Annotated in this window: 207 protein-coding genes, 4 tRNA genes, 2 rRNA genes and 1 pseudogene (2 of these 214 cut by a window edge); 107 read left to right on the plus strand and 107 right to left on the minus strand. The window is 63.8% G+C overall.

The features are described 5' to 3' along the window. Window positions 1-886: ribosomal RNA gene (locus RE429_RS18140) — 23S ribosomal RNA — on the minus strand; it reaches 1921 nt to the left of the window's first position. 6 nt (window positions 887-892) lie between these two features. Between RE429_RS18140 and RE429_RS18145 the strand changes: the two genes are divergently transcribed. Beyond that, entirely contained in the window at window positions 893-1204 is a 312-nt protein-coding gene (locus RE429_RS18145) for a hypothetical protein (RefSeq protein WP_414472078.1), read from the plus strand. Here the strand turns inward: RE429_RS18145 and RE429_RS18150 are convergent. From RE429_RS18150 to RE429_RS18160, 3 genes are all read right to left on the minus strand, one after another. Continuing rightward, a tRNA-Ala gene (locus RE429_RS18150) sits at window positions 1170-1245 on the minus strand. The genes RE429_RS18145 and RE429_RS18150 overlap by 35 nt on opposite strands. A gap of 114 nt (window positions 1246-1359) precedes the next feature. Beyond that, window positions 1360-1436 (minus strand) — tRNA-Ile (locus RE429_RS18155). Between the two features lie 144 nt (window positions 1437-1580). Further along, window positions 1581-3066 (minus strand): 16S ribosomal RNA (locus RE429_RS18160). Together the 16S and 23S rRNA genes with 2 tRNA genes alongside form the textbook arrangement of a ribosomal RNA operon. Before the next feature lie 764 nt (window positions 3067-3830). Here RE429_RS18160 and RE429_RS18165 point away from each other — a divergent pair. Together RE429_RS18165 and RE429_RS18170 are read left to right on the plus strand one after the other, a co-directional pair. After that, a complete protein-coding gene (locus RE429_RS18165) occupies window positions 3831-5864 on the plus strand; it encodes a M23 family metallopeptidase (protein WP_414472079.1) in 2034 nt (677 codons plus the stop codon). A gap of 5 nt (window positions 5865-5869) precedes the next feature. Next, window positions 5870-6787, plus strand: a complete 918-nt coding sequence (locus tag RE429_RS18170) for an AEC family transporter (RefSeq protein ID WP_414472080.1) — start codon at window positions 5870-5872, stop codon at window positions 6785-6787. On the opposite strand, the gene gluQRS is transcribed toward RE429_RS18170, so the two are convergent. Next, window positions 6766-7671 carry a tRNA glutamyl-Q(34) synthetase GluQRS gene (gene gluQRS, locus RE429_RS18175; protein ID WP_414472081.1) on the minus strand — a complete coding sequence of 302 codons (906 nt, stop codon included), beginning with the start codon at window positions 7669-7671 and terminating at the stop codon, window positions 6766-6768. The two genes, RE429_RS18170 and gluQRS, sit on opposite strands and share 22 nt — an antisense overlap. A gap of 32 nt (window positions 7672-7703) precedes the next feature. Between gluQRS and RE429_RS18180 the strand changes: the two genes are divergently transcribed. Then, the gene (locus RE429_RS18180; protein WP_414472082.1) at window positions 7704-8351 is read left to right on the plus strand and encodes a DNA-3-methyladenine glycosylase family protein; all 648 of its coding nucleotides are present in this window, start codon (window positions 7704-7706) and stop codon (window positions 8349-8351) included. A gap of 4 nt (window positions 8352-8355) precedes the next feature. Here RE429_RS18180 and RE429_RS18185 read toward each other — a convergent pair whose 3' ends face one another. After that, window positions 8356-9129: an HpcH/HpaI aldolase family protein gene (locus RE429_RS18185; protein WP_414472083.1), complete on the minus strand. Its 774-nt coding sequence runs from the start codon at window positions 9127-9129 to the stop codon at window positions 8356-8358. Between the two features lie 62 nt (window positions 9130-9191). Further along, window positions 9192-9515: a DUF1476 domain-containing protein gene (locus RE429_RS18190; protein ID WP_414472084.1), complete on the minus strand. Its 324-nt coding sequence runs from the start codon at window positions 9513-9515 to the stop codon at window positions 9192-9194. 237 nt (window positions 9516-9752) lie between these two features. Here RE429_RS18190 and purC point away from each other — a divergent pair, with 237 nt between their 5' ends. Both purC and RE429_RS18200 read left to right on the plus strand, forming a co-directional pair. After that, window positions 9753-10547 carry a phosphoribosylaminoimidazolesuccinocarboxamide synthase gene (gene purC, locus RE429_RS18195; RefSeq protein WP_414472085.1) on the plus strand — a complete coding sequence of 265 codons (795 nt, stop codon included), beginning with the start codon at window positions 9753-9755 and terminating at the stop codon, window positions 10545-10547. A gap of 116 nt (window positions 10548-10663) precedes the next feature. Then, complete coding sequence (locus RE429_RS18200) at window positions 10664-11200, plus strand: hypothetical protein (protein WP_414472086.1); 537 nt, start codon at window positions 10664-10666, stop codon at window positions 11198-11200. 14 nt (window positions 11201-11214) lie between these two features. On the opposite strand, the gene RE429_RS18205 is transcribed toward RE429_RS18200, so the two are convergent. Beyond that, window positions 11215-11790, minus strand: a complete 576-nt coding sequence (locus tag RE429_RS18205; protein WP_414472087.1) for a penicillin-insensitive murein endopeptidase — start codon at window positions 11788-11790, stop codon at window positions 11215-11217. Window positions 11791-12157: 367 nt separating this feature from the next. Between RE429_RS18205 and purS the strand changes: the two genes are divergently transcribed. The 6 genes from purS (at window position 12158) to RE429_RS18235 (ending at window position 16645) form a co-directional block, all read left to right on the plus strand. Beyond that, the gene (gene purS, locus RE429_RS18210; RefSeq protein WP_414472088.1) at window positions 12158-12397 is read left to right on the plus strand and encodes a phosphoribosylformylglycinamidine synthase subunit PurS; all 240 of its coding nucleotides are present in this window, start codon (window positions 12158-12160) and stop codon (window positions 12395-12397) included. Window positions 12398-12497: 100 nt separating this feature from the next. Then, complete coding sequence (gene purQ / locus RE429_RS18215) at window positions 12498-13196, plus strand: phosphoribosylformylglycinamidine synthase subunit PurQ (RefSeq protein ID WP_414472089.1); 699 nt, start codon at window positions 12498-12500, stop codon at window positions 13194-13196. 22 nt (window positions 13197-13218) lie between these two features. Continuing rightward, entirely contained in the window at window positions 13219-15429 is a 2211-nt protein-coding gene (gene purL, locus RE429_RS18220) for a phosphoribosylformylglycinamidine synthase subunit PurL (RefSeq protein WP_414472090.1), read from the plus strand. 13 nt (window positions 15430-15442) lie between these two features. Beyond that, window positions 15443-15679 (plus strand): BolA family protein, encoded by a 237-nt coding sequence (locus RE429_RS18225; protein ID WP_370438770.1) that lies wholly within the window; start codon window positions 15443-15445, stop codon window positions 15677-15679. 106 nt (window positions 15680-15785) lie between these two features. Beyond that, window positions 15786-16121, plus strand: coding sequence for a Grx4 family monothiol glutaredoxin (gene grxD, locus RE429_RS18230; RefSeq protein ID WP_009763309.1), 336 nt, complete (start codon window positions 15786-15788; stop codon window positions 16119-16121). 185 nt (window positions 16122-16306) lie between these two features. Further along, window positions 16307-16645: a hypothetical protein gene (locus RE429_RS18235; protein WP_414472091.1), complete on the plus strand. Its 339-nt coding sequence runs from the start codon at window positions 16307-16309 to the stop codon at window positions 16643-16645. On the opposite strand, the gene tlpA is transcribed toward RE429_RS18235, so the two are convergent. Then, window positions 16642-17319, minus strand: a complete 678-nt coding sequence (gene tlpA / locus RE429_RS18240; protein WP_414472092.1) for a thiol:disulfide interchange protein TlpA — start codon at window positions 17317-17319, stop codon at window positions 16642-16644. The genes RE429_RS18235 and tlpA overlap by 4 nt on opposite strands. Window positions 17320-17517: 198 nt before the next feature. Here tlpA and lptM point away from each other — a divergent pair, with 198 nt between their 5' ends. Both lptM and lysA read left to right on the plus strand, forming a co-directional pair. Next, entirely contained in the window at window positions 17518-17763 is a 246-nt protein-coding gene (gene lptM / locus RE429_RS18245) for an LPS translocon maturation chaperone LptM (protein ID WP_414472093.1), read from the plus strand. A gap of 9 nt (window positions 17764-17772) precedes the next feature. After that, window positions 17773-19041, plus strand: a complete 1269-nt coding sequence (gene lysA / locus RE429_RS18250; protein ID WP_414472094.1) for a diaminopimelate decarboxylase — start codon at window positions 17773-17775, stop codon at window positions 19039-19041. A 218-nt stretch (window positions 19042-19259) separates the two neighbouring features. On the opposite strand, the gene RE429_RS18255 is transcribed toward lysA, so the two are convergent. Beyond that, window positions 19260-21236 (minus strand): Ig-like domain-containing protein, encoded by a 1977-nt coding sequence (locus RE429_RS18255; RefSeq protein WP_414472095.1) that lies wholly within the window; start codon window positions 21234-21236, stop codon window positions 19260-19262. A 396-nt stretch (window positions 21237-21632) separates the two neighbouring features. Between RE429_RS18255 and RE429_RS18260 the strand changes: the two genes are divergently transcribed. From RE429_RS18260 to RE429_RS18295, 8 genes are all read left to right on the plus strand, one after another. Then, a complete protein-coding gene (locus tag RE429_RS18260) occupies window positions 21633-24215 on the plus strand; it encodes a TIGR02302 family protein (RefSeq protein ID WP_414472096.1) in 2583 nt (860 codons plus the stop codon). 90 nt (window positions 24216-24305) lie between these two features. Continuing rightward, window positions 24306-24497: a twin transmembrane helix small protein gene (locus RE429_RS18265; RefSeq protein ID WP_414472097.1), complete on the plus strand. Its 192-nt coding sequence runs from the start codon at window positions 24306-24308 to the stop codon at window positions 24495-24497. Between the two features lie 54 nt (window positions 24498-24551). Further along, the gene (locus RE429_RS18270; RefSeq protein ID WP_414472098.1) at window positions 24552-25187 is read left to right on the plus strand and encodes an acyloxyacyl hydrolase; all 636 of its coding nucleotides are present in this window, start codon (window positions 24552-24554) and stop codon (window positions 25185-25187) included. A gap of 27 nt (window positions 25188-25214) precedes the next feature. Continuing rightward, the gene (locus tag RE429_RS18275) at window positions 25215-25790 is read left to right on the plus strand and encodes a cob(I)yrinic acid a,c-diamide adenosyltransferase (RefSeq protein WP_414472099.1); all 576 of its coding nucleotides are present in this window, start codon (window positions 25215-25217) and stop codon (window positions 25788-25790) included. A gap of 205 nt (window positions 25791-25995) precedes the next feature. Next, window positions 25996-26745 carry a rhomboid family intramembrane serine protease gene (locus tag RE429_RS18280; protein ID WP_414472100.1) on the plus strand — a complete coding sequence of 250 codons (750 nt, stop codon included), beginning with the start codon at window positions 25996-25998 and terminating at the stop codon, window positions 26743-26745. Window positions 26746-26848: 103 nt separating this feature from the next. Continuing rightward, the gene (locus RE429_RS18285; protein WP_414472101.1) at window positions 26849-27598 is read left to right on the plus strand and encodes an electron transfer flavoprotein subunit beta/FixA family protein; all 750 of its coding nucleotides are present in this window, start codon (window positions 26849-26851) and stop codon (window positions 27596-27598) included. Between the two features lie 12 nt (window positions 27599-27610). Next, window positions 27611-28552 carry an electron transfer flavoprotein subunit alpha/FixB family protein gene (locus RE429_RS18290; protein ID WP_414472102.1) on the plus strand — a complete coding sequence of 314 codons (942 nt, stop codon included), beginning with the start codon at window positions 27611-27613 and terminating at the stop codon, window positions 28550-28552. Between the two features lie 83 nt (window positions 28553-28635). Beyond that, complete coding sequence (locus RE429_RS18295; protein ID WP_414472103.1) at window positions 28636-29517, plus strand: 3-hydroxybutyryl-CoA dehydrogenase; 882 nt, start codon at window positions 28636-28638, stop codon at window positions 29515-29517. A gap of 182 nt (window positions 29518-29699) precedes the next feature. Here RE429_RS18295 and RE429_RS18300 read toward each other — a convergent pair whose 3' ends face one another. After that, window positions 29700-30218 carry a DedA family protein gene (locus RE429_RS18300; RefSeq protein WP_414472104.1) on the minus strand — a complete coding sequence of 173 codons (519 nt, stop codon included), beginning with the start codon at window positions 30216-30218 and terminating at the stop codon, window positions 29700-29702. 549 nt (window positions 30219-30767) lie between these two features. On the opposite strand from RE429_RS18300, the gene RE429_RS18305 reads away from it, so the two are divergent. After that, entirely contained in the window at window positions 30768-31334 is a 567-nt protein-coding gene (locus RE429_RS18305) for an HNH endonuclease (RefSeq protein WP_414472105.1), read from the plus strand. Window positions 31335-31358: 24 nt separating this feature from the next. Here RE429_RS18305 and RE429_RS18310 read toward each other — a convergent pair whose 3' ends face one another. Then, window positions 31359-31859 (minus strand): disulfide bond formation protein B, encoded by a 501-nt coding sequence (locus RE429_RS18310; RefSeq protein WP_414472106.1) that lies wholly within the window; start codon window positions 31857-31859, stop codon window positions 31359-31361. Between the two features lie 11 nt (window positions 31860-31870). Beyond that, entirely contained in the window at window positions 31871-32452 is a 582-nt protein-coding gene (locus tag RE429_RS18315) for a YqaA family protein (protein ID WP_414472107.1), read from the minus strand. 150 nt (window positions 32453-32602) lie between these two features. On the opposite strand from RE429_RS18315, the gene RE429_RS18320 reads away from it, so the two are divergent. Together RE429_RS18320 and RE429_RS18325 are read left to right on the plus strand one after the other, a co-directional pair. Next, window positions 32603-32687, plus strand: a tRNA-Leu gene (locus RE429_RS18320). Window positions 32688-33212: 525 nt separating this feature from the next. Beyond that, entirely contained in the window at window positions 33213-33395 is a 183-nt protein-coding gene (locus RE429_RS18325; protein WP_414472108.1) for a hypothetical protein, read from the plus strand. A 79-nt stretch (window positions 33396-33474) separates the two neighbouring features. On the opposite strand, the gene RE429_RS18330 is transcribed toward RE429_RS18325, so the two are convergent. The 14 genes from RE429_RS18330 to rplU form a co-directional block, all read right to left on the minus strand. Beyond that, window positions 33475-34179, minus strand: a complete 705-nt coding sequence (locus RE429_RS18330) for a DUF1236 domain-containing protein (protein WP_414472109.1) — start codon at window positions 34177-34179, stop codon at window positions 33475-33477. A 104-nt stretch (window positions 34180-34283) separates the two neighbouring features. Then, a complete protein-coding gene (locus RE429_RS18335) occupies window positions 34284-34454 on the minus strand; it encodes a hypothetical protein (RefSeq protein WP_414472110.1) in 171 nt (56 codons plus the stop codon). Between the two features lie 98 nt (window positions 34455-34552). Beyond that, window positions 34553-35092 carry an RNA pyrophosphohydrolase gene (locus RE429_RS18340; protein ID WP_370438792.1) on the minus strand — a complete coding sequence of 180 codons (540 nt, stop codon included), beginning with the start codon at window positions 35090-35092 and terminating at the stop codon, window positions 34553-34555. A gap of 204 nt (window positions 35093-35296) precedes the next feature. Continuing rightward, a complete protein-coding gene (locus RE429_RS18345; RefSeq protein WP_414472111.1) occupies window positions 35297-36613 on the minus strand; it encodes a S41 family peptidase in 1317 nt (438 codons plus the stop codon). After that, the gene (locus RE429_RS18350) at window positions 36613-37956 is read right to left on the minus strand and encodes a murein hydrolase activator EnvC family protein (protein ID WP_414472112.1); all 1344 of its coding nucleotides are present in this window, start codon (window positions 37954-37956) and stop codon (window positions 36613-36615) included. The genes RE429_RS18345 and RE429_RS18350 overlap by 1 nt, the downstream gene beginning before the upstream one ends. 15 nt (window positions 37957-37971) lie before the next feature. Further along, on the minus strand, window positions 37972-38466 hold the full coding sequence (gene rlmH / locus RE429_RS18355) for a 23S rRNA (pseudouridine(1915)-N(3))-methyltransferase RlmH (RefSeq protein ID WP_414472113.1): 495 nt from the start codon (window positions 38464-38466) through the stop codon (window positions 37972-37974). Window positions 38467-38483: 17 nt separating this feature from the next. Next, window positions 38484-38864 carry a ribosome silencing factor gene (rsfS, locus tag RE429_RS18360; RefSeq protein ID WP_414472114.1) on the minus strand — a complete coding sequence of 127 codons (381 nt, stop codon included), beginning with the start codon at window positions 38862-38864 and terminating at the stop codon, window positions 38484-38486. Between the two features lie 101 nt (window positions 38865-38965). Then, window positions 38966-39592: a nicotinate-nucleotide adenylyltransferase gene (locus tag RE429_RS18365; protein WP_414474243.1), complete on the minus strand. Its 627-nt coding sequence runs from the start codon at window positions 39590-39592 to the stop codon at window positions 38966-38968. A 26-nt stretch (window positions 39593-39618) separates the two neighbouring features. After that, window positions 39619-40860: a glutamate-5-semialdehyde dehydrogenase gene (locus tag RE429_RS18370; RefSeq protein ID WP_414474244.1), complete on the minus strand. Its 1242-nt coding sequence runs from the start codon at window positions 40858-40860 to the stop codon at window positions 39619-39621. Window positions 40861-41213: 353 nt separating this feature from the next. Further along, entirely contained in the window at window positions 41214-42329 is a 1116-nt protein-coding gene (proB, locus tag RE429_RS18375; protein ID WP_414472115.1) for a glutamate 5-kinase, read from the minus strand. Continuing rightward, window positions 42326-43360, minus strand: coding sequence for a GTPase ObgE (gene obgE, locus RE429_RS18380; RefSeq protein ID WP_414472116.1), 1035 nt, complete (start codon window positions 43358-43360; stop codon window positions 42326-42328). Before obgE ends, proB begins: the two co-directional genes overlap by 4 nt. 118 nt (window positions 43361-43478) lie before the next feature. Next, window positions 43479-44129, minus strand: coding sequence for a GNAT family N-acetyltransferase (locus RE429_RS18385; RefSeq protein ID WP_414472117.1), 651 nt, complete (start codon window positions 44127-44129; stop codon window positions 43479-43481). 177 nt (window positions 44130-44306) lie between these two features. After that, on the minus strand, window positions 44307-44573 hold the full coding sequence (gene rpmA / locus RE429_RS18390; protein ID WP_370438800.1) for a 50S ribosomal protein L27: 267 nt from the start codon (window positions 44571-44573) through the stop codon (window positions 44307-44309). Between the two features lie 36 nt (window positions 44574-44609). Continuing rightward, on the minus strand, window positions 44610-45002 hold the full coding sequence (gene rplU, locus RE429_RS18395; protein ID WP_414472118.1) for a 50S ribosomal protein L21: 393 nt from the start codon (window positions 45000-45002) through the stop codon (window positions 44610-44612). Window positions 45003-45277: 275 nt separating this feature from the next. Here rplU and RE429_RS18400 point away from each other — a divergent pair. Then, a tRNA-Ser gene (locus tag RE429_RS18400) sits at window positions 45278-45367 on the plus strand. Window positions 45368-45847: 480 nt separating this feature from the next. Here RE429_RS18400 and RE429_RS18405 read toward each other — a convergent pair. Next, entirely contained in the window at window positions 45848-49453 is a 3606-nt protein-coding gene (locus RE429_RS18405; protein WP_414472119.1) for a hydantoinase B/oxoprolinase family protein, read from the minus strand. A 108-nt stretch (window positions 49454-49561) separates the two neighbouring features. Here RE429_RS18405 and RE429_RS18410 point away from each other — a divergent pair, with 108 nt between their 5' ends. The 8 genes from RE429_RS18410 to RE429_RS18445 all read left to right on the plus strand — a co-directional run bounded on the left by RE429_RS18410 (window position 49562) and on the right by RE429_RS18445 (window position 56515). Next, window positions 49562-50083 (plus strand): winged helix DNA-binding protein, encoded by a 522-nt coding sequence (locus tag RE429_RS18410; RefSeq protein WP_414472120.1) that lies wholly within the window; start codon window positions 49562-49564, stop codon window positions 50081-50083. 32 nt (window positions 50084-50115) lie between these two features. Next, window positions 50116-51009, plus strand: a complete 894-nt coding sequence (locus RE429_RS18415) for a LysR family transcriptional regulator (protein WP_414472121.1) — start codon at window positions 50116-50118, stop codon at window positions 51007-51009. 95 nt (window positions 51010-51104) lie between these two features. Further along, window positions 51105-51914 (plus strand): putative hydro-lyase, encoded by an 810-nt coding sequence (locus tag RE429_RS18420; protein WP_414472122.1) that lies wholly within the window; start codon window positions 51105-51107, stop codon window positions 51912-51914. A 43-nt stretch (window positions 51915-51957) separates the two neighbouring features. Beyond that, window positions 51958-53013 (plus strand): TRAP transporter substrate-binding protein, encoded by a 1056-nt coding sequence (locus RE429_RS18425; RefSeq protein WP_414472123.1) that lies wholly within the window; start codon window positions 51958-51960, stop codon window positions 53011-53013. A gap of 82 nt (window positions 53014-53095) precedes the next feature. After that, entirely contained in the window at window positions 53096-53710 is a 615-nt protein-coding gene (locus RE429_RS18430; RefSeq protein ID WP_414472124.1) for a TRAP transporter small permease subunit, read from the plus strand. A gap of 4 nt (window positions 53711-53714) precedes the next feature. Beyond that, window positions 53715-55001, plus strand: a complete 1287-nt coding sequence (locus tag RE429_RS18435; RefSeq protein WP_414472125.1) for a TRAP transporter large permease — start codon at window positions 53715-53717, stop codon at window positions 54999-55001. Continuing rightward, window positions 55001-55684, plus strand: coding sequence for a DUF2848 domain-containing protein (locus tag RE429_RS18440; protein WP_414474245.1), 684 nt, complete (start codon window positions 55001-55003; stop codon window positions 55682-55684). Before RE429_RS18435 ends, RE429_RS18440 begins: the two co-directional genes overlap by 1 nt. 30 nt (window positions 55685-55714) lie before the next feature. Further along, entirely contained in the window at window positions 55715-56515 is an 801-nt protein-coding gene (locus RE429_RS18445) for a hypothetical protein (RefSeq protein WP_414472126.1), read from the plus strand. A 92-nt stretch (window positions 56516-56607) separates the two neighbouring features. Here the strand turns inward: RE429_RS18445 and RE429_RS18450 are convergent, their stop codons facing one another. After that, a complete protein-coding gene (locus RE429_RS18450; protein WP_414472127.1) occupies window positions 56608-57900 on the minus strand; it encodes an amidase in 1293 nt (430 codons plus the stop codon). A gap of 278 nt (window positions 57901-58178) precedes the next feature. Between RE429_RS18450 and RE429_RS18455 the strand changes: the two genes are divergently transcribed. Next, window positions 58179-58511, plus strand: a complete 333-nt coding sequence (locus RE429_RS18455; protein ID WP_414472128.1) for a DHCW motif cupin fold protein — start codon at window positions 58179-58181, stop codon at window positions 58509-58511. 368 nt (window positions 58512-58879) lie between these two features. Next, window positions 58880-59950 carry an IS110 family transposase gene (locus RE429_RS18460; protein WP_414472129.1) on the plus strand — a complete coding sequence of 357 codons (1071 nt, stop codon included), beginning with the start codon at window positions 58880-58882 and terminating at the stop codon, window positions 59948-59950. A 595-nt stretch (window positions 59951-60545) separates the two neighbouring features. Here RE429_RS18460 and groL read toward each other — a convergent pair. Continuing rightward, complete coding sequence (gene groL / locus RE429_RS18465; protein WP_414474246.1) at window positions 60546-62192, minus strand: chaperonin GroEL; 1647 nt, start codon at window positions 62190-62192, stop codon at window positions 60546-60548. Window positions 62193-62450: 258 nt separating this feature from the next. Here groL and RE429_RS18470 point away from each other — a divergent pair, with 258 nt between their 5' ends. Further along, complete coding sequence (locus RE429_RS18470) at window positions 62451-62816, plus strand: hypothetical protein (RefSeq protein WP_414472130.1); 366 nt, start codon at window positions 62451-62453, stop codon at window positions 62814-62816. Between the two features lie 73 nt (window positions 62817-62889). Here the strand turns inward: RE429_RS18470 and RE429_RS18475 are convergent, their stop codons facing one another. Continuing rightward, on the minus strand, window positions 62890-64734 hold the full coding sequence (locus tag RE429_RS18475) for an ABC transporter ATP-binding protein (protein WP_414472131.1): 1845 nt from the start codon (window positions 64732-64734) through the stop codon (window positions 62890-62892). 290 nt (window positions 64735-65024) lie between these two features. On the opposite strand from RE429_RS18475, the gene RE429_RS18480 reads away from it, so the two are divergent. The 4 genes from RE429_RS18480 (at window position 65025) to htpG (ending at window position 69997) form a co-directional block, all read left to right on the plus strand. Continuing rightward, complete coding sequence (locus RE429_RS18480; protein WP_414472133.1) at window positions 65025-65522, plus strand: cupin domain-containing protein; 498 nt, start codon at window positions 65025-65027, stop codon at window positions 65520-65522. A gap of 125 nt (window positions 65523-65647) precedes the next feature. Then, window positions 65648-67141 carry a carboxypeptidase M32 gene (locus tag RE429_RS18485; protein ID WP_414472134.1) on the plus strand — a complete coding sequence of 498 codons (1494 nt, stop codon included), beginning with the start codon at window positions 65648-65650 and terminating at the stop codon, window positions 67139-67141. Window positions 67142-67242: 101 nt separating this feature from the next. After that, window positions 67243-68031 (plus strand): phosphodiester glycosidase family protein, encoded by a 789-nt coding sequence (locus tag RE429_RS18490; RefSeq protein WP_414472135.1) that lies wholly within the window; start codon window positions 67243-67245, stop codon window positions 68029-68031. 73 nt (window positions 68032-68104) lie between these two features. After that, window positions 68105-69997: a molecular chaperone HtpG gene (gene htpG, locus RE429_RS18495; protein ID WP_414472136.1), complete on the plus strand. Its 1893-nt coding sequence runs from the start codon at window positions 68105-68107 to the stop codon at window positions 69995-69997. 81 nt (window positions 69998-70078) lie between these two features. Here the strand turns inward: htpG and RE429_RS18500 are convergent, their stop codons facing one another. The 9 genes from RE429_RS18500 to RE429_RS18540 all read right to left on the minus strand — a co-directional run bounded on the left by RE429_RS18500 (window position 70079) and on the right by RE429_RS18540 (window position 82548). Continuing rightward, window positions 70079-71119, minus strand: a complete 1041-nt coding sequence (locus tag RE429_RS18500) for an LLM class flavin-dependent oxidoreductase (RefSeq protein ID WP_414472137.1) — start codon at window positions 71117-71119, stop codon at window positions 70079-70081. Between the two features lie 131 nt (window positions 71120-71250). Then, on the minus strand, window positions 71251-72561 hold the full coding sequence (repC, locus tag RE429_RS18505; RefSeq protein ID WP_414472138.1) for a plasmid replication protein RepC: 1311 nt from the start codon (window positions 72559-72561) through the stop codon (window positions 71251-71253). A 1233-nt stretch (window positions 72562-73794) separates the two neighbouring features. Continuing rightward, a complete protein-coding gene (locus tag RE429_RS18510) occupies window positions 73795-74322 on the minus strand; it encodes a BA14K family protein (protein ID WP_414474247.1) in 528 nt (175 codons plus the stop codon). Window positions 74323-74436: 114 nt separating this feature from the next. Next, window positions 74437-74874 carry a PACE efflux transporter gene (locus RE429_RS18515; protein ID WP_414472139.1) on the minus strand — a complete coding sequence of 146 codons (438 nt, stop codon included), beginning with the start codon at window positions 74872-74874 and terminating at the stop codon, window positions 74437-74439. Window positions 74875-75178: 304 nt separating this feature from the next. Further along, on the minus strand, window positions 75179-76876 hold the full coding sequence (locus tag RE429_RS18520; RefSeq protein WP_414472140.1) for a methyl-accepting chemotaxis protein: 1698 nt from the start codon (window positions 76874-76876) through the stop codon (window positions 75179-75181). Between the two features lie 208 nt (window positions 76877-77084). Continuing rightward, window positions 77085-78845 (minus strand): gamma-glutamyltransferase, encoded by a 1761-nt coding sequence (ggt, locus tag RE429_RS18525; RefSeq protein WP_414472141.1) that lies wholly within the window; start codon window positions 78843-78845, stop codon window positions 77085-77087. A 205-nt stretch (window positions 78846-79050) separates the two neighbouring features. Then, entirely contained in the window at window positions 79051-80475 is a 1425-nt protein-coding gene (locus RE429_RS18530; RefSeq protein WP_414472142.1) for an FAD-binding oxidoreductase, read from the minus strand. A gap of 32 nt (window positions 80476-80507) precedes the next feature. Continuing rightward, window positions 80508-81275 (minus strand): SCO family protein, encoded by a 768-nt coding sequence (locus RE429_RS18535; protein WP_414472143.1) that lies wholly within the window; start codon window positions 81273-81275, stop codon window positions 80508-80510. 19 nt (window positions 81276-81294) lie between these two features. Then, on the minus strand, window positions 81295-82548 hold the full coding sequence (locus RE429_RS18540; protein WP_414474248.1) for a selenium-binding protein SBP56-related protein: 1254 nt from the start codon (window positions 82546-82548) through the stop codon (window positions 81295-81297). Window positions 82549-82827: 279 nt separating this feature from the next. On the opposite strand from RE429_RS18540, the gene RE429_RS18545 reads away from it, so the two are divergent. Beyond that, a complete protein-coding gene (locus tag RE429_RS18545) occupies window positions 82828-83904 on the plus strand; it encodes a GlxA family transcriptional regulator (protein WP_414472144.1) in 1077 nt (358 codons plus the stop codon). A 54-nt stretch (window positions 83905-83958) separates the two neighbouring features. Here RE429_RS18545 and RE429_RS18550 read toward each other — a convergent pair whose 3' ends face one another. The 6 genes from RE429_RS18550 to RE429_RS18575 all read right to left on the minus strand — a co-directional run bounded on the left by RE429_RS18550 (window position 83959) and on the right by RE429_RS18575 (window position 90251). Beyond that, window positions 83959-84987 (minus strand): 2-hydroxyacid dehydrogenase, encoded by a 1029-nt coding sequence (locus tag RE429_RS18550; protein WP_414472145.1) that lies wholly within the window; start codon window positions 84985-84987, stop codon window positions 83959-83961. 33 nt (window positions 84988-85020) lie between these two features. Next, window positions 85021-85737 carry a ribonuclease activity regulator RraA gene (locus RE429_RS18555; protein ID WP_414472146.1) on the minus strand — a complete coding sequence of 239 codons (717 nt, stop codon included), beginning with the start codon at window positions 85735-85737 and terminating at the stop codon, window positions 85021-85023. An 18-nt stretch (window positions 85738-85755) separates the two neighbouring features. Then, the gene (araD, locus tag RE429_RS18560; protein WP_414472147.1) at window positions 85756-87492 is read right to left on the minus strand and encodes an L-arabinonate dehydratase; all 1737 of its coding nucleotides are present in this window, start codon (window positions 87490-87492) and stop codon (window positions 85756-85758) included. A gap of 49 nt (window positions 87493-87541) precedes the next feature. Beyond that, window positions 87542-88384 (minus strand): ABC transporter permease, encoded by an 843-nt coding sequence (locus RE429_RS18565; RefSeq protein ID WP_414474249.1) that lies wholly within the window; start codon window positions 88382-88384, stop codon window positions 87542-87544. 32 nt (window positions 88385-88416) lie between these two features. Further along, window positions 88417-89181: an ABC transporter ATP-binding protein gene (locus RE429_RS18570; protein ID WP_414474250.1), complete on the minus strand. Its 765-nt coding sequence runs from the start codon at window positions 89179-89181 to the stop codon at window positions 88417-88419. A 62-nt stretch (window positions 89182-89243) separates the two neighbouring features. Continuing rightward, window positions 89244-90251: an ABC transporter substrate-binding protein gene (locus tag RE429_RS18575; protein ID WP_414474251.1), complete on the minus strand. Its 1008-nt coding sequence runs from the start codon at window positions 90249-90251 to the stop codon at window positions 89244-89246. A 174-nt stretch (window positions 90252-90425) separates the two neighbouring features. Between RE429_RS18575 and RE429_RS18580 the strand changes: the two genes are divergently transcribed. Both RE429_RS18580 and RE429_RS18585 read left to right on the plus strand, forming a co-directional pair. After that, window positions 90426-91127, plus strand: a complete 702-nt coding sequence (locus tag RE429_RS18580; RefSeq protein WP_414472148.1) for a GntR family transcriptional regulator — start codon at window positions 90426-90428, stop codon at window positions 91125-91127. Window positions 91128-91266: 139 nt separating this feature from the next. Further along, complete coding sequence (locus tag RE429_RS18585) at window positions 91267-91731, plus strand: hypothetical protein (RefSeq protein WP_414472149.1); 465 nt, start codon at window positions 91267-91269, stop codon at window positions 91729-91731. Here the strand turns inward: RE429_RS18585 and RE429_RS18590 are convergent. Then, complete coding sequence (locus RE429_RS18590; RefSeq protein WP_414472150.1) at window positions 91725-92423, minus strand: DUF938 domain-containing protein; 699 nt, start codon at window positions 92421-92423, stop codon at window positions 91725-91727. The genes RE429_RS18585 and RE429_RS18590 overlap by 7 nt on opposite strands. Before the next feature lie 465 nt (window positions 92424-92888). On the opposite strand from RE429_RS18590, the gene RE429_RS18595 reads away from it, so the two are divergent. From RE429_RS18595 to RE429_RS18625, 7 genes are all read left to right on the plus strand, one after another. Further along, window positions 92889-93158, plus strand: coding sequence for a hypothetical protein (locus RE429_RS18595; protein WP_414472151.1), 270 nt, complete (start codon window positions 92889-92891; stop codon window positions 93156-93158). Window positions 93159-93513: 355 nt separating this feature from the next. After that, a complete protein-coding gene (ftsH, locus tag RE429_RS18600; RefSeq protein WP_414472152.1) occupies window positions 93514-95445 on the plus strand; it encodes an ATP-dependent zinc metalloprotease FtsH in 1932 nt (643 codons plus the stop codon). Between the two features lie 561 nt (window positions 95446-96006). Beyond that, window positions 96007-96555 carry a sigma-70 family RNA polymerase sigma factor gene (locus RE429_RS18605; RefSeq protein WP_414472153.1) on the plus strand — a complete coding sequence of 183 codons (549 nt, stop codon included), beginning with the start codon at window positions 96007-96009 and terminating at the stop codon, window positions 96553-96555. Beyond that, window positions 96548-97309, plus strand: coding sequence for an anti-sigma factor family protein (locus RE429_RS18610; protein ID WP_414472154.1), 762 nt, complete (start codon window positions 96548-96550; stop codon window positions 97307-97309). Before RE429_RS18605 ends, RE429_RS18610 begins: the two co-directional genes overlap by 8 nt. Before the next feature lie 15 nt (window positions 97310-97324). After that, on the plus strand, window positions 97325-98041 hold the full coding sequence (locus tag RE429_RS18615; RefSeq protein WP_414472155.1) for a Bax inhibitor-1/YccA family protein: 717 nt from the start codon (window positions 97325-97327) through the stop codon (window positions 98039-98041). A gap of 32 nt (window positions 98042-98073) precedes the next feature. Beyond that, the gene (locus RE429_RS18620) at window positions 98074-98670 is read left to right on the plus strand and encodes a DUF2076 domain-containing protein (RefSeq protein ID WP_414472156.1); all 597 of its coding nucleotides are present in this window, start codon (window positions 98074-98076) and stop codon (window positions 98668-98670) included. Between the two features lie 346 nt (window positions 98671-99016). Then, window positions 99017-99685 carry an exopolysaccharide biosynthesis protein gene (locus tag RE429_RS18625; RefSeq protein ID WP_414472157.1) on the plus strand — a complete coding sequence of 223 codons (669 nt, stop codon included), beginning with the start codon at window positions 99017-99019 and terminating at the stop codon, window positions 99683-99685. Between the two features lie 9 nt (window positions 99686-99694). Here the strand turns inward: RE429_RS18625 and RE429_RS18630 are convergent, their stop codons facing one another. Further along, window positions 99695-99820, minus strand: coding sequence for a hypothetical protein (locus tag RE429_RS18630; RefSeq protein WP_414472158.1), 126 nt, complete (start codon window positions 99818-99820; stop codon window positions 99695-99697). A gap of 29 nt (window positions 99821-99849) precedes the next feature. On the opposite strand from RE429_RS18630, the gene RE429_RS18635 reads away from it, so the two are divergent. Both RE429_RS18635 and RE429_RS18640 read left to right on the plus strand, forming a co-directional pair. Further along, window positions 99850-100620, plus strand: coding sequence for a TerC family protein (locus RE429_RS18635; protein ID WP_414472159.1), 771 nt, complete (start codon window positions 99850-99852; stop codon window positions 100618-100620). 65 nt (window positions 100621-100685) lie between these two features. Beyond that, window positions 100686-101156, plus strand: coding sequence for a 4-aminobutyrate aminotransferase (locus tag RE429_RS18640; protein WP_414472160.1), 471 nt, complete (start codon window positions 100686-100688; stop codon window positions 101154-101156). Between the two features lie 30 nt (window positions 101157-101186). Here the strand turns inward: RE429_RS18640 and RE429_RS18645 are convergent, their stop codons facing one another. The 8 genes from RE429_RS18645 to RE429_RS18680 form a co-directional block, all read right to left on the minus strand. Beyond that, window positions 101187-101984: a putative hydro-lyase gene (locus tag RE429_RS18645; protein WP_414472161.1), complete on the minus strand. Its 798-nt coding sequence runs from the start codon at window positions 101982-101984 to the stop codon at window positions 101187-101189. 24 nt (window positions 101985-102008) lie between these two features. Continuing rightward, entirely contained in the window at window positions 102009-103364 is a 1356-nt protein-coding gene (locus RE429_RS18650) for an amidase (protein ID WP_414472162.1), read from the minus strand. A gap of 40 nt (window positions 103365-103404) precedes the next feature. Continuing rightward, the gene (locus tag RE429_RS18655) at window positions 103405-104088 is read right to left on the minus strand and encodes a DUF2848 domain-containing protein (protein WP_414472163.1); all 684 of its coding nucleotides are present in this window, start codon (window positions 104086-104088) and stop codon (window positions 103405-103407) included. A gap of 155 nt (window positions 104089-104243) precedes the next feature. After that, on the minus strand, window positions 104244-105527 hold the full coding sequence (locus RE429_RS18660; protein WP_414472164.1) for a TRAP transporter large permease: 1284 nt from the start codon (window positions 105525-105527) through the stop codon (window positions 104244-104246). Between the two features lie 6 nt (window positions 105528-105533). Continuing rightward, window positions 105534-106145 (minus strand): TRAP transporter small permease subunit, encoded by a 612-nt coding sequence (locus RE429_RS18665; protein WP_414472165.1) that lies wholly within the window; start codon window positions 106143-106145, stop codon window positions 105534-105536. A gap of 111 nt (window positions 106146-106256) precedes the next feature. Next, complete coding sequence (locus RE429_RS18670; protein ID WP_414472166.1) at window positions 106257-107306, minus strand: TRAP transporter substrate-binding protein; 1050 nt, start codon at window positions 107304-107306, stop codon at window positions 106257-106259. A 231-nt stretch (window positions 107307-107537) separates the two neighbouring features. Next, window positions 107538-108452 carry a LysR family transcriptional regulator gene (locus RE429_RS18675; RefSeq protein WP_414472167.1) on the minus strand — a complete coding sequence of 305 codons (915 nt, stop codon included), beginning with the start codon at window positions 108450-108452 and terminating at the stop codon, window positions 107538-107540. A gap of 131 nt (window positions 108453-108583) precedes the next feature. Continuing rightward, complete coding sequence (locus RE429_RS18680; RefSeq protein ID WP_414472168.1) at window positions 108584-109357, minus strand: hypothetical protein; 774 nt, start codon at window positions 109355-109357, stop codon at window positions 108584-108586. A 263-nt stretch (window positions 109358-109620) separates the two neighbouring features. On the opposite strand from RE429_RS18680, the pseudogene RE429_RS18685 reads away from it, so the two are divergent. Both RE429_RS18685 and RE429_RS18690 read left to right on the plus strand, forming a co-directional pair. Further along, window positions 109621-109821: pseudogene (locus RE429_RS18685) on the plus strand (hypothetical protein); the annotation flags it as partial. Window positions 109822-110033: 212 nt separating this feature from the next. Further along, window positions 110034-111395 carry an NAD(P)/FAD-dependent oxidoreductase gene (locus RE429_RS18690; RefSeq protein WP_414472169.1) on the plus strand — a complete coding sequence of 454 codons (1362 nt, stop codon included), beginning with the start codon at window positions 110034-110036 and terminating at the stop codon, window positions 111393-111395. Here the strand turns inward: RE429_RS18690 and RE429_RS18695 are convergent, their stop codons facing one another. Further along, window positions 111396-111677: a hypothetical protein gene (locus RE429_RS18695; protein WP_414472170.1), complete on the minus strand. Its 282-nt coding sequence runs from the start codon at window positions 111675-111677 to the stop codon at window positions 111396-111398. Window positions 111678-112194: 517 nt separating this feature from the next. Between RE429_RS18695 and RE429_RS18700 the strand changes: the two genes are divergently transcribed. Then, window positions 112195-112497, plus strand: a complete 303-nt coding sequence (locus tag RE429_RS18700) for a hypothetical protein (RefSeq protein ID WP_414472171.1) — start codon at window positions 112195-112197, stop codon at window positions 112495-112497. 87 nt (window positions 112498-112584) lie between these two features. Here the strand turns inward: RE429_RS18700 and RE429_RS18705 are convergent, their stop codons facing one another. From RE429_RS18705 to RE429_RS18720, 4 genes are all read right to left on the minus strand, one after another. Further along, window positions 112585-114102, minus strand: coding sequence for a diguanylate cyclase (locus RE429_RS18705; protein ID WP_414472172.1), 1518 nt, complete (start codon window positions 114100-114102; stop codon window positions 112585-112587). A 301-nt stretch (window positions 114103-114403) separates the two neighbouring features. Continuing rightward, a complete protein-coding gene (locus RE429_RS18710) occupies window positions 114404-114748 on the minus strand; it encodes a hypothetical protein (RefSeq protein ID WP_414472173.1) in 345 nt (114 codons plus the stop codon). 305 nt (window positions 114749-115053) lie between these two features. After that, entirely contained in the window at window positions 115054-115323 is a 270-nt protein-coding gene (locus RE429_RS18715; protein WP_414472174.1) for a DUF6894 family protein, read from the minus strand. 188 nt (window positions 115324-115511) lie between these two features. Further along, on the minus strand, window positions 115512-115910 hold the full coding sequence (locus RE429_RS18720; protein WP_414472175.1) for a hypothetical protein: 399 nt from the start codon (window positions 115908-115910) through the stop codon (window positions 115512-115514). Window positions 115911-116449: 539 nt separating this feature from the next. Here RE429_RS18720 and RE429_RS18725 point away from each other — a divergent pair. Further along, on the plus strand, window positions 116450-116758 hold the full coding sequence (locus RE429_RS18725) for a hypothetical protein (protein ID WP_414472176.1): 309 nt from the start codon (window positions 116450-116452) through the stop codon (window positions 116756-116758). A gap of 212 nt (window positions 116759-116970) precedes the next feature. Here RE429_RS18725 and RE429_RS18730 read toward each other — a convergent pair whose 3' ends face one another. The 5 genes from RE429_RS18730 to RE429_RS18750 all read right to left on the minus strand — a co-directional run bounded on the left by RE429_RS18730 (window position 116971) and on the right by RE429_RS18750 (window position 121530). Beyond that, window positions 116971-117285 (minus strand): hypothetical protein, encoded by a 315-nt coding sequence (locus RE429_RS18730; RefSeq protein ID WP_414472177.1) that lies wholly within the window; start codon window positions 117283-117285, stop codon window positions 116971-116973. Window positions 117286-117431: 146 nt separating this feature from the next. Next, window positions 117432-117860: a hypothetical protein gene (locus RE429_RS18735; RefSeq protein WP_414472178.1), complete on the minus strand. Its 429-nt coding sequence runs from the start codon at window positions 117858-117860 to the stop codon at window positions 117432-117434. 249 nt (window positions 117861-118109) lie between these two features. Next, window positions 118110-118940, minus strand: coding sequence for an ABC transporter permease (locus RE429_RS18740; RefSeq protein WP_414472179.1), 831 nt, complete (start codon window positions 118938-118940; stop codon window positions 118110-118112). Further along, window positions 118897-119718, minus strand: a complete 822-nt coding sequence (locus tag RE429_RS18745; RefSeq protein WP_414472180.1) for an ABC transporter ATP-binding protein — start codon at window positions 119716-119718, stop codon at window positions 118897-118899. Before RE429_RS18745 ends, RE429_RS18740 begins: the two co-directional genes overlap by 44 nt. A gap of 327 nt (window positions 119719-120045) precedes the next feature. Next, entirely contained in the window at window positions 120046-121530 is a 1485-nt protein-coding gene (locus RE429_RS18750) for a glycosyl transferase family protein (protein WP_414472181.1), read from the minus strand. 368 nt (window positions 121531-121898) lie between these two features. Between RE429_RS18750 and RE429_RS18755 the strand changes: the two genes are divergently transcribed. The 6 genes from RE429_RS18755 (at window position 121899) to RE429_RS18780 (ending at window position 128518) form a co-directional block, all read left to right on the plus strand. Continuing rightward, window positions 121899-123926: a TonB-dependent receptor domain-containing protein gene (locus RE429_RS18755; protein WP_414474252.1), complete on the plus strand. Its 2028-nt coding sequence runs from the start codon at window positions 121899-121901 to the stop codon at window positions 123924-123926. A gap of 63 nt (window positions 123927-123989) precedes the next feature. Then, window positions 123990-124748, plus strand: coding sequence for a siderophore-interacting protein (locus RE429_RS18760; RefSeq protein WP_414472182.1), 759 nt, complete (start codon window positions 123990-123992; stop codon window positions 124746-124748). A 45-nt stretch (window positions 124749-124793) separates the two neighbouring features. Further along, window positions 124794-125729 (plus strand): siderophore ABC transporter substrate-binding protein, encoded by a 936-nt coding sequence (locus RE429_RS18765; protein WP_414472183.1) that lies wholly within the window; start codon window positions 124794-124796, stop codon window positions 125727-125729. Window positions 125730-125848: 119 nt separating this feature from the next. Beyond that, the gene (locus RE429_RS18770; protein ID WP_414472184.1) at window positions 125849-126811 is read left to right on the plus strand and encodes an ABC transporter permease; all 963 of its coding nucleotides are present in this window, start codon (window positions 125849-125851) and stop codon (window positions 126809-126811) included. A 40-nt stretch (window positions 126812-126851) separates the two neighbouring features. After that, window positions 126852-127763, plus strand: coding sequence for an iron chelate uptake ABC transporter family permease subunit (locus tag RE429_RS18775; protein ID WP_414474253.1), 912 nt, complete (start codon window positions 126852-126854; stop codon window positions 127761-127763). After that, window positions 127760-128518: an ABC transporter ATP-binding protein gene (locus RE429_RS18780; RefSeq protein WP_414472185.1), complete on the plus strand. Its 759-nt coding sequence runs from the start codon at window positions 127760-127762 to the stop codon at window positions 128516-128518. Before RE429_RS18775 ends, RE429_RS18780 begins: the two co-directional genes overlap by 4 nt. An 87-nt stretch (window positions 128519-128605) precedes the next feature. Here RE429_RS18780 and RE429_RS18785 read toward each other — a convergent pair whose 3' ends face one another. From RE429_RS18785 to RE429_RS18795, 3 genes are all read right to left on the minus strand, one after another. Beyond that, complete coding sequence (locus RE429_RS18785) at window positions 128606-129682, minus strand: tartrate dehydrogenase (protein WP_414474254.1); 1077 nt, start codon at window positions 129680-129682, stop codon at window positions 128606-128608. Window positions 129683-129746: 64 nt separating this feature from the next. Next, the gene (locus RE429_RS18790; protein WP_414472186.1) at window positions 129747-130829 is read right to left on the minus strand and encodes a tartrate dehydrogenase; all 1083 of its coding nucleotides are present in this window, start codon (window positions 130827-130829) and stop codon (window positions 129747-129749) included. Between the two features lie 95 nt (window positions 130830-130924). Continuing rightward, window positions 130925-131962, minus strand: a complete 1038-nt coding sequence (locus RE429_RS18795) for a PdxA family dehydrogenase (protein WP_414472187.1) — start codon at window positions 131960-131962, stop codon at window positions 130925-130927. Between the two features lie 183 nt (window positions 131963-132145). Between RE429_RS18795 and RE429_RS18800 the strand changes: the two genes are divergently transcribed. Together RE429_RS18800 and RE429_RS18805 are read left to right on the plus strand one after the other, a co-directional pair. After that, window positions 132146-133129 carry an alpha/beta fold hydrolase gene (locus tag RE429_RS18800; protein WP_414472188.1) on the plus strand — a complete coding sequence of 328 codons (984 nt, stop codon included), beginning with the start codon at window positions 132146-132148 and terminating at the stop codon, window positions 133127-133129. Beyond that, the gene (locus tag RE429_RS18805) at window positions 133129-134700 is read left to right on the plus strand and encodes a rhodanese-like domain-containing protein (RefSeq protein ID WP_414472189.1); all 1572 of its coding nucleotides are present in this window, start codon (window positions 133129-133131) and stop codon (window positions 134698-134700) included. The genes RE429_RS18800 and RE429_RS18805 overlap by 1 nt, the downstream gene beginning before the upstream one ends. Window positions 134701-134769: 69 nt before the next feature. Here RE429_RS18805 and RE429_RS18810 read toward each other — a convergent pair whose 3' ends face one another. Beyond that, complete coding sequence (locus RE429_RS18810) at window positions 134770-135864, minus strand: isocitrate/isopropylmalate dehydrogenase family protein (protein ID WP_414472190.1); 1095 nt, start codon at window positions 135862-135864, stop codon at window positions 134770-134772. Between the two features lie 170 nt (window positions 135865-136034). After that, the gene (locus RE429_RS18815) at window positions 136035-137453 is read right to left on the minus strand and encodes an MmgE/PrpD family protein (protein WP_414472191.1); all 1419 of its coding nucleotides are present in this window, start codon (window positions 137451-137453) and stop codon (window positions 136035-136037) included. Between RE429_RS18815 and RE429_RS18820 the strand changes: the two genes are divergently transcribed. Then, window positions 137416-138288 carry an FCD domain-containing protein gene (locus RE429_RS18820; RefSeq protein ID WP_414472192.1) on the plus strand — a complete coding sequence of 291 codons (873 nt, stop codon included), beginning with the start codon at window positions 137416-137418 and terminating at the stop codon, window positions 138286-138288. The genes RE429_RS18815 and RE429_RS18820 overlap by 38 nt on opposite strands. Before the next feature lie 241 nt (window positions 138289-138529). On the opposite strand, the gene RE429_RS18825 is transcribed toward RE429_RS18820, so the two are convergent. From RE429_RS18825 to RE429_RS18840, 4 genes are all read right to left on the minus strand, one after another. Further along, a complete protein-coding gene (locus tag RE429_RS18825; protein WP_414472193.1) occupies window positions 138530-140251 on the minus strand; it encodes an ABC transporter permease in 1722 nt (573 codons plus the stop codon). Between the two features lie 46 nt (window positions 140252-140297). After that, complete coding sequence (locus RE429_RS18830) at window positions 140298-141356, minus strand: ABC transporter substrate-binding protein (protein WP_414472194.1); 1059 nt, start codon at window positions 141354-141356, stop codon at window positions 140298-140300. A gap of 12 nt (window positions 141357-141368) precedes the next feature. Continuing rightward, window positions 141369-142433 (minus strand): ABC transporter ATP-binding protein, encoded by a 1065-nt coding sequence (locus tag RE429_RS18835; protein WP_414472195.1) that lies wholly within the window; start codon window positions 142431-142433, stop codon window positions 141369-141371. 221 nt (window positions 142434-142654) lie between these two features. Continuing rightward, window positions 142655-143341: an FCD domain-containing protein gene (locus RE429_RS18840; protein WP_414472196.1), complete on the minus strand. Its 687-nt coding sequence runs from the start codon at window positions 143339-143341 to the stop codon at window positions 142655-142657. 177 nt (window positions 143342-143518) lie between these two features. Between RE429_RS18840 and RE429_RS18845 the strand changes: the two genes are divergently transcribed. Beyond that, window positions 143519-144883 (plus strand): MmgE/PrpD family protein, encoded by a 1365-nt coding sequence (locus RE429_RS18845; protein ID WP_414472197.1) that lies wholly within the window; start codon window positions 143519-143521, stop codon window positions 144881-144883. A gap of 100 nt (window positions 144884-144983) precedes the next feature. Here RE429_RS18845 and RE429_RS18850 read toward each other — a convergent pair whose 3' ends face one another. The 7 genes from RE429_RS18850 to RE429_RS18880 form a co-directional block, all read right to left on the minus strand. Continuing rightward, the gene (locus tag RE429_RS18850; RefSeq protein WP_414472198.1) at window positions 144984-146375 is read right to left on the minus strand and encodes an MmgE/PrpD family protein; all 1392 of its coding nucleotides are present in this window, start codon (window positions 146373-146375) and stop codon (window positions 144984-144986) included. Window positions 146376-146450: 75 nt separating this feature from the next. Next, complete coding sequence (locus tag RE429_RS18855) at window positions 146451-147965, minus strand: tripartite tricarboxylate transporter permease (protein ID WP_414472199.1); 1515 nt, start codon at window positions 147963-147965, stop codon at window positions 146451-146453. 58 nt (window positions 147966-148023) lie between these two features. After that, the gene (locus RE429_RS18860) at window positions 148024-148509 is read right to left on the minus strand and encodes a tripartite tricarboxylate transporter TctB family protein (protein ID WP_414472200.1); all 486 of its coding nucleotides are present in this window, start codon (window positions 148507-148509) and stop codon (window positions 148024-148026) included. A gap of 39 nt (window positions 148510-148548) precedes the next feature. Further along, window positions 148549-149514, minus strand: coding sequence for a Bug family tripartite tricarboxylate transporter substrate binding protein (locus RE429_RS18865; RefSeq protein WP_414472201.1), 966 nt, complete (start codon window positions 149512-149514; stop codon window positions 148549-148551). Between the two features lie 154 nt (window positions 149515-149668). Then, on the minus strand, window positions 149669-150427 hold the full coding sequence (locus tag RE429_RS18870; RefSeq protein WP_414472202.1) for an SDR family NAD(P)-dependent oxidoreductase: 759 nt from the start codon (window positions 150425-150427) through the stop codon (window positions 149669-149671). 260 nt (window positions 150428-150687) lie between these two features. Continuing rightward, on the minus strand, window positions 150688-151782 hold the full coding sequence (locus RE429_RS18875; protein WP_414472203.1) for an AbrB family transcriptional regulator: 1095 nt from the start codon (window positions 151780-151782) through the stop codon (window positions 150688-150690). After that, window positions 151773-153152: an MmgE/PrpD family protein gene (locus tag RE429_RS18880; protein WP_414472204.1), complete on the minus strand. Its 1380-nt coding sequence runs from the start codon at window positions 153150-153152 to the stop codon at window positions 151773-151775. The genes RE429_RS18875 and RE429_RS18880 overlap by 10 nt, the downstream gene beginning before the upstream one ends. 253 nt (window positions 153153-153405) lie before the next feature. On the opposite strand from RE429_RS18880, the gene RE429_RS18885 reads away from it, so the two are divergent. Next, window positions 153406-154782 carry an MmgE/PrpD family protein gene (locus RE429_RS18885; protein WP_414472205.1) on the plus strand — a complete coding sequence of 459 codons (1377 nt, stop codon included), beginning with the start codon at window positions 153406-153408 and terminating at the stop codon, window positions 154780-154782. A gap of 128 nt (window positions 154783-154910) precedes the next feature. Here RE429_RS18885 and tcuB read toward each other — a convergent pair whose 3' ends face one another. Together tcuB and tcuA are read right to left on the minus strand one after the other, a co-directional pair. Continuing rightward, window positions 154911-156068, minus strand: a complete 1158-nt coding sequence (tcuB, locus tag RE429_RS18890; protein ID WP_414472206.1) for a tricarballylate utilization 4Fe-4S protein TcuB — start codon at window positions 156066-156068, stop codon at window positions 154911-154913. Continuing rightward, on the minus strand, window positions 156055-157443 hold the full coding sequence (gene tcuA, locus RE429_RS18895) for an FAD-dependent tricarballylate dehydrogenase TcuA (protein ID WP_414474255.1): 1389 nt from the start codon (window positions 157441-157443) through the stop codon (window positions 156055-156057). The genes tcuB and tcuA overlap by 14 nt, the downstream gene beginning before the upstream one ends. A gap of 354 nt (window positions 157444-157797) precedes the next feature. Here tcuA and RE429_RS18900 point away from each other — a divergent pair, with 354 nt between their 5' ends. Further along, window positions 157798-158478 carry a GntR family transcriptional regulator gene (locus RE429_RS18900; protein WP_414472207.1) on the plus strand — a complete coding sequence of 227 codons (681 nt, stop codon included), beginning with the start codon at window positions 157798-157800 and terminating at the stop codon, window positions 158476-158478. Window positions 158479-158514: 36 nt separating this feature from the next. On the opposite strand, the gene RE429_RS18905 is transcribed toward RE429_RS18900, so the two are convergent. Then, the gene (locus tag RE429_RS18905) at window positions 158515-160137 is read right to left on the minus strand and encodes an ABC-F family ATP-binding cassette domain-containing protein (RefSeq protein ID WP_414472208.1); all 1623 of its coding nucleotides are present in this window, start codon (window positions 160135-160137) and stop codon (window positions 158515-158517) included. A 297-nt stretch (window positions 160138-160434) separates the two neighbouring features. Here RE429_RS18905 and RE429_RS18910 point away from each other — a divergent pair, with 297 nt between their 5' ends. Further along, window positions 160435-162066, plus strand: a complete 1632-nt coding sequence (locus tag RE429_RS18910; protein WP_414472209.1) for an alpha-D-glucose phosphate-specific phosphoglucomutase — start codon at window positions 160435-160437, stop codon at window positions 162064-162066. Window positions 162067-162103: 37 nt separating this feature from the next. On the opposite strand, the gene RE429_RS18915 is transcribed toward RE429_RS18910, so the two are convergent. Next, the gene (locus RE429_RS18915; RefSeq protein WP_414472210.1) at window positions 162104-162517 is read right to left on the minus strand and encodes a VOC family protein; all 414 of its coding nucleotides are present in this window, start codon (window positions 162515-162517) and stop codon (window positions 162104-162106) included. A gap of 344 nt (window positions 162518-162861) precedes the next feature. On the opposite strand from RE429_RS18915, the gene RE429_RS18920 reads away from it, so the two are divergent. Continuing rightward, window positions 162862-163242: a hypothetical protein gene (locus RE429_RS18920; protein WP_414472211.1), complete on the plus strand. Its 381-nt coding sequence runs from the start codon at window positions 162862-162864 to the stop codon at window positions 163240-163242. Here the strand turns inward: RE429_RS18920 and RE429_RS18925 are convergent. After that, window positions 163182-164300 (minus strand): LacI family DNA-binding transcriptional regulator, encoded by a 1119-nt coding sequence (locus RE429_RS18925; protein WP_414472212.1) that lies wholly within the window; start codon window positions 164298-164300, stop codon window positions 163182-163184. The genes RE429_RS18920 and RE429_RS18925 overlap by 61 nt on opposite strands. Before the next feature lie 259 nt (window positions 164301-164559). Here RE429_RS18925 and RE429_RS18930 point away from each other — a divergent pair, with 259 nt between their 5' ends. From RE429_RS18930 to RE429_RS18960, 7 genes are all read left to right on the plus strand, one after another. Further along, a complete protein-coding gene (locus RE429_RS18930; protein WP_414472213.1) occupies window positions 164560-166080 on the plus strand; it encodes a sugar ABC transporter ATP-binding protein in 1521 nt (506 codons plus the stop codon). Then, the gene (locus tag RE429_RS18935; protein WP_414472214.1) at window positions 166077-167075 is read left to right on the plus strand and encodes an ABC transporter permease; all 999 of its coding nucleotides are present in this window, start codon (window positions 166077-166079) and stop codon (window positions 167073-167075) included. The genes RE429_RS18930 and RE429_RS18935 overlap by 4 nt, the downstream gene beginning before the upstream one ends. A gap of 67 nt (window positions 167076-167142) precedes the next feature. Beyond that, on the plus strand, window positions 167143-168093 hold the full coding sequence (locus RE429_RS18940) for a substrate-binding domain-containing protein (protein WP_414472215.1): 951 nt from the start codon (window positions 167143-167145) through the stop codon (window positions 168091-168093). Between the two features lie 120 nt (window positions 168094-168213). Further along, window positions 168214-169275: a sugar phosphate isomerase/epimerase family protein gene (locus RE429_RS18945; RefSeq protein ID WP_414472216.1), complete on the plus strand. Its 1062-nt coding sequence runs from the start codon at window positions 168214-168216 to the stop codon at window positions 169273-169275. Window positions 169276-169286: 11 nt separating this feature from the next. Continuing rightward, window positions 169287-170462, plus strand: a complete 1176-nt coding sequence (locus tag RE429_RS18950; RefSeq protein ID WP_414472217.1) for a Gfo/Idh/MocA family protein — start codon at window positions 169287-169289, stop codon at window positions 170460-170462. A 156-nt stretch (window positions 170463-170618) separates the two neighbouring features. Then, complete coding sequence (locus RE429_RS18955; protein WP_414472218.1) at window positions 170619-171023, plus strand: Fur family transcriptional regulator; 405 nt, start codon at window positions 170619-170621, stop codon at window positions 171021-171023. 200 nt (window positions 171024-171223) lie between these two features. Further along, window positions 171224-171682 carry a Fur family transcriptional regulator gene (locus tag RE429_RS18960; RefSeq protein ID WP_370438903.1) on the plus strand — a complete coding sequence of 153 codons (459 nt, stop codon included), beginning with the start codon at window positions 171224-171226 and terminating at the stop codon, window positions 171680-171682. A gap of 109 nt (window positions 171683-171791) precedes the next feature. Here the strand turns inward: RE429_RS18960 and RE429_RS18965 are convergent, their stop codons facing one another. After that, complete coding sequence (locus RE429_RS18965) at window positions 171792-174878, minus strand: efflux RND transporter permease subunit (RefSeq protein ID WP_414472219.1); 3087 nt, start codon at window positions 174876-174878, stop codon at window positions 171792-171794. 10 nt (window positions 174879-174888) lie between these two features. Beyond that, window positions 174889-176022, minus strand: coding sequence for an efflux RND transporter periplasmic adaptor subunit (locus tag RE429_RS18970; RefSeq protein WP_414472220.1), 1134 nt, complete (start codon window positions 176020-176022; stop codon window positions 174889-174891). Window positions 176023-176164: 142 nt separating this feature from the next. Between RE429_RS18970 and RE429_RS18975 the strand changes: the two genes are divergently transcribed. After that, complete coding sequence (locus RE429_RS18975; RefSeq protein WP_414472221.1) at window positions 176165-176734, plus strand: TetR/AcrR family transcriptional regulator; 570 nt, start codon at window positions 176165-176167, stop codon at window positions 176732-176734. Window positions 176735-176821: 87 nt separating this feature from the next. Here RE429_RS18975 and RE429_RS18980 read toward each other — a convergent pair whose 3' ends face one another. The 3 genes from RE429_RS18980 to RE429_RS18990 form a co-directional block, all read right to left on the minus strand. After that, entirely contained in the window at window positions 176822-177994 is a 1173-nt protein-coding gene (locus RE429_RS18980) for a CaiB/BaiF CoA transferase family protein (RefSeq protein ID WP_414472222.1), read from the minus strand. Window positions 177995-177999: 5 nt separating this feature from the next. Next, complete coding sequence (locus tag RE429_RS18985) at window positions 178000-178245, minus strand: hypothetical protein (RefSeq protein WP_414472223.1); 246 nt, start codon at window positions 178243-178245, stop codon at window positions 178000-178002. A 65-nt stretch (window positions 178246-178310) separates the two neighbouring features. Further along, window positions 178311-179510 carry an acyl-CoA dehydrogenase gene (locus RE429_RS18990; protein WP_414472224.1) on the minus strand — a complete coding sequence of 400 codons (1200 nt, stop codon included), beginning with the start codon at window positions 179508-179510 and terminating at the stop codon, window positions 178311-178313. Window positions 179511-179655: 145 nt separating this feature from the next. Between RE429_RS18990 and RE429_RS18995 the strand changes: the two genes are divergently transcribed. Continuing rightward, window positions 179656-180552 (plus strand): LysR family transcriptional regulator, encoded by an 897-nt coding sequence (locus RE429_RS18995; protein WP_414472225.1) that lies wholly within the window; start codon window positions 179656-179658, stop codon window positions 180550-180552. Here RE429_RS18995 and RE429_RS19000 read toward each other — a convergent pair. Next, entirely contained in the window at window positions 180543-181730 is a 1188-nt protein-coding gene (locus tag RE429_RS19000) for a multidrug effflux MFS transporter (RefSeq protein WP_414472226.1), read from the minus strand. The two genes, RE429_RS18995 and RE429_RS19000, sit on opposite strands and share 10 nt — an antisense overlap. A gap of 343 nt (window positions 181731-182073) precedes the next feature. Between RE429_RS19000 and bcsN the strand changes: the two genes are divergently transcribed. The 10 genes from bcsN to RE429_RS19050 all read left to right on the plus strand — a co-directional run bounded on the left by bcsN (window position 182074) and on the right by RE429_RS19050 (window position 197154). Beyond that, window positions 182074-183033, plus strand: coding sequence for a cellulose biosynthesis protein BcsN (gene bcsN / locus RE429_RS19005; protein WP_414472227.1), 960 nt, complete (start codon window positions 182074-182076; stop codon window positions 183031-183033). A 171-nt stretch (window positions 183034-183204) separates the two neighbouring features. After that, entirely contained in the window at window positions 183205-185400 is a 2196-nt protein-coding gene (gene bcsA / locus RE429_RS19010; RefSeq protein ID WP_414472228.1) for a UDP-forming cellulose synthase catalytic subunit, read from the plus strand. A 9-nt stretch (window positions 185401-185409) separates the two neighbouring features. Further along, a complete protein-coding gene (locus RE429_RS19015; protein WP_414472229.1) occupies window positions 185410-187935 on the plus strand; it encodes a cellulose biosynthesis cyclic di-GMP-binding regulatory protein BcsB in 2526 nt (841 codons plus the stop codon). Further along, the gene (locus tag RE429_RS19020; protein ID WP_414472230.1) at window positions 187932-189041 is read left to right on the plus strand and encodes a glycosyl hydrolase family 8; all 1110 of its coding nucleotides are present in this window, start codon (window positions 187932-187934) and stop codon (window positions 189039-189041) included. The genes RE429_RS19015 and RE429_RS19020 overlap by 4 nt, the downstream gene beginning before the upstream one ends. Before the next feature lie 167 nt (window positions 189042-189208). Further along, a complete protein-coding gene (locus RE429_RS19025; RefSeq protein WP_414472231.1) occupies window positions 189209-191179 on the plus strand; it encodes a tetratricopeptide repeat protein in 1971 nt (656 codons plus the stop codon). Window positions 191180-191570: 391 nt separating this feature from the next. After that, the gene (locus tag RE429_RS19030) at window positions 191571-193172 is read left to right on the plus strand and encodes an ABC transporter substrate-binding protein (RefSeq protein ID WP_414472232.1); all 1602 of its coding nucleotides are present in this window, start codon (window positions 191571-191573) and stop codon (window positions 193170-193172) included. Between the two features lie 64 nt (window positions 193173-193236). Then, the gene (locus tag RE429_RS19035; protein WP_414472233.1) at window positions 193237-194247 is read left to right on the plus strand and encodes an ABC transporter permease subunit; all 1011 of its coding nucleotides are present in this window, start codon (window positions 193237-193239) and stop codon (window positions 194245-194247) included. Further along, the gene (locus tag RE429_RS19040; RefSeq protein ID WP_414472234.1) at window positions 194244-195155 is read left to right on the plus strand and encodes an ABC transporter permease subunit; all 912 of its coding nucleotides are present in this window, start codon (window positions 194244-194246) and stop codon (window positions 195153-195155) included. Before RE429_RS19035 ends, RE429_RS19040 begins: the two co-directional genes overlap by 4 nt. A gap of 2 nt (window positions 195156-195157) precedes the next feature. Continuing rightward, on the plus strand, window positions 195158-196174 hold the full coding sequence (locus tag RE429_RS19045) for an ABC transporter ATP-binding protein (protein ID WP_414472235.1): 1017 nt from the start codon (window positions 195158-195160) through the stop codon (window positions 196172-196174). After that, a complete protein-coding gene (locus RE429_RS19050) occupies window positions 196171-197154 on the plus strand; it encodes a peptide ABC transporter ATP-binding protein (RefSeq protein WP_414472236.1) in 984 nt (327 codons plus the stop codon). The genes RE429_RS19045 and RE429_RS19050 overlap by 4 nt, the downstream gene beginning before the upstream one ends. A gap of 2 nt (window positions 197155-197156) precedes the next feature. Here RE429_RS19050 and RE429_RS19055 read toward each other — a convergent pair whose 3' ends face one another. After that, window positions 197157-199178: an AI-2E family transporter gene (locus RE429_RS19055; RefSeq protein ID WP_414472237.1), complete on the minus strand. Its 2022-nt coding sequence runs from the start codon at window positions 199176-199178 to the stop codon at window positions 197157-197159. A gap of 247 nt (window positions 199179-199425) precedes the next feature. Here RE429_RS19055 and RE429_RS19060 point away from each other — a divergent pair, with 247 nt between their 5' ends. Both RE429_RS19060 and RE429_RS19065 read left to right on the plus strand, forming a co-directional pair. Then, window positions 199426-200208: a dienelactone hydrolase family protein gene (locus tag RE429_RS19060; protein WP_414472238.1), complete on the plus strand. Its 783-nt coding sequence runs from the start codon at window positions 199426-199428 to the stop codon at window positions 200206-200208. A 98-nt stretch (window positions 200209-200306) separates the two neighbouring features. Next, the gene (locus RE429_RS19065) at window positions 200307-202412 is read left to right on the plus strand and encodes a M3 family metallopeptidase (protein ID WP_414472239.1); all 2106 of its coding nucleotides are present in this window, start codon (window positions 200307-200309) and stop codon (window positions 202410-202412) included. 274 nt (window positions 202413-202686) lie between these two features. Here the strand turns inward: RE429_RS19065 and RE429_RS19070 are convergent, their stop codons facing one another. The 3 genes from RE429_RS19070 to RE429_RS19080 all read right to left on the minus strand — a co-directional run bounded on the left by RE429_RS19070 (window position 202687) and on the right by RE429_RS19080 (window position 205858). Next, window positions 202687-203700, minus strand: a complete 1014-nt coding sequence (locus RE429_RS19070; RefSeq protein WP_414472240.1) for an aldose epimerase family protein — start codon at window positions 203698-203700, stop codon at window positions 202687-202689. Window positions 203701-203704: 4 nt separating this feature from the next. Further along, the gene (locus RE429_RS19075) at window positions 203705-204586 is read right to left on the minus strand and encodes an SMP-30/gluconolactonase/LRE family protein (protein ID WP_414472241.1); all 882 of its coding nucleotides are present in this window, start codon (window positions 204584-204586) and stop codon (window positions 203705-203707) included. A 78-nt stretch (window positions 204587-204664) separates the two neighbouring features. Beyond that, complete coding sequence (locus tag RE429_RS19080; protein WP_414472242.1) at window positions 204665-205858, minus strand: amidase; 1194 nt, start codon at window positions 205856-205858, stop codon at window positions 204665-204667. A 152-nt stretch (window positions 205859-206010) separates the two neighbouring features. On the opposite strand from RE429_RS19080, the gene RE429_RS19085 reads away from it, so the two are divergent. From RE429_RS19085 to RE429_RS19125, 9 genes are all read left to right on the plus strand, one after another. Then, complete coding sequence (locus tag RE429_RS19085) at window positions 206011-207216, plus strand: ABC transporter substrate-binding protein (RefSeq protein WP_414472243.1); 1206 nt, start codon at window positions 206011-206013, stop codon at window positions 207214-207216. A gap of 48 nt (window positions 207217-207264) precedes the next feature. Beyond that, window positions 207265-209112 carry an ABC transporter permease gene (locus RE429_RS19090; protein WP_414472244.1) on the plus strand — a complete coding sequence of 616 codons (1848 nt, stop codon included), beginning with the start codon at window positions 207265-207267 and terminating at the stop codon, window positions 209110-209112. Then, a complete protein-coding gene (locus RE429_RS19095) occupies window positions 209109-209885 on the plus strand; it encodes an ABC transporter ATP-binding protein (protein WP_414472245.1) in 777 nt (258 codons plus the stop codon). The genes RE429_RS19090 and RE429_RS19095 overlap by 4 nt, the downstream gene beginning before the upstream one ends. Next, entirely contained in the window at window positions 209882-210595 is a 714-nt protein-coding gene (locus RE429_RS19100) for an ABC transporter ATP-binding protein (RefSeq protein ID WP_414472246.1), read from the plus strand. Before RE429_RS19095 ends, RE429_RS19100 begins: the two co-directional genes overlap by 4 nt. A 131-nt stretch (window positions 210596-210726) precedes the next feature. Continuing rightward, window positions 210727-211041 (plus strand): 2Fe-2S iron-sulfur cluster-binding protein, encoded by a 315-nt coding sequence (locus RE429_RS19105; RefSeq protein WP_414472247.1) that lies wholly within the window; start codon window positions 210727-210729, stop codon window positions 211039-211041. Between the two features lie 187 nt (window positions 211042-211228). Beyond that, window positions 211229-212272, plus strand: coding sequence for an NAD(P)/FAD-dependent oxidoreductase (locus tag RE429_RS19110; protein ID WP_414472248.1), 1044 nt, complete (start codon window positions 211229-211231; stop codon window positions 212270-212272). 86 nt (window positions 212273-212358) lie between these two features. Next, window positions 212359-213597: an allantoate amidohydrolase gene (locus RE429_RS19115; RefSeq protein WP_414472249.1), complete on the plus strand. Its 1239-nt coding sequence runs from the start codon at window positions 212359-212361 to the stop codon at window positions 213595-213597. Further along, complete coding sequence (locus tag RE429_RS19120; protein ID WP_414472250.1) at window positions 213594-214037, plus strand: GNAT family N-acetyltransferase; 444 nt, start codon at window positions 213594-213596, stop codon at window positions 214035-214037. The genes RE429_RS19115 and RE429_RS19120 overlap by 4 nt, the downstream gene beginning before the upstream one ends. Then, complete coding sequence (locus RE429_RS19125) at window positions 214034-214480, plus strand: GNAT family N-acetyltransferase (RefSeq protein WP_414472251.1); 447 nt, start codon at window positions 214034-214036, stop codon at window positions 214478-214480. Before RE429_RS19120 ends, RE429_RS19125 begins: the two co-directional genes overlap by 4 nt. 5 nt (window positions 214481-214485) lie before the next feature. On the opposite strand, the gene RE429_RS19130 is transcribed toward RE429_RS19125, so the two are convergent. Further along, window positions 214486-215001, minus strand: a complete 516-nt coding sequence (locus tag RE429_RS19130; RefSeq protein ID WP_414472252.1) for a GNAT family N-acetyltransferase — start codon at window positions 214999-215001, stop codon at window positions 214486-214488. A 74-nt stretch (window positions 215002-215075) separates the two neighbouring features. Between RE429_RS19130 and RE429_RS19135 the strand changes: the two genes are divergently transcribed. Next, a complete protein-coding gene (locus RE429_RS19135) occupies window positions 215076-215381 on the plus strand; it encodes a hypothetical protein (RefSeq protein ID WP_370438938.1) in 306 nt (101 codons plus the stop codon). Window positions 215382-215429: 48 nt separating this feature from the next. Here the strand turns inward: RE429_RS19135 and RE429_RS19140 are convergent, their stop codons facing one another. From RE429_RS19140 to ugpB, 5 genes are all read right to left on the minus strand, one after another. Next, window positions 215430-217061, minus strand: a complete 1632-nt coding sequence (locus RE429_RS19140; RefSeq protein WP_414472253.1) for an HAL/PAL/TAL family ammonia-lyase — start codon at window positions 217059-217061, stop codon at window positions 215430-215432. A gap of 207 nt (window positions 217062-217268) precedes the next feature. Then, window positions 217269-218348 carry a sn-glycerol-3-phosphate import ATP-binding protein UgpC gene (locus tag RE429_RS19145; RefSeq protein ID WP_414472254.1) on the minus strand — a complete coding sequence of 360 codons (1080 nt, stop codon included), beginning with the start codon at window positions 218346-218348 and terminating at the stop codon, window positions 217269-217271. A 117-nt stretch (window positions 218349-218465) separates the two neighbouring features. After that, complete coding sequence (gene ugpE / locus RE429_RS19150) at window positions 218466-219311, minus strand: sn-glycerol-3-phosphate ABC transporter permease UgpE (RefSeq protein ID WP_414472255.1); 846 nt, start codon at window positions 219309-219311, stop codon at window positions 218466-218468. Beyond that, window positions 219311-220192, minus strand: coding sequence for a sn-glycerol-3-phosphate ABC transporter permease UgpA (ugpA, locus tag RE429_RS19155; protein WP_414472256.1), 882 nt, complete (start codon window positions 220190-220192; stop codon window positions 219311-219313). The genes ugpE and ugpA overlap by 1 nt, the downstream gene beginning before the upstream one ends. A gap of 125 nt (window positions 220193-220317) precedes the next feature. Then, window positions 220318-221625, minus strand: coding sequence for a sn-glycerol-3-phosphate ABC transporter substrate-binding protein UgpB (gene ugpB, locus RE429_RS19160; RefSeq protein ID WP_414472257.1), 1308 nt, complete (start codon window positions 221623-221625; stop codon window positions 220318-220320). 209 nt (window positions 221626-221834) lie between these two features. Between ugpB and RE429_RS19165 the strand changes: the two genes are divergently transcribed. After that, window positions 221835-222533 (plus strand): hypothetical protein, encoded by a 699-nt coding sequence (locus RE429_RS19165; RefSeq protein ID WP_414472258.1) that lies wholly within the window; start codon window positions 221835-221837, stop codon window positions 222531-222533. On the opposite strand, the gene RE429_RS19170 is transcribed toward RE429_RS19165, so the two are convergent. Both RE429_RS19170 and RE429_RS19175 read right to left on the minus strand, forming a co-directional pair. Further along, window positions 222530-223738 (minus strand): NAD(P)/FAD-dependent oxidoreductase, encoded by a 1209-nt coding sequence (locus tag RE429_RS19170; RefSeq protein WP_414472259.1) that lies wholly within the window; start codon window positions 223736-223738, stop codon window positions 222530-222532. The genes RE429_RS19165 and RE429_RS19170 overlap by 4 nt on opposite strands. Next, the gene (locus RE429_RS19175) at window positions 223735-224163 is read right to left on the minus strand and encodes an Lrp/AsnC family transcriptional regulator (protein ID WP_414474256.1); all 429 of its coding nucleotides are present in this window, start codon (window positions 224161-224163) and stop codon (window positions 223735-223737) included. The genes RE429_RS19170 and RE429_RS19175 overlap by 4 nt, the downstream gene beginning before the upstream one ends. A 117-nt stretch (window positions 224164-224280) precedes the next feature. Here RE429_RS19175 and RE429_RS19180 point away from each other — a divergent pair, with 117 nt between their 5' ends. The 4 genes from RE429_RS19180 (at window position 224281) to RE429_RS19195 (ending at window position 229365) form a co-directional block, all read left to right on the plus strand. Beyond that, window positions 224281-225414, plus strand: coding sequence for a saccharopine dehydrogenase family protein (locus tag RE429_RS19180; protein WP_370438947.1), 1134 nt, complete (start codon window positions 224281-224283; stop codon window positions 225412-225414). 211 nt (window positions 225415-225625) lie between these two features. Beyond that, complete coding sequence (locus RE429_RS19185; protein WP_414472260.1) at window positions 225626-227173, plus strand: aldehyde dehydrogenase family protein; 1548 nt, start codon at window positions 225626-225628, stop codon at window positions 227171-227173. A gap of 77 nt (window positions 227174-227250) precedes the next feature. Beyond that, window positions 227251-228930 (plus strand): thiamine pyrophosphate-binding protein, encoded by a 1680-nt coding sequence (locus RE429_RS19190; protein WP_414472261.1) that lies wholly within the window; start codon window positions 227251-227253, stop codon window positions 228928-228930. A 177-nt stretch (window positions 228931-229107) separates the two neighbouring features. Beyond that, on the plus strand, window positions 229108-229365 hold the full coding sequence (locus RE429_RS19195; RefSeq protein WP_414472262.1) for a YjhX family toxin: 258 nt from the start codon (window positions 229108-229110) through the stop codon (window positions 229363-229365). A 74-nt stretch (window positions 229366-229439) separates the two neighbouring features. Here the strand turns inward: RE429_RS19195 and tal are convergent, their stop codons facing one another. Together tal and RE429_RS19205 are read right to left on the minus strand one after the other, a co-directional pair. After that, on the minus strand, window positions 229440-230411 hold the full coding sequence (tal, locus tag RE429_RS19200; RefSeq protein ID WP_414472263.1) for a transaldolase: 972 nt from the start codon (window positions 230409-230411) through the stop codon (window positions 229440-229442). Between the two features lie 69 nt (window positions 230412-230480). Next, window positions 230481-230686: the final stretch of a LysR family transcriptional regulator gene (locus RE429_RS19205; protein WP_414472264.1), read on the minus strand. Its footprint extends 685 nt past the window's final position; only the last 206 of its 891 coding nucleotides appear in the window; the start codon falls outside the window, past its right edge — the gene reads right to left on this strand; its stop codon occupies window positions 230481-230483.

Consider the following 230686-nt stretch of genomic DNA (forward strand, 5'->3'; position numbering starts at 1 on the left):
CGAGGCGCTACCTAAATAGCTTTCGCGGAGAACCAGCTATTTCCGAGTTTGATTGGCCTTTCACCCCTAGCCACATCATCCGAGACTTTTTCAACAGGCACCGGTTCGGTCCTCCAGTGCGTGTTACCGCACCTTCAACCTGCTCATGGCTAGATCACCCGGTTTCGGGTCTAAAGCAACGAACTTAAAAACGCCCTGTTCAGACTCGCTTTCGCTGCGCCTCCACCTACCGGCTTAAGCTTGCTCGTTACTTTAAGTCGCTGACCCATTATACAAAAGGTACGCCGTCACCCAGGACGAACCTTGGGCTCCGACTGTTTGTAAGCATCCGGTTTCAGGTACTGTTTCACTCCCCTCGTCGGGGTGCTTTTCACCTTTCCCTCACGGTACTGGTTCACTATCGGTCGCTGAGGAGTACTTAGGCTTGGAGGGTGGTCCCCCCATGTTCAGACAGGATTGCACGTGTCCCGCCCTACTCATATCCAACCATCTCACTGACTCGTACGGGGCTATCACCCGTCATGCCTGCTTTTCCAAACAGTTCCGATGACGATCAGGTTGGCATTGGCCTGGTCCGCGTTCGCTCGCCACTACTAACGGAGTCTCAATTGATGTCCTTTCCTCCAGGTACTTAGATGTTTCAGTTCCCTGGGTTCGCTTTAAACCCCTATGAATTCAGGGCCTAATACCTTCATCTGACCCTCCGTAGTGCAACGCCACCCAAAAGATGCCGTCACAATACAAAGGGTCGAAGGTGGGTTTCCCCATTCGGAAATTCCTGGATCAAAGCTCGTTCGCAGCTCCCCAAGACTTATCGCAGCGTACCACGTCCTTCATCGCCTCTCAGCGCCAAGGCATCCACCAGATGCTCTTACGACACTTGATTACTCTCATGATCGATGCCCGCTCGGCAGCGGCCATCGACCCAAAAGAAAGACCTGCCTTCGGATCTCTCCGAAGACATGTTTTGCTTGCCAAAGCATATCCGGCGCACCTGGCTGCGGGCCAGGGCTGGTTCGCGGGACTAGGTTGCCCGCTGGCCGAATATGCCGCCTCTTTACGATTTCAAACATCCGCGCCGCTCACCCCCAAGAGGGGAGGGCGCGAATCCGACAAGATCCCGCACGCCAAGCGCGCAGAATTCCAGAAAACCCCCCAGCACCAAAGAATGGTGGAGCCTGTCGGGATCGAACCGACGACCTGAAGCTTGCAAAGCTACCGCTCTCCCAGCTGAGCTAAGGCCCCGTTGCGCAGGACCCTCGGACCGCAAGGTCCGCAAGCCCGACCGGGCGCCGCGCCGCGTGGCGCGGACAGCCAAGGCCACGGAGGTGGCCGCCGGCGTCTGAGGCCCCAGAATAATGGTGGGCCTGGGACGACTCGAACGTCCGACCTCACCCTTATCAGGGGTGCGCTCTAACCACCTGAGCTACAGGCCCGATCCGCCGCACGACACGGCAGGGTTTTCCGGAGAAGAAGAAGCGAAGACGGCAGCGTCCCGCAAGAAGGGTCTGACTTGACCCTGTTTGTTCCAAGAGATCCGAGAAGACCGGCAGATGCCGACCTTGAGGGATCATCCTTAGAAAGGAGGTGATCCAGCCGCAGGTTCCCCTACGGCTACCTTGTTACGACTTCACCCCAGTCGCTGACCCTACCGTGGTCGCCTGCCTCCTTGCGGTTGGCGCAGCGCCGTCGGGTAAGACCAACTCCCATGGTGTGACGGGCGGTGTGTACAAGGCCCGGGAACGTATTCACCGTGGCGTTCTGATCCACGATTACTAGCGATTCCGCCTTCATGCACTCGAGTTGCAGAGTGCAATCCGAACTGAGACGGCTTTTTGGGATTAGCTCCCCCTCGCGGGTTCGCTGCCCATTGTCACCGCCATTGTAGCACGTGTGTAGCCCAGCCCGTAAGGGCCATGAGGACTTGACGTCATCCCCACCTTCCTCGCGGCTTATCACCGGCAGTCCCCCTAGAGTGCCCAACTCAATGATGGCAACTAGGGGCGAGGGTTGCGCTCGTTGCGGGACTTAACCCAACATCTCACGACACGAGCTGACGACAGCCATGCAGCACTGTGTTCCGGCCAGCCGAACTGAAGAGGAATGTCTCCACTCCCCATACCGGACATGTCAAAGGCTGGTAAGGTTCTGCGCGTTGCTTCGAATTAAACCACATGCTCCACCGCTTGTGCGGGCCCCCGTCAATTCCTTTGAGTTTTAATCTTGCGACCGTACTCCCCAGGCGGAATGCTTAAAGCGTTAGCTGCGCCACTGACGAGCAAGCTCGCCAACGGCTGGCATTCATCGTTTACGGCGTGGACTACCAGGGTATCTAATCCTGTTTGCTCCCCACGCTTTCGCGCCTCAGCGTCAGATCCGGACCAGTCAGCCGCCTTCGCCACTGGTGTTCTTGCGAATATCTACGAATTTCACCTCTACACTCGCAGTTCCACTAACCTCTTCCGGTCTCAAGCCTTGCAGTATCGAAGGCAATTCTGTGGTTGAGCCACAGGCTTTCACCCCCGACTGACAAAGCCGCCTACGCGCCCTTTACGCCCAGTGATTCCGAACAACGCTAGCCCCCTTCGTATTACCGCGGCTGCTGGCACGAAGTTAGCCGGGGCTTCTTCTGCGGGTACCGTCATTATCGTCCCCGCCGAAAGAGCTTTACAACCCTAAGGCCGTCATCACTCACGCGGCATGGCTGGATCAGGCTTGCGCCCATTGTCCAATATTCCCCACTGCTGCCTCCCGTAGGAGTTTGGGCCGTGTCTCAGTCCCAATGTGGCTGATCATCCTCTCAGACCAGCTACTGATCGTCGCCTTGGTGGGCCATTACCCCACCAACCAGCTAATCAGACGCGGGCCGATCCTTCAGCGATAAATCTTTCTGCTCTCGCACGTATCCGGTATTAGCCCAAGTTTCCCTGGGTTATTCCGAACTGAAGGGCACGTTCCCACGCGTTACTCACCCGTCTGCCACTGACCCCGAAGGGCCCGTTCGACTTGCATGTGTTAAGCCTGCCGCCAGCGTTCGTTCTGAGCCAGGATCAAACTCTCAAGTTGAACTTCAGAATTCGATCTCGACTGTTCGTCTTAAAACGCAAAATTGACAGAGCACCTCTCACTCCGGCCAAAACCGGAGCGGTGTACTCACCAAAAGCGCAAGACCTGGTCGATGTCTTGTTCAAAGCAGCCCCAAAGGGCCGCCGCAAGGACACCGCCGCCTGCGCTTCTTCTTCCTTCTTCACTTGTCAAAGAGCAGCATCGTCAGATGCAGTTTCCGAAGACGACAGCGCCTCACTCCGGTTTTACCCGGCTTGAGCCGCCAGCCTGTCAGGGAAACATCGGAACCGCCCGTTGGAGGCAGCGCCGCGATGAACCCGATTTAGGATCATTCGACCAGCTTGTCAACCCTATTCTTTTCAAAATCGGGCCGCCCGTCCGAAAACGGGACCAACTGGAAAGAAACCTTCAAATCCCGACTTTCGTCAGGTCCGTCGGCCCACTTTCTGGAAGGTGCTGGCGCCGTCCGCATTCAGCGGTGGCGTCGATGGGCGGGTTATAAGCCCGGCCCCTTGCGGCTGTCAACATGGTTGTGAAGGTTTTTTGACACCCGGCGGGACATTGTCGGATCCTCGCCCCACAGGATTCGACAAGCCTTGCCTCACTGCCGACACAGTGGCGGTTGAAGCAGCGCGAGGGGCGCCTCTCCATCGGAGGAGCATCCGAGCGGCCTTTTTCCTCTTATGCTGTGCCGGTGCCGTCTCTTGTGTTAGAGCGCCTCTACCCCCTATGGATTAGGCCACTCAATCGGATACGACTTTCTCATGAGCCATGTTCCTCCTGATAACGGCCTGCCGAAGGCTTCCCGAAGGGAAGTGTTCCGCGCGTCGTCGGGAGTCGAGCTGGGCCACGAGCCGGCCCTGACCGCCAGCGGCGCCTCGGCCCCCGAGATCGACAAGCGCGAGATCAATCTGCGCTGGCTCGGCGCCAGCGTCCTGACGGGCGTGACCGGCGCGGTTCTGATCGGCGCTTCGATTCATGTTGCCATCGAGGGCGCCACCAATGCCGTTCAGCCTCCGGAACGCACTGCGGTGAACGCCTATTCCCGTCCTGAATCGGAAGGGGAGCGCGCCACGAACGCCGCCCGCAAGGGCGACCGGCTGAACATGACCGAGCTGACGGCCTCCGCGAAGCAGAGCTTCAGGGCCGCCATGACCATCCGCAACGGCGACCGCGAGGCGATCAAGGTTCGACAATTCGTCAAGATCGCCACCAATCTCTCCCTCACGGCCGGCACCTATGCGTCCGATATTCCTCCGTTCAATCCCATGCGCCTGTTCGCGGAGAACACTCAGGAGAAGATCGATCAGGTGCCCGAGATCACCGATGCCGACGTGTCCGTGCTCCGGCGGGACCTCGCCTCCATGGTCATCGAGGCGAGTTCGCCGGCCCTGACGGATGACGACGTCCAGGCCATGCTGGAGGAGGAGCGGCGCGTCGGGGGAGGAGCCGGGAGACGCGCCTCCGTGCCGATTCCCGCTCAGCAGATGCTGTCCCGCACCCTGCGCCAACCCGACAGTCTCGGGGATGCCCTGGGCTATGCGCGTGTCGTCGATGCGCCCTTCAGCACCATCGAAGTCCGGGTGGTGCCCGAGAACGTCACCGATCTGCCGAAGATCGAGCAGCGGGCCGTTCCGCCCCTGGTCGAGGAACGCGACGTCGTCTTCAAGAAGGGTGAGACGCTCGAGACGGTCCTGCGCAGCTACGGGGCGACTCCGGAGCACATCGCCGCCATCACGACGGCTCTGTCGGCGCGCATGAAGGTCGCGACGATGGGGGAAGGCGCGCATCTGCGCATTCTCATCGCTCCCGGGCCGCGTCTGGGCGACCCCAAGCAGATCGTGCGCGTCATCGCGTTCGGCGAGAAGGGAATCGACGGCATCGCGGCCACGAACGATCGCGGCGTCTTCGTCTCCGTGACGCCTCCCGAAGATCTTTCGGATCGCAAGGCGACGGCCGATGCGCAGCAAGAGGAGGAGGAAGAGGAAGGCGGCGGCGTCAGGCTCTACGAGAGCCTGTACGAAACGGCCATGAAGAACGATCTGCCGCCGGAGACCGTGCAAGAGCTCATCCGCATCTTCGGCTACGACGTCGATTTCCAGCGCCGGGTCGCGCAGGGCGACAGCTTCGAAGTGTTTTTCGGCGCGGACGACGAGAATGCGCCGCCGGAAGTGCTTTACGCCTCGCTGACGATCGGCGGGGACGCGCGCCGGGTCTACCGCTTCCAGGGGGAAGACGGATCGATCGATTATTTCGACGAGACCGGCCGCTCCCTGAAGAAGTTCCTGCTGCGCAAGCCGATCTCGGACGGCATTCTGCGGTCGGGCTTCGGATCCCGCTTCCACCCGATCCTGGGCTATAGCCGGCCGCATACGGGAATCGACTGGGCCAACAGGGTCGGCACGCCGATCCTGGCCGCCGGCAACGGCACCATCCGCATGGCGGACTGGAAATCGGGCTATGGCCGCCACATCGAGATCCAGCACGCCAACGGCTATGTGACCACCTATTCGCACATGTCGGGCTTTGCCAAGAACATGGCGGCCGGCCTCAAGGTACGCCAGGGGCAGGTGATCGGGTATCTCGGCAGTACGGGCCTCTCGACCGGCCCCCATCTCCACTACGAGGTGCTGATCAACGGCAGCTTCGTCGACCCCCTGAAGATCCGCCTGCCGCAGGGCCGCGAGCTCGACGGCCGCAGCCTTGCCGAGTTCAAGCGCCAGCGCGAGCAGGTGAACGACCTGATGAGCCAGGCGGGCGCCACCGCAAGCCTCGCCCAGCGTGCCGAGTTGCGCTGAACCCGATGCTCGACCTGCTCGCGATCGTCTTTCCGGTCTTCGGCCTGATCGGAATCGGGTATCTCGCACGCCGCACGGGGTTCGTCTCCGAGCGCATGGGCGAGGGTCTCTCGGAATTCGTCTTCACCCTGTCGGTTCCCTGCCTGATCTTCCGCACGCTCGTGAAGGCCGAGATTCCGCAGACGCAGCCGTGGGGCTACTGGATTTCCTATTTCGTCGGCGTCGCCGTGGCCTGGGTCCTCGCGACCGCGATGGCCAAGCGCTATTTCGGGGTCAAGGGCGTCGCAAGCGTCGTGGCCGGGTTCTCGGCGGGACAGGCCAACACCGTCTTCGTCGGCGTGCCCATGATCCTCAAGGCCTACGGGGACGAAGGCGCCGTCCCGCTCTTCCTGCTGCTCGCCGTTCATCTTCCCGTGACCATGACCTTGGCGACCGTGCTGGCGGAGGGACGCCAAGCCTCGCCGCTCGTCATCCTGCGGCGCCTGGCGACGCATCCGATCGTGATCGGCATTCTCGCGGGCTCCGCCCTTCGCCCCGTCGCCGGGGTGGTTCCGACGCCCCTTTGGCAGATCCTGGACCTGCTCGCGAGCGCAGCCGTGCCCTGTGCGCTGATTTCCATGGGCATTGCGCTGCGCCGCTACGGGATGAAGACCGGTTGGAAACTTCCGACGGCGATCTCCATCCTCAAGCTCGTGGTTCACCCGCTCGTGGTGCTCCTGCTCGCCACTGTCGTGTTCCAGATGCCGCCTGTCTGGGCGGGCGTGGCCGTGCTCTTCGCGTCGTGCCCCTCCGGCATCAACGCCTATCTCTTCGCCGAGCGCTATGGAGAGGGCGTGGCGCTCGCCTCCAGCGCCGTGACGCTCTCCACGATCCTGGCGCTGGGCACCACCCTGCTCTGGCTCTACGTGCTGGGTGTGGGCTGAGGATAAAAACCCAGCCTCCGACGGACCTCCGCGGCCGTCACCCCTCGGGTCCGCAACGCGCACAGCGCTTCCGACCGCCGGCTCTTCGCGAGCTTGTCGCCGCCCGGATCGAGGATCAGGCCGTGATGGTGATAGAGCGGCGTGTCCAGACCGAGCAGGACCTGCAAAAGCACGTGCAGATCGGTCGCCGCCTCCAGGTCCTGTCCGCGCACCACATGGGTGACGCCCTGCAGGGCATCGTCCACCACGACGGAGAGATGATAGCTCGTCGGCACGTCCTTGCGCACGATCACCGCATCGCCCCAGCGCCGGGGATCGGCTGCGACGACCTCCTCGTCGCCCGTGAGCGAAAACCGCGTGAAGGCATAGGGGCCGGGGTGAAGACGGCGGACCTCGTCGCTGTCGATCCGCCAGGCATGCGCGTCGCCCGCACGGATCCGTCCCTCGGCCCCGCCGCCGGGAAGGCCCTTGCAGATGCCCGGATAGAGCGGCGCGCCGTCAGGGTCCCGCGGCCAGGCCTCGCCGCTCTGTGCCTCGATGGCCTCGACCCGCTCGGCGATGCGCTTGCGCGAGCAGAAGCAGGGATAGACGAGCCCCCTCCCCTTCAGTCTTTGGAAGGCCGGCCGGTAATCCGCGAAGTGCTCCGATTGCCGGCGCACCGGTTCTTCCCAGGACAGGCCGAGCCAGGTGAGATCCTCGACGATGCCCGCCTCGTATTCGGGGCGGCAGCGTGCGATATCGATATCCTCGATGCGCAGCAGAAACCGGCCGCCGAGCCGGCGGGCGAGCGCATCGTTGAGCAGGGCCGAATAGGCATGGCCAAGGTGAAGCCGTCCGTTGGGGCTTGGAGCGAATCGGAATACGGGCTTCGTCGACTTCGTCACGGACGGCCTTCAGACACAAGGAGCGGAATGGGATGGTCACCCTCCTCGAAACGGACGCGGTTCTCAAGAGGGGTTTGACGGCGCTCGCGAAGGCCGATCCCGTCATGGCGAGGCTCGCCGCCGAAGGCGTGGTCCCGCAGCTGCGCAAGCGGCCGCCGGGTTTCGAGGGGCTGGCCTGGATCATCGTCGGCCAGCAGGTGTCGACCGCAAGCGCCGCGGCCATCTGGGGACGATTGCGGCTGATCCTGGATCCGCCGGAGCCCGCGCGCTTCCTGAGCCTTTCCGACGAGGACCTGAGAGGAGCGGGCCTCTCGGCCATGAAGGTCAGGACGATCCGTGCGACGGCCATGGAGATCGTCGACGGGCGGCTGCCCCTCGACCGGCTGGACGAACTCCCCGCCGACGAGGCGCACGCCCTCCTGACCCGGGTGAAGGGCATCGGCCCATGGACGGCCAATATCTATCTGCTCTTCTGTCTCGGTCATCCCGATGCCTTCCCGGGCGGCGACCTCGCCGTGCAGGAGGCCGCCCGCATCGCCTACGGGCTGACGGACCGGCCCGACGCGAAGGCCTTGACGGCCCTCGCGGAGAGCTGGCGCCCATGGCGCGGCGTGGCGGCCAAAGTGCTCTGGGCCTATTACCGGGTGGTGAAGGCGCGGGAGGGCAGCCCCGTCACGTGAGGCCTCACCCCTGCTGCGCGGCCACGAGGGAGGCTTGGGCGCCCGCCCTCAGCATGGCGGTGTCGCTGCCGATGGAGACCATGTTAAAGCCCTTGCGGGCGAGTTCCCCGGCTCTCGCGCCCGAAGGCGCATAGATTCCCGCGAGCTTGCCGGCGGCTTTCACGCGGGCGAGCACATGATCGAGCGCCTTGTCGACTTCAGGGCTGGCCGGGTCGACGCTCCTGCCGCCCGACAATGCGATGGAGAGGTCCGCCGGACCGATGAAGACGCCGTCAATGCCGGGCACGTTGAGGATCTCGTCGAGAATGGCGAGCGCTTCCCGGGTCTCCACCATGGCGAAGGACACCGTCAGATCGTTGGCCTGGCGCAGATAATCCGCCGCATCCAGGCCCGAGAGGGACAGAGCGCCATAGGCGCCCCAGCTGCGCTGGCCCACGGGCGGGAATTTCATGAACGAGGCGAAGAGCCGGGCGTCGTCGACGGTGTTGATCATGGGCGCGATCACCCCTGAGACGCCGGCATCCATGAACCGGGAGGCGGTGGCGAATTCGCCCACCGGAATCCGGACCAGGGCCGGCTTCCCGGCCGCAGCGATCAGCGGCACGGCCCGGAGCGCGGCCGCGAAGTCGATGGAACCGTGCTGCATGTCCATGACGACCGCGTCGAACTCTTCCCTCGCCAGCAGGCCCGGAATCGACGGATCCGGGATTCCGCACCAGGCGGTGAGCAGAGGCGTGCCTGCCTTCAGGAGGTCGGGGAAGGATGGATTGGTCAGCATGGCGCTCTTTCTTGTTCCGGTGTTTCTTGTCGTGCCGCGGATTCCCGCAAGGCGGACGGGGCTCAACGCCCCGCCTTGATCTCCTCGATGGCTCGGGCCATCAGCTGCTGCAGCTTAGCGCCAAGCTCGGCTTCGTCGAGTGGCTTTCCTGCCTGCTCGAGGTCCTGCCGGACCTTGCGAACCGCATCCGCGCCGCCCGGCCCCCGGAAATCGGCCTGGACGACGCTCCCGGCGTAAGCCTCGGCCTCGTCTCCGGTCTTGCCCAGTTTCTCGGCGACCCAAAGGCCGAGCAGCTTGTTCCGGCGGGCCGTGGCCTTGAAGCGAAGATCCTGGTCATGGGCGAACTGCTTCTCGAAGGCGTCTTCTCGCTCGTTGAAAAGGGTCATGGATGCTCCTCCCCTCCTGGGATCATCATGCGATATAAGGGCGCACTCGCGTCATCACCATGTCATCACCACCTAAAAGAAGGTGCTTCGAAGGGGCCACATCCTGCCCTCCTCCGTGCCGCGTTGTGCTTGCCCCCTTGATCGGATAGGTTGCCCTGAAGCGGAGCGCTGGTTTAATGCCGCGCATACGCCAGCCGCGGAACTGCATCATGTGTTGACCCAGGAGCCCACGGCACTATGGATTTTCTCAAACCACGGTACACGCCTATGAATCGTCGCCGTCGCGTCTATGAAGGCAAGGCGAAAGTCCTCTATGAGGGCCCCGAACCCGGAACGCTCATTCAGCACTTCAAGGATGATGCGACGGCCTTCAATGCCAAGAAGCACGAAGTGATCGACGGCAAGGGCGTGCTGAACAACCGGATTTCCGAGTTCCTCTTCCAGCACCTGAACGATATCGGCGTCCCCACCCACTTCATCCGCCGCCTGAACATGCGCGAGCAGCTGATTCGGGAAGTGGAGATCATTCCTCTCGAGGTCGTCGTGCGGAACGTGGCCGCGGGATCCCTCGCCAAGAGGCTCGGTCTCGAGGAGGGCACGCAGCTGCCGCGCTCGATCATCGAATTCTATTACAAGAACGACGAGCTGGGCGACCCGATGGTCTCGGAAGAGCACATCACCGCCTTCGGCTGGGCCTCGCCCCAGGAGATCGACGACATCATGGCGCTGGCGATCCGCGTCAACGACTTCCTGTCCGGCCTCTTCCTCGGCGTCGGCATCCGTCTCGTGGATTTCAAGCTGGAGACCGGCCGCCTCTGGGAGGGCGAGCTGATGCGCATCGTCGTGGCCGACGAGATCTCCCCGGATTCCTGCCGTCTCTGGGATATCAAGTCCAAGGACAAGCTCGACAAGGACCGGTTCCGCCGCGACATGGGCGGCCTGGTGGAGGCCTATACGGAGGTGGCGCGCCGCCTCGGGATCCTGTCCGAGAACGAGACCGTCATCGCCGGCGGTCCCCGCCTCGTGCAGTGAGGCCTGCATCCTGAACAACGACCGAGCCCGGCCCCGCGCCGGGCTTTTCTTTATCCGCCCATCGACTCTTTATCCGCCCATCGACCTGCCCCGCTTGTTTGCGCTAGAACAGGGCAATGTCGTTTCGCCTGCCCTTCCCCGGCCTTCTCCTCGCTCTGGCGCTCGGCCTGACCGGCTGCGGCTACATCCCTCGCGCCGTCGAGGGTGTGCCCTCCGGAGCGCCATGGGAGGCGCTGCCGCTCCGCAAGTGGCTGGCCGAGGACCGGGCCGAACCGGTGGCCCTTACCTTCTGCGCCCCGCCGCAATGCAGCCCCGGCCTCGCCGTCGGCGTCATCCGCCTTAACGGAAAGGACGCGCAGATCACGGAAGCCGTGCTCAAGGACCCGGAACGCCTCGCCCGCGCCCTCCGCTCTCCCGTGGGCCGGGACAAGCCGGTGAGGAGCACGATTTCCGTCGAGCGCCTGAAGGATGCTCCCTATCCCGGCTTCGCCATCAGGCTCGCCCCGGCGGACGGACAAAAGGCCCCCGCCTTCGGGGCGGCCCTGGGCAGGCGCTCCGGTGAGGAGCTGGATGTCGTTCTCGTGATCGGCGACACCGCCGAGGCCGTCCAGCAGACGGCCCGCCAGGTCGCTGCCCGCGAATTGGGCTTGTAGAGCTCAGCTCTCACCTATCGTAGCGGCTTGCAGGGCAGCGAAAAATCTACGTGATAATGCTCGTCATGCCGAACCCAAGCTTGGTGCGGCCTGAAAGTCAGCTGACTTCGCAGAGAGGGACCCTGTGACGTAGCAAAGAGTGCCGGATGATAGGCAGGGTCGAGGATCACGCGCTGCATCCCGAGACCTGACCGCTTTGCAGAGCGATGCAAGGCCTCAAGATGCAGGGCAATCGCCTCGAAATCGATTTGATAACCTCTCATCCGTCCCTGTCGGTCAAACTCCAGACCGTATCCGTAGCGGTTGAAGGGATTTGTCGGGAGAGAGGCCGGCTTGCCGTTCGTATTCCGAACCGGAACCATGAAATCAACGGAGAGACCATTTTGGTGGGTGCGGTGAGGGGGGAAGGAGCCGCCTTTTTGATGGCCGGTCTCGCCATAGACGAAAACCAGCTCCTTATGGCTCTTTGACAGAGCATCATATGCTTCGATGACAGCACCTGCGACCTTGGAGTGCACGTAATTCCGGTCAAGGAGCTCAGCCAGCCCGCTGTAAGCGGTGAAATTCGTACCGGACAGAGGCAGGGGCACACCTCGCTCTAGTCTTCCCTTGCTGACTGTGCCGAAACAAACGCTTTCTCCCCCGAAAGCGCCTGAATCCGATGTCCCCGGCAACACGAACAGCACAGCCAAAGGCAAGGCAAACGCGACGTTGTATCACCTCTCTTTTGTTGAAGGGGCCATGGCGTCCAGCGACTTGCTTTTACGGTTTTGTACGCCGATCCCCGGCCTGCTGACGCCCTCCACATATATAGGCGTAGGCTCTGGCTCATGCTTACCGGTCCAAACAGGACGGCAGGCCATCGATCCCTGACCGCGAATTGAACACCTAAGACATTGTTTCTTGCGGCCATTGGCTTTATGGCGTGGGGCAAATCTCAACAGCCCGAGGCCTCCCATGAAAGCTCGCGTCACCGTCACCCTGAAGAACGGCGTTCTCGACCCCCAAGGCAAGGCCATCGAAGGAGCCTTGGCGTCCCTGGGCGTGGAAGGCATCGCCGGCGTGCGCCAGGGCAAGGTCTTCGACATCGAGCTGGATACGGCCGACAAGGCTCAAGCCGAGGCCTCCCTCAAGGCGGCCTGCGAGAAGCTGCTCGCGAACACCGTCATCGAGAACTACCGCGTCGAACTGATCTGACCGTCATGCCCGGACCTGATCCGGGCATCCACGTTTGACCCGCGCCGCTTGGCGTGGATGGCCGGGACGAGCCCGGCCATGACGAGAGAAGGATGGACCCATGAAATCCGCAGTCATCGTCTTCCCCGGCTCCAATCGCGAAGGCGACGTGGTGCGGGCCCTCAAGCAGGCCGGCTCCGACGCCCAAAAGGTCTGGCACGCCGAGACCGAACTGCCCCAGGGGACGGACCTCGTGGTCCTGCCGGGCGGCTTTTCCTATGGCGACTACCTGCGCTGCGGCGCCATCGCGGGCCGTGCGGCCGTGATGGACGCGGTGCGGGCCCATGCGGCGCGCGGCGGCCTCGTGCTCGGCATCTGCAACGGCTTCCAGATCCTGTGCGAATCCGGCCTTCTGCCCGGCATCCTGATGCGCAATGCGAACCTCAAGTTCATCTGCCACCGCCAGTTCCTGAAGGTGGAGCGCACCGACACAGCCTTTACCAAGCGCTACGGGCAGGGCCAGGCCATCGACGTCTGCGTCGCCCACGGCGAGGGCAACTACACGGCGGATGCGGAGACACTCAAGCGCCTCGAGGGCGAAGGGCTCGTCGCCTTCCGCTATTGCGATGCGCAGGGCCATGTGACGCCCGACGCCAACCGCAACGGCTCCATGAACTCCATCGCGGGCATCTATTCCGACAAGCTCAACGTGCTCGGCATGATGCCTCACCCGGAAAACCTGATCGAGGATCTCGTAGGCGGCACCGATGGGCGCGGCCTGTTCGAGAGCCTCGTTTCGTCCTTCCCCCGCGCCGCCTGATTTTTGAAATTACGAGACCCTGATGATCCGCAACGACGTCGCCATCACCCCGGAGCTGGTCAAGGAGCACGGGCTGAAGCCTGACGAGTACGACCGCTTCGTGAAGCTCATCGGCCGCGAGCCGACGCTCACCGAGCTCGGCATCGTCTCCGCCATGTGGAACGAGCATTGCTCGTACAAATCCTCGCGCATCCATCTGCGCGGCCTGCCCACGAAGGCCCCCTGGGTGATTCAGGGGCCGGGCGAGAACGCGGGCGTGATCGATATCGGCGACGGCCTGGCGTGCATCTTCAAGATGGAAAGCCACAACCATCCGTCCTTCATCGAGCCGTATCAGGGCGCGGCGACGGGCGTCGGCGGCATCCTGCGCGACGTCTTCACCATGGGGGCCCGCCCGATCGCGGCTTTGAACTTCCTGCGCTTCGGCGAGCCGGATCATCCCAAGACGCCGCATCTCGTGTCGGGCGTGGTCGCCGGCATCGGCGGTTACGGCAACTCCTTCGGCGTGCCGACCGTCGGCGGCAGCGTCGGCTTCGACAAGCGCTACAACGGCAACATCCTCGTCAATGCCATGGCGGTCGGCCTCGCCCGCGCGGACGAGATCTTCTACGCGAAGGCCACCGGCGTCGGGAATCCGATCGTCTATCTCGGCTCCAAGACCGGCCGCGACGGCATCCACGGCGCGACCATGGCGTCCGCCGAGTTCGACGACGCCTCGGAGGAGAAGCGTCCCACGGTGCAGGTCGGCGATCCCTTCGCCGAAAAGCTGCTGCTGGAGGCCTGCCTCGAGCTCATGAAGTCCGGCGCGGTGATCGCGATCCAGGACATGGGCGCGGCCGGCCTCACCAGCTCCGCGGTCGAGATGGGCGCGAAGGGCAATCTCGGCGTCGAGCTCGACCTCGACAAGGTGCCCTGCCGCGAAGAGGGCATGACGGCCTACGAGATGATGCTGTCCGAGAGCCAGGAGCGCATGCTCATGGTGCTCAAGCCCGGGATGGAAAAGCAGGCCGAGGCCATCTTCCACAAGTGGGGGCTGGACTTCGCCGTGATCGGCAAGACCACCGACACCCTGCGCTTCGTCATCAAGCACCAGGGCGAGGTGAAGGCCGATCTTCCGATCAAGGAGCTCGGCGACGAGGCTCCGGTCTATGACCGCCCATGGGTGGAAAGCCCCAGGCAGCCCGTGATCTCGGCCGAAAGCGTCGAGGCGCCGGTCTCGGAGGCCGAGGCGCTCCTGCAGCTCGTCGGCTCGCCGGACCAGTGCTCCAAGCGCTGGGTCTGGGAGCAATACGACCACCTGATCCTCGGCAACACGGTCCAGACCCCGGGTGGCGACGCCGCCATCGTGCGCGTCGAGGACGGCCCGAAGGGGCTGGCGCTGACCACCGACGTGACGCCGCGCTACTGCGAGGCCGATCCCTTCGAGGGCGGCAAGCAGGCGGTGGCGGAAGCCTGGCGCAACATCACGGCCGTCGGCGGCCTGCCGCTGGCGATCACCGACAACCTCAACTTCGCCAGCCCCGAGCGGCCCGAGTCCATGGGCCAGTTCGTCGGCTGCCTCAAGGGCATCGGCGAGGCCTGCCGGGCTCTCGACTTCCCGGTCGTGTCCGGCAACGTCTCGCTCTACAACGAGACCAACGGCCAGGGCATTCTCCCCACCCCCGCCATCGGCGGCGTGGGCCTGCTCGACGATGTGACGGTCAACGCCTCCATCGCGTTCAGGACCGAGGGCGAGGCGGTCATCCTGATCGGCGCGACGGCAGGCTGGCTCGGACAGTCGATCTATCTGCGCGATGTCTGCGGGCGCGAGGAAGGCGCTCCGCCTCCGGTGGATCTCGCCGAGGAGAAGCGCAACGGCGACTTCATCCGCCAGCTCATCCGCTCCGGACAGGTGAAGACGGTGCACGACTGCGCCGACGGCGGCATCGCGCTGGCGCTGGCCGAAATGGCGATGGCGGGCGATATGGGCGCCGAAGTCACGGCCGTTCCCGAGAACATGCCGCTTCACGCCTTCCTGTTCGGCGAGGATCAGGCGCGCTATCTCGTCTCGGTCGACGAGGACGCGGCCGCCGATATCCTCTACGCGGCGGGTGCTCTCGGCATTCCCGCCGTGACGATCGGGGTCACGGGCGGCGATTCGTTGATTCTGCCGGGCCATCAGGCCATATCCGTGAGGCAGCTGAAGACCGTCCACGAGTCCTGGCTGCCCGAGTACATGGCCGGAGAGGCCTGAGGAGTTCCGATCCATGGCAATGGATGCACGCGATATCGAAAGCATGATCAAGACCGCCCTGCCGGATGCGGTCGTCGAGATCAGGGATCTGGCGGGCGACGGCGACCATTATGCCGCCACCGTCACTTCCTCGGCCTTCAAGGGGAAATCCCGCGTCCAGCAGCACCAGATGGTCTATGCAGCGCTGCAGGGCCGCATGGGCGGGGCGCTCCACGCCCTTGCATTGACGACGCTGACACCCGACAATTGAGACATGAACCCGGCGCCTTGACGGCCCAAGATCCATTTGCTCCGCATCTTCTTCGCAAAGCCGGACCCACTTTTGCGGAAAAAGCCGGGGAATACAGGAGACCTCCATGGCTGATGCCAACCAGATCATCGACAACGAAGTGAAATCCAACGACGTCGTGCTGTTCATGAAAGGCACGCCGCAGTTTCCCATGTGCGGATTCTCGGGCCAGGTGGTCCAGATCCTCAACTATCTCGGCGTGCCCTATAAGGGCGTCAACGTGCTCGAGGACGAGACCATCCGCCAGGGCATCAAGGATTATTCCAACTGGCCGACCATTCCCCAGCTCTACGTGAAGGGCGAGTTCGTCGGCGGCTGCGACATCACCCGCGAGATGTTCCAGGCCGGCGAGCTGCAGCAGCTCTTCGCCGACAAGGGCATCCAGGTTCAGCAGAGCGCCTGACCGGCCCCCTCACGGAAACACTGCTGCATCAAAGCGAGGCTTCGACCTCGCTTTTTTGTTGCGCGTGCATCCCCGGCAAAGCGCGTCTTATGTCGCATTCCGAAGGACGGCCCGTCTGCCTACATAAGCCCTGAGACACGGCCGCCCAAAAAACAGAACCGGGCGGCGCAATCGGGGGTCTTTCCATGTTCGAGCAAGAAACGACGCAAGAAACGACGAATGTCGTCGCGTTCAAGCCGCGCAAGACGGCGGCCGCACGACACCATCCCAAAACCCTGATCGAACGCATCTACGCCGCCGGCTCCCTCGCCGTGCGGGCGGACGATGCCGCCACCAAGATGGCGGCCGCGATGCTGCAACGCCTCGGCTTTCTCGTGATCGAAGCCATTTCGGCCGACGGAGTCCCGCATCGTCTCAAGCCCGGCGAAACCCGTCAGGCCATGGACCGTCCCTGGCGGCTCTCGAAGCCTGCCTTCTCGGGCGAGCAGGGCCAGCCCGACGGCGAAGGCGCTTTCCTGCCTTAAGAGCGTCCCAGCGCCGTGCGGACGAACGCGATGGCGTCCGGAGAGGCCCATTCCGCCGGGCCCTTCAGGAGCGCGATCTCGCAACCCGTAGCGTCGACGATGAAGGTCGTCGGCAGCCCGACCACATGGCCCGTCTTCTGCAGGGTCTGGAGCACCTTGCCTGTCGGATCGGCATAATAGGCCAGGTTCCTGATGCCGTTGTCCTGCAGCCAGGCCCTGGGCTTGTCGGGATTGCGGGTGTCGACATTGATGGCGACCACCTGGAAGTCGCCGCCGCCCAGCTCGGCCTGCAGCTTGTCGAGGGCCGGCATTTCCTCACGGCAGGGCACGCACCACGTCGCCCAGAGATTCACCAGGATCGTCCTGCCCTTGAAGTCGGCGAGGCTCTGAGCCTGCCCGTCCGAACCGGCAAAGCTGATCCCCGGCGGCGGCTTGGGCGCGCTGCTCACGCCCAGAGCGGCCAGTTCGCCCTTCGCCAGCGGCTTCAGATTGTCCGCAGCGGCGGTCGAGGCGCGGCATTCGCCCGCCTGGGCGACCCCGGCTCCCCTATGTGAGAGACCGTACCAGGCAGCCCCCCCGGCCAGGAGCGTGACGGCGGCAAGACCGGCAACCCGAAGTCGGCTGCGGGTTTTCACAGGGTCCGGTGCGTTCGGGATTTCCGGTGCATTCGACATGAGCCCGATGTGGCTCTTTTTCGGCCAAGCCTCAAGCCCCCGCGGGGAAATCCTTCATCACGATGCCGTGGACGAGCGAGGCATCGGGACAGGGATTTCGGGAGAGGGATTTCGGGACAGGGACGACGAAGCCCTACCTTGCCTCTCGCATTGCCTATCGGTTCCCGTTATGGTGCGGCCACGTTTCGGAGCCTCTCGATGTCGACCTGCGTTTCCTTTTCCCGTGCGGCCCTCGTGGCCGGCCTCATCGTTCTCGGCCTTTCGGCCTGCGGCCGCCGCGGCGCGCTCGAGCCGCCGCCGAACGGATCCGCCGCGGCTCAGCCCCAGCAGCAGGACGCCGAGGGTCAGGCCACGCTCCCCTCCCCGGTCGGCACGCCCCGCTCGAAACCCAGCCGCGCCTATACCGTCCCCAACGAGCCCTTTATTCTCGATCCGCTGCTCTAAGGCAGACCCATGCACCATTTCGCCTATCGCGACGGCGTCCTCCACGCGGAGGATGTCAGCCTGCACCGCCTCGCGGACGAGGTCGGGACCCCCTTCTACTGCTATTCCTCGGCGACGCTCGAGCGGCATTACCGCGTCTTCGCGGAAGCCTTCGCGGAGACCGACGCCCTGGTCTGCTACGCCATGAAGGCGAATTCCAACCAGGCGGTGCTCAGGACCCTGGCCCGCCTGGGCGCGGGCATGGACATCGTCTCGGAAGGCGAGCTGCGCCGCGCGCTGGCGGCCGGCGTGCCGGGCGAGCGGGTGGTGTTCTCCGGCGTCGGCAAGACCAGGGCCGAGATGGCCTTCGCCCTCGACAGCGGCATTCTCTGCTTCAACGTCGAATCGGAGCCCGAGCTGGAGGCGCTCTCGGACGTCGCCCTGTCCAAAGGCCGGCGCGCGCCGGTCTCGATCCGCATCAACCCGGACGTGGACGCCAAGACCCACAAGAAGATTTCGACCGGAAAGTCCGAAAACAAGTTCGGCATCCCGATTTCGCGCGCCCGCGAGGTCTATGCCCGTGCGGCAGGGCTGAAGGGCATCGAGATCACCGGCGTCGACATGCATATCGGCAGCCAGATCACGGATCTTTCGCCCTTCGACAACGCCACGGCCCTCTTGGCCGAGCTCGCCCGCGACCTGATGGCCGACGGGCACAAGCTCCATCATATCGATCTCGGCGGGGGCCTCGGCGTGCCTTACCGCGACGACAACGAGCCGCCGCCCGATCCGCAGGCCTATGCGCAGATCATCAAGCGCCATACCAAGGATCTCGGCCTCAAGCTCGTTTTCGAGATGGGCCGCCTGATCGCCGGCAATGCGGGCGTTCTCGTGGCGAAGGTCATCTATGTGAAGGAAGGCGCGGGCCGCACCTTCGTGATCGTCGACGCGGCCATGAACGACCTCATCCGCCCGACGCTCTATGACGCCTATCACAACATCAAGCCGGTGGCGGAGCCTTCGGCCGATACCCCCCGCATCGTCGCCGACGTGGTCGGCCCGGTCTGCGAAACGGGCGATTACCTCGCGCTCTCCCGCGACATGCCGGCCGTGAAGCCGGGCGATCTCATCGCCATCATGACGGCGGGCGCCTATGGGGCGGTTCAGGCCAACACCTACAACACGCGCCTGCTCGTGCCGGAGGTTCTGGTGCGCGGGATGGACAGCGTCGTCGTGCGGCCGCGCCCGACCTACGAGGATCTCATCGGCCTCGACCGCGTTCCGGACTGGCTGGCCTGATCATTCGGAGGATCGCGCTTCCATCCCATCCTGCCATCCCATCCTGCATGGAAAAACCCCGGTGGAGATCCACCGGGGTTCTTTTTTAAGCTATCCGGACGACCCTAGAGCATCGGACCCAAAAGTGGACCCACTTTTGGGATCGAATCCGATGCTCCACTCTCTAAATGGCGCATCGTTCGGGGCGAAAAACCGGGTCCACTTTTTCGCACGATGCGCTAGAAGACGAGGAAGTCCGCATTGGTCATCTTCAGGCCCTTGTCGAGCTGGGCGAACTTGACCGCGGCAACCTGACCCGAACCGTCCGCGTCGTAAGAGAGCGCGCCGGTCTTGCTGTCGTAGATGATATGGTCGTTCCTGTCCTTCGCCTTCGGGCCGATGGTGAAGAACTCCTTCTTGAGGACACCCGTCTGCGTGAGCGTCCGGAAGATCGCATTCTCCAGACGGATCGTGTCGTCCTTCACGCTGAAGTCGGTGATCGTGTCCACATTGAGCGTCTTGTTCAACGCGGAGTTGAACACGAAGGAGTCCCGGCCGGTGCCACCGGTCAGCGCATCCTTCCCCGAGCCGCCCACCAGGGTGTCGTTGCCGGCGCCGCCCTTGAGCACATCCTTGCCGGCCCCGCCCGAGAGAAAGTCGTTGCCCGTACCGCCGAAGAAGGTCTCGTTGGCGCCGGTCCCGTTGACCACCTCGGGGCTCACGTTGCCGATATTGATGGTGAAGGTCTTCAGCGTGACCAGCCCCGTATCGTCCTTGGCCTCGACGGTGACCGTGTGCGTCCTGGCCTGCTCGAAATCGAGCTTCAGCCCGTTCTTGACGACGATCTTTCCGTTCACGATGTCGAAGCGGCCGCCGGCATCGTCCACGAGGCGGAAGGCCACGTGGTCCCCGGCGTCCTGATCGGTAGCCGACAGGTCGCCGACGACCGTCCCGTTCGCGGCCAGTTCGTTGACGGTCGGATTCGCAGGGGCGAGCGCTACGTTCTCCGGGGCTTCCTCGGTGTTGTAGGCCCCGATCGTGATCGCCTTCACGAAGGTATGGCCGCCGGCATCGGTGACCTTCACCCACAGCTCGTGGAGGCCGACCTGGGCGTCGTTCAAGGCCGCCTTCACCCTGATCTTGTTGCCCACGATCTCGAAGAAGTCGTTCTGCGCCTCAGTCGTGCCGGTCTGATCGGTGACCAGGGTGTAGGTGAAGGTGTCTCCCGCGTCGCCGTCGACTGCCGAGAGCGTCGCGAACTCCTTCCCGACCGGCGCGTTCTCGGCGACAAGACCGCCCGTGACCTGGATGTTGGTCGGAACATGGTCGTTGTCGTCCGTGACGGTGATGACGATGTCCTGGGTATGCGGCGCGTTGGCGCCATCCGAGACCCTCACCCGGATCGTGTGCGGGCCGATGGCCTCACCGAGATCGGCCTTCACGCGCACTTCGAAAGCGCCGTCGTCGTTCTCCACGATCTCGAACAGATCGTCGTCGACCGGATTGCCGGCGGCATCCACGATGACGAAGGTGTGGGTGCCCCCGTCATTGGCCCCGAGCGTGCCGACCACGTCACCGATCCCGGCATGCTCCGAGACGGCCTGGCTCGACAGGGTCACGTTCGTCGGTGCCGCGGTGTCGAGCGTGAAGGTGATCGTGGTGACGCCCGAGACGTTCCCGGCCGCATCGGTCGCGCGGACCTCGACCGTGTGCTGACCATCCGCCAGCTCGTCCGGATCGTAATCCTCGCTCCAGTCACCGTTATCCAGCCGGTACTCGACCGTGGCGCCGTTCTCGGCCGCGACCGTCAGGGCGCCGTCGTTGGTGCGCAGATCGCCGGCGGTGCCGCTGTCCGTCGTCAGCGCGACGGTCGGAGCAGCCGGCGCCGCGGTGTCGAGCGTGAAGGTGATCGTGGCGACGCCCGAGACGTTCCCGGCCGCATCGGTCGCGCGGACCTCGACCGTGTGCTGACCATCCGCCAGCTCGTCCGGATCGTAATCCTCGCTCCAGTCACCGTTATCCACCTGGTACTCGACCGTGGCGCCGTCGGCCACGTTCCCAATCGTCAGCGCGGCGCTGTTGGTGATGCCATCGCGGGCGGTCCCACTGTCGGTCGTCAGCGCCACGGTCGGAGCCTCAGGCGCTGCGAGATCGAGAGCAAGGGTTGTCGCCGACGTATCTTGGGCAACCGCAAATGTGTCCATTGAAACTGCCATAATATTCCCCCTGGTGATCGTTTTTGGAAAGGTCGTCAGGGTGAAGCGTGTATGACGTTACATTATCTTGGTCAATATAATAACGTTTCTTCTAATCGACACATAAGCCATGTAGCTGAAGCCATGTAGCTGATATGCAACACTATCTCGAATGCAAGGACATCGGCCATTCGCAGGCAGCGCGGAGCGCGCGGGATCGGGGAGGACGTTGAAGGTCAAGTTCGGACGGATCCGCCGGGGACCAGGCGCCCATCGGCCCAACCGCTCGGGCCAACCCGACCGTTCAGATCAAAACTTCTTGACTCCCCGAAGGCATTCCACACTGGCCATTCCGACCCGACGTGCTAGCTTTCCGAGGGGGGCTGTGGGCACATCTGTGCTACGGAGAGAGTTGGCATGAGCGAAGGCCCGAACCCGTCGCCGGCGCAAAGCACCCTGAGCAGGAGGTTCGGGCGCCTGGTCAACCATGCGCGCTGGTCCCTGTGGTGGGAGGATGCGTGGCCCCGGATCTGGCTGCCGCTCGCCATCGTGCTTCTCTTCCTCACGCTCTCATGGTTCGGCCTCTGGCTCGAGGTCAGGCCCTTCTGGCGCTCGATCGGCCTCGGCCTGTTCGCGGCCGCGCTTCTGGTCTCCCTCTGGCCGCTCCTGCGCCTGCGGATGCCCAGCCGCACGCGGGCGCTCGATCGCCTCGACCGCGACACCGGCCTGGCCCATGGCCCGGCCCGGGTGCTCGACGACAATCTGGCGCTCGGATCGGGCGATCCCGGCACCCGGGCGCTCTGGTCGCTCCATCGCAGGCGGGCCGAGGAGGCGATCGGGCGGATGCGGGTCGCCCCGCCCCGGCCCGACATGCCGCGGCGCGACCGCTATGCATTGAGGGCCGCCGGCGTTCTGGCCCTCGCGACGAGCGCCTTCGTGGCGGGGCCGGAGCTCGGCTCGCGCCTCAAGGCCGCCTTCGACTGGCGGGAGGCCTCGGCCTCCGCGCCCGCATTCCGCATCGACGGATGGATCGACCCGCCGCTCTATACCCGCATGCCTCCGGTGATGATCGACCTCGCGAAGGGCCAGTCCCTGCGCGCGCCGATCCATTCCACCATCGTCATCCGGGTGGCCGGCGACGGCAAGGCGGAGATCAAGGCCGGGAAAGGCCTGACCGCCCTGCCCCCGAAGGGCGCCCAGCGGGCGGATCTGCACGAGGAGCGCTATACGCTCGACGGCAGCGGGGAGCTGACCGTCAGCACGGGCTTTGCCCGGAGCGTCACGCTCGAGATCGAAGCCATTCCCGATCATCCCCCCGAAATCGCCTTCGCGGGCCCGCCCGAGGTCAATGCGCGCGGCACCTTCACCCTCGTCTACAAGGGGAAGGACGATTACGGAATCGCCTCCATCGAGGGCCAGGTCGAGAAGGCCGACGGCAGCAAGGGCCGCTCGCTGGTGGCGGCCCCCTCCCTCACGCTCGCCCTGCCGAGCCACGAGGAGAATGCCCCCGAAACCCGCTCTCCCGTCGATCTGACGAATCATCCCTGGGCCGGAGCGCCGGTCACGATCAGGCTCAAGGCCAAGGACGAGGCCGGCCAGGAGGCGACGAGCGACGCCCTCACCTTCACGCTGCCGCAGCGGCCCTTCACGAACCCGCTCGCGAAGGCCCTCGTGGAGCAGCGGCGCAACATCGTGCTGGCTCCCGACGACCGCAAGCGCGTGCAGACCGCCCTCGACGCCCTGCTGATCGAGCCCGCGATGTTCACGCCGCAATGGGGTGTCTTCCTCGGCCTGCGCACGGCGGCCGAGCGCCTGCGCGCGGCGAGGACCGACGAAGCGCTTCTCGACGTCGCCGACTGGCTCTGGAACATGGCGCTGCAGATCGAGGACGGCAATCTCTCCGATGCCGAGCAGCAGTTGCGGGCGGCCCAGGAACGCCTCAAGGAGGCCATGGACCGCGGCGCTCCGGACAAGGAGATCAAGCGTCTCACCGACGAGCTGCGGCAGGCGATGGACCGGTTCCTGCGCGAATTCGCCCAGCGGATGCAGCAGAACCGGCAGCAGGGCGATAATCAGAATCAGCGCGCGCCGGACCGGGTGATTTCGCAGGACGATCTCAACCGCATGCTGCAGCAGATGGAAGACGCCATGCGCCGGGGCGACATGGCGGAGGCCCAGCGCCTTCTCGAACAGCTGCGCAACATCCTCGAGAACCTGCAGACGGCTCAGCCCAACAGCCGCATGACCGACCCTCTCTCCCGCGAGATGAACCAGGCCATGCGCGACCTCGAGGACATGGCGCGCGAGCAGCAGGACCTTCGTGACCAGACGTTCCGGCAGGGCCAGGACCGCCGCATGCAGCAGGGCGACCGCGATGCGCCGCGGCAGGGTCAACGCCAGCCGGGACAGCGCCAGCAGGGGCAGCGTCAGCCGGGCCAGCAGGGCGGCCGGGAGCAGGGCGAGAACGGCGACGGGTCGCAGGATCCGTCCGGGCTGCAGCAGCGGCAGCAGGCGCTGCGCGAGCGGCTCCAGGACCTGCAGCGGCGCATGGAAGGCATGGGCATGCAGGGCGAGCAGGGCTTCAGCGACGCCGAAGGGGCCATGCGGGAGGCGGAAGGCGCGCTCGGAGACGGTCAGGACGGCCCTGCCGTCGATGCTCAGGGGCGCGCCCTCGAAAATCTGCGCCGCGGCATGCAGGGCATGGCCCAGCAGATGCAGCAGATGCAACAGGGCCAGGGCGACCAGCAGGCGGGCGATCAGCCCGGCCCGGGCGAGCCTCAGGGTCCCGGACAGGCCGGGCAGCGGAACAACGACCCTCTGGGCCGTCCCACCCGGAGCCGGGACTACGTGGACAACACACGCGACGGGATTCCCAACGTCAACGAATCACCGGCCCAGAGGGCCCAGCGCATCCTGGAAGAGCTGAGGCGCAAGCTCGGGGATCCGACGAGGCCGCAGGAAGAGCTCGATTACTTCGAGCGCCTCCTTCGCAGGAACTGAGTTTGGGGTTAAGAGGAGCCCGCGTCAGACGCTCAAGGCTCCCCCTCGACCGGATCCGCGATCGCGGATCCGGGCATTCATGGAATTCAGATGACCAGCTTCGCCGACATCATTGTGCCCATCGCGGTTCTCGCCGTGGCGTTCGTCCTGCTGCTCGGCCTCATCAACATGCTGCGCGGCGGCAGCGCCAACAGGTCGCAGCACCTCATGCGGATGCGTGTGCTGCTTCAGTTCCTGGCCATCATCATCATCATGGGGGTTATCTGGTGGAGGGCGGTCTAGCCTGCACTGTCTTGACACTTTTCCGCCACGATTTGTATTAAGAGATCATTAGCCATGCAGGCCTACCCTGATGGCCTCTTCGATTTTTCAGCGGCGGATCTCTTCACAATGCGCGTCAGCAAAGCCATCGGCTTGGGGCTTTTCGTCCTTATTGCAGGATCGACAAGTCTCCTCGCTGCCGATGCCAGGAAGCCTTCCGCGCCGGCGCCGAGCCTTCTGTCCGAGTTCCGCATGGGCTTCTCCGCTCAGGATCCCTGGGGCCCTGAAGGCGACGGCGGCTCCGCGAATCTCACCGGCGAAATCCTTCTCGCGAAGCCCTTCACCGCGTCGGACCTGTTCACGAGCTACTTCATTCCCCGGCCGCATTTCGGCGGCAGCCTGAATTTCGACGATCGGACGAGCTTCGCCTATACGGGCCTGACCTGGACCTTCGACGTGACGCCCTCGCTGTTCGTCGAAGGCAGCATCGGCGGCGCCTTTCACAACGGCAAGAAAGAGGTTCACGACCCCCTCTCGGATCGTCAGTCGCTGGGCTGCTCTCCTCTCTTCCGCGAGTCCGGCTCGGTCGGCGTGCGCCTTTCCGCCAACTGGAGCGTGATGGCCACCATCGAGCATCTCTCCAATGCCGGCGCCTGCTCCGAGAATCGGGGCTTGACGAATGTCGGCGCACGGGTTGGGTATTCGTTCTGAACGAATCCTCTCGCAACCGGACCGGCCATGGTCGTTCTCAATCGCATCTACACCCGCACCGGGGATAAGGGCACCACGGCGCTGGCCGCCGGGGGGCGCCGCCTCAAGCACGACCTCCGCATCGAGGCCTTCGGCACCGTGGACGAAGCCAATGCCTGTATCGGGATGGCTCGCCTGCATATGCAGGGGCAGACGATCGATGCCATGCTGAGCCGCATTCAGAACGATCTCTTCGATCTCGGGGCCGATCTCGCCACCGTGGAGACGGACAAGCCGCTTCCTTACAAGCCGCTGCGGATTACGCAGGGACAGGTGGATCGGCTCGAGCAGGAAATCGATACGCTCAACGCCGATCTCGCTCCCTTACGCTCCTTCGTCCTGCCCGGCGGCACCCCCGCCGCCGCCGCCTTGCATCTAGCCCGCACGGTCTGCCGCCGCGCCGAGCGCAACGTGGTCGAATTGATGCAGAAGCCCGACGAGACGGTGTCGCAAGAGGTCGTCAAATATCTCAACCGGCTATCGGATTTTCTGTTCGTCGCCTCCCGCCACGTGAACGACAAGGGGGCCTTGGACGTCCTTTGGGTGCCCGGTCAGAATCGGTAGAACGGCGTGCGAATGGCAGGCCCAGGCCGATCGCAGATCCCGCCTTGCGACCGAGCGCAGGCATCGGATACGCCCGAGAATTCGTGTCCCGTTCGGGTTCGACGCTCTCTCCGAGACAGCGCATCGTTCTTTCCAAGAAGGAAGCAACGGATGGAATCCCAAAAGTAGATTCCACTTTTCACGTCCGATGCTCTAGGAGCCGATCATGTTTGTTCCGCTTCACGACGGCATCCCGCTCCAGCACATGAAAACCCCGGTCGTGGCCCGGTCCCTGATCGTGTTCTGCACGCTCGTCCATCTCTTTTTCGTCTTCGGGCCCCTCGGCCCGGACGAAATGGTGGCCGGGTTCGGTCTCATCCCGGCGGTTCTCTTCGGCTTCGAGACCCTGCCCCAGGGCTACCCCTTCGTGCCCGCCTGGATGACGCTCGGCACCAACATCTTCCTGCACGGGTCGTGGTTTCACCTGATCGGCAACATGCTGTTCCTCTGGGTGTTCGGCGACAACGTGGAGGACGCCATGGGGCATCTGCGCTTCCTGGCCTTCTTTCTGATCTGCGGCGTTGTCGCGAGCTTCGTCCACGCCCTCGCGTCCTTCTCCATGGTGGGGGCGAGCCTGCCCGATTCATTCATTCTGCCTGCTCCGCAACGCCCTCTCATCGGCGCTTCGGGCGGAGTGTCGGGGGTGGTCGCCGCCTATGTGATCCTCTATCCGCGGGTGCGGATCTGGGCCCTGTTTCTCGGCGGCATTCCCCTGCGCCTGCCGGCCTACTGGGCGATCGGCTTCTGGTTCGCCGTGCAGTTCGTGTCGGCCTTCTTCGGCTCCGATGAAGGCATCGGGTGGTTTGCCCATCTTGGCGGGTTCGTGGCAGGCGCTATTCTCATCCCGTTCATGCGTCACCGCTACGATCCGGTTCTGGCCCGCGCCGCGGCCCAGGAACTGCAGACGCCGCGTTGACATTCGAGGGCTTAAGGATACGGTCCGTTCCGCCTTTTTCCTATCTGTCCGGAGGGCTTCCCATGGGCCATTTCCGGATCTGACCTTCAATGAGGACAGACGAATGAAGCTTCTTGTGTGTGTGAAGCGGGTGGTTGATTACAACGTGAAGATCCGGGTGAAGTCGGACGGGTCCGGGGTGGAACTCGCCAACGTGAAGATGTCGATGAACCCGTTCGACGAGATCGCGGTCGAGGAGGCGGTGCGCCTCAAGGAACAGGGCAAGGCCAGCGAGATCGTCGCCGTCTCGATCGGCCCGCAGCAGGCCGGTGAGACCATCCGCACGGCGCTCGCCATGGGGGCCGACCGCGGCCTCCTGGTCAAGACCGACGCTTCCGTCGAGCCGCTTTCCGTCGCCAAGATCCTCAAGGGCGTGATCGCCCAGGAGCAGCCCGATCTGGTGATCATGGGCAAGCAGGCCATCGACGACGATGCCAACCAGACCGGCCAGATGCTCGCCGCCCTCTTGGGCTGGCCGCAGGGCACCTTCGCGTTCAAGGTCTCGTTAAGCGAGGGCGCGGTCGACGTGACCCGCGAGGTCGATGGCGGCCTGCAGACGGTGGGCTTGAAGCTGCCGGCGATCGTGACCACGGACCTGCGCCTCAACGAGCCGCGCTATGCCAGCCTGCCCAACATCATGAAGGCCAAGAAGAAGCCCCTCGCCGAGACCACGCCCGAGGCGCTCGGCGTCGATGTCGCGCCGCGCCTGAAGGTGCTCAAGACCGCCGAGCCCGGCGGCCGCAAGGCCGGCGTCAAGGTGGCCTCGGTGGCCGAACTCGTCGCCAAGCTCAAGACCGAAGCCGGCGTGCTCTAAGGGAGACCAGGAATGACCACGTTGCTGATTGCCGAGCACGACAACGCTCGGCTCAAAGATGCCACCCACAAGGCGCTCTCGGCCGCCCTGGCGCTCGGCGCGCCGGTGCATGTGCTGGTCGCCGGCGCCAACGCCCGCGCGGCGGCGGAAGCCGCGTCCCGGCTTGCGGGCGTCGACAAGGTGCTTTTGGCCGATGCTCCCGCTTACGAGCACCAGCTCGCCGAGCCGCTCGCGGCGCTGATCGTGGCGCTGGCCGGCCCCTATGCCGCCCTGGTGGCGGCCTCGACCTCGACCGGCAAGAACACCATGCCGCGGGTCGCGGCGCTGCTCGACGTGATGCAGGTCTCCGACATCACCAAGGTGGTGGCGCCCGACACCTTCGAGCGCCCGATCTATGCCGGCAACGCGATCCAGACCGTGCAGACGAGCGACCCGAAGACGGTGCTCACGGTGCGCACCGCCGCGTTCCCGGCGGCCGGAGAGGGCGGTTCGGCCGCCATCGAGACGGTGAGCGCGGCTGAGGATCCGCAGCTGTCGACGTTCAAGGGCGAGGAGATCGCCAAAACCGACCGGCCCGAGCTGACTTCGGCCAAGATCATCATCTCGGGCGGGCGCTCGCTCGGCTCGGCCGAGAACTTCAAGACCTACATCGAGCCGATCGCCGACCGGCTCGGCGCGGCGATGGGGGCCTCGCGGGCGGCGGTCGATGCCGGCTATGCGCCCAACGACTGGCAGGTCGGCCAGACCGGCAAGGTGGTGGCGCCCGATCTCTACATCGCGGTGGGGATTTCAGGGGCCATTCAGCATCTCGCCGGCATGAAGGATTCCAAGGTCATCGTGGCGATCAACAAGGACGAGGAAGCCCCGATCTTCCAGGTCGCCGATTACGGCCTCGTCGGCGACCTCTTCTCGATCCTGCCCGAACTCAAGGAGGAGTTGACCAAAGCCGGTTAATGGGGTCAGGAATAGAGGTATGATCGTCATCCGGGCAGCCCGTCCGCCCGGATACTTTAAGCATGGATGGTAGGCGAAGTCAGATGGGTATCGAGATCAAAACGGTGGGCGTGATCGGCGCGGGGCAGATGGGCAGCGGCATTGCGCATGTCTGCTCGCTCGCGGGTTTGAGCGTCCAGCTCCATGATCTCTCCGAGGACCGCATCAAGGCGGGCCTCGCCACCATCAACGGCAACATGGCCCGCCAGGTCGCCAAGGGAGCCATCGCCGACGCGGAGCGTCAGGCGGCGCTCGAGCGCATCAAACCTGCCCTGGGCTATGACGATCTCGCCGTCTGCGACCTCGTGATCGAGGCCGCGACCGAGAACGAGGACGTGAAGCGCAGGATCTTCACCAATCTCTGCCCCTCCCTGCGTCCGGAGACGATGGTCGCGACCAACACGTCCTCGATCTCCATCACCCGCCTCGCCGCGGCCACGGACCGCCCCGAAAAGTTCATCGGCATCCATTTCATGAATCCGGTGCCCGTGATGCAGCTCGTGGAGCTGATCCGCGGCATCGCGACCGACGATTCGACTTACGAATCCGCCAAGGAATTCATCGCCAAGCTCGGCAAGACCTCCACCGTCTCGGAGGATTTCCCGGCCTTCATCGTCAACCGCATCCTGCTGCCGATGATCAACGAGGCGATCTACACCCTCTACGAGGGCGTGGGCTCCGTCGAGGCCATCGACACCGCCATGCGCCTCGGCGCGAACCACCCGATGGGCCCTCTGCAGCTCGCCGACTTCATCGGGCTCGATACCTGTCTGTCGATCATGCAGGTGCTCTACGAGGGTCTGGCCGATTCCAAGTACCGCCCCTGCCCGCTCCTGGTGAAATACGTGGAGGCCGGCTGGCTCGGCCGCAAGACCAAGCGCGGCTTCTACGATTATCGTGGCGAGCACCCGGTTCCGACGCGCTGAACCGTCCTCCTCGCGCCGCCTCGTTCGGCAAGCCACTTCCCGGAGCCGCTTCCCGGAGCCGCTTCCCGGAGCTGCTTCCCCTCGCGGGAGCGGCTCTTTTCGTTGCAAGGCCGCGCATCGGGTTCGACATCGAGCCCACATCCGATGCTGCCGGTCTCTGCAGTCGAGCATCTCACGATGCTCTAAACGAAGCGGCGGAACAGATCCGCGAAGAAATAGGCCCCCAATCCCCAGAAGGCGGCCCAGGCCAGCGCACCCAGGGCATTCGCCAGGACGAACCGGGGCCATGGCATGCCGATCGTCCCGGCCAGGATGCCGTTGAGCTGCCGCAGGACCACCACGAAGCGCGCCGTCATCACCATGATGAAGCCCTTCTCGCGGGCCAGGGTCTCCACGCGAGCCAGCTTGTCCGGCGTCAGCTTGATCCGCGGCGCCAGCCACAGCAGCAGCGGGCGGCCGCCGACGCGCCCGATCAGATAGCCGGTGCTGTCTCCCAGCACCGCCCCGAGCCACGCCGCCAAGACGACATGGCCGATGGCCGGATCTCCCCGGGCGGCCAGCAGGGACACGGTGATCAGGGCGCTTTCGCCCGGAAGCGGCACCCCGAACGACTCGAAGTAGAGCACGACGAAGAGCGCGAGAGCCCCATAGGACGCGATGGCCGCGTCAAGCGACCCGAAAACGTGCTGAAGAATGCTCATGCTCCGCGGGATCCTCTCCTCTCCCGGGGTTAACCGGCCCAGCTTTCTTCCGTTGCGGAAGACCCGCTCCGCTTCCGATTCCTGTGAGGTGCGTCACAAACACCTTTGCGTGCCAACTTCACAACACCGTCACATTGCCTATAGTCTACTCAGACGGGACTACTCTTCTTTGAGAGGAGGCGATGTGACGATTCGCATCAAACCTGTTGCGAGGCCGGAGGCCAGTCCGGCCCTTATCCTCAATACCGGTGGCCGGTCTTTGAGCGATGGTCGTATGCCCATCCGTTGTTCGCAGGTTACGATCCGCGCGGCGTTCCTGGATCTCGCGAACGTCAGATCCGAATACGACAAAGCCTTTCGAAGTCCGAGCGCCGAATCCCGCTTCCCTTCGGCCTCCTGGACAGCCCGACCTTTCGCCCCTCCCCAATCTGGCCGTTCCCTGCTTCCACATCGTCCTGCGCATTCATGGCAAATGCCTCGATGGACGCCCGCGCGGACCGGCAGCCCGCCTCTATCGGCACAATCGCACGCTGGAATGGGGGGGCTCGCATGAACGTTCCCATCTCCAATCTGAGAACGCTCGTCCTGAATGCGGATCTGCAGCCGCTGAGCTGGGCCCCCTTGTCCATCTGGAACTGGCAGGACGCCTTCGTGGCCGTGATTCAGGACCGGGTCGTTCAGATCAAGACCTACGACGATGTCCTGGTCCACTCCGCCAATCAATCCTTCGAAGTTCCCGCAGTCGTCGCCCTCAAGCGCTATCGCAAGCGCAAGAAGGTCGCCTTCACCCGGTACCATCTGTTCCTGCGGGACGAATTCGCCTGCCAATATTGCGGGCAGAGATACGACGCCAAGGACCTGACCTTCGATCACGTCGTTCCTAAGAGCCGGGGCGGCATGTCGGCCTGGAGCAATATCGTCGCCTCCTGCAGCGCCGACAATCTCCGCAAAGGAAGCAAGACCCCGCAGCAGGCCGGCATGACCCTCAGGCGCAAGCCGTTCGAACCGTCTCCCCACGAACTCGACGCCATCGCCCGCCGTCTTCCGCAGGCACGGGACGATCTGCATCAGACCTGGATGGACTTCCTGTATTGGGATGCCGAGCTCGAAACATAGGCTCTGCCGCCCGCATCCTACGCCCTAACGTCCGAGAGCGAGCCCCTTGCCCACAGCCGCCTTCGCGGCGAAGGCCGCAAGGGCGAGCGATATCAGCACATTCCAGCCAGCCAACGACAGACCGAGAAAACGCCATGCGGCTGCCGTGCAGCTCACCACGCGCGTATTCTGCAGCTGGCTGAGAAAGTCACCCACATTTCCCGCCCCGGCGCCCGAGCCGCCCCCGCAATCGCTGGGCCCGACGAAGAAGCCCCACTCGACACCCGCATGATAAGCCCCGAGCCCTGCGCTCACGAGGAAGACCAAGGCAAGGAGCCACAGGCCCGCCCGGGTCCAGAAGGGCGGCAGCAAGGCCGCGACGACCCCCAGCGGCATGGCGACGTAATAGGGATTGCGCTGGATCAGGCACAGCTTGCAGGGCACATAGCCGAACCCATGCTCGAACACGAGCGCGCCGCCGATGGTGGCGGCTGCGGCCAGAACGACGGCCAGGGCGGCTTGGCGCATGGTCAGGCGAAGGCGCATGCCTGTCCCCCTCAGATGAGATAACGGAAGGCCACGAACCCGCCGATGACGACGAGAATGGCCACGGTTGCAACCAGATTGAAGTTGTTGTCGATCACCGATTTGATGCGCGGCCCGTACCGGCTCATGAGCAGCGCGACGAGGAAGAAGCGCGCTCCCCGGGTCAGGGCCGAGAGCAGGATGAACCATCCCAGGGAATAGCCCGCGAGACCCGACGTGATGGTGACGAGCTTGTAGGGGATCGGCGTGAGGCCCTTGAGAAGGATCACCCAGTGGCCGTATTCCGCATAGCCGTGCCGGAACGTCTCGACGCCGTGGGTCAGACCGTAGAACTCGAAGAGCCGGGCCCCGATCGTATCGTAGAAGGCCAGGCCGATCGCATATCCCAGAATGCCCCCGAGCACGGACGCGATGGTGCAGATCAGGGCATAGAACCACGCCCGGTCCGGGCGCGCCAACATCATGGGCACGAGCATCGCGTCCGGCGGCACGGGAAAGAACGAGCTCTCCGCGAAGGATACGGCCGCCAACGCATAGGGGGCCGAGGGCTTCGAGGCGAGAGACAGCGTCCAGTCGTAGAGGCGTCTGAGCATGGGATCCCGGCAGGTATCGGTCGTGAGGGTCGTACGCCCCGGCTTCTTTGAACACAAGCGGCCGGGAATAGCGAGAGGCAGGCTTCGCTCAAGCTTTCACATCTGCCTGATTGACCGTGCTCGATCCCTCATGGTACTCCGCACTTCCTTGCCCCTGTGGCGGAATTGGTAGACGCGCTCGACTCAAAATCGAGTTCCGCAAGGAGTGCTGGTTCGATCCCGGCCAGGGGCACCAAGACCCGCGACCCTCGATACGTCCGAGGGTTTTCATGCGGGCGTTCTGCGATGTCCGATCCGTTCGTCGAGATCCGACGAGATGCCTGTGCCGGCCGCGACAGAGCGGAAGAATCAGACGCCGCTTCGAAGAGACAGCGGATCCTCACTGTTCATCTCGCGCCCCACGATGCTCCGCTGCCTTGCCCTCGTCCGGGCGGGCCTTTCAAGGTCTGGACCTCCGGCTCGGAGAAGATTCGACCGACGACCGCGATCTCCTCCGTCGCTTTCAAAAAGCGAAGCGGCCGCGCCGGCCGGCGCCGGGCATACCGAGAGGACGGACTGGGGGAAGAGGACATCCGATTCTTCCCGGTTCAGATCACAGATCCATTGGGCTACCCCTTTTGCACATTTGGCAAATCAGGAGCCTTTTGGACAAATGGCCCTCGTTGAACGGCCAAGTCCCGTAGCTCGCTAAAATCGATAAAAGATGCGCGATGCAGGCGGCCGCAAGAAGCAACGATCGAAGACATGAAGGGGCACTACCATGGACCAAGAAGTCGAATTCGTCGCTCGCGCTCTTTATGACGCGGAGGACGATGCGCTGCTATGGGAAGCGGAGCCGGAAATCCTGAAGGAGGAATTCCGCCGTTATGCGCGTGCGGCCATCGCGATGATGCCGTCGCAGGAACCCCAGGCGCGTAAGAACGAGTTCCCATACGCGGCCTGAACCTTGACTGCGCCACGCAAAACGCCCGTGACGCGCTTTCTCGTCACGGGCGTTTCGAGGCGATCGGGTATCGGCGGTTTTAGCCGCGACGCTCGATGACCGTCACGATCTTGCGTGTCTTCGGCTCCACGATCACCACCTGATCCCGCACGATCACGTAGCGGCATTCAGGCAGGCCGTGAAGGATGCGCACCACGTCGTTCGGGCATGCATGCAGGTGTGTCACGACAGTTTCCGGGACGACGGTGCCGACGCTCACGGCAAAGTTCACGTTGTTCATCGGCTCGGTTCTCACGCTGCTGAAGGCCCGCGTGATTTCCGTGCGCTGCTCGCTCGTCACGTTGACGGAGCCGGCGGTGCTGCCGGTCGTGTTGGCAGCTCCGCCTCTCGTGTTGGAGGCCCCGCCCGCGGCGCCCGGGGTCCCGCCCGTCGAGCCGGATGTGGTGCCGCCCGCGGCGCCGCCCGAAGTGCCCGATGTTCCGCCCGACGCTCCGCCCGAGGTGCCACCGGAAGCGCCACCGGAAGCGCCGCCCGACTCGCCGGACGAAGCTCCTCCCGACGCGGCGCCGGAACTCGTGCCCGACGCGCCACCCGAGGTGGTGCCTGAAGCACCGCCTGAAGCACCGCCTGAGGCTCCACCGGAGGCGCCGCCGGAAACGCTGCCCGACGCGCCACCCGACGTTCCGCCTGCGCTGCCGCCTGAGCCGCCGCCCGTTTGAGCGATGGCCGCTACGCTTAACGAAAGAGCTGCCGCAGCAACGGTCGCCAACAAAGTTACGCGCATTGAGAACCCTCCATCGACGAGGAGCAGACCCCCTGCCCCTCACATGATCGTATCAACGGAGTGTATCCTTGAGGGTTCCGTTCCTAAGGCCGCTCGCTCTGGGATCACAGAGGCGAAATGCCGTGCTTCATGGCGGCGTAAAGAAGAACACCTCCGACGCAGGCGAGCAGCAGCAAGCCCAGCAGCAACGCGATCAGGAATCCGGAATCGAGGAAGATGCGAAAGTCCTTCGCGAGAGTGCTGCTCGGTTCAGGATCGAATGGCTCGTTCGTCACGGTCAATCTCTGGTGGTTGCGCGAAAGCGCGGGAACAACTTCGCCGGCTTCGCAGCGGTTCCAGCAGAGCGTGGCAGAGGCAGACAGATCGCCGGCGATCAGGCCCCTGTTTCCTGCGGCGCCAGATGGCCGAAGGCCGAGACGACGTTCTCATACACGCCGCGTTTGAAAGGAATGATCAGTTCCGGCAGCCGATGCATCTCTTCCCAGCGCCACTCGTCGAATTCAGGCTTGTGGTGCCCGCCGCCCGGCTGGGTAATGTTGATCTCGCTCTCCTCGCCTTCGAACCGGAAGGCGAACCATTTTTGCGTTTGCCCGCGATAGCGCCCCCGCCACGCGCGCCCGGCCACCATGGATGGCAGATCGTAGGAATACCAATCGGGCGCTTCGGCAAGCAACCTCACCGAGCGGACGCTGGTTTCCTCGTACAACTCACGCAAAGCTGCCTGATAAGGGTCCTCACCGGGATCGATGCCGCCCTGGGGCATCTGCCATGCATAGCCGTCGGCGACCTGATCGCTTGTGTCGGAATGACGCCGCCCGATGAAAACCTGGCCCTGCTTATTGAGCAGCATGACGCCGACGCAGGAGCGGTATGGCAATTCCTTCCTGCTCTGCGGGCTTTTGGCGTTTCTCATCAGACATTCACTCCCTTGCCTCGCCCCCACGTTCGCCGATCATCTCAGTCATCGCCGGCTTGCATCGATGGTTCCAAAGATCGTGCTGTAGAGTGCCGTTTCGGAGAAGTCTGCACAAGCCGTTCCGTGCGATTGTCAAAGCCTGAATGAAAAAGCCTGGCGTCCGTCGACGCCAGGCTCGATGGTCTTGCGATGCTGCCGCGCTCAGTTCGGAGTCGGCGCGGTGTTGTTGGCCGCGCCCTTGCGCACGCCGTGGAGCAGATCATAAGCCGCCAGGAGCTGCTTGTCCTTGGTCGGATCCGGCGGAACGTAAGCGGAGGAACCGCCGCGCTCTTCCTTCTCGCCTCCGTTCTGCAGGTGACCGCGCAGACCGGCTTCACCCTTGGTCTCATCCTTGCCCTTCAGATCGTCGGGCACGTCCTGCAGCACCTCGATGTCGGGATCGATGCCCTTGGCCTGGATCGAGCGACCCGACGGAGTGTAGTAGCGCGCCGTGGTCAGGCGCACCGCACCGTTGCCGCCGAGCGGGATGATGGTCTGCACGGAGCCCTTGCCGAACGAACGGGTGCCGAGCACCGTCGCACGCTTGTGGTCCTGCAGGGCGCCGGCCACGATCTCGGATGCGGAGGCCGAGCCGCCGTTCACCAGCACGACGAGCGGCTTACCCTTGGTCAGGTCGCCGGACTTGGCGCTGAAGCGCTGCGTATCCTCCGCATTGCGGCTGCGGGTCGAGACGATCTCGCCGCGATCGAGGAAGGCGTCGGAGACCATGATCGCCTGATCGAGCAGGCCGCCCGGGTTATTGCGCAGGTCGATGACGAAGCCCGCCACCTTGTCGGCGCCGATATCCTGGGTGAGCTTCTCGATCCCCGAGCGCAGACCATCATAGGTCTGCTCGTTGAACTGCGTGATGCGCAGAACGCCGATATCGCCTTCGGCGCGGGCGCGCACCGGCCGGACCTTGATGGTCTCGCGGGTGAGCTTCACCTCGATCGGATCCTTCGATTCCTTGCGCTGGATCTTCAGAATCACCGAGGAATTGACAGGGCCGCGCATCTTGTCGACGGCCTGGTTCAGGTTAAGGCCCTGAACCTGGTCGCCGTCGATCTGGGTGATGACGTCGTTGGCCAGGATGCCGGCGCGGGACGCCGGCGTGTCGTCGATCGGCGTCACCACCTTCACGAGGCCGTCTTCCATCGTCACTTCGATGCCCAGACCGCCGAATTCACCGCGGGTCTGGACCTGCATGTCGCGGAAGCTCTTGGCATCCATGTAGCTCGAATGCGGATCGAGCGAGGTCAGCATCCCGTTGATGGCAGACTCGACGAGCTTCGATTCGTCGGGCTTCTCGACGTAATCCGTACGGACCTTCTCGAAGACGTCTCCGAAAAGGCTCAGCTGTCGGTAGGTATCGGCCGAGGCGGCAACTGCGCCCGAGGTCATCAGGCTTGTCTGCGACACCATGGTCGCGCCGCCTGCGCCGATAGCCACACCGAGAATCAATAGGGAGAGTTTGCGCATTATCCGCGAACCTTTTCGCTTTGCGATTTCGCCCACCAGGGACCTGGGTCGATTGAACCGCCGTCTTTCCTGAACTCAACATAGAGGACGGGGTTGTTCTTTTCTATGGCAGATCCAGTCAAACTCATGGGTGAGATATCGCCCATGGTCGCGACTGGCTCGCCAGCGAGCACGAATTGCCCGACATCGACGTTGATTTGGTCCATACCGGCCAGAAGAACATAATATCCCCCGCCCGCATTGATGATCAAGAGTCGACCGTAAGACCGGAAGGGCCCCGCGAAGGCAACCCAGCCGTCCGCCGGTGATACGACAGCTGCCTTCGGACGCGTGGTGATCGAAATGCCGCGCGTCGTTCCGCCATAGCCGTCGTCCGAGCCGAAAGTCGATGTCACGTCCCCGCCGACGGGCCTTGGGAGCAGGCCCTTCGCCTCCGAGAACGGGATCTTGGGCGCCAGCCGGGCCGGATCGCGGAAGGCCGCCTGGGCGAAACGCTCCTTGGCCTCGCGATCCTGCGCCTCGGCCGCCTTGCGGGCCTCCTCGGCCGCCCTTTGGGCGCTGGCGATTTCCGCCTCCATGCGGTCGATCAATTCTTTGAGAGTTCCCGCCTGGCGGGCGAGTTCCGCCGCCTTGTCCCGCTCGGCCCCGTAATTGCGCTCCACCTCGGACATGCGGCTCTGACGGGCGTCCATGAGCGCGGTCAGGCGATGCTGCTCGCCGTTCAAGGTCCCCAGTTCCGCATCGAGGGTGCTGCGGTCGATCGCGATTGCCTCCTTGAGGCGGACCAGCTCGGCGAGATCCGAGGCCAGAACCTCGGCCTCGGCCCTGAGTTCGGGCAGCACCGCCCCCAGCATGATGGAGGCCCGCACGGCCTCGAGCATGTCCTCCGGCCGCACCAGGACGGCGGGCGGTGGGCGGCGGCCCATGCGCTGGAGGGCGGCGAAGACCTCGACGATCACGCCGCGGCGGCTCTCCAGGGAGCGGCGAATGGCCGCCTCGGAGGCCGTCAGGGTCTGGAGACGCTGCTCCAGCGCCCGAATCCGGTCCTCCGTCTCCCGAACCCGCCCGGCGGTTTCGATCAGGGTGGCATTGAGCTTGGCCCGGTCCGTCTTGATCGTTTCGACCTCGGCCGCGAGGCGCCTCTGGGCTTCGGCGCTCGCGTTCATGGCCTCCTCGAGGACCTTGAGGTCGTTCTGGCGCTTCCTTTTCTCCTCCCCGGTTTCCGCCGTGGCCTTCGAGGCGCCCGCCGCAGGCGCGGGCGCCTGCTGGGCCCGGACCGGGCCCAGGGCAAAGACCGCCAGGCATGCGGCAAAGCCCAGGGCTTTGCGGGAGGAGGGATTCATGAAGCGGATCATTCGTCAGGAATCATCGTGACCGGCACGATGATAAGGGTGCCCGGCCATGATTGTCAGCGCCCGATAAAGCTGCTCGGCCACGAGCGCCCTGACGATCTGGTGCGGCATCGTGAGCGCACCGAAGGAAACCACCAGTTCGGCGCGCCGGCGGATCCTGGGATCGAGCCCGTCCGGCCCCCCGATCACGCAGGCCACACCGGCCCGGCCCTCGTCGCGCCACTGCCTGATTCGCTCGGCGAAGGCCTCGCTCGAGGGGCTTTTGCCGCGCTCGTCGAACACGATCAGGACGGAGGATCCGGCCTTGTCCAGGAGGGCGTCGGCCTCTTCCGCGCGGCGGTCGTCATCCCGGCGCGCCCGGCTCTCCGGCAACTCGACGATGTCGAGGCCGGCCAGGCCCAAGGCCCGGCCCATGCCGTCCACCCTCTGCCTGTATCGCTCGACCAGCTCCCGTTCGGGGCCGCTCTTGAGACGGCCCACGGCCAGCAAGCTCAGTCGCAACGGTTCAAGCCTTCAGTTCAGCTCGCACGGTCCTGCGGGCGGTCGGCGCCCCACATCTTCTCGAGGTTGTAGAAGCCACGCACCTCGGGGCGGAAAACGTGGACGAGAATGTCGCCGGCGTCGATGAGCACCCAATCGCAGGCAGGCAGGCCTTCCACGCGCGGAGTGCCGAAGCCCTTGTCCTTGAGATCCTTGACCAGACGGTCGGCGATCGCGCCCACGTGACGGTGGGAACGGCCCGATGTGACGATCATGGTATCAGCCAGGGAGGTCTTACCGGCCAGGTCGATTTCGACCGTGTTTTCGGCCTTCATGTCCTCGATGGAAGCCAGGACGGCGGCCCGGATGTCCTCATCCTGCGGAGCAGTCGCTCCGGAGAGAGGGGGAAGCGTGTTCATATCCGCTTCGAGAGAATTCAGTCGGTTCAGGTTCAAGCCCTTTCTAAGCAGCGCTCATAGGGAGCGCCGATTCTTAAGATAAGATCGGATGCCCCGATCTTTCAACGTCCCCCTGAAGGAGAAGTTCGCCCCATTTGCCGCAGCATTGTGGAGGACAGGTGCGAGCGGGGGCCGTGCAGAAAGACCCAGGCCGGCGGCCTGAGATCCGCCAGCGCCCGCGCCTCCCCCTCGGGGATGCGCCGTCCCGACAGGACCGCCGCGCCGCGGGAGCGCATCGCCTTGAGGGTCCAGCCGGGGCGGTCGATGATGGCGATGGGCATCAGTTGGGCGATGCGCCGCCAGCCGCGCCAGCGATGAAAGCCCGCCAGATTGTCCGCGCCCATGATCCACACGAACCGCACGCCCGGAAACCGCCGCCTGAGATAGGCCAGGGTATCGACCGTGTACCGGGCCCCGATATCCTCCTCGAAGGCGGTGACGTCGATGCGCGGGTCGTCTGCGACGTCCCTCGCCTGTGCGGCCCGCATCCGGGTGGACGCCAGACCGCCGGTGTCCTTGAGGGGATTTCCCGGGGTGACGATCCACCAGATGCGGTCGAGCCCGAGGCGCTTGAGCGCCATGAGGCTCACGTGGCGGTGTCCGGCATGGGCGGGGTTGAACGAGCCGCCATAGAGCCCGATCCGCATGCCGGGGGTGGCCGGCGGCATGCGCACGAGCCCCGACGGCATGAGACGGAAACGGGAGGAAGGAGAGATCACGGACGCGTCTGACCCGAACCGTGAATGCGATACTTGAACGACGTCAGCTGCTCCACGCCGACGGGACCGCGCGCATGCATGCGGCCCGTCGCGATGCCGATCTCGGCCCCGAACCCGAACTCGCCGCCGTCGGCGAACTGCGTCGAGGCATTGTGGAGCACGATGGCCGAATCCACCTCCCGGAGGAAGCGCTCCGCCGCCGCGGCATCGTCCGTGACGATGGAATCGGTATGATGCGAGCCGTAGGTCTCGATATGCGCGATGGCCTCGTCCAACCCATCCACCACGCGCACGGATATGACGGCATCGAGATATTCGGTGCGCCAATCCTCTTCCGTCGCAGGCGTCACGCGCGGATCGGCGGCCTGCGTGGCCGTGTCGCCGCGCACGGCGCAGCCGGCATCCAGCAGCATCAGCACGAGCGGCGTCAAATGGGTGTCGGCGCAGGCGCGATCGACGAGCAGGGTCTCGGCCGAACCGCAGACGCCCGTGCGCCGCATCTTGGCGTTCAGCACGACCCTCTTCGCCATCTCCGGATCGGCCTGCCCATGCACGAACACGTGATTGAGACCTTCGAGATGCGCGAAGACCGGCACGCGCGCCTCCTCCTGAACCCGGGCCACGAGGCTCTTGCCCCCGCGCGGCACGATCACGTCGAGATTTCCGTCGAGGCCCGCCAGCATGGCCCCTACGGCGGCACGGTCGCGCGTGGGAACGAGGCGAATGGCGTCGGCGGGCAGCCCTGCCTTCTCGAGGCCCTCGCTCATGGCGTCCGCAATGGCGAGCGCGCTGCGGAAGCTGTCGGAGCCGGTGCGCAGGATGGCGGCATTGCCAGCCTTGAGGCACAGGGCGCCCGCATCCGCCGTCACATTCGGGCGGCTCTCGAAGATCACGCCGATGACGCCGAGCGGCGTCGCGACGCGCTCGATCCTCAGGCCGTTGGGACGCTCGAACCGCGCCAGAAGGCGGCCGACGGGGTCAGGCAGTTCGGCGATGCTCTCCACGGCGGCCGCGATGGCTTCGAGACGCTCCGGGTTGAGGACGAGGCGATCGATGAAGGCCGGCGTCTGCCCCTTGGCCCGGGCCTCGGCCAGATCCTCGGCATTGGCCGCGAGGATGACGGATTCCCGCGCTCGGATGCTGGCCGCCATGGCGCGCAGGGCCGCATTCTTCTCGTCGTTCGAGGCCAGGGCGATGCTGCGGGCGGCCCGGCGGGCGCGGCGCCCGAGATCGGCCATGAGCACCGGGATGTGCACCGGGATGAGCGCCGGGACGTCCGGATTCCCAACCGAAGCCGCACCTGATGCGTTGAGGTGTTCGACGAGCGGCTTCCCGCTCAAGGCTCGCGTATCGTCCATATCCAAGTCCCAGCCCTCCGATCCGCGGAGGGAAACCTGCCTTCAGAAATCCACAGCATGCCGGGCTGCCCCGGAGCCGAGCCGTCCCATCCCGCACATCGCGGCGTATCCCGAGATCCGGGTGGCACTATAAATCCTGGCACGGACCTTTCTACCCTGCGACCTTAAAGATCAAGGACTTCCTTTCCTACGACGCCGGCCGCCCGGAGCCTGCCGGGAATCGTGAGCGCCGATCAGTCGCCGAGCGCCATGTCGTCCCGGTGGATCATCTCGGCGCGGCCGGCATAGCCGAGGATCGCCTCGATCTCGCGGCTCGGACGACCGATGATGCGCGAGGCCTCTTCGGCGTCGTAGGCGACGAGGCCGCGCCCGAGGACACGGCTCTCGTCGCGGATCGTGACCGCATCGCCGCGATGGAACGTGCCCTCGATGCGCCGCACGCCGACCGGCAGGAGACTTGCGCCGCCCTTCAGAGCGCGTGCCGCTCCCTCATCGACGATGATCGTGCCGCGCGGCTCTAGCGCGCCGGCGATCCACGTCTTGCGCGCGGTCGCGGGATTGGATGGCGAGAGAAACCAGGTGCAGAGCCCGCCCTCGGCGATGCGCCTCAAAGGGTTCTTCGCGCGCCCGTCGGCGATGATCATGTGCGTGCCGCCGGACGTGGCGATCTTGCCCGCTTCGACCTTGGTGCGCATGCCGCCGCGCGACAGCTCGGACGCCGCGCCTCCCGCCATGGCCTCGATGGCCGGCGTGATTCGCTGGACGACGGGAATATGCTGCGCATCGGGATCGGATGCGGGCGGCGCCGTGTAGAGCCCGTCGATATCCGAGAAGAGCACCAGAAGATCCGCGCCGATCATGGTGGCCACGCGCGCCGCCAGACGATCGTTGTCGCCATAGCGGATCTCGGACGTCGCCACCGTATCGTTCTCGTTGATCACCGGTACGGCGCGCAGTTCGAGCAGTTTGAGCGTCGTCGCGCGCGCATTGAGATAGCGCCGCCGCTCCTCCGTGTCGGAGAGCGTCACCAGGATCTGGCCTGCGGTGATGCCGTGGTGCGCCAGAACCTCCGACCAGGTGCGCGCAAGCGCGATCTGGCCGACGGCCGCGGCCGCCTGGCTCTCCTCGAGCCGCAAGGGTCCGGACGGCAGCCCCAGAACCGTGCGCCCCATGGCGATCGCGCCGGAGGAGACGACGAGAACATCCGCGCCTTTGGCATGAAGGTCGGCGATGTCCTCGGCGAGCGCCGCCAGCCATGCGTGGTTCAGGCGGCCCCGCGCGCGGTCCACCAGGAGCGCTGAGCCGACTTTCAGGACGACACGGCGAAACTGGCTGATCTGGGGGCTCACGGACGCCACTCTTCTTCGGTCGCGACGGTCTCTTCCTCGGCCTTCGCCTCGTCGATGACGGTCAAAAGCGCCTGCAGAACATCCTGCACGCCCTGGCCCGACGCGGAGGACATCACGAGAGGCGTGCGCTTGCAGGCCTTCTTCAGAACCTTGAGCTGCTCTTTCAGGGTGTCCTCGTCCAGCGCATCGGCTTTCGAGAGCGCGACGATCTCGGGCTTGTCGGCAAGCCCGTGGCCATAGGCCTCGATCTCGTGACGGACGGTCTTGTAGGCCTCGCCCGCATTCTCGCTCGTGCCTTCGACGAGATGCAGCAGCACGCGGCAGCGTTCCACATGGCTCAGGAAACGGTCGCCGAGACCGATGCCCTCCGAGGCTCCCTCGATCAGGCCCGGGATGTCCGCCAGCACGAACTCTCGCCCGTGGACGCGCACGACCCCGAGGCCCGGATGGAGCGTGGTGAACGGATAATCGGCGATCTTGGGCTTCGCCGCGGTGACGGCGGCCAGAAAGGTCGACTTGCCGGCATTGGGCAATCCGACGAGACCGGCATCGGCAATCAGCTTCAGGCGCAGGATGAGCGTGTGCTCGATGCCCTCCTGGCCCGGATTGGCCCGGCGCGGCGCGCGGTTGGTGGAGGTGGTGAAATAGGCATTGCCGAAGCCGCCGTTGCCGCCTTTGGCGAGCAGCACGCGCTGGCCCACATGGGTCATGTCGGCGATGACGGTTTCCCCGTCCTCTTCCAGGATTTCCGTACCGGCCGGCACTTTCAGCACCGCATCGGCGCCCTTGGCGCCGGCGCGGTTCTTGCCCATGCCGTGGCCGCCGGTCTTGGCCTTGAAATGCTGCTGGTAGCGGTAATCGATGAGCGTGTTGAGCCCCTCTACGCATTCCGCCCACACGTCGCCGCCGCGGCCGCCGTCACCGCCGTCCGGTCCGCCGAATTCGATGAATTTTTCGCGGCGGAACGACACGGCGCCCGCGCCGCCATTGCCTGAGCGAATATAGATCTTGGCTTGGTCGAGAAATTTCATAACCCGTATCCTTTACGGGACAACATGCCCATGAGCAACGCACACGCACGGGCAACGCGGTCAAAAGAGAAGCGCTCCCGAATGGATTCGGGAGCGCTTCGGTTGGTTCACGGTTCGCTCAACTCGCCAGCGAGATGGAGCGGTCCAGCTCCACCTCGACACAAGCGGGCTCGGGAATGAAGCCGGTGTGGCTCCAGGTCTTCAGGCTTTCCCAGGTCCGCCGGTCGAGACGGAAATGGTCGACCGGATAGAAGCCGCACCGGGCCGGCAGCTCGGACAGCCCCGCACCCTGATAGGCAAAGCCGCACTTTTCCAGCACGCGCCGCGAGGCCGGATTGATCACCCGGGCAGAGGCCGTGACCTCGACCCCGTCGCCGTAAGCGAAGAAGGCGTCGATCAAGGCCCGGGCCGCTTCGGTGCCGTAGCCCTGCCCCCAGGACGGGATGCCGAGCCAATAGCCGAGATTGGGCTTGCCGGTCTCGGAATCGGCCGTGATGGCGACCATCCCGATGAGGCTGTTCGGCTTGCCCTTGGGGGTGATCGCCAGCTGCAGGCCCTCGCCGTTCGCGTTGGACCGCCTCGCCTCGAAGATGAATCTCTCGGCTTGGTCCGGATGGTACGGATGCGGAATTCGAGCCGTCATGTCCGCGACAGGTTTCTCACCGGCAAGGCGTACGACGGCTTGTGCATCCGCAAGGCGAGGCCAGCGCAGCCACAGGCGGCGGGTCTCGAGACGGAAAACATCGTCACGGGTGAGGTCGGGAAACATGATCTTGCTCCGATCCGAATGGGCCTCCCTGGCCCGGAAAACACGAAGGGGAGGTGGACATCCCACCTCCCCTGTCGGTTCTTGGATCTGAGCTTGGCCTTTTGGGCCTGTTTCGGAGCTTCGATCCGCCGGGTCGGTGTGATGCCGGCGGGAGCTCCTTCGTTTTGCTCTCGCCGTTTACTCTGCGGCCTCTTGGGCCGGGACGACCGATACGAAAGCTCGGCCTTGACGCGTAAGAAATCGGACTCGGCCATTGGCCGTGGCAAAGAGGGTATGATCCTTGCCCATGCCAACGTTCGTGCCCGCGTGCCATTTCGTGCCGCGCTGACGAATAATGATGTTGCCGGCGACGACCTGTTGATCGCCGAACTTCTTGACGCCGAGACGACGGCCTTCGGAATCGCGACCGTTGCGAGACGAACCGCCTGCTTTTTTGTGAGCCATGGGTCTACTCCCGTGTTCCTGTCAGTTGCCTTGCGCTTATTCAGCGGTGGCCGGCGCAGCGTCGTCCGCCGCAGCCTTGGTGGTCTTCTTGGCCGCAGCCTTCTTGGGCTTCGCGCCACCGGCGAGGATCTCGGTGATCCGCACCACGGTGTAATCCTGGCGATGCCCGCGCTTGCGGCGCGAATTCTGGCGACGGCGCTTCTTGAAGGAAATGACCTTCTCGCCGCGGGTGTGCTCCACCACTTCGCCTGCCACGGTCACGCCCTCGACGAGCGGGGCGCCCACCTGGGTCTCGCCTTCGTCGGTGACCATGAGAACCTGGTCGAACGTAACGGCGGTGCCCGGCTCTCCTGCGAGCGTGGCGACGGTGATGACGTCATTGGCGGCAACGCGATACTGCTTGCCGCCGGTCTTGATCACTGCGAACATCTTGATCCTCGTGTTCAAACCCAAATCTCACCGGGTTTCAGACCCGCTGGTTTGGCTTTTTGGCAGTTTCCGGCTTCGTTTCACGGCCGCTTGGAACAGCCGCATGGATACGAGAAGGCACTCTGACCCGCTCATAGAGGATGTCTACCTACGGACAGCCCCTGGATTTGTCAATCAAAAACCTCTCAAAAACATTCATCAAGGTGCTTGAAGAGCCGCCAAGCCCATGATACCTAGCCGGCCTCAACCAGCGGGGCCACGGCCCTTCGCACCCCGGAGAGGTGGCAGAGTGGTTGAATGCACCGCACTCGAAATGCGGCATACGGGCAACCGTATCGGGAGTTCGAATCTCCCCCTCTCCGCCATATTCCTAAAGTAAGCACCTGAAATTTCTAGAGTAATCTCCGAGGCCTCAGAGTTGGCCCTAACATTGGCCCCAACAGCGACGCACGGCTCCGTCTCTCTACGTGTGATAAGAATCATCAGACGGGTCGTCCGCTTACGGCCTTGATGCGGAAATTCAGTCTACTTCCGCTTTGTGCCAGGAGGAGACATTCCCTGCTAGAGGTCACGGCCATGCGGCTCCTGCGGATCACGATCTTTGTGTTCCGCATTCCCTCAACAGTCAGAACTGACCTTGAGGGCAGCACTTTACGGACGAGCTTTCTGCAAACTGGTTCGACCTTCTTTGTCATGCCCGCCCTGGATGCCACGGACCCTCTCCGCTGGGGAGAAAACTCCGCAATAAGCTTTCATGGCACAGCCCGAACTGTCTGGATCAAGCATGCTTGATCCAGACAGTTCTTTTCAGTTTCCTCTCGTTAGGAGCGGGCTTTCTCGAACGCTCAGTTCTCTAAGGCTCCGAATCCGCCACCGGTTGGCGTACGGACGATGATGGCCTCACCCTTTTCTATCTTGGTTTGGTCACATCCTTTGAGTCGCTCGAGGCTTCCATCCTTGCGGCGCACCCAGTTCTCGCCCGTCTGACCCGCATCGCCTCCTGCAAGCCCGAAGGGACGCACCCGGCGATGGCCAGAGAGGATGGCGCAATCCATGGCCTCCAGGAAGCGGATGGTGCGTGCGGTTCCATCACCGGCATTCCAGCGGCCACGACCTCCGGAGTTGCGGCGGATATGAAAATCTTCAAGGACGACCGGATAGCGGACCTCGAGAACTTCGGGATCAGTGAGACGGGAATTCGTCATGTGGGTATGGACCGCATCGGCTCCATGGAATTCGGGTCCGGCCGGAGCACCGGAGCAGATCGTCTCATAGTACTGATACACATCGTTGCCAAATGTGAGATTGTTCATCGTGCCCTGCGCAGCGGAGAGAGCTCCGAGAGCACCGAACAAGCAATTCGTCACCGCCTGACTGACCTCGACATTGCCCGCAACGACTGCAGCAGGGTATTGAGGCGAGAGCATAGAGCCCTCCGGAATGATCAGATTGATCGGCCGCAGGCATCCCGCATTCATGGGGATATTGCCTTCGACCATCACGCGGAACACGTAAAGGACCGCAGCACGCGCCACCGGCTCGGGAGCGTTGAAGTTGTCAGACCGCTGGAGTGAGGTTCCGGTGAAATCGACCGTCGCCTCTCTGCGATCGTGATTGACTGTGATCTTCACACGGATGAAGCACCCCTGATCCATCTCATATTCGAAGGACGAGTCGGACAATGCGTCCAGCACCCGACGCACGCTCTCGTCGGCATTGTCCTGAACGTGGCCCATATAGGCTTGCACAACATCAAGCCCGAAATGGTTCACCATGCGCCTCAGCTCCGCCACGCCCTTTTCGTTGGCCGCGATCTGCGCCTTCAGGTCATTGACGTTCTGCACAACATTTCGCACCGGATAGCGAGCACCCATCAGGAGCTGTCTCAGCTCCTCTTCCAGGAAGCGGCCCTGATCCACCATCTTGAAGTTGTCGATGTAGACCCCCTCCTCCTCGATGGTCATGGCGAGTGGCGACATCGAACCTGGGGCGATTCCGCCAACGTCCGCATGGTGTCCTCGCGACGCCACGAAGAACAGGATCGTCTCCCCCGCCGGATCGAAGACGGGCGTGACCACCGTGATGTCGGGCAGATGCGTGCCGCCATTGTAGGGCGCGTTAATCGCGTATACGTCGCCTGGCTTCAGATTGTCGCCATGGGCCCGTATCACGCTTTCGACCGAGCGGTCCATCGAGCCCAAATGCACGGGCATGTGAGGCGCGTTGGCTACCAATCGGCCCTGTGCATCGAAGACCGCGCACGAGAAGTCCAACCTCTCCTTAATATTCACGGAATAGGCTGTGTTCTGAAGCGTCACGCCCATCTGCTCGGCGATCGACATGAACAGATTGTTGAAGATCTCGAGCATGACCGGATCCGCCTTCGTGCCGACGGCCGGTGCGACCCGAGCTGCCTCGGTCCGGCGCATCACCACATGATTCTTCGCAGTGATCTCTGCAGACCAGCCGGGCTCAACCACGATGGTTTGATGCGGTTCGATCAGGAGCGCCGGGCCTGCAAGCCGCTTGCCGGGAGACAGGTGCTCGCGATGATAGACGGCAGCATCATGCCATTCGCCCTGAGAGAAGAACTTCGTCTGGGCCATAGGATCGGCCTCTGCCAGAGCGACCGGAAGATCCGGCTCCTCCGCAGGTTGACCGCCGCCGACTGCCTCGACCGAGACGGCCTCGATGCTGAGCTTTCTTGTTTCGTCAATGAAACCGAAGCGTGCGCGATGGGACGCTTCGAAGGCCAACTTCATGCTTGCGATGTCCGCAAAGTCGACGGTCAGCGACATATCGGTGCCCGCGTAGCGAATGTGCGCCCGCTGATAAATCTCGATGTCATCGGCTGGAACCGCTTGTTGCAGCAGCTCGTCCCGTGCCTCTTTCGCGAGTTCATCGAAGGTTTGGGCCGCGTACCCAATGCCCTCGTTATCGAGAGGCGCTTCGACCGTACGCTGGCGGGTGGCGCGGATATCAGCCAGCCCCATGCCATAGGCCGAGAGAAGGCCGGAGAAGGGATGGATCATCACCGTTCTCATGCCGAGGGCATCGGCTACGAGACAGGCATGCTGCCCCCCTGCGCCACCGAACGACTGGAGCGCATATTCGGTAACATCGTAGCCGCGCTGCACGGAAATCTTCTTGATTGCATTGGCCATGTTCTCGATGGCGATGCGGATGAACCCATCGGCCACAGATTCCGGCGAGCGGCTACCACCGATGCGACCGGCCAATTCGGCGAATCCTTGCCGGACAGCCTCAACATCGAGCGGCTCGTTGCGATTGGGGCCGAAGATAGCCGGGAAGAAGCTCGGAGCGAGCTTGCCGGTCATGACATTGGCATCCGTCACCGCAAGCGGACCGCCGCGACGGTAGCACCGGGGGCCCGGGTTGGCGCCGGCCGAGTCGGGACCAACCTGGAAGCGCGATCCGTCATAGTGAAGAATCGAACCGCCGCCGGCAGCAACAGTATGAATCAGCATCATCGGAGCGCGCATGCGCACTCCTGCCACCTCGGTTTCTAGAGTGCGCTCGTAGTCGCCGTCAAAATGCGACACGTCGGTGGACGTACCGCCCATGTCGAAGCCGATGATCTTGTCGAATCCCGCGATACGAGCCGTTTCAACGCACCCCACGACGCCTCCGGCCGGACCGGAGAGAATCGCGTCGCGGCCTTGGAAAAGATGGGCGTCCGTCAGACCACCTGAGGACATCATGAACATGAGACGGGCGGTCCGCTCTGATTCCTCGCCCAGCTCGGAGGCAACCTGATCGACATAGCGGCGCAGGACCGGCGACAGATAAGCATCCACCACGGTCGTGTCGCCACGCCCCACGATCTTCATCAGGGGGCTGACTTCATGCGAAGCCGAGACCTGAGTGAAGCCTACCTCGCGCGCAATCGCAGCGACAGCCTGCTCGTGAGCCGGGTAGCGATAGGAATGCATGAAGACGACAGCACAGGCGCGTATGCCTTCCGCATAGGCGGCGGAAAGCTGCTGGCGGACGAGGTCGAGATCCGGCTTCGCCTCGACGGTACCGTCGGCAAGAACCCTCTCCTCGATCTCAAGCACGCTGCCATAGAGCTGCTCCGGCTTGGAGATATTCTTGGCGAAGATATCAGAACGTCCCTGGTACCCGATCTTAAGTGCGTCGGCGAAGCCCTTCGTGATGACAAGCAGGGTCCTATCGCCCTTGCGCTCCAGCAGAGCATTCGTCGCGACCGTAGTCCCCATTTTCACGGTCGCGATCTGCTCCGTCGGCAGAACATCGCCGGCGGAAAGTCCCATCAGCTCGCGGATGCCGTGGACTGCCGCATCGCGATAAGCCTCGGGATTCTCGGAGAGCACCTTGTGCGCGAGAAGTGCTCCGTCGGGCCTACGCGCGACGATGTCAGTGAATGTCCCGCCGCGGTCGATCCAAAAGTCCCACTTCCCTGAAGTCATGATGTTCCCCTATCCTGGTTATAATAAGTTCGCAAAATGTAGATAAATCGTCGACAAATTGTCAACGTCTCTTCGCAGGAACTGCATCCTTTCAGAGGTCTTGTAATCATGTCACCACATTCGAAGGCCCCAGGCCCGATTGTTTCGTCCGCTCACCTGGCGTCGGGTGGGCTCCCTGCCCTGTCTGAGTTCGAATTTGGACTGATCCTTGCATCCCATGCCTTCCACCGCTGGATCGTCCGCGGCATGGCTGCAGCGGGATTGCCCGACCTGTCACCGATCGACATCTTCGTGCTCCATTCCGTGCTCCACCGTTCCAAGCCGAAGCGATTGGCCGACATCTGTCTGGTCCTGAACATCGAAGACACTCATGTGGTGAGCTACTCGGTCAAGAAACTGGAGCGCCTCAAGCTCGTCGCGAGCAAGAAGGCAGGTAAGGAAAAGTTGATCTCGGCCACCGAGGCAGGATCCAGAGCCTGCGAGGAATACAGGGCGATACGAGAAACGCTTCTTGTCGGCCCGGTTGCCTCCCTCGGACTGGAAATGGAGACCCTGTCACGGCTGGCAAGCCAGATGCGGACCCTGTCGGGCTATTACGATCAGGCCGCCCGCGCCGCGGCATCGCTATAACGCCGAAAGCACAGGAGGCTGAGAGGAAAGTCATGGAACTCAAAGAGATCGAGGCTTTCTACTGGAGCGCCACGCTGCGCAGTTTCTCGAAGGCCGCAATTCGGCTGGACACATCCCAACCGACCATCTCGGCACGCGTCGCGTCCTTGGAAAGGCGGCTCACCCATTACCTCTTCGACAGGAGCGGGCGCGAGGCGAAGCTCACGCCCAAGGGCTTGGAGATGATCACATGGGCAGAGCGCATCCTCAGCCTTCACCAACAGGCCATCCATGCCATGTGCGGCGGAACTGGCACCGGGGGCATCGTTCGCGTCGGCACGTCCGAGACCATCGTACATACATGGCTGCCCGATTTCATTCGCGCCTTCGAATTGAAATTCCCGCGCCTCAGCCTGGAACTCACGGTCGATACCACACCGAATCTGCGAGACGGGCTGGCCGGGCAAGAGATCGACCTGGCCTTCCTCCTTGGGCCTGTTCCGGATCCTTCGATCCAAAGCCGAACGCTCTCGAACTACAAACTCAGCTTTGTTGCAGCCCCGCGTCTGGGGTTTCTCGGACGGCCCATCACAATCGAGGATCTCGCGGAGGTCACGATCATTACGTATGGCCGCAGAACGCGGCCGACGATTGCCCTGACAGATCTTTTCCGTTCATCCGGAATGACGCCGCCTAGAATGATCACGTCCGCTTCTCTCTCGGCCAACATTCGGCTGGCGGTCGACGGCGTCGGCGTCGCGATTCTCCCACCTGCTCTTATCCAAGACGAAATCGAGTCTGAGAGACTGGGAGTAATGACGACGGATATCGTGATGGATCCGCTCAAATTCACAATCTCGTACTGCAAGTCCCTGTCGAACCCAGTCCTTGAAGCGGCTGCGGACCTCGCAATCCGCATCGCCCAGACGAGCTATCAGGAAAGCTGATTGGTCACCCAGGCATCGGGGCTATTGATTGGAGTTACTTACCAAGCATTAATGGATTGCACGAAAATAAAGTAAATAACCCAAGGGAATGGTATATGAATACATTGCCGCAACGCGCCGATCTAGCGCTAGCGACCGGTCTCGATGTGCGACTGGCTGCACGCAGTGGCACTCTGAGAGATCAGACATCGGGCCTTGCACGCGGACACGTACAGGGCAATCTCGCCATCCTTCCGGCGGATCTAGCTTCTTCTTTCCTGCGGTTCTGCCAAAGAAACCCTAAGGCCTGCCCGCTGATCGGCGTTTCTGAACCTGGTGACCCGCGGGTCCCGGAGCTGGGTGCGGATCTCGACATTCGCACGGACCTCCCTCTTTACCGCATCTGGCGCGACGGCGAACTCGTCGACGAGGTGACGGATGTCTCCTCCGTCTGGCGCGATGATCTGGTGTCGTTCGTGATCGGATGCTCGTTCTCGTTCGAGGAAGCGCTGATGGCGGATGGGATCGTTCTTCGGCACATCGCCGAGGGCACGAACGTCCCGATGTACCGGACCAACATCCCCACTCAGCCAAGCGGTCCGTTCCATGGCCCGCTGGTCGTATCCATGCGCCCGCTGAAGCCGGCCGATGCGATCCGTGCGGTACAGATCACATCGCGCTTTCCTGCTGTGCACGGAGCGCCAGTTCATCTCGGCAAACCGGAGATGATCGGAATCAAGGATCTCGATGCTCCCGATTACGGGGAGCCGGTACGTCTTGCCGATCATGAGATCCCTGTTTTTTGGGCATGCGGCGTCACTCCACAATCCGTGGTCGCAGCAGCCCGCCCCTCCTTCGCCATCACGCATGCGCCGGGCTACATGCTGGTCACCGACCTTAAGAACAGCCGGCTTGCGAATGGCTGAGGCAATAACAGAAAAACATATCAACCAGAGAAGGATAACAGCTATGAAATCACCTGCCTCGCTCGTCACCGCGAGCATTCTCTCCCTTTTCATCGCCGGCAGCGCGCTGGCACAGGATTTGCCCAAGACCCACCTGAAAGTCGTGGGCGCCTGGGGTAACCTCTCGCAGTATAAGAGCTTCGAGCAACCCTTCTGGACCAAGGAGATCACCGAGAGGTCGAAGGGCGCCGTCACGGCTGAAATCACGCCATTCAACGAGATGGGCATGAAGGGCGCCGAAATCTTCCGCCTCATGCGCCTCGGCGTCATCGATTTCGGTTCCACGGTTCTGGGTTATGTGGCAGGCGACGACGCCCGCAACGAAGCCATCGACCTTGCAGGCCTTGCACCCGACATCGAGACTGCTCGCAAGATCTCGGATGCCTACAAGCCGGTTTACGACAAGTTCTACGGCGAGAAATTCGGCATCAAGGTGCTGGGCATTTGGCCCTATCCCGCGCAGGTCATCTACTGCAACAGCGAGATCAAGAGCCTCGCGGACCTCAAGGGCAAGAAGGTCCGGACTGGCAACCGCACTCTTGCGGAATTCGTCGAGGCTCTCGGCGGCACGGGCGTGACGATGACCTTCAGCGAAGTCGTCCCCGCCCTGCAGAACAAGGTGGTCGACTGCGCGATCACCGGCACTCTCTCCGGCAATTCGGCAAAGTGGTACGAAGTCTCGACCCACATCCACGAATTACCCGTCGGCTGGAGTCAGGTGATGTTCGCCGTCAATCAAAATCGCTGGAACAGCCTCGACGCGAATGTCCGCACCTTCCTGGAGAAGGAGATCGCCGATCTTGAGGATCGGATCTGGAAGGGCGCGGATGAGGAGACCCAGCAGGGCTTCGACTGCAACACCGGCAAGGACACCTGCAAGCTCGGCACCAAAGCGAATATGACCTTCGTGCCGATCACCGACGCAGACCGGACCTTCCTGAAGAAGGTACTTTCCGAAACCGTGGTTCCCAAGTGGGCCGCACGCTGCCCGGGTGACTGCGTGGAGAACTGGAACAGCTCAGTCGGAAAGACCATCAACATTCAAGCCAAGTCCAACTAAGGACCTGCGAGTCACTCGCCCCTAGCGCTTATCACCGAAGCCTCCCCTCCTTGGGGAGGCTTCCTACAAGATTGATGATGTCATGATTGCTGTTCTTGACCGCTGGCTCGCGCTTGCGGATCGTCTCTCCACGCTCGCTGTGCGGCTCGCCGGTGCCATGATGCTGGCCGCTGCATTACTCGTCGGACTGGATGTTCTGCTGCGCAAGACCGTGCTGATTACACTGGGTGGCGCTGATGAGCTATCCGGTTATGCCTTCGCAATCGGCACAACCTGGGCTCTTGGCTTTACCCTGCTGCGGCGCGCCAATGTCCGTGTCGATGCACTTTACGGACGGCTTCCCCTCAGGGTCACAAGCTGCCTCGATATTGTTGCCCTCCTGTCGCTCCTTGTGTTCGTGGGTTACCTGACCTGGCGATCAGCGCTTGTCCTTCAAGACTCGCTTCTCTTCGACACGCACTCGACGACACCTCTCGGAACGCCCCTGTGGATTCCGCAGTCGCTCTGGGTTGTCGGCTTCTTTCTCTTTCTCTTCACGATTGTGCCTTTGCTACTGAGAAGCACGATCGCCCTGGTCACGGGAGACCTGCCGAAGGTCAGCCAGCTCGCAGGCGCCATGACTCTCGAAGAGAGCGCGGCCGAAGAATCTAGCCACACCGCCGAACTTCAGGCTCCCCACTCAAGGCCGGATCGCTGACACCATGCTTGGTACAACACTCATCATTCTCCTTGGGCTTCTTGCCGTCGCCATTCCGGTCGCAGCCGCCATTGGCGTACTCGGTCTCGTCCTCGAGCAACTCTTCAGCACGATGCCTCTCAGCCTGGCGATGGGCGAGATCGCCTGGTCAGCCGGCCGCGACTTCCTTCTCGTCTCGATCCCGATGTTCATCCTTCTCGGCGAAATTCTGCTGCGCTCCGGCGTCGCTGAAAGGATGTATTCCGCGATGGTCAAGTGGCTGTCCTGGCTGCCCGGCGGGCTGATGCACTCGAACATTGGTTCCTGCGCGATCTTCGCCGCCACGTCAGGATCCTCGGTTGCCACGGCAGCGACCGTTGGCACCGTTGCCCTCCCGCTCGTCAATCGCCACGGCTACAACGAGCGCCTATTTCTCGGAACGCTCGCAGCGGGCGGAACACTGGGAATCCTGATCCCGCCGTCGATCAACATCATCATCTACGCCGTTCTGACCGACACCTCGATTCCCAAGCTCTACCTGGCGGCAATCGTCCCGGGTCTAGGCCTTGCCGGATTGTTCATGGCCCTCATCGTTGCGGCCTGCCTGTTCAGGCCCTCCTGGGGCGGGAAGCCGATCCGGACCACGTGGAGAGAGCGCTTTGCCAGCCTTCCCGATCTTCTGCCACCTCTCGGGATCTTCCTGGTCGTTGTCGGCTCGATCTATGCAGGCATCGCCACGCCGACCGAGGCTGCATCCCTTGGAGTGATTGCCGCCCTGGTGCTTGCAGCCTGTTTCCGGCGGCTCAGTGTGAAAATGCTGATCGAGGCGTTCGAGAACACCATGCGGACGACCGCGATGATCATGCTGATCATCATCGCCGCCTACTTCCTCAACTTCGTGATCACAGCCATCGGGTTGACCCAGATGATCACGGACACGGTAGCGGGACTGGGTCTTTCCAAGTACGAGATGCTGCTGGCCGTGGTGGTATTCTACCTGATCCTCGGCTGCTTCATGGAGACCCTCTCCATGATGATCACCACAATCCCCATCGTTGCTCCCGTCATGGTAGCCCTCGGCTTCGATCCGATCTGGCTGGGAGTCGTCATCGTCGTTCTCATCGAGGCGGCTTTGATCACACCTCCTGTGGGTCTCAATCTCTATGTGGTGCAATCCCTTCGAACCAGGGGAAGCCTCAACGACGTGATCATTGGGTCGATTCCCTTTGTCCTTTCGATGCTGGTTCTCATCCTGCTCCTTGCCCTCTTCCCCGGCTTGGCCCTGTGGCTGCCTGCCCAATTCGGAGGCTAATTTTGCTCACCTTCAATCGAATCTCGCAGAACGGTGCGGATCGGATCGGCCTTGACCCGCAGGCACTGGTCATTGCGGGCTGGGCCGGACGGGACGAGCACGCAATCCAGCACCACATCGAGGAACTCGCTGCCATCGGAGTGCCGCCCCCCTCGTCGGTTCCAGTCTATTATCGGGCATCGGCCAGCAATCTCACTCAATCCGAGCGTGTCGAGTTTCTCGGCACGGACTCCTCCGGTGAGGTGGAGCCAGTGCTGGTGGCGCTCGCGGATGGCTACTGGATCGGCATCGGTTCCGACCACACGGACCGCAAGGCTGAAACGGCAGGCATCGCCCTTTCGAAGCAGCTCTGCGCCAAGCCGATCGGCAAGACCCTGTGGCGACTGGATGAGCTTGAGGCTCATTGGGACCAGATCATCCTGCGCTCCTGGGCGACCATCGATGGAGAACGCGTGCTCTATCAGGAAGGGACCTTAGCGGCCCTCAGAACTCCCCAGGACCTCATCGACCGCCGCCCCTCGGGATTGGAGATCGCGCCGGGAACCGTGATGTATTGCGGAACCCTGGGAGCCATTGGAGGCATCAGGCCAGGCAGTCGATTTGAGATGGAGCTCGCGGATCCGGTGCTGACCCGCGTCATTCGGCACGCTTACGAGATCGAGACCCTGCCCGTCGTTTCCTAACCGCGGGTGCAGGCCCGGAGGTCATTGTCCGTGGATCCATCGTTCTGGGCGCTCCTTCTCGCTAAGATGCTGCTTGCGGCTGCTATCGTCGTGAGCGCATCGATGATCGTTGAGCGAAGCGGCCCCTTCCTCGGCGCTATGGTCGCGACCCTGCCGATTTCGGCAGGGCCGGCTTTCGCATTTCTGGCCACCGAGCACAGTGCCGAGTTCATCTCCGAAAGTGCTCTGGCGGGACTTCCGGTTACGGCCGCTACCGTCGTGTACATGGTTGTGTATGCCACCGTTGCGCAGCGTCGGGGGGTGTTGGCAAGCATCGGAGCGGGATTCGCTGTTTGGGCGGCGTTCGTTTTCCTTATCCTACAAGGCCAATGGACCCTCGGCGGTGCTCTCGCCCTGAATGGTGCCGTCTTTGCGGCTGCGCTTGTCTATGCGCGTCGGCTGACAGGAGCAGACAAGCCACCTCGCCTTCAAAAAAGATCGTGGGATGTTCTGTTCCGTGCCAGTCTGGTCATGGTTTTGGTCGGAGGAACGGTTCTGGCCGGGAGAACGCTTGGGCCTGCTATCGCAGCTGCTACGGCTTTGGCTCCTGTCGTGCTGATCAGCCTCGCTCTGATCCTTCAACCTCGCATCGGTGGAATCGTCACTGCATCAGTTGTTGCCAACGGCGTTCCGGGAATGCTGGGCTTCGTCGGAGCATTGTCTGTCATTCACTTGGGCGCGGTTCCTATGGGCGCTTTTCCGGCCCTGCTCCTTGCCCTGACCTTAAGCCTCGGATGGAACGCAACCCTGGTCGCATTGCGAAGCCGGCGCATGAATCAGATCCGGACCTGAACCGAAATCATTCAAGCGGACCGTCCGACAATCACTTTCCTCATATTGCCTCCGGAGCAATGCGGCGGCCCTCACGGACCGCCGCACGTCAATTACGCCGCGAAAGCCTTCTCGACGCTCGCTGCGATTTCGAGCAGTTTTCTGTCATACCCATTGCGGCCCATCAGCATGAGGCCGACCGGGCGCGGCTGGCCGGGGATGGGAAGAGAGATGGCGGTCAGGTCGAACAGATTTCCCACCATGGTGTTGCGCATAACCAGCAGGTTGGTCTGCCTGTAGAGCTGATCGTCCACCAAAAGAGGAACGGTCGGCGGCGCGGTGACGGCTGTCGCCGGCAAGGCAAGAGTATCGATCGCCTTCAGGCGCTCATCCATCGCGGCGATCAGGGCATCCCGCCGCCGCATCATACGAATATAGACAGGCGCTGGCAGGGACGCACTGAGAGCGATGCGGCCCCGAACACGCGGATCGAACAGCTCGGCTTTCGCGTCGAGCCAATCCGCGTGGATCTCAGCCGCCTCGATCGAGGCAATCGATGCCGGAGACGTAACCTTCTCCATCTCTGCGAGCAGGGCATCGATATCCACATCAATGACATTGGCTCCGGCCTTAGATAGAAGATTCAGGCTTGCTTCGAATGCTTCCGCAACCAGCGTCTCGGTCTCGGTGAACAGGCGGCCGCGCGGCACGCCTACTTTCAGACCGGTAAGGGAATAAGGAGCGAGCGCCTGCGGCACCTCGCCAGCCATAACAGCATCGGCATTGGCGCAGTCCTGCGCCGTACGGGCAAGAGGACCTATGGAGTCGAGGCTGTAGGAAAGAGGGAACACCCCTTGCGTCGGCACCCGACGCGCCGTCGGCTTAAATCCGACGATTCCATTGAACGATGCCGGAATGCGCACCGAACCGCCCGTGTCGCTGCCGATGGAGATCTCGCTCGTTCCCTCGGCCACCGAGACCCCTGCCCCAGAAGACGACCCGCCCGGAATCCGCTCGGGATCAACGGCATTGCCGGGCGTACCATAATGCGGGTTGAGGCCAAGTCCGGAGAAAGCGAACTCGACCATGTTCGTCTTTCCGATGATCACCGCACCAGCCTGACGCAGGCGGCGCACGACCTCTGCATCGCTGGCAGCGGGTGGTGCATCGCGCAGAACGATAGAGCCTGCCGTCGTGGCTTCACCCGCGACGTCGAACAGGTCTTTAATCGAGACAATCGATCCATCGAGAGGTCCCAGCGACACACCCGCTTTCCTGCGAGCGTCGGCGGCATCTGCAGCGGCGCGGGCTGCATCCTCATAGAGCTTCAGGAATACCCGCTCCTCTTCGGCCCTGTCGGTCAATCGGGCCAAAATGCTTTCTAACCTGTCTCTTGTCGTTCCCATGGCACTACCAAATTGGGCAGCTCCCTTTGCCGCCGGTCGCTCAATTTACTACGCGAGGAAGGAGGCATTGCCAAATTTAGCATCCTCTTTCAATCGGCCCAAGGCGCCTGAAACCGGATCTCCTGCATCGTCTCTCATTCCCTTGATTGTTCTACAGAGACTCGGCAAGTTTGTGCTAACAAGAATGGCATCAAGAGCATGCTGAACACCTATGCATCCGTTGATGCAGCGGCGCCCAATAAGTATTGAAGCTAACGAGCCCACTTCAGAGGATCTCCATGAAGATACCGACCCTACCATTTACCGTAACGGACTGGGCGAGCATGCCTGCAACCGAGCATCCCGGCGAAAGCGGCAAGGCCATATGGCGGACGTTTGTTGTAGGCGATCTGAGGGTTCGTCATGTGGAGTATACTCCTGGCTATGTTGCCGATCACTGGTGTGACCGCGGCCATGTCCTCTACGTCCTTGAAGGTGAGCTCGACACCGAATTGCGCGATGGACGCACGTTCAAACTCAAACCAGGGATGAGCTATCAGGTGTCCGATCATGGTGATGAATCTCATCGCTCTTCTACGACCACTGGTGCGAGATTGTTTATCGTGGACTAGAGCCTTTTCCGCAAAAGTGGATGCCGGTTTTGCGAAGAAAAGGCGCCTTTCTCAAACAACAGGAGCCTTTTCCATGAACTTCGGTTCATGGAAAAGGCTCTAGCCGCACGGGTATGCAGCCCACTCCCATGAGTTGCTTGAGCCGCCCGTTGGCAACTGTTTTGTTGAACTGTGAGAATGTCAGAGCCGCTCGGAGGGCCTGACCCTTGTTATGATTGACCGCGTGTCATTGTGTTGACGTGTCGGCCTTCCGGGCGGCACCTGACCTTCTGCTACAGCGTGACTTGATAGGAGCTTGGGGACTCGTCCCGTCACAGTCCTGTCCGCCCGCAGGAACCCGTCAGGGCCCCAGCCGCGGAGGAATAGGAATGCAAGAGACCGATCCTGCCGAGATCATCATCGGCGTTGACACCCACAAAGAAGCCCATACCGCTGTCGCCATCAACGGGCTTGGGGCCCGCCTTGGTGCCATCACCCTGTTGGCAAGCCGCAGAGGCTATCAGGAGCTGGAGACCTGGGCCCGATCCTTTGGCTCCGTCCGCGCCTTCGGGATCGAGGGGACAGGCTCCTATGGGGCTGGCCTGACGCGCTTCCTGCAGGAGAGAGGGCACAGTATCATCGAGGTCAACCGGCCCAATCGCCAGATCCGGCACCAGCATGGCAAGAATGACCCGCTTGATGCTGAGAACGCGGCCCGCGCCGTTCTCAGCGGCCAAGCAAGGGCAGCTCCGAAGTCGGGCACCAGCTTGGTGGAAATGATCCGCCATCTCAAGGTGGCGCGAGACACCGCCGTCAAGAGCCGCACCCAAGCGATGGTCACCCTCAAGACGATCATCGTCAATGCTCCCGCTGCCTTGCGCGAGAGCCTTGACGGCCTCACCGGCAAAATGACCCTGATCCGCCATTTAGCCGCCCTGAGACCGGGAGCGATGACTTCACCAACAGCCTCAGCCAAAGCAACATTACGCGCTCTCGCCCGGCGCTGGCTGATGCTCGATGCTGAGATCAAAAGCCACGATGCCGATCTCGATGCTCTGACCACCGCCTGCGCGCCGACCCTGAAGGAGGCTCATGGTATGTCGACCGGTACGGCTGCCGAGATGCTGATTCTCGTCGGCGACAATCCCGAGCGCATCCGCTCGGAGGCAGCCTTCGCCAAACTGTGTGGCGCCTGTCCCATTCCGGCCTCGAGCGGCAAGACTTCACGTCACCGTCTCAACCGCGGTGGCCATCGTCAGGCTAACGCGGCTCTATATCGCGTCGTCATTATCAGGATGCGCAGCCATCCACCAACCCTTGACTATGTCCGTCGACGAACGGCAGAGGGCAAGGGCAAGATGGAGATCATTCGTTGTCTCAAGCGCTTTGTCGCACGGGAGATCTTTGGCTATCTCTGCCGCGCTAGCAGGCCTCCCACAATGCTCTCTTCGGCCTCTTGACCTCTATAGGAGCATCAACGCTTCTGCCGGGCTGGTCGGTGCGGCCATGTGTTCGACCTACTGGAGCGGTACGCATGACCGCTGGCCATAATGCCCTCCGCGAAGGGGTCCCGACCAAAAGCTCGCATTCCAAGATGGCTCTGGCACGAATGGGGTGTCCATCCCGCAGAGCGTTGAGCCGGCAGCGCCGGTGTGCCGCCTCAAGCTCGCTTGACTATTTCGTATTGCTCGACGGATCGCCTCTGTCGTTGTGGCGCTCCCATGGAGAACTTGGCTCATAGCGCATCCCTCCATTCCAAGGATAATATCGCACCATCAAACCCCGGGATCAAACATCCTAGCGGGCAGACCCCGAGAGCAATCTGCGGCACTTCCATCGGTTGACCGAGCGGCAACCCGTGTGATTGAGTTCGCATGCTGGCATGCTGCCATAGGCTAATCACCCCGATCAAAGTGCGCCTTCTTCGTCGGCGCAGGAGCCGGACGAGCAGCGCCTGAACAACCTGCTTGGAAACAGCACACGAGTGCTCTTCCTCCTGAAAACAAACGGGCCTCCGAAGAGGCCCGCCTCGTGCGCCGGCTGACCGCTCTTCGTTTAGAAGTCCATGCCACCCATGCCGCCACCCATGCCGCCCGGCATCGCGGGCGCGGTTTCCTTCTTCGGCAGCTCGGCCACCATGGCCTCGGTGGTGACGAGGAGGCCTGCCACGGAAGCGGCGTCCTGCAGAGCCGTGCGGACGACCTTCGCCGGATCGACGATCCCGGCTTGAAGCAAATCGACGAAGTCCTCCGTCTGGGCGTCGAAGCCGAACGTCTCGGACTTGGTGTTGTCGCTGATCTTGCCGACCACGATCGAGCCCTCGACGCCGGCGTTCTCGGCGATCTGGCGGATCGGAGCCTCAAGGGCGCGCAGCACGATGTTGATGCCCGCCTGAATGTCCGGGTTTTCGCTCTTCAATTTGGCAGCCGCAGCCTTGGCGCGCAGCAGAGCGGTGCCTCCGCCAGGCACGATGCCCTCCTCGACCGCCGCCTTGGTGGCGTGCAGGGCGTCGTCGACGCGGTCCTTCTTCTCCCTCACCTCGACCTCGGTCGCGCCGCCGACGCGGATCACCGCGACGCCGCCTGCGAGCTTGGCCAGGCGCTCCTGGAGCTTCTCACGGTCGTAGTCCGAGGTAGTCTCCTCGATCTGCGCCTTGATCTGGCCGACGCGGGCTTCGATGTCTTCCTTCTTGCCGGCGCCGTCGATGATCGTGGTGTTTTCCTTCTCCACCCGCACGGTCTTTGCCCGCCCCAGCATGTCCAACGTGACGTTCTCCAGCTTGATGCCGAGGTCTTCGGAGATCGTCTGGCCGGCGGTCAGGACGGCGATGTCCTCGAGCATGGCCTTGCGGCGGTCGCCGAAACCCGGAGCCTTGACGGCGGCGATCTTCAGGCCGCCCCGCAGCTTGTTCACGACCAATGTCGCAAGCGCTTCACCCTCGATATCCTCTGCGATGATGAGGAGTGGCTTGCCGGTCTGAACGACAGCCTCGAGGATCGGCAGCATGGCCTGGAGCGAGGAGAGTTTCTTCTCGTGGATCAGGATGTAGGGCTCCTCGAGCTCCGCGATCATCTTCTCGGCATTGGTGATGAAGTAGGGAGAAAGGTAGCCGCGGTCGAACTGCATGCCTTCCACGACATCGAGCTCGGTGGCCGCCGTCTTGGCCTCCTCGACCGTGATGACGCCCTCGTTGCCGACCTTCTGCATGGCTTCGGCCAGCATGCGGCCGACCTCGGCATCGCCGTTGGCCGAGATGGTGCCGATCTGGGCGATCTCCCCTGACGACGCAACCTTCTTGGCGCGGGCCTGGATGTCCTTGACGGCTTCAGCCACGGCCATGTCGATGCCGCGCTTGAGGTCCATCGGGTTCATGCCGGCGGCCACGGCCTTGGCGCCCTCGCGGACGATGGCCTGAGCCAGAACCGTCGCAGTCGTGGTACCGTCACCCGCCACGGTGCTGGTCTTGCTCGCGACTTCGCGCACCATCTGGGCGCCCATGTTCTCGAACTTGTCGGAGAGTTCGATTTCCTTCGCGACGGTGACGCCGTCCTTGGTGATGCGCGGCGCGCCGAAGGATTTCTCGATCACGACGTTGCGGCCCTTCGGGCCCAGCGTCACCTTCACCGCATTGGCCAAGATGTCGACGCCGCGCAGCATCTTCTCGCGGGCGCTTGCAGAGAATTTGACTTCCTTGGCAGCCATCATCGTTCCTCCTGTGCTGATTGTTCTCCGGACCGGCGCTCAAGTCGCACATAACGCGGGCGCCGGGGCCGATTTCGGCCTCGATGAGGCGGACGACCCGGCCGTGCAGCGGAAGAGCGGCCATGGGTGCCTCCTCGCGTTGTTCTTGGATAGGGAGCACTCGTCTTCGCCGGGCAGCCTAGTTGGCACTCGACATATGAGAGTGCCAATAGAAGATAGTCATGCTGCAGAGGGCCGCAAGCCCACCCTTAGGGATAGGTGGCGCTCAAGACGAACCCGACCTGCAGGAACAACGTTGAACCTGCAGAGGCTGCTTGGCCGTTCGGAGGTTCAGTCGTGTTGAGTTTTGAGGCCGTTGAAGAGGTCTGCGAAAGCACACAGACGACGCTCGTCATCCACCCGGCAATTCGCCGCGCGATCAAAGGATACGAGGAAAGCTTCTATGTCGGATTGCGCAGCTACCTGGCGGGAGAGGCCGATGGCGCGTACTTCCTTCCCCTCCACGAGGGTGGCTACGTGCGCCTCGTTTTCTCGAAGCGGGTCTCGTCCGGAGGACACAAGCTCCTCAGAATCGACCCGCTGACCAAGGAGGGGCTGGCGCGGATCAAAGCCTCCCTGGACTGACCAGGTTCGGCGCAACGGCACGACAGCGTCGGGTATGACATCGAACCCGCATCCGATGCTGTCAGTCGATATCTCAGCGATAGCCGGAGGCCTGCAGCTCGAACAGCTCGGCGTAACGCCCACCCGAGGCAACAAGCTGTTCGTGCGAACCATTCTCCACGACCTGTCCATTCTCCAGAACGAGGATGCGGTCCGCCATCCGCACGGTCGAGAACCGGTGCGAGATCAGAACCGCGGTCTTCCCCAGGCTGAGATCCCGGAACCGCTGGAAGACCTCGTATTCCGAGCGGGCGTCGAGAGCGGCGGTCGGCTCGTCCAGGATCAGCACCTCGGCATCCCGCATGTAGGCCCGCGCGATGGCGATCTTCTGCCATTCGCCCCCGGAGAGGTCCGCCCCCTCATGGAACCGCTTGCCGAGCGGATGGTCGTAGCCCCGGGGCAGGCGCTGGATGATGCGGTCGGCGAGACTGCGCTCCGCCGCCTGCCGGATCCGGGCGCGATCATCCGTCGCTTCGATATGGCCCGTCCCGATATTCTCGCCGGCCGTGAAATGAAACCGCACGAAATCCTGGAAGATCACGCCGATGTGGCGCCGCAGATCGGCCAGGTCGTATTCGCGCAGATCATGGCCGTCGAGAAGGATCCGTCCCTCCGTCGGGTCGTAGAGACGGGCCAGGAGCTTCACGATCGTGGTCTTGCCCGCTCCGTTCTCTCCGACGAGGGCCACGACCTCGCCGGCCCTCAGCGTCAGGCTCAGATGATGGACCGCCCAGCGATCCGAATCCGGATACCGGAAACCGACGTTCTCGAACACGATTCCCGACCGCAGCGACTGCGGGAACGGCCGCGGGTTCGGCGGCGATGCGATGCTCGGGCGCACATCGAAGAAGGAGAACAGATCCTCCAGGTACATCGCCTGCCCGGCAATCTGGGAGAACCCCAGAAGCAATCCCTCGAGCAGGCCGCGCAGGCGCAGGAAAGAGCCGGCCAGGAATGTCAGGTCGCCGAGGCTGAACTCGCCCTGGACGGTCCGCCACACGATCAGCGCATAGGCCAGGTAATAGGCGCATGACGCGAGCGCGGCGAAAAGCGTGCCCCATGCGGCCCGGCGGATCGCAAGCCCCCGGTTCTCCGCATACATCCGGTCCGCGAAGCCCCTGAAGCGCTCGACCAGGAAGGCGTTCAGCCCGAAGAGCTTGATCTCCTTCGCGGTTTCGACGCTCGAGCCGAGATAGCGGATGTAGTCGAGCTGGCGCCGTTCCGGCGTGCGGAAGTAATTGAGCCGATAGCCCTGGGCGTTGAAATGCACCTCGCCGACGAAGGCCGGCAAAAGCGCCAGGATGATCAGGACGATGAGCCATGGCGCATAGGCGAGCAGGCCGGCCGCGAGGGACAGGGCCGTGAGCACGTCCTGGACCTGCCCGAAGATCTGGGTCAACAGGGTGGTTCGACCGGTGACCTGCCGGCGGGCCCGCTCCAGCCGGTCCTGTTGATCGCTGCTTTCGAACTGCTCGAGATCGAGCGTCGTCGCATGCTCCATCAGGCGCACGCTGGCGAAGTTGCTGTAGCGCTCCGACAGGAGACTGTCGACAAGGGAACTGGCCCGCCCCAGGAGATCGGCCATGACGGCGAGGCCCAGCTCCAGAAGGAGCAGCCCTGCGAGGACATCAAGTCGTCCACTCCCGATCCAATCGCCGAGGCCTACGCCCGGTGAGGGGAGCCGGGTCTGGGCCACGACCTCGTCGATGATGAGCTTGCCGACATAGAGGACCAGAATAGGCAGGGCCGAGCGTGTCAGCCTCAGCCCGAAGCTCGCGAGCGTGAGCCCGGGGCTCGCCTGCCAGACCAGGCGGAACAGGGACGGGAGGTGACGCAAGGCGCCGATTCGCTCACGCAGGGAGCGGCGGGCGGGGAACATGGAAGCGATCATCCCCTTAAGATGGGAGCCCGAGGTCCTCTGGTCGAGCCAAGGTGCCCTGGTCGAGCCAAGAGAATGTCGGAGGAGAATGTCGGTGCCGGGTTACCCGCCTATCGGCATGGTCCATCGGGCCATGCAGGCGGCGCTGGACGGGTCTTCCGTCGCCTGGATGGAGCCTGTCACCGATGAGCGGTACGATGTACGGCCGGAGGCCCGAACCGGTCCCCTCCCCCGGCCTCCTTGCTCGCCATTCCGCAACGACCAAAGGCTAAACCGCCTCGGAGAGCGCCATGACAGACCACGACCATGACGGCCACCACGATTCGCACGAACACTGGAAGCACCACGGCGTCCAGGTGATCAAGGGCGACCGCCTCGATCCGAACACAGCCCAGACCCCGGGCATGTTTCGCCAGGCCGCGATCAATCACGCCCGGGTGGGCGCACAGAAGATCTGGGCGGGCACGGTATCGATCCAGCCGAATGCCAAGACCGGGGTGCACCACCACGGTGAACTGGAGAGCGTCATCTATGTGGTGCGGGGTAAGGCCCGCATGCGCTGGGGCGAGCGGCTGGAGTTCGTCGCGGAGGCCGGGCCGGGGGACTTCATCTATGTGCCGCCCTTCGTGCCCCATCAGGAAATCAACGCCAATCCCGACGAGCCCCTCGAATGTGTCCTGGTGCGCAGCGACAACGAGGCCGTGGTGGTGAACATCGCCGATGTGGATCCGGTCGAAAAGCCGGAAGAGGTTTACTGGGTTGACCCGATCCACAAGCATCCCGAATAGGAACGGGACGGCGGCTCGGAGACGGGCCCCCGTGGAGCCGTTGCTTGATCCGGGACGGCTGTGGGATCACTGTGCCCACCCACTCGACCGCAAGATCACTCCTCAAAGATGGAATTTTCGCCCCCATGGAAGCCTACAGGACGCTGGAAGAACGCTTTGCCCGCATCAGCGCGATCGAGGACGCGGTCGGGGTTCTGCAATGGGATGCCGAAACCCTGATGCCGCAAGGCGCCGCCGACAGCCGGTCCGACCAGCTCGCCACGCTCAAGGGCATCGCCCATGAACGTCTCACCGCACCCGACATGGCCGATCTCCTGGACAAGGCGAATCAGGACGGCGACCATCTCGACGCCTGGCAGAGCGCCAACCTGCGGGAGATGCGCCGGATCTACCTGCATGCCGCCGCAGTTCCGGCCGACCTCGTCGAGGCGAGTTCGAGGGCCGTCTCCCGGGCCGAGCTGGTGTGGCGCGAAGCGCGGCAGAACAGCGACTTCGCCCTGCTCCTGCCGCACCTGTCCCAGGTGCTCGCCTTCCAGCGGCAGATCGGCCAGGCCAAGGGCGAGGCCTTGGGATTGTCGCCGTACGATGCTCTCCTCGACAGCTACGACCCGGGTCTCCGGCAGGCTGCCATCGATCCCCTTTTCGCCGAGCTCGGCGCCGAGCTGCCGGACCTGATCCAGGAAGCGCAGGAACGCCAGCAGGGCCGCCCTGCCATCCAGCCGCTCGACGGCCCCTTCCCTGTCGATGATCAGCGACGCATCGGCGAGCGGTTGATGAAGGCGGCCGGGTTCGATTTCGACAGGGGGCGGCTCGATGTCAGCCTGCATCCGTTCTGCGGCGGATCCACGGGCGACGTCCGGATCACCACCCGCTACAGCGAGGCGAACTTCATGAGTGCGCTCATGGGGGTGCTGCATGAGACCGGTCACGCACTTTATGAGCAGGGCCGCCCGGAAGCGTGGCGCCGCCAGCCGGTCGGGCTGGCGCGCGGAATGAGCCTGCATGAAAGCCAATCGCTGCTGATCGAGATGCAGGCCTGCCGAAGCCGGGAGTTCGTCACCTACCTCTCTCCCCTCGTGCGGGAGACGTTCCAGGGAGAGGGGCCGGCCTGGAGCCCGGAGAACCTGCATCGGATTCTGACCAGGGTGGAGCCGGGCTTCATTCGGGTGGATGCGGACGAGATCACCTATCCGGCCCACATCCTGGTCCGCTGCACGCTCGAAAAGGCGCTGATCGCCGGCGACCTCCCGATCGAGGATCTTCCGTCCGCCTTCAACGAGAAGGTCAGACAATTCCTTGGCCTCACGGTGCCCGATGACAGCCTGGGCTGCCTGCAGGACATCCACTGGCCCGGCGGCGCATGGGGCTACTTCCCCACCTACACGCTCGGGGCCATGACCGCGGCCCAATTCTTCAGGGCGGCCTGCCGGGCGGATGCCGCCATCCTCCCGGGCCTGGCGAAAGGTGATTTCGCACCGTTGCGGACCTGGCTGCGCGCCAATGTCCATGCGAAGGGAAGCCTGACGACCACCGACCAATTGCTGGTTGCCGCAACCGGGCAGCCGCTGACGGCGGAGGTCTTCCGCGCTCACCTGCGGGAGCGCTACCTCGCGCCCTGACCCCTGTGCCCCATCTCCATTGATCCATGATGTCGCGGGACCAGGATCGATCTGCGGGCAAGGGGCAAGAACAAGCCGCGAGAAAAGGACCTCGGAGACGAATGAAGTCGATCGGTTTCAACCTGCGCCGCGCGGCGCGCCGAACCCTTATCCTGCTCTCAGGGGGCCTTGTTTTGCTCGGGCTGGTTGCCCAACAGGCAGCGGCGCAGCCCGGTCAGGATCCGTGCCGGCGGGTCCGTTTTGCGGACAGTGCCTTCGTGGTCTGCTCGGTGGATCTGCGCCGGTACGAGGTGAAGCTGTTCTGGCGCGGGCCGGATGGGAATGCGCTTGGCTCGTTCAGCCGGCTGAAAGCGACGCCGAACGGGGCGCGCCTGGCCTTTGCGATGAATGCGGGCATGTACCACGAAGATCGCTCGCCAGTGGGGCTTTACATCGAGAATGGCCAGGAGCTCAAGGCGGCCAACACCAGAAACGGGCCGGGAAATTTCCATCTCAAGCCCAACGGCGTCTTCTACGTCAAAGGTGATCGGGCCGGCGTGCTGGAGACGGACACCTATCTCAAGCGGAAGATCAGGCCGGATCACGCGACACAATCGGGCCCGATGCTCGTCATCGATGGACGCATTCATCCCAAGTTTTCCGAGCAGAGCACATCCTTGAAGATCCGCAACGGCGTCGGCGTGAAAGACCCGCACACGGTTGTGTTCGCGATTTCGGAAGATCCCGTCACGTTCAGCACCTTCGCCCGATTGTTCCGCGACCATTTGGGCTGCGCCAACGCGTTGTTCCTGGACGGCAGCATTTCCAGCCTCTACGCGCCCGCGCTGGAACGGATGGACTCGCTCCTGCCCATGGGCCCCATCGTCGGGGCTCTTCGGCGTCCGAGGTGACCCCGAGCCTTGAAATCTTGACCGTTCGCAGCCATCTCGTTGCCTGCCTGAGCAACAAGGTTCATCTCACGCCATGACGACTGCTGACACCAACCCCGTCCCTGAGAACCACACCTTCGAGGCCGATGTCGCCAAGCTGCTGCACCTGATGGTGCACTCGGTCTATTCCGACAAGGAGGTCTTCCTGCGCGAGCTGATCTCCAATGCGGCCGATGCCTGCGAGAAGCTGCGCTATGAGGCGATCTCCCACCCTGCCCTGCTCGGCGATGATCCCAAGGCGCGGATCACGTTGCGGATCGATGCCGACAACCGCCGCCTGACGGTTGAAGATAATGGCATCGGCATGAGCCGGGACGAGATGATCGAGGCGCTCGGCACCATCGCGCGCTCGGGCACCAAGGCCTTCATGGATCGGATCCAGGCCGCCTCGGGCGGCGAAGGGGCCCAGCTCATCGGCCAGTTCGGCGTCGGTTTCTACTCGGCCTTCATGGTGGCCGACCGGGTCGATGTGGTCTCGCGCCGGGCCGGCAGTGAGGAGGCGACCGTCTGGTCGTCCGACGGCCAGGGCTCCTATACGGTTGCGCCGGTCGCGCTGGATGAGGCCCCCTCCCGCGGCACCCGGGTCATCCTGCACCTGATGGAGGAGGCGAAGTCCTACACGGAGCGTTATCGGCTCGAGCACATCGTCAAGATGCAATCCGGCCATGTTCCCGTGCCGATCTCGATCATCGAGAAGCCCGGAGCGGAACCGCAGGAGGTCGCCGACGGCGCCGCCCTCTGGGTGAAACCGCGCTCCGAGATCAAGCCCGAGGATTACACCGATTTCTACCGCAGCGTGGCCGGCCAGTTCGACGAACCGGCCCTGACGGTGCATTTCCGGGCCGAGGGCCGCCACGAGTACACCGCTCTCGCCTTCGTGCCGGGCTCCACCCCGTTCGACCTGTTCGACCCCGACCGTCACGGGCGGATGAAGCTCTATGTGAAGCGTGTCTTCATCACCGACGAGGCCGAGCTCCTGCCGCGCTACCTGCGGTTCGTGCGCGGGCTCGTCGACTCGGCCGACCTGCCGCTCAACGTCTCGCGCGAGATGATCCAGGAGAGTCCGCTTCTGGCCGCGATCAAGAAGGGGGTGGCGAACCGGGTGCTCGGCGAACTCGAGAAGCTCGCGCAGAGCAACGGGGAAGCCTACGTCAAGGTGTGGGAGACCTTCGGTCCGGTGCTGAAGGAGGGGCTCTACGAAGATTTCGAGCGGCGCCCAACCCTGCTGGGCCTGGCCCGGTTCAAGACCACCGCGTCCGGTGGCGGGTGGCGCTCGCTCAAGGATTATGTCGGCGCCCTCAAGGAGAATCAGGCTGCGATCTACTATGTGACCGGAACAGATCTCGCCCGGCTCGAGGCCTCACCGCAGCTCGAAGGATTCCGGGCGCGCGGCATCGAGGTGCTGCTGCTGCCGGATGCGGTCGACAGCTTCTGGGTCACGGCGGGCGCCGACTACGAAGGCAAGCCGTTCAAGTCGGTCACCCAGGGCGCTGCGGATCTGGCGCAGATTCCCCTCGTCGAGCCCCGGGAGAATGCGGGTTCGCCGTCGACGGAAGCGGTGGCGGGGTTCATCCAATCCGTGAAGGCCACCCTCGGAGACGCCGTCGCCGACGTTCGCGCCTCCGAAAGGCTGACGGAAAGCGCCGTCTGCCTCGTGGCATCCGAGACCGGCATGGACCGCCAGCTCGAGCGGCTTCTGGCCCGCGCGGGTCAGCCGACCTCCGCCGTGAAACCCGTTCTGGAGATCAACCCGCGCCATGACCTCGTCGTGGCCCTGGCCGACCTCGGCGAGGATCAGCAGGCCCTGCGCGAAGACGCCGCTCACCTGCTGTTGGACGAAGCGCGGATCCTCGACGGGGAACTGCCGGCTGACGCGAAGGCATTCTCGCAGCGTCTTGCGCGCGTGATGCGGCGATGCATCCCTTAAGGCTCTCCCGGAGCGGCTTCCGGCATCCCGAGCATCGGGCGATCCCTCTGCCATGATCCGGAAAGCCGCCTCCGGGGCCTGTCACCCGGAGGCGAGCGCCTTGCGCACCTCCGGCGCAACCTTCGTCCCCAGGATTTCGATCGCTCGCATCAGCTTGCCGTGATCCATCACGCCGATGGCCATCTGGATCAGGAAGCGGTCGAACCGGAAGGTCTCGTGCGCAGCCAGGATCTTGTCCGTCACCTCTGCGGGGCTTCCGACGAACAATGCGCCGCGCGGCCCCCGGGCCGCGTCGAACTGCTGGCGGCTCGTGGGCGGCCAGCCGCGCTCCCGCCCGATCCGGTTCATCACGTCGGCCTGCGGCGCATAGAAGGTGTCGGCCGCCTCCTGGGTCGTGTCGGCCACGAAGCCGTGCACGTTGATGGACGTCTTCAGGGTTGCGGGATCCTGGCCGGAACGCTGGGCCGCCTGCCGGTAAAGGTCGAACAGGGGCGCAAAACGGGCGGGCTCGCCGCCGATGATGGCCAGCGCCAACGGCAGTCCGAGCACTCCCGCCCGCGCGACCGACTGGGGCGTCCCGCCCACCGCGATCCAGATCGGCAACGTGTCCTGACAGGGACGCGGGTAGACGCCACGATCCGCGATCGGCGACGTATGCTGCCCGCCGGGCCAGGTGATGCGCTCGCCTTCGTTGAGCCGCATGAGAAGCTGCAGCTTCTCGGCAAAGAGCGTGTCGTAATCGTCGAGCTCGTAGCCGAAGAGTGGAAACGACTCGATGAAGGAGCCGCGGCCGGCCATGATCTCGGCCCGCCCCTGGCTGAGATTGTCCAGGGTGGCGAACTGCTGGAACACGCGGATCGGATCGTCGGAACTGAGCACCGTCACGGCGCTCGTCAGGCGAATGTGCCTGGTCTGCGTCGCCGCAGCGGCCAGCGCGACAGCCGGAGCCGAGACCGCATAGTCGGGCCGGTGGTGCTCGCCGAGGCCGAACACGTCGAGCCCCGCCTGATCGGCGTGGACGATCTCCTCCACGAGGTTCCGCAAGCGCTCGGCCGGGCCGATCCGGCGTCCCGTCACGGGATCGGCGCCCACGTCACCGAAGGTGTAGAGTCCGATTTCCATCAGAATGGTCCTTCTGCAAAGGCCTCGGTTGCGCCATCATCCGATGCTCCCATTCTAGAGGAGCGCATCGTTCAAGCGAAAAACCGGGTCCACTTTTTCGCACGATGCGCTAGCATGATGCCGGCCGCCCCTCAAACGGCAACGCACCTGCTGGACTGCGCGATTGCGCCCTGCATGGAGATCCGGCTGGTGCCGATCCTCGCCCGATGGCGAGAGAGGTGATCGGCTCGCGGCTCGCGGCCGGGACGCGGTGCATCGCCTAGCCCACGCCCCAACCGGGCACTTCCATCCCGTTGAGCCTGCTTGTGCCTGCGCAAGGTCAGCAATTCGGCCTGCAGGTCGATCTCGGTGTTCTTGATCAGGCGCACCATCGACCGGAAATATCCTCCAGGATTTCGAATGCTGTTTTTACCGCTTCTGACATCGTCTTCGTGAAGCTGCAGGACAAAGATGACGGCCGTTGCAGCCCGGACGGCGCCGAGGTCCTCCACCGCTTCGGTCCAGGCGCTCGGGTGTGCCCCGAGGCAGGCGCGCAGGAACTGCCCTGCCGCGACGAGATCGGCCGTATCCCGGATCGGGTGAGCATAACCGGCGATCACGGGGCAGGCTTCGACCACCAGGGCCGGCAGCGGCAGATGAGGAGGAGGCGTGTTCGGGGCGCTTGGCTCAGCATCGTTCTGGTTACCGTTGTGACAAGTCTCACTGAAGGATTCTTTCTCTGCCTCAATGTGCCGGAATGTCGTGCCGTCACAGCTTGCTAAATAGAAGGCTTCTTCAGCGAGCTGCCTCATCTCGCTCCAGGCGTCGGCGAGCCCGGCCGGGAGCGAGCTCCCGGAGCGTTTCGGGGTGCGGGCTTTCAACACGTCGAGACGCTTCTCGAGATCGGTGCGGTCGATGGAGGAGCGGCACCGGGCAAGGGCACCCAGCGCCTCTTCCGTGGCGCGACGGCAGATCGTGATGTCGTCGAAGGAGCGTTTCAGGAGCTCTTTCATCTGCCGTTGCGCGGCGGTGGCGGCGGCCCATTCGTCTCGACGCGCAAAAAGCGGCGTCAGATCGAAGCCGAAGGCATCAACGATATGTCCTCTCTCGTCCCGGACGGCGTAGCGCTTGCCGTTCGGGGAGTCCTTCGGGAGCAGCAGCTGGAGTTCGGTCAGGGCGCGAACGGCATTGCGGATCGACCGCTCGGACAGGCCGGTGGCTGCCGTCAGCCGCTGGTTGGACGGCCAGACGAGCAGCCTGCCGATAGCGTGTTCGCCCCAGCAGACGACCAGCTGGCTCAAGACCAGTCGTTGCGGCGCGCTCAGGCAAAGCGCCTTCGCGGCGTCGCGAGCCGCCGCCGAGAGCTCTTTTCGCGTCACGGTTCGCCCGGATTCCAGGACGAACTTTCTCGCGGCCAGAGCGGCATGTCTCAGCCGCCGGCCTCCAGACGATGCAGGCTGCATCGTACCCTCCATGTTGAGGGCAAAGCGGGAGCGTTCACCGAATCCGATGTTCTTGACACGCGGCTTGTCGGGATGGCATAAGGAAGTCGCTCAAAACATTCCTGTCGCCGATCCCTCGGTGACTCCAAAGGCCCTCGAAGTTTCCAGCTTCGTGGGCCTTTTGCTTTGCCTGGCCTTAGTTCACGGTCTTCTCCTGTTCGAAGAGAGTTGCGCCGTCGTGGATGATCGCAACCCGACGAGACTAAGCACGCTCTCTTGCGCCGGTCCCATCACCGACATCCCTGAGCACCAATACCGCAACCTTCCGAAGGCCGGTCTTGCGAGGACCTGTCGGAAGCGCTGTCGGTTTGGCGGCTCAAGCTGTCGGTCGTTGTGAACACCACTGTGTCGCAACATCCGAGTGATGGCTGATTCGGTGTTGCGTGTGGAGTCGATCAGTAAGAAATGATTAATGCTGATCCCGCTTTCCACCGGGCGGCCGGGCCAAGCGAATCAATAAGCGAAGAAAATCGAGTCAAGCCGCGGAGCGAATATTTATTTGTTACCTCGCCGGCGACTCAGCTTGACTCTATCCTGTTCAAGACCGGACCATGAATTGGATCCTTATCGGAAAGACGATCTGCAAATTGTACTCCACAACGGTGAGATATCTTGCAGATGTCCCTATGGGTCTTGATGGTCGTTTGTCGGCTCGGCTCAAGCCGAGCACCTCTGATTCCGCCTCCTTCGCCGTCCCGGACCAGCTCTTGATCTTAGCGAGAGGCGGCACGGCATGTCCTGCACGGAGCGGACAGGACGGTCAGGGAAATCCGCGGCCCAATGGCCGCTTCGTCGATGCAGGTTCCGCCGTCCTGGACGGGAAAGCATGGGGTGTCAGCGATGACACGGAGCACGCGGCCCTGAGCATCGGATCGATCCGATGCTCAGTCTATTCATGAACGCGCCGTAAAATGCGGACCTGGAGGATCGGGCAGCGAGCAGCGATCCCGATCGCTCGGACACGATACTCAGGGCCCGCATGATGCGCTCGGGCTTCGGACGTGACATCGAACCCACATCCGATGCAGTCAGTCTCTGTTTTTGAGCATCTTTTTCACGCAAAACCGGTGCCCGCTTTTGCGTTCGGTGCCCTCGAGCCTTTTCCGCAAAAGTGGATGCCGGTTTTGCGAAGAAAAGGCGTCTTTCTCAAACAACAGGAGCCTTTTCCATGAACCGAAGTTCATGGAAAAGGCTCTAGCCCCCGTAGGGCGACACGCAAACCTGCCTGGGTCCGCTCAAGGGCTGGAAACTGTTGTCCGACACGCGGTAGGACTTCCAGCGATTCGTACACCAGTTGACGTGCGCAGCGCTCAAGCGAACCGGAGCATATGCGGGCGGGGCAACGACGACAGGAGGTTGACTGGCGACAGCGCCTCCAATGATTGCTCCCGCGAGGAAAGCTGCCGGCGGGAACCACCATCCATTGTACTGCCGGTAACCGGGATGGTACGCCCGATATCCCCGGTGCCCATTGTAGTAACCCCAGCCGCCGCGACGTTCGAAACGGGGACGTTCGACGCGACGCTCATGACGTGGGCGGTCGAACCGGCGCTCAACTCTGTTTCTGTCATCGTCGCGACGGAATTGGACCTGCTGCAAGCCGGCGCCAGAATTGTCCGGCTTCACGAAGGACAAAGGAGACGCACTCGCAGAACTAACTGCAGGTCCAAGCGCACCAACAGCCAAACAAGTTACAACAATACCAGATACTACTCTCTTCATAACGAACTCCGCAGGCAAAATGTGAATGCATTGCCTGCGCTCAATTTCGATTGCCTTCAGTGAACGATGACTGAATGCTGGCATTAAGCTTTCGTAACCTTCAAGGCCCCGTCGTCAGGGCGTCTGCGAAGAAGTCTGCCAGGCGGGCAAGGGGAAAACCCGGTCGTAACCCCAATTGAACACGAACGCGTAAACCATGTAGAAGACCGCGAAGCTCACATCCATGTAGAAGGCTTGCAAGAGGCCGATGCCGAGATACCAGGCAATGAGAGGCATCAGCACGATCAGCAGACCCACCTCGAACAGGACGGCATGCACGACTCGGATTGCAACGCTCTTTTGCGTCCCCCCTGTCAGGCGCTGCATCAGAGCGTCAAAACCCACATTGTAGACGTAGTTCCAGATCGTCGCGATGGTCGCGGCGCCGACCCCGACGACACCGATATCGGCCATGGGCATCCCGAAGATCCATGCGCCGAGAGGCGTGACGAGTGCAAGTCCGATGAGCTCGAAGCTGAGGGCGTGACGGATCCGGTCACGAGTCGTACGCATCGTTCAATCCCCCAACGGGAAAGGTCGGGTCGTCCCGAGTGAAAGCCCAAAAAGGGGGAGGTCGTCCTCGCAGAGCCGTCATAAGGGCCAACCGCTTTGGGGCCAAGAGAAAAGGGCCAAGAGAAAAGGGCGAAGAGAAAAGGGCCGCTGCTTTCAGCGGCCCTGATGCGGATCTTGGGCTTCTCACACGATGCGCTACCGCATCGGACATGACATCGGGCCCACATCCGATGCTCCCTTCTTGGGAAGAGCGCATCGTTCCGGCGAAAAACCGGTGCCCACTTTTGGGTTCGATGCGCGAGCCTCAGGCGGCCTTGACGCCGGAGAGGAAGCTCGCGACCTCGTGGCCGAGATCGCTGGAATGGCGCGCCAGTTCCTGGGCGGCGCCCAACACCTGATTCGCCGCTGCCCCGGTCTCGCCTGCCCCGTTCTGCACATCCGCGATGCTGCCGGTGACCGCTTCCGTGCCGCGCGCCGCCTCCTGGACGTTGCGGGCGATCTCGGCGGTGGCGGCGCCCTGCTCCTCCATGGCGGCCGCGATCGAGGTCGAGATCTGGCTCATCTCGGCAATCGTGCGCGCGATCTCCCGGATCGCCGTCACCGTCTCCTGCGTCGCCTGCTGCACCGAGCCGATCTGGGCCGAAATCTCCTCGGTCGCCTTGGCGGTCTGCGAGGCGAGCTCCTTGACCTCGGTCGCCACCACCGCAAAGCCCCTGCCGGCCTCGCCCGCGCGCGCCGCCTCGATGGTGGCGTTGAGCGCCAGCAGGTTGGTCTGGCCCGCGATGGTGCTGATCAGCTGGATCACGTCGCCGATGCGCTCGGCGGAAGCCGCGAGCGCCTGCACGGTGGCGTTGGTGCGCTCGGTGCCCTGCACGGCGCGCTCGGCCACCTGCGAGGACTGGCCGACCTGGGCGGCGATCTCGCGGATCGAGATCGACAGCTCCTCGGTCGCGGCCGCCACCGTCTGCACATTGGCCGAGGTCTGCTGGGCGGCCGAGGACACGGTCATCGTCTGCTGGCTGGCCTGGCCGGCCACCGCGCTCATCGACTGGGCCGTGGCCTCCATCTCGGTGGCGGCCGAGGACAGCCCTTGCGTCAGGGCCGAGACCTTGCTCTCGAAACGCTGCGTGAGCGCCTCGAGCACCTCGGCCCGGCGCATCTTGGCCTGGGTCTCCGCCTCCTGCGCGGCCGCAAGACGACGCGCCTCCACCGCATTCTCCTTGAAGACCTGGAGCGCGCGGGCGAGCACGCCCACCTCGTCCTTGCGCGTGGTGCCGCTCACATCGACATCGAGATCACCATCGGCCAAGCGGCGCATGGATTCGCTCATTCCCGTGAGCGGTCGGGTGATACCAAAGACCGTAATCGAGCAGATGAGCACGATGGCGAGGGCGAGACCTGTCACCGCGGAACCGGTCAGCCACCACATGGTGCTCGCCGCCAGAGCAGCAGACGCTCCCTTGGCCTGATCGAGCTCGGCGACGATACCCTCGATGCTCGTGGTGATCTGATCGCGCAGATGCCGGCGCATATCGCGACCGACACCGTTCGTGATCTCGGTCGCCTGAGCATCATCTCCCTTCGAGGACAACGCCATGCTCTCGTCCAGCTTCTTGAAGTAAGCGACGACCGCATCCCTGAGGCTCTCGTTGAGGCTCCTAAACTCGGCGGTACTGGAGAGCGCAACCAGTTGATCCAGCTCGGCCAACGTCTTCTTGACGGCATCCTTGTAGGCGTTCTCGACGCTTCTGACGCGATCGGGCAGATTCTTCGGCGTCAGGATCATGCTCTTTTCCTGGATCGTCGCCTCGTTGATCCGCATGTTGACGCTCTGAACCAGGCTCAGGCGCCTGGCATCGGAATTCACCAAATTCTGCGTATCGGCCGCCATATGATCGAGGCCGCGTACGGCCGTGGCGATCAGCCCGATGGCGACGGCGACGAAGAACACGATCGGGATAGCAATCTTCGTAAGGAACTTTAGGTTATTGAAAAGTCTCATGGTGTTTCGATGGCCTGCCCACATGGCCGTGGGAAGCACGCGCCCCAGTGACGCGCCGGACACAGGCAATCCAACCGATAGCCGGCGACGCTTGTCTGGAACTGGTTATCCGGGACCTTCCGCGGTCCGGACGGGCAGGCGTCGAAGGGGCCTTGGTCCTCTCTTGCGCATTCTGCCCGCAAGGATGTTGCCGAGCCGGCCGGCGGCGTCAATTGCCGATGGCCACGCCCTCGCGGCGGCTGTCGGCGCCACCGGACAGACCCGTTGGACCCACCACGATCGCCTGAATGCCGGAATTCATCTCGATCGCCTTGACCTCGTGGCCCTTGGACTCGAGAGCCGCTTTCCAGGTTTCCGCCTCGGTGCCGGCCTCGATCTCCGTAGGACCGTTGCGGCTGCCCACATTCGGCAGATCGACCGCCACCTGCGGGTCGAGCTTCCAGTCCAGGATGGCCACGAGGGTCTTGGTCACGTAGCTGATGATCTGGCTTCCTCCGGGCGAGCCCACGACGGCATAGAGTTTGCCATTGCCGTCCAGCACGATCGTCGGCGCCATGGAACTGCGCGGACGCTTGCCGGGCTCGACCCGGTTGGCCACCGGCTTTCCGTCCTCGTCGGGCGCAAAGTTGAAATCGGTGAGCTCGTTGTTGAGGAGGAAGCCGCTCCTGGTCATGAGGCGGGCGCCGAACCCGTCCTCGATGGTGGTGGTCATCGCCACGGCGTTGCCCTCGCGGTCGACCACCGAGATGTGGCTCGTCCCGAACTCGATGCCGTCGGAAGGGGCGAAGCGGAACTGCGTCTTCTGGTAAGGCGGATCGCCGGCCTTCGCCCGCCCCATGGAGCGGTCGGGGCTCACCAGAGCGGCCCGGCTCCTGAGGTAACCCGGATCGATAAGGCCACGGACCGGGACGCTCACGAAGGCCGGATCGCCGAGATAAAGAGCCCGGTCGGCGAAGGCGAGGCGCCCGGCCTCGGCCAGCCAGTGCACCGCGTCGGGACCGGGCTTCATCGCCGCCATGTCCTGGGTCTCGAGCACGCTCATGATCTGCTGGACCGCCACGGCTCCGGAGCTCGGCGGACCCATGCCGCAGATCCGGTAGGTGCGGTAAGGGCCACAGACCGGCGCCCTCTCCTCGACCCTGTATGTCCTGAGATCCTCCAGGGTCATGTCACCCGGATTGCCGGTGTGGCGCGTGACCGTCGCAACGATGTCGGCCGCAATATCGCCCGTGTAGAAAACATCCGCTCCCTTTTCGGCGATGTCACGAAGGGTCCTGGCGAAAGCCGGGTTCTTCAGGACAGTGCCGACAGGCTTCGGCGTACCGTCCGCCTGATAGAAATAGGCGCGGGCAATCGGGTCGTTCTGGAGATACTTCTCCTGCCCGAGGAGCCCGTTGAGCCGCGGCGAAATCGTGAAACCGTCCTCTGCGAGGCGCAGTGCCGGCGCAATGACCTGGGGCCAGGGCAGCTTGCCCCAACGCCTGTGCGCCGTTTCCAGCAGACGAAGCGTGCCGGGCACGCCGACGGAGCGGCCGCCGACCACGGCATCGTAGAACTTCATCGGCTTGCCGTCGGGCCCCAGAAACCGCTCCGGCTTCGCAGCGGCGGGCGCCGTCTCTCGCCCGTCCAGTGTCACGAGGTTCGCTTTGTCCCAATAGAGCAGGAATGCGCCCCCGCCGATGCCCGAACTCTGCGGCTCCACGAGGTTGAGAACGAGCTGCACGGCGACCGCAGCGTCGATGGCGCTCCCTCCGGCCGCGAGGATCTCCCGTCCGGCCTGTGCGGCCAGTGGATTGGCCGCCGCGACCATATCGCGGGTGGACGTGCCGGCCTGTTTCGTGATGCGTCCCGTCGAGGCTTCGGGAGCAGGAGCCTCCGTCTGGGCCTGCACACCGGATGCCCAAAGAGGCGCCAGGGCCAGAAGGCCCGCGCCGAGAACACGTTGCCAGGAAAAAGCACGATTGGTCATAGAGCGGTCCTCACGAAGGATGCAGCCGACATGAGGAGCATAGCAGCAGGTTCAGGGCGGAGGAAACTCCGCCGCGTTCGGCGGATCACCCGCTCTCGTTCGATGGCCGGAGCTTCCCACTTCGTCCTGGAGGAAAGGCGTCGGAGGCGTCCCTCCTGTTGCGGCGCAGGAGCTGTCCACGCCTCCGGCGTCCTTCCAGGATGGGTTACTGTGCCGGCCGGATGTTCTGGTTCATCCGAAACATGTTCCGGGGGTCATAGCGTCCTTTGATTTTGGCCAGGCGAGGATAGTTCGCGCCATAGACCTTCTCGATCCGATCGGCTTCGTCGTCCGGCATGAAATTGACATAGGCGCTCCCCGTCGCGAACGGCTCGGTCGCCCGGAACAGGCTTCGGGCCCAGGCGATGCAGGCATTGTCGTCCTTGTTCTCGCGCCAGCGGGTATGGACGTTCATGACGAAATGGGCCGTCCGCTGCGGGTAGGCGGTGGCATCGGGCGCGACCCGGCTCATCGCGCCGCCCACGTGAGCGATGAACAACTCGCATTCGTTGCCCGGCAGGTCACGGACCGCCTGGGTGATCAGATCGAGCGCTCCGTCTTGAAGCGTCTCGAAATCATGGCTCTTCCAGTAGTTGCGGGCACCGGTCGTCAGAAGCGGATCGAAGGCCGACTGCCAGTCCACGAACCGGTGCGGGCCTACGACATCGGCAATGGGATTGCCGAGCGAACGGAGTTTCTGCGTGACCCTCTCGCCTTCGGAAAGATCGCCGGCGTAGCACATGGCGAAGATCAAGACCTCCCGCCCATGCCATTCCGCCGGCAGGAACGGGAGCGGCGGCGCCCTGCGCATCACCACCCAGCACGTGAGCTCCTCGGGAGCGTCGCTCACGGCCTCGCGGTACGACCTGAGCATCTCACCCGCACGGTCGAAAGGATGCACGACGAGCCCGGACAGGACCTCCGGCCCGACCGGGTGCAGGTTGAATTCGAAGGAGGTGACGATTCCGAAATTCCCGCCGCCGCCGCGGATCGCCCAGAACAGGTCCGGGTTTTCCTCCGCGCTCGCCCGCAGAAGCCGACCGTCGGCGGTCACCACATCGGCCGAGACGAGGCTGTCGATGGTCAGACCGTACTTGCGGGTCAGCCAGCCGAAACCGCCGCCAAGGGTCAGGCCTGAGATTCCGGTCGTCGAATTGATTCCCGTCGGCACGGCGAGCCCGAAGGCCTGTGTCTCCCTGTCGACATCGCCCAGCGTTGCGCCGGGTCCGACCCATGCCCGCCTGATCGCGGGATCGACACGAACGGAATTCATCGGCGAAAGATCGATCATCAGCCCGCCTTCGCACACGGCGTTGCCGGCGATGTTGTGCCCGCCGCCGCGCACGGCGACGACGAGATCGCGCTCGCGCGCGAAATCGACGGAGCGCATGACGTCGGCCGCCCCGTGGCAGCGCACGATCAGGCCCGGAGAACGGTCCACCATGCCGTTCCAGATGCTGCGTGCCATGTCATAACCGTCCTCGTCCTTGACCAGGGCCGAGCCGCGCAGGCCTCCCTTCAGGGTCAGCAATGCCTCGGGCGGGATGTACGCCGTCTTGCCGCTGATCGTTGCGATTGAGAGCGTCGTCATCTGACTTTCCTTCCAGGTGGGAGGTGCGGAACTCACCTCGTTGGGGACATGGTTGGGAACATGCGTCGGCCATGCTGCTCCTCGTCGAGGATCAGAGTCCTGATGTCGTTGAGCACCAGCTCCGGATCGAGGAAATCCAGGCTGTAGATGTTGCGGACCTGCCCCGACGGATCGATCAGGAAGACCCGCAGGATATGGGCAAGAGGACCGGTGGTGCTGGGCTCTGCCTTCGGCATGACGGGCTGGTCGTAGGCTGCGAGGATCGGCTGGAGCTGCTTTTGGTCCGCCGTGGTCACGTAGAGCCATTCCGGCGCATTCGGGTCGACGGAGCGCCAGTGACCCGCATAATCGGCCATCACCTCGGGCGTGTCGTGCTCCGGATCGAAGCTCATGGAGACGAGCCGGAGCCTGCGGGCGATTCCGGGGGTTCCGGCGGCGAGGTCCTGCAGCTGCGCCATGCGCAGCGAGGCCGTGGGGCAGACGTCGCCGCACCGGGTGTAGATGAAGGCCAGAATCGAGATTCGACCGCGCATCAGCTCGGCGAGATCATGCTCCCGTCCCAGTTCGTCGAGAACGCCGCCCCCCGCCGCCGGCTTGATGGCTGGGAGCCCGTACGTTCCAGGCTCCGCGAGAGGAAAGGCATAGTCGGCGCTCGGACCGGCGGCCATGCTCTCGGGGCTTTGGCTCTCGGGGCTTTGGCTCCCGGGGCTTTCTTGATGACCGTCATGGGCGCTCGCCCATGGCACTCCGGCCAGGAGCGCGATGCAGACGAGCATGCGTGCGGCACGGGTGTCGATCATGGACCGCCTCTCTTCGCCGTCAGCTCGGGTACAGGCTCCGCGAGCCGAACTGCATGATGTGCGGCCTGCCGAGCTTCTCGGCCAGGAAGTCGATCTCGAAGCGCGGAGTGAGCTGCCGACCATCCCAGCCATAGGCTTTCAGAAACTGCTCGTTGTCCTGGCCCGTCTTATCCCAGTTCGAGAGCAGGGAGCTGGTGTAGTAAAGTCGCGTCCCATCCCAGCTCTGGGATACCATGTTGACTTGTCGGCCGATCTTCTTCTCGTAGATCTGCTTCGGCTTGTGAGGGTCCGACACGTCGAAGACCCGGGTCAGGCCATCCATGAAAGTGTCCACGAAGAGCGTCTTGTCGTCGGCGCTCAGGCTGATGTCCACGGGAACGGGCATCTTCGAGGGATCCCCGATATCGGCGACCGCGTTCGCCTTCCACTCGCCGTCCCGGTCTTCGTAGACGAGCCAGATCTTGGAGGTGAGCGCCGTCGTCGTGAATGCGTAGTTGTTGTACGGCCCCCAGGCCCAACGAATTTCCAGCGGGGCTCCCGGAACATGAAAGACCTTCTTCGGCTTGCGGCCGTGGAAGTCCCACAGCACCATGGTCTGGCCGAAGTGCTTCATCGCCTCCTGGTCCTTGGCGAGCTCGCCGAAGGGCCGCATGTAATTGTCGCGGCCGGTGAACGACGACGTGAGCATGACGTTCTTGCGCGGCAGAACGCGGGCGTCGTAGCCATAACCGTCGGCGATCGTCTCCACTTCGGCTCCCTGGGCGTCGGCGGCGGTCGGCATCCAATGGGTCACGACATACGCGCCATCGTTGGAATATTCGACGAGCGCCGTCCGGCCGCTGCCGTCCTTGTTCGAGAGGGCCGAGATCATGACGCGCCCCGGCAGCGCATAGACCCCGTGCGGTCCGACGGCGCCACCCGATTTTTCAGTGAAGTCATCGATCGTCTTCAAGAGCTTCGGATTTGCCGGATCGCTTGCAATATCGAAGATGTAGATCCGGCTGTCGTCGAGGCCGGCCATCCATAAATACCGCCGGTCGTCGGTGAAGCCGCCGTGATGAGCTTCGCCGCGGCCGCCGATGGAATCGACGTCGATGACCTTGCCGAAACTGGGAGAGTTCTTGCGCACATCGACAGTCACGATCTTGTCGGAGCCATCTCCGACGCCCTCGACGCCAAGGGTCCAGACATAGACGAACTCTTCCTCGCCCGTAATCTTGGCCATATACGGAGACTGACAGGTCTCATCGGCAATAGCCGTGCTCTCCGCCATGCCCAAGCACAGGATTGGCGCGCTCGCGAGCAGCACCCGGAGAAGGCGGGTGCGGGAGGAGGTTACGGACATTTCCCGGAGCGGAGCCGTTATCCTGTTCATGGCCTTCTCCTCTTCCAGCCTTTGACGCTCGATCCGGCTCTTGAATGCCGGCTCTCGAATGCCTGTGTTGCGCCACACGTCTCGAACGGGAAGGTCCGACTCTGCCCCGGGATTGCCTTGCCGAGGAGCGGCGATCGTGACAACGTGCCGGGGTAAGACCGCCAAGGAGAGTTCCCGATGCTCCACGTGGCTGTTCTGTTTCTCGATGGCGGATGCGCCTCGACGGCCCTTCTGCCGATGGAGGTCTTTCGCAGCGCCGGCGTGCTCTGGAACCTGCTCAACAATCAGGCGCCGGATGCCCGCTTCCGCGTGACGACGGCCTCCGCCGGAGGCGAGCCGGCCGTGACGGACCGGCTGGTCTCCCTCACCCCGGCCTGTGCTCTGGAGACGCTCGAACGCCCGGACATCGTCTTCGTTCCCGCAGGTGGCCTGCCCCTCGAGACGCTGATGCGCACCGGCTACGCCATCGATGCCGTGATGGAGCGAAATGCGCGCGTCGTTCCCTGGCTGCGCCGGTGGGCCGCGCAGGGCTCGAAAATCGCAGGAGTCTGCTCGGGCGTGGCCCTGCTGGCCGAGGCCGGCCTCCTCGAGGGCAAGCGCGCGACGACCCACTGGGCGCTGGCCGACATCTATCGGCGGCGGTTCCCGAACGTGGACTGGCAGCCGGAATACCTCATCACCGATGCAGGCGATGTCTTCTGCGGCGGCGGCATCAACTCGGCGGCCGACTTGAGCCTGTATCTGGTCGAGCGGTTCGGCAGCCGGGATCTGGCCCTGGAATGCGCCAAGGCTCTTCTGATCGAGATGCCGCGGACCTGGCAGGTCGCCTTTGCCGATATGGCGCTGCGCACGAGTCACAACGACGAGAGCATCCGGCTCGCCCAGGACTGGCTGCACCGCCATTATCAGCGGCCTGTCAGCGTGGACGCGATTGCCGCCCGCGTCGGCATGAGCCCCCGCAACTTCGTCCGGCGCTTCAAGGATGCCACCGGACAGACGCCATTGAGCTACATCCATTGCATTCGGGTGGCCCTGGCCAAGAGATTGCTGGAGGACGGAGGTCAGACCGTTCAGGAGGTGGGCCAGACCGTCGGTTACGAGGACCAGGCCTTTTTCCGGGGGCTGTTCAAGCGCCACACCGGCATATGTCCGACCGAATACCGAACCCGCTTCGGCACGCTGCCCATCACCCGTCCGGGCGACAGGCCGGTCTCCGGAGGAGGTCCGCTCAAGCCGGTCGATGCCCGGCGCTGATCCTGTCTCCGGTACGCGACGGGATGAAGGGGACCGGCCGTTCTGGATCTTGGTTCAAGGGCCTCGACGCGCGATGTCGAGAACCGCCGCCGACCGATCGGGCGCAGGTCCGAGCGCGATCTCGTTCTGCAATGGCCTCCCCTCGAAGAAGGCTGCGATGTTGGACAGGACCGAATCCATCTTGCCCACGAACGAGTCCCAGGTTCCGGCCGCGATGTGGGGCGTCAGAACCGTATTGGGCAGGAGAGCCAACGGGTGGTTTGCCGTCACCGGCTCCGTTTCGAAAACGTCGATGCCTGCGGCGCCGGGCCGCCCCTCCTTCAGGGCCTCCGCAAGTGCCGCTTCGTCCACGATCCCGCCGCGCGCGGTGTTGATGAGGATGGAGTTGGGCTTCATCAGGGCGAGTTCGTCGCGCCCGATAAGGTTGCGGGTGTCCGGGGTCAGGGGCAGATGAAGGGTGACCACGTCGGCCTCGCGCAGGATGCGGTCGAGGGATGCGGGCGCGAGCCCGAGCTCCTCCTCCCGTTCGGGCGGCAGGCGCACGTTCGGGTCTGAATACAGGCCCCTCGTCCGAAAACCTCCGAAGCGCTCGGCTGCTGCCTGGCCGATGCGGCCCATTCCGACATACCCGACCGTCTTGCCTGCAAGTTCCATGGAAACCGGTCGCAGGCTATTGGCGTGCCAGCGACCGGACCGAAGTTCCGAATCGGCGAAGGTCACGCGCCGTGCCGCGGCAAGCGCCAGCATGACCGCATGTTCCGCGACCCCGATGGTACCGGCCGTGCTGACCGCGAGACGGATGCCGCGTTCGGCCAGCGCCGGCACGTCCACGGTATCGTGATAGCCGACGCCCTGGTGCTGGACGAAGCGCAGGCGAGGAGCCGCCTCGATGGTGCGGCGCGTCAGGCGCGTTGCGGCGGCGATGATCGCTTCGCATTCGCGGACCTTGGCGACGCGCTCGCCGTCGTCGTCCCTGTCCAGGAGGACCAGCTCCAGGGAGGGCGGCTTCAAACGCTGCATGAGGTCGTAGATCTCAGGCGTGCCGAGGCTGTTGTAGAAGACCTTGACGACGGACGATGCCATTCCTGCCGGCTCCTGCTGCTGACGAGACCTCGGTCAGCGCCTGTTGACCTCGCGCCACGCGGCAAAGTCGGTCAGGGTCTGAGGATCGGTGGCGGGATAGAGGCCCAGGATCGAGCGGCCCTTCAACACCTCCTCCTGAACGAAATCCTCGAAGGCCGTCATCTCGACGGCCTCGTTCGCGATCTCGTCCGCGAGGTGCGCCGGGATCACCACCACGCCCTCGCCGTCTCCGACGACGATATCACCCGGCCAGACCGGCACGTCGCCGCAGCCGATCGGCACATTGATGTCGAGGGCCTGATGATGCGTGAGGTTGGTGGGGGCCGAAGGACGGTTGTGATAGGCCGGGATGTCGAGACGGGCGATCTCCGGCGAATCCCGGAAGCCGCCATCGGTCACCACGCCGGCCACGCCGCGCTTCATGAGGCGGGATACCAGGATGCCGCCGGCCGATGCCGCACGCGCATCCTTTCGGCTGTCGATGACCATGACGGCACCGGGAGGGCATTCCTCGACGGCCTTGCGCTGCGGATGAGCGCGGTCCTGGAACACGCTGATCGGGTTCAGATCCTCGCGGGCCGGAATGTAGCGCAGGGTGAAGGCCTCGCCCACCATGGTGCCGAGATCTGGGTTGAGCGGGCGGACATCCTGGATGAACTGGTTGCGCAGCCCGCGCTTGTAGAGGGCGGTGCAGAGCGTCGCGGTGCTGACGCCTCTGAGCTTCTCGCGGGTTTCGGGGTTCAGGGCCATGGTGATCGTCTCCAATCGTCAGAAGATGGCAGGCTCGCCCACGGGCGCGCCGAAGCTCGTTTCAAGGAAGTCGAAATCGCAGCCCTCATGGGCCTGGCGAATGTGGCGTGTGAACATCCATCCGTAGCCGCGCTCGTAGCGAGGTTCCGGCTTTACCCAGGCCGCGCGGCGGCGCTCGATTTCCTCGGCGGGCACGTCGAGGGTGATCGTACGGGCGGCGACATCGAGCGCGATCATGTCGCCGTTTCTCACCAGCGCCAGCGGACCGCCCACATAGGATTCGGGCGACACGTGCAGAATGCAGGCGCCATAGCTCGTGCCGCTCATGCGCGCGTCCGACAGGCGCACCATGTCGCGCACGCCCTGCTTCACCAGCTTCCTGGGGATCGGCAGCATGCCCCATTCCGGCATGCCCGGCCCGCCCTGAGGACCGGCATTGCGCAGGATCAGGACATGGTCGGGCGTGACGTCGAGGTTCTCGTCCTCGACGGCGGCCTTCATGGAGGGGTAATCGTCGAACACGAGAGCCGGGCCCCGATGCTTCAGGAAGCGCGGGTCACAGGCGCTCGGCTTGATCACGCAGCCGTCGGGCGCGAGATTTCCCTTGAGGACGGCGAGCGCGCCTTCGGCATAAATCGGATCGTCCACCGTGCGGATGACGTCGTCGTTGTAAACCTCGGCCCTCGCGATGTTCTCGCCCACCGTCCGGCCGTTGACGGTAAGGGCATCGAGATGGAGATGCTCCCTGATGCGGGTCATCAGCGCAGGCAGCCCGCCCGCATAGAAGAAGTCCTCCATCAGATACCTGTCGCCGCTCGGGCGCACATTGGCGATGACGGGAACCTTGCGGCTGGCCGCTTCGAATTCCTCGAGGCCGATGCTCTGCCCCGCCCGGCGCGCCTGCGCGATGAGGTGAATGATGGCATTGGTCGAGCATCCCATCGCCATCGCTACCGCGATTCCATTGAGGAACGCGCCCCGTGTTTGAATCCGATCGGGCGTCATGTCCTCCCACACCATCGCGACGATGCGCCGTCCGCATTCCGTGCTCATGCGGATATGGTTCGAATCCGCGGCCGGGATGGAGGAGGCGCCGGGCAAGGTCATGCCGATGGCCTCGGCGATGGCCGTCATCGTGCTGGCGGTGCCCATCGTCATGCAGGTGCCGTAGCTTCGGGCGATACCCGCTTCCATGTTGAGCCAATCGGCATCGGATATCGTTCCGGCGCGGCGCTCGTCCCAATACTTCCAGGCATCGGAACCCGAGCCGAGGATCTTGCCCTTCCAGTTCCCGCGCAGCATCGGCCCTGCGGGAAGATAGATCGCGGGAAGCCCGGCGCTCGTGGCCCCGAGCAGCAGGGCCGGCGTGGTCTTGTCGCAGCCCCCCATGAGCACCACCCCGTCCACCGGATGGGAGCGCAGCAGCTCCTCCACATCCATCGCCAGCAGGTTGCGGTAGAGCATGGTCGTCGGCTTGACGTACTGCTCCGCCAGGGAGATTCCGGGCAGCTCGACCGGGAAACCGCCCGCCTGGAGCACGCCGCGCTTCACATCGTCGACGCGCTGCTTGAAATGGGCGTGGCAGGGATTGATGTCCGACCAGGTGTTGAGAATGGCGATCACCGGCCGGCCGGCCCAATCCTCGGGAGCATAGCCCATCTGCATCATGCGGGAGCGATGGCCGAAGCCGCGCAGATCGTCGGGCGCGAACCATCGTGCGCTGCGCAGCGCATCGGGTGATTTCTTGGCGGACATGAGGAGATCCCTGTTGAATGGTCGGGAGGGGGCGGAGCCGAGAGGAAGCTCAGCTCTGGAGCCCCCATTTCCGGATGGTCTTGCGCTCGATGGTCCTGAAAATCAGGTTCTCGACGATCAGGCCGATGATGATGACGGTCAGCAGGCCCGCGAAGACGGATGGAATGTCGAGCAGGTTGCGGTTCTCGAAGATGAACCAGCCCAGGCCGCCCTGCCCCGACGACACCCCGAAGACGAGCTCCGCCGCGATCAGGGTGCGCCACGCAAAAGCCCAGCCGATCTTCAGGCCCGTGAGGATCGAAGGAAAGGCGGCGGGAACCAGGATCCTGAAGACATAGGACAATCCCTTGAGCCCGTAGTTGCGTCCCACCATGCGCAGCGTCTGCGACACGCCGAGGAAGCCCGAGTGGGTGTTGAGCGCCACCGCCCAGAGAACCGAATGAATGAGAATGAAGACGAGACTGCCGTTGCCGAGACCGAACCAGATCAACGCGAGCGGCAGGAGCGCGATGGCGGGCAGCGGGTTGAACATCGCCGTCATCGTCTCGAGGAAATCCGTACCGATCCGGGTGTTGATGGCGAGGATCGTCAGGATCGCCGCAAGGGTCACGCCGGAGGCATAACCCATCAGGAGAACCTTCAGCGACGTCCAGGCTCTCATCGGGAGCGTGCCGTCCGCAATCCGGTCGCCCATCGTGGACAGGGTGTCGGAGAGCGTGGGGAAGAGAAGCGGATTGTCGAGATAGCGCCCATACACCTCCCAGGCGATCCCGAGAAAGACGATGATCACGCACTTGCGGACGAAGCCGTTCCCCCAGACGAGCTCCAAGGTGCTGAGCTTGCGCTCCACCTCACCCGTATGCGCTTGGGCGGGGGCCGTCTCCGCGCGCATCACGATCTGTGCATTGCTCATGAGCGTCATCCCTAATGTGCGCCTTCTTCTTCCGCGAAAAGAAGCTCGTGGATGTGTTTTTCGAGTTGGCCGGCGCTCCCGTCGGTCGGCGAGACCCGGTCGACATCGTTCACCTCGGCCTTGACGCGACCCGGATGCGGCGACAGAAGCAGGATGCGGTTGCCGATCTTGATGGCTTCGGCAATCGAGTGGGTGACGAAGAGCACGGTGAACTTCGTGTCCTCCCACAGCTGCAGCAGCTCGTCCTGGCAGGTGCGGCGGGTCAGCGCGTCGAGGGCCGCGAAGGGCTCGTCCATGAGCAGAATGTCGGGCTCCATCGCCATGCCGCGGGCAATGGCCACGCGCTGCTTCATGCCGCCCGAGAGGGTATGCGGATAGGAGTCGACGGCGCGGGTGAGATTGACCTTCTCGATATAGGCGCGGGCCTTGTCCTCAGCCTCCTTCCGCGGCAGCCTGCGCGCGACGAGGAGCGGGAACATGACGTTCTGCAGCACGGTCTTCCACGGCAGGAGCTGGTCGAACTCCTGAAAGACCATCATCCGGTCCGCGCCAGGCTCCGTCACCTCACGCCCCTTGATCCGGATTTTGCCTTCGCTCGGATTGAGGTAGCCGCCGACGGCCTTGAGCAGCGTGGACTTGCCGCAGCCGGAGGGTCCGAGCAGCACGAAGCGGTCCGACCGATTGACTTGAAAGCTGACCCTGTCGGTCGCTGTCACGAGAACGCTGGGCGTTTTGTAGCGCAGCGTCACGCCACTGACGTCGAGAAGAGCGGACATGATGAAACCTGAAATGACATTGCGGGTGTGCGCCTCGCAAGGAGCGAGGCGCACGCGTTCGATCAGCTGCCGCTCAGGTCATGGGCAATCGGCAGGTAGAAATCCTTCCAGGAAGCAGGCTTCGTCTTGAGCGTCCCGATCTTGTAGAGGTGTTCGGCGAACTTCATCGTCCCCTGCGGCTGAAGGTTCCACTCCATCATGCCGGGCTCCTTGAGCCATGCGAGCAGGTCTTCGGGGCTCGTCTTGTCACCGGTGATTTCCTTATAGATGTCGACGGCTTCCTTCGTATTGGAGCGGATGAAATCCTGCGCCTCCTTGGAAGCCGCCCGAACCGCCTCGATGACCTTCGGATTGGCCTCGGCGAACTTGGTCGTCGTGAAGAACTGTCCTTGCGTGAGCGGCCCGCCGATGATGTCGGGCGATTGCAGGATGATGCGTGCGCCCGGCACGGTCTTCATCTCGATGTACTGGAAGGGCGGCGCGGCGAAGTGGCTCTTCACCTCATGCTGCGGGTTCGTCATGGCGACGACCGCATCGGGATGACCGAGCTGGACGGTGTTGGCGTCGAGCTTCGACCACTGATCCTCGCCGAACTCCTTGGCGCTGGCCATCTGCAGCAGAATGGCCTGGGTCGAGACCTTGACGGTCGGCACCGCAATCTTGTCGCCGGCGCCGAAATCCTTCAGCGACTTGATCTTGGGATCATGCGTGACCAGAGCCAGCGGCTGAGCGGACGTGGCGACGATGCCCTTCACGCCCCCCTTCGTGCGGTCCCAGAGCAGGAGCAGATTGCCGACGCCGGTATTGACCATGTCGACGCCGCCCGACAGGAGCGCGTCGGTCTGGGCGCCGCCGCCGCTGAAGGTCACCCACTTCGTCTTGAGCTCAGGCAAACCAAGCTGCGCCGCGTGCTTCTCGATCAGATGCTGCTTCTCGATGACATGGGTCGGCAAATACAGAATGCCGGGCTGACGGGTGATCGAGATCTCGCTCTTCTGCTGGGCCTGAGCGGCTCCGGCGAGCGCAAGCAGCCCGACGGCGGCTGCAATCCCGGCGCCGAGGCGCCTCATCTGCTTTTTCATGGTGTTTCCTCATCAGGGCCCCTCTTGGCGGGGGCTTCGGGACAATCCGGCAATTCCGTTCCGGCAACTCATACACTAATGCATTAGTACACCGGCCGCAAGTGTGCTATAGAGGCTCAACGAGCGATCAGGTTCTTCGGCATGGCGTCATCGAGATCAGCATTGAAGCAGCACCTCCCCCTGCGATCCCCGGAGCGTTTGGAGCGCGGCCGGCAGGCCGCCCCTCAGGTCTTCGAGCGCCTCAGGGAAGCCATTCTGTCCCTGGAGCTCACCCCGGGAACGACCCTGTCCCGGACGACGCTCGCGGGACAGTTCGGCGTCAGCTCCACCCCGATTCGCGACGCTCTCATGCGGCTCGAAGAAGAAGGCCTGGTCGATGTCTTTCCGCAGCATGCGACGGTCGTCAGCCCCATCGACCTGACGCTCGCCCATCAGGCCCATTTCCTGCGGCGCTCGCTGGAACTCGAGATCGTCCGAAGCCTGGCCCTGAACCCGGACCCACGACTGATCGCCCGTCTCAAAGGCATCCTGGCGCAGCAGCAGGCCCTGATGGAAGCCAACGATCTGCAGGCTTTCGAATTGGCGGATCAGGATTTTCACCGGCACCTCTATGAGGCGGCCCGGATGCAGGATCTCTGGCAATTGGTGCGCAGCCGCAGCGGGCATATCGACCGTCTGCGCCGCCTCAACCTGCCGACGCCCGGCAAGATCGAGAGCATTCTGCGGCATCACAGGCTGATCGTAGAGGCCATCGCCGACGGCAAGCCCGGCGACGCCCAGCAACACCTGCGCGATCACCTCTCGGGCACCCTCTCCCATGTGGACGAGATCAGCGCACGCTATCCTGGCTATGTGAGGAAATAGCTCCCGATCCGACCCGCCTTCGTGTCCGGGCCCGGAAATTCGCGCGACGAGCCGCATCCGTGACACAAAATGGCCGCCGATGTCATGAATAGCCTCGCCCCAAGGACGACAGGGGTCCTGCACGAGGGATACGGCACACTTGGGCACCGGCATCATCACCACCGCGCTTCTCATCATCATCGGCTACATCGTCATCACCAAGGTTATCGGGATCGCCTTTCGCCTGGTCGTGCCCGTCGTCCTGATCATTCTGCTCGGGGGCGCAGGCATCTTTGCGGAGCTGTTGCCGCAGAGAAGCCCGGACCAGGACATCGCCCATCGCCACCAGCCTTACGACCAGGACCGCGGCGCGCCCGAGGCCGTCAGCCGCCTAGGGGACATTCGCCTTCGCGACATCGCCGATACGGTCGTCGACGCGACCCGGTCCGTCCTGCGGCATGTCGCGGCTCTTCTGGACGACGCTGTGGATGACGGACGTCCGGAGCAATTGCCGCCCTATTCCGATCCCCGTTTCCGGCGCGACCGGTTCGGTGACGGCGAGCGTCCATCTTACCGCGAACCCGAGGCATGGGACGGAGCGCCCCGGCCCGGGCGGACCTATTGAGGCGTCTCGCGCAACAATCTCTCGTCGTCCTCCGCCTCTCGGCACGTCCCTGAGCAATCGATTCCACCCGCGGGCGATAAGCGGCGGAAGATCAGGCTGAGGTTGTGCGCGGGCATCGGAACGCGCTCGACCAGTCTAAGTCCGTGGCTTCCTGCAAGATTCGCCACCTCCTCGAGGTCGCGGACCCCCCACTCGGGATTGCGGCGCCTCAGATCCTGGTCGAAGGCCTCATTGCTCGGCGCCGTGTGAACGCCGCTTTCCTTGTAGGCTCCGTAAAGGTAGAGCACGCCTCCCGCCGGCAAGACGCGGCCCGCACCGGCCATGAGCCCCTGGGTCGCCCGCCACGGCGAGATGTGAACCATGTTGATCGCCACGATGGCATCGGCTCGCTCGACCGGCCACCCTGAAGCGGCGGCATCAAGGGTTAGCGGAGCAAGGAGATTGGGCAAACGCGCAACCGCCCGATGGGCCGCGATGCTGTTCAAGGCCTGGTCGTCCCGGTCGGTGGGCTGCCATGTCAGGTGCGGCAGGGCTCCGGCGAAGTAGACCGCATGCTCGCCGGTTCCGCTGGCGATCTCCAGAACGGTCCCGGCCGGAGGCAGGGACCGTTGCAGGACGGAGAGGATCGGATCGCGGTTTCGCGCCGTCGAGGGAGCCGTCAGGGCTCCGGTTGCGTTCTGCACATGCGTCATTCCACCCTCACATTCTCCAAACCTGACCCTCGCGACCGCTCAAGGCCGGATCTCGACCGTACCGTCAACACCGACTTGCTCAAAACCGGAAATCAGCAGCGCGACACGCACCCGCCATGCCTCAGGAACGGGCAGAACGAGCCCCAGAACCTGTCATGTTCCATCGGCTCGATCCGGCCTCCGGCTCCGCCGGCGTGACCGTCACCTCCTTCGGATCGAGCGGCGCAAGATCCCCTGTCATCAGCGGCAGGCTTCCATGCGCGGCAAGGGATTAACACCCTCGTGTGTCTCGTATACGCTGTATGAAACATATCAGATGCTGTCCTGGCACCGTCGTCATTCCCATGCAGCCAGGCCCATCCAGCCAAGCCGCCGCTGCGGAACGTCGGCCGGGTCTTGCGCCATCGACGCCCGTCACCTGCCGGGCCGCCGGCGTGGCTGCATCAAGCCGCAACGGAGATCTCTATGCGGATAATCTACGCCTCGCGAAGCAGCAAAGCCGGTCCGGCCCCCCTGTGGAGCATAGCGGTCAAGCTCGTCCTGCTGCTCATGAGCGCCGCCATTGTGCTGGCGGTGGCGCTGATCGGCCTGTTTATCGTCCTGCCCGTGATGCTCGTCAGCGGCATTGCCCTGTCCTTCTACCTCCGGCGGAGATCGCGCCAAGCCCGGCGCGCCGCGCCCGAGACCGGCGTGATCGATGCGGAATATACCGTCATCGAGCATGACCGGAGATAAGTTCAGCCGAATCGCCGGGATGACGGGCCCGTCTTGAACTCGGCCCTTTCACCCCCCACCTTTCAGAGACCAGGGTCCGGGCCCTCTGACAGCCTGTCCAGGCTGTGATGTCGGACTCTCTCACCTGAGGAGCGCTGAAACCGCTCCGCGTCTGGGAGACGGCTGTGGCGTCCTGTTCCTATGCGCGTGTCGTCGAAGCCAACGGCATCCGTACGGACGAGACGACAGGAAGGCGCGATGGCCCTCCCTGGTTTCCCGGTCACGCCTGCCCGTCCTCCGGACCGTCTCTCAGGCCATGGCCGGTTCCGGTGACACCACGATTTGAGGCCCCCTTCTCGATAGGAAAGCGATCCTTATGAACACTCCGAATGCCGGACCTGACTTTCGCAATCTCGCGATCGTGGTCGCGGTAATGGCGCTGCTGGCCATGTTCCTGTTCCAGAGCATGCCCTCGCAGCAGTCCGATCAAGTCCCCTACTCGGCTTTCGTAACAGCCGTCGATCAGAACGAAATCCGCTCGGTCACGATCCAGGGGCAGGAGGTCGTTGCGGAGCGCTCGTCCGGCGGTCGCCTCACGACCTATGTTCCCCAAGGGGCCAACCTGATCGCTCAGCTTCAGCAGAAAGGCGTCGTGATCAAGGCCGAACCGCCGCCGCAGCCCAGCCTGCTCGGCAGCCTTCTCCTATCGCTGCTGCCGCTCGCCCTGATGATCGGGATCATGGTTTGGATGTCCCGCAAGGCCATGGGCCAGCAGGGCGGTGGCGGCCTGCTGTCGATGGGCAAGTCGAAGGCGAAGCTTCTGACGGAGGCGCATGGGCGCGTGACGTTTGACGACGTGGCGGGGATCGACGAGGCCAAGGAGGATCTGCAGGAGGTGGTGGAGTTTCTGCGCGATCCGCAGAAGTTCCAGCGTCTGGGCGGGCGGATCCCGCGCGGCGTGCTGCTGGTCGGGCCGCCCGGCACGGGCAAGACGCTGACGGCGCGGGCGGTGGCGGGCGAGGCCAATGTGCCGTTCTTCACGATTTCGGGCTCGGACTTCGTCGAGATGTTCGTGGGCGTGGGCGCGAGCCGGGTGCGCGACATGTTCGAGCAGGCCAAGAAGAACGCGCCGTGCATCATCTTCATCGACGAGATCGACGCGGTCGGGCGCCATCGCGGCGCCGGCCTGGGCGGCGGCAACGACGAGCGCGAGCAGACCCTCAACCAGCTGCTGGTCGAGATGGACGGGTTCGAGGCCAACGAGGGCGTGATCATCATCGCGGCCACCAACCGGCCCGACGTGCTCGATCCGGCGCTGTTGCGGCCGGGCCGCTTCGACCGCCAGATCGTGGTGCCGAACCCGGACGTGACCGGGCGCGAGAAGATCCTGCGGGTGCATGTGCGCAAGGTGCCGCTGGCGCCGGACGTCGACCTGCGGGTGATCGCGCGCGGCACGCCGGGGTTTTCCGGGGCGGATCTGATGAACCTGGTCAACGAGGCGGCGCTGCTGGCGGCGCGGCGGGGCAAGCGCATCGTGACGATGCGCGAGTTCGAGGACGCCAAGGACAAGGTGATGATGGGGGCGGAGCGGCGCACCCTGGTGATGACCGACGACGAGAAGCGGCTGACCGCCTATCACGAGGCCGGGCATGCGATCGTGGCGCTGAACGTGCCGGCGACCGACCCGGTGCACAAGGCGACGATCATTCCGCGCGGGCGGGCCCTGGGCATGGTGATGCAGCTGCCCGAGCGCGACAAGCTGTCGATGAGCTTCGAGCAGATGACCTCGCGGCTGGCGATCATGATGGGCGGGCGGATTGCCGAGGAGATGATCTTCGGCAAGGAGAAGGTGACGTCGGGCGCGCAGTCGGACATCGAGCAGGCGACGCGGCTGGCCCGGATGATGGTGACCAAGTGGGGGTTTTCGCCGGAGCTGGGCACGGTGGCCTATGGCGAGAACCAGGACGAGGTGTTTCTGGGCATGCAGATGGGGCGCCAGCAGCACATATCGGAGGCGACCGCGCAGAAGATCGACTCGGAGGTGCGGCGACTGGTCGAGACCGGGCTCAACGATGCGCGCACGATTCTGACCGAGAAGCAGCATGATCTCGAGGCGCTGGCGCGGGGGCTGTTGGAATACGAGACCCTGACCGGCGGGGAGATCCGCAACCTGCTCGACGGGCAGCCGCCGGTGCGCGATGCCGGCGGCGACACCGCCACCCCGGCGCGCGGCTCGGCCGTGCCCTCGACCCGAACCGGGCGACCCAGAGAAAACGACGGGGGGCTTGTCCCACGGCCCCAGAACTGAGGGCTTGAGATCCAAGGCGCATGTGGCCCGGCCACATGCGCCTTCGTTTATCCGCGCTCGCCTGCGGTCGGCAGCCCTCTTGCAGATCGCAAAGCTGCTCACCATCTCATCCCTGCCTTAGCGCATCGTGCGGAAAAGTGGCCCCGGTTTTCCGCTCAAACGATGCGCTTCCCTAAGAGGGAGCATCGGACCCAAAAGTGGATGCCACTTTTGGGTCCGATGCTCTTGGGTCCGGGCCCCTCTGGCGAGCGGGTCGCCGCTCGCGATGTCGGACTCCTTCTCTTGCCCTTGCGCCCACGAGCGCGACCGCAACTGGAGGATCCGATGATGGATTCCACTCTCGTTCCGACGACGCATCCCGACATCTCTCTTGTCGAGGGCTCTGCACGCCTTCGCGACCGGACTTCCCCCACACCCGAACAGACGAGCGACGACGTCGTTCCGGCTCCCTGCGGAGCGGGAGAGGAAAGCTCGCGCCAATCGCACAGGCCTGAAACCGCGGGCTCGAATTTTTCGACATTCGCCCCGGATGAAGACGCCGGCCTGCATCGTATACGTCACATGAACGACGCCAAACACACGGATGTCATCGGACTGCTCGAGCCATTGCGGCGCTATGCCCGTTCCCTGGCACGGGACGAGGCGAATGCCGAGGATCTCGTGCAGGATACCCTTGTCCGCGCCTATGAGCGGCGAAGCTCGTTCCAGTCCGGCGGCAACCTGCGAGGCTGGTTGCTTTCGATTCTGCACAACACCTTCATCGACACACGCCGCCGTCGCGCGGCGGAATTCCGCCGCCTGGAGCAGGCGGCCGCCCTTGCCGATTCGGCCGTTCCGCCCGAGCAGGAAAGCCGTGTCAGGCTTCGGCAGGTCCAGGCGGCTTTCATGAGCCTGCCGGACGAGCAGCGGGCTGCCCTGCATCTCGTGGCCATCGAGGGGCTGTCCTACCAGGAAGCCGCGAACGCCCTGAAAATCCCCGTCGGCACCCTCATGTCCCGCCTGGGCCGCGCGCGCGCGGCGCTGCGGGGTTTCGAGGCGGGAACCGATCTTTCGCAGACGCCCGGCACCAAGCGGCCAAGCCTGCGCATCGTAGGAGGATCCAGTGTCTGACCCCATCACCGAAGCGGACCTTCTCGCCTATGTGGATGAGCAGCTCGATCCTGCCAGGCGGATCGAGGTCGAGGAACGCCTCGCCCGCGATCCCGAAGCCGCTGCCAGGATCATGGCCGACCTGAAGGATCGCGACGCCCTCCGGCTGCTCCATGCGGCTCCCCTGCCCCGCCCTGCGGAAGCGATGTTCGCGGCGGCGACGAAGCTCGAGCGTGCCCTTGCCTGGCAGGCCTTCGGGCTGAAGCTCCGCCGGGTTGCCGCGGTCGCGGCGCTCGTCGGGTTCGGATGGTTTGCCCACGGGCAGGTCGGCCTGGGGATCACCGACAGCGAAGCCTCGCCCAAGCCGCCCGCCTTCGTGGAGGACGCCCTGCATTCCCACGAGACGGGCCTTCTGCGCGCCCGCATGACCTCGCAGACCGGTGTCGGAGCCTACGATCCCGCCGAGATCCTGGCCGAGACTGGAATCCAGCTCCCGGCGCTGCCCAAGGATTGGCAGGTCCGCGACGCGCAGGTCTTCCCCGCCAGGTACGGGCACAGCATCGAGGTCGCCATCGATGCCGGCGATCTCGGACGGGTGTCTCTCTTCGCCGCGCAGGCTCAGGCCTTCAACGTGATCGCCCCCACGCTGGCCAGCTTCGACACGGCGAAGGCCGTGTACTGGCAGACCGGCCAACTCGCCTATGCGCTGACCGGAAACGGCAGCGACAAAGCCCTCGAACGGGCGGCCCTGCGGCTGTCCCGCAAACTTCAGTAAACCTCGGAGATATCCATGAACACACCCTATGCCTGGCAAACCGCCACGGCCCGCACCAGCGGCGCCCTCTTCGACGAGGGCCTGCGCCAGCACATGCTGCGGGTCTACAACTACATGGGCATCGGCCTTGTCGTGACAGGGCTCGTGGCCTTCTTCGTCGCGTCGACTCCGGCCCTGTACGTTCCGATCTTTCAGACGCCGCTCAAGTGGGTCGTCATGCTGGCGCCGCTTGCCTTCATCTTCTTCTTCTCGTTCCGCATGGACCGGATGACGGCGGCGTCCGCGCGCACCGCCTTCTTCGCCTTCTCGGCCGTGATGGGCCTGTCGCTGGCCTCCGTGTTCCTCGTCTTCACGGGCACCAGCATCGCCCGCACCTTCTTCATCACGGCGACCATGTTCGGCGCCACCAGTCTCTACGGCTATACCACGAAGCGGGACCTGTCGAAGTTCGGCTCGTTCCTGATCATGGGCCTGATCGGCATCATCATCGCGTCCCTGGTGAACATCTTCCTCGCGTCGAGCGCCCTTCAATTCGCGATCTCGATCATCGGCGTGCTCGTGTTCACGGGGCTGACCGCCTACGACACGCAGACGATCAAGGAGCAGTACGCCGAGAGCTTCGGTCATGAGGCCAACAACAAGATGGCCGTGTTCGGCGCCCTCTCCCTCTACCTGAACTTCATCAATCTGTTCCAGCTGCTCCTCAGCCTTACCGGACAGCGGGAAGAGTAATCTCCGTCCATTGCCAGAAAGGATCGATTTTCATGGACCATCAGGACCGTCAGGCCATCGAGCAGCTCTTCGGCAAGATCGACCAGGTCGAGCGCCAGTCCACGCCCCCGGACGCGCAGGCGGCGGATTTCATCCGCTCCCGGATCGGCCAGCAGCCGAACGCGCCGTATTACATGGCCCAGACCATCGTGGTGCAGGAACAGGCCCTGAGCGCCGCCCACGGCCGGATCCAGCAGCTCGAGCATGACCTCGCCAGCCGTCCGGCGGGCGGTGGCGGGTTCCTGTCCGGCCTCTTCGGCGGCGGACAGCAGCGTCCGCAGCCGCATCGGCCCTCCCCGGCGCAGCCGATGCACGGCACGGCGCCCCACATGGCTCCCGGGATGGCTCCCGGAATGGCTCCCGGAATGGGCATGGCGCCCGGACGCGGAGGCGGCGGCTTCCTGGCAGGAGCCGCGCAGACCGCCATGGGCGTCGCCGGCGGCGTGCTCCTGGGCAACATGATCGGCAATGCCTTCTCGGGCGGGGGCGAGGCGAACGCAGCCGAGTCCGGCCAGGCCGAGCCGCAACAGGCGGCAGCCGAGGATTTCGGCGATGCGGGAGGCGACTTCGGCTTCGACGAGGAAATCTGACGGGAGCGGGCGTTATTCCGTGCATGACGCCGCGGACCGCGCCCATCCTTGCAGAAACGGCCGTTCTGCCGGCGCAATGCGCCGGCAGAGCGCATCGAACGCGGGAAGCGGGAACCGGTTTTGCGTGAAAAGATGCTCAAGACCAGAGACCGACGGTATCGGATGTGGGTTCGCTTTCACACCCGATGCTGTCATCGTCTGGGCATCCTATCGAGGAACGGCCCATGATCGAACCGGTCGCTGCCCCGACACCATCCGAGCTTCCAGGCGTTAATGGCTTCACAGCCATGCGAGCGCCTGACCGATTCCACGAATACCGCTTCATTCCAGATCCATAGACAGGACCATGTCCGACCCTTCGAGTCGTCTCTCCGCCGCCGTTTCGCCGAATGGCGGCGGAGAGCACCGGCAACGGTTTTCCGAAGTCCTGAGCGCCCTCGCCGCCCGGCCCAACCCGGCCGTCAGCGTCGGCGACGCGCTCAATGCATTCGGCGACCGGGCCTTCGGCGCCCTGATGCTTCTGTTCGCCGCCCCCAACGTGCTGCCGCTTCCGCCCGGCATGTCGGCGGTTCTGGGAGCCCCCCTCCTCTTCGTCGCGGCCCAGCTGATGCTCGGACGCCCGGCCCTGTGGATGCCGCGCTTCATCTGCGAGCGCTCCCTCTCCCGTGACGTCTTCGTCCTGCTGACGGACAAGCTCAGCCCCGTCCTGAACCGGTCGGAGCGCCTCCTGCGGCCTCGTCTGGGCGTCATGTTCAGTCCCATCCCGAAGCGGATCGCGGGTGGCGCCTGCCTTCTGCTCGCGATCATCCTCTTCCTGCCGATTCCGTTCGGCAACATGCCGCCGGCTTTCGCCATCACGGCCTTCGCCCTGGGGATCCTGGAACGGGACGGCCTGGCCACGCTCGTGGGCTGGCTCGCGGCCGTCGGCAGCCTCCTGATCCTGGCGGCGATCTCGTCGGCGATCGTCGCCGGCGTCACGGCCTTCCTGGACCACTTGTGGGGCATCCTCGGATGAGGAGACCCATCATGCAACCTGCCGCCTCGCCACCGCATCGGCGCCTACGCCGTCCTCGCCGCCGCTTCTGCGGACCACCCCGATAGGCGAGAGCGACCGAACCTGCCCGCGGGTCGCCCGCGGAAACAATGTCATCCTGTTCTCAGGATCGAAAGGAACATCGAATGGACTTCGCCTGGATCTCCGATCCGACCGCGCTGGCGGCGCTGGCAACCCTCATCGTGATGGAGGTGGTGCTCGGCATCGACAACCTCATCTTCATCTCGATTCTCACCAACAAGCTGCCGGAGCACCAGCGCTCCAAAGCCCGCCGCATCGGCATCGGCCTTGCGCTGGTCCTGCGCCTCGGCCTGCTCGGCACCATTGCGATCATCGTCACCCTGACCGAGCCGATCTTCGCGGTCTTCGGCCATGGGTTCTCCTGGCGCGACCTGATCCTGATCGGCGGCGGCCTCTTCCTCGTCTGGAAGGCCACGAAGGAGATCCATCACAATGTCGACCCCACGCCGTCCGATGACGTGTTCGGCACGGCCAAGGCGACCATGACGTTCGGCGCGGCGATTACCCAGATCCTTCTGCTCGACCTGGTCTTCTCCCTCGACAGCATCATCACGGCCGTCGGCATGACGGATCACGTGGCCATCATGGTGATCGCGGTGATCGTCGCCGTCACGGCGATGCTGCTGGCAGCCAATCCGCTCGCCCGGTTCATCGCCGACAATCCGACGGTGGTGATGCTGGCGCTGGGCTTCCTTCTGATGATCGGCATGACCCTCATTGCGGAAGGCTTCGGAGCGCATGTGCCGAAGGGCTACATCTACGCCGCGATGGCGTTCTCCGCGCTGATCGAGGGACTGAACATGCTCTCGCGGCGCGCCGTCCGGCGCAAGGCGGCCGGCTCGTCCGCAGAACCCTCTGTCGAGCCGCAGCGCTGAGATCCCGTGGGGGGCGCCGTTCGGCCCCGCCGTCTCGTCATCATGTCACGGAAAGGAGCCCATGAATGGCCATCACGAAGTCCCTCGCCGCCGCAACGTCCGTCCTGACCGGCGTGCTCGTCATGTCCGGCGCCGCCCTGGCCCAGAGCAGCGCCTATCGCAGCACTGACGTAGCGGCAGGCCAGCAGCACCGCCTCGGAGTTTACGGCAACGTGCAGAAGGACTGCACGTCCGGGCCGTTGCCGACCATCCGGGTGGTGACGCCGCCGAAGCACGGAGAGCTGAATGTGCGGAGCGGAAAACTCAAGGCGGGACGGATCTCCCGCTGCCCCAAGCTCGAGGCCGTCGCACAAGGGGTCTTCTACAAGGCCGGCCAGGCCTACAAGGGAGCCGACGAGGTCGGGTACGAAGTCAGGACCGCCAGCGGCAAGGTGGAGCGGCACATCGTCCGGATCAATGTGAAGGGTGCCGCGCCCGGCGAGGCCAAGCCGAGCCCGGACACCAAGTCGGCCCCGGACGCCGAGACCGATCTGTGACGGCGGAGCAAGCGCGCCCGTTCACATGGATCAGAGCACCGCGATCGAGGAGTTCAGAAGGTCGGTGACGAGCATGTGCCCGGGTGCATGCGTGATGCAGAATTCGGGGCGAACATTGGCGATCACGGATTGAGGGGTGACGCCGCAGGCCCAGAAGACCGGCATCTCGCCTTCGCGGATCTCGACCGCATCGCCGTAATCGGGATTGGCGATATCGCCGATCCCGATCAGCGACGGATCGCCCAGATGGACCGGTGCGCCATGAACCGAGGGGAAGCGAGACGTCACCTGCACGGCGCGGATCGCATCGGCCGCCTTCAGGGGGCGCATGGACACGACGAGCGGTCCTGAGAAAGGCCCGGTCGGCACGGTCGGAATGGTCGTCCGGTACATGGGGACGTTGCAGCCCTGCTCGATGTGGCGCACCGGCAGGCCGTCGGCCAGCATGGCCTCCTCGAAGGAGAACGAGCAGCCGATCAGGAAGGCGACGAGCTTGTCGTTCCAGAGATCGCGGATGTCCGTGGGCTCCGCGACCAGCTCGCCGTTTCGCCACACCCGGTATCGCGGCACGTCCGTCCGGATATCGATGTCCCGGCCCAGTTCCGGCAGGAACGGGTCGCCCGTTTCCGATACCGCGATCAACGGGCATGGCTTGGGATTGCGCTGGCAGAAGCGCAGGAAGTCGTGTGCCAGCTCCTCCGGCAGGATGGCGAGATTCGCCTGAACATGCCCCGGAGCCAGGTTCGCGGTCGGCCCGGTCAGGAGACCGGCGCGGGCCTCCAACCGGGCTTTGTAGGCGGCGTCGCGGGCGATCGTTCCAGACATCATTCGATCTTCCTGCCAGAGTGCGGCTTACGCCCGCGCCTGCGAGCGCACGGCTTCCACGGCCATGCCGATGGACAGGATCCTGCGGTCGGCACCGGCGGGGCCTGCGATCATCAGGCCCACCGGAGCTTCGCCCGGCGCATGGCACGGGACCGACAGGGCAGCCCCGTCGAGGAAGTTGATCATCGTCGGGTTGCGCAGGATCAGCCCGTTCGTCGCATAATAGACCTCGTCGCTCGCGGCGAGATCCGCGATGGCGGGAGCGACGACCGGCACGGTCGGCAGCAGCAGCGCATCGTAGCCCTGGATCCTCGCCTCGACGCTTGCGCGCCAGGCCTTGCGGGCCGCGAGCAGGTCCAGGTAGTCGGCGGCGGAAATATCCTTGCCCCGGCGGATCCGCGAGACGACGCGCGGATCGTAGCGATCGCCCGCCCGCTCGATCAGGTCCCGGTGCCATGTCCAGGCCTCGGCCGCCGTAAAGCCGCCCTTGGCGTTGATCGCCGCGAGTTCGGTGAATTCGGGCACGGCGATCTCATCGATCCGCGCACCGGACGACGACAGGCTTGCGAGCGCCTGTTCGAAAGCGCGCGCGACATCCTTGTCCATTCCCTCGAGCACCAGGGTCGTGGGAACGGCGAACCGAAGCTTGCCGAGATCGGCCGGACGGGGCAGCGGCTCCTCGTCCGCGGCCATGATGGCATCGAGAACGGCGCAGCACGCGACGGAAGGAGCGATGGCCCCGATGGAGTCGAGGCTGAACGAGAGCGGCAGAGCCCCCGTCAGGGGCACCCGCGCGGCCGTCGGCTTGAACCCGACGAGACCGCAGAACGCCGCGGGAATGCGCACCGATCCGCCGGTATCCGACCCGATCCCCGCAACGGCCATTCCGTCGGTCACGGAAACCGCGGCGCCGGAGGACGAGCCGCCGGGAATGCGCCCGGTCCGGCGATCCCACGGATTGCGCGGCACGTCGTAATGCGGATTGAGGCCGAGCCCCGAATAGGCGAACTCGGTCATGTTGGTGCGGCCCACGATCACCGCGCCGGCAGTGCGCAGCCGCCTGACGACGACGGCATCTTCCGCCGCCGCGGGCTCACCGGCGCGCGCAACGGACCCGGCCATGGTGACCTCGCCCGCGACATCGAACAGGTCCTTGATCGAAACAGTCAGGCCGTCGATGGGCGAGCGGACGAGGCCCGCCTTGCGCAGAAGGTCGGAAGCCTGGGCTGCGGCGCGGGCCGCATCGGGGTAGAGCTTCGTAAAGACGCGCGCACCCTCTCCGGCCGGATCGGCTGCGCGGCGAAGCGCCTCCTCCGTCAGAGCCAGGGAGGTGGTGCGGCCCTCGGCGAGCGCCTGCTGCTGTTCGTTCACTGTCGACGTCATGTTTCATCAACCATCGTGGTGGGTTGCAACGAATCCCGGATCAAGCGACTTCGGGCAGAACCTCGATATCATAGTTATGGCTCAAGGTGCGCCCGCGGCGAGGATCGAACAGCTCCATGGTGAAGGACGGGGCCGGACGGATGCCGCCCTTCGCGCCCACCGTGCCGCAAATCATGGCGACGCCCTCGGGAAGCGTGTCCCCGCCGGCAAAACCTGAAATGAGTTCCAGCGGCGGCCGGAGCGAAGCGAGGGTGCCTTCCTGATAGAGCACGCGCTCGCCGTTCTCCTGGATATAGGAGCGGATGACGAGTTCGTCCCAGTAATCGGCCACATCCGCATAGAGCCACGCCTCGGCGGCGACCGGCTTGGCGCAGACCTGCTTGGACAAGGCAACGCTGTGCGTTTCGAGCTTGCGGTCGGTGTGGTCGGACGCGATGCCGACATAGAGCTCGCCACCGGCCTTGAACACGAAGGTTTCCACCTCGCCGGACGTCTGGTCGCCTACGACCTGAATGCGCGAGGCCTGGGTCAGCTGGTTCTCGGAAACGCGATAGTAAAGCGGCACGGAACTCGGACGCGGCACGCCGATGGCGAACAGCTCCTCGATATGGTGTTCGATGGCGTGCTGGTCACGCCCGGCCCAGCCCGCGACGACGAGGGAGGAAATCTCGGCCTCGACCGTGCGGGAGCCCGATTGCGTTTCGACTTCGAAGGACAATTTCATGGTCAATCCCTATGGGTTGAAAATGCGGTTGATTGCGCACGCTCGGAGCATCGGTCCCCAAGAGTGGATTTGCACTTTGGGAACCGGTCCGATGCACCGGTCTCGGATGAGGGTATCGGGGGATGCGGACCCGAGAACCGGGTCCGCACGATGCGCTAGCTGAAGACGCTCGGAAGCCAGAGCGCGAGCCCCGGGAAGAACGACAGGAGAGCGAGCAGGATGAACATCGCCAGCACGAAGGGCAGCGCCCCCGTGATCACGGCGCCCATCGAACCGCTCTTGCGCAGGCTCTGCACGACGAAGAGATTGAGCCCCACGGGCGGGGTGATCAGAGCAGCCTCCACCAGAACGATGATGATGATGCCGAGCCAGATCGGATCGTAGCCGAGAGCGAACATGATCGGCGCCACGATCGGAATCGTCGTGATCATCATGGAGAGCGTTTCCATGAAGCAGCCGAGCACCAGGTAGAAGACGATGATGATCAGCAGCATCCATCCCGGCGACAGCCCCAGCCCGGTGATCGATCCGGTAATCGCGTCGGTGAGGCCCGTGGCCGACATGACGAAGTTCAGGAAGGCGGCGCCGATCACGATCAGCATGATCATCGCCGTCGACCGCATCGTCCCTTCGACGGATTCGCGCAGCATCGTCCAGGTCAGGCGGCGGAACCATGCTGCGAGGACGAGAGCCCCCAGCACGCCGAGAGCGGCAGCTTCCGTCGGCGTGGCGAGACCGGCATAGATCGAGCCCACGACGAGGAAGAAGATTCCGAGCGGCGGCCCGAGATGGACGAGGCTCCGGAAACGTTCGCTCCAGGTCGCGTGAATCTTGTGCCCGCCCCAGGACGGCTTTGCGATGCAGCTCACCACGATGACCAGCATGAACAGGCCGGCCATCATGAAGCCCGGGATGATGCCCGCGAGATAGAGCCTGGGGACCGAGGAATTGGTGAGAACGCCGTAGATCACGAGATTGATCGAGGGCGGAATCAGAATGCCCAGAGTTCCGCCGGCCGCGAGGCTGCCGAGAAAGAGCGGCTCGTTGTAGCCATACCGCTTGATCTGCGGGATTGCGACGGTGCCGACGGTCGCGGCGGTGGCGACGCTCGACCCGGACGTCGCCGAGAACAGGGTCGAGGCTCCGATATTCGCGTGCATCAGGCCGCCGGGCAGCCAGGAAAGCCAGAGGCTCATGGCACCGTACATCCGCTCGGCGAACCCGGCCCGCAGCAGGACCTCTCCCAGCAGAATGAAGAGTGGCACAGCCACCATGAGAAATTCGTTGTTCGTGCTCCACGCCAGTTCGCCGATCGCGCGCGTCAGGGGGAGCATGGAGTAGAGCGGGTCGAGGACGAGCCCGAGCACGCCGAGGGCGGCGCCCACGGGAATACTCAATCCGATGAGGACGAGCAGGAGGATGAGTGCGGTGGCAACCATTTCGTTCTAACCCTTCACCATGCGCTCGCCTGCAGCGGCTTCGTCTTCTGCTTCTTCCTGGGTCGAACGAACGCCCGCAATCGCCTTCACGTCGTGGATCCGGCCCGTGACGAGTGCGGCGGAAGCCCTGAGCAGCATGAGCGCCAGGACCAGGCACATCCAGATCAGGCCGAGCAGCCAAAGGCCCTGCGGAATGTAAAGCGGCGTCGCCAGCGGCGTGTTGGCGGCGGAATTCTGCGCCCATGAAGTCGCGGCGACGTCATAGGCATAGTAGGTCAGCATCACCATGAAGACGCCGAGCGCCACGAGGGAGAGCCAGTCCAGGATCGCCGACAGGCGAACGGGCAAATACTGGTAGATGACGTCGACGCGGACATTGGCGCGCTGGAGCGTTGCGAAGGCGAGCGCCCAGGACGTGCTGATCGCAAAGGCGTAACTCGACAGCTCATCGGCGCCGCCGGTGCTGAAGCCGAATAACTTTCGGACAATGACATCGAAGGAGATCAGCAGCACGCTGCCGATCGTCAAAGCCCCGCCGAACCATACAGCCCAGCGTGACATATGCTCGGCGGCGCCGATCAGGCTGCCGAGAAAGGAAGGTCGCATTGTTGGTGCCATCAAAATATCCTTGGCGGCACGCTCACGCGCCGCATGGGATCGAAGGATCGCCGGCCGGGTGCATGAAAAGGCGCGCAAGACCTGAAAACAGATCCGGCGCGCCTCATTGCATTACTTGGAGACCGTGACGTTCAGCGTTTTGCCGATCGTGTCGTTGAAGCTCTGCACGCAATCGGCGGAGCAGCGCGCCGCCCATTTCGGCAGAATGGATTCCTGCAGCGCCTTCTTCAGGAGCGCGCGGTCGGCATCGGTCGGCTGAACCAGCTTCATCTTGCCCTTGACGGGAAGAGTGCACGCATCCGCGCCGGTATTGCAGTCATAGCCCTGCTGGGTCTGCTCGGCCGCGGCCTTCCAGATATCGTCCATCAACGTCTTGATGTTGGCCTGGACGAACTCCTGAACCTTCGGATCGAGCTTGTCCCAGGCCGCCTGGTTGACGGCGTGGATCTGCTGGTTCCAGTTGACCGGCAGCGCATAGAGATGGGTCGAGACTTCGTACCACTTCGCGGAATAGCCGGACAGCGATCCCGTGATGGCGCAGTCGACGACCTTGTTCTGCAGCGCCGGCACCACTTCGCCGAAGGCCATCGTGACGCTCGAACCGCCGAAGGCTTCCACGAACTCGGCCTGGGTGCGGCTGCTCGTGCGGACCTTCTTGCCCTTGAGATCGGCAAGGCCGTTCACCTCGGCGTTGCAGAACAGAACCTGCGCCGGATAGGTGGAAATGCCCAGGAGCTTCACGCGCGAACCTTCGCCGTAGAACTTCGCGTAGACGGGCTCGAACGCCTCGGTCACCTCGCGCGCCGTCTTCACGTCGGGGGCAAGACCGGCGAGATCGATCGCTTCGTTGATCGGGTTGTCGCTGGCGAAATAGGAGAGCGTCGCCGTGCCGAACTGAATGACGCCCTGCGACATCAGGCGGAGGATTTCGGGGCCCTTGAGGCCCATTTCGTTGAAGCCCTTGATCTCGGCCGTGACCTGACCGTTCGAGCGCTCCGGAATCGTCTTCGTCCAGAACGGCTTCTCGAAGTCATTGTAGGCGGTGAGATTGCTGAGGCCCCCGACGATCCGCAGATGGGTCTTCGGCAGATCCTGAGCCAATGCCGCGCCGGACAGGCCTATCAGGGCTGCGGCGCCGACGGCACAAGCGATTCTTTTCATGATGTGTCATCCTCTGGTTCAGTATTGCTGCTGACCGAAGACACATGCAGGTCGTCACGAAGCGTCTCTATCCATTGAGGCTTTCAGAGACTTCAGGCAGTCACCGGGCAACGGTGCCGCCATGGCGCGCTTCGCGCTTCGATACCTGGCTGTCGGTCCTCAGCCCCGGCGCATTGCATCGCAGGAACCTTCAGCTTGTCTATTCGTATGTTTTGATGGGGGGTATAAGGGCTATTTATACCCCCTCGGCGCCCTGCCTCCGGTCCGCACGGCGACCTCCTGCGCGAGTGTGGCGATAGAGCGCATCGAGCGGCTTTCGAGGCCGTCGACCCAGCTTGCGGTAAAACTCAGATCCGGGAGCGGATCGCTTTCCACGTCAAGGATCTGCAATTCGCCCGAAGCAAGCTCCCGGTCCAGAAACACCGGCGTGATCACGGCAGTTCCGATGCCGTCCAGGGCCATGCGAACGATCATCGACACAGGGGCGCTGCCGTACATCCGCGGCGTCTTCACGCCGGCGCGCATGAGCATATCGCGCACCATCTGGTAGGGACTGCTGCTCGACGGATGGGTGATGATCGGCCTTTCCGCGACGCGCTCCAGCGTCACCCGCCCGTCTCCGAGACCCAGCGTCGGACTGGCGACCCACGAGAGCGAATAGGTGCAGAGCGGGAGGTTTTCGACACGCTCCTCAAGAACGGGTCCCATCAGGAACGCGATATCGATCTTGCGCGACATCAGGTGGGAGCGCAGCACATGCGTGCTGTCGACCTCGATCTCCAGAACGAGCGCCGGATAAGCGCCGTGCACCTCCTCGATGAACGTCGACAGCCAGGTCTGCACGATGGTTTCCGCAACGCCGATCCGGATCGTGCCGCTCATCACGTTCTGGTCCTGGGCCGCCTTCAGCATGTCGCGGCGCGCCTGCATCATACGCTCCGCGTGCGAGAGCATCTCCTGCCCTTTGGCCGTCAGCGTCACGCCGCGCGCATCGCGCTCGAAGAGGCGTACGCCGAGAGCAGCCTCCAGAGACGCGATCCGCTGCGACACCGCAGGCTGCGTCGTCCCGAGCTTCTCGGAAGCCGCCCTGAGGCTGCCGAGGGCCGCCGCCCAGAAAAATGTTTCAATGTTTCGGAAGTCGATCATCAGCAATTCGTTCGGCGATCAATGGCATCTTATATCCCAAAATGCATCCCCGAAATGCATCCCGGAACGACGCCTGAACGGCCGAGGCGCCATGTCCGAGCTTCGACGTGCGAAGGGGCGCCGCCCGGTCATCACATGCCGGCGCGCACCGAACCACGCCACCGCCTGGCCGCGATCAGACATGCGTTCCACCCGATGCTCACCCCCAGGGCCAGCAGCAGCGACGCGGCGGCTCCGAGGCTCACCGCGCACAGATGCAGCAGGGTCAGCGCGCCGACGAAACCGAGCATGGCTGGCACTCCGTTGGCGATGACCGATGCCGTCGCGATGCCGCCCGCGCGAGGGTGCAGGATCAGGGCCAGGCTCAGGAGAACGACGGGCGCCAAGGCCGCCGCCGCCGCGATCGAAGGCCCCAGCGTTCTCCCCGCGACGATCGTGACACCCACCACGCTCATGACGAGCGCCGCCCGGACAGGAATGTCCCATGGGCGTTTCGCTTGAGGAGCCGGCATGGCGCCCGCCGAGAATTGCCGCGCGATCGGGATGGCGAGGGCATAGACCCCCGCGTTCAGGGCGAGGGCGCCGCCAAGGGACCACCGGATGCCGAGAACGAGCCAGATCGAGACGGCCCAGACCGCCAGGGCCGAGCCGACGCTCGAGACCACTCCCCATTTCTGGGCGGCGGCGGCATAGACGATCATGTAGACCACCGTGGCGGCCGACACCGCCAGACCCGCCAAGGCGCTTGTCGCGACGAATTCGGAGCCGTGATCGAGCGCGAGGAATGCATAGGCCGGGCCCGCCGAAATCGGCAAAGTCGCCATCATGGCCCCGAGGAACGGGCCGCTTCGCTCCACGACCAGCGAGGCAGCCACGACGATGGCCGCGCTGGTCAGCATCTTCATGACGAGCGGCATCCAGAAAGAAACGTCCAAAATCTGCGACCTTCGAATTGCGTTGGAGCGGAAGCCTGCGCGGCTGAACCACCGTGCCCCGCCGGGGCGATCGGTCTTTTTCCATGCGGGATAAAAACGGACATGACCGCGCCGGCCGGAAGCACGCTTTCCGCTCGCCGGAGCGGATCGCGGACGCATTAGCAACGTCGCCGCCCAGAAGTCAAAAGCGGCCCTGCCGAGATTTTCGGACGGGACAAGGCGCTTCTTCGGCCTTGCATGTCCTCGCCAATCGCCGCTGCGCACAGCTGGGGTTGGGTTCGGTCCTCGCCGAGGCCGAGAAGCCGTTCCCCTGGATGTCGGAGGCCATGGACCTGAAGAAGGAGAAGAACTTCTTCGAGACCCGCGTCATCGACTATCAGAGCGGCGGTGCGCTCGCCTGGGACTGGCAGGCGCTGCATCCGAGCCATGCGTAGGAGGCCGGGGGCTGCTCCTGGCCTCCACGCCGCGACCTGTGTCATACTGGTGCGCGCGCATCGAACATCCTGATGCCGGAGCCTGTGCGGATCGGCGGGAGGGTTCTCCCGTCCAGGGCGACCTTGAGCGCACCGGGCACTTTCCCCACGGATCGGGGAACATCGATCGCCGGCATGGATTGGCATGCGTGACGAGCAAGGGCGAGAGCAGCATGACAGTCGGCACGCCTCAGGTTGTGATCGTCGGTGCGGGCTTCGGAGGATTGACGGCGGCTCAATCCCTGGCGCGCGCGCCCGTCGATGTGACGATCATCGACCGCCACAACTTCCATTATTTCCAACCCCTCCTTTATCAGGTCGCGACGGCCGCCCTGTCGCCCGCGGACATCGCCTGGCCGATTCGCAGCATTGCCAGGCGACAGAAGAACGCGACCGTGCTGATGGCGGACGTGACCGGCATCGATGTGGGCGCCCGACTCGTCCATGCCGGATCCGTAACCGTACCCTACGACTTTCTCGTCCTCGCGACCGGCGCCACGCATTCCTATTTCGGTCACCCGGAATGGGCTGCCGCCGCTCCGGGACTGAAGCAGATCGAGGACGCGACGAGGATTCGGCGCAAGATCCTGCTGGCCTTCGAGAAGGCGGAGCTGACCGGCGACCCCGACGAGCAGCGGCGGCTTTTGACCTTCGTCGTGGTCGGCGGCGGCCCGACGGGCGTCGAGATGGCCGGAGCCATCGCGGAGGTGGCGCATCATGCGCTGTCCGCCGAGTTCCGTCACATCGATCCGCGCGCCGCCCGCATCGTCCTGGTCGAGGCCGGGCCACGGCTGCTGCCCACCTTTCCGGAGAATCTGTCGGCCTATGCCCAACGATCCCTCGAGGGGATGGGCGTGGAGGTGATGACCTCCACCCGGGTGACGAATTGCGACGATCGCGGCGTGGACCTCGACGGAATGCGGATCGGGGCCGGCACCATCGTGTGGGCCGCGGGCGTGGTCGCTTCTCCGGCCGGCGCGTGGCTCGATGCCGAGCGGGACCGGGCCGGGCGGGTCAAGGTCGGTCCGGACCTGTCGGTTCCGGATCACCCCGAGATCTTCGTGATCGGCGACACCGCCGCGGTCATGGACGAGACCGGGCGGCTCGTGCCCGGCATCGCCCCGGCCGCCAAGCAGATGGGCCGCCATGTGGCCGATGTGATCGCCGCAAGGGTTTCGGGCCGCGTGCCGCCGAGCCCGTTCCGCTATCGGCATCAGGGCGACCTTGCCACCATCGGACGCAAGGCGGCGGTGGTGAAGCTCGCCCATGTCCACCTGAAGGGTTTTATCGGCTGGCTCTTCTGGGGCTTCGCGCACATCTACTTTCTCATCGGCCTGCGCAACCGTGCCGTGGTCGCGTTCAGCTGGCTCTGGAGCTATCTGACCTATCAGCGAGGAGCGCGCCTCATCGTGGGCGGCTCCGAGGCCGAGGAAGCCGCCCCGACGGAAAAGGCGCAGCCCCAGAGTTCCTCGATCGAGGTCAGCCGGGAGCCAGGCCGAAGTCAGGTGGCGTCTTCCGGGGCCGACTGGCGATAGTCAGTCTCCGCTCCGCCTGGGGGGCGTCGGAGCATCCGCACCGTCCCCGGGCCGATGACCGCCGCGATGGACGGCATCGAAGCCACGATCCGTCAGCTCGATCGTCCCGGCATCGGGCGTGGTCACGTATCCGAGACGGGCGAGCTCGGATACGGCCACGGCCACGGCGGGATCCGTGCCGAAGCGGGCATCCAGCTTTGCCATGGTCATGCGGGCACCGGGCTTGCGATGCGTCTCGCGAAAGAAGTCGAGGATCTCGCGTGCCGTTTCGCTGAGTTGCATGGTCCGCCTCCTCGTCTGAGCATCATCCCATCACTTGGTGTCCGATACTTGGTGTCCGATTCCTCGCGGGACGAGATGTCCTTCAAGGGACCGGACATCGAACGTGAAAAGTGGGTACCGGTTGTGCGTGAAAAGATGCTCGAAAACAGAGACCGACTGCAGCGTATGTGAGTTCGATGGCCCGTCCGGCGCTTTGGAAAATAACCCGGTCCCGGCACGCACGAGAGCAACGACTTCGGTCGCATACCACCAAAGAGTTAGTAGATCTGTCGGATTTCTAACAGACTTGCCACGCCGAATGCCTATATCGATCAGGATATCCAGAGCAAAACCTTAGCCATATTGTCCGAATATTGACCGACTCCCCAAGCATGACAAGCATAGACTTCGGCAGCAATGGACACCGACGGATCGGGATCGTTCGGGAGCACCCGGCCAAGCCTCGATGCCGTCAGGCGCTCGCCCCGCCACGGGGCGCATGAACCACAAGCACGCCAGCGATAAGATAGAGTGAAAGATGTCGAAACCGCAGCATGGCCCGTCCGCGCTCGACCGTCTGGTCGTCGGCGCAACCAGACGATTTGATCTGAGCGCTCTTTTGCAGGAGACGATCCGCACCCTGTCCAACCTCGATTTCGAGCACCGTCACGAACTGGAGCGGCTGAGCAACAGCAGGACGGATCCCATCTTGAAGAAACAGATCGCCGAGAGCCTAGTGGTCAGGCACCGCGAGCGGCGGCAGCCCTATGTCATGCTCGTCGCCGAACTGCAGAAGCACCTTGCGGGCGCCGCGGCCGGCAACCTTCGGGCGACGGGCTGACCTGAATGTTGAATTCCTGAGTTCACCGGCTCTCTTCTGCCCCTGCGGGCCGGGACCTGGAAGCGCCCTTCGGGCGCTTCCTTTTTCTTATCGGGCATCGGCATAGGGAAGCGCGATGCCTTCGGAACGGGCCGTATCCGCGTGGGTCTCGCGGACAGAGTTTCGGCCGGCCGCTTTGGCGCCGTAAAGGGCCTGATCGGCGGCTTCGAGAAGTGCTTCTCTCGGGCTGCCCCGCAGCGGTCGAACCGCCGCCACGCCGATGCTGACCGTCACGAGGCGGTAAGGGCTGTTCGCGTGAACGAGACCGAGTGTCTCGACGGCCTGACGAATGTTCTCGCCGATGACCCGGGCTCCGGCCAGATCGGTCTCCGGGAGAATGACCGCGAACTCCTCCCCGCCATGACGGGCCGCCATGTCGCGGGGGCGGCGGATGGTGGCATCCACGGTGCAGGCGATCGCCCGGAGAACCTCGTCGCCTTGGCTGTGACCATACCGATCGTTGAAATCCTTGAAGAAGTCGGCATCGACGTAAAGCAGCGCCAGCGACGATCTCGTGCGGACCGCATGCCGCCACTCACGCTCGAACGCCTCGCGGAAGGCGCGGCGGTTGGGCAGGCCGGTCAGGTCGTCGGTTCGGGCAAGCCGCCTCAGCTTGGTCTCGGCCTTTTTGCGGCGGTTCAACTCGCTTCGGAACAGAGCCGTCAGGCCCACGACCGCCAGGCACAGCAAGCCCGTCATGAGGCTCATGATGAGAGCCTTCCGGGTCCAGGCCGCGAAGACCTCGTCGACAGAGAGGGCGACGGTCAGGACGAGCGGCAATCCGTCGAGCTGTCCGAATGAGATGACCCGGCGAATCCCATCGATCGGCGAGACCGACTCGAAGGTGGCGGATCGTCCATGAAGGAGTTTCTGGACATAGGGAGAGGCGCCGAAATCCTGACCGATCTGGCTTTCGTCGAAGGGCTTTCGCATCAGCAGGATTCCGTCGTCGCGGAAGAGGTTGATGGTGCCGTCCCAGCCCAGCCTCAGATCCTGGAAAAGCTGATGAATCTTGCCGAGCGACACGGCTCCCATCACTACACCGGCGAAACGGCCGTCCGGACGGGAGAGGCGCCGCGAGATCGCGATGCTCAGCTCGCCATGGCGCAGCCGGCTCCTGAAAGGGTGACTGACATACAATCCCACGTCCTGACGCTGTCGATGGACCAGGAAATAGTCACGGTCGCTGAAATTGGCGGAGCGCGGAACGATGCCGTCCGCATCCGCGACCACATCGCCGGCCTCATCCAGTATCAGCAGAGACCCCAGGTAGCCGACCGTGGAGGCCCGGTCGAACAGCATGTGGTGATGAAGTTCGGGGGGAAGGTCGTGCAGCCGCCCGTCGTTCAGGTCCTGCATGACGCCCTGGAGGGTCAGGTCGAGGAGCCCCAAATTGCCGGCGAGGTCCCGCGCCAGCGCGGTCAGAAGGTTCTGCGAAGACTGCTCCGCCTGGCGCCACGTGTCGAAACGATCGCTCCAGAGGGTATGGGCCGAAACCGCCAGGATGCCCAGAACGATGACGCCTGTGCTCAGATGGAGGTAGAATTTTGCAAAGAGGCGTTTCATTCCGCGGCGCAGCACATCCTGTCTCAGATCTTAATCCTATAGGCCGGGACAGCCGAGCCAGACGATAGGAGCAGAGCCGCATCCGTAGGGAGTGCGGGAGCAGCCTGGACAAGAGCCTAGGATCGGTCGATTGCCTGAGGATTGCGGACGCTCCCGGGACGGGTGCCGGGGCCGAGATCACAGGAGACGTTCGGAAGATGGTTTGCGAAGGTGGTTTGCGAAGGTGGTTTGTATGGGCGCGCCTCCTTCATCGAAGCGCGCCGCCGAGGGCGGGCATCCCTTCGGGACCTTCCGCCTGACGTCACACGGAGCCGAGCATTCGCGGAGACACAGGCTCGGCCGCTTCCCCGTTCGGCTTCCTGGCCCTTGCTCCGGCCTTCAGCTTCATGTTCTCCGTCCGCAGGACCTGAAGTTTCTCGACATGCTCGCGGTTGGCGCGCGTCAGCTCCCTGATCTCGCCCTTCAGGTCGGCGATCTCGGATTTCAGATCCTCACGCTCGGCGGCGAGCCCCTCGTCGTGCCTCAGCTGACCCTGGAGGTCGCGGATGTGCCGCTTCTGCTCGGCGATCCTGTCCTGCAGGTTTCTGATCGTCTGCTCGGCCTTGGCGAGCGTTCGCTGCGGGGACGCTCCCCGCGGCGCGGGCACGCCGGCCGCTGCGGGTCTGCGGGTTGATCCGGAATGAATCACGGTCTGGTTCGCCTTTCATGGTCTGCCTGTCCGAGAACAAACACAGAACACAAAGAAGGTCAAGGAATGGAAGGTGAAGGAATGACGGCCGCCATCACCGGGAGTGGTGTGCCGTGCGCAGGACGGTTCATGCGATCGGGGGACGCTAGAGTATCGAACGTGATAAGTGGGAACCGGTTTTGCGTGGAAAGATGCTCAAGACCATAGACTGACAGCATCGATGGGTTTGATGTCACGTCCGATGCTGTAAGGAAACGGCCTTCCTATTCTGCGGCGTCGATCAGTCCGACGGCCCCGGTTCCCTTCACGAATTCATCGTAAGGGATCGTGACGAGGGGGCGCAGATCCTCGCCTCTGACCTCGATCGCGATCTCGTCGTAATAGCTTGGCAGGGTGCCGCTCCAGCTGCTCAGGATTTCTCCCGCGATCCTCAGCGCCTCGCTCCGTGCGGCCGCGACGTCCGGCAGATCGGTCCCGAGAAGGTCCTCTCTGGTTCCAAAATGGCCTCGGACGTCGATATAAAAGCGAGGCATTGCAGCGCCTGCATCGATGATCTGGAGGCCTGACCCCTTACGGCCCCGCCATCATATTAGCCCTCGGGCCGCGCCCCGGGATACATCTCTGAATCGCTGCGCCCCCTACTCCGCCTGCGCCGCTTCACGCACGCATGGGCCCGTACTGCACGATGCTCTCGTCTCGGAAGAGCGCATCGTCCGGCGCGCTAAGCCGCACCGAGATAAGGAGGTTCGAAGGTGCTCTTGAGGGGATGCGGGTTCCAGCTCTGGGCGGGAGCGGGCATCGCCTGAACCGGCATCGCCGGCCCCTTCCGGGACCATTTCAGCGTAAACTGCGCGGCCTCGTGCCGGGTCTTGAACCCGAAAAGGCCCCCACCGCTGCGAAACAGGTGCAGGTCGTACGAAACGCCGGTTTCCTCGAGCCAGCAGAGGACCTCGGGCCTGAGCGCGGATTTGCCCCTGTTCCAGAGATCCCAGTCGTTGACCATGAGAACGAAGGGCCACAACCTGGCATAGCCGTCGATCTCGGAGCAGGCGGACGAGGCCAGTTCCTCATCGCGAACGGTCGCGACAATCACGTTCTTCATCTCGTCCAGGTCGGTCATCGTCCATACCCCAAGGCGGATCGCGCTTCTCACGGCGGGCACGACATCGGAAGCCGCGTGCTTTTAGCGTACCTCGCAGGGGGTAAACAAGGCATTCCCCTGCAACTCCCGTTGCATGGCGTTCATGTCGCACCCGCGGGATGACCCGACCTCGCGGCGAGCCGCCTGGAGCATCGGACGTGAAAAGTGGAATCCGCTTTTGCGGGTTTCCTCCGATGCTCCCTTCCTGGAAAGAGCGCATCGTTCCTGCGAAAAACCGGGGCCACTTTTTCGCACGATGCGCCAGAGCATCGGACCCAAAAGTGGATTCCACTTTTGGGATCGATCCGATGCTCCCTTCCTGGAAAGAGCGCATCGTTCCTGCGAAAACCGGGGCCGCTTTTCCGCACGATGCGCTAGGCCGCTCCGAACCTTGAACCGCGGCTCTCGATACATACCTTGGGGTCGACCCCTGATCCGGGCCCCTCTGACGTAAGCCGCGCCGGCCCTTGCGTGATGTCGGATCTTCACCGATCTGACGGCCGGCGACGGAGGTGGACATGATCCACGAAATTCTGGCCTTCATCGTCAATATGCTGATCGTCGATCCGCTTCAGACCGAGATGGAGAAACGTCTCGCGGAAGTCCGCGCACCCCAGGCCGTCATCGCGGATGTCAGGAAATGCGCCGACGCCGCACTTCCGGCCCTTGCCGGCCGCGCGGCGGCTGAACCGGTTTGGATCGCGAGAACGGCTCTCGATGTCTGGCTGGGCAGGGCCGCTCCAGAGGAGGTGCTGACGAGCGTGTCGCCGCAATGCGCCGCCCCGGTGCGGGCGGCGAAAGACTATCTTCGGGGACAAAGCGCCTAGCGCATCGACCGCAAGAGTGGGAACCGGTTTTGCGTGAAAAGATGCTCGAAAACAGAGACTGACAGCATCGGACGTGAAAAGTGGAATCCCCTTTCGGGATCAATTCGATGCTCCCTCCTGGAGCATCGAACGCAAAGCCGGGTTCAAGTTTTGCGTTCGGTGTTCCAGGGCAAGCCCATGTGAGGCGGATGAGCGGGCTTCCCGGGCGCGCGCTATTTCGGGCTCCCCGCCGCGCGCTCGGCCAGTCTCGTCATGCGGGCATAGCGGCTCTCGCTCCCTTCGCCGGAAACATCCGGAGAGGCGGCCACTTTCGCAGAGCCCACCCGCCGCGTGACGATGCCATGCATCCGGGCGAGCGCTTCGCGAATTTCAGGCTGCCCGGAGACATCCCGGGCCGAGAATTCGTGCCGGCACAGACGGCAGGTGAGATCGGCCCCGAATTGCAGCTTCCGCAGCCGGACTTTGAACAGCCGCCGACATTGCGGACAGGGCAGATCGATCCGTGTGCTCCCGTGATCCTCAAACAAGCGCGATCCTCCGGTTAGGACTCCCCCGCATAGTCTGAAGCATGGCAGTAAGGCGAGAGCGAGGCACGGCATGAGACATTGCCGTCACAAGAAACAGGCCCGCTCCGTGGCGACGCCCGGCGGGCCTGCCTCGATCCGCTCCAACGCTACCGGGCGCATTCCACGGGAACACGCACGTTGCTGCCTTCGACCAGAACGGTCCGGCAGGGCACTCCGTTGATGATCCGGACCTCGTTGGGCGCGGCATAGGGAAACAGCGAGTCCGGCGTTCCGGAAAGCGGCCGACCCGCGATCATTCGCCCGGCTCCCTCCTCGACGCCGATGCTCCCCGTGGCTCCCGGCTCGAAAGTCCCGGTCGCGACCCGGCCGGCGCATTCCACTGGGACACGCATGTTGGTGCCTTCGACCAGGACAGTCCGGCAGGGCACGCCGTTGATGATCTGGACCTCGTTGGGCGCGGCATAAGGAAAGAGCGAGCCGGGCGTGCCCTGAATGGGATTGGGTTGCGCCTGTGCGGCCGCGAGGCCTCCGACGAGCATAAGGCCGATGCCGATCAGAACAGTTGAAGTCTTCAAGAAAGCCTCCTCTCGATGAATGGCTTTGAAGCGGCCGGACTCCCGGCACGCGCGAGACCGCCGGGACGATCCTGCCGGGTCGGCACGCACGCAGCATTCTAGAGGTGCAAAGACGGCGCGCTTGATCGGAGAGGACAGCCGCTTGACAGAAACGGACATGGCCGGAAGCGGCGCGACGGCGCTGCGATCCTCATGCCGGCTCGAGAACAAACCCTGTGGCCGCCTTCGAAAGGGTGGATCCTGTCGCATTCAAGCGGTCAGGCGGGGATACATGCGCGCGGCAACGGCAACGAGCAGCGCCGTGACGGCCGTCAGCACGGCGAAGTCGAGGACAAGTCCATACCGGCTCGTTCCGTCCGCCAGCATGAGGGCGCGAAGGGCGTCGACCTCATAGGTCAGCGGATTGGCGGATGACACGGCCTTGAGCCATTCCGGCATGAGTTCGATCGGATAGATCGCATTGCTGGCAAAGAAGATCGGCATGGTCAGCACTTGGCCGATGCCCATGAAGCGCTCACGGGTCTTCACGATGCACGCGATGATCAGGGAAAAGGTCGAGAACAGGGCCGATCCGATCGCGATGAAGAGCGCCACGCCGAGGATATGGAGCGGCGCGAACGACACGCCGATTCCGATCAGGACCGAGAGAGCATAGACGATGACCGCCTGGGATATGCCCCGTATGGCCGATGACGCGGCCTTGCCGAGAACGAGCGCACTTCGGGGCGCAGGGCTGACCATATAGCGGTGAAGCACGCCGAGGTCGCGCTCCCAGATCGCGGCGATGCCGTAGAAGATGGCCGCGAACAGAACACTCTGGGCAAGGATGCCGGGCGCCAGGAAATCGAGATAGCGTTCCCCGTTGGTGATGCCCCGCACCTGCGCCATGACCTGGCCGAACAGCAGCAGCCAGATGGCCGGCTGAAGCGCCCGTGTCAGAAGCTCGCTCGGATCGTGCATGAGCTTGCGGATTTCGGCGTCCGCCACGGCGTGGGTCTGAGTCAGGTAGCCAGCGATCAGGGCTGGCGGCGAAGGCTCACGAGTGGGCGCGAGCGCTGGCGCGGGTCTGCCTGATGTCACGATAGGATCCTCCGGCGGCCATCTCCGTGCCGGTGATTGCGGCAAACACGTCGTCGAGGGTCGCCTCCGGGCCGATCCGCGCCTTCAGGTCCTGGGGTGAACCCACCTCCTGGAGCTTGCCCGCATGGAGCACGCCGATGCGGTCGCATAATTCGTCGGCCTCCTCCATCAGATGCGTCGTGATCAGGATTGTGGTGCCGAGCCTTGCCCGCAATTCCCGGACATGGTTCCAGACGGTCCGGCGCGCCACCGGATCGAGCCCGACCGTCGGCTCGTCCATGAACAGCACCTCGGGTTCATGAATCATGCTCTGGGCGATTTCGAGCCGCCGGATCATGCCGCCCGAGAAGCCCGCGACGATACGATGGGCAGCGTCTTTCAGATCCATCAGTTCGAGAGCCGAGGCGATGCGCGCCTGCCGCTGCCGTCCGGGAACGCGATAGAGGCGAGCCGAGAGGAGCAGATTTTCATAGGCTGTCAGCGCCCCGTCCGCCGAAAGGAGCTGGGGCACGTAGCCGATATGCGCGCGCACCTTGGCGGGCTGGCGAATCACGTCGAAGCCCGCCACCGAGGCCGAGCCGGAACTCGGCGGCAAAAGCGTCGTCAGCATTTTGATGAGCGTGGACTTTCCGGCCCCGTTCGGGCCGATCAGGCCGAAAATCTCTCCCGGCCGCACATGCAGAGACACGCCGTCGACCGCGACCAGTTCCCCGAAGCGTCTCGTCAGATCGCGTGTGTCGATGATGCCGGGATCGTCCGGCCCGCCTGGAGATTCCAAGCCTGGAGATTCCAAGACCGCCATCTTCCCTCCCGCGACCTGCGAGGCGACCTTGATCCCGAGCGGCCCGGCGCGCATGGGCCGCGGTCAGGCAGGTTCCTCCCTGCGATGGACCGGCGATCGGAGGCCGCAGCCACCAATCCATCCACATTCGCGCCGCGCGAAATACCCTGCAGGCTGCTCCGGAGCCATTTGCGCAGGCGAGACAGAGGGAAACATCTCAACAGCCCGTTCGGTTTCATCATTCGTACGAGCGGCGGGCGATGGGGCCCTGACGGTGACGCCCTTCATCGATATCCCGGCTGAGACCGGTGGAGGCCTCGGGATTCAGTGCGCAGGCGTCTTCGACCCGGGATGGAGCCTCTCGGGAAGATCCTTCCGCCGCCTCTCCCAGAGGCCCCTTGCCGCGATCAGGCACGCATCGAGACGATCTGCGCCTGCGCCGCTCATGGTGAGGAGCGCGATCGCCGCGGTGGAACCGATGATCGCCGTGGCGCGCTCGTCGTCCACGGTTCCATCCCAGACCCCGCGCCAGTATTCGATGCTCGTCATTCCCGTCGGCGGATAAGCCATCGGCTCCGGCGAGGCAGGCAGAAAGAGTGTCTCCGTTCGTCCGCCGGCGCGCCGGAGGAGCGTGCTCGAACGGAACGGCGTGGCCTCGGCGGCGTCGCGGCTCCCTCCCATGACGGTCAGGTTGCCGTAACCCAGGAGAGCTCCCGCGTCGCAGTGCAATTCGCGATAGGCCGGACGGACGACCCCCATCATGATGGCGGGCGCCGCGAGAGGGTTGAGCAGCGGCATCAGCGAATTCACCGGCGAGCGCGTCTCGAAGAGGCCGTACAGCATGTGCAGGCGATGGAGCTGGGACGACATGGCGGCCACGGGCAGATATGCAATGCCCTGCCTGGCGATCGTCTCGGCGGCGGACGCCGTGGTCGCGCTGACCGGGATGCCGATGGCGGCTGCGGCGGATGCGAGCTTCGCCCGCGTGCCGCCTCCCCCATCGAGGCCATGAAGGAGAATCCTGTGCCCCGCCTGCGCCAGCAGCAATGCCGCCTGCAGGAACCAGGGCATTCTGCGGGATTTCGGTGAGATATAGGAGGGCCAGTCCAGATCGACGGACATTGCGCCCGGGCGCGCCGCTTGCAGGTGAGCGCGGGCCGCACGGACCAATCCGGCCAGTTCGGCTGCGGTCTCGCCCCTGAAATTCATGACGGACAGGAGCGCTCCGATCTGCACGGGATCGGCTTCGCCGTCGAGAATGATCGAGAAGGCATCCTCCGCCTCGTCGGCGGTGAGAGGGCGGCTATGCCCGATGCCCGCTCCGAGCGTCGCGATGTGCTTGGCAAGCCGCCTGCGCGTGTCCTCCGAGGTCCCGAACGACGCGAGCTTGCGCGCGAAGGCTTCGGGAGACGGTTCGCCTTCAAGCAGGATGCTCCGTCGGGCGGCCAGCGGAGCCGCTTCGACCATCGGAGGCCGAGCCCAATCGGCGGGATCCATGGCGGCGCCGACCATGGGCTTCTCCCGCTCCTGCGGGCGGGACAGCGCCTCCGCTTCCGCCGCCAGGGCGCGCAGCCGCTGGCGCATGGATTCTGCAAAGGGGGTCGGGATCAGACGGCGGGAGGAGCGAATGAAGATCGGATCGTCATAGACGTCCCGGATCTGGCCAAGGAGTCTGCTCATCGCGGGAGCGCTCATTCCGAGCCGTTCGGCGGCGCGGTTGACGCTGCCCTCCACGAGCAACGCGTCGAGAGCCAGAAGAAGGCGAAGACGCCCAAGCTTCGGGCCAGGTTCCTGTAATGCAGAATCCAAAACAATCCTTTTTCAAAGCCGCGCCACGGGCACCGGAAAGTCATTTGTCATATTCTCGAGTTCCGCTGCCTATTTCTCATTTTCGCACATCTTTCAAGCCGCGCAGGAACACTTTAGAGGCATTACAAATTGCGATTTCCTGAACTCAGAACGACTCTCAAACATAGCCGTTGACCCTCCACTTCCGCAGAACCTAGTAGCTCCCATCACTTGGTTTTTTCATGAGTTTGGGGCGAATGATGGGGTTTGACGCGGTGGTTCGGAAGGATATCGGCACCGGTTTCGGCAGTCATGAAAGAGCGGCCCGCCGTCTTGCTCTTCTCGCGTCGTGCAGTCTGTCGGCTGCGCTCCTCGTCGCCTCGTCCGCGATGGCTCAGACGGCCGACATGCCCGTGGACGCTGCCGAGGGCAACGTCATCTCTCTCGATCAGATCGTCGTGACGGCATCCGGCTTCGAGCAAAGCGTCAAGGATGCTCCGGCGAGCATTTCGGTCATTACCCGCGAGGAACTCGCGAAGGGCGACTTTCGCGACCTGACGGACGCCTTGAAGGAAGTTCAGGGCGTCGCGGTGACCGGCGTCGCCAACGAGAAGGACATCTTCATCCGCGGTCTTCCGGGCACCTACACGCTGATCCTCATCGACGGAAAGCGCCAGAATACCCGGGATTCCCGCACCAACGGCAGCGCGGGATTCGAACAGAGCTTCATCCCGCCGATGTCCGCCATCGACCGCATCGAAGTCGTCCGCGGCCCCATGTCGTCGCTCTACGGCTCCGACGCCATGGGCGGCGTGATCAACATCATCACGCGCAAAGTGTCCGACGCGTGGAGCGGCACGGTGACGACCGAAGGGTCGCTCCAGCAGCACGATGAATTCGGCAATTCGGCTCAGGGCTCCTTCTATGCGAGCGGCCCGCTGATTCACCGGATGCTGGGGCTTCAGCTCTGGGGCCGGGGCTTCGGCCGGGGCGAGGACGACCTGCTCAGCGGCATCACCGGAGCGCGCGAGGGCAATCTCGGCGGGCGCCTGACCCTCGCGCCCGACGAGAGGCAGGACGTGATGCTGGAGAGCGGCTTCACGCGAATCCGCAGGGACGCTTCGAAACGGGGCACGCTCGAGGTCACCGACAGCGATACGTACAATCTCAACGACCGCAAATACTGGTCGCTGAGCCATGAGGGCCGCTGGGGCCCCACGACCTCCAACGTCTCGATCCTGCAGGAATGGGCGGAGCGCAGGAATTACAAGGAGAATCCCGCAACCTCGCTCTTCGACAAGAACCCCCGCTCGCCCGAGATCAGGAACACGATCGTCGACGGCAAGTTCACGACGCCCTTCGAGTTCTTCGGCGCCCATACCCTGGTGACGGGGGGCCAATGGTCCAATGCGATGCTGACGGATCAGAACCCCGGCCGCCGCACCAATGTCGACGAGACGTTCGAGATCAACCAATGGGCCCTCTTCGCCGAAGACGAGTGGCGTCTCTCCGATGCCTTCTCGATCACGAACGGCCTGCGCATGGATCAGCACGAGATCTACGGCGCGCATTTCAGCCCGCGCAGCTATGCGGTCTGGCACGCCACCGAGAACCTGACGGTCAAAGGCGGCGTCTCGACCGGTTTCCGCGCCCCGGAAATCCGCCAGATCGCACCGGGCTACGCCTACACGACCGGCGGCGCGGGCTGCTCCTACGGCCCGAACGGGACTTGCGGCGTCATCATCGCCGATGAGAACCTGCAGGCCGAGACCAGCACCAGTTACGAGATCGGAGCGGTGTGGGACAACCTGAACGGCTTTACCGCCAGCGCGACCTATTTCTACACCGACTTCAAGGACAAGATCAGCAATGCCCTGGCGCTGGACGATGCCGGCAACCCGGTGCGCTGGTCGGACGATCCGAACTACCGTCTCTGGTACAACTACAACATCGACGACGCGGTGATCCAAGGCGTCGAGCTGGCCGCTACCTGGCGGGCCACCGATACGCTTTCGATCCGCGGCAGCTACACCTTCACGGATTCCGAGCAGCGGACAGGCGACTATGCGGGCTTCCCGCTCGCCCGCACACCCAGGCACATGGCCAATGCGCGCGTGGATTGGGTCACACCGGTTGCCGGTCTGGCGACATGGGCCGTCGTGAACTACCACGGCTCCGAGATCATCGGCGGCGCCCGCATCGGTACGAACGGCACACCCGTGATCATCAACGGCATGGCGGGCCGCAAATACGACGCCTACGCTACGATGGATGTCGGTCTGACCTACGACTTCACGGAGCAGCTGACCCTGAATGCGGCGATCTACAACGTCTTCGACAAGGAAGTCCAACCCACCGACTACAATACGGTCGTCGAAGGGCGTCGCCTCTGGCTGAGCATGTCGGCCACCTTCTGAACCTATGGGCGATCTTTTCTCCTCCCGCTGCCGATCGCAGTCGCAGAAACAGGAACAAGCACGATGGACGACAACAGACCGGACGCCCGTGCACAGGCGCACCAAAGGCCTCCGCTGCGGAGCTGGACCCTTCGAGTCCTCGACAGCTTCAACGTGGATCCCGATATGCGCCGCGTGGTTCTGACGGCGGACGACATCGCCGCCTTCGCCTATAAGCCTGGGCAAGCCATCGTCATGATGGTTCCTCTTCCGGACGGGGGGACCGGACGGAGGGACTATACGATCCGCAATCTGGATCGTGCCGCGGGAACGATCAGCGTCGATTTCCTCCTTCATGGCGATACGCCGGCCCCGACTTGGGCCCGACAGGCGAAGACCGGCGATACGATCGAGGTGAAAGGCCCGCGAGGGGGAACCGTGCTGCGTCCCGATGCCGATTGGCACCTCCTGACCGGCGATGAAACCTGCATCCCGGCCATCGCCCATATCCTTGAAGCCATGCCGCAAGGCGCCCGGGCTTTTGCCTTCATCGAGACGAACGACAAGCGCGGTGAGATCGCTCTTCAGACCAAAGCGGATGCCGCCGTTCGTTGGATCCACCGCAATGGCGCCCCTGCCGGCCCGAGCGAACTCATGAACGGCGTGATCCGGGATTTCCTTCTGCCCTCCGGCAAGGGCCATGCCTATATCATCGGGGAAACGAGCAATGTCCGGCGCCAGCGACACACCCTGATCGCCCGGGGGCTGTCCCGCGATCAGATCTCGGCGGAGGGCTACTGGCGCCCCGGCCGTGTCGGCGGCCACGATCATATGAACGACTGACATCCCGCCTATCGGTCCCTGATTCTATTCCTGGAGAGCAACGCCATGACGCATATTCCTGCCCGCCTTACTCGTACTTTGACTGCAATGGTTGCGGGTGCACTTGCGCTCGGCCTCCTGACGGCAGGCGCCCACGCGGAGGATATCAAGGTCCGGCACGCCAAGGGCGAGACGACGGTTCCTCTGAAGCCGAAGAAAGTTCTCGCCTTCGATCTTGCTTCGCTCGACATCCTGAGCGTGCTCGGAGTCGAGGTGAGCGGCGTTCCGACGGCCCGGTTCCCCGAATATCTCGCAAAGTATGGCTCGGACAAATACGAGAAGGTCGGCACGCTGTTCGAACCGGATTACGAAGCGGTGAATGCCGCCGAACCCGACCTGATCATCGTTGGAGGACGCTCCAGCGCCAAATACGACACATTGGCGAAGATCGCCCCGACGATCGACATGACGATCGACCCGAAGGATTATGTCGGCAACGTCGTGCGGAATGCTCAGATCCTGGCAAGGATCTTCGACAGGCAGCCCGAGGCGGCATCGCAGGTCGCCCGGCTCGAGCAATCGATTGCGTCCCTTGAACAGGACGCATCGAGGGCCGGCAAAGGTCTCCTTGTCCTCACCACCGGCGGCAAGATGAGCGCCTATGGACCCGGCTCGCGCTTCGGGGTCCTGCACACCGATTTCGGGATCGTGCCGGCCGTCGAGGGACTGGCGACGACGAACCACGGCCAGGCCATCAACGCGGAATTCATCCTCAAGACGAATCCCGACTGGCTCTTCGTGATCGACCGGGATGCGGCGACGGGTCGAGGCAACGGTGCAGCCAGGAAGGTTCTGGACAACGATCTCGTTGCCCAGACCAAGGCCCGGAAGAACAATCAGGTCGTCTACCTTGATCCTGCCAACTGGTATCTGGTCGGCGGTGGATTGACCGCCCTTCAGAGCAGCGTGGACCAGATCCGGAAGGCAATCACCAAGCCATAGTCCTGAACCGACCAACTCATCAGGGCATGCCACTATTGCGGATCACCCACAGGTGATCTGCTTCGTCATCTGAAATCCTCCAAATGGGATCTGCTCGGCGCGAGCGCTCCGGAACCATCGTGAAACGCCTCCTCGTCGCTACGGCCATGCTTATCGTTCTGGCACTGATCAGCCTGCTGATCGGCGTCGGCGATCTGTCGCTGTCCGCACTTTTCTCACCGAAGGAAGGGCAACAGGCCGCACAGATCCTGCTGATTTCCCGAATTCCCAGGACCCTGGCTATCATCCTGGCCGGGACTGCCATGGCGGTGGCCGGAACGATCATGCAGATGCTGACCCGCAACAGGTTCGTGGAACCGTCCACTGCAGGGACGGTCGAGTCCGCAAGCCTCGGTCTCCTCGTCGTCACTCTGTTCGCACCGGAAGCGCCGGTCCTTGTGAAGATGCTGGTCGCTTCCGGATTCGCGCTCGCAGGGACAGCTCTGTTCCTGCGCATCCTCAAACTTGTGCCCCTCCGCTCCGCGATGACCGTACCGCTCGTCGGCGTCATGTTGGGTGGAATCGTCGGCGCGATCACCACGTTCTTCGCCTACAGGTTCGATCTGCTGCAATCGGTGAATGCCTGGACCACCGGCGACTTCTCCGGCGTTCTGCGTGGGCGGTACGAGCTGCTCTGGGTTGCGTCCGCATTGACGATCTTCGCCTATCTCGCCGCCGACCGATTGACGCTGGCCGGGATGGGACGGGACTTCGCCACCAATCTGGGCCTGCGATACCGCAGCATCGTATCGCTGGGCCTCGTCATTGTCGCAATGGTGACGGCCACCATCGTCGTGACCGTCGGCATGCTGCCGTTCCTCGGCCTGATCGTTCCGAATGTCGTCAGCCTGATGATCGGAGACAACATGCGTCGCTCGCTGCCCTGGATCGCCCTTTTGGGAGCGGGTCTCGTCCTGGTCTGCGACATTGTCGGGCGAGTGGCGTACTACCCTTACGAGATTCCGATCGGAACCATCATGGGCATCGTCGGCAGCGGCTTGTTCCTGTTCCTCCTGCTTCAGGGGCGCGACCGCCTTGCGTGAACAAAGTAAGCCTGCCCGCATATGCCTGATCCTCGCCGCGATGGCGATCGGCGTGATCGTGCTGTTCATGACGCTGAATGCGAAAGGGCGCTGGGACTTCATCCTGGCTTTTCGCGGCATGAAGGTCGTAGCGATGGTTCTCGTCGCCTACGCCATCGCGGTTTCGACCGTTCTCTTTCAGACGGTGAGCCACAATAGGATCCTGACGCCCTCCATCATGGGTTTCGATGCGCTCTATGTCCTCATCCAGACAAGCCTGATCTTTACGCTCGGCTCTGCTCATGTGGCGGCCCTGGACCCGCGCCTGCTCTTCGGATGCGAAGTCGCCGCGATGGTCTCGTTCTCAAGCCTTCTCTATCGCTGGCTCTTTTCGGGCAGCAGTCGCAGCCTTCACCTGCTGGTGCTGGTGGGAATCGTCTTCGGCGTTCTGTTTCGCAGTCTCTCCGGCTTCATGCAACGGATCATCGATCCCAACGAGTTCGTGCTTCTCCAGGACCGCCTGTTCGCCAACTTCAATAACGTCGACAGCAATCTCCTCGGAGTCTCGGCCGTTGCCGTCTTCATCGTATCGATCATCGGATGGCGGCTCATCCACGTCTACGACGTACTGGCCCTTGGCCGTGAGGCTGCCATCAACCTGGGTGTCGATCACAACCGCGTGACGACGGTCGTCCTTATGCTCGTGGCGGTCCTCGTGTCGGTATCGACCGCCCTTGTGGGGCCCGTGACCTTCTTCGGACTTCTGGTGGCCAATCTCGCTTATCCTCTGGCGGGAACACACGGACATCGGTTCGTGCTGCCTGTCGCGGCGCTGCTCGCCGTGATCTTCCTCGTCGGTGGTCAGCTCATCCTCGAGCGGGTCTTCGCGTTTGATACCGCCTTGAGCATCGTTATCGAATTTCTGGGCGGGATCGTCTTCCTGGCCCTCCTGATCAGAGGATCCTCCCGTTGATCGAGATCTCCAACATCCGAAAGAGCTACGGCGATACCATCGTCGTGTGGGACGTATCGCTGCAGATCCCGCGTCGCGGCATTACGTCCATTATCGGTCCGAACGGCGCTGGCAAGTCCACGCTCCTGTCGATGATCAGTCGACTTGCACCTATGACGTCAGGAACGGTCCGGGTCGATGGTCTCGACGTGACCAAGACCCCTTCGGATGTCTTGGCGAAGCGTCTGTCCATCCTCAGACAGGACAATCGCGTCGGCTCGCGGCTGACGGTTCGGGACTTGGTCGAGTTCGGCCGTTATCCCTATTCGAAAGGCCGCCTGACGGCCGAAGACCGCGCGCACGTGGACAAGGCGATCGGCTTTCTTGGGCTGGAAGGTCTCGCCGGGCGTTTCCTGGACGAACTGTCGGGCGGACAGCGCCAGCGCGCCTATGTGGCCATGGTGCTCTGCCAGGACACGGACTACGTTCTCTTCGACGAACCCCTGAACAATCTCGACATGAAGCACGCGGTCGGCATGATGAAGCTTCTGCGTCGAGCGGCCGACATCCTCGACAAGACCATCGTCCTCGTTCTCCACGACATCAACTTCGCCTCCTGTTACTCGGACTACATCGTGGCCATGCGCGATGGATCCGTCATCCGGCACGGCTCGCCCCGCGCGATCATGACGAGCGAAGCAATCCGCGACATCTATGAGATGGATGTCGAGGTTCAGGAGGTCCAGGGGCGGAGAATCTCGATCTATTATACCTGACGGCAGGGCGTTTCCGCCTTCGTCACGACACCATGCCTCTTCGGCGAGATGCGCAGGAGGCTTCCTTTGTGAAGAGCCCCCCTCGCTTCATTCATTGTCGCCGAGAATGGCGGCAATCACGGCATCCGTGACCTGGCGTGTCGTCGCGGTCCCTCCGAGATCGGGCGTATGTAGATTGCGATCCGCCGTGACCCGCTCAATGGCTCTCATGAGGCGGTCGGCGGCGGCCTTTTCTCCAAGATGCTCCAGCATCATGGTGGCCGACCAGAAAGTCCCGATCGGATTGGCGATCCCTTTCCCCGTGATGTCGAATGCAGAGCCATGGATCGGCTCGAACATCGATGGGAATCTCCGCTCGGGGTTGAGATTCGCCGTCGGCGCAATGCCGAGCGAGCCCGCGAGAGCGGCCGCGAGGTCGGACAGGATGTCGGCCTGCAGATTGGTAGCCACGATGGTATCGAGGGTCCAGGGCTTGAGCGTCATGCGCATCGTCATGGCGTCGACGAGCATCTTGTCCCAGGTCACATCAGGATAATCCGCCGCAACCTCGGCGGCAATTTCATCCCACATGACCATGCCATGCCGCTGTGCATTGGACTTCGTGACGACCGTCAGGAGCTTGCGCGGGCGGGAACGGGCGATTTCGAACGCAAATCGCATGATCCGCGTCACGCCGGCCCGCGTAAAGATCGTCACCTCCGTAGCGACCTCTTCCGGCAATCCTCGGTGTGAACGCCCGCCCTGGCCGGCGTACTCACCCTCCGAATTCTCGCGGACGATCACCCAGTCGAGATCCTTTGATCCGACATTGCGCAACGGTCCTTCGATGCCCGGCAGAATTCGGGTCGGACGCACATTCGCGTACTGGTCGAAGGGCTGGCAGATCGCAAGGCGCAACCCCCAGAGCGTGATATGATCGGGCACGTCTGGAGCGCCGACAGCACCGAAATAGATTGCATCGAATGGCTTCAGAGTTTCCAGGCCGTCCTCCGGCATCATGATCCCATGCCGCTTGTAATAGTCCGAACCCCAGTCGAAGGCTTCGAAACCGAGCCGGAACGTCCCTTCGCGCTCGGCAAGCGCATGGAGAACCTCAACGCCCGCGGAAATAACCTCCTTGCCGATTCCATCGCCCGGAATGCTTGCGATCCTGTAGTCCTTCACGATCATCTCCCGCATGGGTTGCCCTCGGCCACCCGGCCCCACGTTTCTTTTTTGTGCCACATCGTCAGCTGAGAGCTTCAGCAACGGCCTTTCCGGTCGTCCCGGTATCGGCGTTTCCTCCGAGGTCACGCGTCCGCAGCGTCCGTTCGCTCAGCGTGCTCTCGATGGCTCTCACGATGGCGGCGGCGGCTTCACTTTCTCCGAGGTGCTCGAGCATCATCGCGCCCGCCCAGATCTGACCGATGGGGTTTGCGATGCCCTGCCCTGCGATGTCCGGGGCCGACCCATGAACGGGCTCGAAGAGGGATGGAAAATGGCCAGGAGGATTGATGTTGCCCGAGGGCGCGATACCGATCGTTCCGGTACAGGCGGGCCCGAGATCGGACAGAATATCGCCAAAGAGATTGGAAGCGACGACGACGTCGAACCAGTCAGGATGCAGAACGAAATGGGCCGTCAGAATATCGATATGATACTTGTCCCATTTCACATCCGGGTAGCTCCCGGCCATCGCCTCGACGCGCTCGTCCCAATACGGCATGGTGATCGAGATGCCGTTCGATTTCGTCGCCGACGTCAGATGCTTCTTCGGCCGCTTCTGGGCCAGGTCGAAGGCGAACTGCAGGACCCGGTCGACACCGATGCGCGTCATGACGGTCTCCTGGATGACCACTTCGCGCTCCGTGCCTGGGAACATCTTGCCCCCGATGGAGGAATACTCGCCCTCCGTATTCTCGCGGACGACCCAGAAGTCGATGTCGCCAGGCTTGCGGTTCGCAAGCGGCGTCGGAACGCCGGGCATCAGGCGCACGGGGCGCAAATTGATGTACTGGTCGAACTCGCGCCGGAACTGAAGCAACGAACCCCAGAGCGAGATGTGATCCGGGATCTTGTCCGGCCAGCCGACGGCCCCGAAGAAGATGGCGTCGTGACTGCCGATCCGCTCCTTCCAATCCTCCGGCAGCATGCGGCCATGCTTGGCGTAGTAATCGTAGGATGAGAAATCGAAGTGATCGAGTTGCAGGTCGAACCCGAACTTCGACGCCGCGGCCTCCAGGACGCGCACGCCTTCCGGGACGACCTCCTTGCCGATGCCGTCTCCCGGAATGACGGCCAACCGGTACTTCCTCTTCTGTTCCAGAGACATCGCTGACACCTGTGACGCGTTCAATACGTTGCTTTTCGGGCGCTCGACCAAAGCATGGCGATCCCGCCGAGGCCCGTTCGATCAGGCCGCCATCATCAGGCCGCCATCTTGGCCCTTTCGGCGCCCGCCAGCCTTGCGGCGAGGCGCACAGCATTCTCCAATGCGCCGGTGGAGGCAACGCCCTTGCCGACGATGTCGAACGCGGTGCCATGTGCCGGGGTCGTAAAGACCGTCCCAAGCCCGGCCGTGACCGTGACGCCCCTGTTGAAGCCGCGCAGCTTCGTCGCGATCTGCCCCTGATCGTGGTACATGGCGACAACCCCATCATACTCGCCCGCAAACGCCTTCAGGTAAACCGTGTCGGCGGGAAACGGGCCCCGGCAGTCGATTCCGCTCTGCGCGGCGGCGGCCACCGCGGGAGCGATGATGTCGATCTCCTCGGTTCCGAACAATCCTCCCTCCCCGGCATGGGGATTGAGCGCCGCGACGGCCAGGCGCGGCTTCGCGATGCCGGCCCGCCTCATGGTCCGGTCGGCCAGTTGGATGGCGTCCGTGATGCTCTGGGCGCTGATCTGCTCGATGGCCTGCCGGAGAGAGACATGGGAGGTGACCCGCGACATCCATTGATCGTCGAGGACATTCATCTCGGAGAAATATCCGCGATGATCGAGAAGGTGGGCGAACATCTTGTGCTCGTCCGGGAAGTGCCACCCTCCAGCGTGGAGAGCCGCCTTGTTGAGCGGCGCGAAGGTGATGGCGTCCACCTCACCCCGCTGTGACATCGCAACGGCATACGCCAGGGTGTCGCCTGTCAGGCGACCCGACTCGGCCGAGACGACACCGCGGGGCAAGCTCGCCGGATCGATGTTCTCGAGATCGACGACAGGAATATCCGGGCCGCTCCAGTCGATTTCGGAAACCGACGAAACGGCGCGCCAGGACAATGATGTTCCCGCATCTCGCATGCCCTGCTCCAGAACCCGCACGTCGCCGACCACCACGAGGCGGGCTGCATCGTTCAGGCGTCCGTCCGACAGGACGCGGGCGCACTGCTCCGGGCCGATACCCGTGTAGTCGCCGAGCAGGAGCGCGATTCGGGGCAGCGCCTGCCCTTCAGTGCTTGATACCGCCACGTTCAGTTTTCCTCTTACCGATGGGTGCCGATCAGTGTGAAGCCAACGGAGCTTCCGCCTCCCTGGCCAGCCGAGGCATGTACCGGAAGCATGGCAACTCACAGAAAATAGTCAATGGAAGATTGTTGACAATTTACGAAATTGGTTCGACTTTTGCGCTGTGTCCAACCTGGATGATCAGTGATGAACAGACCTTTGTTCGAGCGGAACGCCTCCATGCCGCCTTTGAGCTCTTATGGCAGCTCTCTGATGGAAGGCTTCACCTACAAGACCATCGAGACATCGGGTGCGAAAATCCGCGTTGCCGTCGCGGGAAATGGCCCGCCTCTTCTTCTTCTTCACGGCAATCCGCTGACACATGTGAGCTGGCACAAGATCGCTCCAAGCCTCGCGCAGAGTTTTACCGTGGTTGCGCCCGACCTGCGCGGCTATGGCGACAGCTCCAAGCCTGACGGCGGCTCGGATCATGAGGCGTATACGTTCCGAGCCATGGGGCAGGACAACTTCGAGGTCATGGCGGCCTTGGGCTTCGAGCGTTTTGCCGTTGCCGGCCATGACCGTGGGGCGCGCGTCGCCTTCCGCATGGCTCTGGACGCTCCGGACAGGATCGAGCGCATCGCCGCCTTGGACATCGTGCCGACGCATCATGTGCTGACCAATGTCACGCTCGGATGGGGGCTTGAGGCGTATCACTGGTTCTTCATGGCGCAAAAGGCCCCTTTCCCCGAGAAGCTGATCTGCGCCGATCTTGATTATTACATCCAGTACAAACTCAACAAGAAAGGCGTCGGCCTCGAGATCTTCTCGCCCGAAGCCATGGCCGAGTATGTGCGCTGCACGACACCCGAACAGATCCATGCGGTTTGTGAGGATTATCGTGCGACCGTCACGCTCGACCTCGCAATGGATCAAGCGGATTTCGGCGTGAAGAGACTCTCGTGCCCGGTCCTGGTTCTCTGGGGATCGAACAGTCATTGCGGCCGCCACTTCAAGCCCCTGGAAGCCTGGGAGCCCTGGGCTCCGGATCTGAGGGGCTGGGCCATTCCCACGGGCCACTACCCTGCGGAGCACAGGCCGGATCTTGTCTACTCCGCATTCTGGACTTTCTTCACGGGAGGCGAGCCGATGCCGCTCACCGGGCACGTCGAGGAAACTGCAGCCCCGTGATGAGAAACATCGACGCCGCCACAGCGAAGGAGCTTGTCCACTCGCCTGCCGAAGTCGCGTTTCTGGACGTGCGTGAACATGGTCCCTATGGAGAAGGCCATCCGCTTCTCGCCGTATGGTGCCCCTATAGCCGGCTCGAGCTCTCGGCCCTCTCCCTCGTTCCCAATGTCCGTGTGACGATCGTCCTGATCGATGCCGGAGATGGTGTCGCCGGGAAGGCGGCAGGCCGACTGGAACGCCTCGGCTATCAGGACATCAGGGTCGTGGCCGGAGGCGTCCAGGCCTGGGTCGTGGCCGGCTATACCCTCTTCGAGGGAGAATACGTTCCGAGCAAGACCCTGGGGGAACTTGCCGAACACGCCTTTCATCCCGACGTGATCGACCCGGAGACTTTGGCCGAATGGCAGAGGGAGCGCCGTCCCCATGTCCTCGTCGATGTCCGCCCGCCGACGGAGCATCACAAGATGACCGTTCCGGGTGCGCGCTGTCTGCCGAACGGCGAACTCCCACACCGTTTTCCCGCTGTCGTTTCCGACACATCGATGCCGCTCGTGCTCACCTGCGCCGGACGCACCAGAAGTCTGATCGGCGCCATCAGCCTGAAACTGCTCGGGCTCGAGAATCCTGTTTTTGGACTCCGGAATGGGACGCAAGGGTGGACCCTCGCAGGACTTGATCTCGATCGCGGTCAAGTCCCTGCCGAGGCGCCTTCGTTATCCGATGGGGAACTGGCAGCGAGCAGGCTTCGAGCGCAGAATTTTGCGCAACGAGCCAACATACCGATGATTGACGCAGGCATGCTGGACACTCTCGCCGCAGACCGAAGCCGAACGCTGTATCTGCTCGATGTCCGTAGCGGGGAGGAGTATGCAGCCGGGCATCTGCAGGGGGCAATCCATGCCCCCTGCGTGCAGATCGTCCAGGCCACGGATCGTTGGCTCGGCGTGCGCCGCGCGCGCGTCGTCCTTGCCGATGACACCGGGTTGCGGGCTTCTCTTGCAGCCTATTGGCTCGGGCAAATGGGCTACGAGACCTATGTGCTGCCGGACGCGGACACGACTCTCGCTCGCGACGGGTGGCAGCCTTCCCAAGCCGCGCCCTTCGTTCCTGCTTCGGAACTGCAGCCTATTGCACCGCAGGAAGCCGCGGAGGCTGCGGCCGGCGGCGAAGCCCTTCTCCTCGATCTGCGATTGTCCGTCGAATACCGGCGGGAGCATCCCGCAGGAAGCCGCTGGACGATCCGTCCCGAGTTGAAGACAACCCTTGGCGACTGGCAGGGCGGCCTTTGTCTGATCGCCGACGAACCAGTCGCCCGTCTCGCAGCTCTCGATCTTGAGGAGCTCGGATATGCCGATGTGCGAATCGTGAGTGGCGGCTTCGATGCCTGGAAGTCCGCAGGCCTGGCGACGGAGACCGGTTGGCCGGAATCAATCGCACGTCCGAGCGATTTCCTGTCCTTCGTTCACGACAGGCACGACGGCAATCTCGATGCAGCCCGGCAGTATCTCGCATGGGAGACGGGCCTCGTGGACCGGCTCGATGCCCAGGAGCGGGCCACGTTTCTGCTCTGACGGAATGAAGAGGCCGGGACACGGCTGCCTGTTTCCTGACAGCCGTATCCGCTGGTTCCCAATCGCGGGTTAGGCGGCTGCGCGTGTGTCTTCCTCGATGTTCCGGACAATAGCGCGGGTCATGTCTCCAGTCCGTCCGGTCCCGCGGATATCGCCGGTGCGGCTTGCGGGATCCATCAGCGTCCGGGTCATTGCCCGCTCCATCGATGCGGCGGCGGCAATCGCTTCCGGGACCTCGCGGACATGACCGAGCCAATCGAAGAGCATGCGGGTCGACTCGATCATGGCATAGGGATTCGCGATGCCCTTCCCGGCGATATCGGGCGCCGAGCCGTGGGTCGCCTGCGCCATGGCGATATTGCCCTCGCCGATGCAGAGACCAGGCGCCATGCCCAGCCCCCCGACGAGACCTGCGGCCTCATCGGACAGGATGTCCCCGAACATGTTCGTGGTCACGACCACGTCGAAGCTCTGCGGATCCCTGACGAGGCGCATGGCGAACGTGTCGACGATGACGTCGTCGACGATCACATCGGGATATTCCTGCGCGGCGCGCTTGCACTCCTCGACGAACATGCCGCATCCGAGCTTGAAGACGGTGTCCTTGTGAACGAAGGTCAGGTGCTTGCGCCGGTGGCGAGCCAGCTCGAGGGCCGCCTTGGCGACACGATAGCTGCCCGCACGCGTGATGACGCGAACGGAGATCGTCACATCCTCGGTCGGACGGAATTCGCCGGAACCCGCAACGACGTTCCGATCCGGCTGGAAACCCTCATTGTTCTCGCGCACGATGATGAGATCGACATCGTCATGGAGGCAGCCGATATCCGGATAGGAACGTGTCGGCCGTACATTGGCGAAGAGATTGAAGTGCTTGCGCAGGATCGGGTGAGGATTGATCGCGCCCGGAACGCGCGGATAGGCCCGATGCCCAATCGGCCCGAGAATCCAGCCGTCGAGTGCCCCGAGCGTTTCAAGGGTCCCGTCGGGCATTGTCGAGCCATGAGTATCGAGAGCCCGTCGACCGATCGGCACGGAAGTCCAATCGATCGACAGATTATGGCGACGTGCGGCCGCTTTGGCCACTTCGACGGCTGCCGGAACCACCTCATGGCCGATATCGTCGCCCTCCAGAATTCCGATCTTGAGAGTCTTACTGCTCACTGTTCTTTCTCCGCTTCTGAGACCGGCAATGTCGGCCGATCCGGCCGGTGGATCGCAGGCCGTCGCAACACAATGAAAGCGCCGGGCCCCGCAGGGCCGCGGCGCCATGGTGAGAGTCCGGCATGCCTAACCATCGTGCCGACCCCTCATGCCGAATACGGCAGTGGCGCTCAGTCCTTGAGGCGCAACCGGCTCATCAGTTGATCGATGGACTTGAGGGTCTCGAGGTCCCGCACCATGGCCACCACATCTTCGGCCTGCTGACGCGGGAAGCGGGCAAACTCCGCGCATTCGCGGAATTTGTCGGAGACCTCCTCATAGCTCATGGGATTCGACGGGCTGCCTTTGCCGAAATCGGCGCGCCCGGAAATCGTCCGGCCATCGGCAAGCTCAATGTCGATGATCGTCGTCATCTTATGGTAACCGGCGTTCTCCGCCTCCTCGTCCACCACGAAATCGATCTTCTCGATCATGGCCCGCACATCCGGGCGCAGCACCACCTCGTCGGTGAACTCGTTAAGACCGGCCCGTCCCTCCAGCAGGAGAATGGCCATGCAGAACTCCATTGAGAACTTCGCCTGGAGTTCATTCGTCGGACGGTGATGAATAAGGGCGTTCGGCATATTGGAATTGGTGCCGACGCGAACCCGCTTGACGTCTCCGGCGCGAATGCCGTTCTCACGAATCAGCCTGAGCATCTCGGTCATGCCCGGATGCGTCAGAGAACCTGACGGATGCGGTTTGATCGAGATGCCCGGTTCGGCGAACGTCCATGGCGCACCGAGCTTGCCCACAATCGCATTGGGATCGAAGCCTCCGCCAGCGGCACGGAAGAAGCCGCGAGGTGCCTCGAGAATTTTATCCGTTGCCGTCCATCCGTAATTTGCGAACTGAGCGGCCGCGACACCGCTCTCGGACGAGCGTCCCGCATGGAACGGCTTCGTCATCGTGCCGAAATTCTCGCGGAGCCCGGCGGACTGGCTTCCGGCGATCGAGAGGGCTCTGTTCGTTGTTTCCGGATTCAGGCCCATCAGGCGCGATGTGGCGGCTGCGGCTGCGAAAGTCCCGCAGGTCGCGGTTGCATGGAAGCCGGTCTGGTAGTGGCGCGGGTTGATCGCCTCGGCGATCTTGCACTCGACTTCGACGCCGAGATGATAGGCAAGCATGACGGCGCGGCCATCGGCGCCGACCATCTCACCGACGGCAAGAGCCGCCGGCAGCGCAGGTGCGGTGGGATGAGTCAGAAGTCCATAGACGCGATCGGCCGCGACCGCGAGCTGAGTGTCGTCATAGTCGTCGGCATGGATTCCCACACCATTGGCGAAGGCGGCGAAGCGAGGAGCAACACGCAGCGCGGTGCCGATGACGGTCGATGGACCAGAGCTCAGCCCAAGATCGGCGAGATGGCGTTGGACAAGTTCGCCCGACTTCGCAACCGACCCTGAAATCGCCAGTCCAAGCCCGTCGAGGATGGATTTCTTACCGAGTTCGACGACGCTCTGCGGGAGGTCCGCAGCGCTTGCGTTGCAGATGAAGTCGGCGACGTACCACGTGAGCGCGCTCTCTCCGGTTTCGACCTTCGTGTCCATACTCTTCCTTCCCTGGTGCTACCCTGATGGGCCTATTGGCATTTTGAGCATTTGGCATTCATTGTTTATTGTCAACAATCTTTTGCATACTGGCCTCGGAACGCGGTATCATTTAAAGGAAGTCCAACATGTTGATGGTGGCACTATGGACACGACATTAGATCCAGGATTGGGTCTCCGGATCCGGCGAACGGAATCCCTGACCTCTCTCATTCGGCGTGAGCTCGAGCGCATGATCGAAGTGGGAGAGCTCAAGGCCGGTGACCGACTCAACGAGAATGCGCTTGCGGCCAAGCTCGGCGTGAGCCGTGGCCCGGTACGGGAAGCCTGCCGCGGACTTGAGCAGAGCGGCCTCGTGCACGTGATCGTCAATCGCGGGGTATTCGTCAGGGAAATCAGCAACCGTGAAGCTGCGGAGCTCTATGACATTCGCGCTTCGCTCTACGCGCTCGCGGGCCGGCTTCTCGCCCCGAAGATCACCAAGAAGCAGGTGACCGAGCTGCGCCGCATGATCAAGCAGATGGACGATGCCGCCGATAAGGGCGAACTCAACGTCTTCTATCCGCTCAACGTGCGTTTTCACGAGGCGATCGTGGAGTTTAGCGGCAACGGGCGTCTCCTCAGCCTGTGCGCGTCCGTTCATCGCGAGATGCACCTCTTCCGTCGCCGAACGCTCGATATGCCGGGCCGTATGAAAATCTCGAATGCGGAACACACCGCCATCGTCGACGCGCTCGAGACCAAGGACAGCGAGAAGGCGGCCCAGGTGATGGCGGAGCATGTTCTGACCAGTCGCACGCTTCTTTTCGGCCCGATCGGGACGCCGGCCGGCTGAGCCTTTCGGCTCAGGCGGCTCTTCCAGAGTTTTCTTCGAGCATCGGACATGAAAGGTGGCTTCCACTTTTCACGTCCGATGCTCCTTGTCTTGGAAACAGCTCATCGTTTGCGCGGCCCGCTGGGTCCCCACGATGCGCTAGAGCCTTTTCCGCAAAAGTGGATGCCGGTTTTGCGAAGAAAAGGCGTCTTTCTCAAACAACAGGAGCCTTTTCCATGAACCGAAGTTCATGGAAAAGGCTCTAGCGAGCGGCCGGCAGACGCTGGCCGCCCAGCACGGGAAGCCGGTTCGCGATGATAACGACGGCGAAGGAGATCACGAGGAGCATGATCCCGAGCACCGAGATCGCGCCGAGATCGCCGCTCTCGTTCAGATCGTAGATGATGACCGATACCAGCTTCGTATCTGCCGTCGTCAACAGGATCGTCGCCGAGAGCTCCCGGATGGTGCCGATGAACACGAAGCACCAGGTTGCGATCACGTTCGAGCGCAGGAGAGGCGCCGTGATCAGCCGCAGTGTCGTCATCCGGTTTCCGCCCAGGATGCGGCTCGCCTCCTCAAGCTCGGGATGCACGCTTTTGAAGGCGGAGGACAGCTGCTGATAGCCTGCGGGCATCTCGATCGTCAGGAAGGCGATGAGAAGGATCCAGAGGGTTCCATACAGCATCAGGACCGGGTTGGAGTAGCTCAGGAAGAGCCCGACACCGAGGACGATGCCCGGGATCGCGACGGGCGCCGTCGCGAGATAGCCGAGCACCTGGCTTCCCGGGACTGATCGCCGGGTCACGAGATAGGCGATCACAAGCGCGATGGCCGTGCCGATGGTCGCCGTCAGGAAGCCGAGCAGGAAGGTGTTGCGCAAGGCAAGCTTTGTCGCCGAGAACTCGAAGAACACGAAGCTCACATGGTGAAGGGTGAAGCTGCTCCAGGTGAGTGGTTCCGCAACCGTTCGCGTCAAAGCCGTCTTCAGCAGAGCCGCATAGGGCAGGATGACCGTCGACAGAAGAACGGCGACGACAAAGGCGATGGCCAACCACCGCCACCGGCCAAGCTTCGCAATACGAGGGTCGCTGTTCTTGCCGCCGAGGGTCGTATAGCCTCGACGTCCCAGGATCCGAGCCTGTCCCCACAGCAGCATCACCGTCACGATCAGCAGAGGCAAGGCGGCAGCCGCAGCAAGGCCCGGTTTCGGCGGATATTGGAAGAGGCTCCAGATCTTCGTCGTGATCACGTGGAACCCGGCCGGGAGCGCGAGAATGGCAGGCGAGCCGAACATGGTGAGCGCCTGCAGAACGGCGATCATCGTGCCGGCGAGAATCGCAGGAAGCACAAGAGGAATCGTCACCCGGCGCAAGGTGACCGAGAGACGCCCGCCCAGCATGGAGGACGCATCCTCCAGATCGGACGGAACGCGCTCCAGCGCATTCACGACCAGAGTGAAGATGTAGGGGAACGTGTAGCACGCAATGGCGAAGACGAGCCCTTCGAACGTGTAGATGTCGACAAGATACTCGTACGGCTCCAACCCGAAGAGACTGCGATAGGCGACGTTGATGAGGCCGCTGTTGGGCGCGGCCAGAATTTCCCACGCGATGGCTCCCAGGAACGGCGGCGTGACGAACGAAGCCGTGACGAGCGCCCTGATGGCCGAGCGCCCGGGCAGGTCTGACCGGGCGACAAGCCACGCGAGCGGCGTCGCAATGATACAGGCAACCACCCCGACGCCGAGCGCCATCCCGAGTGCCGTCAGAAAGGGACGGCGCAATGTCGGATCGGTCACAAGTGCGGAGAAATTGGCCAGCGTGAACTGGCCGTTCTGGTCCAGGAAACTGTAGTAGCCGAGCCAGAACAGGGGCAGGACGACAAGAAGGCCCAGTACCAGCACCAGCAGGACGAAGATCGGTCGAGACAAGTCGATACGTCCGCGCCGTGCCGGCATCGGAAGAGAAATCGAGACGTTCATTCACTGCTCCGAGAATCTAACCCGCGCTACTACAGATGACCGGCGGTCAGGTGCCGAAGGTCAGCTCGTACTTTTTCTTGATGTCTTCGATCATCGGCTCGAGCTTATTCGGATCGGAGTAGAGAACCTTGATCTGGGAGAGCGGGGTGCGCCCTTCCTTCTCCTTCACTTGCGGGTGGAACGAACGCAAGCCGCCCACGTCGCTGATCAGTTGCTGTGTCTCCTGTGCGAACATGAACGCATAGAAGAGCTTGGCTGCGTTGGGATGAGCCGGATTCTTCATGATGCCCGCATGCCCGATGGCGATCGGTGTGCCTTCTGTCGCGTAGACGACCTCGACAGGAACGCCCGTTTCCTTGAGCATGAACATGTTGTATTCATTGCCGTCGGCCATGACGGAGCGCTCGCCCTGAGCCAGCTTCTTCGGCGGCTCTGTGGACGATTGCACCTGCATGACGCGCTGCTTGGCGAGCTTCTCGAAATAGTCCCATCCAAGGGCCTCGCTGAGCGCATGCGTCCCGGTCATGATCGTGCCGCTGTAGCCCGGATGGGCCTTGACGAGTCGATTGCGCCACTTCGGATCGAGCAGGTCCGCATGGCTCTTGGGCGCCTCCTCCTTCTTCACCTGGTTCGTGTTGTATCCGATGACGGAAAGATGCGCGCGATAGGCGGCGAAGAAGCCATCGGGATCCTTCGTCTCCGCGGGCCAGGATTTGGCGACCTCGGCCGGAACCGCCGGCTGCAGCCAACCCTGCCGCTTGAACAGGATGAAGTGAACGGCGTCGGAGGTTTCAACCACATCCGCCTTGTGAATTCCTGCGCCGTATTCCTGGCTGATGCGCTGGAAGACGCGCTCGGCGCCGGAACGTTCGACCTGCACCTTGATGCCCGGGTACTTCGCTTCGAAGGCGCTGCCGACCTTTTCCGCAACCTGAACGTCGGTAGCCGTATACCAGACGACAACCCCTTCCTTCTTGGCCGCGTCGATCATCTCCTGGTTGGGCTCATAGGGCGCCGGTGCCTGCGCCCACGCGAGACTTCCGGCACTGCAGAGTGCGAGGCCGCTGACCAGTGCCCCGCTCAGAACTGTTCTACGATTGATCATGTCTTTCCTCCCTTAATGTGCGAGCGCGCGGCAATGCTCCAGTGGAAGATGGAGCCAAACCGGTTGCCCTTGGGGGACAGCGACATCCGCCGGAGTGACCGCACGGATCGTGTCCCCGTTGCTCAGCGTGACCAGATAGTCGCGGTGAGATCCGAGATAGACCTGACGGGTGACCGTTCCGGGCACCCAATTCGTTTCGCCAGGAGGCGGGGCAGTCGTGGCGAAGGTGATGTCGTGATGGCGGATGGCCACCGCGGTTTGGCCTTGAGCGGCAAAGTCGCCTCCGCCGCACCGCAGCACGACTCCACCGATATCGACTGCGTCGCCCGGCAGGCGATCACCCTTCAGGATGTTGGCGCCGCCGATGAATCTCGCGACGAATTCCGAGCGCGGTCTCTTGTAGATGTCTTCAGGAGAACCAGCCTGCTCGATACGCCCCTGGTTCATCACGACGATCAGATCGGCGGTCGTCATCGCCTCCGATTGATCGTGAGTGACATAGACGGTGGTGTATCGGTACTCGTCGTGCAGGCGCCGGATCTCGAAACGCATCTCTTCGCGGAGATTGGCATCCAGATTGGACAAGGGTTCATCGAGAAGCAGCGTCTCGGGCTCGACCACGAGAGCCCGCGCCAGAGACACACGCTGCTGCTGCCCACCCGACAGCTCGCCCGGATAGCGGCCGGCGAGAGGCTTCAGCTTGGCGACATCCAGAATGGTCTCGACCCGCCGGGTGACCTCCTCACGGGGCATTTTACGGAGCCGCAGCCCATAGGCGACATTCTCGAAAACCGTCATGTGCGGCCAGAGCGCATAACTTTGGAAGATCATGGACATGTTACGCCGCTCGGGCGGCTCGCTACGCCCCGGGGACGAGACCGTTCGCCCCCCCACCCGAATCTCACCCTCGCTCGGTTCGACGAAACCGGCGACGAGGCGCAACGTGGTGGTTTTTCCGCAGCCCGAAGGTCCCAGCAGACAAACCAGAAGTCCTTTTGCGATCGCGAGGTTGACGTCGTTGACCGCAAAATGCGCGCCGTACTTCTTGGAAAGACGCGTAAGCTCGACGTAGCTCATCTCACCTCCCTGTTGTGCCGGTAACCGGCCGGCACCTCTTTGGGTGCCCTAGGGTGAGCTTCAGCGACGGCGCCTGGATTGTCAACAATCTACTTTTAGCAAATCTGCATTAATTTGGGTCAAAATACTGGTTTCTGCCAAGATGTGCCGCCCGGACCAGCATCGGAAACGCGTGTTCCCGACGTGACAGCCCATCGTGAGCAGGCCCTCCGGAATCGGCATTACGAACCCGAGATGCCTTCGAGACCTGACCCGGCAGTGACTTCGACGACATTGAGAAGGCGATCACGCGCCGCAGTCACATGCTGGGAATGCGCGTCATGTGCCCAAGCGGGATCACGAGCGGCAATGGCGGACAACATCTCACGGTGCTCCTTGTTCGAGATCGTAAGTCCTCCACCCTGCACAAGGCTGCGCGCGCGAAACAGATGAAGCTTCTTGACGAACATGCGGTATTGCTGCGCAAGCAGCGCATTGCCGGCGGAATCGACGATAAATTCGTGAAACGCCAGGTTCAGGGGATAGTACATTTGGAAGTCGCGCAACTTGGATGCTTCTTCCATCTCGACCACCAACTGGGTCAGCCGCCGGATCTGATCCTTCGTGACGCGTTCGGCAAGCAGCCTCCCGGCAAGGCCGAACAAGGCCGAGCGTATCTCATAGACCTCCCTCACTTCCTGTACCGACAGCTGGCGGATGAAGGAGCCGCGATTTCGGAGTGAGACGATCAATCCTTTGCCTTCCAAGGCTCGTATCGCCTCCCGGATGGGCCCCCGACTCGTTCCCAATTCCGACGCCAGTTTGTTTTCGTTGATCCGCTCACCTGGGGCGTAGCTTCCATCGAGGATGAGCCGCTCGACCTCTCGCTCTATCGCGGTCGCGAGGGAGGACGTGCGGAGAATGCCCAATTCATCGGAAGGAGACGTTTTCATGAAACAGAGTACCTCGAGTCAGCCGCGCTGAATGCCCCGACTGTAGAACACTTTTTCGTTAACTGTTGACAATTTTCAGGGAACCATCCATTCACACGGTGGTGCCCTTCCAGGGCTGCAAACGTCCCGGCTTATTTTTGGAGAACAGTACAAATGGATTCTGCAGTGATTGACCGGTCAAAGGTCACGCAAGTTCTTGCGAACTTCGTTGTCAGCTCCAAGCCAGGGGATATCGCCGAGAGCGTTTACACGGAAGCGACCCGCTCGTTCCTGAACTGGGCGGGGTGTGCCGTCGGTGGATCGATTCACGAGACTCTCGACCGCACGCTCGCGGCCATCCGTCCATTCGCAGGCGAAGGCCAGGCGACGGTTCTGGGCCGGGGCGAGAAGCTGGATCTGCTCCACGCAGCGCTGCTGAACGGGATTTCCTCGCACGTCTTCGACTTTGACGATACACATCTCAAGACGATCATCCATCCTGCCGGTCCCATCGCGTCGGCCCTGCTGGCCCTGGCTGAAACCCGCCCCATGAGCGGCCGTGAGTTCCTTCACGCGTTCATCCTCGGTGTCGAGGTCGAATGCCGGATCGGCAACTCCGTCTATCCCGAGCATTACGACCGCGGCTGGCACATTACGGGAACCGCGGGCGTCTTCGGTGCCGCTGCGGCCGCCGGCAAGATCCTCGGCCTGAACCCGCAGCAGATGACATGGGCGCTCGGTATTGCAGCGACCCAATCCTCGGGGCTGCGCGAAATGTTCGGCACGATGTGCAAGCCGTTCCACCCCGGACGCGCCGCGCAGAATGGCCTGCTTGCCGCTCATCTCGCGGCTCAGAACTTCACCAGCTCCGACCGCGGCATCGAGGCTCCTCGCGGTTTCGCTCACGTGCTGTCGACGAAGTTCGACCCCACGGAGATCACGGAGAATCTGGGGAAGACCTGGGAAGTCTCCCTGAACACCTACAAGCCCTTCGCCTGCGGCATCGTCATCCACCCGGCGCTCGACGGCTGCATCCAGCTCAGGAACGCTCATGGGCTGAAAGCCGACGACATCGCGTCCATCGAGCTGAAGGTGCATCCTCTCGTCCTCGAACTGACCGGCAAGACGGAACCCAGAACCGGACTTGAAGGCAAATTCTCCGTCTATCACTCCTGCGCCGCCGCCATCGTTTACGGCCGCTGCGGTGAGCATGAATATGCCGATGAGGTGGTTGCAGATCCCAAGATCGTCACCCTGCGCCGTAAGGTGAAGGCAGAGGCGGAGAATGGCATCCACGAGGATCAGGTGAAGGTGACGATCACCACGGCGGACGGAAAAGTGTACGAACTGTTCGTCGAGCATGCCATCGGCAGCCTCGGCCGCCCGATGAGCGACGAGCAGCTCGACCAGAAGGTGCGCGATCTCTGCGAGCCTGTCCTGGGCCCCTCCGGAACGGAGCGTTTCATCGGCCTGTGCCGCGATGTCGTGAACGCCTCATCCCTTGCGGAGATCGTCAAGGCAGGCGTTCCGCCGCGGTAAGATCAAACGGAAAGGGCAGCTCCTCGATCAGGATCCTGCCCTTCCCCGGGAACAGACGATCACGAAGAGCGCGGGCGATCCACCCGCGCTCTTCGCGCATTCAGCCGCGAAACTTTTCGATTCCATCGAGGCTCGGGGCGTCGAAAAGGCGAGCGCACCATTGCGCGAGAGCATCCGCCTGTGCGTCCGTCCAGCCTCCGAACAGAACGTTCGCCCGGAACTTCGCCAGGATCTCCTCACGCGAGAGAGGCTCTCTGGCACCACCACGCATATGGGGCTGTCGCGCGCTATGGACGCTTCCATCGCGGAGCGTTGCGATCACGGTACCGGTATAGTTTCTCGGATATTCATCGTCCGGATCGATCTCATACCGAACCTTTCGGGCAAGGGCCAGGATGTCCGGATCCGAGATCTTCCGCTCGCTGAATTGCCCAAGTCCTGCAGCCTTGTCGACGAAACCGACAGCGACACCGAAAGGCACGCTGAACTTCGCTGAATACGGCGTCGATGGGCGACGCTTTTCGGCGAGAGGCTCCCACAATCTGTGAACCGTGCCTTCACCGACCCTGCAGAGAACGTCCTCGATCTGCTCGGCCCCGATTCCCTCTCGTGCGAGGCGGATGGCGCAATCGATGAAAGGTTGAACCATCGTGCCGCAGGCATATGGCTTGAAGGCAATGCGAGCAGCCTTCCAGTCGCGCCCGAGGTCGATCGTGATACGGGAATGGTCGGCGGCAATATCCGGAACACCGAAAGAATAGAAGAAGCCGTGTTCGCCTTCGAAGACCGTCCTTGGCCCTTTGAACCCCGCTCGACCGAGGGCTGCGGCACGCAAACCCGCCTGCGCGGCCCAACCCGGATGAATGCGCTTCGTCCAGGTCCCCTCGGCGAGATACTCGATGATGCCGGACGCGAAGCTGGCGGCGATACCCAAAGCGTCGACGAACTGAGTGGGGGACAGGCGCAGAGCCGTACTGACGCCGGCAGCCGCACCGAGCGCGCCGATGATCGCCGTCGGATGGAAGCCTGCCCTGTGCTGCGCCGTCGGCGCAACGATCGCCATCCGGCACATGAGCTCCGCGCCGACGGCGATGCCCCGCAGCGCATCCGCGCCCGTTCTGCCATGACGTTCGCAGGCCGCGAGAACGGCGGGCACGATGACGGCGCTCGTATGCACCGGCGTACCCTCGAAGGTGTCGTCATAATCCTCGCCGTGAGAGGCCGTTCCATTGATCAGCGCAGCACCCGCTGCATCGTAGCCGCGTGCGTGACCGAATGCCGTGCAGTGCCCCTCGCCCTCCCAGGACGACACGATGGCCCGGACATATTCCTCATGGCGGGCGGAGACGGCCAAACCGGCATGGTCGATGAGTGCGGACGTCAAGGTATCCTTGAGATCCTGTGGCAGGGCGGCATCGTCGAGGGACGAGGCCCAGCCCGCAAACTGCTCCGCAAGTGCCTGCCCGGGCGGCGGCGTGTTTTCCTTCGCCATTCCTACTCTCCATAAGGTGGTATCAAATGAGAACGGCGCCTTCCCGATCGGAGAAGGCGCCGTGCATGTGGTACGTCAGTGAGCGGGAGCTTCCTCCAGCTTGATCGGGTTTCTCATTCGGCGAATTTCGCGCATGGCCGAAAGGCCGACAATGAGAGCCGCACAGGCAAGAAGACCGAGGCTCACGCCGTCCTGCAGGAAGACGATGTGATCGCCGTTGGTGATCAGCAGAGCGCGACGATAGTTGGACTCGATCATGTAGCCGAGAACGAGACCGAGGATCAGCGGGAGCGTCGGAAAGCCGAACTTGCGCATGATGAATCCGACGACGCCGGCCACGAGAACGATTGTCAGGTCGAAGAGGCTATGATCGATCGCATAGACACCGGAGACCACAAGACCGAAAATGGCCGCCATCAGGTAAGGCTTGGGCCGCCTCACCAACCAGATGCAGGGCGTCAGGATCACGGCGCCGATCAGAAACATCAGGATATTGGCGGTAAACAGACCGCCGAAGAGGCCATAGACGATCTCGGGATTGGTGGTGAACAGCATTGGCCCCGGCTGCAGGCCATGAATCAGGAACCCGCCAAGGAGAATCGCCGTCGAGTTCGAGCCGGGAATGCCGAAACTCAAGGTCGGAACGATCGCTGTTGCGGACACGACGTTGTTGGCCGTTTCGGGAGCGATAACCCCCTCCTCGGAACCCTTGCCGAATTTCTCCGGTTCCTTCGACCAGCGGCGAGCCTCGTTGTAGGAGAGAAATGCGGCAACCGAGCCGCCGCCTCCGGGAATTGCTCCTTCGATAGCGCCCAGAACGCACCCGATGCCCTGCGCCCTGCGCAGACGCCACAGGGTCGCGAGGCTCGGAAGCCTCAAGCGCGTTGTGCTGGTCTCGGGCTTTGTCCCTTCCGTCCAGCGCTCCTCGCCCGCCTGCGCCATGAGTTCTGCCACGGCAAAGATTCCAAGCATGACGAGGATGAAATGAATGCCCTCGAGCAGCTCCGGCTTTCCGAATGTGAATCGGCTCACGCCGGAAATCGGATCCGTACCGACCGTTGCGATCATCAAGCCGAGCACGCCGGCGATGAGCCCCTTGAGAAGCGCCCCCTCGGAGAGGGACCCGATGATGCTGATGCCCAGGATGCCGAGCGCGAAATAGGCCGGCGGCGTAAAGACCAGCGCCAGACTTGCCAGCGGCTCCGTCAGCGTGGAGAGCAGAATCAATCCGAACAATCCGCCGATGGTGCCCCCGACGAGAGACAGGCCGAGAGCTTCACCGCCCCGGCCCTGGCGCTGCATCTCGTAGCCGTCGATCACGGTCGCGGCGGCGGAATTCGTCCCGGGCGTACGGATCAGGATTGCCGGAATGGAGCCGCCATATTCGGCGCCTACATAGACGGATGCAAGGAGAACCACCGCGACGAGCGGCGGGAGATTATAGGTGAAGGGCAGCAGAAGAGCCATCGCGATGGAAGGCGAGATCCCTGGGAGCGCCCCTCCCAATATACCCCAAGTTACGCCGCCGATCGCGGCAAGCAGAACGGGCATCGACGTGACAGCCTGCCAGCCGTAGTAGAGGCCTTCCATCTATACGCTCCATGAATGTGATGAGGAAAAGACGCTCGCTCCCGACGCGCGTCTATGGTCAGCCGATCAGCCGTGGCCAGAACCCTGCCGGGAGAGGCACGTCCAGAACCCGCACGAAGAGCAGGTAGAAGAAGACGGAGCCGACGATGGCGAATACAAGGAGCCCGGCCGTGGGGCGTTTGCCATTGTAGATTGCGACTGTGAGCAGCAGCAGGGCAATGGTCAGCATGTAGCCCAGATAGGGTACCAGCACGAGATAGGCGGCACCGATCACGATCATGCCGAAGCCCCTCAGGTATAGGGAGATTGGCTCGCCTGCCGCCTTTGGTCCTGCATGGGTGGCGACCTGTGCCGTCCGCATCATCAGAAGGGTCTGGACGATGAGGCCCGCCGAGAGAACGCCGAGCGCGATCGCCAACATCTTTGGAAGGCCATCGGCGCCGACGCTCCCGCCGAGACGGCTTTTCGGGATCGTATCCGCGCCGAACCAGAAGACCACCGAAAAGATCAGAAGAAGGGTGCCCGTGATCAGATTTGAACGCATGATATGTTTCCCGAAAAGCGCGAAATGTCGGTCGGACGATCAATCGGCCGTGATGCCGTACTTCGTGAAGAAGGCCTTCTGCTCCTCCGCGAAGCCAGCAAGAAACTTCCCGTACTGCTCCTGATTCAGATAGGACGGGATGAGGGCATCCTTCTCGTAAACCGCTTTGAACTTCGGGTCCTGGAGCACTTTCTGGGCCGCATCTTCCCAAGCTGCGACGATGTCGCGTGGCAGCCCCTTCGGGCCGGCAAGGCCGCGGAACTTCCGCACGACGAGATTGATGCCCTGCTCCTTCGCGGTCGGGACATCTGCAAATTGCGGGAGGCGTTCATCGGTGTAGGTGGTGATGAGGCGGATCTTCTTCGCGTCGAGCTGGCCGCGCAATTCGCCGATTTCGCCGATGCCGACGGTCGACGTGCCGTTGAGCACGCTCAGCATGACGTCGCCACCGCCATCATGCGTAATGATGGTCATTTCGGTACCGGTCTCGGCTTTGAGCTGCTCCATGACCTGGCGGTCGAGCGAGCCGGGAGTGCTGACACCGACACGCACCTGGTTCGGGCGCTTCTTGGCGTCTTCGACGACTTCCTTGAGCGATTTATAGGGGCTGTCGGCGCGGACGAAGACGATCTGCGGGTCCTGGAACAGGTTCACGACGGGATCGAGATCCTCGTACGTCTTGTCGGGTTTGCTCAGCAGCGAAGTATTCACGTAGCTCGGCGTCGTTCCGTAGAAGACGCTGCCATCCGCCGGCGAGCCTGCGAGATACGCCATGGCCTTGGCTCCAGCGCCGCCGCGAACGTTCTCGACCACATAAGTCACGCCCGTAATCGGCGTGAGATACTTGATCAGCTCACGCAGGAAGACGTCCGTTCCGCCGCCGGGACTGGAGTGGGTGACGAGCTTCACGGTCTTGTGCGGGTAGTCTGCCGCAAGAACGGGTTGGGCCAAAATGCCGGCTGTCGCCAAGCCCACCAAGAGTGCAGTCTTGATCTTGGAAATCATCGCGAATTCCTCCTTGGTTCATGGAAGCCGCCTTCCCGGCGGTCTGTTGGTTGGTTCAATTTGCCAACTGTCGACAATTTACAGCATACACACTACTCCCTTACGAAACGCAAGGGCCATGCCATATTTTGCTACTGACGCAACTCCGTTTCGATCACGGCATGAAGAGGCCGCCATTCACGTGAATGGTCTGTCCTGTGATGAAACCTCCGGTCGGGAGGCACAGAGTGCGAACGACCTCCGCAACATCCTCCGGAACACCGTCATGACCGACGAGGGGCTGCCCCCCACCTGGAAGAGACACGCTGTGCCCCGACGTTGCCGAGCGCTTTCCGCCGATCTTACCCGGAGCAACGCAATTCACCGTGATCCCGTGCTCCGCGAACTCGACGGCGAGCGCGCGAGTCAGTCCCGTCAATCCACTTTTCGCCGCCGCCACATGGGCGCGATTATAGGCGCCCGTATGGGCGCTGACGCCGCCGATATTGATGATCCGCCCATATCCCGAACGGACCATATGCGGGAGAACCTCGCGTGAGCACAGGAATGGGGCTTCGAGAATGATACCTGTAATCTCGCGCCATTCCGAAAGGGACATTTCAGTAAACGGGACCTCCCGCCGGATCGCCGCATTGTTCACCAGGATATCGATGCGTCCGAATGCCCCCATCGCCGCGGAAACGAGGCCAGCGACAGCCTCCTCGTCCGTGACATCGGCCAGATGGACGATGGCGCGTCCGCCGGCCAGCTCGATCTCGTGGGCAGCGGCCTCGGCCTCCTCGCGGGACGATTTCGCATTGATGACGACGGCAGCGCCTGCCTTTGCCAACGATACGGCGATTGCTTTGCCGATACGGCGCACGCCGCCCGTGACGACGGCGACCTGTCCTTCAAGAAGTTTCCCTTCGGCCAAGACTTCCTCCCCATTCCGCCCTGCTGAGCGGCAAGCTGTTTTTTGATCCCTACGGAGTGGCTGGCGCAGCGGTCATCCTGCAGACCCGGCGCCTGGGTCCCAAACCGGGATCCAGCGCTTGATCATGGCCTTCTTTCCGGCAGCCATTTTATTGTATACATAAGTACGCACAAGAAATCCGAGGGGTCAAGCCTATCCTTTGACGAGAAGCGGAATCGTGCCTGGACCATCGGCGGCTGAAGATCCGGGCCAGGAAGGGATTAACGGGACAAGCGCCGCCCCATGAGTAGAGCGATTCCTGAAAAAAGGCCCATCTTGTTGAAAAGCCTATAGAAATACGATGAAAACCCATTCACGAAAAAGGCACGAATAACCTGAAAGGCGATCACGAGCGCCACATTGAGATGGAGGACTTGCGCCGTCAGCGCCATTTCCGCCATCCCACCCGGAGAGGAACCAAGGGCAACGCTCGCAAGATCAATGCCTGTTACCGCCGCCAAAACGCCGGCATAGGTAAAGAGCAGTGCCGCCAAGGCAATCGTGAACAAGGCACTGACGAGGAAAACCCGCGGAAGCCGGACCAGGCTTTCACGTCGGAAGCGGGCCCCAATCGACACCCCGATGAGGAATTGTGCTGCGGAAAACAATATCCCGGGAATTCGCCCGGACAGCAGTCCCAGAGCGGCGATGAGTCCTGTGCCGAGAATGGCGCCGACAGTCCATGGATTGTTGAAGCGAAGCAGCCGTGTGACCGTGACCCCTGCCAGTCCGGCCGCGAGTGCCACCGTGACCTGGAACCAGGAAAGCTCGATTCGAGCCGCCTGATTCATCAATCCGCCATCAATCCCCAAAGCAATGATGAGAGGTGGCATGAGGCAGACCAGCAAAGCGACGCGGATCGCCTGAGAGACTGCGATCGGTTCGGCCTCGGCTCCCTCGGAAACGCCGATATTCGCCATTTCGGAGAGACCGCCCGGAGTCAGGGAGAAATAGGCCGTCTTATGGTCGATCTTGCCTGCGACGGACATCGGCACGGACAGCACTGCGGCCAGGACGATTCCGACAAGCGCCGTCACGACCATCCATGGAGCCCACATGACGATGGTGTCGATAGCAGCCGCGGTGATGTTGAGGCCGATGCTCGTGCCGACGACCGCCTGCCCGAAACGCCTTCCGAGAGCAGGCGCGATGACCGGATAGCCCGCAACGGACATCAATGCCGTCACGATCAGGGGACCGAGGACCCACGCAAGCGGCATATGAAGATAAGATGCAAGCCATCCGAGCCCCGCAGCCAGCGCAAGGCTCGGAATGGCACGCCAGAATGGGACGGGTGAGGCCGGCATCATGCGCATTGCACCAGCAGGCTGCCGACATCATCGATCTGATCGAGCCGCCACACTGAATCGCGAATGCGGGATGCCCTCTCGTGTCCGATCAGTGGCACCGCATTTGCCAGGAACTTCCCTTCGAGAGCGGCATCGGACATCGGGTTGTCGACAGTGCCGCTCGCATGGGTGACCTGGTATTCGTAGCGCTCGCCGGTTCGTAAGACGACGCAAGCCCATGCTTGATCCCGTCCAAGGCTCTCATCGGTCCTGACATTGACGATCTCTCGCAGAGCAACGATCTCGGGCGCGCGCGCACGCTCGTCGGTGTACTGAGCGATGCCGGCTGCCCGATCCAGAAATGCGACAGCCGCCGTGTGGGTCAGGCTGAACTTCGATTTGAGACCCGTCCCGGGATCGGCCACCCCCGTGATGGAGACGGCCAGAGGATTGACCCGCAACTCGATTGCAGACACTTGGTCCGGCGCGGATACTTTGGCGCGGAGGGCCACCATGGCATCGATCGTCGGATGCAGAACCACGCCGCAGGCATAGGGTTTGTGGCCATTGCGGGCGATCTCCCAGCGCCGCCCCAGCTGGTCGAGAATGAGATCCGTCTTCGCAACGCTGCTGTAAATCCGGCAGAAACCACGCTTTCCCTCGAGGATCTCGTCCGAACTGTCGAAACCGCTCTGCGCGAGCAGGGCCGCGAGCAGCCCGCTCGAGGCCGCCTTGCCGGCGTGAAACGACTTGCACATCGTTCCCCGGTTCTGCTGCATGCCGGCCGCCTGCGTCGCCGCAATGCCCAGGGCATGCACCAGCTGCCGGGAATCCAGCCCAAGGAGCTTTCCAGCGGCGGCACCCGCGGCGATCGAGCCCAGCGTCCCGGTCAGGTGCCATCCCCCCGCGTGATGAGCAGGGGCCCCCTGTCCCGCGCGGACGCCCGCCTCGAAACCGGCCGCGTAAGCCAAAAGGAAATCCTTGCCGGTGACCGGCTTTCTCTCCGACAGCGCGAAGAGCGCGGCCAGAACCGGTGAGCTCGCATGGAGAACGACGCCACCCATGTGGGTGTCGTCGAAATCAAGCACATGGCCCATCTGGCCATTGGCAATCGGGGCCTCGAGCAGTCCGAGCCTCATGTCGCGCCCGAGCACTGTCGCCCGCGGCGCGCTTCCCACCGCTTCGAGCACGCAAAGCAGCTTGGAAATCGTCGGGTGCCGGCTCCCGGCGAGAGCGCATCCGATCCAATCGAGAACGCCACGACGACCCGCGTGGATGGCCGCTTCGGGCATGCTCTCGAAAGTGGCTGCGGCCATGAATGCGCACAGATCCTTGGTGACGTTCAGATCAAGGGCCGCGGCCCCATAATCGGATTGGGATGCCGGCTGGCCGTTCATGGATAGGCTCCCTGGAGGCGCCGTTCGGCAGAGGCCGTGAATGCGCCTTGTCTTCGTTTGGATACATTAGTATTCATTAGAGACATTCACGATCCAGGTAAATCCCAAAACGATCTCAGGCCCGAGCGGATGTGCAGCCCCGATCGGGGCGCCGCGCCCGACCGCACGGGAAGGAGGTCAGGTCGCGGGCGCCTCTGGTCGGTTCGAACGCGCCATCATCGACGGATACACACTGAAACGAGAGGACAGTCTCATGCATGACTCATCCAAGCCCGAGGTCTCGCACGAAAGTGCGATCCTCTCGGATTACATCGCGGGCTCTCACGACCGCGAATTGCCGGTCGATGTCAGTCTCAAAACGAAGCACCACATTCTGGATACGCTCGCGGCGATCGTGTCGGGATCTCGTCTCCGGGCGGGCCGTCTCGCCGCCGCTTACGTCGCCGCTACCGGCGGGAAGCCGGAAGCGACGGTGATCGGAACCTCGCTCGTCGTGCCTGCCGTCAGCGCAGCTCTGGCGAACGGCATGGCAGGCCATGCGGACGAGACGGACGATTCCCATCTCGCGGGACGGTTCCACCCCGGCTGCGGCATCGTTCCCGCGGCTCTCGCCATCGCCGAGCAGCAGGATCGCAGCGGACAAGACCTTCTGCGCGCCGTCGCTCTCGGCTATGACATCGGTGCCCGTACGACGTTATCCCTCGGCTTCAGCCGGCCCGATACCGCCCGCCACAGCACCCACAGCCTGGGCCCTGCCTTCGGCGCGGCGGCGGCGGCGGCCGCGCTCCTGCGCTTCGATTCGACCCGCGTCCGCCATGTCCTGTCCTATTCGGCCCAACAGGCCTCGGGTATTCCGTTCTGGCAGCGGGACACGGAGCACGTCGAGAAGGCCTTCGACTTCGGCGGCATGGGCGCCCGCAACGGAGTGGCGGCCGCCACCATGGTGGCGGCCGGCTTCTCCGCCGTGGACGATCCATTCTCAGGAAAGCACAACCTGTTCACCGCATTCGGCGAGAACCCCGCTCCCGCCTGTCTGATAGAAGACCTGGGATCCCGGTTCGAGATCATGCGGGCCTCGATCAAGAAATGGTGTGTGGGGTCGCCGATCCAGGCCGTCCTGGATGCGACCGCGACTCTGATCGGAACGCACGGCATCAAAGCCGACAATGTCAGGCGCGTGTCGATCACGATGCCGGATGATCGCATCCATATCGTCGACAACCGGACAATGCCGGATGTCTGCGTACAGCATCTTGCCGCCCTGGTGCTGGTCGATGGGACAGTCACATTCGAGAGCTGCCATGATCGGGACCGGATGAACGATCCCGCCATTCTGGCTATCCGCAGATTGATCGAACTCGTTCCAAGCGCCGAACTGACGATCGCGACCCCGGCAAGACAGGCCATCGTAGAGATCGAGACCGCCGACGGACGCCGCCTCCGTCATCATGCGAAAGCCGTTCGCGGCACTCCGGAGAATCCGATGGACGGCAGCGAGATCGAGGCCAAGGCGCTCGATCTGGTGATCCCGATTATCGGCGAGGAGCGAGGTCGTGCGCTCGTCGAGACCGTGCTGCGACTGGATCAACTCCCAAAAGTCAGCGACCTTCGGCCTTTGCTGTCCGCCTGAAGGGCGAAATCCAGGACCGCCCGAAGGGCGCAAGCCAGGACGCTCGGCATCGCCTTGCAATGTCAACGAATGGTGAGGTGCCGAGCGCTCCGAAAGACCGTGCGGAGCGTGATCGGCCCCTCACCTTTTCAAGCTCCCGCCTTGGCGCCGGGAATCCCGAGTGCCTTGGCTTTCGATGGAGTCGGCTCGTGAAGCGCGCGGCGCTCCTTGGCGTAGCGAACGAGGGCGCCGAAGCGATAGATGCCGTGAACGAACTTGCCGTAGGGCATGGTGACGAAGAAGCCGAACACGAAGCCCATATGGAGCGCGAGCATCGTGCCCATCGCAGGCGTCGCCCGCAGAACCAGGAGGAGCAGGCCGGTCAGGCTCACCAGGAACAGCATGACGATGAACGCCATCTCCATGCCGCGCCCGTTCTCGTCCCGCAGGGCCGGATCGCGCTTGAGTTTCGCCCACATCAGGCCCGCCGGCCCGATGACGAGCCCGATCCCGCCAAGCGTCCCGAGCACCACCGGCAGGTCGTACCAGGGGTATGGCGCCTGCAATCCGAGAAGATAGTGGTAGAGGGTCGCCGTGCTGGTCGCGCCGAGGCACAGGAAGAAGCCGTAGAACGTCATGTGGTGGTAGAGGCGGCGACGGTCGTTCGGCCGCTCGTCCTCGTTGAAGCAGCCGGGGCCGCCGCCATCGAGATAGCGCAGCGCCATGGTGTCCTTCATGGCCTGCCAGACCGAGACGCCGATCGTCAGCGTCTCCCGCGTCTCGCCGATGTCGCGCCAGAACATGCGAAAGCCCATGATCAGCGCCGCGATCGCATAGAAGAACGCGGCCCCGAACACGCCCGCCATCGCGTTGTGCGACATGATCCGGTAGAACGCGCCGGGGCCCGTCTGCACGCCGAACATGACGGCCGGATCGTTGATCGCCATCAGGCCGAAGAAGAAGATGCCGACACTGAGCGCCGCAATGAGGCTGATCGCCAATCCGTTGCGCTCGAAAAGCGGCGCCAGCGCCCTCGGCCAGACGTAGAACTTGTACGAGTCGTTGCGCACCTTCGCGAGCGTCTGCGGGACATTGACGTTGAACTCGTGCGGCGGCGAGAACTGGCAGTCGGTGTAGCAGGCCCCGCAGCCGTGGCAGAGATTGGCCAGATAGTTGAGATCGCCGTCCGAGAAGGCGCGCCGCATTTCCATCGCGGGAAAGACCGCGCACAATCCTTCGCAGTAGCGGCAGGAGTTGCAGACCGTCATGAGGCGGTCGGCTTCTTCAAGAGCCTTAGTTGCGTGCATTCTTCGCAGCCTCCCGTCCGGCAATCCGCCCGAAGACGCTGCCGATTGTCATTCCGATGCCGGCGGCATAGCCCTTGCCGAGAACGTTGCCGGCCATGATTTCGCCGGCCGCGAACATGTTGGCCGAAAGAGAGCCGTCGGCCATGAGCATCCGGGCCTCCTTGTTCACGCGGGTGCCCAGATAGGTGAAGGTGATGCCCGGGCGAACCGGATAGGCATAGAACGGCGCCGTCTCGATCCGCCTTGCCCAATGGGTCTTCGGCGGGCTCAGCCCTTCGGTCCGGCAGTCGTCCAGGATCGTGTGGTCGAAGGTGCCGGGGCGAACGGCCTGGTTGAACGTCGCGACCGTGGTCTCGAGCGCCTGCGGGGCGAGCCCGAGCTTATCCGCGAGCTCGCCGATGCTGTCCGCCTTCACGGGTGGGTAGAGCGACGGCATGAAGAGTTCGAGCGAAGGCCCATCGAAGATGATGTAGGCGATCTGGTCGGGCTGGGCTGCGACGAGCCGCCCCCAGATGGCGTAGCGCTTGGGCCAGATGTCCTCGCCCTCGTCGTAGAAGCGCTCGGCGTTCTTGTTGACCACGATGCCGAAGACGACGCAGTCGAGCCGGGTGATGATGCCGCCGTCGAATTTCGGCGCCCGCGCGTCGATCGCAACGGCATGGCACTGGGTCGGATCGCCGATCGGCTGCACGCCCTTGTCGAGCAGCAGCTTGAGCACGGAGCCGCGGTTATAGGGCGTGCCGCGGATGAGAAAGTTTTCGGCGACGTCGCCCCAATACTGCTTCAGCCAGTCGATATTGGCCTCGAAGCCTCCGGACGCCGCGACCAGGGCCGCCGCACGCACGTGGTGCCGCTGCCCGCCATAGGCGACCGTGGCCGATTGGAACCTGCGGTCCTGAATATCGATGTCGACGACCTCCGCGTCGTAGAGCATGTCGACGCCAAGGTCCTCCGCCGTGCGGTAGAGCGCGTTGAGCATCGCCCGCCCGCCCCCGAGAAAGAACGAGTTCGTCCGGCCGAGGCTGAGCGTGCCGCCGAGGGATGGCTGCCAGCGGACGCCCTGCTCGACGATCCAGTGCAGGATCTCCTTGGACTCGCGGATCATGAAACGGGCGAGGTCCTCGTCGGTCTGGCCGCCCGTCACGCGCAGAAGATCGTCCCAGAACTCCTCTTCCGTGTAGGGGCCGGTCAGGATCTCGGTGGCGGTGTCGTGCGCACAGCGCATGTTGCGCGTGTGGCGGGTATTGCCGCCGCGATAGAACTTGGGAGCGGCCTCGAGCACGAGCACCGAGGCGCCGGACCGGCGCGCGCCGATGGCCGCGCAGAGCGCCGCGTTGCCGCCGCCGATCACGAGCACGTCGTAATTGCGCGTCAGTTCGACCGGAATATCGCGCAACCCGGCACCTGCCGATGCGGGGTCCGGCTGTGCCGTCGATGGCAGATCCCGCGCTAGCGCATCGGACCCGAAAGCGGCATCCGCTTTTGGGATCGATTCAATGCTCCTACTAGAGAACAGCGCAACTCCACCTTTCATCTGCCCCAACCTCCTGTAGTCGTATCATTATAACCCCCGCCAGGCCTTCGCTCGGCAGGGATCCTCATGGGTTCGGCAGAAAAGCCTGGCTTGAGCTTTTGCGCACGTTTGTATACAAAAATATCCAAATGAGTGCCCTGGTCAAGCATGATCTTCTTTGCTTCATAGAACAGAGCATCGACCACAGGAGCGTGGATGTCGGATCACGTACATAACGGCTTGGAGCTGGTCGACCGGGACACCGGAATTCCTCTCAGCGAGGCCGTCTTTCGCTCGCTCTGCCAGGCCTTGCGCGCAGGCATCTACCGCCCGGGAGACCGATTGCGGGAGGAGGAGGTTGCGCAACGGCTCAAGGTCAGCCGCACTCCCGTTCGGGAAGCCTTGGGGCGACTGATGGCGAAGGGGCTGGTGGAGCCTGCAGGCGGCCGCGGCCTCATCGTTCGCAGTCTCGGAGCGGCCGAAGTGCTGGAACTCTACGCCATGCGGGAAATTCTAGAGGGTGCGGCAGCGCGCCTGGCGGCGCAGCATGCATCGCAACCCGAGATCGATGCCCTCAGGGATCTCGAGGAAGCCTTCGAGACGCACTTCGAGGATTCCGTCGAGATGGCGCGCCTCAACCAAGTGTTTCACGAGACGATCTTCCGTGCCGCCCGAAACCGTTACCTCGACAGCGCCCTTCAGGAGCTTCAGGACGGAATTTCCCTTCTCGGCCCCACGACTTTCAGCGTCGGAGGCAGGCCCGCGACGGCGGCCGAGGAACACCGGGCGCTCATCGAGGCCATTGCAGCCCGCGACCCCGATCTGGCCGAGAGGCTCGCGAGGGCGCATATCCAAGAGGCCCTGCGCTCCCGGCTGAAGCTGATCCAAGGCCGGTAAGCCGCGCCCGACAAAGGACACGGCTCCGAGCCCCTCTCAATGCCGCAGGCCTGGAGCTTCCTGGCCGGTATGAGCGACATATTCCGTATAGCCCCCGCCATACTGCTGGATACCGTCGGATGTGAGCTCAAGGACGCGGTTGGACAGGGCGGCCAGAAAGTGGCGGTCGTGCGAGACGAAGAGCATGGTGCCCTCGTAGCGCGACAACGCCTCGATCAGCATTTCCTTGGTCGCCATGTCGAGGTGGTTCGTGGGCTCGTCCAGCACCAGCAGATTCGGCGGATCGTAAAGCATCTTGGCCATCACGAGACGCGCCTTTTCGCCCCCTGACAGCACGCGGCACTTCTTGTCGGCATCGTCGCCCGAAAACCCGAAACATCCTGCGAGCGTGCGCAGCGACCCTTGTCCGGCTTGCGGAAACGACTCCTCGAGAAACTCGAACACCGTGCGGTCGCCCTCGAGCACCTCCATGGCATGCTGGGCGAAGTAGCCCATCTTCACGCTGGCGCCGATCGTGACACTGCCTCCATCGGGCTCCGCGGCACCTGCGACCAGCTTCAGCAACGTGGACTTTCCGGCGCCGTTGACACCCATGACGCACCAGCGTTCCCTGCGCCGCACCGCGAAATCCAGGCCCTCGTAGATGATGCGGCTGCCATAGCTCTTATGCACGTTCCTGAGGCTGATCACATCGTCCCCCGAGCGTGGGGCGGGGAGGAATTCGAACGCCACGGATTGGCGGCGTTTAGGCGGCTCCACGCGTTCGATCTTCTCCAGCTTCTTCACGCGGCTCTGAACCTGGGCCGCATGGGAGGCACGCGCCTTGAAGCGCTCGATGAACTTGATCTCCTTGGCGAGCATCGCCTGCTGGCGCTCGAACTGCGCCTGCTGCTGCTTCTCGTTCAGCGCGCGCTGCTGCTCATAGAACTCGTAGTCGCCCGAATAGGTCGTGAGCGAACCTCCGTCGATCTCGATGATCTTGTTGACGATGCGGTTCATGAAGGCCCGGTCGTGCGAGGTCATGAGCAGCGCCCCGTCGTAGCCCTTGAGGAACTCCTCCAGCCAGATGAGACTCTCGAGATCGAGATGGTTGCTCGGCTCGTCCAGGAGCATGGCGTCGGGACGCATCAGGAGAATGCGCGCCAGCGCCACGCGCATCTTCCAGCCGCCGGAGAGGGCGCCGACGTCGCCGTCCATCATTTCCTGGCTGAAACCGAGGCCGGCGAGAACCTCGCGAGCCCGGCCCTCGAGGGAATAACCGTCGAGTTCCTCGTAGCGCGCCTGCACCTCGCCGTACCGTGCGATGATCTCGTCGAAATTTCCTGCCTGGTCGGGGTCTGCCATCGCGGCTTCGAGCTCTTTCAGCTCGGCCGCCACTTCGCTCACGGGTCCCGCCCCGTTCATGACCTCGGCCGCGGCGCTATGGCCTGCCATTTCGCCGACATCCTGGCTGAAATAGCCGATCGTCACGCCCCGATCGACGGAGACCTGGCCCTCGTCCGGCTGCTCCTGCTTGGTGATCATCCTGAAAAGAGTCGTCTTGCCTGCGCCGTTGGGCCCGACCAGTCCAACCTTCTCGCCCCTCTGAAGGGACGCAGAAGCCTCGATGAAGAGAATCCGGTGGCTGTTTTGTTTGCTGACGTTCTCGACGCGAATCATGGACCTTGGCCTAAAGCAGTTGCGGCGGCCTTATGGCATGGCGCGCGCCCGGGGACGAGAGTCCCGGACCGGGCAAATTGTCAGGGGCCTGCAGGAGGACGTTCGCCGCGATTAACCACGTTTCCGGAGCGCGCGGGACCGCCGCGGCTCGGCCCTAGGGTCTTCATCTTACCTTCATCTCGGCGGTGGCATCTCACCTGCGCGACCCTAGAATGGCTTCCTGATGGGTTTCTTCAGGGCCGTGAGGGCTTCAAGAACAGGCCGCCCAGAACCGAATTGAGGAAGTGGCAAGCACCGATGGCGATTACCCGCATTCCGACAACTCCGTTTTCCGATCAGCGCCCCGGCACGTCGGGCCTGCGCAAGAAGGTGAAAGTCTTTCAGCAGCCGCGCTATGTGGAGAATTTCATCCAGGCGATCTTCGACAATGTGGAAGGCTCGGAAGGTTCGACCCTGGTCATCGGCGGCGATGGTCGCTTTTTCAATGAAGCGGTGGTGCAGATCGCGATCAAGATGGCGGCCGCCAACGGCTTCGGGCGGATCCTCGTCGGCCAGAAGGGATTGCTGTCGACTCCTGCCGCGTCCTGCGTGATCCGCAAGCACAAGGCCATCGGCGGCCTGGTGCTCTCGGCCAGCCACAATCCCGGCGGGCCCGACGGCGATTTCGGCATCAAGTTCAACATGTCCCACGGCGGTCCCGCACCGGAATCCTTTACCGAAGGCGTGTTCAAGCGGGCGAGCGCGATGACCGAATACAGGATCGTCGAGCAGCCCGACATCGATCTCTCCCGCATCGGCGACACCAAGGTCGGCGACACCGTCGTCCAGGTGATCGACCCGGTGGCGGATTACGTGGAGCTGATGGAACAGCTCATCGACTTCGATGCCGTCGGCGAACTGTTCCGCTCCGGCTTCCGCATGCGCTTCGATGCGCTGAACGCCATCACCGGACCCTACGCGAAGGCGATTCTGGAAGGCCGTCTCGGCGCACCGGCCGGCACCGTGGTCAATGGCGAGCCCAAGCCCGATTTCGGCGGACATCATCCGGACCCGAACCCGGTCCATGCCCATGACCTGATGGACTTGATGATGGGCCCGGATGCGCCCGACTTCGGTGCGGCCTCCGACGGAGACGGCGACCGCAACATGATCGTGGCGCGCGGGCTCTTCGTGACGCCCAGCGACAGCCTTGCCATCCTCACGAGCCACGCGCACCTGGCGCCGGGCTACGCGAAGGGCCTGTCCGGTGTGGCGCGCTCCATGCCGACGAGCCGCGCCGCCGACCGCGTGGCAAAGAAGCTCGGCATCAACTTCTTCGAGACCCCCACCGGCTGGAAGTTCTTCGCGAATCTTCTCGATGCGGGCCTGATCACGATCTGCGGCGAGGAGAGTGCGGGCACGGGCTCGAACCACATTCGCGAGAAGGATGGCCTCTGGGCCGTGCTGCTATGGCTCAACATCCTGGCCGTCACGAAAAAGCCGGCGGGCGAGATCGTGCGCGAGCATTGGGCCACTTACGGGCGCGACTATTACACCCGGCACGATTACGAGGAACTCGAAACCGCACCGGCAAACGAGCTGATGGATGCCCTGCGGGCCAAGCTCGCAAGTCTGCCCGGCCAGCGCTTCGGGGACCTGACGGTGCAGGAATGCGACGACTTCGCCTATACGGACCCGGTCGATCGCTCCGTCACGCCCAAACAGGGTATCCGCATCCTGTTCAAGGAGGATGCCCGCGCCGTGTTCCGCCTGTCCGGCACCGGAACGTCGGGTGCGACCTTGCGGGTCTATCTCGAACGTTTCGAGCCGAATCCCGACCGCCATGATCTGCCGACCGCGGAGGTGCTGGCTCCCGTGATCGAGGCGGCGAACGCCATCGCCGAGATCGCGGCCCGGACGGGGCGGAAAGAGCCGAGCGTCATTACCTGAATCTGGACCTGAATCGGGCGGCCCGGGCTTCGAGCGATCAATAGGTGGCCCAAAGCCCGGGCGTCGCCAGCTCCAGCACATGCCCGTCCGGATCGTGGAAATAGACGCTCGCGCCGCCTCGCGACCAAGTGACCTTGCTGACGATCGGGATCTGCCGTTCCCGCAGTCTCGCCTCCCACGCGGTCAGCTCCTCGGGCGAGATGGCAAAGGCCATATGGAGCGGCCCCTGCCCATCGTGCCCCGGGATCGTTCCTCCCGGAGTCGCCATGTCCCGTGCCGACGCCCCGCGCTGGAACAGGAGCAGGACGCTGCTTCCTCCAACATCCAGGGCGCACATGCGCTGGTTTTCGAGCAGGAGCGGCAATTCGAGATCCTCGCGATAGAATGCCTTGGATCGCGCCAGATCGTCCACATACAGGGCGGTTTCGAGAACGGAGTTCAGCTTCGGCATCGCGCCCTCGCGCATCGTTGTTGCATCGGCCTTGATCGGGCCATTTTAAACAGGCCCAGCCCCTCCCGACAGCCTCAGCCTTTCGGGAAGCCGAAAAATTGGGCAGCTTTGCTGACCTTTTGATCTTGCGGAATGCCGGCACAGATCCTAACTATCGCAGTGCAGCACGGCGATTGGCGTCGCAGTGCCGCTGCCCTTCTTGGGCGTTTCCTCCCTAAACTTCGGGCCGCTGGCGACAGCGGCCTTTTTTCTTGTCCTGTAAGGGGTTGGGCCCGATAGCGGCCTCTGAGGAACCTCGCGCATTCCCGATGGTTTCCCCTGTCGTGGAGCCCGGGAGAGTTTCGATGTCCACCCGTTCAGACAGCCCCAACCCGACCGATATCCCACCCGCATACACCATCGAGCCGATGGATGCTCCACCCAGGAACGCGGGCTCCACCTCGGCACAGCTGAAAGGGGACATCGACAGCGGACGCACAGGCGACAAGAACGAGGCGTTCGACCCCGGATTGTCTCCGCTCGGCACGGATGATGAAGCTGCCGGTACGCCGCCGAGCCCGGATCAGGTGGATCTCGCCCGTCGCCATGAAGGATCCGCGCGCTGGCGGAACGGCAATGCCAGGGACCGTTACGCCCACCGGGATTCCCGCAGGGCTCTTTACGCCTATGTGGGCTTTATTGCCTTGGTTCTCGTGGTCATCGCAGGGGCTTTCTCCATTGTCTGAAGCGGCGCAACGCTGTCCCGGAGGACGAGCTCCGTTTCGAGACGGATCCGCAGGGGCGACGGCCGCCCCTGCAGGAGATCGATGAGGACGGCCGCGGCCGTCTGGCCCAGCTCCCGCCGCGGCTGGCGAATCGTGGTCAGGGCCGGCTCCGCGACGGCGGCGAACTCGATATCGTCGAACCCTGCGACCGAGATGTCGCCCGGCACCTTGAGCCCCGCCGACAGCAGCGTCCGCATCAATCCGATCGCCATCTCGTCACTGGTACAGAACACGGCCGTCGGGCGCGTCGAATGGGCCACCAGAACCTGTCCCGCCGCCCGGCCCGATTCGATGGTGTAGTCTCCCGGCAGCACCAGGGCGGGATCGAAGGGCAAGCCTGCGGCCTCGAGACCGTCCTGATATCCGAGGAAGCGCTCCCGCTCGAGAACGTTGTTCTGCGGCCCGCTCACATACGCGATGCTTCGGTGACCGAGCGAGGCGAGATGCCCCGTCATGCGGCGGGCGGCGCCACGGTTGTCGATCTCGATCTGAGGAATATCCGCGAAAGGAATGGCTTCACAGAGCGCCACCAGGGGAATGCCGATCCTGGCCGGCGCTCCCTTCCCCTCACGGTTCTGCCCGAAAAGATGCCCGTTGAGGAGAATGGCGCCGTCCACGCGGCCCGCCGCCGTGAAGGCTGCGAAATGGGCCTCCTTCTCGGGGGACCCGTCGAGATCGCTGATGATCATGCCGTAGCCCGCCTCGAACAGCCGCTCCTCGATGCCGCGCAGGATCCTGGAAAAGAATGTGTTCGCGAGATCCGGCAGGACGACGAGCACCATGTAGGTCTTCTGGGAGCGGAGCGAGCGCGCGGCAGGATTGGGCACGTAGCCGGTCTTTGCAATCGCTTCCAGGACACGGGCACGCGCCTCCGGCGACACGCGTTCCGGCGAGGCCAACGCACGGCTGACCGTCGCCGTGGACACCTCCGCGAGCCGCGCCACATCCTGAATACGCACGGCACGACTGCCGGAAACGACCGCGCCGTTCGATTTGCCCGAGGGCCCGCTCTCGTCCATGATCCTCCCCTACCTTGGTTCTGTTTGACAGAAGCAACCGTTTCGGTAAAGTTTCGATGTAATCGATTACATGGCGACATTGCCAAAGAACGGCATGTTCCTGGATCGATCGTTCAAGTCCCGCCAGAGGACGTATCGACAAGTCGGAGGGAATGATTGCCAGCACGCGCCACGTCCTACTGAACACTCCGTCCCGCATTGCCTGAATACCGCTGACGCAACCGCGCCCGCGAACGATGTCGTCTACCCGGAGCCATGCATGGATCCTGTTCTTCGTGCAGAGAACATTTCCAAATCCTTCGGTCCCAACGAGGTGCTGAGCGGCATTTCGCTCGATCTGCACCCGGGAGAGGTCCATGCGGTGATCGGCGAGAACGGCGCGGGCAAATCCACCCTCATGCGCATTCTCTCCGGGCACATCGCTCCCACGAAAGGCGGTCTTCACCTCGACGGGCGGCCCATCGCCTTTTCCGGCCCCGCGGATGCGGAAAACCACGGCATCGTTCTCGTGCACCAGGAAATCCTGCTGGCGGAAGACCTGACGGTGGCGCAGAACCTCTTTCTCGGCCGCGAGATCAGACGTTTCGGGTTCGTGGACGACAAGGCCATGCGCGGACGCACGCGTGGGATCCTGGCGGAACTCGGCGCCCGGATCGACCCGGACTGCGAGGTAAGGCGCCTCTCCATCGCCGACCGGCAGCTGGTGCAGATCGCCCGCGCCCTCCTGGTCCCGCACAAAGTCGTGGCCTTCGACGAACCGACTGCGGTTCTCACGCCCGTCGAGGCGGAGAGCCTCTTCACGATCATCCGGAAGCTGCGCTCCCACGGCGTGGCGGTGCTCTACATCTCCCACCGCCTCAACGAGGTGAAGGCGATTGCGGATCGCGTGACCGTTCTGCGCGACGGCCGCCACATCGCCACCCGCGACATCGAAGGTTTGGAGCCCCTTGAAATGGCCCGCCTGATGGTCGGGCGCGACATGTCGAAGCTCTATCCCGACAAGCCCGCCACGGCCTCCGAACATATCATCCTGTCGGTGCGCGACATGGCCGTCCCCGGTCATGTGGAGAACGCCTCCTTCACCTTGAGGCGCGGCGAGATCCTCGGCTTCGGCGGATTGATCGGTGCCGGCCGCACCGAGCTTTTCGAGGGGCTCGTCGGGCTGCGTCCAAGCCAGGGCGCGATCATTCTCCGTGGCCAGAGCGTACGCTTCCGCGACGCGGGCGACGCCATGGCGGCGGGAATCGTCTATCTCTCGGAGGACCGGAAGGGAAAAGGACTGCTGCTGCAGCAGAACCTCAGGGTCAATCTCTCCCTGGCCGCCCTCGGCAAGTTCAGCCGTGGTCCCTTCATCGACGTGGGCGCGGAGGAGCAGGCGCTCGACGAAGCGATCAAGGATTTCGACATTCGCACCCGAAGCCGCGAACTCCTGGCGGGCCAGCTCTCCGGCGGCAATCAGCAGAAGCTGCTCCTGGCCAAGATGATGCTGATGGAGCCGCGCATCATCATCATCGACGAGCCGACCCGGGGCGTCGACATCGGCACGAAGGAGCAGATCTACCGCTTCATCGCGCAGCTCGCCGAGAACGGCCTATCCATCGTCGTCATCTCGTCGGAGATGCAGGAGCTGATCGGCCTCTGCCACAGGGTCGTGGTGATGCGCGGCGGCCGTATCGCGGGCGAAGTCGACCAGGCCGATCTGTCGGAGGATTCCATCGTTTACCTCGCCACCGGCGTTCATGAAGAAAGGGCGGCGGAAATCGCCGCAGGCCACGCATGACCGAAACCGTGCTTCGCACCAGCGCCGAGAAGCGCAAGATCAAGATCGACATGCGGGCGCTCTCGCCCTTCATCGCGCTCATCGTTCTTGCCGCGGCCGGCGCGATGATCAATCCCGACTTCCTGACGGCCTCGAACATCCTGAACGTGGTCACCCGCTCGGCCTTCATCGCCATCATCGCGGTCGGCGCCACCTTCGTGATCTCCGCCGGCGGCCTCGATCTCTCGGTCGGCTCCATGGCGGCACTCACGGCGGGCGTCATGATCCTGACCCTGAACACGCTCGGCGGCGCCGATGTGGGCACGCTGGCGATCGGCATGCTGGCCGCCATCGCGCTCAGCGCCGCCTGTGGACTGGCAAACGGCCTCATCGTCACGTTCGGACGCATCGAGCCCTTCATCGTCACGCTCGGCACGATGGGAATCTTCCGCTCGCTCGTGGTCTGGCTCGCGGCAGGCGGCACCATCACCCTGCGCAATCTCGAGCTCCGCGAGCTCTACCGGCCCGCCTATTTCGGCAGCGTGTTCGGCATTCCCGTCCCGATCATCGCGTTTCTCGTCGTCGCCGCCATCGGCGCGCTGATCCTCTATCGCACATCGTTCGGCCGCCATGTGGTGGCTCTCGGCTCCAACGAAGACGTGGCGCGGTATTCCGGCGTGCCGATCTGGCGCGTGCGCACGCTCACCTACATCATCCAGGGCATCTGCGTCGGCATCGCCGTCCTGGTCTATGTGCCGCGCCTCGGTTCCGCCACGCCGACCACGGGGCTGCTCTGGGAGCTGCAGGCGATCACCGCCGTCGTCATCGGGGGCACGGCCCTCAAGGGTGGCGTGGGGCGCGTCTGGGGCACCGTGGTCGGTGCGGTGATCCTCGAACTCGTCGCCAACATCATGGTGCTGTCGAATTTCGTCTCCGAGTTCCTCGTGGGCGCGGTTCAAGGTGCCATCATCATTATCGCCATGCTCGTGCAGCGGTCGGTCCACCGCGGGCGATGAGGCCGGGGAGAACTCCACCGGACAAAGGACAGAGGGCTTACAACCAGAACCCTTCAGGGAGGAACAGATGAAAGCAACACTTCTGAAAGTCGCAGTGGCGGCCGGCCTGACGGCCGGTGTCGCAACCGGTGCCATGGCACAGCAGAAGAACGTGACGATCGCCGTCTCGATTCCGGCCGCCACCCACGGCTGGACCGGCGGCGTGGTCTATCATGCCCAGGAAACCGCCAAGCAGCTCGAGAAGGGTTACCCTGGCCTGAAGGTGATCGTGAAGACGTCGCCCGACGGCGCATCCCAGGCGAATGCTCTGGACGATCTGATGGCCCAGAAGGTGGATGCGCTGGTCGTCCTTCCCTTCAATTCGGACGAACTGACCGACCCGGTCCGCGAGGTCAAGAAGCGCGGCGCCTTCGTGACGGTCGTCGACCGCGGCCTGAAGGACGCGTCGATCCAGGACATCTATGTCGCGGGCAACAACCCGGAATTCGGCCGCGTCGCCGGCAAGTACTTCGTCGACAATCTGAAGGAAGGCAATGTCGTGGTGTTCCGCGGCATCCCGACCGTGATCGACGAGGAGCGCGTGTCCAATTTCGAGAAGGCGCTCCAGGGCTCGGGCGTGAAGGTCATCGACAAGCAATATGCCAACTGGAACCGTGACGACGCCTTCAAGGTGATGCAGGACTTCCTCTCGAAGCATCCCAAGATCGACGCCGTCTGGGCCTCCGACGACGACATGGCGCTCGGCATCATGGAGGCGATCCGCCAGGCCAAGCGCGAAGACATCAAGTTCGTGCTCGGCGGCGCAGGCATGAAGGACATGGTCAAGAAGGTGATGGACGGCGACAAGATGATCCCGGCGGACGTGTCCTATCCGCCGTCGATGATCTCCACCGCCATGGGCATCACGGCCGCGCATTTCTACACCAATGCCCCCATGCGCGGCACCTACGTGCTCAATGCCCAGCTGATCACGAAGGACAATGCCAAGGAGCATTACTTCCCCGATTCGCCGTTCTAACGGCGTCGGACTCTCGCCCCTCCTTGAGGAGGGGCGAGGCAACGGCAAGCCGCATGTCGCCCGCAGGCGGCTTTCCATTGCCTGTCATGTCTGTCTCAATCGCATCTCGGGAGTTCACCCATGAAGACCATGAAGGGGCCCGGTCTCTTCCTCGCTCAATTCGCGGGCGACGAAGCGCCGTTCGATTCGCTCGATTCCATCTGCCGCTGGGCGGCCTCCCTCGGCTATAAAGGCGTTCAGATCCCCACCTGGGACGCGCGCCTCTTCGATCTGAGGAAAGCTTCCGAGTCGGAGGCCTATTGCGACGAGGTCCAGGGCATCGTCCGCTCGCACGGACTGGAGATCACCGAACTCTCCACGCACTTGCAGGGCCAGCTCGTGGCCGTGCACCCCGCCTTCGATGAAGCCTTCGAGGGTTTCGCGGTACCGGAGGTGCGCGGCAACCCGAAGGCGAGGCAGGCCTGGGCCGTCGACCAGATGCTCATGGCCGCAAAGGCGTCCAGGCGTTTCGGCCTGAAGGCGAGCGTCACCTTCTCGGGCGCGCTCGCCTGGCCCTTCGTGTATCCCTGGCCGCAGCGCCCGGCGGGTCTCATCGAAACAGCCTTCGAGGAGCTGGGCCGGCGCTGGCGCCCGATCCTCGACGCGTATGAGGATGCCGATTGCGACGTCTGCTACGAGATTCATCCCGGCGAGGATATCCACGACGGCGCGACCTTCGAACGTTTCGTGGATGCCGTGGGCGGGCACGAACGCGCCTGCATCAACTACGATCCGAGCCACTTCCTGCTGCAGCAGCTCGATTATGTCGCGTTCATCGATCTCTATCACGAGCGCATCAAGGCGTTTCACGTGAAGGATGCGGAGTTCAACCCCACGGGACGCGTCGGGGTCTACGGTGGCTACGAGAGCTGGATCAACCGCGCGGGCCGCTTCCGCTCGCTCGGAGACGGGCAGGTCGATTTCGGCGCGATCTTCTCCAAGCTCGCGCAGTACGACTACGATTCCTGGGCGGTGCTGGAGTGGGAATGCGCCCTGAAGCACCCGGAGGATGGCGCGCGGGAAGGCGCGGAGTTCATCAGGTCTCACATCATCCGCGTGACGGAGAGGGCCTTCGACGACTTCGCCGCGGGCGGGACGGACGAAGCCGCCAATCGGCGCCTTCTCGGCATCGATGCGGCTTGAGAGGAAAAGCCATGACCATTGCAGGATCCAGAACCGAGACACTCGACCGCCGGCTTCGGCTCGGCATGGTCGGCGGGGGCCGCGGCGCCTTCATCGGCGCCGTTCATCGCATCGCGGCCCGCCTCGACGACCGCTGGGAGCTGGTCGCAGGCGCGCTCTCGTCCGATCCGGAGCGGGCGCGCCTGTCCGGCACGGACCTGCTGCTCCCGCCGGAGCGGATCTATGACAGCTTTCAGGACATGGCGCGACGCGAGGCGGAGCGCGACGACCGCATCGATGCGGTTGCGATCGTCACGCCGAACCACGCCCATGCGGCGGCGGCAGAAGCCTTTCTCGCGGCAGGCATCCATGTGATCTGCGACAAGCCCCTCACCACGACGCGGCAGGAAGCCGAGAGACTTGCCCAACTGGCGCACGAGTCGGGGCTGATTTTCGCCGTGACCCATAATTACACGGGTTATCCGCTGGTGCGGCAGGCGCGCGCCATGGTGGCGGAGGGCGAGCTTGGCGCCATTCGTCTGGTTCAGGTGGAATACGCCCAGGATTGGCTCGCGACCCGTGTGGAGGACACCGGCAGCAAGCAGGCCGAGTGGCGCACGGACCCGGCCCGCTCGGGACCTGCGGGCGCGGTCGGCGATATCGGCACCCATGCATTCAATCTGGCGGAGTTCATCACCGGGGACGAGGTCGCCAGGCTGTCGGCCGAACTGCACACCTTCGTGGAAGGCCGCAGGCTCGACGACAATGCGCATATGATGCTGCGCTTTGCGTCCGGCGCGAAGGGGATGCTCTGGTGCAGTCAGGTGGCGGCCGGACAGGAGAACGGCCTTCGCATCCGTGTCTACGGCGAGAAGGCCGGCCTCGAATGGCATCAGGAGAATCCGAACGCCCTGCTGTTCTCGCCCTTGGGCGAGCCACCCCGGATCATCCGCCGCAACGGGTACGGCGCCAACGAGGTGTCGCGCGCAGCCTCGCGAATCCCGGGCGGTCACCCGGAAGGCTATCTGGAGGGCTTCGCTCAGCTCTACACCGATGTGGCGGAGCAGATCGCCGCTCGGATCGAAGGTCGCGACCCCGATTCCTTCTCCCTCCAGGTTCCGACTGTCGGGCACGGAGTGCGCGGCGTGCGCTTCATCGAGGCGGCGGTCCGATCCTCGCAGGAGGAGGCTGCCTGGGTCGAAGTATGATCCGGCACCGAAGGAGGCGGATCCATCGGCCGTGCGGCAGGGCCTTTCACATGCCCTGCGCCCTCGGAGCGCAGGCGTCTGTCCCGCGCCTTGAAATTAACCCTGCAATCATGACGTATAGGGCTACCCGAGCCTTCCCTGGAAACCTATCCCGTCATGGCAGCGAATCACCACCACGCCCTTGAGGAGTTGAACGACACCCAAAAGCGCGTTCATCGCATTCTCAGCGCAGCCGAGAATCCTCTTTCGGCCTACGAGGTCCTCGACAAGCTGCGGGCCAAGGGGGCCGTCACCCCCCCGACCGTTTATCGCTCCCTCGACAAGCTCATCGAGAAGGGGCTCGCTCATCGGCTCGAGAGCCTCAACGCCTATGTGGTGTGCAAGCATCCTCATCATCATGAGGTGGCGGCCTTTGCAATTTGCGAGAGCTGCGGCCTTGTCACGGAATTCAGCGATTCGAGCATCAATGAGCGCCTGACCCAGTGGAGCCATGACCATTCCTTCTGCCCCAAGAAGGCTATCGTTGAGATACGGGGTCTATGCTCGGTCTGCTCGAAGTGATCATTGCCTCGTCATATCATCTCAAATGACACGTTACTTCATGCTGCTAGGCCCGGCTTTTGGAGAGATCTCTGCCAAATCGCCAAATTCCGCTGGGGAAAATGCAGAAATGCAATAGAATATTGCAACGATAACACATTGTGCGGGAGGCGCTTCACCTATATGAATAGGTAGGTTTTGAAATAACAGGAGCGTGGCCCATGAGCACCAGAGCCCTCAGAAAAGAAGAAGAAGAGAACCTCCTCCGCCGTGCGGACGACCTGTGCCGTCAGAACAACCTTCGTCTGACGCCCATCCGGGAGCGTGTTTACCGCGAGCTGGTCCAGAGCGGCGGCCCGGTGGGTGCTTATGACCTCGTCGACCGTCTCAGCAGCGACAAGAAGCGTTTGGCGCCCGTGACGATCTACCGGGCCCTCGACTTCCTGCGGGATGCCGGCCTCGTTCACCGCCTGGCCACGCAGAATTCCTACGTGGTCTCCCACGGCCAGCCCGACGTGAACGCCATGAAGATCATGTTCGTGGATTCGAAGACCGGCGAAACCATCGAGGTCCATTCCACGGAAGTGGCGGAGGCCGTCCGCAAGGCCGCCGAGCAGGCCGGCTTCAAGTCGGTCTCGCCCTTCATGGAGGTCGAAGGCGAGCTCGTCCGTCAAGGCTGATCCTGGCCGGGTTCAAACAAGGACAGGTTCGAACAAGGGCGGTGCGGAAGTTCCACCTTTCTCCGTTATGGATAAAAAGGCCGGACATCTCTGTCCGGCCTTTTTGCTTTTATTCCGCCGCGAGCGCCGCCCGACGATGGGCGTGCTCTTCGCCCGTGCGCCCGCTCCTCACGGTCTCCTTGGAGATGTAGGTGTAGAACATCGGCACCACGAAGAGCGTGAAGATCGTGCCGATCGACATTCCCGACGCGATCACAAGTCCCATGGAAAAGCGAGCCGCCGCACCCGCGCCGCTGGCATAGAGCAGCGGCGCGACGCCGAGCACCATGGCGGCCGTGGTCATGAGGATCGGGCGCAGACGCACGCGGGCGGCCTCCTGAATCGCCTCCCGCTTGCCGACGCCGTTCTTCTCCTTCAGTTCGTTGGCGAACTCCACCATCAGAATGCCGTGCTTGGTGATCAGCCCCACCAGGGTGATCAGGCCAACCTGCGTGTAGATGTTGAGCGTCGCCAGGCCCACGTTCAGGAAGATCATGGCGCCGAACATGGAGAGCGGCACCGACATCATGATGATGAACGGATCGCGGAAGCTCTCGAACTGCGCGGCAAGCACCAGATAGATCACGATGACGGCAAGGCCGAAAGCGAGCAGAATGGAGCTTCCTTCCTGCACTTCGAGGCGCGACTGACCGGCATAATCCTCATAGAAGCCTTGGGGCATCACCTCCTGGGCGATGGAGCGCAGGGTCGCCAGTCCCTCCGAGGTGGTCACGCCGGGCAGAGGCAGCGCCGAGATGGTGGCCGCGTTCAGCTGGTTGAACTGCTCGATGGTCGCAGGCGCGGCATCCGTCTCGATCCTCACCAGGGCCGACAGCGGGACCATCGATCCATCCGCCGCCCGCACGTAATACTGCCCCAGAAGCTCCGGGTTCAGGCGGTCGGACTGGCGGACCTGGCTCACGACGTCATAGCTGCGGTTGTCCCGATCGAATTTCGAGATCGGAGCTCCGCCGACGAGCGCGCCCAGCGTGGTGCCGATCTGGCTCACGGGCACCCCGAGCGCGGCCGCGCGATCACGATCGACTGTAATGCGCGCCCGAGGCGTCTCGTAGGAGATCGAGTTCTGCACGACGATGAACTTGCCCGATTTCTGCGCACGCTGACGCACCTGCTCCCCGACCTCGTAGGCCTGAGCCGGATCTCCGATGGTCCGCAGCACATATTGAATCGGGAGGCCGCCGCCCGCGCCCGGCAGGGATGGAGGCGCGAAGACGAAGGCCTGCAGACCGCCGTTCTCGTTCAGGAGATTCTGAATCTCCTGCTTGGTCTGAGGGCCCTTCTTCTCGCGCTGATCCCACGGCTTCAGCTTGAAGCCGACGAAGCCGCCGCCGCCGCCGTCGATGCCGACGATGAGGAAGCTGGCGTCGATCTCGGGAATTTTCTCGGCCGCTCCCGTGAACTGTTTCGAGAACTCCTGCGTATAGTCCGCGGTCGCATATCGCGGCGCGTTGACGAGACCGAGATAGGCCCCCTGGTCCTCTTCCGGCGCAAGCTCGGACGAGGTCTTCGAGAAGAGATAGCCTGTGGTCCCGAGCAGCGCGAAGACGATGATGAGCGTGACGGGACGATAGTCCAGCGAGCCCTTCAGGCGGCGCCCATACCAGTTCTCGAGCCGGGTGAAGGTGCGGTCGACGAAGCCTGCAAACCGGCTCTGTCCGCCGTGAGGTTTCAGGAGCTTCGACGACATCATGGGCGAGAGCGTGATCGCGACGATGCCCGAGATGATCACAGCACCCGCAAGGGTGAAGGCGAACTCGCGGAAGAGCGAGCCCGTCAGGCCCTGCGTGAAGCCGATGGGCGCATACACGGCGGCCAGCGTGACGGTCATCGACACGATGGGCAGGAAGATCTCCTTCATGCCGACGATGGCGGCATCGACCGGCTTCAGTCCCTCCTCGATGTGGCGGTGGATGTTCTCCAGAACCACGATGGCGTCATCGACCACGAGGCCGATGGCGAGCACCATCGCCAGCAGGGTCAGAAGATTGATCGAATAGCCCAGCGCATAGAGGAAGAAGCACACGCCGATGAGCGAGAGCGGGATCGTCACGATGGGAATCAGCACCGAGCGGAACGAGCCCAGGAACAGCAGGATTACCACCACCACGATGAGCGCGGCCTCGCCGATCGTCTTGAACACCTCCTCGATGGAGGCGGAGATGAAGTCCGACGCATCGTAGACGATCTGCACCGTCATGCCCTTGGGAAGGGTCGGACGGATCTGCTCGATCGCCTTCGTCACCTCCGCGGCGACCGTGAGCGGGTTGGCCGAGGGCGTCGGGGTGACACCGATGAAGGTACCCTCCCTGCCGTTGAAGCTCACCTTCACGTCCGTGCTCTTGGGGCCGAGTTCCACATCGGCCACGTCGCGCAGGCGCACGACCTGATCGCCGTTCGAGCGGATGGGCAGCGCACCGAAGGTCTCCGGCGTCTGCAGGGTCGTCTGCATCTGCAACGAGTAGGCGACGTATTCGTTCTGCGTTTTACCGGGCGCTGCGAGGAAGTTGTTGGCGCCGATGGCCGACACCACGTCGCCGGCCGTCACACCGCGGGCGGCGAGACGCACGGGGTCCATCCACACGCGCATGGCGAAATCGCGGCCGCCGAGAATTTCGGCATTGCCGACACCGTCGAGCGTGGCAAAGCGCGGCTGCACCACGCGCGTCAGGAATTCCGACACCTGCTCCGGATTCATCTCCGTGCTGGCGAAGGTGATGTACATGAGGGCGAAGGTCTGGCCCGTTCCCTTCATGATCACGGGGTCCTCGGCCTCCTGCGGAAGCTGCGCGCGCACCTGCTGCACCTTTGCGGTCACTTCGGTGAGCGCCGCGTTGGGATCGGTGTTCAGGCGCATGCGCACGGACACCGTGCTCACGCCGAGACGGCTCTGCGTCGTGACGTAATCGACGCCCTCCGCGCTCGATACGGATTTGGCGATGGGCGTGCTGATGAAGCCCTGGATCAGGTCCGCGCTTGCGCCCGTATAGGTCGTCGTGACGGTGATCGTGGTTTCCTCGACCTCAGGATACTGCCGCACCTGAAGGTTCATCAGACCCTGCGCGCCGAGCAGCAGGATCAGGAGGCTCACCACCATCGACAAGACGGGGCGACGAATGAATAGCTCTGTGAAACTCATGGCGTTTTGCCTATTGCCCGTTCGCGAGCCTGGTCGCATCGAGCTTCGTCACGTCAATGCTGTTATTGATCTTGACCGTCGCGCCGGCCTGCAGCTTGTTCTGCCCCGAGGTGACGACCTGCTGGCCCGGCTTGATGCCGGAGAGGACCTCAAGAACGCCGCCGCGGCGGCGGCCGGTCTTCACGAAGACCTGATGTGCGACCTGAACCTGGTTGCCCGCCCGCTCTTCCTGATCGATCGTATAGACGTAGTCACCGTAGAGGCTGGTGATAACCGCCGTCTGTGGCACGGTAATGACGTTGGGTTCCTCGGGCAGGATCACCTCCACGTGGAGGAATTGTCCGGGCAGAACCGCCCTCGCCTTGTTGTCCTCTATGAGAGCCTGCACGGAGACGAGGCGGGTCTTCGGATCGACCCGCGGATCCTTGCCGATGACATGCCCCTTGAACGGGAGATTTGCCTCGTTCACGCCGATGTGCACTTCCTGGCCGAGCTTGACGTCGTTGGCCGTCTGCTCGGGGACCGTGAAGTCAACCTTCATCGAGTCCAGGTCCTGAAAGCTCGCAATCACCGAACCGGGCTGGAGATATTGCCCGACATCGATCCGCGGGATGCCGATCACGCCCGAGAAGGGGGCCTTCAGCGCCTTCTGCTCGATCGTCGCCTGAAGGCGCGCAAGGCGGGAGCGAGCGGTGGCGAGCAAGGCACTCGCCTGATCGAGGTTGGCCTCGGTGCCGTAGCCGCGCGCCGACAGGGTCTTGGCACGCTCGAAGGCGCTCTCCGCGGTCTTCACGGCAGCCTGAACGTCCTGGATATCCGCCCGCTCGACCGTATCGTCGAGCTGGACGAGAACGTCGCCTTCGCGGATGTTCTGGTTGGCCTTGAACTTGATTTCCTTGACGATTCCCGGCGTCTCGAAGGCCAGCTCGACACCGTTCGCCGCCCTGGCCGTGCCGATGGCGCTGATGCTCGGCGTCCAGGTCTTGGCCTCGACCTTGGCGGCGGTCACCGCCTGCGGCGGCTGCTGCATAGTGGCGAAGAACTGGGTGATCATCTTGTCCCGGAAGATGTTGAACCCCACCAGTCCGGCACAGAGCAAGATCGCGAAAATGAAGACGAGACTGACGATGATGCGCCGTTTCATAGGCTTCTTCCAGGAGTTACAGGCCCGACGGGCGGGCTTAAAGTTTAAGTTGGAGGTGCGGCATTAGCGCGACTTGCCCTTGACGCCAATGCTGCGGCAGCATTTATATACCGACTGGACGGTTTAGTTGCAAGAGTAGCGAATGTTCGAGAACGCCCGAGGCCGTAAGAGTTCCCGCGAGAAGATTCTCGACGCGGCCGCGGAACTTGTCGCCGAAATCGGCGCCGGTCGCGTGACACTCGATGCGGTAGCCGAGAGGGCCGGCCTCAGCAAGGGCGGCCTTCTTTATAACTTCCCGAGCAAGGATGCGCTCCTCCAGGCGATGATCCAGCGCATGATCGACCAGGTCTCCGAGGCCAAGGAGGCCTTGCGCGACCAGATGGAGCCCGGTCCCAACCTGGAAGCGCGCGTGGCCACGACGAGCCTGCTGAACATGTGCTGTGGCGGCACGATGCAGGAGATCGCCACCGGCATGATGGCGGCCGCCGCCGAAAACCCGCGCCTGCTCGATCCGGTGCGGGAGGTGATCGCCGCAACCGTCGAGCAGCTGATGACCCGGTCGGACGATGTCGAGGCGGCCCTCCTCGGCTGGCTCGCGGTCGAAGGCCTCAGCAATCTGGAAATGCACCGGCTCAGCCCGTTTTCGGATCAGGACCGGGAGCGGATCGTCGGCATGATCGACCGCCTGCTCACCAAGGGCATCGCGCCATAGGGCCGCCTCCAACGATGCGGGAACGGCTCATTTCTTAGGCCCGCCGCACTTTTCGGCGTCGACTTGGATCCGTTTCGCCGGAACTCCCTAAGCCATCCAGGCCGGATCGTTCAGGACCTCCTCCGTATGCTCGCCGAGGCGCGGCGAGGGGCGCGTGGCCGCCATGGGCTCGCCATTCATGACGATGGGCGAGCGCACGGACGGAATCGCACCGCCCTTTGCGTCGGGCGACGGAAGATCGATCTTCATGCCCCGTGCCATCACATGAGGATCGGCAAAGACATCCGCAACGGTGTTGATGGGGCCCGCCGGAACGCCTTGCTTTTCAAGGGCCGCCAGGAGAGCCTCGCGCGTGGTCCGAAGCGTGAGCCCGGTGAGGATGGGCACGAGTTCGGCCCGGTGACGCACGCGTCCCGCATTGGTGGCGAACCGTTCGTCCTGCGCGAGTTCCGCCTGTCCCAGGACGGCGGCGAAGCGGGAGAACTGCCCATCGTTGCCCACGGCCACGATGACATGGCCGTCGGCAACCGGAAACACCTGATAGGGCACGATATTGGGATGCGCGTTGCCCATGCGGCGGGGCGACTTGCCGGAGGCCAGGTAATTCATGGCCTGATTGGCCAGGACGCTCGTCTGGACGTCGAGCAGCGCCATGTCGAGATGCGCCCCCTCTCCCGTCTGATCGCGATGGCGCAGGGCCGAGAGAATGCCGACCACCGAATAGACGCCCGTGAAGATATCGACATAGGCCACGCCGATCTTCTGCGGCTCGCCCTCCGGATCGCCTGTGAGGTCCATGATCCCGCCGAGGCCCTGGATCATGAAGTCGTAGCCGGCGCGCGACGCATAAGGCCCGTTCTGGCCGAAGCCCGTGATGGAGCAATAGACGAGGCGCGGATTGACCGTCTTGAGGCTCTCGTAATCGAGCCCGTATTTCTTCAGTCCGCCGACCTTGAAGTTCTCGATCACCACATCCGCATGGGCCGCAAGCTTGCGCACGAGCGCCTGCCCCTCCGGACTTTCGAAATCGACCGCGATGGAGCGCTTGCCCCGGTTGCAGGAATGGAAATACGCCGCCGACAGGTCGCCGCCATCGGCGGCCTCCACGAAGGGAGGTCCCCACCCGCGCGTGTCGTCGCCGGCGCCGGGGCGCTCCACCTTCACCACGTCGGCGCCGAGATCGGCGAGCATCTGACCGACCCAGGGACCGGCGAGAATGCGGGCGAGTTCGAGGACCTTGAGACCTGCAAGCGGCTTCATGACAATCAATCCATCACGGCATCGAGGCCGCGCTTCAATCCGATGAAGGAAAACACACGGCGTGCCGCCAGCAAGGTGCCGGCGACACAGGGAGCGGCGGGCGATCCGTCATCGTGGCGGATCACGAGGCGGTCGTCGTCGGCGCCGAAGACCGTCTCGCAGGAAAGAACGCTCGCAGGAAAGAACGCTCGCAGGAAAGAACGCTCGCAGGAAAGAACGAAGGACGGCATGCGCAGAGAATGGACCTGCACCGGCCCCTTGGCCCCGAGAGCGCCGCCGCGCGTCGCACGAACGCCGGTCAGCGCGCCGGCCCTTCTCAGAAGAAGGCCTGCAGGCCCGTCTGCGCGCGGCCCAGGATGAGAGCATGCACGTCGTGCGTGCCCTCATAGGTATTCACCGTCTCCAGGTTCTGCGCGTGGCGCATCACATGGTATTCCTCCTGGATGCCGTTGCCGCCGTGCATGTCGCGGGCCGCCCGGGCGATATCGAGCGCCTTGCCGCAGTTGTTGCGCTTGACGAGCGAGATCATCTCCGGAGCCATGCGGCCCTCGTCGAAGAGACGGCCGACGCGAAGGGAGGCGTGCAGACCGAGGGTGATCTCGGTCATCATGTCCGCGAGCTTCTTCTGCACGAGCTGGGTGGCCGCGAGCGGCTTGTTGAACTGTTTGCGGTCGAGCGTGTATTGAAGCGCCCGGTGCCAGCAATCCTCCGCCGCCCCCAGGGCCCCCCAGGAAATGCCGTAGCGGGCGCGGTTGAGGCAGCCGAACGGCCCCTTAAGGCCGGATACGTTCGGCAGCAGCGCATCCTCGCCGACCTCGACGCCGTCCATGACGATCTCGCCGGTGATGGAGGCGCGCAGGCTGAGCTTTCCGCCGATCTTGGGCGCGGAGAGGCCCTTCATGCCCTTCTCCAGCACGAAGCCGCGGATCTGGTTGTCATGGGCCTCCGACTTCGCCCACACCACGAACACGTCCGCGATGGGAGAGTTCGAGATCCACATCTTCGAGCCCTTCAGGCGATAACCGCCTTCGATCTTCTCGGCACGGGTCTTCATGCCGGCCGGGTCGGAGCCGGCATCCGGCTCGGTCAGGCCGAAACAGCCGACGAATTCGCCCGATGCGAGCTTGGGCAGGTACTTCCGGCGCTGCTCCTCGGAGCCATAGGCGTAAATGGGATACATGACGAGGGACGATTGCACGCTCATCATGGAGCGATAGCCCGAATCGACGCGCTCCACCTCGCGGGCGACGAGGCCATAGGCGACGTAGGAAGCGCCCGCGCAGCCGTACTCCTCCGGCAAGGTCACGCCGAGGAGACCGAGCTCACCCATCTCGTTGAAGATCGCACGGTCCGTATGCTCTTCGCGATAGGCCTCGATCACGCGCGGCAGGAGCTTGTCCTGGGCGTAGGCGCGGGCGGTGTCGCGGATCATGCGCTCATCGTCGGTGAGCAGATCGTCGAGGAGAAGCGGATCCTCCCACTTGAGCTTCGCGATGTCCTGATGTGCGCCTGCCATGATGAGCAATCCTCTTCGGTAAAAGCCCGGAAGGCCATTCCGGAACCCGGTCAAACCTATTGAATTTTGCCGGAAAAATCGCGCTGGACAGGAGAGAAGTAAAGCGACATCTTCGCAGCAGGTTATTCGGAAATGGAATGAACTGGTGCTCCGTCGCGGCTTTCTGCCCAATATCGGCAATCTTCTCGCCTTCGAGGCCACGGCCCGTCATGGCAGCGTCTCCCGCGCCGCGGAGGAGCTGAATCTCACTCAGAGCGCCGTCTCCCGGCAGATCCAGCAGCTCGAGGACTCCCTTGGCGTCTCCCTGTTCAGCCGCTCCCGCCAAAGGGTTGTGCTGACGGATGTGGGACGCCTCTACGCGTCGCAGGTCCGCAGCACGCTTTCGGAACTCTCCGACGCCACTCACCAGGCCATTGCGCTTTCGGGCACGAGCGGCGTCCTGAACCTCGCGACGCTGCCGACCTTCGGCACCCGCTGGCTCATTCCCCGCATTTCGCATTTTCTGTCCGAGCACCCGAACGCGACGGTGAATTTCGGCGTGCGCCTCGTGCCGTTCGACTTTTCCGCAGAGCCCTTCGATGCGGCGATCCATTTCGGCGAGCCCCACTGGCCCGGCGCGGTCTGCGACCTGCTGCGGACCGAGGAGGCCGTTCCCGTCTGCAGCCCCGCCTACCGGGAGCGCGAGCAAATCCAGGCCCCGAAGGACCTCGTCCGCGCTACCCTGCTGCAGCAGAGCACCCGGCCGACCGCCTGGGCGGAATGGTTCGCGAGCGTGAGCGTGGATGCCGGCAACCCCATGCGGGGCCCCCGCTTCGAGCAGTTCGCCATGGTCACGCAGGCAGCCGCCGCGGGGCTGGGGGTCGGCCTGATCCCCCATTTCCTGATCGCGGACGAACTGGCCGCGGGACGGCTCGAGATTCTCTTCCCGCAGAGCATCCTGAGCGTGGGAGCCTATTATCTCGTCTACCCGGAGCACAAGGCCGAGGCCCCCCTGGTGCGCTCCTTCCGGGACTGGATTCTCGCGGAAAGCCGTCAGGGATAAGCGCGCTTCGGCTTCAGAACGCGCATGCTCAGGGTGAAGGCGACCCAGCCGCAGACCGCGATACCGCCCACCATGGACAGCGACGTACCGTCGTAGAGGGCGCTCACGAGCGCGATCAGTACCGCACCGGTGCTGAGCTGCAGAGTGCCCATGAGGGCGGATGCCGTCCCGGCAATCGGTCCGTGCTCCTCCAGCGCCAGCACCGCCGTCGAAGGAATGACATAGCCGAGGCAGCCGAACGAAAGGAACAGCAGCCCCCAGAGGAGGTAGGCGTTGTCCGCGCCCGCCAGGGTCACGATGAGCAGCAGGCTCACCAGAGCCGCGAAGGCGGAGATGGCGGTCCGCACCACGCGCTCGGCGCCGAAACGGCGCATGAACACGCTGTTGAACTGTGCGCTGCCGATGAAGGCGATCGCATTCGAGGCGAAGATCATGCTGTAGTGCGACGGCGACAGGCCGAAATGCTCGATGAAAATCACGGATGAGCCGGCAAGATAGGCAAAGAAGCTCGCCTGGCTGAACCCTCCGATGAAGGCGAGCCCCCGAAAATGCCGATCCTTGAGAAGACTCCTGTAGGCGGCGAAGGTCTGCGCCAGGCTCTGCCGCCCTGCGCCGGCGGGTCTGGTTTCGGGAAGCAGGAACAGAAGCACCGCCAGACCGCCGAGGCCGATCGCCGCGATGGCCCAGAAAATGAAGCGCCAGCTGAAGAACTCGGCCAGGGTGCTGCCCGCAAGCGGCGCCAGGATCGGCGACACGCTGAAGACCAGCATCGTGGTCGCCATCAGCCGCGCGGCCTCATGGCCGGTATGCAGATCGCGAATGATCGCCCGCGGAATCACCATGGCGGCGCAGGAGCCGACACCCTGCAGAAACCGGAATGCGATCAGCGTTTCCACGTTCGGGGCATAGCTGCAGCCGATGCTCCCCAGAATGAACAGTCCCAGGCCGCCATAAAGGGGAGGCTTGCGCCCGAACCGATCCGAGAGCGGCCCATAGGCCAGCTGGCAGATGGCCACGGCCAGGAAGAAGCTCATCAGGCTCATCTGCACGGCGCCGATATCGACCTGGAACTCGCGTGCAATCGCCGGGAAGGCCGGCAGGTACATGTCGATGGCGAACGGCCCGATGGCGGACAGCATGCCGAGAACGAGCGCATTGCGCAGAAAAGCGGATCGCATGGGACAAAGGCTCTCAGGCCTGGGTTCTTGAAGCGGAATCGAAAGACGGCCCGGCCACGGGTCTCAGGTCGGGGGAACGGCTTTTGGGGGCGCCCGGGCTGGCGGTCGAAGCCGCACGACGGAGAAGGCACCCTTGCTTTTAGGCTCTTGAGACTGCCCGTCAAGCAGGCTCCGGGCGGTTTCCAAGGACAACGTTCCCTGAACCGGGAGGGCGCTTACTCTTCGTTAACTATGTTTGTCCATGTCTGGTTAAAGTTTTCCAGAAGTGCCGGACCCTGAGGAGTTGCCCCGTTGGAGCGATCTCGTTCGGGAAACCGGCCGGCTGCTAGAATTGGCTCTCCTCATGCTGTTTTCCCGCCCTCGTGATCGGAACGACCTCAGCGCCTCGACGATCCCGGTAAGCAGCCGTTCAAGGCGCTGGCTCGGCACAGGCTTTCGGGGAGCGCTCCTCCTGGCGCCGCTGCTGACGGGCGCGTGCACGACCCGATCCGAGATCGGCTTTGCCTCACTCATGAGCGAGGTTCCGGCTGCCCGTGCCGTCATCGTGCCGCCTCCCGGCGGCCCTTCCATCGTGGCCGTCCTGGAGCGCCGCTATCAGAATGGCGTTTCGCAGGAAATCGCTCTGTCGACGGCCTCCCTCACGCCCGGACAGAACGCCGTCTATGTGAGCCTCGTCAGCGGAAGCACTCCCCAGTCGGAGATCGAGGATGTCCTGAACCTGCCGTCCATCGCGGAGGACCGGATTTACGAAGAAATGGAAGAGCGTCTGCCCGGCATCGAAATGCAGACGTCCCTCGTCTACGTGCAGAACAAATACGGCCCCTTCGGCTTCGCCACGGGCCGGTCGGCCAGCGGCGACGTGTGCCTCTATGCCTGGCAGCGCATCGAACCCAACGAACCGGCCGTCCTGGTGCCGGGCGGCGCCATATCGGTCCGCCTGCGATTGTGCGATGCGGCCGCCACCCCGGAGCAGCTCCTGCGCATCATGTACGGCTTCTCCATCTCGGCCCACGACATGTCCGGCTCCTGGAATCCCTATGGCGAACCGCCTCGGGTGCCCGCTCACCTGGGCGAGATCGACGCCCCGATCTATCCGCTGGGCATGAACAGCGCCGCTCCCACGGTCGTCGTCCGCGAACGTCGGGTCCAGGTGCGGACCAATCCGGCTCCGGTCCGCCGCCTCGTCGACAAGGATACCGTTCTTCCCGCGCAGGCTCCGCAAGTCATCGTTCCGGCGCCCCAGGAGCCGATTGCGTCTCCCCAGACCGGTTATCCCGTGGTGCCGCCGCCACCGTCACAATAAACGCCAAGAGACGTTATTGTAATCATATTACACAGATCAGACAAAATTTACCAGAGAGACAAAAAATCCTAAAGAATACAGGAACAATATTGTATCTCCGCCGATAGACCTTCAGCTGCTCTTCGCGTATGCGTGAGGTCAAGCATACAGCAACCTAAACTGAGAACATGGATGCGTAGGGGTGCACTCGTAGTCTTATGGGCGGTGGCGGCGATGCTCATCGTCCTGCTGGTCGCCCTTCCCATCAGCCTTCAGACCCATCTCGTGGCAGGCCTCGTCGTCGTCGCCTGCATGATCGTCCTGAAATTCTTCAGGGCGCAGGGGGTCTGGCGTGTCATCGCGCTGTCCCTGGGCACGGCCATCGTGCTGCGGTACGTCTTCTGGCGCACGACGAGCACGATTCCGCCGGTCTCCGAACTTGCGAGCTTTATTCCCGCCATCCTCCTGTACATTGCCGAAATGTACAGCGTGATGATGCTTTTCTTGAGTCTCTTCGTCGTGTCGAGCCCGATGTCGTCGCGCAAGTCGCCGAAGATCGACCCCGAGAACCTCCCGACCGTCGACGTTTTCGTGCCGAGCTACAACGAGGATGCGAGTCTTCTGGCCACGACCCTCGCAGCCGCCAAGGCCATGAGTTATCCGGCGGAAAAGTTCACCGTCTGGCTTCTCGACGATGGCGGAACCGACGAAAAGTGCAATTCAGACAACGCCCCGGCCGCGGCATCCGCCCGCGCCCGGCGCGCCGAACTCCAGGCGCTCTGCGCGGCGCTCGACGTCAAATATCTGACCCGCGCCCGCAACCTTCACGCCAAGGCGGGCAACCTCAACAATGGCCTCGATCATTCGACGGGCGATCTCGTCGCCGTTTTCGATGCGGACCACGCTCCGGCTCGCAGCTTCCTGGAAGAGACCGTCGGCTTCTTCAGCACCGACAAGAACCTGTTTCTCGTCCAGACGCCTCACTTTTTCATCAATCCCGATCCTCTCGAGCGCAATCTCGGCACCTTTCAGACGATGCCGTCGGAGAACGAAATGTTCTACGGCATCATCCAACGCGGCCTCGACAAATGGGACGCGGCGTTCTTCTGCGGTTCGGCCGCCGTGCTCCGGCGCGAGGCCCTGCAGGAAACGAACGGCTTCAGCGGCCTGAGCATCACCGAAGACTGCGAAACCGCGCTCGAGCTGCATTCCCGGGGCTGGAGCAGCGTTTATGTCGACAAGCCGCTGATCGCGGGTCTCCAGCCCGACACCTTCGCCAGCTTCATCGGCCAGCGCTCCCGCTGGGCCCAGGGCATGATGCAGATCCTGCGCTTCCGCTTCCCGCCCCTGAAGCGCGGGCTGAAGTTCACGCAGCGCCTGGCCTATATGTCGAGCACCCTGTTCTGGCTGTTCCCTTTCTCGCGGTTCTGCTTTCTGCTGTCCCCGCTCTGCTATCTTTTCTTCTCCCTGGAGATCTTCACCGCATCGGGCGGCGAGTTCCTGGCCTATACGTTCACCTACATGATGGTGAACTTCATGATGCAGAACTACCTCTACGGTCGTTACCGCTGGCCCTGGATCTCCGATCTCTACGAATACATCCAGACCATCTATCTCCTGCCTGCCATCCTGTCGGTGATCGCCAACCCGAAGAAGCCGACCTTCAAGGTCACGTCCAAGGGCGAGTCCATGCTGGAGAGCCGGGTCTCGGAACTCGGCATGCCCTACTTCATCATCTTCGGCATCCTGCTGCTGGGCGTCGTCGCCACAGGCGTGCGCGTGTGGATGGAGCCCTACAAGGCGGATCTCACTCTGGTGACCGGCGCGTGGAACGTGCTCAACCTCATCATTGCCGGTTGCGCATTGGGCGTCGTATCGGAGCGCGCATCGCGGCGCATGAGCCACCGGGTGCATATCGACCGCACCTGCCGCTTCCTGTTCGGCGATGAGATCATCGAAGCGTCGGTGCGCGACATTTCCGTGGGCGGGGCACGCCTGCACGTCGCGCCTTCGCATGAGCCCAGCCTGAAAAAAGGCGCGCTCGGCACCCTTGAGTTCATGCCCCAGGCCGATTTGCCGACACAGCATATGCCGGTCGAGATCCGCAAGGTCGGCATGGACGACAAAGGCCTGCTGCTGGGCTGCCGTTTCCTGATCGCAACGCCGGAGCACCACAAGCTCGTCGCCGACCTGGTCTTCGCCAATGCGGATCAATGGAGCGCGTTCCAGAAGCGCCGCCATCAGGACATCGGCGTGCTTCGCGGGACGCTATGGTTCTTCATGGTCTCTCTCTATCAAACAGGACGAGGCCTTTCCTATCTCTTCGGCCTGCAACGAATCGGCGTGTCCAAGCCGCCGGTTCCGTCCGTTGCATCGACCGCGAAATAGAGGCCTGCCGTGCGCTCCCTTCTGATCCCTCTCGTCATCGCGTTCGAACTGCTCGGGGTGCGAATGGCAGGGGCGCAAGTCGCCCCTTTCAACATGGGCGGGCCGCCCGCCACGCCGCCGGCCGGCGCGAACCCGCCCGCGCAGCCTCAGGCACCGCAGCGGACGGCCCCTTCCGGCACGTTCGACATGCGCGGCTCCTCTGCCGCGCCGCAGGCCCCGGTTCCGCAAAGCGGCCCCCCGGCTCCCGGGAGTTCCGCGGCGCCCTTTCAGACGGCGCCGGGCGCCGCATCCAGGCCCTCCGTTCCGACGACGCCGGCCCGCCCTGCCCTGGTCCGTATCGAACGCCCGATCCTGCCCTTTGAAACCATCCGCCTCGAAGGCGAGACGGATGCGCAGTCCTGGACGTTTCATCTGACCCAGGACGAGGCCTCGAGTGGCGCATCGATCGCGGTCGGATACAAGAACGCCGTCGTGGTGATGCCGGAAGGCTCCCGGCTGAGGATCGTGATCAATGGCGAGACCGTGGTCGACGCGCCCATTCAATCCTCCGAAGACATCAAAAGCGTCACCGCCACGATCCGGCCGGGTCTCTTGCGGGCCGGATCGAACTTCATCCGCATGGAGGCCTTCCAGCGTCACCGGACGGACTGCACCATCGCGGCCACCTACGAACTCTGGACCGATGTGGATTCGGCATCGACCAAGCTCATCTTTGCCGAAGGCGCCACGAAGACCCTGCGCAGCCTCGAGGATCTCCCGGCCGTCGGCGTCGATGCCTCCGGCGTCACGACGATCCGCGTGGTCGCTTCCAAGGTCTACCGCCCCGAAATCCGCGACCGTCTGCTGCGCCTCGTGCAGCTGATCGCGTTGCGCGGTCACTATGCCCGCCCCGTGATCCAGGTGGTGGAAGCCGACCCCGGCCCCTCGCCGGTCGGGACCATCAAGGTGGTGATGGGGCTCGCCGGCGAGTTGCGCGGGATGCTTCCGGGCGTCCCGGACAGCGCTCTGGCCCAACCCCTGACCATGATGATGCAGGAACCGGGCTCCATCGGATCGACCCTCGTTGTCTCCGGTCCGAGCTGGAGCGATCTGGATTCCGCCATCTCGGTCATCGGTGGGCAGGCCGTCAACACGGGGAAGGTGGATCAAGGCATCGTCGATACCGCCTCCTGGCACTGGCCCGAGGTTCAAACCGCCTTCGGCCGCCATTCCTTCCGCTTCGCGGATCTCGGCATCTCGACCCAGGAGTTCTCGGGCCGCCGTCTGAAGAATCGGTTCATCCTGAATCTCCCTCCCGATTTTTATGCGACGGAGTACGGAGAGGCGCTCCTCTACATCGATGCGGCCTACACCACGGCGGTGAGGCCGGGCAGCCACGTGAACGTCTTCGTCAACGACAAGATCAGCACGCAGCTCGTGATCACGGCACAAGGCGATATCGTCAAGCGCCACGCCATCCGGCTTCCGTTGAAACACTTCAAGTCGGGCCTCAACACCGTCTCGGTGGAAGTGGGTCTCCTGGCCGATGCGGATGATCGCTGCGCTCCGGGCGAAACATTGTCGGAGACGAACCGCTTCGTGCTCTTCGACACCAGCAGCCTCGAGTTCCCCGAGTTCGGGCGGATCGGACGGCAACCCGATCTCGGCGTGCTGAGCGCCGGCCATTTCCCGAACGAGGACGTTCCGACGACCGTCGTTCTGGCCCGTCCGGACACGCTGAACATCGCGGCCGCCGGTACGTTCCTGGCCCGTATGGCGCGCAGCGCCGGCACGCCCATGCGGACCCAATTCGCCAGCGCCGCCTCGGCGGAGGATCCGTCCGTCGTCTTCATCGGCGCCGTCGAACAGATCCCGGCGGGCCTCCTCAACCGTGTGCGGGTCTCCGAACACCTGCGCCTGGTCTGGCCGGCGACCCCGCTTCAGGCGGACGCTGCCTCTCACCGGGCTGCGAATACGGACTTCTCCATGACCGTGAAGCCGACCTCGGCGGACCGCAGCAGCACGGCCTCGACCGACGAAGTCCGGAAACGCTGGTCGGAATCCTTCCGCCGTCAGGGTTTCCTGCAGCAGACGCTCGGCACCCTGCAGGACTGGATGGAGCGGACGTTCAGCCTCTCCCTCAACTCCCTCTCGCTCAACAAGCGTCTCGACACCCCCTACGAACCGCCGCAGCGCTCGACCCTGCTCATCGCCCAGAACCGAACCTCCGAAGCAGGCGTCTGGACGCTCGTGACCGCCCGAACGGAGGAGGCCCTGGCCGAGGAGATGGCCCGCATGGCCGATCCGCTTCTGTGGTCGAAAGTTTCCGGCCGCGCGGTCGCTCTCGACCCGCGGGAATCCCATCTGCAGGTCGAGCCGATCCAGGATTACGTCTTCGTTCAGACGCAGCCGTTCTCCCTGCTGAACATGCGGCTCGTCGCGGCGAACTGGATGTCGGCCAACATTCTCCAATATGCGCTGCTCATGATGGCGTGCTGCCTGTTTCTGGGAACGGGAACATATCTGCTCCTGAAACGCCTGGGACGGCCCTCGTGAGGATCCTCGTCGGGCGCAACTCGCGGCTCCTGTCCTGGCTCCTCGCCGGGATGATCGCGATCGCCGCCCCGATATCGCCGTCCTGGAGCCTGTCCGTGCAGACCCTGAACGTGATCGGTACGATTTCGCCGGCGGAGTGGGAGGCTTACCGCTCCCACTTCATCGAGAACGACGGGCGCGTCGTCGACAACGCCAACGGCAATATCAGCCACAGCGAGGGGCAGGGCTACGGCCTGCTGCTGGCACTGGCCGCGAACGACCGTGTCACCTTCGAAAGGATCTGGACCTTCGTCTTCACCGAATTGCTGATTCGCGACGACGGACTGGCCGCCTGGAAATGGGACCCCAAGGCCAAGCCCCGGGTCACGGACCGCAACAACGCGACCGATGGGGACATTCTCATCGCCTATGCGCTGGCGAAGGCGGGCGCGGCCTGGAAGGAGCCCCGCTATACGACAGCCGCCCAGAAGCTCGCCAGGGCCATCGGCAAGTACACCTTCGGGTACACCTTCGGGCGCGATCGTGGGTCCGTCTTCCTCCTGCCGGGCGCGGAAGGCTTCAGCGAGGGCGAGCGCCCGGACGGACCGGTGGTCAACCTCTCGTACTGGGTCTTCGAAGCATTTCCCGTGCTCGCGAACCTTGCGCCGGAATACGAGTGGAACCGGGTCTGGCGGGAAGGCGTCGAACTGCTTCAGCAGGCCACTTCCGGCCGGATTCGGCTCCCTGCCGACTGGATCTCCATCCAAAGCAGAATGCAGACCAAGCCCGCCGACGGCTTCCCTCCGGAGTTCGGTTACAACTCGTTAAGGATACCGCTTTACCTTCTCCGGGCAGGAATGACCGATTTGGAGTGGTTGCGAGCTCTCAAGCAGCGCTGGTCTGCAGAGAACGAGGGGGTTGCCATCGTCAACGTCGTGACAGGAAGTATCCGGGAGCGGCCGAACGATCAGGGCTACGCTCTTCTCTCCGCCGCACTGGCCTGTGCACTGGACGGAACGCCTGTTCCCGGACAGCTGAAGACGTTCGATCCCCAGCTCTACTATCCGTCGACCCTGTATCTGATAACGAAGTCCTGGCTTGGTGAAAAACGTCCGCAATGCGTCTAGTTAGCAGCGCCATAACGATTGCGGTCCTTGTTCTGGGCTTCGCGGCAATCGCGCAACAGAATGGAAAGGAAGGCGGTCAATCCTCCTCCGCGCCCTCTCCGTTCCCTGTACCCACCCCTGCACCCACCCCTGCGGCTTCTCCTGCTCCTTCGAGCAATCAGCCGCAGGTGGACGAGTCCGCCCTGCGCTACTTCGCATCCCAGGGCGACACGCGCCGTGTGAATGCGGAGATCGCCCGCCTTCGCGCGCTCTATCCGAACTGGACGCCGCCGAGCGACATGTCCCAGCTTTCCGGGACGGTCACGGTCGACCCGATCATCGACCGGCTGTGGAATCTCTATAAGGAAGACCGTATCGCCGAGGTGCGCGCGGCCATTGCGGAACGCCAGTCGTCGGACCCGAACTGGAAGCCGCCGGAGGAGCTGACCACGGCCCTCGAGACCACCGAGTCACGCCGACGGCTCACCAATGCTTCCGATTCCGGCCAATGGCGCACGGTCCTTAACATCGCCACCGAGAATCCGAATCTTCTCACCTGCGTGAACGTGGACGTGCTCTGGCGTGTCGCCGAGGCCTTCGCCAAGACAGAACAATCCGACCGCAGTCGGGACGTCTATACCTATCTTCTCACCAATTGCGCCAATCCCGGCGAGCGCCTTGCGACCTTGCAGAAAGCCCTCGGCCTTCTGCCGGACAACCAGGTCGCGGACCTGCTGCAGTTCGAACGCAAAACCGGCAACGAACCCGACAATTTCGATTCCATCCGCGAGGAACTGGCGCGCCGCCGTGTCGAGCGCGCATCGAACGACGAGACGATGACGGCAACCGCAGAGGATCTTGCCGTCGTCGAGCGCATGACCCGCAACTCGGACGAGCCCGGCCCGGTTCTGGTCCTGGCTTGGTACAATTATCACCACGGCAACCCCGCGCGAGCGCTCGAACTGTTCAAGACCGCCCTCGACCGGAAGGGCGGGAACAAGGCCGCGGAAGGATACGCCATGTCCTTGCGGGCGCTCGAGCGCCTCACGGAGGCCGAGGCCTTCGCCTATGACTGGCACGACAAGGCCCCGGAGAACATGAAGGTCTATCTCGACGTGGCGACGGCCCTGTTGTCCCAGGACCCTCCGCCGCGCCTCGAGACCCGCATCGTGGCGCGCATCGTGCCCATCGCCATGAGCCAGCGCTTCCCGGACGGCGCCCAGGCGCTCGGCTGGTATGCCTACAACACGAGCCAGTTTCAGACGGCTCGGAGCTGGTTCCGCCAGGCTCTCGGCTGGCGGGCGGACGACGAACCATCGGCCTATGGCCTCGCCCTCACCACCCAGCGCCTGAACGACCGGGCCGGCTTCGGCGCCATCGTGGCCCAATGGCGCGACCGGTCGGAGCGGATCGCGGATCTTGCAGACGGCACCGTTCCCCAAGCGGCTCAGCCGCGCGTCCCATCGATCCGGACGGCTCAGCCCGTGGACAATCTTCCGCAGGTCTCGCTTCCGCAGGTCTCGATGCGCCCCGCCGCAATGCGGGCGGAAACCCCGCGCACGTTCGTGGAGACCAGCTCCCTTCCGGCGGAGACCCGCCCACGGACCGTGACGGTCGGGACGCGCACAGGGGCACGCCGCGGCTGCCTCGTGACACGCAATCCGGAGGGGCTTGCTCCGGATGCTGCGGTCGCTCTCGGGTGGTGCCTGATGGAGGCCAACCGTCCCTTGGAAGCGGCCAGCGCCTTCGACGAGGCCATTCGGAGGGGTGGCGGCCGCACCCGTGAGGAAGCGGCCTATGGAAAGTCTCTCGCTTACCTGCGCAAGAACCTGACGTCCGAGGCCGCCGTGGCCGCCGCGCAGGCTCCGCAGACAGGCGAGCGGCGCGTCGAGCTGAGCGCCTCGATCCTCGGCCAGCGGGCGCTCGCCGCCTATCGCGACGGGCGCTATGTCGAGACCATCCTGGCCCTGAGCGAGCGGGCCCGGATCGTGCCGGAACAGACCGACCTCATGCTGATCCGCGGCTGGTCCTACTACAAGCTCGGCCGCTACCAGGATGCCGAGAAGGTCTTCCGCGCGGTTCAACGCACCGGCAATTCCGAAGACGCCAGCATCGGCCTGAACGCGGTCCTGGAAGCGAGAATTCCCGCTCGCCAGTAGTCCAAGCGCCCTGCCGCGCATCGGACGGGCCTTGAAAGGGCCCGCCGACTGCCCCGCCCGCTGCCTCAGGACCATTGGCCGCATCCAGGCCGGCTCGAACACCCACCCTGACCTTACGGAAGTCACATTCTGCCCCCTTTTCAGGGCAGGAACTGTCACGACATGCGCCCGCTGTGGATGGTTTGCGGCCCGGCGCAGCCCAAAGCCCGTAGAATCTCGGAAATTTGAAACGGCTGATTTCTTAAAAGAAACTGCGCAAGCGGGCACAGAATGGTAAATTTATTCCAAAAATTAGCCAAGGTCGTTGGGACAGATTGACATTATTGAGGCTTCGCACCTTAACTTCGTCACAGAACGGCCACGAGTAGCGCCGTCTCAGAGGACCATCAGAATGAAGAAATCAGCCCTTTTCGCAGCGATCTGCGTTCCGGCTTTCCTGGCCGCGGCTCCGCTGGCCGCCAAAACCCTCGTGTACTGCTCCGAGGGTAGCCCGGAGAACTTTTATCCCGGCGTGAACACCACCGGCACGTCGTTCGACGCCAGCGAGCAGATCTACAACCGCATCGTCGAGTTCGAGCGCGGCGGCACGAAGGTCAATCCGAGCCTCGCCGAGAAGTGGGACGTGTCCGCCGACGGCACCGTCTACACCTTCCACCTCCGCAAGGGCGTGAAGTGGCACTCCAACAAGACCTTCAAGCCGACCCGCGAGATGAACGCCGACGACATCGTGTTCATGTTCGAGCGTCAGTGGAAGGAAGACAATCCGTACTTCAAGGTCACCAGCCCGAACCACTCCTACTTCGGCGACATGGGCATGCCCGCCCTGCTGAAGTCGGTCGAGAAGGTCGACGATTATACGGTCCGCGTCACCCTGAACCGCCCGGAGGCTCCGTTCCTGGCCGACCTCGCCATGATGTGGGCGAGCGTCCAGTCGAAGGAATATGCGGACGCCATGCTGAAGGCCGGCACGCCTGAGAAGATCGACCAGGATCCGATCGGCACGGGCCCGTTCTCCCTGGTGCAGTACCAGAAGGACGCCATCATCCGCTACAAGGCGTTCCCGGATTACTGGGCCGGCAAGGCCAAGATCGACGACCTCGTCTTCTCGATCACGCCGGACGCGTCGGTGCGCTGGGCCAAGCTCCAGAAGGGCGAGTGCCACGTCATGCCGTATCCGAACCCGGCTGACCTCGACGCCATGAAGAAGGACCCGAACGTCCAGATCCTGGAGCAGCCCGGGCTGAACATCGGCTACCTCGCCTATCAGACCACGAAGAAGCCCTTCGACGACGTCCGCGTCCGCAAGGCCGTGAACATGGCCATGAACAAGAAGGCCATCGTCGACGCCGTGTTCCTCGGCTCCGGCGTTCCGGCCAAGAACCCGATCCCGCCGTCCATGTGGGGCTACAACGATTCCGTGAAGGAAGACGAGTACAACCCGGACGCCGCCAAGAAGCTGCTGGCCGAGGCCGGCTACCCGAACGGCTTCGAGACCGACCTCTGGGCCATGCCGGTTCAGCGTCCCTACAACCCGAATGCCCGCCGCATCGCCGAGCTGATGCAGGCCGACCTCGCCAAAGTCGGCGTGAAGGCCGAGATCAAGAGCTTCGAATGGGGTGAGTATCGCAAGCGGGCTCAGGCCGGCGAGCACCAGATGGCTCAGCTCGGCTGGACGGGCGACAACGGCGATCCGGACAACTTCCTCCACACCCTTCTGGGCTGCGCCTCGGCGGCCAGCGCTTCCGGCTCGAACATCGCCAAGTGGTGCTACAAGCCCTTCGACGATCTCGTGACGAAGGCGAAGGTGACGACCGATCAGGCGGAGCGCACCAAGCTCTACGAGCAGGCTCAGGTGATCTTCAAGGAGCAGGCTCCCTGGTTCACCATCGCTCACGCTGTTCAGCTGAAGCCGGTCCGCAAGGAAGTGGTTGACTTCAAGCTCTCGCCGTTCGGCCGTCATACCTTCTACGGCGTGGACATCAAGGGCAAGTAAGCCTTCCCACTCAACCTATGGCGGAGCGGCTCGTTCAGCCGCTCCGCCTTTTTACGTTCAGACGATGCTCAGATTCATCCTTACCCGCGTCAGCCTGATCATCCCGACCTTTCTCGGGATCACGCTGCTTGCCTTCTTCCTGATCCGCCTCGTGCCGGGCGATCCCATTGAAACTCTCGCCGGCGAGCGCGGCATCGACCCCGCCCGCCACGAGCAACTGCTGAAGGAATACGGCCTCGACAAGCCTGTCTTCGTGCAATACGGGATCTATCTGTCCCATGTCCTGCAGGGCGATCTCGGCAAGTCGATGATCACGCAGGAGCCGGTTCTGAGCGAGTTCAAGGCCCTGTTTCCGGCAACCGTCGAGCTGGCCCTCTGCGCCATCCTCTTCGCGCTGATCATCGGCCTGCCCGCGGGGATCATCGCGGCGCTCCGACGAAATTCCATCTTCGACCATGGCGTGATGGGCATCTCGCTCACCGGCTATTCCATGCCGATCTTCTGGTGGGGCCTCATCCTCATCCTGGTCTTCTCCGTTCAGTTCGACCTCACGCCGGTCTCCGGCCGCATCGACGTTCTCTACTACATCGAGCCGACGACCGGCTTCCTGCTCATCGACACGCTCCTGTCCGACGAGGAAGGCGCATTCTGGTCGGCGGTCCAGCATCTCATCCTGCCGACCATCGTGCTCGGCACGGTGCCGCTCGCCGTGATCGCCCGCATGACCCGTTCCGCGATGCTGGAAGTCCTCGGCGAGGACTACATCCGAACCGCCAAGGCCAAGGGCCTGTCCCGTTTCCGCATCGTCGCCCTGCACGCGCTGCGCAACGCCCTCATCCCGGTGGTGACCGTGATCGGCCTGCAGATCGGCGTTCTCTTCACCGGCGCGATCCTCACCGAGACCATCTTTTCCTGGCCGGGTGTGGGGAAATGGCTCATCGACGCGATCTTCCGGCGTGATTATCCCGTCCTGCAGGGTGGCGCCCTGCTGCTCGGCGTCGTGGTGATGAGCGTGAACCTGCTCGTCGATCTCGCCTACGGCCTCATCAATCCTCGCATCAGGCACACGCGATGACCACTGAAACCATGGAAACCCCGGCCGTCGCGGCTCCGACGGCCACCCCTCCCCACCCCTTGCGTGAGTTCTGGGGCTATTTCAGCGCCAATCACGGCGCCGTCGCCGGTCTCATCATCATCGTGGCCGTCGTGCTCGTCGCCTTGCTGGCGCCCGTGATCGCGCCGCACGATCCGAACCTCACGAACACCGCCATCGCCCTGAGACCTCCGTTCTGGCAGGAGGGCGGCTCGATCTCTCATCCCCTCGGCACGGATCCGATCGGGCGCGATATTCTCTCCCGGCTGATGTTCGGTGCGCAGCTGTCGCTTCTGATCGGCATCGCGGTCGTTTCGGTCTCCATCGTCATCGGCACGGTGCTCGGCCTGGTGGCGGGCTTCTTCCGCGGCCTGACCGAGATTTTCATCATGCGCCTGATGGATATCATCCTCACGCTGCCGAGCCTTCTGCTCGCCATCGTCATCGTGGCCGTTCTCGGTCCCGGCCTGATGAATGCCATGCTCGCGGTCGCCCTCGTGATTTTGCCGCATTACGTGCGCCTTGCACGCGCGGCGGTGATCACGGAAACATCGAAGGACTACGTCACGGCGGCCCGCGTGAGCGGCGCCGGCACGACGCGCCTCATGTTCAAGGAGGTCCTGCCGAACTGCACGGCCCCTCTCATCGTGCAGGCCTCGCTCGGCATCTCCACGGCGATCCTCGACGCGGCGGCCCTGGGCTTCCTGGGCCTGGGCGCGCAGCCGCCGTCGCCCGAATGGGGCACCATGCTGGCCGATGCCCGCGAATTCGTGCTCCGTGCGTGGTGGGTCGTGACCTTCCCCGGTCTCGCGATCCTCATCACGGTTCTTGCCTTCAACCTTCTGGGCGACGGCCTCCGCGACGCCCTGGATCCAAAGCTGAAGCGCTGATCATGGCTCTTGTCGAAATCGAAAATCTGTCGGTCGAATTTCCGACCCAAGGCGGCATCATGCGGGCCGTGGACGGGGTCAGCCTTACCCTCGATGAGGGAGAGGTGCTCGGCGTCGTGGGCGAATCCGGCTCCGGAAAAAGCGTCACGATGCTGGCCCTCATGGGCCTCATCCCGTACCCCGGCCGCGTGAAGGCGGACAAGCTCACCTTCAACGGACGCGACCTCCTGACGATCTCGGAACGCGAACGCCGCAGGCTCACGGGCAAGGACGTCGCGATAATCTTCCAGGAGCCGATGACGAGCCTGAACCCATCCTTCACCATCGGGTTCCAGCTCACGGAGACCCTGCGCCTGCATGAGAGAATGAACCGCAAGGCCGCCCGCCACAGGGCCATCGAACTGCTCGAGCAGGTGGGCATTCCCTCGCCGGAAAGCCGCCTTTCAGCGTTCCCGCACCAGCTCTCGGGCGGCATGAACCAGCGCGTGATGATCGCCATGGCGATCGCCTGCAATCCGAAGCTGCTCATCGCGGACGAGCCCACCACCGCTCTCGACGTGACGATCCAGGCGCAGATCCTGGACCTTCTCATGACGCTCCAGAAGGAGCGCAACATGGGCCTCGTCATGATCACGCACAACATGGGGGTCGTGGCCGATACCGCCAAGCGCGTGATGGTGATGTATGCGGGCCAGATCATGGAGGAGCGCTCGGCGGCCGACCTCTTCGCCTCGCCGCAGCACCCCTACACGGCGGCCCTGCTGGCGGCCCTGCCGGAACGCAGCGAAGGCGGGCGTCTCGCAACGATCCCGGGCGTCGTGCCGGGCCTCTACGACCGTCCGAAGGGTTGCCTGTTCAGCCCGCGCTGCGCCTATGCGACGGAGCATTCGCGCAATGTGCGGCCGGACCTGCGCTCCTGGGCCGGCGGCAAGATCCGCTGCCATTACCCGCTCGGCGATCCGAACCGGAGCGCCGCCATCCAGCACGATCATCCCATTAGGACGGAGACTGCGTCGTGAGCGCTCCCGTTGTTGAGGCCAAGGGCCTGAAGCAGATCTACAAGGTCAAGCGGGGGCTGTTCAAGGAGCCGGCGGCCCTGCAGGCCGTGGGCGGCATTTCGTTTTCCGTCGAGCCGGGCAAGACCCTGGCGGTGGTGGGCGAATCCGGCTGCGGCAAGTCCACCCTCGCCCGCATGGTGACGCTGATCGAGAAGCCGACCGAGGGCCAGCTCTCCCTCGACGGCATCGATGCGGTCCATCCGCCGTCGAATTACGCGCGAGAGCTGCGCCGCATGGTGCAGCTCGTCTTCCAGAACCCCTACGGCTCGCTCAATCCTCGCAAGAAGGTCGGCACCATCCTCGAGGAGCCGCTCGTCATCAACACCAGCCTCTCCTCGGCCGAACGCAAGGAGCGGGTGCGCGCCATGATGGCGAAGGTGGGCCTGCGGCCCGAGCACTACAACCGCTATCCCCACATGTTCTCAGGCGGCCAGCGCCAGCGCATCGCGATCGCGCGCGCGCTGATGCTCTCGCCGAAGCTCGTCGTGGCGGACGAACCGGTCTCCGCGCTCGATGTCTCGATCCAGGCACAGGTGCTGAACCTTCTCGCCGATCTGCAGCAGGAGATGGGCCTCGCCTATCTCTTCATCTCGCACGATCTCGGCGTGGTCAGGCACATCGCCCATGACGTGCTCGTCATGTATCTCGGCTTTGCGGTCGAGCACGGTCCGAAGGACAGGATCTACGCGCGTCCGCTGCATCCCTATACCCAGGCGCTCCTCTCCTCCACGCCCGGCATCACCGGCGTGAAGCGCAAGCGCATCGTGCTGAAAGGCGAACTTCCGTCGCCGCTCAACCCGCCGAAGGGATGCGTATTCTCCACCCGCTGTCCCTATGTGACGGAGCGCTGCAAGGTCGAGCGTCCGCAGTTGCGGGAGCTCGATGGCCGGCTGGTGGCCTGCCACTACGCCGAGGACTTCCTGAAGGAAGCAGCGGCTTGAGGTCAGGCAGGCAGCGGCAGGCGCTTTCCTGCCGCTGCCTCGGTCGCGGCCTTGCCGGTCGTGACGGTCTGCGGAAGCTCCTCCTCGCCGGTGGCGACCTTCAGGCATTGAACCACCGCATCGCGCATCGCGGAAACGTAGTAATCCGCACCCAGCACCGCGCGCATGGACTCGCTCTTCAACACCGCGTCCTCTGCGGGCCACAGCCCCACGAGAATGGGCGCCTTTGGCGCCTGCCGCCTCAAGCGCCTCAGAAGATAGCGCAGATGCGCAGGCGTACCGCGGATTTCCAGATAGCTGATGCAGATCATCTGAACGCCCGTCATATCGAGCCGATAGATCCCCGAGCGTGAGACGGCTTCGTGCGGCACGAGACGGCTCCCGAGCCCATGCTTGTTCAAAAGCTGGGCCAGCATCTCGGAGGCTGCCTCATCGAGAGGGCCGCGTCCTGCGATGCACATGACGGCCCCTTCCGCTTTCCATTCTGCGCCGATCCTGTCCTCATGGGGCATCTCCCCCATGACGGCGGGCTCCCTGATGACCGGCTTCTCGCTCTGCGGAGAGGCAACCGGCTCATCCCGGGTCTCGTGCGGTGGAGGCTCGATGTCCTCATGGCCGCCGAGATCCTGCACGAGCGCCTTGACGACCGCCCGCACCTGCTCGAGCTGTCGATGAGTGAGCACGCCGCGCGTGGCATCGTTGGCGGCAAGCTGCAAGCCTCTGAGCGCGACCTCGTCGTAATAGGACGTGAGCGAACGCTCCTTCAGGAGAACCTCTGCCGAGTCCAGCGCCTCGTCGGGATCGCCCGCGAGCATGCGCTGGTAGAGGTTTTCCGCGGGCGTCAAAGCGGGCCTGTCGCCGAGCAGCACATCGAGGAACTCGAGCCGCTCCACATGACGCCCGAGCACAACGAGGCACAACGTGAGCGGCGTTGCGATCAGCAGCCCGACAGGCCCCCAGATCCAGGTCCAGAAGATGGCCGAGATGACGACCGAGAAGGGCGAAAGGCCGGTGCTCTGCCCGTAGACGATAGGCTCCACCACCTGCCCCATGAGCGGTTCGCCGACCACGAACAGCGCCGCCGCCATGATCGCCATCGACCAGCCGGGATCGACGGCGGCCGCAAGCAGGATCGGCGGCGCCGCCGCAAGGAACGAGCCGATATAGGGAACGAAACGCATCAACGCGGCGAAGACGCCCCACAATGCGGGGCTCGGCACTCCGATGACCCACAAGCCGATACCCGCGACCAGGCCGAAGGTGGCATTCAACGCGAGCTGCGTGAGGAAATAGCGGCTGAGACGTCGCGCGCCGTCGTCCATGGCGACCGTCGTCCGGTGCAGATCGCTCGATCCGAAAAGACGGATCATGCGGTCGCGCAGATCTTCCCGCTGCATGAGGATGAAGACGAGGGCCACGAAGACGATGCCCATGGTTGCGAAAGGCTTGAGCAGGGGCAGCAGGAGGTCGCGGGCAACCTGAAGCGGTGTCGGCTCCGGCTGATGAACCTCGACGGGCATCGGCTTCGGTTCCTCGGCCGGAGGCGCGGACGTGCCGGGCGATGACGGGGCTCCCGCTTCCTGCTGGTCGCCGACGGCCCTGTCGAACCGGCGGCCGAAGTCGCGGAGCAGGTTCGGCAGCTTGCCCAGGCTCCCCTCCCGCAACGAGCCGATCTTTCTCTCGATCGTGGTCTGGTAGCGCGGCAGGTCCGACGCGAGACCGGCGAGCTGAAAGCCGATCACGCCGGCGATGGAGGCAATGATTCCGATGGCCACGAGGACGGCAATGATGACGGACGGCACGCGCCCCAGATGCCAGCGCCGCATCAGATCGACGAAAGGAGCGAGCACGAAGGCAAGCAGGATGGCGAGCACCACCGGCAGGAAGACCTCACGGCCCACGTAAAGTCCTGCCAGGACGACGACGCCCACGGCCAGAGTCATCAGTCCGGAGAGCCCCGGGACGCCCGGGGGCTCGATTTCCTGATCGGGAGGTGGCGGCACTGGGGCGGAGGCAGGGCGCATCGTTTCAAGATCTCTGCTGGCCGCGAGACAATCTCGCCGGTCAGCAAACAACGTGCGGAATCGGCAAAACGATCCTTGGCCGTTGCCGTAAAGGGGAAATTCCCGAAAAGCTGGGACCTTTTGCCATCTGCAACCGCCGCGCCCCGCTCCCATCTTGAGGGTGATCCCGGTTCATTCCCACGAAGCCCAATCCCGAAGTCCAGCCCCGAAGTCCAGCCCCGAAGTCCAGTCCCGAAGTCCAGTTCCCATGCCGCTCACGAGACGCAGCCTTCTGGCCGGCGCAGCGCTCGCCGCCTCCCCTTCCCTTCTTCACGCCCAACAGGATTCATCCCGCCCGATGCCCGTTCAGGAAAAGCGCAGCACCTTCACCAGCGGCGGCAAGGCCATTGCCGTGGACACGTTTCAAACCTCGAAAGCGGGGCAGCAGCCTGCCGTGCTGATGCTGCATGGCGCGGACGGCTTGAGCTACAACGCTCAATACCGCGAAGGCGCACGAGGCGTCGCCGCATCAGGTTATCAGGTCCATCTCGTCCACTACCTTGACCGCACCGGCGAGAAGCGGGCCTCCTTCGCCACCCTGTTCCAGAACTTCAAGCCCTGGATGGACACGGTGGAGGATGCGCTGACCTTCGCGTCGATTTATCCCGGTGCGGATGCGAGCCGGATCGGGATCATCGGCATTTCGCTCGGCGCGGCCCTCGGCCTTGCGGTCTCCTCGACGGACAGTCGGGTCAAGACCCTCGTCAACTACTTCGGGCCCCTGCCTCAGGGCGCCATCGCCACCACCCCGCGCCTTCCCCCGACGCTCGTCCTGCACGGCTCGGCCGACCCGATCGTTCCCGTGGCGAACGCTTACGCAGTGGAGGCGCTGCTTCGGCGGCAGAACGTGCCGCACGAGGTGAAGGTCTATCCCGGCCAGGGCCATGGCTTCCGAGGCGCCGCCGAGAAGGATGCCATGCACAGGGCGCTTGCCTTTCTGCGCCGCTATCTGACCGGCGCCGACATCTCACCTCTTCCGATAGGCGGCTGAGCCCCTCGTTGCCGCATCGGACGCAAAACCGGCTCCCACTTTTGCGGCCGATGCTCTAAGACTTGAAACACAAAACGATCAGGCGGAGCACCTCAACGATGGCATCCAGCGCGAACCTCCCGGGCAATCCTCTCCTTGCCACCTGGAAGACTCCCTTCGGCATTCCCCCCTTCGAAAGCATTGCGCCTGAGCATTACAGACCGGCCTTCGATCAGGCCCTGGCCGAACAGCAGACCGAGATCGCGGCCATCGCCGAGAGCGCGGCAGCTCCCACCTTCGTCAACACGATCGAGGCCCTGGAGCGTAGCGGCGCGACGCTCAAGCGGGTGGGAGGCGTGTTCTTCAATCTCGCAGGCTCCCATACGAACGAAGCGATCCAGGCCGTCGAGCGCGAGATGGCGCCGGTTCTTGCCAAGCACCGCAACAGCATCTTCATGAACGAGGCGCTCTACAAACGCGTCGCGGCCCTCTATGAGCAGCGCGAGACCCTCGGCCTGAGCGCGGAGCAGGCGCGGGTGCTCGACCGCTATCATACGATCTTCGTGCGGGCCGGGGCCAAGCTCGGCCCCGACGAGAAGAAGCGCCTCGCCGCCATCACGGAGCGCCTCGCGAGCCTCGGCACGCAATTCTCCCAGAATGTGCTCGCCGACGAGAAGTCCTATCAGCTCGTGCTGGAGGGCGAAGAGGATCTCGCAGGTCTTCCCTCCTTTCTGCGGGAAGCGGCGGCACAGGCTGCGGAAGAGCGCGGCCTGAAAGGCAAGCACGTCATCACCCTCTCACGCTCCAGCATCGAGCCGTTTCTGCAGTTTTCCGGGAGACGCGATCTGCGCGAGCAGGCCTTCAAGGCCTGGGCGTCGCGCGGCGACAACGACGGCCCGACGGACAACAAGGCGATCATCGCCGAGATGGCGGCGCTTCGCGTCGAGCGCGCGAGGCTGCTGGGTTACAAGACCTTCGCCGATTTCAAGCTGTCCGACACCATGGCGAAGGCTCCGGACGCGGTGCTGACGCTTCTGAACGATGTCTGGAACCCCGCCCGCGCCCGTGCGGAGGCCGAGCGGGACGATCTGCAGGCGCTCGCCCAGGCTCAGGGTGACAATATCGTGATCGAGCCCTGGGATTGGCGCTTCTATGCGGATCAGGTGCGGATGGCCCGTCACAATCTCGACGAGGCGACGATCAAGCCGTATTTCCGGCTCGACCGGATCATCGAAGCCGCCTTCGAGACGGCGCACCGGCTCTTCGGCCTGAGCTTCCGGGAATTGGAGGATTTCCCGAAATACCATCCCGATATCCGCGCCTGGCAGGTGCTCGATGCCGCCGGCGCCCCTATCGGCACCTTCATCGGCGATTACTTCGCGCGCTCATCCAAGCGCAGCGGCGCCTGGATGAGCGCCTTCCGCTCGCAGGAGAGGCTCACGGGCGACGTGCGGCCCATCATCGTGAACGTGATGAACTTCGCGAAAGGCGGAGCGGGCGAGCCGTCCCTGCTCAGCTTCGACGATGCGCGCACGCTCTTCCATGAATTCGGTCACGGCCTGCACGGGCTTCTCTCGAACGTGACGTATCCGCTTCTCGCGGGCACGTCCGTTTCGACGGATTTCGTGGAGCTGCCGTCGCAGCTCTTCGAGCATTGGCTGTCGCAGCCCGAGATCCTTCGCGGCTACGCCACTCATTACCGGACGGGCGAGCCGATGCCGGAGGAGCTGCTTGAGCGCCTGATGGCGGCGAGAAACTTCAATCAGGGCTTCGCGACGGTGGAATACCTGGCATCCGCCTTCGTCGATCTCGAGCTGCATCGCCGCAAGGACGTGACGGATCTCGACGTCGGCGCCTTCGAGAAGGACACGCTGGACAGGATCGGCATGCCGCGCGAGATCATCATGCGCCATCGCACACCTCATTTCACCCATGTGTTCTCGGGCGACGGCTATTCCTCGGGCTATTACAGCTATCTCTGGTCGGAGGTGCTGGACGCGGATGCCTTCATGGCGTTCGAGGAGACCGGAGACGCCTTCAACGAGGAAATGGCCGAGAAGCTCAAACGCTTCATCTATTCCGCCGGAAATCTTCGCGATCCGGCCGAAGCCTACACGGCATTCCGGGGACGTCTGCCGACCGCAGACGCGCTCTTGGGCAAGCGCGGACTGGCGCGGACTGGCGGCTTAGATCGGGACGGGCAGGCAGGCCGGGCGCCTGCTTAGACCAGATCGGGCATAAACTGCTTCGGCCGGCTGGACAGGCGGAAATGCATTCGGACATTCTGGGGGAGGCGTCTCGACGGAGCAGCTTCCCTCGGTTCCGTCGGGGCGACGGGCGCCGGACGCAATACGCTCAAGAGGAAAGCCATTCCTTGAGGATCGTTTTCGAGGGCTTTCGCATCGAGCACAGGCATTGGGAGCATTCCCTTCTTGGTTGGTGTTTTTCTTGTACGCAACGCCGCAGGGAAAAACGGCCGACACCGAGTGAGGTTCCCCCTTAGCTTGAAAACCTCAACTCGCTGACCTGGTTTGAAACCTGCCCCGGCTCCAGAATTGACGATGGAAAATGGGCATTATTGGGGCTGTCGGGAAATCTCTGCGGCTCCAGGCAAAGACCCGCGTGAGGCCGGTATGGCGCGCCGTTCAGGCCCGGAACCGGGATCCTGATCAGATGTCCGTCATAGAACTGCAGGCCGGGCTCCGTCGTCCAGAGCTCCATTTTCAGGCCGTTTCTCAAGGAGGCGAGCGTCGCCGCCTGACGGAGTACTCCATAAGGGCCGCGCAACACGAAATTCGTGTCGTAGAGCGTCGGTTCCGGCATGAACTCCGCCGCGCCGATCGGTCTTGATGCCGTGAAGTCGTAGGGCGTATCCGCCACGCGCCTGACCTCTCCGGTCGGGATGAGATCCGGATGCGTCGGCGTGATGTAGTCGGCCGCGATCATCAGATGATGGGACAGAATGTCGGCGCTGCCGTCGAGATTGAAATAGCCGTGCGTGGTGAGATTGACCGGGGTCGGCAGGTCGGTGATGGCCGTGAGTTCGATCCTCACCGTCGATGGAGCCAGAAGGCTGTAGGTGCAGGTGGCGACGAGACGTCCGGGATAGCCCATATCTCCGTCCTCGGAAACGAGGCTCAAGGTGACGCTGGACGGTCTCTGCTCGATGATGCTCCAGAGCCGCGTTCCGAAGCCCATGACGCCGCCATGGAGCTGATTGACGCCCTCGTTGGCGTTGAGCCTGTACGTCCGGTCCCCCAGGGTGAACCGCGCTTTCCCGATGCGGTTTGCATATCGGCCGACGATGGCGCCGAAATAGGGTGAATGGGCGATGTAGTCCTCGATGCTGTTCAATCCCAGCAGCACGCTCTGCGGCCCATTCGGGGCGGGCACGACGAGGTCGCGGATCACGGCGCCCCAGGTCAGCACCCGCATTTCGACTCCGTCGGGACCGGTCAGCGTGATCTGCAGAACGTCCTCTCCCTCCGCAGACCCGAACCGTTCGATCGCCATGATCTCACCCCTGGAAAATGTTGGCCTTCAGCCCGCGGATGCCGCCGGTCTCGACCCTGAAGAGATGGCCCGCCATGGGGTCCATGTGAGGATCGTGCCCGACGGAAGCCGTGGTGATGTAGAGCGCGGTCAGATCAGGACCGCCGAAAGCGCATTTGGTCACCTGGGCGGTCGGCACCGGCACGGTGCGCTCGACCGATCCATCGGGCGCGAAGCGCGTGATGCGCGAGCCGCCCCAGTGACAGACCCACACATAGCCTTCCGCGTCCACGGCCATGCCGTCCGGATGACCCCACCCTTCCTCGAAATGCACGAATCGCCGCTGCCCGCCGACCCGGCCGTCATTGACGTCGTAGGCATAGATCATGCCGTTGACCGTGTCGGTGGCGTACAGCGTCTGCCCGTCCTGGCTGAAGGCGGGGCCGTTGGTGACGGTGAAGCCGGACTGGAATTCAGTGAGCTCCTTGCCGTCCCAGCGCCAGAACGAGCCGCTCGCATCCGCCTCGTCGTCGTGCATGGTGCCGAAATAGATCGCCCCGTCCGGTCCCACATAGCCGTCGTTGATGCGATTGCCCGGCTTGTCCTTCTCGGGCGCGATGACGGGCTCGGCCTCCCTCGTCTTCAGATTGAAGCGTCCGAGCCCCGATTTGAAGCCTGCGATCACCACATCGGGGTCGGGCGTCAACGCGATGAAGCCGATGCGTTCGGGGGCCGCGACGCATGAATGCTCGTTCGTCTCCGGGTGGTAGCGCCAGACGGCCGGGTTCTTGATGTCGACCCAGAACAGGGTGTTCGAGCGATCGTCCCACACGGGCCCTTCGCCGAGCAGGCAGGCGCTGGCGACCGCCACATGCGGCATGTGAGGGTGGACGATGGGATTGGTCATGATGTCCCCTTCTTCAGATCGGCCTGCCAGCCGGCACCGACGCCTGTCGGTAACGAGGACAAGGCAGGCCCGGTTCAATCATGCGAACGCTCCGTCCGCGATCCGGCGCGCCAGGCTCACGAGGCTCAGGTCGGAACCGGCCGGCCCCATGAGAGACAGCCCGAGCGGCGCCCCCTGCCGGGAGGCGAGCGGAATCGACACCTGCGGCAGGCCGGAGAGCACCGACAGGCAGAGCAGGTTCAGCGCCTTGTTGCGGTAGTCGTTGAGCGCGTCGTCGCTCTCGGAGAGGAGCGGCGCCACATCCGGCATGGTCGGCAGGACGAGCACCGTATTCTGTGCCAGGAGGGCATTGAAGCGGGCCCGGAAGGCGCTGCGGATCACCTGAGCTTCGGTCACCTGCGAATCGGTGACGGCCTTCGAGAACTCGAACCGGTCGGCGACGCCCGGTCCCAGGGGCGGATGATAGCGCTCGATCATGGGTCCATCGACGCCCCAGGCCTCCCGGCTCTGGATGTAGCGCATGGTCCAGTACAGGGAGGTGAACCCCTCGGTGGCGACGGTCACGGCCTCGGGCGCGCCGAGCACCGCTTCGACCTGATGAACGGCCGGAGCCAGGGCATCCTTCACGTCCTGGCCGAGAAGAGCGAACGCATCCTTCGCCAGAAGAACGGCAGGGGCGGAGGAGAGCGGATTGCTGTCGGGGCCGAGCAGAACTTCGCCGACCCGCACGAAGGTGGCACCGTCGCGGGTGAAATATCCGCACGTATCGAAGGACGGGGCGAGATCGTGACAGAGTTCCAGACTCACCCGGCCATGGGTCGGGCGGATTCCGAAGAGGCCGCAATGGCTCGCCGGAGCGCGCACGGAACCGCCCGTATCCGTCCCGAGGGCGAAATCGCAAAGGCCGTTGGAGACGGCGGCCGCCGAACCCGAAGACGACCCGCCGGGGATGCGCTCGGGTGCGCCGCCGTTCACGGGCGTCCCGAAATGAGCGTTCTTGCCGCTCATGGAGAAGGCGAGTTCATCCGTGATCGTCTTGCCCACGAGGCGCGCCCCCGCGTCGAGGAGCCTCTGCACGGTCGGCGCGGTGCGGGTCTTGATACCCGACATCGCCAGCATGTGGGGAGACCCGCAGCCGGTCGGATAGCCTGCCACATCGAACAGGTCCTTGGCCGCAAAGGTCAGCCCGGACAGGGAGCCACGCTCCGCCTGAGGCACGGGGACGGCCGGGTAAGGCATGAAGGCGCGGGCGGGATCGGCATCGAGAAGCATAGCATCACGGCATTTGAGGAACGGGACAGAGAATGTGTCATTCCTCTCCAGGAACATGCAAGGTATGAATCCGGGAACCTTGGCAGTTTGGCCTTTCTTAGGGTAGCGAAAGACCCTACATCCAGGCCGATCCTCAAGACAGGAACCGCACAATGACGAAGGCATCGATGACCCGCTGGCTGACCCTTGGACTGGCGCTCGCGCTCTCCGGCCCGGCGGTCCAGGCACAGCCGGCCCCCATCAAGCTCGGCGAGCTCAACTCCTATGCCCGCTGGGCCGCCTTCACGGTGCCTTACCGCAACGGGTGGCAGATGGCGCTGGACGAGATCAACGCCAAGGGCGGCGTGCTCGGCCGCAAGCTCGAAATCGTCTCCCGCGACGACGGAGCGACCACGGGCGATGCCACCCGCGTCGCCGACGAACTGGTCAGCCGCGAGGGCGTGTCCCTGCTGTTCGGATCCTTCCAGTCGAATGTCGGCATCGCCATGGCGGATTACGCCAACCAGAAGAAGATCCTCTACATCGCCGCCGAGCCGCTGACCGATGCCATCACCATGGCGCAGGGCAACCGCTACACCTTCCGCATCCGCCCCAGCAACTACATGCAGGTCGGCATGCTGGTGGACCGCGCGAAGGCGTCCGGCGCGAAGCGCTGGGCCATCGTCGCGCCGAACTACGAATATGGCCAATCGGCGGCGGAAGTGTTCAAGCGCCTCATCAAGGAGCGTGTGCCGGGGGCCGAGATCGTCGCCGAGCAATATCCGGCGCTCGGAAAGATCGAGGCGGGCTCCACCGTCTCGGCACTGGAGCAGGCCAAGCCCGACGGCATCTTCAACGTGCTCTTTGGCCCGGACCTCACGCAGTTCGTGCGCGAGGGCAATACCCGTGGTCTTTTCGAAGGCGCGACGGTGCTCTCGCTCCTCACCGGCGAGCCCGAATGGCTGCTGCCGCTGAAGGACGAGGTTCCGGAAGGATGGACGGTCACCGGCTATCCCTGGGACGAGGTCACCGATCCCAGGCACAAGGCGTTCGTCGATGCCTATCGGGCGAAATTCAAGGACACGCCGCGCCTCGGCTCGCTCCTGGGCTACATGGTGGTCCACATGATCCGCGACACCATCGAGCGCGCGGGCTCGGTCGAAACCGACGCCATGATCAAAGCGCTCGAAGATGCGAAATTCGACACCGTCATCGGTCCCGTCACCATGCGCGGAATCGACCATCAGGCCTCCATGGGCGCCTGGGTCGGCAAGCTCGTGCTCAAAGGCGCGAATGGCGGGATGACGGATTGGACCTACCAGGACGGTACGTCCTTCATGCCGAGCGAAGCCGAGGTGAAGGCCGTCCGGAAGGACTGACGGATTGACGCCAGAGCGCATGAACGGCACCCGTTGAGAGAGTAGGACATGGACCCTTCCTTCCTCGCCATTCAGGCTCTCAACGGGCTGTCGAGCGCATCGTCCCTCTTCATCACCGCCTGCGGCCTCACGATCGTTTTCGGCGTCACGCGAATCGTGAATTTCGCGCATGGCTCGCTCTATATGATCGGCGCCTACACGGCCGCGACGCTCGTGCCGCGGCTGCTCGAACTCTCCTTCGGGCCCGTTGCCTTCTGGACCGGAATCCTGGCCTCCGCCATCGTCGTCGGGCTGATCGGCGTGCTGATCGAAGTGCTGCTCCTGCGCCGGATCTATGGCGCGCCGGAACTCTTCCAGCTGCTCGCCACCTTCGGTGTCGTGCTCGTGGTGCAGGACGTCACGATCCTGATGTTCGGCCCCGAGGACATCCTCGGCCCGCGGGCGCCGGGCCTTCGCGCCCCGGTCGAGATCCTCGGCCGGCGATTTCCGTCCTATGAGCTCGTGCTGATCGCAGCCGGCCCCGTCGTGCTCGGCCTGATCTGGTTTCTGCTGCGCAGGACGCGCTTCGGCGTCCTGGTGCGGGCGGCCACGCAGGATCGCGAGATGATCGCGGCCCTCGGCGTGAACCAGGCGCTGCTTTTCACCGGCACGCTCTTTCTCGGCGCATTCCTGGCGGGGCTGGGCGGCGCATTGCAGATTCCGCGCGTGTCGGCTCATGCGGGCATGGACCTTTCGATCATCGCGGAAGCCTTCGTGGTCACCGTCGTCGGCGGCATGGGCAGCGTGCCGGGCGCATTCCTGGCGGCGCTCGTCATCGGCCAATTGCAGGCCTTCGGCATCCTGATCTTTCCCAAGAGCACGCTCGTCGTGGTGTTCCTGCTCATGGCGGTCGTTCTCGCGGTCCGCCCCTACGGATTCTTCGGCCGTCCCGAGATGATCGGCGGCACGCATGCTGTCGGCATCGCAAGCCGCGAGCGGCCGCCTTACGCCATACCGGCAGCCATCGGCGCCATCGGCATTCTCGCGGCCCTCCCCCTGATCGGCGACGCCTATGTGCTGAAGGTCGCCACCGAGATCCTGATATTCGCACTTTTCGCCTTCAGCCTGCAGCTTCTCATCGGGGTCGGCGGTCTCGTGAGCTTCGGCCATGCGGCATTCTTCGGCCTGGGCGCATATGGCGCCGCGCTCGCCGTGAAATGGTTTGTCTTTCCCATGGAGGCGGCGCTGCCTGCGGGTCTGCTGCTTGCGGCTCTCGGCGCAGCCGTCATCGGCGCGTTCGTCGTGCGGTTGTCCGGCATCTATCTCGCCATGATGACGCTTGCCGCCGCGCAGATCGTCTTTGCCGTTGCCTTCCAATGGGTCGATGTGACCGGAGGCGACAACGGCATCGTCGGAGTCTGGCCTTCCGCCTGGGCGAGCGGTCAGACAGCCTATTATCTCTTCACGCTCGCTCTCACGACCGTCGTGGCCCTCTTGCTGACGCGCATCATCAACGCTCCCTTCGGCTATGCGCTGCGCGCCGCGCGCGACTCCGAGGCGCGTGCCGAGGCCATCGGGCTCAACATCCGAGGTCATCGTTGGCTCGCCTTCACCCTCGCGGGCGCGGCCGCAGGCCTTGCCGGCGGGATCTACGCATTCTCGCGCGGCTCGGTGGATCCGACGCTGCTCGGCATTCCCACGTCGGTCGATGCGCTGACCATGCTGCTCATCGGCGGCATCCAGACGATCTCGGGCCCGCTCGTCGGCGCAGGCGTTCTGCACGTGCTGCGCGACCAGATCATGCCGCTCACGACCCTCTGGCGCCTGTTTCTCGGCTTGAGCATCATCGCGATCGTGCTCGTTTTCCCGCGCGGCATCGTGGGCACCCTTCGCGCATGGGGGGAGGAGCCGGCATGACGCTCCTGTCCGTCCAGCATTTGGGCAAGTCCTTCGGCGGCGTGGCGGCCGCGAGGGATGTGAGCTTCACGCTCGAACGCGGCGAGATGCTCGCCATCATCGGCCCCAACGGAGCCGGAAAGTCGACCGTCTTCAACATGGTCGGCGGGCAACTGCGCCCCGACCGGGGCGCCGTGATGCTCGACGGCCAGAACATCACCGCCGCCTCGCCGCAGAAACGCTTCAGGCTCGGCGTCGGACGCACCTTCCAGGTTGCGCAGACCTTCCTGTCCATGAGCGTGGCGGAAAACGTCCAGATGGCGCTTATCAGCCACCGCCGTGAAAGCGAGGCGCTGTGGGCTCCGGCCCGCGACCGATACCGCGAGGAGGCCGTGACCCTGCTGGCGCAGGTCGGCATGGCCGAGATCGCGGATCGCCCCTGCTCCGCCCTGGCCTATGGCGACGTGAAGCGCGTGGAGCTTGCCGTAGCCCTGGCCGGTAAGCCGAAACTGCTGCTCATGGACGAACCCACGGCCGGCATGGCGGCGCGCGAAAGAGCCGACCTCATGGATCTCACCGCCTCCGTTGCGGACGCGGCAGGCATCGGCGTCCTCTTCACGGAACACGACATGGACGTGGTGTTCGGCCATGCGGAGCGCGTGATCGTGCTCGTGCGCGGCCAGATCGTCGCCACGGGATCGCCGGAGGACATCCGGCGGAACCCGGACGTGCGGCGCGCCTATCTCGGCGACGCGCATGCGCTGGAACGGCCGAAAGGATTGAACCCCGCATGAGCGAGCCGCTTCTGGAAATCTGGAATCTCACCGCATCGTACGGCCGTGCCCAGGTGCTGTTCGGCCTGACGTTCCGGCTGCATCCGGGCGAGGTCCTGGCGCTGATCGGCCGCAACGGCGCCGGGAAGACCACCACCTTGAAGGCCATCATGGGCCTCGTGCCCGCGACCGCTCAGCAAGCAAGCTTCAAGGGACACTCGCTCTCGCATCTGCCGACCTACAGGATCGCCCGCCTGGGCCTCGGCTATGTGCCCGAGGACAGGCGCATCTTCACGGACCTGACCGTGGAGGAAAACCTGGAGGCGGGCCGGAAGGAGACGGGCTCCGGCCGCTCGCCCTGGACGCCGGAGCGGCTTTTCAGGCTTTTCCCCAATCTCGCCGAGATGCGCGGGCGGCGCGGCAACCAGATGTCCGGGGGAGAGCAGCAGATGCTGGCCATTGCCCGCACCCTGATGGGCAACCCGGACGCCATTCTCCTGGACGAGCCGTCAGAGGGGATCGCACCCGTGATCGTTCAGATGATGGCCGAGGCGATCCGGACCATGAAGGCCGAGGGCGTGGCCGTGCTTCTGTCCGAGCAGAACTGGGCCTTTGCCGCCGGGATCAGCGACCGGGCCATGGTGATCGAGCGCGGGGAAATGCGCTTCCAGGGCGACATGGCCGAGCTGATCGCCGACGAGGCCCTGAGAGCGGAGACGCTCGGGGTCTGAAGCCGCTTCGTTTCAGCCGACAATCGAGGCCCTAAGCCATTGACGCGACGGGCCGAAAGGTCGATATCCAGCCCAACCGGCGCGGGCTCCCGCGCCTTTTCCCCGACTTTACGCGAAGGAACTCCCGCTTCATGGGCGTCATCCATGTGACCGACCGGGCCGGCCAGCGCCATACCCTCGAGGCCATCGAGGGCTGGCGGGTGATGGAGATCATCCGGGATTGGGGCCTGCCCATCGAAGGTCTGTGCGGCGGGGCCTGCGAGTGCGCCACCTGCCACGTCTTCGTGGACGAGCCATGGCTGGACAAGCTCTATCCGCCCACCGAGGAGGAGGAGGATCAGCTCGACACGGTGGTCACGAAGCCTAATTCCCGCCTGTCCTGCCAGATCATCTGGACCCCCGAGCTCGACGGCCTGGAGGTCACTCTCGCCCCCACGGGGAACTGATCGTCGGGGGAACTGATCGTCGACCGCATTTCAGGCCAGGCGGGCACCGGTTCGCCGCCCGAAATGCGCCACGTAAGCCCGGCTGAGCGGATGAGGATCCGCCGGATGTTCATCCGCTCAGCCTGCCGCATTGCCAAGACCCTGAAGACCGTGCTTTTCGGAAGCGGTCTCTCGAAGGAGCCTGTTCATGACCGACCATATCGAAACGGACGTCGTCATCATCGGTGCCGGGCCCGTGGGCCTGTTCGCCGTGTTCGAGCTGGGCCTCCTCGATATCAAATGTCACCTGATCGACATCCTGCCGAAGGTCGGCGGCCAATGCGCCGAGCTCTATCCGGAGAAGCCGATCTACGACATTCCCGGCTTTCCCATGGTCACGGGCCAGGGCCTCGTCGACAACCTCATGGCGCAGATCGAGCCGTTCCACCCGACCTTCCATCTCAACGAAATGGTGGAGAGCCTGGAATCCATCGGCACGCCGGAAGCGCCGCGCTTTCGCGTGAAGACCTCGGAGAACGGCACGACCTTCGAGTGCAAGGCCGTCATCATCGCGGCGGGCGGCGGCTCGTTCCAGCCCAAGAAGCCGCCGATCGACGGCATCGAGTCCTACGAGGGGACCGGCGTCTACTATGCCGTGCGCAAGATGGAGATGTTCCGGAACAAGAAGGTGCTGATCGTCGGCGGCGGCGATTCCGCCCTCGACTGGACCGTGAACCTGCAGCCCATCGCCAAGCGCCTCACCCTCCTCCACCGCCGCGACGCCTTCCGGGCCGCCCCGCATACGGTGGAGAAGATGCGCTCCCTCGTGGCGTCCGGCGACATGGACCTGCATCTCGGCCAGGTGAGCGCCCTGAAGGGCGACGCGCCGGTGCTCGAAGGCGCGGTGATCCGCAAGGACGACGGCTCCGAGCTCAGGGTGGATTGCGACGTGATGCTGCCCTTCTTCGGCCTCACCATGAAGCTCGGCCCCATCGCCGATTGGGGCCTGAACCTCCATGAGAACCTGGTCCCGGTCGATACGGAGAAGTTCGAGACCAACGTTCCCGGCATCTTCGCGATCGGCGACATCAACACCTATCCGGGCAAGCTGAAGCTCATTCTCTCCGGCTTCCACGAGGGTGCGCTGGCGGCCCAGAAGGTGCACCGCTACGTGTATCCCGAGAAGAAGCTGCTCTTCCAATACACCACGTCCTCGACGAGCCTGCAGAAGAAGCTCGGCGTCGCGGCTTGACCGACGGCCCTCGGGCGGCCGTCAAGCGCTCCGGAACGGGCCCTTTCCCTCTTGCGAAACCGGCCCGTTCCTGAAACTCTGTTCTCATGACACATCAAACGGATCTCCCCCTCGGCCGGCGCGTGATGGCCATGATCGAGGACCTGGCCCGGCACACGGACGAGGTCGGGCGCCTGACGCGCCTCTATCTCTCGCCGTCTCACCGCGCCGCGGCCGACGCGACGCTGGCGTTCATGCGCGAGGCCGGGCTCAGCGCCCATATCGACGCCCTCGGGTCCGTCGTCGGGCGCCTGGAGGGCACCCATCCTGACGCTCCTGCCCTGCTCATCGGTTCCCATATCGACACCGTCGTGGATGCGGGCCGCTATGACGGCAATCTGGGCGTCGTGCTCGGCATCGTCGTCGTCGGAGCCCTGAAGGCCGCAGGGATCACGCCGGCCTGCCCCATCGAGGTCGTGGCCTTCGGGGACGAGGAGAATGTCCGTTTTCCCACCAATCTCTCCACATCCCATGCCCTTGCCGGCCAATTCGATCCGGCCTGGCTCGACGGCATGGATGCGGACGGCACTTCCCTTCGGGACGCGCTGATCGCATTCGGCGGCGATCCTCTCGGAATCGCGGCCCTCGCCCGCGCCCCCGCGCGCTATCGCGGCTATCTCGAGGTCCATATCGAGCAGGGCCCGCAGCTCGAGGCGGCCGACCTGCCGGTCGGCATCGTGTCCGCCATCAACGGCATCACGCGCGCCCGTGCCCATGTGATCGGCGAGGCGGGGCATGCCGGCACCGTGCCCATGACCATGCGCCGCGACGCTCTCGCGGCGGTCGCCGAGATGATCGGCATCGTGGAGCGCGCCAGCTCGACGCGGACCGACACCGTGGCGACCGTCGGCGTGGCGCAGGTGCAGCCGGGGGCCATCAACGTCATCCCGGCCCGGGTCGACTTCACGCTCGACGCCCGCTCGCCGGACGATGCCGTGCGTCGGGCATTGGTGCAGGACATCGTGACCGAATGCGAAGCCGCCGCTCGGCGGCGGGGCGTGTCGTTCACGATCGAACCCTTCATGGAATCGCCCGCGACTCCCATGGACAAGCATCTTGCGGAGCATCTGGAAGAAGCCGTGAGAAATGCCGGTATCGCCCCGATGCATCTAGCCTCCGGGGCCGGCCACGATGCGGTGGCCATGGCCGGTCTCTGCCCGTCGGCGATGCTCTTCGTGCGCTGCAAGGGGGGCATCAGCCACAACCCGGCCGAGTCGATCACGGTCGAGGATGCGGACGTTGCGGCCCGTGTCCTTCTCGACGCCGTCAGAAGGATCGTTGCTTGAACTACCACGTTGAGCTTCTCGCCAAGCCGCACAAGATCGTTCGCCAGATCATCCTCAACGGCCTGTCCGACTTCAACCGGACAGCCCTGATGCCGGGTCTTGAGGTCGAGGACGTGGCCATCGTGATCCGCCATGCCGAGTCCAGGGAGATCCTGGGCGGATTGTGGGGCCGCACGGGCTGGGAATGGCTCACGATCGAATACGTCTTCGTGCCCGAGGACCTGCGCGGTCAGGGACTCGCGACGCGTCTGATCGCGATGGCGGAAGACGAGGCCGCCGCGCGCGGCTGCCATTCCGCCTGGCTCGACACGCTCAACCGGGACGCGCTCAAGCTCTATGAACGGCTGGGATACGAGCGCTTCGGCGAGTTGACGGATTTTCCGAAGGGCGGAAGCCGCTTCTTCCTGCAGAAGAAGCTGAAGGAAACCGCTTTGCCATGACGCCCGAGAAAGCGATGCCTGCGTTGGAGATCATCGATGGCAAGGAAGAAGGTTTTCATCGGACGATCTTCAATGGCTATTGTGCCTTCAATGCGAAGTTCTTCCCTGATAGGCCGGCTGGCCAGGAACTTGCGATTGCCTTGCGCGACCCGCAAACAGGCAAGGCGATCGGCGGCCTGACCGGCCATATCTCAGGTGGATGGCTTGTCATTGAGCTGTTCTTCGTGCCGGATGAGTTTCGCGATTTAGGTCTTGCCACGCGGCTAATTACGAAGGCGGAGGAGGAAGCCATCAGACAGGGCTGCCATTCTGCCCGGCTCGACACGCACAACCCGAAAGCGATGCATCTTTGTAGACGCCTCGGCTATGTTGTTTTCGGCGAACTCGATGACTATCCCGTCCGCTCCAGCCGCACTCTCTATCTGCGGAAGAAACTCGGCTGAACGTCTCAGCCGCGCCACTCCTCGGACAGGATCGCCCAGCGTTCGTGGTCGCGCCATTCACCGCCGATCCTGAGATAGCGCGGGGAATATCCCTCCTGCCGGAACCCCAGACGTTTCGCCAGGGCGCGTGACGGCTCGTTTCCCGGCTGGATATTCGCCTCGATGCGATGAAGCGCGAGGTCCGAAAAGGCATGGGTCACGACGAGGCCGACCGCCTCGCGCATCAGGCCACGGCCGTTCATGCCTGAAACCGCGTAGTAGCCCATATAGGCGCTCTGGAAGAATCCGCGCGCGATCTCGCTCAGGTTGACGACGCCCACGATCCGGTTGCTCGCGCGCTCGCGTGCGATGAAGCCGACCGATCTGTCGCCGTCGCAGCGGGCGAGATAGGCTTGAAAGCTCGCCCAATCCCGGCATGGCGAAACCCACGGCTCGTGCAGCTCGAGGCTCGCCAGATTCGCGGCGATCAGCTCGGCGCCGTCCTGTGGCCGGGTGTAATCGATGACGACGCGCTGAACCATGCGTTCATCCCCATGTCAGGAACCATGACCTAGGCTTTCCGTTATCGTCAGTCTCCAGCACGAAGGATAGGATCATGCGAGCCTTTATCATTCCTGCCGCCGCCGTCGTTTTCGGCGCCGCCCTTTTCGGTACCGCTCCCGAGGCACAGGCCCGTTTCGGCCCGCAGACGATCGAAACGCCTTCGCTTGTCGACAACGTGGCCTGCGTCACGCGCCGCGTTCGCACCGTGCGGCCCAACGGCCGGGTGGTTTATCGGACCGTGCGCCAATGCGGTGTGCCGGCCTGGCAGCGCCGCGGCGGACGGTGCCGCGTCGTTCGCGAGCGCGTCTATCGCCCGAACGGCAGCGTGGTCGTGCGCGACGTCCGTCGCTGCCGCTAAACGGGCAGAAGACATGTCAGAGGCTCGGATCATTCCGAGCCTCCTCTTCTATTCCAGGATCCCGACGGCGCTCTCCACGGCTTCCACGACAGCCCCGGAGCGCACGAGATCGAGAGCCTGCCGCATCTCCGCGGCGTACCAGCGGTCGCCGTCGAGAGCGGGCGGAATGACGGCCCGGATCGCCTCCATGGCGGCCCGCGAGCCCTTGCCGAGCGGATAATCCTTCGCGAGCGGCTCGACGAGGGTCAGCGCCTGTGCGGCCATCAGCAGTTCGCCCGCCACGATCTGTTCCACGTTTTCCACGATGGTCCGCGCCTTGCGTCCGCACCATGTCGAATTGGACACGTGATCCTCCGCGTTGGACTTTCCGGGAATCGAATCGACCGAACCCGGGGTCGCAAGCCCGCGGTTCTCCATGACGAGAGCCGACATCGAACACTGTACCGTCGCAAAGCCCGTATTCAATCCGCGCTTGCCGGCCAGGAGGTTGCGCGGCAGGCCGTAGGACATGGTGGGGTCGATGAGGCGCGCGAGGCGGCGCTCGGAGATCGCTCCGAGATCGGCCATGGCGATGCTGAGGAAATCCATGGCCTGCGCCATGTACTGCCCGTGGAAGTGGCCGCCCGAGATCGACACGTAACCGCCCTGACCGTCGTCGAAGATCAGCGGGTTGTCGGTAGCCGAGTTCATTTCCATGCCGACGATACGCTCCACGTACTCGATCGCCTCGACGGCGGGCCCATGGACCTGCGGCGTGCAGCGGAGCGAATAGACATCCTGCACACGAGGGCTTGCGGGCGTTCCGGGCTGGCGCGGCTCGTCGGGAAAGACGACGTCCCGCGCACCCTGCGAGCAGCGCTTCGAGCCTTCGAGGATGCGCAGGAGATTGCGCGCCACGAGCGCCTGGCCCGGATGCGGGCGCGCCTTGTGGACGCGAGGGTCGAAGGCCGCCAATTCACCGCGCATGGCCTCGAGCGACAGGCACATGGCGATGTCCGCCTGTTTCAGAAGGCGGCGCGCATCGCTCGTAGCGAGCGAGGCGAGAGCGAGCGAGGCGGTCGAACCGTTGATGAGCGCGGAGGCGTCCTTCGCCCCGAGCTCGAAGTCGGGATCGAAGCCGGCCAGGCGGATCGCCTCGCGGGCCGGCATCACCCGCCCCCGGTAGACCATGTCCGCTTCCTCGAAGCCGCAGACCGCGCCCGCCATATGGGCGAGCGGCGCGAGATCCCCCGAGGCCCCGACCGAGCCCTTCTGCGGGATGACGGGGTGAAGGCCTGCATTGAGGAAGGCGAGCAGGCGCTCGACCAGTTCGACGCGCGGGCCGGAATAATTGGACGCGAAGGCATTGGCCCGCAGCAGCATCATGGCGCGCGTGACATCCTCCGCGAAGGGTTCGCCGACCCCCGTGGCGTGGGCATAGACGCTCTTTCTCTGGTAGGCCGCCATGTCGGCGATGAGGACCCGCTGATCCTTGAACAGGCCGACGCCGGTATTGAAGGCATACATGAGCGGAGCGTCGTCATGCATCCAATTGCGGTCGATATAGGCGCGCGTCGCGGCGATCCGCTCGCGCGCCTCGGGAGCCAGCTCCGCCGACGCGAAGCGTCCCTGGGCATCCGGGCGGGCGACCCGCATCACATCCTGAAGCTGGAGCGTTGTTCCGTCGAGCTTGACCGTCATCGCTGATCCTCACGTTTCCGTTAAGGGATAATGGGGCGGCCCGAAACGTGCAACAGCCGCCCCGAGACGGTCTCGGAGCGGCTGCTCAAGCAAAGGTTGGGTTTGGGGCCGCCTTAGAGCACTTTTGAGTGACGTGGATCCGGTTCGCCATCAAAAATGCGGCCGAGCCAAAGTGAGGGAGCCGATTCCACGCAAGTGGAAACAGCTCTAGTCCCGGCCGAGGCGCTTCGTGGTCTGCGGGTCGAAGAGGTGGACGTTGCCCGGGTCGATGGACAGGGTCAGCCGGCGGGTATCCGCCGCGATCTGGCCCGTGGAGGCCTGCACCACGAAATCCGTGCCCGAAACCTTTCCGTGGAAGAGCTGGGTCGCCCCGAGTTCCTCGACGAAGTCCACGTCCATGTCGAGGCTGCTGGCGCCGGAGGAGCCGCCCGCCTGCACGTCCTCGGGGCGCAGGCCGACCTCGATGGCCGAACCCGGAGCGAGGCCGTCACGCATATCCGTGACGGCGATCACCTGTCCGCCCACCGACACGCGGCCGGGGCCCTCCACCTTGCCGGGAAGGATGTTCATGGGCGGGGAGCCGATGAAGGTGGCAACGAACCGGGTCTCGGGGCGGCGATAAACCTCCGACGGGGAGCCCACCTGCTCGATCTGGCCGCCCGACATCACCACGAGCTTGTCGGAGAGCGTCATGGCCTCGACCTGGTCGTGCGTCACGTAGACGGACGTCACGCCCAGGGCCCTCTGCAGGCGCTTGATCTCCACGCGCATCTGGACGCGCAGCTTCGCGTCGAGGTTGGAGAGCGGCTCGTCGAAGAGGAACACCTGCGGCTTGCGCACGATGGCGCGGCCCATGGCGACACGCTGGCGCTGGCCGCCGGAGAGAGCGCGCGGCTTGCGGTCGAGGAAGGGCTCGATGGCGAGGATGCGGGCCGCTTCCTTGACCCGTTTCTCGATCTCGTCCTTCGGCGTCTTCCGGTTCTTCAGGCCGTAGGCCATGTTGTCGTAGACGCTCATATGCGGATAGAGCGCGTAGTTCTGGAACACCATCGCGATGTCGCGGTCGGCGGGCTCCACCTGGTTGACCACGCGGTTGCCGATCTTGATCTCTCCGCCCGAGATCGTCTCCAGGCCCGCGATCATGCGAAGTAGCGTGGACTTGCCGCAGCCGGACGGGCCGACCAGCACGCAGAAAGAGCCGTCCTCGATCCCGAGCGAGACGCCTTTCACGGCCTCCACATTGCCCGCGTAGATCTTCCGGACAGTATCGAGTGTTACCCCAGCCATTGGTTCATTCCTTTTCACGCCGGCCCGTGCAGCAGGGGGCACCAGGCCGGACAATTCCGATATTTCCTTGGAGCCCCTCCCGCTGTGGCGGGAAGGGCGACGCGCGCTTCCCGCGCATCACTTTTCCGTTTCGACGAGCCCCTTCACGAAGAGCCGCTGCATGAAGATCACGACCAGAACCGGCGGCACCATGGCGAGCACCGCCGTGGTCATCGCGATCTGCCATTCGGTCAGCGCGTCCGTGGTGGTGATCATCTTCTTGATGCCGATGACGATGGTCTGCATCGAGCTCTTCGTGGTGATCAGCAGCGGCCAGAGATACTGGTTCCAGCCGTAGATGAACTGAATCACGAACAAAGCCGCGATGGTCGTCATGGAAAGCGGAAGCAGCGTATCCTTGAAGAAGCGGAACGCGCCCGCGCCGTCGATCTTGGAAGCCTCGAGAAGCTCGTCCGGGATTGTCATGAAGAACTGACGGAAGAGGAGCGTCCCGGTCGCCGACGCGATCAGGGGCATGACGAGGCCCATATAGGTATCGAGCAGGCCCAGATCGGCGACGATCTTGTAGGTCGGGTAGATGCGCACCTCGACGGGGAGCATCAGCGTGATGAAGATGATCCAGAAGGCCGTCTTGCGGAACGGGAACTTGAAGTAGACCACCGCATAGGCGGACAGGATCGAGATCAGGATCTTTCCGAACGCGATGCCCATCGCCATGATCATGGAGTTGATCATCATGCCCATCACGGGCTCGCGGGCCTGCTTGCCGCCGTAGAACAGCGTGCGGGTGTAGTTCTCGACCGCCTGGTCACCCGGGATCAGCGGCATGTTGCCGTTGATGATGGTGGCCGCATCGAAGGTCGACGCCATGATGGCGAGATAGACCGGGAAGGCCACCACGATGACGCCGATAACCAGCGTCAGGTAAGCCATGAAGTCTCTAAAGGGACGATTCTCGACCATCAGTACTGCACCTTGCGCTCGACATAGCGGAACTGGATGGCGGTGAGCGCGATCACGATGACCATGAGGATCACCGACTGCGCGGCCGAGCCGCCGAGGTCGCCGCCGAGGCGGCCATCCGCATAAACCTTGTAGACGAGGGTCGTCGTCTGACCGGCCGGACCGCCGCCCGTCACGGCATCGATGATGCCGAACGTCTCGAAGAACACGTAGACCACGGTGACGACGAGCAGGAAGAAGGTGGTGGGCGAGAGCAGCGGGAACACGATCGTCCAGAAGCGGCGCATCGGGCCGGCGCCGTCGATGGCGCCCGCTTCGATCACGCTCCTCGGTATCGCCTGCAGGCCCGCCAGGAAGAACAGGAAGTTGTAGCTGACGTGCTTCCAGGTGGCGGAGAGCACCAGCAGGATCATGGCATGCGTGCCGTTGAGCATCGGGTTCCAGTCGATTCCGATCGCGCGGATCGGGCGCGCCAGCGTGCCGAGCGTCGGGTGGAACATGAAGATCCACAGCACGCCCGCAATGGCGGGAGCCACCGCATACGGCCAGATCAGCAGGGTCTTGAAGGCGTGGCCCGCGCGGATGTTCTTGTCGGCCTGGGTGGCGAGGAGCAGCGCGCAGGACATCGAGAAGAAGGCGACCAGCGACGAGAAGATCACCGTCGTGACCATGGCCCGGTAATATTCGGGCTGCTCGAAGAGGCCGATATAATTCTCAAAACCGACGAATTCGGAGGACAATCCGAAAGCGTCCTCCCTGAGGAAGGACTGCCAGATCGCCTGGGAAGCAGGCCAGTAGAAGAAAATGACGGTGATCGCCATCTGCGGGAGGATCAGCAGAAGCGGCAGCGTCCAACCTGAAAAGTGAGCTCGTTTTTCCATCGCTCTAGGATCGTCCGGTGATGGTGCAGATGACGGCATCCACCGGTCTGCGAGGTTATCTATAAGATCATCCCGGGCAGCTTTCGGCCGCCCGGGATGACAGGTCGTTTTTCCTTGGATCAGTCTTAGCGAACGGTGCGCTCGAACTGACGCAGGATCTGGTTGCTGCGCGACACCGCGGCGTCGAGCGCATCCTTGGCAGGCTTCTGACCGGCGAGAGCCGCCTCGATCTCCTCGGAGACCACGTCGCGGATCTGGACCATGTTGCCGAAGCGCAGACCGCGGGAATTCTCGGTCGGCTCCTTGTTGGTCAGCTCCTTCAGGGGCGTCTCGAGAACCGGGTTCTTCTCATAGAAGCCGGAAGCCTTGGTCTTCTCGTAAGCGGCCTTCGTGATCGGGAGATAGCCCGATTCCTGGTGCAGCTTCGCCTGACGGTCGGTGTCGGACAGGAAGGTGAAGAACTTGGCGACGCCCTTGTACTCCTCGGCCGACTTGCCGCCCATCACCCACAGCGAAGCGCCGCCGATGATCGAGTTCTGCGGAGCGCCCTGGACGTCCGGATAATAGGGCATCGGAACCGACGTGAAGTCGAACTTCGCGTTGGCCTTGACGTTGCCGTAGAAGCCCGACGAGGTGAGGAAGATCGCGCATTCGCCGGAGGTGAAGCGGCCTTCGCTCTTCGAGTCGCGGCCCGAATAATCGTAGGTCTTGTCCTTCTGCAGATCGACGAGGTTCTGCAGGTGCTTCACGTGCAGCGGCGAGTTGAACTTCATCTCGGTGTCGAAGCCGTCGAGACCGTTGGCCTTCGTGGCCATCGGCACGTTGTGCCAGGCCGAGAGCTGCTCGACATTGGCCCAGCTCGCCCAGGCGTTCGAGAAGCCGCAGGTGTCGTGGCCGGCGGCCTTGAGCTTCTTGCCCGCCTCGAACACCTCGGGCCAGGTCTTCGGGATCTCGTTGACGCCGGCCTTCTTCAGCTCGTCCTTGTTGATCCACATGACCATCGAGGAGGAGTTGAACGGGAAGGAGAGCATCTCGCCCTTCGCGGTCGAGTAGTAGCCGGTGATCGCGGGCAGGTAAGCCTTGGGATCGAACTTCTCGCCGGCGTCGGCCATCAGCTGGTAGACCGGCTTGATCGCGCCCTTCGCGCCCATCATGGTCGCGGTGCCGACTTCGAAGACCTGCAGGATGTGCGGGGCGTTGCCCGCGCGGAACGCGGCGATACCGGCGTTCAGGGTGTCGGCGTACTGACCCTTGTAGCTGACGACGACCTTGTAGTCCTTCTGCGAATTGTTGAACTCTTCGGCCAGGCGGTTCACGACGTCGTTGTTGGCGCCCGTCATGGCGTGCCACCATTGGATCTCCGTCTGTGCGAAGGCGGAAGTGCTCGTCGCAAGACCGAAGGCCAGGGCGCCGAGAAGGGACTTCTTCATCATATTAACCTCTCCCATATCATCCCGCTCGGGGATGTTATTGTCGTTCACCATCCCTGCACGAAAGCCGGATGACGCTTTAATGACACAAACATGACAATCATAGCCGGCTTCAAAATGGAAGCCCTTTTCATTGAAAAGACTTAACGACTGGGGATGGGAACAGGGCGGAAGCGCTCCTCGTTGAGGGGGTATTCATAGGTAAGACGCACATGCCCCAGATGATCACAGCCCTGTTCAGAGATCCCGCCCAAGCCCGCCGGGCCCTTCAGGCCCTTATGGAAATGGGCATCGCCCAGCGCAGGATCGTCGCCGTCGGCACCGAGGAGGCCCGCGAGATTTCCTCCATCTCGGGTTTTCGCGCGCTGTCCGCCCGGGACGATTCCCTGGAAGCCCTCCAGGATCTCGACCTCCCGGACGACGACAGGCGCGTCTTCGAGAGCGGAATTCGTGACGGCTGCACGCTGATCGCCGCCCGGGTCGACCGAGACGACATGGAAGACGCCGTGCGGATCCTGGACATGTTCGAGCCCGTGGACCTCGATGCCGGCAGCCGGGAATGGCTGAAGACCGGCGCAGGACGCGGTGCGGGCGCGGATCTCGGCGCGCCCCTGGGTGCAGGGGTGACCGGCGGCTCCCAGGCGGGCCAGACCAATACGGGCTCGATCCCGGGCATGGGAGCGATGGCGGAAGGCGCCGACGATCTCGGCGCCGACGATCTGCGGGCGGGCGCCCGGACCACCACGGAGACGGGCTCCCGCCGCGGCGAGGAGCGGGCCGGCCGGGAGGGCGTCAACGAACTCGCCGTCGCGTCCCAGCCGTCCCCGGATCAGCCCGGCCCGATGCAGCGGCACATGAACCGCGGCGGCCGGATCTGGGCCTATCGTTCTTCGGACGAGTCCGGTCTTTAAATGACGTTGCGCTCGAGGAGCGGGCGGTTCGCCAGAACGCGCTCGTAGCCGAGTTCGGAGAGATCGAGCGTGCGATAGCCGCCATGAACGATCAGCTCGGACAGGCCGCGACCGACCGCCGCGGCCTGCTGCAGGCCATGCCCTGAAAAACCGTTGCAGAGGTAGAAGTTCTCGATCCCGCCCGCCTTTCCGATGATGGCGTTATGGTCGATGAGGCTCATGTCGTAGGGTCCCGACCACGCACGGCCCGGCCTGATGGCCTCGAAGGCGGGAACACGGTGCGCGAGCGACGGCCAGATGAACTCCTCGAAGAAGGAAAAATCGATCTCCTGGCTTGCCGGATCCTCGTCGGACCAGTCGGGGTCGACATCCGCTTCCGGCGAAGCGCCGCAGATGAAGTTGCCCTCGCCTTCGGGCCGCACATAGGCGCCGGAGGTATCGATGAGCAGCGGGCAGTTCTCCACCGCCCCCTTGCAGGAGAAGGTGAACACATAGCGGCGCTTGGCCTGAACGGGGATCGAGAGGCCCGCCATCTCGGCGATCGCCCGCCCGCCTGAGCCTGCGCAGTTGATGAGCGTGCCGCAGGCGATGCGCGTTCCATCCTTCAGGCGCACGGCGACGATGCGGTTGCCCTCACGCTCCACCTCGGCCACTTCACCCTTCACATACTCGGCGCCGAGCGAACGGGCCTTCTTGCGGAAGGCCTGGAGCAGGCCCCAGCCGTCGAACCAGCCCTCCCCCGAGCGCCCCCAGGTGCCCGCAGCCAGATCCTCCACGTTGAGCCAGGGGAAGCGGCTCTTCAGCTCGTCGGGCCCCAGGAAAAGAATGTCCGCGCCCTCCGCGGCCTGCAACGCCTGGTTCTCCCGCAGGATCGGCTCGCCCGCCTCCGACGCGCAGTAGAGATAGCCCCCCTCCTTCAATCCGATCTCGGGCGTGTCGCCGTCGACGGTGAGGTATTCGCGGATGTTGCGCAGGAAATGGATGCCATAAAGGGAGATACGGATGTTGACCGCGCTGGAATATTGCTGCCGGATCGATGCGGCCGACAGGGCCGACGCCGAGAGCTGATAGGTGGGATCCTTCTCGATGACGACGACGCGCCCCTTGAAGCCGGAATCGGCCAGGAGATGGTAAGCGGTGGAGGAGCCCATGACGGCACCGCCCACAATCACGACATCGGCGACATTTGAAGCGGAAGAGGTCATCGTTCGAATTTCGTTGAGAGGATGATGGAGGATTGCGTGCGCTCCACGCCCTCCAATGCGCCGATTTTGTCGATGGCGGCATCGAGGGTGGGAACGTCTTCAGCCTCTACCACTGCCAGCAGATCGAAGACACCGGCAACGGAATGAAGCGCGCGCAATTCTGGCATGCGCTGAAGCGCCGTGGCAACGGCCGCGGAGGCTTTCGGCGCCACCACGATGGTGACATGCGCGCGCACCATGCGCCGGCTGACCTCCTCGGCAAGCCTCAGCGTATAGCCGACGATCACCCCGCGCCGCTCGAGGCTCTCCACCCTTGCCTGCACGGTGGTTCGGGAGAGCTTCAGACGGCGGGCGGCTTCCGCGTGGCCGATCCGGGCATTTTCCCGCAAGAGCGCAATCAGGGCGCGATCCGTCACGTCGAGCATCACAATGACCATCTGTTACGGCATAATGCCGACAAATACCCGGCTTTCCGTCAGCTTGTCTATGGCACTTTGCAGCGTTTTGCCTTTTTCTCCCCCGATCACAGGGAGATGCATCATATGAAATCGATTCTCGTCATCGGCGCCGGCAAGATCGGCTCGACCATCGTCGACATGCTCAACGAGACCGGCGACTACGACGTGACGGTCGCGGACGCTTCCGCCGAGGCCCTCAAGGCCGCGGCCAAAGACGGCATCAAGACGATCCAGCTCGACTTCAATGACGCGGTCGCCCTCCAGAACGCCCTGAAGGGCCGCTACGCCGTGTTGAGCGCCGCGCCCTATCACCTGACCGGCCATGTGGCCCAGGCCGCGCGGATCGCGGAAGTGAACTATTTCGACCTCACGGAGGACGTGGCCACCACCCGCATGGTGAAGGAGCTGTCGGAAGGCGCCACGACGGCCTTCATTCCTCAATGCGGCCTCGCTCCGGGCTTCATCTCCATCGTGGCGCACGACATCGCCAGCCGCTTCGACAAGCTCGACACGGTGCGCCTGCGCGTCGGCGCGCTGCCGCAATATCCGTCGAACGCCCTGTCCTACAATCTCACCTGGAGCACCGACGGCGTCATCAACGAGTATATCGAGCGCTGCGAAGCGATGGTCGACGGCAAGCTGCGCGAAGTTCCGGCCATGGAAGAGCTCGAGGAATTCTCCCTCGACGGCACCCGCTACGAGGCCTTCAATACCTCGGGCGGCCTCGGCACGCTCTGCGAGACGCTCGAAGGCAAGGTGCGCAACCTCAACTACAAGACCATCCGCTATCCGGGCCACTGCGCCCTGATGCGCGTGCTTCTCAACGACCTGCAGCTGCGCAACCGCCGCGAGGTCCTGAAGGACATCCTGGAGAACGCCGTTCCCGCCACCATGCAGGACATGGTCATCGTTTTCGTGACGGTGACGGGCGAGCGCAACGGGCGCTACGTTCAGGAAACCTATGCCCGCAGCATCTACGGCCAGAAGGTGGCCGGCGTGCAGCGCACTGCCATCCAGGTCACCACGGCCGCCGGCATCTGCGCCATGCTGGATCTCCTCGTCGAGGACAAGCTTCCGAAACAGGGTTTCGTCCGCCAGGAAGAGATCGATCTCGACACCTTCCTGTCCAACCGCTTCGGCCGGGTCTACGCGGGTGTGCGCCTCGACGAGAGCCGTGAACCGGCCGCGAAGAACATTCGCCTCGACGCCGTTGCATGACGTTTCGGAACAGGCTCTCGCGCCGCACCAGCGGGAGCCTGTCCGGCTTCTTTCCGAAATCGCATGATCCTATTCGGGAAAAGCAGTTCCCACATTTTGCGATCATGCTTTAAGACGGTGGCCCAAAGGCTGCCGTCGTCTTGTTTCAAGAACGAGCGAGGGTAGCGGGCTCGCCCGAAGGGCCCATACCCGATTCCATGGGAGAATGATCATGTCCGCCCTGCCATCCGTTTCGACCTCAGCTGCCAGCGTGGCGGAGGAAGCCCGCGCCATTCTCGCCCGTCTCGGCGTGCCGGACAGCGCATTCGCCTCCACGGGCCGTCCTGCCGTCTCCCCGATCACGGGCGAGGTGATCGCCCATGTCCGCGAGACCACGCCGGACGAGGCCAAGGCCGCCATCGGCCGCGCCGACGCCGCCTTCAAGGCCTGGCGCAAGATGCCTGCTCCGAAGCGCGGCGAGTTCGTCCGCCTGCTGGGCGAGGAACTCCGCGCCGCGAAGGACGATCTCGGCCGCCTGGTCACGCTCGAGGCCGGCAAGATCGTCTCCGAGGGTCTCGGCGAAGTGCAGGAGATGATCGATATCTGCGATTTCGCGGTCGGTCTGTCCCGTCAGCTCTACGGCCTGACCATCGCCACCGAACGCGCCGATCACCGCATGATGGAGACCTGGCATCCGCTGGGCGTCTGCGGCGTCATTTCCGCCTTCAACTTCCCGGTCGCCGTCTGGTCGTGGAATGCGGCTCTCGCCCTCGTCTGCGGCGACTCCGTCGTGTGGAAGCCCTCCGAGAAGACCCTGCTGACGGCGCTCGCCACCCACGCCATCGCCGAGCGTGCCGCCAAGCGCTTCGGCGGCGTGCCGGAAGGCCTGCTCGAAGTTCTCCTCGGCGGCCGCGAAATCGGCGAGATTCTCGTCGAGGATCACCGCGTGCCGATTCTCTCGGCCACCGGCTCGACGGCCATGGGCCGCCAGGTCGGCCCGAAGCTCGCCGCCCGCTTCGCCCGCGCGATCCTGGAGCTCGGCGGCAACAACGCCGCCATCGTGGCTCCCTCCGCCGACCTCGACCTCGCCCTGCGCGGCATCGCGTTCGCCGCGATGGGCACGGCGGGCCAGCGCTGCACCACGCTGCGCCGTCTCTTCGTCCATGACAGCGTCTACGACCAGCTCGTCCCGCGCCTCGTCAAGGTTTACGGCAGCGCCAAGATCGGCGATCCGCGCGCCGACGGCACGCTCATCGGACCGCTGATCGACAAGGCCGCCTTCGAAGGCATGGAGCGCGCGCTCGACGAGGCCCGCAATGCCGGCGGCACCGTGCATGGCGGCGGACGCTACGCCGATGTGGCGGGCGACGGGATCTATGTCCGTCCCGCCCTGGTCGAGATGCCGGAGCAGACCGGTCCGGTGCTGCGCGAGACCTTCGCGCCGATCCTGTACGTGATGCGCTATACGGACTTCGATCAGGCGATCGAGCTGCACAATGCGGTCGGGGCCGGTCTCTCCTCGTCGATCTTCACGCTCAACCTGCGTGAGGCTGAAACCTTCGTGTCGGCCGTCGGGTCCGATTGCGGCATCGCCAACGTCAATATCGGCCCCTCCGGCGCCGAGATCGGCGGCGCGTTCGGCGGCGAGAAGGAGACGGGCGGCGGCCGCGAGTCGGGCTCTGACGCCTGGAAGGCCTATATGCGCCGCGCCACCAACACGGTCAATTTCGGCACCTCGCTTCCGCTCGCTCAGGGCGTGAAATTCGACGTCGACGCCTGATCGTCCCGAAAGATCACCCGGAGGGCAGCGATGCCCTCCGTTTCCTTATCCAACCACTTTTGCATCGTGAGCCTTCCATGACAGCGACCTCCCGCACCGGCGGCCAGATTCTTGTCGATCAGCTTCTCGTTCACGGAGTCGATCACATCTTCTGCGTGCCGGGCGAGAGTTATCTCGCGGCCCTCGATGCGCTGCACGACGCCGACATCGACGTCACGGTCTGCCGCCAGGAAGGCGGCGCCGCCATGATGGCGGAGGCCTATGGCAAGCTCACGGGCCGCCCGGGCATCTGCTTCGTCACGCGCGGTCCGGGTGCCACCAACGCCTCGCCGGGCATTCACATCGCCAAGCAGGATTCCACGCCGATGATCCTCTTCGTCGGCCAGATCGAACGCGGCATGCGCGAGCGCGAGGCCTTTCAGGAGCTCGACTACCGTGCCGCCTTCGGCCCCCTCGCCAAATGGGCGACGGAAGTGGACGACCCGGCGCGCTTCCCCGAGATCGTTTCCCGCGCCTTCCATGTGGCAACCTCCGGCCGCCCGGGGCCGGTCGTGATCGCGCTTCCCGAAGACGTCCTGACCGAGATGGCGGAGGTCGCCGACGCGCCGCGCTATCAGGTCATCGAGGCGCATCCCTCGCCGGCGCAAATGGCCGAACTGCAGACGCTTCTGCAGGACGCGAAGAAGCCCGTGGCGCTCCTGGGCGGGAGCCGCTGGTCCGAAACCGCCGTGCAGGATTTCATGCGCTTCGCCGAGCGTTTCGAGCTGCCCGTCGCCTGCACCTTCCGCCGCCAGATGCTCTTTCCGGCCGATCACCCGTCCTATATGGGCGATCTCGGGCTCGGCGTGAATCCGAAGCTGCTCGCGCGCATCAAGGAGGCCGACATCGTCCTGCTCGTCGGCGGCCGTCTCTCCGAGATCCCCAGTCAGGCCTATACGCTGCTCGACATCCCGGCGCCGCGCTCGAAGCTCGTTCACATCCATCCCGATTCCAGCGAGCTCGGTCGGGTCTATTCTCCGCATCTGGCCATCAATGCCTCGCCGGTCGCCTTCGCGGCGGCCCTGGAAGGCGTGAATCCGCCGGCCGCCCTGCCCTGGAGCGAGGGCACGAAGACGGCGCATGCCGATTATCTCGCCTGGAGCGATCCCGCCCCGATCAAGCATGCGGGCAATCTGCAGATGGGCCAGGTGATGGCTCACCTGCGCGAGGTGATGCCCTCCGACACGATCTACTGCAACGGAGCGGGCAACTTCGCCACCTGGGTTCACCGCTTCTGGCCCTTCCGCCATTACGGCACGCAGCTCGCGCCGACCTCGGGCTCCATGGGCTACGGCGTTCCGGCCGGCGTCGGCGCCAAGCGCATCAATCCCGACAGCACGGTCGTGGTGTTCGCGGGCGACGGCGACTTCCTGATGAACGGACAGGAATTCGCGACCGCCGTGCAATACGATCTGCCGATCCTCGTGATCCTGCTCGACAACGGCATGTACGGCACGATCCGCATGCACCAGGAGCGTGACTATCCGGGCCGTGTCTCGGCCACGATGCTGAAGAACCCGGATTTCGCAGCCTATGCCAAGGCCTTCGGCGGCTATGGCGAGCGCGTCGAGACCACGGACGACTTCCCGGCCGCCCTCCAGCGGGCGCTCACCTCGGGCAAGCCCGCGATCCTGCACTGCCTCTTGGATCCCGAGGCGATCACGCCCGCCATGTCCCTCTCGGCCATCCGCGAGAAGGCGCTGGCGAGCCGCGGCTGATTGACGTGACCGGCGAGCGGCTTCTATAAGGAAGCCGTTCTACCCGGAGCTTTTATGCGCAGAGAGACCGAGTCCCGGTAAAGCCCGCCACCTGACAGGCGGGCGCGGCTGACCGCACAGCCGAATGCGCGCGTATGCGCGCCTCTCTTGCACCTCAACAAAGCTCAGGGTTTTCCCGTGAACGTTTCACGCAATGGCCAGCGCGTGCTGCACGTGCTCGCCCAAGGCGGTCTCATTCGACATTACAAAGACGAGAACGGCCGCATTTTCGAAATCGAATGCCTCACCCGTGAAGGGTGGCTCATGTCGCTCTGCTCGATGGATCTGTTCAAGATGCTGCGCCAGAAAGGGCTCATCGCATCGTCGAACGGAGGTCCTTACCGCATCACGCGGCAGGGATTGCGGGCGGTGAGGAGCCGGCCGGACAACCGCTGAACCGGCTCTTCGGCACCAAAAAGGGAGGCGATGGTCTCGCCTCCCCCATTCTCTTGAACGATGAAGCGCTCCCCTCAGGCGGCCTTCGCCTCGTCGAACCGCTTCGCCACGAGGCTGCGCAGGCTGCGCAGATCCTTCACGAAGGAACGGATCCCCTCGGCGAGCTTCTCGGTCGCCATCGCATCCTCGTTGAGGGCGAAGCGGAAGGTCTTTTCATCCATGCGCGGCAGCGCCGGGATCGTCTCGACGCCCTCCGGCGAGAGCTTGCGCGGCAACTCGCCTTCGGCCTTCGCGAGCTCGTCCAGGAGCGCCGGCGAAATGGTGAGGCGGTCGCAGCCGGCGAGCGCTTCGATCTCGCCCATATTGCGGAAGGATGCGCCCATCACGACGGTCTTGATGCCCTGCGCCTTGTAGGAGGCGTAGATGCTGCGCACGGACAGCACGCCCGGGTCGGTCTCACCCGTGTAGGGGCCTCCGCCCGCCTTCACGTGCCAATCGAGAATGCGCCCCACGAAGGGCGAGATGAGGAACACGCCCGCCTCCGCGCAGGCCTGCGCCTGGGCCATGGAGAACAGAAGCGTGAGGTTGCAGTCGACACCTTCCTTCTGAAGGATCTCCGCCGCGCGGATGCCCTCCCAGGTGGAGGCGATCTTGATCAGGATACGCTCGCGTCCGATGCCGCGTTCCTCGTAAGCCTTGATGATGGCGCGCGCCTTGTTCACCGTCGCTTCGGTATCGAAGGAGAGATCGGCGTCGACCTCCGTCGAGACGCGACCCGGCACGATGCCTGCGAGTTCCGCCCCGAAGGCCACGGCGAGCCGGTCGCAGACCGCCGCCACCACGCCCTCGTGGGCGCCGCCCTGCCTGCGTCCCCAGGCCAGCGCCTCTTCGACGATATGGCCATAGGCCGGAGTCTCGACCGCCTTCAGCAGCAGGGTCGGGTTGGTGGTGCAGTCCTGAGGCTTCAGGCGGCGCACTGCGTCGAGGTCGCCGGTATCGGCGACGACGACCGTCATGGCGCGCAATTGCTCTAGCTTGGAGGTCATTCCGGTCTCCGTGGGTGTCGTTTGTGCCAGACTTAGTGGCTTAACGCCCCGCCGTGAAGGGAAAATGCGTCACGTGAAGAGGCCACGATGGGCCTTCACCCGGTCCAGAATGAAGGCATGCACCTCGGCGATGCGGTGGAGACCGCGCATCTCGGCATGGGTGACGATCCAATAGGCCCGTGTGAAGGAGATGTCCGGCAGGACGACCTCCAGCTCCGGATATTGCCGGGCGGCGTAATCGTGGAGGATGCCGATGCCGACCCCGGCCCGCACGG

It is taken from the genome of Microvirga sp. M2 (assembly GCF_047497095.1).
In the GTDB taxonomy this organism is placed as follows: domain Bacteria; phylum Pseudomonadota; class Alphaproteobacteria; order Rhizobiales; family Beijerinckiaceae; genus Microvirga.

Excerpts from the sequence above, each read along its gene's own strand:
- RE429_RS18145 (WP_414472078.1), top strand. The coding sequence starts at position 893 with ATGATCGATGCCCGCTCGGCAGCGGCCATCGACCCAAAAGAAAGACCT.
- RE429_RS18165 (WP_414472079.1), top strand. The coding sequence starts at position 3,831 with ATGAGCCATGTTCCTCCTGATAACGGCCTGCCGAAGGCTTCCCGAAGG.
- RE429_RS18170 (WP_414472080.1), top strand. The coding sequence starts at position 5,870 with ATGCTCGACCTGCTCGCGATCGTCTTTCCGGTCTTCGGCCTGATCGGA.
- RE429_RS18180 (WP_414472082.1), top strand. The coding sequence starts at position 7,704 with ATGGTCACCCTCCTCGAAACGGACGCGGTTCTCAAGAGGGGTTTGACG.
- RE429_RS18185 (WP_414472083.1), bottom strand. The coding sequence starts at position 9,129 with ATGCTGACCAATCCATCCTTCCCCGACCTCCTGAAGGCAGGCACGCCT.
- RE429_RS18190 (WP_414472084.1), bottom strand. The coding sequence starts at position 9,515 with ATGACCCTTTTCAACGAGCGAGAAGACGCCTTCGAGAAGCAGTTCGCC.
- purC (WP_414472085.1), top strand. The coding sequence starts at position 9,753 with ATGGATTTTCTCAAACCACGGTACACGCCTATGAATCGTCGCCGTCGC.
- RE429_RS18200 (WP_414472086.1), top strand. The coding sequence starts at position 10,664 with ATGTCGTTTCGCCTGCCCTTCCCCGGCCTTCTCCTCGCTCTGGCGCTC.
- purS (WP_414472088.1), top strand. The coding sequence starts at position 12,158 with ATGAAAGCTCGCGTCACCGTCACCCTGAAGAACGGCGTTCTCGACCCC.
- purQ (WP_414472089.1), top strand. The coding sequence starts at position 12,498 with ATGAAATCCGCAGTCATCGTCTTCCCCGGCTCCAATCGCGAAGGCGAC.
- purL (WP_414472090.1), top strand. The coding sequence starts at position 13,219 with ATGATCCGCAACGACGTCGCCATCACCCCGGAGCTGGTCAAGGAGCAC.
- RE429_RS18225 (WP_370438770.1), top strand. The coding sequence starts at position 15,443 with ATGGCAATGGATGCACGCGATATCGAAAGCATGATCAAGACCGCCCTG.
- grxD (WP_009763309.1), top strand. The coding sequence starts at position 15,786 with ATGGCTGATGCCAACCAGATCATCGACAACGAAGTGAAATCCAACGAC.
- RE429_RS18235 (WP_414472091.1), top strand. The coding sequence starts at position 16,307 with ATGTTCGAGCAAGAAACGACGCAAGAAACGACGAATGTCGTCGCGTTC.
- tlpA (WP_414472092.1), bottom strand. The coding sequence starts at position 17,319 with ATGTCGAATGCACCGGAAATCCCGAACGCACCGGACCCTGTGAAAACC.
- lptM (WP_414472093.1), top strand. The coding sequence starts at position 17,518 with ATGTCGACCTGCGTTTCCTTTTCCCGTGCGGCCCTCGTGGCCGGCCTC.
- lysA (WP_414472094.1), top strand. The coding sequence starts at position 17,773 with ATGCACCATTTCGCCTATCGCGACGGCGTCCTCCACGCGGAGGATGTC.
- RE429_RS18255 (WP_414472095.1), bottom strand. The coding sequence starts at position 21,236 with ATGGCAGTTTCAATGGACACATTTGCGGTTGCCCAAGATACGTCGGCG.
- RE429_RS18260 (WP_414472096.1), top strand. The coding sequence starts at position 21,633 with ATGAGCGAAGGCCCGAACCCGTCGCCGGCGCAAAGCACCCTGAGCAGG.
- RE429_RS18265 (WP_414472097.1), top strand. The coding sequence starts at position 24,306 with ATGACCAGCTTCGCCGACATCATTGTGCCCATCGCGGTTCTCGCCGTG.
- RE429_RS18270 (WP_414472098.1), top strand. The coding sequence starts at position 24,552 with ATGCAGGCCTACCCTGATGGCCTCTTCGATTTTTCAGCGGCGGATCTC.
- RE429_RS18275 (WP_414472099.1), top strand. The coding sequence starts at position 25,215 with ATGGTCGTTCTCAATCGCATCTACACCCGCACCGGGGATAAGGGCACC.
- RE429_RS18280 (WP_414472100.1), top strand. The coding sequence starts at position 25,996 with ATGTTTGTTCCGCTTCACGACGGCATCCCGCTCCAGCACATGAAAACC.
- RE429_RS18285 (WP_414472101.1), top strand. The coding sequence starts at position 26,849 with ATGAAGCTTCTTGTGTGTGTGAAGCGGGTGGTTGATTACAACGTGAAG.
- RE429_RS18290 (WP_414472102.1), top strand. The coding sequence starts at position 27,611 with ATGACCACGTTGCTGATTGCCGAGCACGACAACGCTCGGCTCAAAGAT.
- RE429_RS18295 (WP_414472103.1), top strand. The coding sequence starts at position 28,636 with ATGGGTATCGAGATCAAAACGGTGGGCGTGATCGGCGCGGGGCAGATG.
- RE429_RS18300 (WP_414472104.1), bottom strand. The coding sequence starts at position 30,218 with ATGAGCATTCTTCAGCACGTTTTCGGGTCGCTTGACGCGGCCATCGCG.
- RE429_RS18305 (WP_414472105.1), top strand. The coding sequence starts at position 30,768 with ATGAACGTTCCCATCTCCAATCTGAGAACGCTCGTCCTGAATGCGGAT.
- RE429_RS18310 (WP_414472106.1), bottom strand. The coding sequence starts at position 31,859 with ATGCGCCTTCGCCTGACCATGCGCCAAGCCGCCCTGGCCGTCGTTCTG.
- RE429_RS18315 (WP_414472107.1), bottom strand. The coding sequence starts at position 32,452 with ATGCTCAGACGCCTCTACGACTGGACGCTGTCTCTCGCCTCGAAGCCC.
- RE429_RS18325 (WP_414472108.1), top strand. The coding sequence starts at position 33,213 with ATGGACCAAGAAGTCGAATTCGTCGCTCGCGCTCTTTATGACGCGGAG.
- RE429_RS18330 (WP_414472109.1), bottom strand. The coding sequence starts at position 34,179 with ATGCGCGTAACTTTGTTGGCGACCGTTGCTGCGGCAGCTCTTTCGTTA.
- RE429_RS18340 (WP_370438792.1), bottom strand. The coding sequence starts at position 35,092 with ATGAGAAACGCCAAAAGCCCGCAGAGCAGGAAGGAATTGCCATACCGC.
- RE429_RS18345 (WP_414472111.1), bottom strand. The coding sequence starts at position 36,613 with ATGCGCAAACTCTCCCTATTGATTCTCGGTGTGGCTATCGGCGCAGGC.
- RE429_RS18350 (WP_414472112.1), bottom strand. The coding sequence starts at position 37,956 with ATGAATCCCTCCTCCCGCAAAGCCCTGGGCTTTGCCGCATGCCTGGCG.
- rsfS (WP_414472114.1), bottom strand. The coding sequence starts at position 38,864 with ATGAACACGCTTCCCCCTCTCTCCGGAGCGACTGCTCCGCAGGATGAG.
- RE429_RS18365 (WP_414474243.1), bottom strand. The coding sequence starts at position 39,592 with ATGCCGTCGGGGCTCGTGCGCATGCCGCCGGCCACCCCCGGCATGCGG.
- RE429_RS18370 (WP_414474244.1), bottom strand. The coding sequence starts at position 40,860 with ATGGCCGATCTCGGGCGCCGCGCCCGCCGGGCCGCCCGCAGCATCGCC.
- obgE (WP_414472116.1), bottom strand. The coding sequence starts at position 43,360 with ATGAAATTTCTCGACCAAGCCAAGATCTATATTCGCTCAGGCAATGGC.
- RE429_RS18385 (WP_414472117.1), bottom strand. The coding sequence starts at position 44,129 with ATGTTTCCCGACCTCACCCGTGACGATGTTTTCCGTCTCGAGACCCGC.
- rpmA (WP_370438800.1), bottom strand. The coding sequence starts at position 44,573 with ATGGCTCACAAAAAAGCAGGCGGTTCGTCTCGCAACGGTCGCGATTCC.
- rplU (WP_414472118.1), bottom strand. The coding sequence starts at position 45,002 with ATGTTCGCAGTGATCAAGACCGGCGGCAAGCAGTATCGCGTTGCCGCC.
- RE429_RS18405 (WP_414472119.1), bottom strand. The coding sequence starts at position 49,453 with ATGACTTCAGGGAAGTGGGACTTTTGGATCGACCGCGGCGGGACATTC.
- RE429_RS18410 (WP_414472120.1), top strand. The coding sequence starts at position 49,562 with ATGTCACCACATTCGAAGGCCCCAGGCCCGATTGTTTCGTCCGCTCAC.
- RE429_RS18415 (WP_414472121.1), top strand. The coding sequence starts at position 50,116 with ATGGAACTCAAAGAGATCGAGGCTTTCTACTGGAGCGCCACGCTGCGC.
- RE429_RS18420 (WP_414472122.1), top strand. The coding sequence starts at position 51,105 with ATGAATACATTGCCGCAACGCGCCGATCTAGCGCTAGCGACCGGTCTC.
- RE429_RS18425 (WP_414472123.1), top strand. The coding sequence starts at position 51,958 with ATGAAATCACCTGCCTCGCTCGTCACCGCGAGCATTCTCTCCCTTTTC.
- RE429_RS18430 (WP_414472124.1), top strand. The coding sequence starts at position 53,096 with ATGATTGCTGTTCTTGACCGCTGGCTCGCGCTTGCGGATCGTCTCTCC.
- RE429_RS18435 (WP_414472125.1), top strand. The coding sequence starts at position 53,715 with ATGCTTGGTACAACACTCATCATTCTCCTTGGGCTTCTTGCCGTCGCC.
- RE429_RS18450 (WP_414472127.1), bottom strand. The coding sequence starts at position 57,900 with ATGGGAACGACAAGAGACAGGTTAGAAAGCATTTTGGCCCGATTGACC.
- RE429_RS18455 (WP_414472128.1), top strand. The coding sequence starts at position 58,179 with ATGAAGATACCGACCCTACCATTTACCGTAACGGACTGGGCGAGCATG.
- RE429_RS18460 (WP_414472129.1), top strand. The coding sequence starts at position 58,880 with ATGCAAGAGACCGATCCTGCCGAGATCATCATCGGCGTTGACACCCAC.
- groL (WP_414474246.1), bottom strand. The coding sequence starts at position 62,192 with ATGGCTGCCAAGGAAGTCAAATTCTCTGCAAGCGCCCGCGAGAAGATG.
- RE429_RS18475 (WP_414472131.1), bottom strand. The coding sequence starts at position 64,734 with ATGTTCCCCGCCCGCCGCTCCCTGCGTGAGCGAATCGGCGCCTTGCGT.
- RE429_RS18480 (WP_414472133.1), top strand. The coding sequence starts at position 65,025 with ATGACAGACCACGACCATGACGGCCACCACGATTCGCACGAACACTGG.
- RE429_RS18485 (WP_414472134.1), top strand. The coding sequence starts at position 65,648 with ATGGAAGCCTACAGGACGCTGGAAGAACGCTTTGCCCGCATCAGCGCG.
- RE429_RS18490 (WP_414472135.1), top strand. The coding sequence starts at position 67,243 with ATGAAGTCGATCGGTTTCAACCTGCGCCGCGCGGCGCGCCGAACCCTT.
- htpG (WP_414472136.1), top strand. The coding sequence starts at position 68,105 with ATGACGACTGCTGACACCAACCCCGTCCCTGAGAACCACACCTTCGAG.
- RE429_RS18500 (WP_414472137.1), bottom strand. The coding sequence starts at position 71,119 with ATGGAAATCGGACTCTACACCTTCGGTGACGTGGGCGCCGATCCCGTG.
- repC (WP_414472138.1), bottom strand. The coding sequence starts at position 72,561 with ATGCAGCCTGCATCGTCTGGAGGCCGGCGGCTGAGACATGCCGCTCTG.
- RE429_RS18510 (WP_414474247.1), bottom strand. The coding sequence starts at position 74,322 with ATGAAGAGAGTAGTATCTGGTATTGTTGTAACTTGTTTGGCTGTTGGT.
- RE429_RS18515 (WP_414472139.1), bottom strand. The coding sequence starts at position 74,874 with ATGCGTACGACTCGTGACCGGATCCGTCACGCCCTCAGCTTCGAGCTC.
- RE429_RS18520 (WP_414472140.1), bottom strand. The coding sequence starts at position 76,876 with ATGAGACTTTTCAATAACCTAAAGTTCCTTACGAAGATTGCTATCCCG.
- ggt (WP_414472141.1), bottom strand. The coding sequence starts at position 78,845 with ATGACCAATCGTGCTTTTTCCTGGCAACGTGTTCTCGGCGCGGGCCTT.
- RE429_RS18530 (WP_414472142.1), bottom strand. The coding sequence starts at position 80,475 with ATGACGACGCTCTCAATCGCAACGATCAGCGGCAAGACGGCGTACATC.
- RE429_RS18535 (WP_414472143.1), bottom strand. The coding sequence starts at position 81,275 with ATGATCGACACCCGTGCCGCACGCATGCTCGTCTGCATCGCGCTCCTG.
- RE429_RS18540 (WP_414474248.1), bottom strand. The coding sequence starts at position 82,548 with ATGGCGGAGAGCACGGCTATTGCCGATGAGACCTGTCAGTCTCCGTAT.
- RE429_RS18545 (WP_414472144.1), top strand. The coding sequence starts at position 82,828 with ATGCTCCACGTGGCTGTTCTGTTTCTCGATGGCGGATGCGCCTCGACG.
- RE429_RS18550 (WP_414472145.1), bottom strand. The coding sequence starts at position 84,987 with ATGGCATCGTCCGTCGTCAAGGTCTTCTACAACAGCCTCGGCACGCCT.
- RE429_RS18555 (WP_414472146.1), bottom strand. The coding sequence starts at position 85,737 with ATGGCCCTGAACCCCGAAACCCGCGAGAAGCTCAGAGGCGTCAGCACC.
- araD (WP_414472147.1), bottom strand. The coding sequence starts at position 87,492 with ATGTCCGCCAAGAAATCACCCGATGCGCTGCGCAGCGCACGATGGTTC.
- RE429_RS18565 (WP_414474249.1), bottom strand. The coding sequence starts at position 88,384 with ATGCGCGCGGAGACGGCCCCCGCCCAAGCGCATACGGGTGAGGTGGAG.
- RE429_RS18570 (WP_414474250.1), bottom strand. The coding sequence starts at position 89,181 with ATGTCCGCTCTTCTCGACGTCAGTGGCGTGACGCTGCGCTACAAAACG.
- RE429_RS18575 (WP_414474251.1), bottom strand. The coding sequence starts at position 90,251 with ATGAGGCGCCTCGGCGCCGGGATTGCAGCCGCCGTCGGGCTGCTTGCG.
- RE429_RS18590 (WP_414472150.1), bottom strand. The coding sequence starts at position 92,423 with ATGACGCATGTGCAGAACGCAACCGGAGCCCTGACGGCTCCCTCGACG.
- RE429_RS18595 (WP_414472151.1), top strand. The coding sequence starts at position 92,889 with ATGCGGATAATCTACGCCTCGCGAAGCAGCAAAGCCGGTCCGGCCCCC.
- ftsH (WP_414472152.1), top strand. The coding sequence starts at position 93,514 with ATGAACACTCCGAATGCCGGACCTGACTTTCGCAATCTCGCGATCGTG.
- RE429_RS18605 (WP_414472153.1), top strand. The coding sequence starts at position 96,007 with ATGAACGACGCCAAACACACGGATGTCATCGGACTGCTCGAGCCATTG.
- RE429_RS18615 (WP_414472155.1), top strand. The coding sequence starts at position 97,325 with ATGAACACACCCTATGCCTGGCAAACCGCCACGGCCCGCACCAGCGGC.
- RE429_RS18620 (WP_414472156.1), top strand. The coding sequence starts at position 98,074 with ATGGACCATCAGGACCGTCAGGCCATCGAGCAGCTCTTCGGCAAGATC.
- RE429_RS18625 (WP_414472157.1), top strand. The coding sequence starts at position 99,017 with ATGTCCGACCCTTCGAGTCGTCTCTCCGCCGCCGTTTCGCCGAATGGC.
- RE429_RS18630 (WP_414472158.1), bottom strand. The coding sequence starts at position 99,820 with ATGACATTGTTTCCGCGGGCGACCCGCGGGCAGGTTCGGTCGCTCTCG.
- RE429_RS18635 (WP_414472159.1), top strand. The coding sequence starts at position 99,850 with ATGGACTTCGCCTGGATCTCCGATCCGACCGCGCTGGCGGCGCTGGCA.
- RE429_RS18640 (WP_414472160.1), top strand. The coding sequence starts at position 100,686 with ATGGCCATCACGAAGTCCCTCGCCGCCGCAACGTCCGTCCTGACCGGC.
- RE429_RS18645 (WP_414472161.1), bottom strand. The coding sequence starts at position 101,984 with ATGATGTCTGGAACGATCGCCCGCGACGCCGCCTACAAAGCCCGGTTG.
- RE429_RS18650 (WP_414472162.1), bottom strand. The coding sequence starts at position 103,364 with ATGACGTCGACAGTGAACGAACAGCAGCAGGCGCTCGCCGAGGGCCGC.
- RE429_RS18655 (WP_414472163.1), bottom strand. The coding sequence starts at position 104,088 with ATGAAATTGTCCTTCGAAGTCGAAACGCAATCGGGCTCCCGCACGGTC.
- RE429_RS18660 (WP_414472164.1), bottom strand. The coding sequence starts at position 105,527 with ATGGTTGCCACCGCACTCATCCTCCTGCTCGTCCTCATCGGATTGAGT.
- RE429_RS18665 (WP_414472165.1), bottom strand. The coding sequence starts at position 106,145 with ATGGCACCAACAATGCGACCTTCCTTTCTCGGCAGCCTGATCGGCGCC.
- RE429_RS18670 (WP_414472166.1), bottom strand. The coding sequence starts at position 107,306 with ATGAAAAGAATCGCTTGTGCCGTCGGCGCCGCAGCCCTGATAGGCCTG.
- RE429_RS18675 (WP_414472167.1), bottom strand. The coding sequence starts at position 108,452 with ATGATCGACTTCCGAAACATTGAAACATTTTTCTGGGCGGCGGCCCTC.
- RE429_RS18680 (WP_414472168.1), bottom strand. The coding sequence starts at position 109,357 with ATGAAGATGCTGACCAGCGCGGCCATCGTCGTGGCTGCCTCGCTGGTC.
- RE429_RS18690 (WP_414472169.1), top strand. The coding sequence starts at position 110,034 with ATGACAGTCGGCACGCCTCAGGTTGTGATCGTCGGTGCGGGCTTCGGA.
- RE429_RS18695 (WP_414472170.1), bottom strand. The coding sequence starts at position 111,677 with ATGCAACTCAGCGAAACGGCACGCGAGATCCTCGACTTCTTTCGCGAG.
- RE429_RS18700 (WP_414472171.1), top strand. The coding sequence starts at position 112,195 with ATGTCGAAACCGCAGCATGGCCCGTCCGCGCTCGACCGTCTGGTCGTC.
- RE429_RS18705 (WP_414472172.1), bottom strand. The coding sequence starts at position 114,102 with ATGAAACGCCTCTTTGCAAAATTCTACCTCCATCTGAGCACAGGCGTC.
- RE429_RS18715 (WP_414472174.1), bottom strand. The coding sequence starts at position 115,323 with ATGCCTCGCTTTTATATCGACGTCCGAGGCCATTTTGGAACCAGAGAG.
- RE429_RS18720 (WP_414472175.1), bottom strand. The coding sequence starts at position 115,910 with ATGACCGACCTGGACGAGATGAAGAACGTGATTGTCGCGACCGTTCGC.
- RE429_RS18725 (WP_414472176.1), top strand. The coding sequence starts at position 116,450 with ATGATCCACGAAATTCTGGCCTTCATCGTCAATATGCTGATCGTCGAT.
- RE429_RS18755 (WP_414474252.1), top strand. The coding sequence starts at position 121,899 with ATGGCTCAGACGGCCGACATGCCCGTGGACGCTGCCGAGGGCAACGTC.
- RE429_RS18760 (WP_414472182.1), top strand. The coding sequence starts at position 123,990 with ATGGACGACAACAGACCGGACGCCCGTGCACAGGCGCACCAAAGGCCT.
- RE429_RS18765 (WP_414472183.1), top strand. The coding sequence starts at position 124,794 with ATGACGCATATTCCTGCCCGCCTTACTCGTACTTTGACTGCAATGGTT.
- RE429_RS18775 (WP_414474253.1), top strand. The coding sequence starts at position 126,852 with ATGGCGATCGGCGTGATCGTGCTGTTCATGACGCTGAATGCGAAAGGG.
- RE429_RS18790 (WP_414472186.1), bottom strand. The coding sequence starts at position 130,829 with ATGTCTCTGGAACAGAAGAGGAAGTACCGGTTGGCCGTCATTCCGGGA.
- RE429_RS18800 (WP_414472188.1), top strand. The coding sequence starts at position 132,146 with ATGAACAGACCTTTGTTCGAGCGGAACGCCTCCATGCCGCCTTTGAGC.
- RE429_RS18805 (WP_414472189.1), top strand. The coding sequence starts at position 133,129 with ATGAGAAACATCGACGCCGCCACAGCGAAGGAGCTTGTCCACTCGCCT.
- RE429_RS18815 (WP_414472191.1), bottom strand. The coding sequence starts at position 137,453 with ATGGACACGAAGGTCGAAACCGGAGAGAGCGCGCTCACGTGGTACGTC.
- RE429_RS18825 (WP_414472193.1), bottom strand. The coding sequence starts at position 140,251 with ATGAACGTCTCGATTTCTCTTCCGATGCCGGCACGGCGCGGACGTATC.
- RE429_RS18830 (WP_414472194.1), bottom strand. The coding sequence starts at position 141,356 with ATGATCAATCGTAGAACAGTTCTGAGCGGGGCACTGGTCAGCGGCCTC.
- RE429_RS18835 (WP_414472195.1), bottom strand. The coding sequence starts at position 142,433 with ATGAGCTACGTCGAGCTTACGCGTCTTTCCAAGAAGTACGGCGCGCAT.
- RE429_RS18845 (WP_414472197.1), top strand. The coding sequence starts at position 143,519 with ATGGATTCTGCAGTGATTGACCGGTCAAAGGTCACGCAAGTTCTTGCG.
- RE429_RS18850 (WP_414472198.1), bottom strand. The coding sequence starts at position 146,375 with ATGGCGAAGGAAAACACGCCGCCGCCCGGGCAGGCACTTGCGGAGCAG.
- RE429_RS18855 (WP_414472199.1), bottom strand. The coding sequence starts at position 147,965 with ATGGAAGGCCTCTACTACGGCTGGCAGGCTGTCACGTCGATGCCCGTT.
- RE429_RS18860 (WP_414472200.1), bottom strand. The coding sequence starts at position 148,509 with ATGCGTTCAAATCTGATCACGGGCACCCTTCTTCTGATCTTTTCGGTG.
- RE429_RS18865 (WP_414472201.1), bottom strand. The coding sequence starts at position 149,514 with ATGATTTCCAAGATCAAGACTGCACTCTTGGTGGGCTTGGCGACAGCC.
- RE429_RS18875 (WP_414472203.1), bottom strand. The coding sequence starts at position 151,782 with ATGCGCATGATGCCGGCCTCACCCGTCCCATTCTGGCGTGCCATTCCG.
- RE429_RS18880 (WP_414472204.1), bottom strand. The coding sequence starts at position 153,152 with ATGAACGGCCAGCCGGCATCCCAATCCGATTATGGGGCCGCGGCCCTT.
- RE429_RS18885 (WP_414472205.1), top strand. The coding sequence starts at position 153,406 with ATGCATGACTCATCCAAGCCCGAGGTCTCGCACGAAAGTGCGATCCTC.
- tcuB (WP_414472206.1), bottom strand. The coding sequence starts at position 156,068 with ATGCACGCAACTAAGGCTCTTGAAGAAGCCGACCGCCTCATGACGGTC.
- RE429_RS18900 (WP_414472207.1), top strand. The coding sequence starts at position 157,798 with ATGTCGGATCACGTACATAACGGCTTGGAGCTGGTCGACCGGGACACC.
- RE429_RS18905 (WP_414472208.1), bottom strand. The coding sequence starts at position 160,137 with ATGATTCGCGTCGAGAACGTCAGCAAACAAAACAGCCACCGGATTCTC.
- RE429_RS18910 (WP_414472209.1), top strand. The coding sequence starts at position 160,435 with ATGGCGATTACCCGCATTCCGACAACTCCGTTTTCCGATCAGCGCCCC.
- RE429_RS18915 (WP_414472210.1), bottom strand. The coding sequence starts at position 162,517 with ATGCCGAAGCTGAACTCCGTTCTCGAAACCGCCCTGTATGTGGACGAT.
- RE429_RS18920 (WP_414472211.1), top strand. The coding sequence starts at position 162,862 with ATGTCCACCCGTTCAGACAGCCCCAACCCGACCGATATCCCACCCGCA.
- RE429_RS18925 (WP_414472212.1), bottom strand. The coding sequence starts at position 164,300 with ATGGACGAGAGCGGGCCCTCGGGCAAATCGAACGGCGCGGTCGTTTCC.
- RE429_RS18930 (WP_414472213.1), top strand. The coding sequence starts at position 164,560 with ATGGATCCTGTTCTTCGTGCAGAGAACATTTCCAAATCCTTCGGTCCC.
- RE429_RS18935 (WP_414472214.1), top strand. The coding sequence starts at position 166,077 with ATGACCGAAACCGTGCTTCGCACCAGCGCCGAGAAGCGCAAGATCAAG.
- RE429_RS18940 (WP_414472215.1), top strand. The coding sequence starts at position 167,143 with ATGAAAGCAACACTTCTGAAAGTCGCAGTGGCGGCCGGCCTGACGGCC.
- RE429_RS18945 (WP_414472216.1), top strand. The coding sequence starts at position 168,214 with ATGAAGACCATGAAGGGGCCCGGTCTCTTCCTCGCTCAATTCGCGGGC.
- RE429_RS18950 (WP_414472217.1), top strand. The coding sequence starts at position 169,287 with ATGACCATTGCAGGATCCAGAACCGAGACACTCGACCGCCGGCTTCGG.
- RE429_RS18955 (WP_414472218.1), top strand. The coding sequence starts at position 170,619 with ATGGCAGCGAATCACCACCACGCCCTTGAGGAGTTGAACGACACCCAA.
- RE429_RS18960 (WP_370438903.1), top strand. The coding sequence starts at position 171,224 with ATGAGCACCAGAGCCCTCAGAAAAGAAGAAGAAGAGAACCTCCTCCGC.
- RE429_RS18965 (WP_414472219.1), bottom strand. The coding sequence starts at position 174,878 with ATGAGTTTCACAGAGCTATTCATTCGTCGCCCCGTCTTGTCGATGGTG.
- RE429_RS18970 (WP_414472220.1), bottom strand. The coding sequence starts at position 176,022 with ATGAAACGGCGCATCATCGTCAGTCTCGTCTTCATTTTCGCGATCTTG.
- RE429_RS18975 (WP_414472221.1), top strand. The coding sequence starts at position 176,165 with ATGTTCGAGAACGCCCGAGGCCGTAAGAGTTCCCGCGAGAAGATTCTC.
- RE429_RS18980 (WP_414472222.1), bottom strand. The coding sequence starts at position 177,994 with ATGAAGCCGCTTGCAGGTCTCAAGGTCCTCGAACTCGCCCGCATTCTC.
- RE429_RS18990 (WP_414472224.1), bottom strand. The coding sequence starts at position 179,510 with ATGGCAGGCGCACATCAGGACATCGCGAAGCTCAAGTGGGAGGATCCG.
- RE429_RS19000 (WP_414472226.1), bottom strand. The coding sequence starts at position 181,730 with ATGCGATCCGCTTTTCTGCGCAATGCGCTCGTTCTCGGCATGCTGTCC.
- bcsN (WP_414472227.1), top strand. The coding sequence starts at position 182,074 with ATGCTGTTTTCCCGCCCTCGTGATCGGAACGACCTCAGCGCCTCGACG.
- bcsA (WP_414472228.1), top strand. The coding sequence starts at position 183,205 with ATGCGTAGGGGTGCACTCGTAGTCTTATGGGCGGTGGCGGCGATGCTC.
- RE429_RS19030 (WP_414472232.1), top strand. The coding sequence starts at position 191,571 with ATGAAGAAATCAGCCCTTTTCGCAGCGATCTGCGTTCCGGCTTTCCTG.
- RE429_RS19035 (WP_414472233.1), top strand. The coding sequence starts at position 193,237 with ATGCTCAGATTCATCCTTACCCGCGTCAGCCTGATCATCCCGACCTTT.
- RE429_RS19040 (WP_414472234.1), top strand. The coding sequence starts at position 194,244 with ATGACCACTGAAACCATGGAAACCCCGGCCGTCGCGGCTCCGACGGCC.
- RE429_RS19045 (WP_414472235.1), top strand. The coding sequence starts at position 195,158 with ATGGCTCTTGTCGAAATCGAAAATCTGTCGGTCGAATTTCCGACCCAA.
- RE429_RS19055 (WP_414472237.1), bottom strand. The coding sequence starts at position 199,178 with ATGCGCCCTGCCTCCGCCCCAGTGCCGCCACCTCCCGATCAGGAAATC.
- RE429_RS19060 (WP_414472238.1), top strand. The coding sequence starts at position 199,426 with ATGCCGCTCACGAGACGCAGCCTTCTGGCCGGCGCAGCGCTCGCCGCC.
- RE429_RS19065 (WP_414472239.1), top strand. The coding sequence starts at position 200,307 with ATGGCATCCAGCGCGAACCTCCCGGGCAATCCTCTCCTTGCCACCTGG.
- RE429_RS19070 (WP_414472240.1), bottom strand. The coding sequence starts at position 203,700 with ATGGCGATCGAACGGTTCGGGTCTGCGGAGGGAGAGGACGTTCTGCAG.
- RE429_RS19075 (WP_414472241.1), bottom strand. The coding sequence starts at position 204,586 with ATGACCAATCCCATCGTCCACCCTCACATGCCGCATGTGGCGGTCGCC.
- RE429_RS19080 (WP_414472242.1), bottom strand. The coding sequence starts at position 205,858 with ATGCTTCTCGATGCCGATCCCGCCCGCGCCTTCATGCCTTACCCGGCC.
- RE429_RS19085 (WP_414472243.1), top strand. The coding sequence starts at position 206,011 with ATGACGAAGGCATCGATGACCCGCTGGCTGACCCTTGGACTGGCGCTC.
- RE429_RS19090 (WP_414472244.1), top strand. The coding sequence starts at position 207,265 with ATGGACCCTTCCTTCCTCGCCATTCAGGCTCTCAACGGGCTGTCGAGC.
- RE429_RS19095 (WP_414472245.1), top strand. The coding sequence starts at position 209,109 with ATGACGCTCCTGTCCGTCCAGCATTTGGGCAAGTCCTTCGGCGGCGTG.
- RE429_RS19100 (WP_414472246.1), top strand. The coding sequence starts at position 209,882 with ATGAGCGAGCCGCTTCTGGAAATCTGGAATCTCACCGCATCGTACGGC.
- RE429_RS19105 (WP_414472247.1), top strand. The coding sequence starts at position 210,727 with ATGGGCGTCATCCATGTGACCGACCGGGCCGGCCAGCGCCATACCCTC.
- RE429_RS19110 (WP_414472248.1), top strand. The coding sequence starts at position 211,229 with ATGACCGACCATATCGAAACGGACGTCGTCATCATCGGTGCCGGGCCC.
- RE429_RS19115 (WP_414472249.1), top strand. The coding sequence starts at position 212,359 with ATGACACATCAAACGGATCTCCCCCTCGGCCGGCGCGTGATGGCCATG.
- RE429_RS19125 (WP_414472251.1), top strand. The coding sequence starts at position 214,034 with ATGACGCCCGAGAAAGCGATGCCTGCGTTGGAGATCATCGATGGCAAG.
- RE429_RS19130 (WP_414472252.1), bottom strand. The coding sequence starts at position 215,001 with ATGGTTCAGCGCGTCGTCATCGATTACACCCGGCCACAGGACGGCGCC.
- RE429_RS19135 (WP_370438938.1), top strand. The coding sequence starts at position 215,076 with ATGCGAGCCTTTATCATTCCTGCCGCCGCCGTCGTTTTCGGCGCCGCC.
- RE429_RS19140 (WP_414472253.1), bottom strand. The coding sequence starts at position 217,061 with ATGACGGTCAAGCTCGACGGAACAACGCTCCAGCTTCAGGATGTGATG.
- RE429_RS19145 (WP_414472254.1), bottom strand. The coding sequence starts at position 218,348 with ATGGCTGGGGTAACACTCGATACTGTCCGGAAGATCTACGCGGGCAAT.
- ugpE (WP_414472255.1), bottom strand. The coding sequence starts at position 219,311 with ATGGTCGAGAATCGTCCCTTTAGAGACTTCATGGCTTACCTGACGCTG.
- ugpA (WP_414472256.1), bottom strand. The coding sequence starts at position 220,192 with ATGGAAAAACGAGCTCACTTTTCAGGTTGGACGCTGCCGCTTCTGCTG.
- ugpB (WP_414472257.1), bottom strand. The coding sequence starts at position 221,625 with ATGATGAAGAAGTCCCTTCTCGGCGCCCTGGCCTTCGGTCTTGCGACG.
- RE429_RS19165 (WP_414472258.1), top strand. The coding sequence starts at position 221,835 with ATGCCCCAGATGATCACAGCCCTGTTCAGAGATCCCGCCCAAGCCCGC.
- RE429_RS19170 (WP_414472259.1), bottom strand. The coding sequence starts at position 223,738 with ATGACCTCTTCCGCTTCAAATGTCGCCGATGTCGTGATTGTGGGCGGT.
- RE429_RS19175 (WP_414474256.1), bottom strand. The coding sequence starts at position 224,163 with ATGCTCGACGTGACGGATCGCGCCCTGATTGCGCTCTTGCGGGAAAAT.
- RE429_RS19180 (WP_370438947.1), top strand. The coding sequence starts at position 224,281 with ATGAAATCGATTCTCGTCATCGGCGCCGGCAAGATCGGCTCGACCATC.
- RE429_RS19185 (WP_414472260.1), top strand. The coding sequence starts at position 225,626 with ATGTCCGCCCTGCCATCCGTTTCGACCTCAGCTGCCAGCGTGGCGGAG.
- RE429_RS19190 (WP_414472261.1), top strand. The coding sequence starts at position 227,251 with ATGACAGCGACCTCCCGCACCGGCGGCCAGATTCTTGTCGATCAGCTT.
- tal (WP_414472263.1), bottom strand. The coding sequence starts at position 230,411 with ATGACCTCCAAGCTAGAGCAATTGCGCGCCATGACGGTCGTCGTCGCC.